General features: G+C 72.5%; 200 protein-coding genes, 2 tRNA genes, 15 pseudogenes and 1 riboswitch (2 of these 218 running past the window's edge). Of the genes and pseudogenes, 78 read left to right on the top strand and 139 right to left on the bottom strand.

Translation table 11 applies throughout. From position 1 onward, the window contains the following. From FIV43_RS01865 to FIV43_RS01790, 17 genes and pseudogenes are all read right to left on the bottom strand, one after another. A protein-coding gene (locus FIV43_RS01865) for a winged helix-turn-helix domain-containing protein (RefSeq protein ID WP_181407646.1) crosses the window boundary here: on the bottom strand, window positions 1–1,015 show its 5' portion. Its footprint begins 215 nt before the window's first position; only the first 1,015 of its 1,230 coding nucleotides appear in the window; the start codon lies at window positions 1,013–1,015; its stop codon lies off the left edge, out of view. Between the two features lie 50 nt (window positions 1,016–1,065). After that, window positions 1,066–1,770 (bottom strand): response regulator, encoded by a 705-nt coding sequence (locus FIV43_RS01860; RefSeq protein ID WP_231123622.1) that lies wholly within the window; start codon window positions 1,768–1,770, stop codon window positions 1,066–1,068. Window positions 1,771–1,975: 205 nt separating this feature from the next. Next, entirely contained in the window at window positions 1,976–2,614 is a 639-nt protein-coding gene (gene hpf / locus FIV43_RS01855) for a ribosome hibernation-promoting factor, HPF/YfiA family (protein WP_141012753.1), read from the bottom strand. 495 nt (window positions 2,615–3,109) lie between these two features. Continuing rightward, window positions 3,110–3,874 (bottom strand): ComF family protein, encoded by a 765-nt coding sequence (locus FIV43_RS01850; RefSeq protein WP_141012752.1) that lies wholly within the window; start codon window positions 3,872–3,874, stop codon window positions 3,110–3,112. Between the two features lie 129 nt (window positions 3,875–4,003). After that, window positions 4,004–5,818 carry an LpqB family beta-propeller domain-containing protein gene (locus FIV43_RS01845; RefSeq protein WP_141012751.1) on the bottom strand — a complete coding sequence of 605 codons (1,815 nt, stop codon included), beginning with the start codon at window positions 5,816–5,818 and terminating at the stop codon, window positions 4,004–4,006. Beyond that, window positions 5,799–7,514, bottom strand: a complete 1,716-nt coding sequence (gene mtrB, locus FIV43_RS01840; RefSeq protein ID WP_141012750.1) for an MtrAB system histidine kinase MtrB — start codon at window positions 7,512–7,514, stop codon at window positions 5,799–5,801. Before mtrB ends, FIV43_RS01845 begins: the two co-directional genes overlap by 20 nt. Window positions 7,515–7,581: 67 nt before the next feature. Further along, window positions 7,582–8,298, bottom strand: coding sequence for an MtrAB system response regulator MtrA (gene mtrA, locus FIV43_RS01835; RefSeq protein ID WP_456237752.1), 717 nt, complete (start codon window positions 8,296–8,298; stop codon window positions 7,582–7,584). A 563-nt stretch (window positions 8,299–8,861) separates the two neighbouring features. Then, window positions 8,862–10,303 (bottom strand): annotated as a pseudogene (gene ahcY / locus FIV43_RS01830) (adenosylhomocysteinase). 141 nt (window positions 10,304–10,444) lie between these two features. Then, a complete protein-coding gene (gene tagD, locus FIV43_RS01825; RefSeq protein WP_141012748.1) occupies window positions 10,445–10,936 on the bottom strand; it encodes a glycerol-3-phosphate cytidylyltransferase in 492 nt (163 codons plus the stop codon). A gap of 91 nt (window positions 10,937–11,027) precedes the next feature. Continuing rightward, window positions 11,028–12,026, bottom strand: a complete 999-nt coding sequence (locus FIV43_RS01820) for a DUF808 domain-containing protein (protein WP_141012747.1) — start codon at window positions 12,024–12,026, stop codon at window positions 11,028–11,030. Between the two features lie 80 nt (window positions 12,027–12,106). Further along, on the bottom strand, window positions 12,107–13,249 hold the full coding sequence (locus tag FIV43_RS01815; RefSeq protein ID WP_141012746.1) for an acyltransferase family protein: 1,143 nt from the start codon (window positions 13,247–13,249) through the stop codon (window positions 12,107–12,109). Between the two features lie 35 nt (window positions 13,250–13,284). Next, window positions 13,285–13,644, bottom strand: a complete 360-nt coding sequence (locus FIV43_RS23040; protein ID WP_269204056.1) for a formylglycine-generating enzyme family protein — start codon at window positions 13,642–13,644, stop codon at window positions 13,285–13,287. Continuing rightward, on the bottom strand, window positions 13,641–14,264 hold the full coding sequence (locus FIV43_RS23035; RefSeq protein ID WP_269204055.1) for an SUMF1/EgtB/PvdO family nonheme iron enzyme: 624 nt from the start codon (window positions 14,262–14,264) through the stop codon (window positions 13,641–13,643). Before FIV43_RS23035 ends, FIV43_RS23040 begins: the two co-directional genes overlap by 4 nt. Next, window positions 14,261–15,295 carry an SIS domain-containing protein gene (locus tag FIV43_RS01805; RefSeq protein WP_141012745.1) on the bottom strand — a complete coding sequence of 345 codons (1,035 nt, stop codon included), beginning with the start codon at window positions 15,293–15,295 and terminating at the stop codon, window positions 14,261–14,263. The genes FIV43_RS23035 and FIV43_RS01805 overlap by 4 nt, the downstream gene beginning before the upstream one ends. Before the next feature lie 34 nt (window positions 15,296–15,329). Beyond that, a complete protein-coding gene (locus tag FIV43_RS01800) occupies window positions 15,330–15,512 on the bottom strand; it encodes a Trm112 family protein (RefSeq protein WP_141012744.1) in 183 nt (60 codons plus the stop codon). Then, window positions 15,509–16,885 carry a phosphomannomutase/phosphoglucomutase gene (locus FIV43_RS01795; RefSeq protein WP_141012743.1) on the bottom strand — a complete coding sequence of 459 codons (1,377 nt, stop codon included), beginning with the start codon at window positions 16,883–16,885 and terminating at the stop codon, window positions 15,509–15,511. Before FIV43_RS01795 ends, FIV43_RS01800 begins: the two co-directional genes overlap by 4 nt. A gap of 49 nt (window positions 16,886–16,934) precedes the next feature. After that, the gene (locus tag FIV43_RS01790; RefSeq protein ID WP_141012742.1) at window positions 16,935–17,288 is read right to left on the bottom strand and encodes a DUF3499 domain-containing protein; all 354 of its coding nucleotides are present in this window, start codon (window positions 17,286–17,288) and stop codon (window positions 16,935–16,937) included. A 51-nt stretch (window positions 17,289–17,339) separates the two neighbouring features. Between FIV43_RS01790 and FIV43_RS01785 the strand changes: the two genes are divergently transcribed. Beyond that, entirely contained in the window at window positions 17,340–17,783 is a 444-nt protein-coding gene (locus tag FIV43_RS01785; protein ID WP_231123621.1) for a metallopeptidase family protein, read from the top strand. 26 nt (window positions 17,784–17,809) lie between these two features. Here the strand turns inward: FIV43_RS01785 and FIV43_RS01780 are convergent, their stop codons facing one another. Both FIV43_RS01780 and FIV43_RS01775 read right to left on the bottom strand, forming a co-directional pair. Beyond that, the gene (locus tag FIV43_RS01780; protein WP_141012741.1) at window positions 17,810–22,225 is read right to left on the bottom strand and encodes a DUF5719 family protein; all 4,416 of its coding nucleotides are present in this window, start codon (window positions 22,223–22,225) and stop codon (window positions 17,810–17,812) included. A gap of 83 nt (window positions 22,226–22,308) precedes the next feature. Then, entirely contained in the window at window positions 22,309–22,524 is a 216-nt protein-coding gene (locus FIV43_RS01775) for a WhiB family transcriptional regulator (protein ID WP_141015678.1), read from the bottom strand. A 228-nt stretch (window positions 22,525–22,752) separates the two neighbouring features. Between FIV43_RS01775 and cofD the strand changes: the two genes are divergently transcribed. Genes cofD through FIV43_RS01760 form a run of 3 tightly spaced genes read left to right on the top strand, consistent with a single transcriptional unit; the run spans window position 22,753 to window position 25,605 of the window. Further along, entirely contained in the window at window positions 22,753–23,769 is a 1,017-nt protein-coding gene (cofD, locus tag FIV43_RS01770; protein WP_141012740.1) for a 2-phospho-L-lactate transferase, read from the top strand. Further along, on the top strand, window positions 23,766–24,764 hold the full coding sequence (locus FIV43_RS01765; RefSeq protein WP_231123620.1) for a coenzyme F420-0:L-glutamate ligase: 999 nt from the start codon (window positions 23,766–23,768) through the stop codon (window positions 24,762–24,764). Before cofD ends, FIV43_RS01765 begins: the two co-directional genes overlap by 4 nt. 31 nt (window positions 24,765–24,795) lie before the next feature. Beyond that, window positions 24,796–25,605, top strand: coding sequence for a DUF3105 domain-containing protein (locus FIV43_RS01760; protein ID WP_231123619.1), 810 nt, complete (start codon window positions 24,796–24,798; stop codon window positions 25,603–25,605). A gap of 102 nt (window positions 25,606–25,707) precedes the next feature. Here FIV43_RS01760 and FIV43_RS01755 read toward each other — a convergent pair whose 3' ends face one another. Then, window positions 25,708–26,826, bottom strand: coding sequence for a mannose-1-phosphate guanylyltransferase (locus FIV43_RS01755; protein ID WP_141012739.1), 1,119 nt, complete (start codon window positions 26,824–26,826; stop codon window positions 25,708–25,710). Window positions 26,827–26,956: 130 nt separating this feature from the next. Here FIV43_RS01755 and FIV43_RS01750 point away from each other — a divergent pair, with 130 nt between their 5' ends. After that, window positions 26,957–27,694 carry a TIGR03089 family protein gene (locus FIV43_RS01750; protein ID WP_231123618.1) on the top strand — a complete coding sequence of 246 codons (738 nt, stop codon included), beginning with the start codon at window positions 26,957–26,959 and terminating at the stop codon, window positions 27,692–27,694. Window positions 27,695–27,731: 37 nt separating this feature from the next. On the opposite strand, the gene FIV43_RS01745 is transcribed toward FIV43_RS01750, so the two are convergent. Both FIV43_RS01745 and FIV43_RS20750 read right to left on the bottom strand, forming a co-directional pair. Further along, a complete protein-coding gene (locus FIV43_RS01745) occupies window positions 27,732–29,861 on the bottom strand; it encodes an FG-GAP-like repeat-containing protein (RefSeq protein ID WP_141012737.1) in 2,130 nt (709 codons plus the stop codon). 163 nt (window positions 29,862–30,024) lie between these two features. Further along, entirely contained in the window at window positions 30,025–31,260 is a 1,236-nt protein-coding gene (locus FIV43_RS20750) for a hypothetical protein (protein ID WP_181407645.1), read from the bottom strand. Window positions 31,261–32,013: 753 nt separating this feature from the next. On the opposite strand from FIV43_RS20750, the gene FIV43_RS01735 reads away from it, so the two are divergent. Then, the gene (locus tag FIV43_RS01735; RefSeq protein WP_141012736.1) at window positions 32,014–32,652 is read left to right on the top strand and encodes a hypothetical protein; all 639 of its coding nucleotides are present in this window, start codon (window positions 32,014–32,016) and stop codon (window positions 32,650–32,652) included. Then, window positions 32,649–33,869, top strand: a complete 1,221-nt coding sequence (locus FIV43_RS01730; protein WP_141012735.1) for a hypothetical protein — start codon at window positions 32,649–32,651, stop codon at window positions 33,867–33,869. Before FIV43_RS01735 ends, FIV43_RS01730 begins: the two co-directional genes overlap by 4 nt. A 45-nt stretch (window positions 33,870–33,914) precedes the next feature. On the opposite strand, the gene FIV43_RS01725 is transcribed toward FIV43_RS01730, so the two are convergent. From FIV43_RS01725 to glf, 4 genes are read right to left on the bottom strand one after another with little or no spacing between them, the layout of a single operon-like run. Further along, on the bottom strand, window positions 33,915–34,682 hold the full coding sequence (locus tag FIV43_RS01725; protein ID WP_141012734.1) for an ABC transporter ATP-binding protein: 768 nt from the start codon (window positions 34,680–34,682) through the stop codon (window positions 33,915–33,917). A 1-nt stretch (window position 34,683) separates the two neighbouring features. Further along, window positions 34,684–35,601, bottom strand: a complete 918-nt coding sequence (locus tag FIV43_RS01720; RefSeq protein WP_141012733.1) for an ABC transporter permease — start codon at window positions 35,599–35,601, stop codon at window positions 34,684–34,686. Then, entirely contained in the window at window positions 35,594–37,660 is a 2,067-nt protein-coding gene (locus FIV43_RS01715) for a glycosyltransferase (protein WP_141012732.1), read from the bottom strand. Before FIV43_RS01715 ends, FIV43_RS01720 begins: the two co-directional genes overlap by 8 nt. Then, window positions 37,657–38,850 carry a UDP-galactopyranose mutase gene (gene glf, locus FIV43_RS01710; RefSeq protein WP_231123617.1) on the bottom strand — a complete coding sequence of 398 codons (1,194 nt, stop codon included), beginning with the start codon at window positions 38,848–38,850 and terminating at the stop codon, window positions 37,657–37,659. The genes FIV43_RS01715 and glf overlap by 4 nt, the downstream gene beginning before the upstream one ends. Before the next feature lie 91 nt (window positions 38,851–38,941). Between glf and FIV43_RS01705 the strand changes: the two genes are divergently transcribed. Further along, window positions 38,942–40,057 (top strand): phosphatase PAP2 family protein, encoded by a 1,116-nt coding sequence (locus FIV43_RS01705; RefSeq protein WP_231123616.1) that lies wholly within the window; start codon window positions 38,942–38,944, stop codon window positions 40,055–40,057. Here the strand turns inward: FIV43_RS01705 and FIV43_RS01700 are convergent. Together FIV43_RS01700 and FIV43_RS01695 are read right to left on the bottom strand one after the other, a co-directional pair. Further along, window positions 39,975–40,922: a glycosyltransferase family 2 protein gene (locus FIV43_RS01700; protein WP_141012730.1), complete on the bottom strand. Its 948-nt coding sequence runs from the start codon at window positions 40,920–40,922 to the stop codon at window positions 39,975–39,977. The two genes, FIV43_RS01705 and FIV43_RS01700, sit on opposite strands and share 83 nt — an antisense overlap. After that, complete coding sequence (locus tag FIV43_RS01695; RefSeq protein WP_231123615.1) at window positions 40,919–41,830, bottom strand: glycosyltransferase; 912 nt, start codon at window positions 41,828–41,830, stop codon at window positions 40,919–40,921. Before FIV43_RS01695 ends, FIV43_RS01700 begins: the two co-directional genes overlap by 4 nt. A 95-nt stretch (window positions 41,831–41,925) precedes the next feature. Between FIV43_RS01695 and FIV43_RS01690 the strand changes: the two genes are divergently transcribed. Continuing rightward, window positions 41,926–42,702 (top strand): inositol monophosphatase family protein, encoded by a 777-nt coding sequence (locus tag FIV43_RS01690; protein WP_141012728.1) that lies wholly within the window; start codon window positions 41,926–41,928, stop codon window positions 42,700–42,702. Between the two features lie 156 nt (window positions 42,703–42,858). On the opposite strand, the gene FIV43_RS01685 is transcribed toward FIV43_RS01690, so the two are convergent. Next, window positions 42,859–44,214: an LCP family protein gene (locus FIV43_RS01685; protein WP_231123614.1), complete on the bottom strand. Its 1,356-nt coding sequence runs from the start codon at window positions 44,212–44,214 to the stop codon at window positions 42,859–42,861. Window positions 44,215–44,596: 382 nt separating this feature from the next. Further along, entirely contained in the window at window positions 44,597–45,592 is a 996-nt protein-coding gene (locus FIV43_RS01680) for a threonine ammonia-lyase (RefSeq protein WP_141012727.1), read from the bottom strand. Between the two features lie 89 nt (window positions 45,593–45,681). On the opposite strand from FIV43_RS01680, the gene FIV43_RS01675 reads away from it, so the two are divergent. Next, the gene (locus FIV43_RS01675) at window positions 45,682–46,578 is read left to right on the top strand and encodes a LysR family transcriptional regulator (protein WP_141012726.1); all 897 of its coding nucleotides are present in this window, start codon (window positions 45,682–45,684) and stop codon (window positions 46,576–46,578) included. Here the strand turns inward: FIV43_RS01675 and FIV43_RS01670 are convergent. Next, window positions 46,568–47,107, bottom strand: coding sequence for an acyl-CoA thioesterase (locus FIV43_RS01670; RefSeq protein WP_231123613.1), 540 nt, complete (start codon window positions 47,105–47,107; stop codon window positions 46,568–46,570). The genes FIV43_RS01675 and FIV43_RS01670 overlap by 11 nt on opposite strands. A 50-nt stretch (window positions 47,108–47,157) precedes the next feature. On the opposite strand from FIV43_RS01670, the gene FIV43_RS01665 reads away from it, so the two are divergent. From FIV43_RS01665 to FIV43_RS01655, 3 genes are read left to right on the top strand one after another with little or no spacing between them, the layout of a single operon-like run. After that, window positions 47,158–47,562, top strand: a complete 405-nt coding sequence (locus tag FIV43_RS01665; RefSeq protein ID WP_141012725.1) for a homing endonuclease associated repeat-containing protein — start codon at window positions 47,158–47,160, stop codon at window positions 47,560–47,562. A 17-nt stretch (window positions 47,563–47,579) separates the two neighbouring features. Beyond that, window positions 47,580–48,818, top strand: coding sequence for an LCP family protein (locus FIV43_RS01660; RefSeq protein WP_141012724.1), 1,239 nt, complete (start codon window positions 47,580–47,582; stop codon window positions 48,816–48,818). A gap of 4 nt (window positions 48,819–48,822) precedes the next feature. Next, window positions 48,823–49,698 carry a crotonase/enoyl-CoA hydratase family protein gene (locus FIV43_RS01655; protein ID WP_141012723.1) on the top strand — a complete coding sequence of 292 codons (876 nt, stop codon included), beginning with the start codon at window positions 48,823–48,825 and terminating at the stop codon, window positions 49,696–49,698. Between the two features lie 24 nt (window positions 49,699–49,722). Here FIV43_RS01655 and FIV43_RS01650 read toward each other — a convergent pair whose 3' ends face one another. The 3 genes from FIV43_RS01650 to FIV43_RS01640 all read right to left on the bottom strand — a co-directional run bounded on the left by FIV43_RS01650 (window position 49,723) and on the right by FIV43_RS01640 (window position 51,712). Further along, window positions 49,723–49,866: a DUF1059 domain-containing protein gene (locus FIV43_RS01650; RefSeq protein ID WP_141012722.1), complete on the bottom strand. Its 144-nt coding sequence runs from the start codon at window positions 49,864–49,866 to the stop codon at window positions 49,723–49,725. Window positions 49,867–50,021: 155 nt separating this feature from the next. Further along, on the bottom strand, window positions 50,022–50,444 hold the full coding sequence (locus tag FIV43_RS01645; protein WP_141012721.1) for a hypothetical protein: 423 nt from the start codon (window positions 50,442–50,444) through the stop codon (window positions 50,022–50,024). A gap of 95 nt (window positions 50,445–50,539) precedes the next feature. Next, window positions 50,540–51,712: an acyl-CoA dehydrogenase family protein gene (locus FIV43_RS01640; protein ID WP_141012720.1), complete on the bottom strand. Its 1,173-nt coding sequence runs from the start codon at window positions 51,710–51,712 to the stop codon at window positions 50,540–50,542. 86 nt (window positions 51,713–51,798) lie between these two features. Between FIV43_RS01640 and FIV43_RS01635 the strand changes: the two genes are divergently transcribed. Together FIV43_RS01635 and FIV43_RS01630 are read left to right on the top strand one after the other, a co-directional pair. Then, a complete protein-coding gene (locus FIV43_RS01635; protein ID WP_141012719.1) occupies window positions 51,799–52,473 on the top strand; it encodes a TetR family transcriptional regulator in 675 nt (224 codons plus the stop codon). Window positions 52,474–52,544: 71 nt separating this feature from the next. Next, entirely contained in the window at window positions 52,545–52,973 is a 429-nt protein-coding gene (locus tag FIV43_RS01630; RefSeq protein ID WP_141012718.1) for a CoA-binding protein, read from the top strand. A gap of 137 nt (window positions 52,974–53,110) precedes the next feature. On the opposite strand, the gene FIV43_RS01625 is transcribed toward FIV43_RS01630, so the two are convergent. The 6 genes from FIV43_RS01625 to FIV43_RS01595 are packed head-to-tail and all read right to left on the bottom strand — an operon-like array spanning window position 53,111 to window position 58,286. Further along, on the bottom strand, window positions 53,111–53,665 hold the full coding sequence (locus tag FIV43_RS01625; RefSeq protein ID WP_141012717.1) for a Dps family protein: 555 nt from the start codon (window positions 53,663–53,665) through the stop codon (window positions 53,111–53,113). A gap of 59 nt (window positions 53,666–53,724) precedes the next feature. Then, window positions 53,725–54,237, bottom strand: a complete 513-nt coding sequence (gene purE, locus FIV43_RS01620) for a 5-(carboxyamino)imidazole ribonucleotide mutase (protein ID WP_141012716.1) — start codon at window positions 54,235–54,237, stop codon at window positions 53,725–53,727. A 42-nt stretch (window positions 54,238–54,279) separates the two neighbouring features. Then, window positions 54,280–55,452 (bottom strand): 5-(carboxyamino)imidazole ribonucleotide synthase, encoded by a 1,173-nt coding sequence (locus FIV43_RS01615; protein WP_141012715.1) that lies wholly within the window; start codon window positions 55,450–55,452, stop codon window positions 54,280–54,282. A 10-nt stretch (window positions 55,453–55,462) separates the two neighbouring features. After that, window positions 55,463–56,866 (bottom strand): winged helix-turn-helix domain-containing protein, encoded by a 1,404-nt coding sequence (locus FIV43_RS21830; protein ID WP_231123612.1) that lies wholly within the window; start codon window positions 56,864–56,866, stop codon window positions 55,463–55,465. Between the two features lie 48 nt (window positions 56,867–56,914). Continuing rightward, entirely contained in the window at window positions 56,915–57,418 is a 504-nt protein-coding gene (locus tag FIV43_RS01600) for a PH domain-containing protein (protein WP_141012713.1), read from the bottom strand. A 31-nt stretch (window positions 57,419–57,449) separates the two neighbouring features. Then, window positions 57,450–58,286 (bottom strand): biotin--[acetyl-CoA-carboxylase] ligase, encoded by an 837-nt coding sequence (locus tag FIV43_RS01595; protein WP_231123611.1) that lies wholly within the window; start codon window positions 58,284–58,286, stop codon window positions 57,450–57,452. A gap of 37 nt (window positions 58,287–58,323) precedes the next feature. Here FIV43_RS01595 and FIV43_RS01590 point away from each other — a divergent pair. Beyond that, window positions 58,324–59,936 (top strand): annotated as a pseudogene (locus tag FIV43_RS01590) (acyl-CoA carboxylase subunit beta). Further along, complete coding sequence (locus tag FIV43_RS01585; protein WP_141012711.1) at window positions 59,933–60,193, top strand: acyl-CoA carboxylase subunit epsilon; 261 nt, start codon at window positions 59,933–59,935, stop codon at window positions 60,191–60,193. The pseudogene FIV43_RS01590 and the gene FIV43_RS01585 overlap by 4 nt, the downstream one beginning before the upstream one ends. A gap of 91 nt (window positions 60,194–60,284) precedes the next feature. On the opposite strand, the gene FIV43_RS01580 is transcribed toward FIV43_RS01585, so the two are convergent. After that, window positions 60,285–60,557, bottom strand: a complete 273-nt coding sequence (locus FIV43_RS01580; RefSeq protein WP_231123610.1) for a hypothetical protein — start codon at window positions 60,555–60,557, stop codon at window positions 60,285–60,287. A 34-nt stretch (window positions 60,558–60,591) separates the two neighbouring features. Between FIV43_RS01580 and FIV43_RS01575 the strand changes: the two genes are divergently transcribed. Both FIV43_RS01575 and FIV43_RS01570 read left to right on the top strand, forming a co-directional pair. Further along, entirely contained in the window at window positions 60,592–62,262 is a 1,671-nt protein-coding gene (locus FIV43_RS01575) for a DUF885 domain-containing protein (protein WP_141012710.1), read from the top strand. 171 nt (window positions 62,263–62,433) lie between these two features. Further along, window positions 62,434–63,357, top strand: coding sequence for a DNA glycosylase AlkZ-like family protein (locus tag FIV43_RS01570; protein WP_331251066.1), 924 nt, complete (start codon window positions 62,434–62,436; stop codon window positions 63,355–63,357). A 7-nt stretch (window positions 63,358–63,364) separates the two neighbouring features. Here FIV43_RS01570 and FIV43_RS01565 read toward each other — a convergent pair whose 3' ends face one another. Then, window positions 63,365–64,051 (bottom strand): DUF4333 domain-containing protein, encoded by a 687-nt coding sequence (locus tag FIV43_RS01565; RefSeq protein WP_181407644.1) that lies wholly within the window; start codon window positions 64,049–64,051, stop codon window positions 63,365–63,367. A 113-nt stretch (window positions 64,052–64,164) separates the two neighbouring features. On the opposite strand from FIV43_RS01565, the gene FIV43_RS01560 reads away from it, so the two are divergent. Further along, complete coding sequence (locus FIV43_RS01560; RefSeq protein ID WP_141012708.1) at window positions 64,165–64,767, top strand: Maf family protein; 603 nt, start codon at window positions 64,165–64,167, stop codon at window positions 64,765–64,767. Between the two features lie 36 nt (window positions 64,768–64,803). On the opposite strand, the gene FIV43_RS01555 is transcribed toward FIV43_RS01560, so the two are convergent. Beyond that, a complete protein-coding gene (locus FIV43_RS01555; RefSeq protein ID WP_141012707.1) occupies window positions 64,804–66,000 on the bottom strand; it encodes an acyl-CoA dehydrogenase family protein in 1,197 nt (398 codons plus the stop codon). A gap of 178 nt (window positions 66,001–66,178) precedes the next feature. Between FIV43_RS01555 and FIV43_RS01550 the strand changes: the two genes are divergently transcribed. Beyond that, window positions 66,179–67,960 (top strand): acetyl/propionyl/methylcrotonyl-CoA carboxylase subunit alpha, encoded by a 1,782-nt coding sequence (locus FIV43_RS01550; RefSeq protein ID WP_141012706.1) that lies wholly within the window; start codon window positions 66,179–66,181, stop codon window positions 67,958–67,960. A gap of 68 nt (window positions 67,961–68,028) precedes the next feature. Here the strand turns inward: FIV43_RS01550 and FIV43_RS01545 are convergent, their stop codons facing one another. Then, the gene (locus FIV43_RS01545) at window positions 68,029–69,057 is read right to left on the bottom strand and encodes a class I SAM-dependent methyltransferase (protein ID WP_141012705.1); all 1,029 of its coding nucleotides are present in this window, start codon (window positions 69,055–69,057) and stop codon (window positions 68,029–68,031) included. Window positions 69,058–69,145: 88 nt separating this feature from the next. Between FIV43_RS01545 and FIV43_RS01540 the strand changes: the two genes are divergently transcribed. The 3 genes from FIV43_RS01540 (at window position 69,146) to FIV43_RS01525 (ending at window position 71,247) form a co-directional block, all read left to right on the top strand. Next, complete coding sequence (locus tag FIV43_RS01540) at window positions 69,146–69,628, top strand: PH domain-containing protein (protein ID WP_231123608.1); 483 nt, start codon at window positions 69,146–69,148, stop codon at window positions 69,626–69,628. Window positions 69,629–69,788: 160 nt separating this feature from the next. Beyond that, window positions 69,789–70,490 (top strand): PH domain-containing protein, encoded by a 702-nt coding sequence (locus FIV43_RS01535; protein WP_141012704.1) that lies wholly within the window; start codon window positions 69,789–69,791, stop codon window positions 70,488–70,490. A 571-nt stretch (window positions 70,491–71,061) separates the two neighbouring features. After that, window positions 71,062–71,247 carry a PH domain-containing protein gene (locus FIV43_RS01525; protein WP_141012702.1) on the top strand — a complete coding sequence of 62 codons (186 nt, stop codon included), beginning with the start codon at window positions 71,062–71,064 and terminating at the stop codon, window positions 71,245–71,247. Between the two features lie 45 nt (window positions 71,248–71,292). Here the strand turns inward: FIV43_RS01525 and FIV43_RS01520 are convergent, their stop codons facing one another. Further along, entirely contained in the window at window positions 71,293–71,991 is a 699-nt protein-coding gene (locus FIV43_RS01520; protein WP_141012701.1) for a TetR/AcrR family transcriptional regulator, read from the bottom strand. 125 nt (window positions 71,992–72,116) lie between these two features. Here FIV43_RS01520 and FIV43_RS23655 point away from each other — a divergent pair. Together FIV43_RS23655 and FIV43_RS01510 are read left to right on the top strand one after the other, a co-directional pair. Continuing rightward, window positions 72,117–72,680: pseudogene (locus tag FIV43_RS23655) on the top strand (NAD-dependent epimerase/dehydratase family protein); the annotation flags it as partial. 385 nt (window positions 72,681–73,065) lie between these two features. Next, window positions 73,066–73,461 carry a type II toxin-antitoxin system PemK/MazF family toxin gene (locus FIV43_RS01510; protein ID WP_196780942.1) on the top strand — a complete coding sequence of 132 codons (396 nt, stop codon included), beginning with the start codon at window positions 73,066–73,068 and terminating at the stop codon, window positions 73,459–73,461. Here the strand turns inward: FIV43_RS01510 and FIV43_RS01505 are convergent. Beyond that, window positions 73,452–74,036 (bottom strand): XRE family transcriptional regulator, encoded by a 585-nt coding sequence (locus tag FIV43_RS01505; protein ID WP_141012700.1) that lies wholly within the window; start codon window positions 74,034–74,036, stop codon window positions 73,452–73,454. The two genes, FIV43_RS01510 and FIV43_RS01505, sit on opposite strands and share 10 nt — an antisense overlap. 73 nt (window positions 74,037–74,109) lie before the next feature. On the opposite strand from FIV43_RS01505, the gene FIV43_RS01500 reads away from it, so the two are divergent. Beyond that, on the top strand, window positions 74,110–75,300 hold the full coding sequence (locus FIV43_RS01500) for a benzoate/H(+) symporter BenE family transporter (protein ID WP_141012699.1): 1,191 nt from the start codon (window positions 74,110–74,112) through the stop codon (window positions 75,298–75,300). On the opposite strand, the gene FIV43_RS01495 is transcribed toward FIV43_RS01500, so the two are convergent. Beyond that, the gene (locus FIV43_RS01495; RefSeq protein ID WP_181407643.1) at window positions 75,287–76,525 is read right to left on the bottom strand and encodes a SpoIID/LytB domain-containing protein; all 1,239 of its coding nucleotides are present in this window, start codon (window positions 76,523–76,525) and stop codon (window positions 75,287–75,289) included. The two genes, FIV43_RS01500 and FIV43_RS01495, sit on opposite strands and share 14 nt — an antisense overlap. 61 nt (window positions 76,526–76,586) lie before the next feature. On the opposite strand from FIV43_RS01495, the gene valS reads away from it, so the two are divergent. Next, the gene (gene valS / locus FIV43_RS01490; protein ID WP_141012697.1) at window positions 76,587–79,223 is read left to right on the top strand and encodes a valine--tRNA ligase; all 2,637 of its coding nucleotides are present in this window, start codon (window positions 76,587–76,589) and stop codon (window positions 79,221–79,223) included. A gap of 170 nt (window positions 79,224–79,393) precedes the next feature. Here valS and clpX read toward each other — a convergent pair whose 3' ends face one another. From clpX to lpdA, 13 genes and pseudogenes are all read right to left on the bottom strand, one after another. Then, entirely contained in the window at window positions 79,394–80,671 is a 1,278-nt protein-coding gene (clpX, locus tag FIV43_RS01485; RefSeq protein ID WP_141012696.1) for an ATP-dependent Clp protease ATP-binding subunit ClpX, read from the bottom strand. A 109-nt stretch (window positions 80,672–80,780) separates the two neighbouring features. Continuing rightward, complete coding sequence (locus FIV43_RS01480) at window positions 80,781–81,386, bottom strand: ATP-dependent Clp protease proteolytic subunit (protein WP_141012695.1); 606 nt, start codon at window positions 81,384–81,386, stop codon at window positions 80,781–80,783. A 7-nt stretch (window positions 81,387–81,393) separates the two neighbouring features. Further along, complete coding sequence (locus FIV43_RS01475; protein ID WP_141015671.1) at window positions 81,394–82,014, bottom strand: ATP-dependent Clp protease proteolytic subunit; 621 nt, start codon at window positions 82,012–82,014, stop codon at window positions 81,394–81,396. Between the two features lie 131 nt (window positions 82,015–82,145). Continuing rightward, on the bottom strand, window positions 82,146–82,589 hold the full coding sequence (locus tag FIV43_RS01470; RefSeq protein WP_141012694.1) for a PrgI family protein: 444 nt from the start codon (window positions 82,587–82,589) through the stop codon (window positions 82,146–82,148). 79 nt (window positions 82,590–82,668) lie between these two features. After that, a complete protein-coding gene (locus FIV43_RS01465; RefSeq protein WP_141012693.1) occupies window positions 82,669–83,859 on the bottom strand; it encodes an esterase/lipase family protein in 1,191 nt (396 codons plus the stop codon). 126 nt (window positions 83,860–83,985) lie between these two features. Next, window positions 83,986–85,404, bottom strand: coding sequence for a trigger factor (gene tig, locus FIV43_RS01460; RefSeq protein WP_141012692.1), 1,419 nt, complete (start codon window positions 85,402–85,404; stop codon window positions 83,986–83,988). A 57-nt stretch (window positions 85,405–85,461) separates the two neighbouring features. Continuing rightward, window positions 85,462–85,534 (bottom strand) — tRNA-Pro (locus FIV43_RS01455). Window positions 85,535–85,562: 28 nt separating this feature from the next. Then, window positions 85,563–85,633 (bottom strand) — tRNA-Gly (locus tag FIV43_RS01450). 140 nt (window positions 85,634–85,773) lie between these two features. Further along, the gene (locus FIV43_RS01445) at window positions 85,774–86,823 is read right to left on the bottom strand and encodes a PP2C family protein-serine/threonine phosphatase (protein WP_141012691.1); all 1,050 of its coding nucleotides are present in this window, start codon (window positions 86,821–86,823) and stop codon (window positions 85,774–85,776) included. Then, complete coding sequence (locus FIV43_RS01440) at window positions 86,820–87,677, bottom strand: Fpg/Nei family DNA glycosylase (RefSeq protein WP_141012690.1); 858 nt, start codon at window positions 87,675–87,677, stop codon at window positions 86,820–86,822. The genes FIV43_RS01445 and FIV43_RS01440 overlap by 4 nt, the downstream gene beginning before the upstream one ends. Beyond that, window positions 87,670–88,167 carry a ribose-5-phosphate isomerase gene (locus tag FIV43_RS01435; protein ID WP_141012689.1) on the bottom strand — a complete coding sequence of 166 codons (498 nt, stop codon included), beginning with the start codon at window positions 88,165–88,167 and terminating at the stop codon, window positions 87,670–87,672. Before FIV43_RS01435 ends, FIV43_RS01440 begins: the two co-directional genes overlap by 8 nt. 55 nt (window positions 88,168–88,222) lie before the next feature. Further along, window positions 88,223–89,589, bottom strand: a pseudogene (locus FIV43_RS01430) (NAD(P)H-quinone dehydrogenase). A gap of 217 nt (window positions 89,590–89,806) precedes the next feature. Next, the gene (gene lpdA, locus FIV43_RS01425; RefSeq protein ID WP_141012688.1) at window positions 89,807–91,210 is read right to left on the bottom strand and encodes a dihydrolipoyl dehydrogenase; all 1,404 of its coding nucleotides are present in this window, start codon (window positions 91,208–91,210) and stop codon (window positions 89,807–89,809) included. Between the two features lie 136 nt (window positions 91,211–91,346). Between lpdA and FIV43_RS01420 the strand changes: the two genes are divergently transcribed. The 3 genes from FIV43_RS01420 (at window position 91,347) to FIV43_RS01410 (ending at window position 93,358) form a co-directional block, all read left to right on the top strand. Continuing rightward, entirely contained in the window at window positions 91,347–91,799 is a 453-nt protein-coding gene (locus FIV43_RS01420; RefSeq protein WP_141012687.1) for a gamma-glutamylcyclotransferase family protein, read from the top strand. A 50-nt stretch (window positions 91,800–91,849) separates the two neighbouring features. Next, the gene (locus tag FIV43_RS01415) at window positions 91,850–92,653 is read left to right on the top strand and encodes a purine-nucleoside phosphorylase (protein WP_141012686.1); all 804 of its coding nucleotides are present in this window, start codon (window positions 91,850–91,852) and stop codon (window positions 92,651–92,653) included. 99 nt (window positions 92,654–92,752) lie between these two features. Then, window positions 92,753–93,358: a TetR/AcrR family transcriptional regulator gene (locus tag FIV43_RS01410; protein WP_231123607.1), complete on the top strand. Its 606-nt coding sequence runs from the start codon at window positions 92,753–92,755 to the stop codon at window positions 93,356–93,358. Between the two features lie 31 nt (window positions 93,359–93,389). On the opposite strand, the gene FIV43_RS01405 is transcribed toward FIV43_RS01410, so the two are convergent. From FIV43_RS01405 to FIV43_RS01380, 6 genes are all read right to left on the bottom strand, one after another. Next, window positions 93,390–94,775, bottom strand: coding sequence for an HtaA domain-containing protein (locus tag FIV43_RS01405; protein WP_141012685.1), 1,386 nt, complete (start codon window positions 94,773–94,775; stop codon window positions 93,390–93,392). A gap of 76 nt (window positions 94,776–94,851) precedes the next feature. Beyond that, window positions 94,852–96,276: an HtaA domain-containing protein gene (locus tag FIV43_RS01400; RefSeq protein ID WP_181407642.1), complete on the bottom strand. Its 1,425-nt coding sequence runs from the start codon at window positions 96,274–96,276 to the stop codon at window positions 94,852–94,854. Next, complete coding sequence (locus FIV43_RS01395; protein ID WP_141012684.1) at window positions 96,269–97,387, bottom strand: hypothetical protein; 1,119 nt, start codon at window positions 97,385–97,387, stop codon at window positions 96,269–96,271. The genes FIV43_RS01400 and FIV43_RS01395 overlap by 8 nt, the downstream gene beginning before the upstream one ends. Then, complete coding sequence (locus FIV43_RS01390) at window positions 97,375–98,175, bottom strand: heme ABC transporter ATP-binding protein (RefSeq protein WP_231123606.1); 801 nt, start codon at window positions 98,173–98,175, stop codon at window positions 97,375–97,377. Before FIV43_RS01390 ends, FIV43_RS01395 begins: the two co-directional genes overlap by 13 nt. Then, complete coding sequence (locus tag FIV43_RS01385) at window positions 98,172–99,212, bottom strand: FecCD family ABC transporter permease (protein ID WP_141015669.1); 1,041 nt, start codon at window positions 99,210–99,212, stop codon at window positions 98,172–98,174. Before FIV43_RS01385 ends, FIV43_RS01390 begins: the two co-directional genes overlap by 4 nt. A gap of 38 nt (window positions 99,213–99,250) precedes the next feature. Next, the gene (locus tag FIV43_RS01380; protein ID WP_196780941.1) at window positions 99,251–100,426 is read right to left on the bottom strand and encodes a heme/hemin ABC transporter substrate-binding protein; all 1,176 of its coding nucleotides are present in this window, start codon (window positions 100,424–100,426) and stop codon (window positions 99,251–99,253) included. Between the two features lie 199 nt (window positions 100,427–100,625). Here FIV43_RS01380 and FIV43_RS01375 point away from each other — a divergent pair, with 199 nt between their 5' ends. Further along, complete coding sequence (locus FIV43_RS01375; RefSeq protein ID WP_141012682.1) at window positions 100,626–101,294, top strand: biliverdin-producing heme oxygenase; 669 nt, start codon at window positions 100,626–100,628, stop codon at window positions 101,292–101,294. 45 nt (window positions 101,295–101,339) lie between these two features. Here FIV43_RS01375 and FIV43_RS23030 read toward each other — a convergent pair. From FIV43_RS23030 to FIV43_RS01365, 3 genes and pseudogenes are all read right to left on the bottom strand, one after another. Further along, a pseudogene (locus FIV43_RS23030) lies at window positions 101,340–101,636 on the bottom strand (mycothiol transferase); the annotation flags it as partial. A gap of 127 nt (window positions 101,637–101,763) precedes the next feature. Continuing rightward, window positions 101,764–101,931: pseudogene (locus tag FIV43_RS23025) on the bottom strand (mycothiol transferase); the annotation flags it as partial. Between the two features lie 68 nt (window positions 101,932–101,999). Then, window positions 102,000–103,400, bottom strand: a complete 1,401-nt coding sequence (locus tag FIV43_RS01365; RefSeq protein ID WP_141012681.1) for a GntP family permease — start codon at window positions 103,398–103,400, stop codon at window positions 102,000–102,002. Window positions 103,401–103,630: 230 nt separating this feature from the next. On the opposite strand from FIV43_RS01365, the gene FIV43_RS21825 reads away from it, so the two are divergent. Beyond that, window positions 103,631–104,143, top strand: a complete 513-nt coding sequence (locus FIV43_RS21825; RefSeq protein ID WP_231123605.1) for a hypothetical protein — start codon at window positions 103,631–103,633, stop codon at window positions 104,141–104,143. On the opposite strand, the pseudogene FIV43_RS23650 reads toward FIV43_RS21825, so the two are convergent. From FIV43_RS23650 to FIV43_RS01350, 3 genes and pseudogenes are all read right to left on the bottom strand, one after another. Continuing rightward, window positions 104,026–104,292, bottom strand: a pseudogene (locus tag FIV43_RS23650) (alpha/beta hydrolase); the annotation flags it as partial. The gene FIV43_RS21825 and the pseudogene FIV43_RS23650 overlap by 118 nt on opposite strands. A 119-nt stretch (window positions 104,293–104,411) precedes the next feature. Beyond that, window positions 104,412–105,071, bottom strand: a complete 660-nt coding sequence (locus FIV43_RS01355) for a TetR/AcrR family transcriptional regulator (RefSeq protein WP_196780940.1) — start codon at window positions 105,069–105,071, stop codon at window positions 104,412–104,414. After that, the gene (locus tag FIV43_RS01350) at window positions 105,068–106,438 is read right to left on the bottom strand and encodes a flavin-containing monooxygenase (protein ID WP_141012680.1); all 1,371 of its coding nucleotides are present in this window, start codon (window positions 106,436–106,438) and stop codon (window positions 105,068–105,070) included. The genes FIV43_RS01355 and FIV43_RS01350 overlap by 4 nt, the downstream gene beginning before the upstream one ends. A gap of 150 nt (window positions 106,439–106,588) precedes the next feature. Between FIV43_RS01350 and FIV43_RS01345 the strand changes: the two genes are divergently transcribed. Together FIV43_RS01345 and FIV43_RS01340 are read left to right on the top strand one after the other, a co-directional pair. After that, window positions 106,589–107,401, top strand: coding sequence for an SDR family NAD(P)-dependent oxidoreductase (locus FIV43_RS01345; RefSeq protein ID WP_141012679.1), 813 nt, complete (start codon window positions 106,589–106,591; stop codon window positions 107,399–107,401). Beyond that, window positions 107,398–108,276: an SDR family NAD(P)-dependent oxidoreductase gene (locus FIV43_RS01340; protein ID WP_141012678.1), complete on the top strand. Its 879-nt coding sequence runs from the start codon at window positions 107,398–107,400 to the stop codon at window positions 108,274–108,276. The genes FIV43_RS01345 and FIV43_RS01340 overlap by 4 nt, the downstream gene beginning before the upstream one ends. On the opposite strand, the gene FIV43_RS01335 is transcribed toward FIV43_RS01340, so the two are convergent. Then, a complete protein-coding gene (locus tag FIV43_RS01335) occupies window positions 108,245–108,700 on the bottom strand; it encodes an SRPBCC family protein (protein WP_141012677.1) in 456 nt (151 codons plus the stop codon). The genes FIV43_RS01340 and FIV43_RS01335 overlap by 32 nt on opposite strands. A 119-nt stretch (window positions 108,701–108,819) precedes the next feature. Here FIV43_RS01335 and FIV43_RS21320 point away from each other — a divergent pair, with 119 nt between their 5' ends. From FIV43_RS21320 to FIV43_RS01295, 10 genes are all read left to right on the top strand, one after another. Next, window positions 108,820–108,990 carry a MerR family DNA-binding transcriptional regulator gene (locus FIV43_RS21320; RefSeq protein WP_196780939.1) on the top strand — a complete coding sequence of 57 codons (171 nt, stop codon included), beginning with the start codon at window positions 108,820–108,822 and terminating at the stop codon, window positions 108,988–108,990. A gap of 23 nt (window positions 108,991–109,013) precedes the next feature. Continuing rightward, on the top strand, window positions 109,014–109,214 hold the full coding sequence (locus FIV43_RS21315) for a MerR family transcriptional regulator (protein WP_231123604.1): 201 nt from the start codon (window positions 109,014–109,016) through the stop codon (window positions 109,212–109,214). A gap of 59 nt (window positions 109,215–109,273) precedes the next feature. Next, window positions 109,274–110,293 (top strand): aldo/keto reductase, encoded by a 1,020-nt coding sequence (locus tag FIV43_RS01325; protein ID WP_141012676.1) that lies wholly within the window; start codon window positions 109,274–109,276, stop codon window positions 110,291–110,293. A 16-nt stretch (window positions 110,294–110,309) separates the two neighbouring features. Then, window positions 110,310–111,995 carry a phospho-sugar mutase gene (locus FIV43_RS01320; protein WP_141012675.1) on the top strand — a complete coding sequence of 562 codons (1,686 nt, stop codon included), beginning with the start codon at window positions 110,310–110,312 and terminating at the stop codon, window positions 111,993–111,995. A 92-nt stretch (window positions 111,996–112,087) separates the two neighbouring features. Further along, on the top strand, window positions 112,088–113,071 hold the full coding sequence (deoC, locus tag FIV43_RS01315; RefSeq protein WP_141012674.1) for a deoxyribose-phosphate aldolase: 984 nt from the start codon (window positions 112,088–112,090) through the stop codon (window positions 113,069–113,071). 14 nt (window positions 113,072–113,085) lie between these two features. Then, complete coding sequence (locus FIV43_RS01310) at window positions 113,086–114,522, top strand: aldehyde dehydrogenase family protein (RefSeq protein WP_141012673.1); 1,437 nt, start codon at window positions 113,086–113,088, stop codon at window positions 114,520–114,522. 82 nt (window positions 114,523–114,604) lie between these two features. Then, on the top strand, window positions 114,605–115,012 hold the full coding sequence (locus FIV43_RS23020) for an aldehyde dehydrogenase family protein (RefSeq protein ID WP_269204054.1): 408 nt from the start codon (window positions 114,605–114,607) through the stop codon (window positions 115,010–115,012). Continuing rightward, entirely contained in the window at window positions 114,973–115,389 is a 417-nt protein-coding gene (locus FIV43_RS23015) for an aldehyde dehydrogenase family protein (RefSeq protein WP_269204053.1), read from the top strand. The genes FIV43_RS23020 and FIV43_RS23015 overlap by 40 nt, the downstream gene beginning before the upstream one ends. A gap of 69 nt (window positions 115,390–115,458) precedes the next feature. Then, complete coding sequence (locus tag FIV43_RS01300; protein ID WP_141012672.1) at window positions 115,459–116,085, top strand: AAA family ATPase; 627 nt, start codon at window positions 115,459–115,461, stop codon at window positions 116,083–116,085. Continuing rightward, window positions 116,072–116,656, top strand: coding sequence for a hypothetical protein (locus FIV43_RS01295; RefSeq protein WP_141012671.1), 585 nt, complete (start codon window positions 116,072–116,074; stop codon window positions 116,654–116,656). The genes FIV43_RS01300 and FIV43_RS01295 overlap by 14 nt, the downstream gene beginning before the upstream one ends. A gap of 27 nt (window positions 116,657–116,683) precedes the next feature. Here the strand turns inward: FIV43_RS01295 and FIV43_RS01290 are convergent, their stop codons facing one another. Beyond that, window positions 116,684–117,763 carry an adenosine deaminase gene (locus FIV43_RS01290; protein WP_141012670.1) on the bottom strand — a complete coding sequence of 360 codons (1,080 nt, stop codon included), beginning with the start codon at window positions 117,761–117,763 and terminating at the stop codon, window positions 116,684–116,686. A gap of 46 nt (window positions 117,764–117,809) precedes the next feature. Between FIV43_RS01290 and FIV43_RS01285 the strand changes: the two genes are divergently transcribed. Further along, a complete protein-coding gene (locus tag FIV43_RS01285) occupies window positions 117,810–118,262 on the top strand; it encodes a MaoC family dehydratase (protein WP_141012669.1) in 453 nt (150 codons plus the stop codon). Window positions 118,263–118,314: 52 nt separating this feature from the next. Here FIV43_RS01285 and FIV43_RS01280 read toward each other — a convergent pair whose 3' ends face one another. The 13 genes and pseudogenes from FIV43_RS01280 to FIV43_RS21820 form a co-directional block, all read right to left on the bottom strand. Continuing rightward, window positions 118,315–119,607, bottom strand: a complete 1,293-nt coding sequence (locus FIV43_RS01280; protein WP_141012668.1) for a thymidine phosphorylase — start codon at window positions 119,605–119,607, stop codon at window positions 118,315–118,317. A 33-nt stretch (window positions 119,608–119,640) separates the two neighbouring features. After that, on the bottom strand, window positions 119,641–120,798 hold the full coding sequence (locus FIV43_RS01275; RefSeq protein ID WP_141012667.1) for a cytochrome P450: 1,158 nt from the start codon (window positions 120,796–120,798) through the stop codon (window positions 119,641–119,643). Further along, window positions 120,770–121,170 (bottom strand): annotated as a pseudogene (locus FIV43_RS01270) (cytidine deaminase). Before FIV43_RS01270 ends, FIV43_RS01275 begins: the two are co-directional and overlap by 29 nt. Before the next feature lie 11 nt (window positions 121,171–121,181). Next, window positions 121,182–122,423 (bottom strand): ABC transporter permease, encoded by a 1,242-nt coding sequence (locus tag FIV43_RS01265; protein WP_141012666.1) that lies wholly within the window; start codon window positions 122,421–122,423, stop codon window positions 121,182–121,184. Next, window positions 122,420–123,523 (bottom strand): ABC transporter permease, encoded by a 1,104-nt coding sequence (locus FIV43_RS01260; protein ID WP_231123603.1) that lies wholly within the window; start codon window positions 123,521–123,523, stop codon window positions 122,420–122,422. The genes FIV43_RS01265 and FIV43_RS01260 overlap by 4 nt, the downstream gene beginning before the upstream one ends. Next, a complete protein-coding gene (locus FIV43_RS01255) occupies window positions 123,520–124,980 on the bottom strand; it encodes an ABC transporter ATP-binding protein (protein ID WP_231123602.1) in 1,461 nt (486 codons plus the stop codon). Before FIV43_RS01255 ends, FIV43_RS01260 begins: the two co-directional genes overlap by 4 nt. 244 nt (window positions 124,981–125,224) lie before the next feature. Continuing rightward, complete coding sequence (locus FIV43_RS01250) at window positions 125,225–126,295, bottom strand: BMP family lipoprotein (protein WP_196781041.1); 1,071 nt, start codon at window positions 126,293–126,295, stop codon at window positions 125,225–125,227. A 136-nt stretch (window positions 126,296–126,431) separates the two neighbouring features. Continuing rightward, a complete protein-coding gene (locus FIV43_RS01245; protein WP_231123601.1) occupies window positions 126,432–127,649 on the bottom strand; it encodes an amidohydrolase in 1,218 nt (405 codons plus the stop codon). Window positions 127,650–127,755: 106 nt separating this feature from the next. Next, window positions 127,756–128,922: a ScyD/ScyE family protein gene (locus tag FIV43_RS01240; protein ID WP_141012663.1), complete on the bottom strand. Its 1,167-nt coding sequence runs from the start codon at window positions 128,920–128,922 to the stop codon at window positions 127,756–127,758. Window positions 128,923–129,144: 222 nt separating this feature from the next. Continuing rightward, window positions 129,145–130,197: a methylmalonyl Co-A mutase-associated GTPase MeaB gene (gene meaB / locus FIV43_RS01235; RefSeq protein WP_141012662.1), complete on the bottom strand. Its 1,053-nt coding sequence runs from the start codon at window positions 130,195–130,197 to the stop codon at window positions 129,145–129,147. Further along, window positions 130,197–132,299 (bottom strand): annotated as a pseudogene (scpA, locus tag FIV43_RS01230) (methylmalonyl-CoA mutase); the annotation flags it as partial. The pseudogene scpA and the gene meaB, both read right to left, overlap by 1 nt. A gap of 123 nt (window positions 132,300–132,422) precedes the next feature. Beyond that, window positions 132,423–133,556, bottom strand: a complete 1,134-nt coding sequence (locus FIV43_RS01225) for a methylmalonyl-CoA mutase family protein (RefSeq protein ID WP_231123600.1) — start codon at window positions 133,554–133,556, stop codon at window positions 132,423–132,425. Beyond that, window positions 133,481–134,134, bottom strand: a complete 654-nt coding sequence (locus FIV43_RS21820) for a hypothetical protein (RefSeq protein ID WP_231123599.1) — start codon at window positions 134,132–134,134, stop codon at window positions 133,481–133,483. The genes FIV43_RS01225 and FIV43_RS21820 overlap by 76 nt, the downstream gene beginning before the upstream one ends. A gap of 160 nt (window positions 134,135–134,294) precedes the next feature. On the opposite strand from FIV43_RS21820, the gene FIV43_RS01220 reads away from it, so the two are divergent. From FIV43_RS01220 to FIV43_RS23010, 4 genes are all read left to right on the top strand, one after another. Beyond that, window positions 134,295–135,365 carry a glycosyltransferase gene (locus tag FIV43_RS01220; RefSeq protein ID WP_141012660.1) on the top strand — a complete coding sequence of 357 codons (1,071 nt, stop codon included), beginning with the start codon at window positions 134,295–134,297 and terminating at the stop codon, window positions 135,363–135,365. Between the two features lie 83 nt (window positions 135,366–135,448). After that, a complete protein-coding gene (locus tag FIV43_RS01215) occupies window positions 135,449–136,408 on the top strand; it encodes a LysR family transcriptional regulator (RefSeq protein ID WP_141012659.1) in 960 nt (319 codons plus the stop codon). Between the two features lie 144 nt (window positions 136,409–136,552). After that, the gene (locus FIV43_RS01210; RefSeq protein ID WP_456237751.1) at window positions 136,553–138,025 is read left to right on the top strand and encodes an OFA family MFS transporter; all 1,473 of its coding nucleotides are present in this window, start codon (window positions 136,553–136,555) and stop codon (window positions 138,023–138,025) included. A gap of 25 nt (window positions 138,026–138,050) precedes the next feature. Beyond that, window positions 138,051–138,179, top strand: a complete 129-nt coding sequence (locus tag FIV43_RS23010; protein ID WP_269204052.1) for an MFS transporter small subunit — start codon at window positions 138,051–138,053, stop codon at window positions 138,177–138,179. A 44-nt stretch (window positions 138,180–138,223) separates the two neighbouring features. On the opposite strand, the gene fdhD is transcribed toward FIV43_RS23010, so the two are convergent. Then, entirely contained in the window at window positions 138,224–139,087 is an 864-nt protein-coding gene (gene fdhD / locus FIV43_RS01205) for a formate dehydrogenase accessory sulfurtransferase FdhD (protein WP_141012657.1), read from the bottom strand. A 10-nt stretch (window positions 139,088–139,097) separates the two neighbouring features. Further along, complete coding sequence (locus FIV43_RS01200; RefSeq protein ID WP_141012656.1) at window positions 139,098–141,416, bottom strand: FdhF/YdeP family oxidoreductase; 2,319 nt, start codon at window positions 141,414–141,416, stop codon at window positions 139,098–139,100. A 215-nt stretch (window positions 141,417–141,631) separates the two neighbouring features. Here FIV43_RS01200 and FIV43_RS01195 point away from each other — a divergent pair, with 215 nt between their 5' ends. The 3 genes from FIV43_RS01195 to FIV43_RS01185 are packed head-to-tail and all read left to right on the top strand — an operon-like array spanning window position 141,632 to window position 145,155. Beyond that, the gene (locus FIV43_RS01195) at window positions 141,632–142,354 is read left to right on the top strand and encodes a succinate dehydrogenase cytochrome b subunit (protein ID WP_141012655.1); all 723 of its coding nucleotides are present in this window, start codon (window positions 141,632–141,634) and stop codon (window positions 142,352–142,354) included. Between the two features lie 12 nt (window positions 142,355–142,366). Then, window positions 142,367–144,400 (top strand): fumarate reductase/succinate dehydrogenase flavoprotein subunit, encoded by a 2,034-nt coding sequence (locus FIV43_RS01190; protein WP_141012654.1) that lies wholly within the window; start codon window positions 142,367–142,369, stop codon window positions 144,398–144,400. 11 nt (window positions 144,401–144,411) lie between these two features. Further along, window positions 144,412–145,155 (top strand): succinate dehydrogenase/fumarate reductase iron-sulfur subunit, encoded by a 744-nt coding sequence (locus tag FIV43_RS01185; protein ID WP_141015665.1) that lies wholly within the window; start codon window positions 144,412–144,414, stop codon window positions 145,153–145,155. A gap of 240 nt (window positions 145,156–145,395) precedes the next feature. Here the strand turns inward: FIV43_RS01185 and FIV43_RS01180 are convergent, their stop codons facing one another. The 12 genes and pseudogenes from FIV43_RS01180 to FIV43_RS01130 all read right to left on the bottom strand — a co-directional run bounded on the left by FIV43_RS01180 (window position 145,396) and on the right by FIV43_RS01130 (window position 155,093). Beyond that, entirely contained in the window at window positions 145,396–146,424 is a 1,029-nt protein-coding gene (locus FIV43_RS01180; RefSeq protein ID WP_141012653.1) for a cytochrome c oxidase assembly protein, read from the bottom strand. Then, window positions 146,424–147,404, bottom strand: coding sequence for a copper resistance D family protein (locus FIV43_RS01175; protein WP_141012652.1), 981 nt, complete (start codon window positions 147,402–147,404; stop codon window positions 146,424–146,426). Before FIV43_RS01175 ends, FIV43_RS01180 begins: the two co-directional genes overlap by 1 nt. A 313-nt stretch (window positions 147,405–147,717) precedes the next feature. Continuing rightward, a pseudogene (locus FIV43_RS23645) lies at window positions 147,718–148,086 on the bottom strand (copper resistance CopC family protein); the annotation flags it as partial. Then, the gene (locus FIV43_RS23640; protein ID WP_407938878.1) at window positions 148,083–148,283 is read right to left on the bottom strand and encodes a hypothetical protein; all 201 of its coding nucleotides are present in this window, start codon (window positions 148,281–148,283) and stop codon (window positions 148,083–148,085) included. The pseudogene FIV43_RS23645 and the gene FIV43_RS23640, both read right to left, overlap by 4 nt. Window positions 148,284–148,378: 95 nt before the next feature. Further along, window positions 148,379–149,341: pseudogene (locus FIV43_RS23635) on the bottom strand (Dyp-type peroxidase); the annotation flags it as partial. Next, window positions 149,341–149,928: a copper chaperone PCu(A)C gene (locus FIV43_RS01160; protein ID WP_141012650.1), complete on the bottom strand. Its 588-nt coding sequence runs from the start codon at window positions 149,926–149,928 to the stop codon at window positions 149,341–149,343. The gene FIV43_RS01160 and the pseudogene FIV43_RS23635, both read right to left, overlap by 1 nt. A 74-nt stretch (window positions 149,929–150,002) precedes the next feature. Then, a complete protein-coding gene (locus FIV43_RS01155; RefSeq protein ID WP_141012649.1) occupies window positions 150,003–150,632 on the bottom strand; it encodes a hypothetical protein in 630 nt (209 codons plus the stop codon). Between the two features lie 195 nt (window positions 150,633–150,827). Beyond that, window positions 150,828–151,055 (bottom strand): SCO4848 family membrane protein, encoded by a 228-nt coding sequence (locus FIV43_RS01150; protein ID WP_141012648.1) that lies wholly within the window; start codon window positions 151,053–151,055, stop codon window positions 150,828–150,830. Between the two features lie 61 nt (window positions 151,056–151,116). After that, window positions 151,117–152,184 (bottom strand): YihY/virulence factor BrkB family protein, encoded by a 1,068-nt coding sequence (locus tag FIV43_RS01145; RefSeq protein WP_141012647.1) that lies wholly within the window; start codon window positions 152,182–152,184, stop codon window positions 151,117–151,119. Next, entirely contained in the window at window positions 152,181–152,699 is a 519-nt protein-coding gene (locus FIV43_RS01140) for a 2'-5' RNA ligase family protein (RefSeq protein WP_141012646.1), read from the bottom strand. The genes FIV43_RS01145 and FIV43_RS01140 overlap by 4 nt, the downstream gene beginning before the upstream one ends. Then, window positions 152,699–153,787: a tryptophan--tRNA ligase gene (trpS, locus tag FIV43_RS01135; RefSeq protein WP_141012645.1), complete on the bottom strand. Its 1,089-nt coding sequence runs from the start codon at window positions 153,785–153,787 to the stop codon at window positions 152,699–152,701. Before trpS ends, FIV43_RS01140 begins: the two co-directional genes overlap by 1 nt. Before the next feature lie 67 nt (window positions 153,788–153,854). Beyond that, window positions 153,855–155,093: an MFS transporter gene (locus FIV43_RS01130; RefSeq protein WP_141012644.1), complete on the bottom strand. Its 1,239-nt coding sequence runs from the start codon at window positions 155,091–155,093 to the stop codon at window positions 153,855–153,857. A gap of 220 nt (window positions 155,094–155,313) precedes the next feature. Here FIV43_RS01130 and FIV43_RS21310 point away from each other — a divergent pair, with 220 nt between their 5' ends. The 3 genes from FIV43_RS21310 (at window position 155,314) to FIV43_RS01120 (ending at window position 158,985) form a co-directional block, all read left to right on the top strand. Continuing rightward, window positions 155,314–155,613 carry a hypothetical protein gene (locus FIV43_RS21310; protein ID WP_196780935.1) on the top strand — a complete coding sequence of 100 codons (300 nt, stop codon included), beginning with the start codon at window positions 155,314–155,316 and terminating at the stop codon, window positions 155,611–155,613. 14 nt (window positions 155,614–155,627) lie between these two features. Then, window positions 155,628–157,868: an amidase family protein gene (locus tag FIV43_RS21305; RefSeq protein ID WP_196780934.1), complete on the top strand. Its 2,241-nt coding sequence runs from the start codon at window positions 155,628–155,630 to the stop codon at window positions 157,866–157,868. A gap of 184 nt (window positions 157,869–158,052) precedes the next feature. Continuing rightward, window positions 158,053–158,985: an acyl-CoA thioesterase gene (locus tag FIV43_RS01120; protein ID WP_141012643.1), complete on the top strand. Its 933-nt coding sequence runs from the start codon at window positions 158,053–158,055 to the stop codon at window positions 158,983–158,985. A gap of 44 nt (window positions 158,986–159,029) precedes the next feature. On the opposite strand, the gene FIV43_RS21815 is transcribed toward FIV43_RS01120, so the two are convergent. From FIV43_RS21815 to FIV43_RS01105, 4 genes are read right to left on the bottom strand one after another with little or no spacing between them, the layout of a single operon-like run. Next, window positions 159,030–159,386: a class I adenylate-forming enzyme family protein gene (locus tag FIV43_RS21815; RefSeq protein ID WP_331251040.1), complete on the bottom strand. Its 357-nt coding sequence runs from the start codon at window positions 159,384–159,386 to the stop codon at window positions 159,030–159,032. Further along, window positions 159,338–160,549 (bottom strand): class I adenylate-forming enzyme family protein, encoded by a 1,212-nt coding sequence (locus FIV43_RS01115; RefSeq protein ID WP_331251039.1) that lies wholly within the window; start codon window positions 160,547–160,549, stop codon window positions 159,338–159,340. The genes FIV43_RS21815 and FIV43_RS01115 overlap by 49 nt, the downstream gene beginning before the upstream one ends. Then, window positions 160,546–161,544 (bottom strand): acyl-CoA dehydrogenase, encoded by a 999-nt coding sequence (locus FIV43_RS01110; protein WP_141012642.1) that lies wholly within the window; start codon window positions 161,542–161,544, stop codon window positions 160,546–160,548. The genes FIV43_RS01115 and FIV43_RS01110 overlap by 4 nt, the downstream gene beginning before the upstream one ends. 13 nt (window positions 161,545–161,557) lie before the next feature. Beyond that, window positions 161,558–162,775, bottom strand: a complete 1,218-nt coding sequence (locus tag FIV43_RS01105; RefSeq protein ID WP_141012641.1) for an acyl-CoA dehydrogenase family protein — start codon at window positions 162,773–162,775, stop codon at window positions 161,558–161,560. A gap of 167 nt (window positions 162,776–162,942) precedes the next feature. Here FIV43_RS01105 and FIV43_RS01100 point away from each other — a divergent pair, with 167 nt between their 5' ends. Next, a complete protein-coding gene (locus FIV43_RS01100) occupies window positions 162,943–163,620 on the top strand; it encodes a TetR/AcrR family transcriptional regulator (RefSeq protein WP_141012640.1) in 678 nt (225 codons plus the stop codon). 32 nt (window positions 163,621–163,652) lie between these two features. On the opposite strand, the gene FIV43_RS01095 is transcribed toward FIV43_RS01100, so the two are convergent. The 12 genes and pseudogenes from FIV43_RS01095 to FIV43_RS01045 all read right to left on the bottom strand — a co-directional run bounded on the left by FIV43_RS01095 (window position 163,653) and on the right by FIV43_RS01045 (window position 180,636). Then, window positions 163,653–165,029, bottom strand: a complete 1,377-nt coding sequence (locus tag FIV43_RS01095; RefSeq protein ID WP_141012639.1) for a cytochrome P450 — start codon at window positions 165,027–165,029, stop codon at window positions 163,653–163,655. Between the two features lie 205 nt (window positions 165,030–165,234). Beyond that, window positions 165,235–166,986 carry an ATP-binding cassette domain-containing protein gene (locus FIV43_RS21810; RefSeq protein WP_231123597.1) on the bottom strand — a complete coding sequence of 584 codons (1,752 nt, stop codon included), beginning with the start codon at window positions 166,984–166,986 and terminating at the stop codon, window positions 165,235–165,237. Beyond that, complete coding sequence (locus FIV43_RS21805) at window positions 166,902–168,809, bottom strand: ABC transporter ATP-binding protein (RefSeq protein ID WP_231123596.1); 1,908 nt, start codon at window positions 168,807–168,809, stop codon at window positions 166,902–166,904. Before FIV43_RS21805 ends, FIV43_RS21810 begins: the two co-directional genes overlap by 85 nt. A 135-nt stretch (window positions 168,810–168,944) precedes the next feature. Beyond that, on the bottom strand, window positions 168,945–170,138 hold the full coding sequence (locus tag FIV43_RS01085; RefSeq protein ID WP_181407641.1) for a DUF7927 domain-containing protein: 1,194 nt from the start codon (window positions 170,136–170,138) through the stop codon (window positions 168,945–168,947). A gap of 55 nt (window positions 170,139–170,193) precedes the next feature. Continuing rightward, window positions 170,194–170,880: pseudogene (locus FIV43_RS23630) on the bottom strand (DUF7927 domain-containing protein); the annotation flags it as partial. 62 nt (window positions 170,881–170,942) lie between these two features. Continuing rightward, on the bottom strand, window positions 170,943–171,401 hold the full coding sequence (locus tag FIV43_RS01075) for a DUF7927 domain-containing protein (protein ID WP_181407640.1): 459 nt from the start codon (window positions 171,399–171,401) through the stop codon (window positions 170,943–170,945). Beyond that, on the bottom strand, window positions 171,398–171,700 hold the full coding sequence (locus FIV43_RS01070; RefSeq protein ID WP_141012636.1) for a DUF7927 domain-containing protein: 303 nt from the start codon (window positions 171,698–171,700) through the stop codon (window positions 171,398–171,400). The genes FIV43_RS01075 and FIV43_RS01070 overlap by 4 nt, the downstream gene beginning before the upstream one ends. After that, window positions 171,688–172,473: a DUF7927 domain-containing protein gene (locus FIV43_RS01065; RefSeq protein WP_141012635.1), complete on the bottom strand. Its 786-nt coding sequence runs from the start codon at window positions 172,471–172,473 to the stop codon at window positions 171,688–171,690. The genes FIV43_RS01070 and FIV43_RS01065 overlap by 13 nt, the downstream gene beginning before the upstream one ends. Next, the gene (locus tag FIV43_RS01060) at window positions 172,422–172,883 is read right to left on the bottom strand and encodes a DUF7927 domain-containing protein (RefSeq protein WP_181407639.1); all 462 of its coding nucleotides are present in this window, start codon (window positions 172,881–172,883) and stop codon (window positions 172,422–172,424) included. The genes FIV43_RS01065 and FIV43_RS01060 overlap by 52 nt, the downstream gene beginning before the upstream one ends. Continuing rightward, entirely contained in the window at window positions 172,880–176,554 is a 3,675-nt protein-coding gene (locus FIV43_RS01055; RefSeq protein ID WP_141012633.1) for a DUF7927 domain-containing protein, read from the bottom strand. The genes FIV43_RS01060 and FIV43_RS01055 overlap by 4 nt, the downstream gene beginning before the upstream one ends. Then, the gene (locus FIV43_RS01050; protein WP_181407638.1) at window positions 176,506–177,288 is read right to left on the bottom strand and encodes a DUF7933 domain-containing protein; all 783 of its coding nucleotides are present in this window, start codon (window positions 177,286–177,288) and stop codon (window positions 176,506–176,508) included. Before FIV43_RS01050 ends, FIV43_RS01055 begins: the two co-directional genes overlap by 49 nt. 1,146 nt (window positions 177,289–178,434) lie before the next feature. After that, on the bottom strand, window positions 178,435–180,636 hold the full coding sequence (locus FIV43_RS01045) for an NADP-dependent isocitrate dehydrogenase (RefSeq protein WP_141012631.1): 2,202 nt from the start codon (window positions 180,634–180,636) through the stop codon (window positions 178,435–178,437). 157 nt (window positions 180,637–180,793) lie between these two features. Here FIV43_RS01045 and FIV43_RS21300 point away from each other — a divergent pair, with 157 nt between their 5' ends. Continuing rightward, window positions 180,794–181,882 (top strand): MIP/aquaporin family protein, encoded by a 1,089-nt coding sequence (locus FIV43_RS21300; RefSeq protein WP_196780933.1) that lies wholly within the window; start codon window positions 180,794–180,796, stop codon window positions 181,880–181,882. 39 nt (window positions 181,883–181,921) lie between these two features. Here the strand turns inward: FIV43_RS21300 and FIV43_RS01035 are convergent, their stop codons facing one another. Continuing rightward, complete coding sequence (locus tag FIV43_RS01035; protein ID WP_141012630.1) at window positions 181,922–182,341, bottom strand: hypothetical protein; 420 nt, start codon at window positions 182,339–182,341, stop codon at window positions 181,922–181,924. A 358-nt stretch (window positions 182,342–182,699) separates the two neighbouring features. On the opposite strand from FIV43_RS01035, the gene FIV43_RS01030 reads away from it, so the two are divergent. Then, window positions 182,700–183,686, top strand: a complete 987-nt coding sequence (locus FIV43_RS01030; RefSeq protein WP_141012629.1) for a malate dehydrogenase — start codon at window positions 182,700–182,702, stop codon at window positions 183,684–183,686. 167 nt (window positions 183,687–183,853) lie between these two features. Here the strand turns inward: FIV43_RS01030 and FIV43_RS01025 are convergent, their stop codons facing one another. The 5 genes from FIV43_RS01025 to FIV43_RS01005 all read right to left on the bottom strand — a co-directional run bounded on the left by FIV43_RS01025 (window position 183,854) and on the right by FIV43_RS01005 (window position 188,775). Then, on the bottom strand, window positions 183,854–184,096 hold the full coding sequence (locus FIV43_RS01025) for a DUF3017 domain-containing protein (protein ID WP_181407637.1): 243 nt from the start codon (window positions 184,094–184,096) through the stop codon (window positions 183,854–183,856). 101 nt (window positions 184,097–184,197) lie between these two features. Then, the gene (locus FIV43_RS01020) at window positions 184,198–185,058 is read right to left on the bottom strand and encodes a bifunctional methylenetetrahydrofolate dehydrogenase/methenyltetrahydrofolate cyclohydrolase (protein ID WP_141012627.1); all 861 of its coding nucleotides are present in this window, start codon (window positions 185,056–185,058) and stop codon (window positions 184,198–184,200) included. Between the two features lie 17 nt (window positions 185,059–185,075). Further along, window positions 185,076–186,668 carry a bifunctional phosphoribosylaminoimidazolecarboxamide formyltransferase/IMP cyclohydrolase gene (purH, locus tag FIV43_RS01015; RefSeq protein ID WP_141012626.1) on the bottom strand — a complete coding sequence of 531 codons (1,593 nt, stop codon included), beginning with the start codon at window positions 186,666–186,668 and terminating at the stop codon, window positions 185,076–185,078. A 47-nt stretch (window positions 186,669–186,715) separates the two neighbouring features. Further along, a riboswitch (ZMP/ZTP riboswitch) is annotated at window positions 186,716–186,791 on the bottom strand. A gap of 2 nt (window positions 186,792–186,793) precedes the next feature. After that, complete coding sequence (gene purN, locus FIV43_RS01010) at window positions 186,794–187,429, bottom strand: phosphoribosylglycinamide formyltransferase (protein ID WP_141012625.1); 636 nt, start codon at window positions 187,427–187,429, stop codon at window positions 186,794–186,796. A gap of 35 nt (window positions 187,430–187,464) precedes the next feature. Continuing rightward, on the bottom strand, window positions 187,465–188,775 hold the full coding sequence (locus FIV43_RS01005) for a cell division protein PerM (protein WP_141012624.1): 1,311 nt from the start codon (window positions 188,773–188,775) through the stop codon (window positions 187,465–187,467). A gap of 79 nt (window positions 188,776–188,854) precedes the next feature. Here FIV43_RS01005 and FIV43_RS01000 point away from each other — a divergent pair, with 79 nt between their 5' ends. From FIV43_RS01000 to FIV43_RS00985, 4 genes are all read left to right on the top strand, one after another. Further along, window positions 188,855–189,919 (top strand): SigE family RNA polymerase sigma factor, encoded by a 1,065-nt coding sequence (locus FIV43_RS01000; protein ID WP_141012623.1) that lies wholly within the window; start codon window positions 188,855–188,857, stop codon window positions 189,917–189,919. 23 nt (window positions 189,920–189,942) lie between these two features. Further along, window positions 189,943–190,770, top strand: a complete 828-nt coding sequence (locus tag FIV43_RS00995) for a hypothetical protein (protein WP_141012622.1) — start codon at window positions 189,943–189,945, stop codon at window positions 190,768–190,770. Window positions 190,771–190,892: 122 nt separating this feature from the next. After that, window positions 190,893–191,405, top strand: coding sequence for an RNA polymerase sigma factor (locus tag FIV43_RS00990; protein WP_141012621.1), 513 nt, complete (start codon window positions 190,893–190,895; stop codon window positions 191,403–191,405). Beyond that, window positions 191,398–192,927: a hypothetical protein gene (locus FIV43_RS00985; protein WP_141012620.1), complete on the top strand. Its 1,530-nt coding sequence runs from the start codon at window positions 191,398–191,400 to the stop codon at window positions 192,925–192,927. The genes FIV43_RS00990 and FIV43_RS00985 overlap by 8 nt, the downstream gene beginning before the upstream one ends. 95 nt (window positions 192,928–193,022) lie before the next feature. Here the strand turns inward: FIV43_RS00985 and sucD are convergent. Both sucD and sucC read right to left on the bottom strand, forming a co-directional pair. Then, window positions 193,023–193,918: pseudogene (gene sucD / locus FIV43_RS00980) on the bottom strand (succinate--CoA ligase subunit alpha). Window positions 193,919–193,936: 18 nt separating this feature from the next. Continuing rightward, window positions 193,937–195,103 (bottom strand): ADP-forming succinate--CoA ligase subunit beta, encoded by a 1,167-nt coding sequence (sucC, locus tag FIV43_RS00975; RefSeq protein WP_141012619.1) that lies wholly within the window; start codon window positions 195,101–195,103, stop codon window positions 193,937–193,939. A 432-nt stretch (window positions 195,104–195,535) separates the two neighbouring features. On the opposite strand from sucC, the gene FIV43_RS21295 reads away from it, so the two are divergent. Further along, window positions 195,536–196,615: a M23 family metallopeptidase gene (locus FIV43_RS21295; RefSeq protein WP_196780932.1), complete on the top strand. Its 1,080-nt coding sequence runs from the start codon at window positions 195,536–195,538 to the stop codon at window positions 196,613–196,615. A 450-nt stretch (window positions 196,616–197,065) separates the two neighbouring features. Here the strand turns inward: FIV43_RS21295 and pcrA are convergent, their stop codons facing one another. The 5 genes and pseudogenes from pcrA to FIV43_RS00945 form a co-directional block, all read right to left on the bottom strand. Further along, window positions 197,066–199,609: a DNA helicase PcrA gene (gene pcrA / locus FIV43_RS00965; protein ID WP_141012618.1), complete on the bottom strand. Its 2,544-nt coding sequence runs from the start codon at window positions 199,607–199,609 to the stop codon at window positions 197,066–197,068. A gap of 65 nt (window positions 199,610–199,674) precedes the next feature. Beyond that, window positions 199,675–200,037 (bottom strand): hypothetical protein, encoded by a 363-nt coding sequence (locus FIV43_RS00960; protein WP_141012617.1) that lies wholly within the window; start codon window positions 200,035–200,037, stop codon window positions 199,675–199,677. A 73-nt stretch (window positions 200,038–200,110) separates the two neighbouring features. After that, window positions 200,111–201,325, bottom strand: coding sequence for an L-2-hydroxyglutarate oxidase (gene lhgO / locus FIV43_RS00955; protein WP_141012616.1), 1,215 nt, complete (start codon window positions 201,323–201,325; stop codon window positions 200,111–200,113). Then, window positions 201,322–202,004, bottom strand: a pseudogene (locus tag FIV43_RS00950) (LuxR C-terminal-related transcriptional regulator). The gene lhgO and the pseudogene FIV43_RS00950 overlap by 4 nt, the downstream one beginning before the upstream one ends. After that, complete coding sequence (locus FIV43_RS00945; RefSeq protein ID WP_231123595.1) at window positions 201,997–203,295, bottom strand: ATP-binding protein; 1,299 nt, start codon at window positions 203,293–203,295, stop codon at window positions 201,997–201,999. Before FIV43_RS00945 ends, FIV43_RS00950 begins: the two are co-directional and overlap by 8 nt. A gap of 277 nt (window positions 203,296–203,572) precedes the next feature. On the opposite strand from FIV43_RS00945, the gene FIV43_RS00940 reads away from it, so the two are divergent. From FIV43_RS00940 to FIV43_RS00925, 4 genes are read left to right on the top strand one after another with little or no spacing between them, the layout of a single operon-like run. After that, window positions 203,573–203,998 carry a PspC domain-containing protein gene (locus FIV43_RS00940; protein WP_141012614.1) on the top strand — a complete coding sequence of 142 codons (426 nt, stop codon included), beginning with the start codon at window positions 203,573–203,575 and terminating at the stop codon, window positions 203,996–203,998. Continuing rightward, window positions 203,899–204,825, top strand: a complete 927-nt coding sequence (locus tag FIV43_RS00935) for a hypothetical protein (RefSeq protein WP_141012613.1) — start codon at window positions 203,899–203,901, stop codon at window positions 204,823–204,825. Before FIV43_RS00940 ends, FIV43_RS00935 begins: the two co-directional genes overlap by 100 nt. Continuing rightward, complete coding sequence (locus FIV43_RS00930; protein WP_141012612.1) at window positions 204,822–205,088, top strand: hypothetical protein; 267 nt, start codon at window positions 204,822–204,824, stop codon at window positions 205,086–205,088. Before FIV43_RS00935 ends, FIV43_RS00930 begins: the two co-directional genes overlap by 4 nt. 14 nt (window positions 205,089–205,102) lie before the next feature. Continuing rightward, window positions 205,103–205,651 (top strand): YbaK/EbsC family protein, encoded by a 549-nt coding sequence (locus tag FIV43_RS00925; protein ID WP_141012611.1) that lies wholly within the window; start codon window positions 205,103–205,105, stop codon window positions 205,649–205,651. A gap of 125 nt (window positions 205,652–205,776) precedes the next feature. On the opposite strand, the gene npdG is transcribed toward FIV43_RS00925, so the two are convergent. Continuing rightward, a complete protein-coding gene (npdG, locus tag FIV43_RS00920) occupies window positions 205,777–206,463 on the bottom strand; it encodes an NADPH-dependent F420 reductase (RefSeq protein ID WP_231123594.1) in 687 nt (228 codons plus the stop codon). 194 nt (window positions 206,464–206,657) lie between these two features. Between npdG and FIV43_RS21800 the strand changes: the two are divergent. From FIV43_RS21800 to FIV43_RS00880, 9 genes and pseudogenes are all read left to right on the top strand, one after another. Then, window positions 206,658–206,921 (top strand): annotated as a pseudogene (locus tag FIV43_RS21800) (LLM class flavin-dependent oxidoreductase); the annotation flags it as partial. Between the two features lie 97 nt (window positions 206,922–207,018). Next, window positions 207,019–207,765 (top strand): LLM class flavin-dependent oxidoreductase, encoded by a 747-nt coding sequence (locus FIV43_RS00915; RefSeq protein ID WP_231123593.1) that lies wholly within the window; start codon window positions 207,019–207,021, stop codon window positions 207,763–207,765. Beyond that, window positions 207,765–208,916, top strand: a complete 1,152-nt coding sequence (locus FIV43_RS00910) for an acyl-CoA dehydrogenase family protein (RefSeq protein ID WP_141012610.1) — start codon at window positions 207,765–207,767, stop codon at window positions 208,914–208,916. The genes FIV43_RS00915 and FIV43_RS00910 overlap by 1 nt, the downstream gene beginning before the upstream one ends. 429 nt (window positions 208,917–209,345) lie before the next feature. Next, a complete protein-coding gene (locus tag FIV43_RS00905) occupies window positions 209,346–210,356 on the top strand; it encodes a hypothetical protein (protein ID WP_141012609.1) in 1,011 nt (336 codons plus the stop codon). A 97-nt stretch (window positions 210,357–210,453) separates the two neighbouring features. Then, a complete protein-coding gene (locus FIV43_RS00900) occupies window positions 210,454–213,045 on the top strand; it encodes a bifunctional FO biosynthesis protein CofGH (protein WP_141012608.1) in 2,592 nt (863 codons plus the stop codon). Window positions 213,046–213,304: 259 nt separating this feature from the next. Further along, window positions 213,305–214,390, top strand: a complete 1,086-nt coding sequence (locus FIV43_RS00895) for a sugar ABC transporter substrate-binding protein (protein WP_196780931.1) — start codon at window positions 213,305–213,307, stop codon at window positions 214,388–214,390. A gap of 130 nt (window positions 214,391–214,520) precedes the next feature. Continuing rightward, window positions 214,521–215,294, top strand: a complete 774-nt coding sequence (locus tag FIV43_RS00890) for an ATP-binding cassette domain-containing protein (RefSeq protein WP_141012607.1) — start codon at window positions 214,521–214,523, stop codon at window positions 215,292–215,294. A 35-nt stretch (window positions 215,295–215,329) separates the two neighbouring features. Next, entirely contained in the window at window positions 215,330–216,583 is a 1,254-nt protein-coding gene (locus tag FIV43_RS00885; protein WP_196780930.1) for a sugar ABC transporter permease, read from the top strand. A 10-nt stretch (window positions 216,584–216,593) separates the two neighbouring features. Further along, window positions 216,594–217,814, top strand: a complete 1,221-nt coding sequence (locus FIV43_RS00880; RefSeq protein ID WP_141012605.1) for an ROK family transcriptional regulator — start codon at window positions 216,594–216,596, stop codon at window positions 217,812–217,814. 16 nt (window positions 217,815–217,830) lie between these two features. Here the strand turns inward: FIV43_RS00880 and xylA are convergent, their stop codons facing one another. Both xylA and xylB read right to left on the bottom strand, forming a co-directional pair. Continuing rightward, a complete protein-coding gene (xylA, locus tag FIV43_RS23410; protein ID WP_331251064.1) occupies window positions 217,831–220,182 on the bottom strand; it encodes a xylose isomerase in 2,352 nt (783 codons plus the stop codon). A gap of 102 nt (window positions 220,183–220,284) precedes the next feature. Next, the gene (gene xylB, locus FIV43_RS00865; protein ID WP_141012603.1) at window positions 220,285–221,670 is read right to left on the bottom strand and encodes a xylulokinase; all 1,386 of its coding nucleotides are present in this window, start codon (window positions 221,668–221,670) and stop codon (window positions 220,285–220,287) included. A gap of 162 nt (window positions 221,671–221,832) precedes the next feature. On the opposite strand from xylB, the gene FIV43_RS20740 reads away from it, so the two are divergent. Then, on the top strand, window positions 221,833–221,976 hold the full coding sequence (locus tag FIV43_RS20740; RefSeq protein ID WP_181407636.1) for a GPGG-motif small membrane protein: 144 nt from the start codon (window positions 221,833–221,835) through the stop codon (window positions 221,974–221,976). 200 nt (window positions 221,977–222,176) lie between these two features. Here the strand turns inward: FIV43_RS20740 and FIV43_RS00860 are convergent, their stop codons facing one another. The 6 genes from FIV43_RS00860 to guaA all read right to left on the bottom strand — a co-directional run. Then, window positions 222,177–223,355 (bottom strand): FAD-dependent oxidoreductase, encoded by a 1,179-nt coding sequence (locus tag FIV43_RS00860; RefSeq protein WP_231123592.1) that lies wholly within the window; start codon window positions 223,353–223,355, stop codon window positions 222,177–222,179. Further along, window positions 223,352–224,278, bottom strand: a complete 927-nt coding sequence (locus tag FIV43_RS00855) for a DUF1295 domain-containing protein (RefSeq protein WP_231123591.1) — start codon at window positions 224,276–224,278, stop codon at window positions 223,352–223,354. The genes FIV43_RS00860 and FIV43_RS00855 overlap by 4 nt, the downstream gene beginning before the upstream one ends. Before the next feature lie 64 nt (window positions 224,279–224,342). Next, complete coding sequence (locus tag FIV43_RS00850) at window positions 224,343–226,538, bottom strand: molybdopterin-dependent oxidoreductase (protein ID WP_141012602.1); 2,196 nt, start codon at window positions 226,536–226,538, stop codon at window positions 224,343–224,345. A gap of 115 nt (window positions 226,539–226,653) precedes the next feature. Further along, the gene (locus tag FIV43_RS00845; protein WP_231123916.1) at window positions 226,654–227,583 is read right to left on the bottom strand and encodes a GGDEF domain-containing protein; all 930 of its coding nucleotides are present in this window, start codon (window positions 227,581–227,583) and stop codon (window positions 226,654–226,656) included. Beyond that, the gene (locus tag FIV43_RS00840; protein WP_141012600.1) at window positions 227,553–229,253 is read right to left on the bottom strand and encodes an EAL domain-containing protein; all 1,701 of its coding nucleotides are present in this window, start codon (window positions 229,251–229,253) and stop codon (window positions 227,553–227,555) included. Before FIV43_RS00840 ends, FIV43_RS00845 begins: the two co-directional genes overlap by 31 nt. Before the next feature lie 119 nt (window positions 229,254–229,372). Beyond that, window positions 229,373–230,188 carry the 3' portion of a glutamine-hydrolyzing GMP synthase gene (gene guaA / locus FIV43_RS00835; RefSeq protein ID WP_141012599.1) on the bottom strand. Its footprint extends 771 nt past the window's final position, so 816 of the gene's 1,587 nt are visible here — the last part of the coding sequence; its start codon lies off the right edge, out of view; it ends in the stop codon at window positions 229,373–229,375.

Below are 230,188 nucleotides of genomic sequence, written 5' to 3'. Positions count from 1 at the left end.
CCCGGTCGGCCTTCAGGTCCACCCGACCGACGATGCGGTCCCCGAGCAGGAAGGGGAGCACGTAGTAGCCGTGCACCCGCTGCGGGGCGGGCACGTAGATCTCGATCCGGTAGTGGAAGTCGAAGAGGGCCTCGGTCCGGGACCGCTCCCAGACCACCGGGTCGAACGGGCTGAGCAGCGTCCGCGCGCCGATCCGGCGGGGCAGTCGCGCGTCGGCGTGCAGGTACGCCGGCCGCCTCCAGCCCTGCACCTCGACCGGCTGCAGCTCACCGGAGTCGACCAGCGTCCGGACCGCCACCGCGGACTCGTCGACGCGCATCCGGTAGTAGTCGGCCAGCTCCTTGACCCCGGCGACGCCGTGGCTGCGCGCGGCCCGGCGGATCAGCTCGACGTGCGCCTGCTCGGCGGTCAGCGGCGCCGCCGCGAGGTGCTCGGCCGGGATCACCCGCTCGGGGAGGTCGTAGATCACCTCGAACTGGGAGGTCCGGCCGGCGATGGCGAGGTCGCCGGTGCGGTAGAGGATGTCCAGCGCCTTGCGGGCGGCCGACCAGTTCCAGCCCCAGTGGTCGCGGCTGCGCGGCGCGCCGTCGTCGAGGGCGCTGGCGGGCAGCCCGCCCCGGTCCGCGATGACCGCGAAGAGCTCTTCCTTGAGGCGGTGGTCGACGTCGCGCCACCAGCCGTAGTTCTGCTCCCGGTAGCGCTCCATCCGGAACCGCATCACCGGCCACAGCTCGACCGGCATCAGTGCCTGGACGTGGGCCCAGTACTCCACCAGCCGGCGGGGACGCCGCTGCGCCGCGCGTCGCAGCAGGTCCGGGGCGTAGGGACCCATCCGGGCGTAGAGCGGCATGTAGTGGGCGCGCTGCAGCACGTTGACACTGTCGACCTGCAGCACCCCGGTGCGGGTCAGCGCGCGGTCCAGCGTCCGCATCGTCGGCGCCGCGTGCGGCGCGTCGGCGAAACCCTGCGCGGCGAGGGCGATGCGGCGGGCCTGGGCGAGCGAGAGCGACTGCACGGCTCCCAGCCTAGGAAGCCGCACCGACGGTGGGCGGCGGTGGAGCCCGGTCAGTCGATCTCGACCAGCTTGGCGCGGACGGCGTACATGACGGCCTCCATCCGCGAGTGCAGCTGCAGCTTCTCCAGCATGTTGCGCACGTGGTTCTTCACCGTGTTCTCGCTGATCGCGAGGTGGTGGGCGACCTCCCGGTTGCTCATCCCCTTCGCCACCAGCCGGAGCACCTCCAGCTCGCGCTCGGTCAGCTTGAGCGCGGGTGCATGGACCTGCTCCGGCTCGGACATGGTCTTGAACTCGGTGATCAGCTTGGCCGCCATCGACGGGCTGATCAGGGACTGGCCGTCGGCGACCACCCGGATCCCCTGCGCGACCTCCTCGATCGAGGAGTCCTTGAGCAGGTAGCCGGAGGCGCCGCTCTTGACCGCCTCGTAGAGGTCGCTCTCCTCGTCGGAGACGGTCAGCATCACGATCTTGGTGGTCGGCACGGCCTCCTTGATCTTCAGGCAGGACTCGATGCCGGACTGCTTGGGCATCCGCACGTCGAGCAGCACCACGTCGGGGACGGTGCTGACGGCGAGCTCCACACCGCGAACGCCGTCGTCTGCCTCGCCGACCACCTGGATGCCGGGCTCGATGCCCAGCAGCATCGTCAGTCCTCGGCGGAAGAGCTCCTGGTCGTCCACGACCAGGACTCGGACCGGCTCACCCGGTGAGGTGACCGGACCGCCGCCTGCCGGAGGGGTGCCGTTCGTCACCCCGGCATCATGGCACGTCCCTCCGGCGGCGGAGCATCCAGGCTCAGCTTGGATTCACCGATGGTCGGCGTAGCGAGCGTCACCAGACGGGTGCGCTGGCAAGGAATCCGGCGCGAAGGCGGGCTGGATGCCCGTCGAGCGTCGGTGACGCGGCCAGGGCGCCCGGATGGGGGCGCGCAGCAGCCGAGAATCGGTGAATCCAAGCTCAGCCCTCCCCGGTGCCGAGGTCGAGCGAGATCACTCCGTAGTCGTAGCCGCGGCGACGGTAGACCACCGCCGGGCGCTCACTCTCCTTGTCCACGAACAGGTAGAAGTCGTGGCCGACGAGCTCCATCTCGTAGAGGGCCTGGTCGAGCGTCATCGCGCTGGCGGTGTGGGTCTTCTCCCGGACCACGAGCGGGCCGTCCCCGGTGACCGTGATCGGGCCGACCTGGCGCTCCTCCACCGCGACGGTCTCCTGCGCGCCGGAGGAGTTGACCAGCTCTTCGACCCGGTCCGGGGAGAGCGTCTGCCCCATCGAGACGGGCCCCTTGCGACCGCGGTGGATCCGACGGCGATCGGCGGCCCGACGCATCTGCGCGGCCATCTTGTCCAGGGCGAGGTCGAGCGCGGCCATCTTGTCGTCGGCGGCGGCCTCGGCCCGGATCACCGGGCCCTTGGAGTAGGCGGTCAGCTCCATCCGTACCGCGCGATCGTGTTGTCGCGGGTTCGACTCGCACTCGACCTCGACGTGCACGCGCATGATCCGGTGATCGTGCTTCTCGAGCTTTGCCAGCTTCTCAGCGGCATGTTCGCGGAAGCGCTCCGAGATCTCGCAGTGCCGTCCGGTGACCACAACGTCCATCAGTGACCTCCATGTGTTGGGTTGATGGGCTTACTTCGACGCGCACGTCTCGGTGCGCGACATCGGGGAGCTCGATGGTCGCGGCGCGACCGGGAGAGCGGAGCGGTCGTCGGCCGAGGCCGACGGCGGCGACGCGCCGCAGGGCGGCGCAGGGGGTGGAGTCCGTTCGGCCGACCTGGTCTTCTCCCCCACACCCGCCTGCTGAGGGGTTCGCAGCTTGTTGCCACTACTGCCCTTCTCCCGGAGGCGGCCGTATCTGACGGCCGTTCCGAGGCAGGGCTTACGACTAAGCCGCACCGTGATCACCGCGACCGAACCGGGGTTCGGCAGCGGCTTACGTGGACCGTTTCGCCTGCGACTGGCATCGGCTAACCGCTCCGACCGCGGCTCTCCGCGCACCGGAGTGGCGCAACCACGGACCCGAACGGACTCCATGCACAGACGTTAGTCCGTGGCACGCCGCGACGAAAGGCTCTGGCCACATCCAGGTCACCTTCATGGCGGGCTCTCAGGCAACTGCCCGGTGCGACCGCTGTCGCCCGGCCCGCGGGGACGGCGGCGCCGGGTGGCGGCGACGACGGCGACGGCGTGCACGGCGACCCCGCTGGCCTCGAGTGCCCGCTGCGCCTCGCGGGCCGTCGCACCGGTGGTGAGCACGTCGTCGCAGATCACCGCGCGTCCGGCGCGGACCGGGAGGCGGCGCAGGCGAGCGGTGCAGGCCATCGACCCGGCGAGGTTCGCGCTGCGCTCCCGTGCCCCCAGCCCGGCCTGGTCGGCCACCCCCGGACGGGAGCGGAGCAGGGGTGCCAGGTGAGCCGGCCGGCCCTGCGCGCGGAGCCGGCCGACCACCCCACGCACCATCCGGGTGATCGGGTCGTAGCCGCGCGCCCGGATCACCGCGGGACGCGACGGCACCGGGACCAGGAGCACCGGGTCCGCGTCTCCGACGTCGGCGGTGGAGGCCAGCACCGACACGGTCAGCAGCAGGCTCAGCGGGCGGCACAGGGCGACCACCTGCTCCTCCTTGTGGGCCAGCAGCATCGACCGCAGCAGGTCCCCGTAGGCACCGGCCGCCCAGGGCGTGACCAGACCGGCCGGGGTCGGGCTGGGCCACGCCGGCTCGGCCGCCTCGGGCAGGGTGCACCGACAGGCCCGGCACAGGGTGCGGCCCGGTGCGGCGCAGCCGACGCAGGCGGAGCCGAGCAGCAGGTCGCTCCAGGCGTCGACGAGAGCGGGTCGGGGCGGCGGCGCGAGCGGCATGGGACCAGTGCACCCCGGTGCCCCGGGGCACCGCCGGCCGCCGATGGCGCTCTGGGGAGCACCGCGCTCCTCCCCAGCCTCCGGGAGGGTTCCGGGCGCGCCTGCCGCAGCGTCCTCGCCGGCTCCAGGTCAGCCGGCGTACCCGAGCTGGGTCACCGGGATGTTGAGCGCGTCGGTGCCGCGGGTGCGGACGTCGACGAGGCTGTCGGCGAGCACGGCGAAGGTGGGCTGGTTCTCGTCGACCGGACCGGCCAGCCCGAGCACCCGGCCGCTGACGATCGTGGAGAGGGTGTCCACGCCGACCTCGGCGCCGTCGGACGGGACGATGTCGACCTCGAAGAGGCTGCCGGGGCGGGCGGGGACGAGTCCGGCGATCCGGTTCCGGGTGCTCCAGGCGATGGAGACGATGCGACGACCGGCGATCCCGGGGTCGATCGTCGTGGACTGCAACGCGCGCTGGGCCGCACCACCGGCACCGAGCACGATCCGGACGCTCAGGATCGCGTCACCTCCGCTCGGTCGACGTACGACGGCGATGAGCCGGGTGCCGTCCCGCGACGCCAGGATCTGGCTGACGTCGCGCCCGGTCATCCCCGGGATCCGTACCTGCTCCGTGCGGCCGTTCCACACCCGCCAGAGCACCGCGCCGCCGGGGCGGCGGTCCAGCAGCCACACGCCGCCGGCCACGTCCCAGGTCGGTCGGGCGAGATCGACCCCGGTCAGCACCTCGTCGACGTCGGCAGGCTCGCCGGTGTCGGAGGCGACGATGCTGCTGCGCAGCGCCGTCGTACCGTCGCCGGTGATGCCGATGGCCTGGCTGCCGTCCGGCGCGACCCCGACCGAGCGCATCTGGTAGCGCCCCGTCCCGAACGGGCCGTCGACGGGGCCGAGGTCCGCGGGGGCACCGGTGACCACGCGGCCGCGGTGCAGGCCGTAGAGCGCCGTGGAGATACCCGCGCCCTTCGGGTCGAAGCGGGCCCCGGCCTGCACCGAGTGCAGGGTGGCTCCGCCCGGCACCCGGATGTCCTCACCGTCCATCCGGATCCGGAACGCAGTGATGTCCGGGGCCTGGCGCAGCGTCCAGGCCATCTGCGCGACCATCAGCTCGGCCTCCGCGGTGGAGGGCCGGGGGGCCTCGCCGATCATGTTGATCTCGGCCACCCCGGACTCCGAGACGGGGACCGAGAGACCGATCGAGACGTCTTCCGGCATGAAGCTGCGCACCACGTCGCGCAGCCCCGCGGGCGGTCCGCTCAGCAGAGCGCTGACCAGGCTGGTCGCCAACTGGTCCCCCTGCGGCAGGAAGACCGGCTCGGGGACCAGGGTCTGGGCGTTGGGCGTGAAGTAATAGAGGGACACCTGCTGGAACCGCTGCTGGAACCAGCCGGCCGGGACCACGAGGGCGTCGGGCGGCGCGGCGATCCGGAACTCGCCGTCCTCGATCGCCATCGGGAAGCGCAGGGTCTGGTCCCGCCGGGGAAGGGCGCCACGCCACGAGCCGACCTCGTCGATCAGGTCGGCCCCGGTCAGCTCGACGGTCACCTCGACGCCGGCCTGCTGCGGTGGCTGGGCGTCGGAGTAGACCACCGTCGAGGTCTCCGGGCTCCACACGTCGGCGGCGTCCGCGGTCAGGTACTCCTTGGCGACGGAGGTCTGGATCGGCCACGCGGTCATCGCGTCGAGGAACCCGGTCACCACCTGGAGCCGTGAGGCACCCTCGACCGGCGGGCGGGCGTCGATGTCCAGTGCCTGCTGGGTGTCCTGCTCGACGTCGGCGTCCTCGGTCACGATCGGCCCGTCCTCGGGCAGCCCTACGCAGCCGGCGAGACCGAGGGCGAGGACCAGGCCGCCGAGCGCCAGCAGTCGCCGGAGGCGTCCTCGTCCCCGGGCCCCCTGCGGGCCGGTACGCCGATCGGGTCGCCGGTCAGGTCGCGTCATCGTCATCGCGCGGCCTCCTCTCCCAGGTCGGCGGGGCGAGCAGGAGTGCCTCGTCCGCGGTCAGCGACGAGGCCTCGGTCGGCTCCCCCTCCGGCAGCGGCGGTGCGTCGTCGGGGGTGAGCCCGAGCGGGGAGTAGGTGAGCAGGCCGCCGGCGGTCCGGGGGACGGTGAGGCGGAACTGTGCCCCGGCTCCCGGTCGGCCCCAGGCCTGCAGCCAGCCGCCGTGCAGGTGGGCGTCCTCCAAGGAGATGGCCAGTCCGAGGCCGGTGCCGCCGCTGGTCCGGGCGCGGGCGGGGTCGGAGCGCCAGAACCGGTTGAACACCATCGCCGCGTCCCCCGGTGCGAAGCCGACGCCGTAGTCACGCACGGTCACCGCCGCGGCATGCTCGTCACCGACCAGGGCGACCCGGACCGGGTGGTCGGCGTCGTCGGGCTCGGCGTGGTCGATCGCGTTGGTCACCAGGTTGCGCAGGATCCGCTCCACCCGTCGTACGTCGACCTCGGCCCGGACCGCGCCGTCCGGCGCCTCCACCTCGACCCGCAGGCCGCGGCTCTCGGCCAGCGGCCGGCACGCGTCGGCCACGCGGTGGGCGAGGTCGACGAGGTTGGCGTCCTCGGTCTCCAGCATGGCGGCGCCGGCGTCGAACCTGCTGATCTCGAGCAGGTCCACCAGCAGGCTCTCGAACCGGTCGAGCTCGTCCTGGAGCAGCTCGGCCGCACGGGCGGTGGTCACGTCGAAGCCGTCGCGGGCGTCGTGCAGCACGTCGCCGGCCATCCGGACCGTGGTCAGGGGCGTGCGCAGCTCGTGGGAGACGTCGGAGACGAACCGTCGCTGCACCCAGCTGAGCTCCTCGAGCTGGCGGATCTGCCGCTGCAGGTTGGTGGCCATCTGGTTGAACGAGTAGGCCAGGCGGGCAAGGTCGTCCTCGCCGGTGACCCGCAGCCGCTCCTGGAGTCGGCCGGCGGCCAGCCGCTCGGCGACCTTGCGCGCCATCCGGACCGGCGTCACGACCTGCCGGGTGACCAGCCAGGTGATGCCGCCGACGAGCAGGATCATCACTCCGGCCGCGGTCAGCAGGGCCCGGGTGACCAGGCCGAGGGTGTCCTCCTCCTCCTCCTCGAGCGGGAAGAGGTAGTACAGCGTGTAGGTCTGGCCGTCGGAGGGCAGCTGCACCTGGGAGCCCACGGCGATGCCGGGCTCCACGTGCCGCTCGCCCTCGCTGTCGAGGCGCTCGATCGTGGTGTAGGTCCAGGCGGTGTCCTGGTTGACGGCGTCGAAGTGGGCCTCGAGGTCGGAGGGGATGCTGTCCAGGTCGAGCCCGCTGCTGTAGAGCGTGCCGCCCTCGGCGAGGTCGAGTCCGTCACCGACCGGTCCCCCGAGGGCCACGTAGTAGCCCCGGCTGGCTCCACGCTCCACGATCGGGTCGACCAGGTCGCGCTGCTGGCGGGAGACGTTGACCTCGGTCCCGGACGCCGCGTTGAGCCGGTCCTCGGCATCGGCGGTCTCCGCGTCGACCTCGCCGAGGACGACGTCGACGCGGTGCTCGAGCAGCCCGTCGCGCACCTGCTGCAGCAGGAACCAGCCGACCGCGCCGACCGCCAGCGTGGAGAGCAGCATGGTGGTCACGACGACCCGGGCCTGGACCGAGCGTCGCCAGAACGTCAGGCCGCGGCGCAGCGTGGCGACCGCGCGCGATCCCATCCGGGGGCGCGTCGTACCGCACGTGGGGCGTTGCTGCCCGGATCGTCGCCGGCCCGGCTGAGCACCGCTAGCCCGAGCCGGCCTTGTAGCCGACACCGCGGACGGTCAGCACGATCTCCGGGTGCTCCGGATCGTGCTCGACCTTCGACCGCAGTCGCTGGACGTGCACGTTGACCAGCCGGGTGTCGGCGGCGTGCTGGTAGCCCCACACCTCCTCGAGGAGGACCTGGCGGGTGAACACCTGCCAGGGCCGGCGGGCCAGGCAGAGCAGCAGGTCGAACTCCAGGGGCGTCAGCGCGATCTCGGAGCCGTTGCGGGTCACCGAGTGCCCGGCGACGTCGATGACCAGGTCCTTGAGGGTGAGGCTCTCCGCCGCGACCGCGTCGGTACGACGCACGCGGGCCCGGATCCGCGCGATCAGCTCCTTCGGCTTGAACGGCTTGACCACGTAGTCGTCCGCGCCGGACTCCAGCCCGACCACCACGTCGACGGTGTCGCTCTTCGCCGTCAGCATCACGATCGGTACGCCGGACTCGGCCCGGATCTCCTTGCACACGTCGATCCCGTCCCGCCCGGGCAGCATCAGGTCCAGCAGCACCAGGTCGGGCCGGTAGTCGCGGAACTCCGCGAGGGCCAGATCACCGCGTGCGCAGACCCGCGAGTCGAACCCCTCCTGGCGCAGCACGATGCCGAGCATCTCGGCCAGCGGCGCGTCGTCGTCGACCACCAGCACCCGACCCTTGGTCGGGAAGGTGGCAGCGGCGGGTTGGCTCATGCCCACCATCTTGCCAAAGGACGCACGTCACACCGGTCATCGGCGGGGTGTTCCTTGCGTCGCGACCCTCCGGTGTGAGAGTGCAGTGCCCCCTTCCCCCGGCCCACACTCCCCGGCCGCAGGGATCACCCCGGCCCGCAGACCTCAACCGCGAGCGAACTGAGCGACATCGCTCGCGCCCCCAACCCCCACCCGTCTGCCACCGCGAGGAACGCGCCGAGGCGAACGCAGGAAGCGAGGAACGAGCGACCGGAGCGAGCCGAGAAGCTTCCTCGCGCGCAGACGCCGCAGGCCGCCAGGAAACCCGACGGCCTGCCAACGTCGACCGAGCGGCCGGCAGCGTGTCAAGCGAAGCGCCGACACGCTCGGCCCATCCAACCCCACCCCGTCTGCCACCGCGAGGAACGCGCCGAGGCGAACGCAGGAAGCGAGGAACGAGCGACCGGAGCGAGCCGAGAAGCTTCCTCGCGCGCAGACGCCGCAGGCCGCCAGGAAACCCGACGGCCTGCCAACGTCAACTGCGCGGCCGGCAGCGTGTCAAGCGAAGCGCCGACACGCTCGGCCCATCCAACTCAGTATCGGTAGTGGTCGGACTTGAACGGACCCTCGACCGGGACGCCGAGGTAGTCGGCCTGCTCCTGGGACAGCGTGGTCAGCTCGACGCCGAGCGCGTCGAGGTGGAGGCGGGCGACCTCCTCGTCGAGGTGCTTGGGCAGCACGTAGACGCCGACCGGGTACTCCTCGGGCTTGGTGAAGAGCTCGATCTGGGCCAGCACCTGGTTGGTGAAGGAGTTCGACATCACGAACGAGGGATGGCCGGTGGCGTTGCCGAGGTTCAGCAGGCGCCCCTCGGAGAGCACGATGACCTTCTTCCCATCGGCAAAGATCCACTGGTGGACCTGGGGCTTGATCTCGTCCTTGACGATGCCGGGGATCTTGGCCAGCCCGGCCATGTTGATCTCGTTGTCGAAGTGGCCGATGTTGCCGACGATGGCCTGGTTCTTCATCTTCTCGAAGTGCTCGACCCGGATGATGTCGAAGTTGCCGGTGGTGGTGATGAAGATGTCCGCGGTCTCCACGACCGACTCCAGGCGGCGGACCTCGAAGCCGTCCATCGCGGCCTGCAGCGCGCAGATCGGGTCGATCTCGGTGACGATGACCCGGGCGCCCTGGCCCGCAGCGACTCCGCGCAGCCCTTGCCGACGTCGCCGTAGCCGCAGACGACGGCGACCTTGCCGCCGATCATCACGTCGGTGGCGCGGTTGATGCCGTCGATCAGGCTGTGCCGGCAGCCGTACTTGTTGTCGAACTTGGACTTGGTGACCGAGTCGTTGACGTTGATCGCCGGGAAGAGCAGCGAGCCCTCCTTGAAGCGGTCGTAGAGGCGCAGCACACCGGTGGTGGTCTCCTCCGAGACGCCCTTGATGCCGCTGGCGATGTTGGTCCAGCGCGTCGGGTCGTCGTCCAGCGAGCGGGCCAGGACGCGCAGCACCTCCTTGTACTCCTCGTTGTCGGTGGAGTCCCGGCCGGGCACCGCGCCGGCCTTCTCGAACTCGACACCCTTGTGCACGAGCAGGGTGATGTCGCCGCCGTCGTCGAGCAGCATGTTGGGGCCGACCGGGTTGCCGGCCTCGTCGGTGAAGTCGAAGACCTTCTCCGCCAGGTCCCAGTACTCGGCCAGGGTCTCGCCCTTCCAGGCGAAGACCGGCGTGCCGGCGGGGGCGTCGACGGTGCCGTCGCGGCCGACCACGATCGCGGCGGCCGCGTGGTCCTGGGTGGAGAAGATGTTGCAGGAGGCCCAGCGCACGTCGGCGCCGAGGGCGACCAGCGTCTCGATCAGCACACCGGTCTGGATGGTCATGTGCAGCGAGCCGGCGATCCGGGCGCCGGTCAGCGGCTTGGTGTCGCCGTACCGCTCGCGCAGCGCCATCAGGCCGGGCATCTCGTGCTCGGCGAGGGTGAGCTCCTTGCGGCCGTACTCGGCCAGGCTCAGGTCAGCAATGGAGTGGTCCATGAATGTGTCGTCCTCGAGACTCGTGAACGGTGTCCTGCGGCGCATCTGCGCTCCTTCGGGATCTCCCGCGCATGACCCGGCCCACACTACAAGCGCGGCGGGGGCGTCGCTCAATCCCGGTGGCGGGCGAGCGGCGGTGGATCAGCTCAGGTCGCGATAGTGCGTGAGCAGCTTGGTGAGCACGGTGACGGCGCTCTGCAGCTCGTCGAGGTGCACCGGGTCCAGCGCGGTCAGCATCTGCTTGATCTCGGTGCTGGAGACTCCGACCGTCCGAGGCAGGTACATCACCTCGCAGTGCTCCTCGAGGTGGTCGAACTTGCCGCGCCAGTCGTCGCCCATCACGAACAGGTCGACGCCGTACTCGCGGATGTCGTCGGCCTTCTGTTCCCAGGACTCCTCGGGCACCACCAGGTCGACACCCCGGATCGCGCCGACGATCGCGGCCCGGTCCTCGTAGGAGACCACCGAGCGCTTGCCCTTGCCGGCGTTGAACTCGTCGGTGGAGACCCCGACGATGAGCCGGTCGCCGAGCCTGGCGAGGCGCTCGATCAGCCGCAGGTGACCGATGTGGAAAAGGTCGAAGGTGCCGTAGGTCAGGACCGTGCGGGACGCGCCCCGCTCCCCCGTGCTCACCTGCTGCTCCTCCGGTTCCACCTGGTGCCTCTGGTCTGTCCGCTCACGCCGGCGCCGCTGCGCCGGTCGGCCACTGTAGCCGGGGCGTCGCTCAGGAGCCCTGCGGCGCGCCCGGGGCGTCGGCCGCCGCGTCCTGCTGGTCACCGGAGCCGTGCCCGCCGCGCTTGGGCACGAAGTGCACCACGGTGGCCACCACGGCGCCGACCAGCAGGCCGACCAGGGCCGAGGCGGCCGTCTCCACCGTCCAGGCGAGGGCCGGCCCCAGCACCGCCACGTGGACCGCGTCGTGGACCTGCTCGGAGAGGTGGTGCACCGCCTCGTACGGCGCCGTCCACCAGCCGACCTCGTCGAGGTTGACCAGCAGGATGTGACCGCCCACCCAGAGCATCGCCACGGTGCCGATCACGGTGATCGCGGCGAGCAGCTTCGGCATGCCGGCGACCATGCCGCGGCCGACCCGCTGGGAGAGCGGGGAGTCGCGCTGCGCCAGCGCCAGCCCGGCGTCGTCCATCTTCACGATCAGGGCGACCACGCCATAGACCACGGCGGTGATCACCAGCGCGACCACGACCATGATCGCCAGCTGGGCCCAGAAGGACTCGTCGGCGACGGTGTTCAGCGCGATCACCATGATCTCGGCGGAGAGGATCAGGTCGGTGCGAACGGCACCGGAGATCATCGACTTCTCCGCCTCGGGCCCCCGTTCCACGGCGGGCTCGTCGCCGTGGCCGTGCCCGGAGACCTTCGCCCAGATCTTCTCCGCGCCCTCGAAGGCGAGGTAGGTGCCGCCGGCCATCAGGATGATCGGGAGCGCGTCGGGCAGCAGTGCGTTGAGCAGCAGCGCGACCGGGAGGATGATCAGCAGCTTGTTGCGGACCGACCCGATGGCGATCTGCTTGATGATCGGCAGCTCCCGCTCGGCGGCGACGCCCTGGACGTACTGCGGGGTCACCGCGGTGTCGTCGATGACGACGCCCGCCGCCTTCGCCGACGCCCGGCCGGCCGCCGCGCCGACGTCGTCGACGGAGGCCGCGGCCAGCTTGGCGATCGCGGCGACGTCGTCCAGCAGCCCGAAGAGACCAGCGCTCATCGGGCGCCCCCGACGCGTGGCGCGCGGAAGGACCGCAGCGGGGCGAGCGCAGAACGCGGTGGGGTGGCCATGCGCGAAGGTTACCGGGCGGAGACCGCCTCGGCCCGAGCCTCCCCGTCCCGCTCCGGCTCCGCCGCCGGCGCGACGTCGGCGAGCTCCCCGCGCGCGGTGGTGCGGTGCAGACGCACCGCGTGGCGTACCCGCTCCTCGGCGGTGCCCAGCGGGTCCACCAGGTGCTGCAGGCGGCGCGCGAGCGGCGTCCACGCCAGCAGCAGGGCGAGGCCGGCCGCCCCGAGCGTGGTCAGCGCCAGGGCCAGGTTCTCGTGCTCGGCCGCCCAGGTCGGGAAGCCCGCGTAGAGCAGGCCCTTCACCACGAAGCCGTGGAAAAGGTAGACGATCAGGGTCCAGCGACCCATCTGCGTGAACCACCCGGTACGACGCGGCACCAGCGCCAGGAACGCGAACCCGCCGAGCATGCCGAGCCCCAGCAGGGTCGCGCGGGTCAGCAGCGCCTCGGACGTGGTGACGTCGAGCTCGCCGTACTGGGCGCGGTAGTAGAGCCACTCGGTCGCCGCCCACCGGTCCAGGTTCGCGGTGAAGAACCAGAAGCCCACGAACACCGCGACCGCGGCCATCGCCGGGACCCGGCCGCGCAGCCACTCCAACCGTGCCGGCGTCGCCTTCAGGCCGAGGACGAAGAACGGCAGCATGCCCAGCACCCGCGCCATGTCGAGGGTGTCCCCCGCCCACAGCCCCGCGGCGAGGCTGATCGCGACCGCGACGACCAGGCCGCCGGTCATCGGGCGGAACACCGGGGTGAGCAGCCGCCAGAAGAAGAGGGCCGCGAGGTACCACAACGGCCAGTGCGGGTCGGCGAAGAGATCCTCGAGCTGCTCGCCGCCGACGTAGACCCGGAACAGCGCCATCAGGCACTCGAAGATCACGTACGGGACCGCGACGGTGCGGACCAGCTGCCACATCCGCTCTCCGCTGTAGCCGAACCCGCGGGAGAGATAGCCGGTGACGAAGACGAAGGCCGGCATGTGCCAGAGGTAGAGGAAGTCGTAGAGGTGGCCCTCGACCTCGGGTCGCACGGGCAGCAGGGTCCACGCGTGCCCGATCACCACCAGGGTGACCAGGGCCATCTTCGCGTTGTCCCACCAGGGGTCGCGCGGCGTGGTCGGCGTCGACGCCGGCCGCCTCTCGGTTCGCTCTCCGGGCATCACTCCGGTCTACCGGTCGTTCCTGAGAGCGCCTTTCAGGAAGCCGTGGTGGGCGCGGCGTCGCGGGCGACCCGGAAGCCGAGGTTGCCGGTGGTGCTGTCGGGGGTGTTGGAGCTGCGGGCGTCCACCCGGTAGCGCCAGCAGTAGCTGTCGTGGCAGAGGTAGGACCCGCCCCGCATCACCCGGGCCTGGCCTGTGCCCGGCCCGCCGGGCGCGCTGACCGGCGAGGCCCGGTAGTAGCCGGGGTGGAACCAGTCCGCGCACCACTCCCACACGTTGCCGGTCATCTCGTGGAGGCCGTAGCCGTTCGGCCGGTAGCTGCCCACCGGGCAGGTGCCGACGAACCCGTCGTCACCGGTGTCCCGGCCCGGGAACGTGCCCTGGAAGACGTTCATCCGGTGCTCGCCCCCGGCTCCCGCTCGGCACCCCACGGGTAGTGCTGCTCGGCCAGGCCCCCGCGGGCGGCGCACTCCCACTCCGCCTCCGTCGGCAGCCGAGTGCCGCTCCAGGCGCAGTAGGCCTGGGCGTCCAGCCAGCTGACCTGGACCACCGGATGGTCCGGGCGTGCCTCGACGTCGCTCCAGGGCCCCTCCGGCGCACGCCACGAGGCCCCCTCGACGAGCCGCCACCACGGCGCCGCGGCGACCGCCTGGGTGGGCGGCGCGTCGTCGGGCAGCAGCCCGGCGAAGACGAACGAGTTGCCGAACTGCTCGGCCGTGGTCACGTGGCCGGTGGCCGCGACGAACGCCGCGAACTGTGCGTTCGTGACCGTGTGCACCGCCAGCTCGAAGCCGTCCAGCTCGACCGGGTGGGCCGGCCCCTCGCCGTCGGCCTGGTAACCGCGCGGGTCGTCGGTGCCCATGGTGAAGCGCTGCGGGGGGATCGGCACCAGCTCGGGGGTCGGGTGCGGCCCGGCGGATCGAACCGGCACCCCCGGGACCGGCAGCACCGCCGGGTCGTCGGGAGTCCCGGGGCCCTCCGCGGCGTCGCGGCCGGGGCCGCAGCAGGCGCTCACCCCGCCACCAGCCCCAGACGCAGGTACTCCGCCGCGTAGGTGCCCTGCAGCAGCAGCGACGCATAGCGGGCGACGTCGCCGTCGGCCTCGGCGGTCACCGTCTCCACCCGCACCTGCCGCTCCGCCGCGGCCGACTCCAGCCGCGTGCGCTGGGCCTGGGCCATCGGGTCCTCGGCACCGTCGTCGAGCACGAGGAGCGCCGGACGCCGCTTGCCGTCGGAGTCGCCCACGTCGGCGAACGGGTCGTCGAAGAGGTCGTGTGCCCGGGCCGCCTCGATCACCGGCAGCAGGTGCTCCGCATCCCCGGCCAGCGCCGCCCGCCCCGAGGAGCGGCGGATGGACTCGGCCACCCGGCGCGCCGCCCGGGCCGCCAGCACCGAGCCGCCCCACACCAGCGGGTCGGCGTCGGCCAGCGCGATCGCCAACATCTTGCCGGGATTGATCGAGATGTCGCGGCGCGGCGCGCAGGACATCGCCACCTCGTCCAGCGCCTCCGCCACCGCGTCCGGGCTGGCCACCGGGCCGAGGGCGACCTGGTGCAGGAAGGAGAGCATCGCCACCGCCGTGGCCAGCTGGTCGCCGGTCTGGGTCGGCAGGATGGTGGTCCACCGGGACCCGGCGTGCTCGGCGACCCGGGAGGACGCCGGCGTGGCCACCACCAGCTGGCACCCGCGCCGGGCCGCCTCGGCGACCGCCGAGGAGGCGCCCTCGTCCCCGCCCTCCGGAGCCAGTACGACGACCAGGTCGAGGCTGCCGGCCCAGCCGGGCAGCCCCGGGTTGGGCCACGCCACGAACGGCACCGGGCACACCGGCTCCAGCACGGCACGGAGCAGCCGCGAGTCCGGGCCGGCCGCGATCACCGCCCGCGGCCGGGAGTCGCTGGCACGGGCCACCGCCTCCGCGATCGCCTCGGTGGCGGCGCCGACCTCGCGTCGTACCCGGGAGCCGGACTCGGCCAGGGTGCGCAGCCGCAGGTCCGCGGCGCCGAGGGCCGACTCGTCGTCGAGCCGGGACTCGTCGAACCAGGTCATCGCAACCGTTCCTTCCGTGCCGCGGGGAGGGTCCTCAGGCGGGCTTGCGGGCCTCGTCGACCAGCAGCACCGGGATCCCGTCGCGGACCGGGTAGGCGAGCCCGCAGCCGGTGCAGACCAGCTCGGTCTCCTCGCCGGCGGCGGTCACGGCCAGGTCGGCACGGCAGGCCGGGCAGACGATGATCGCGAGCAGCTCGGGGTCGATGGCGGCGCTCATCGGTCGCTCCGGATCACGGAGAGGACCTCGTCGCGGATCTCGGCCATGGTGGTCTCGTCCTTCCCCTCGACGTTGAGGCGGAGTAGGGGTTCGGTGTTGGAGGCCCGGACGTTGAACGCCCAGTCGGCGTGGCTCACGCTGAGCCCGTCCAGGTGGTCGAGGCTGACGCCCTCGGTGTCGCCGTACTGCTCCTCGAGGGCGGCGAGCACGGCGGCCTGGTCGGCGACGGTGGAGTTGATCTCGCCGCTGAGCGGGTAGCGCTCGTAGCCGGCCAGCAGGGCCGAGAGCGGCTGGTCGCTGCCGGCCAGGGCGGCCAGGGCGTGCAGCGCGGCGAGCATGCCGGAGTCGGCACGCCAGAAGTCGCGGAAGTAGAAGTGGCCGCTGTGCTCACCGCCGAAGACCGCATCGGTCTCGGCCATCGTGGCCTTGATGTAGGAGTGGCCCACGCGGGTGCGGACCGGCGTGCCGCCCCGCTCGGCCACGATCTCGGGCACCGCCCGGGAGGTGATCAGGTTGTGGATCACCGTCGCGCCCGGCTCCTTGGCCAGCTCGCGGTCGGCGATCAGCGCGGTCAGGGTGGACGGCGACACGGCGTGACCGCGCTCGTCGACCAGGAAGCAGCGGTCGGCGTCGCCGTCGAAGGCCAGACCGATGTCGGCGCCCTCGGCGACGACCCGCTGCTGCAGGTCGCGCAGGTTCTCGGCCTCGATCGGGTTCGCCTCGTGGTTCGGGAAGGTGCCGTCGAGCTCGAAGTACATCGGCACCAGCTCGATCTGGTCCGCGAGCCGGTCGAAGACGGCCGGCGCGGTGTGGCCGGCCATCCCGTTGCCGGCGTCGACGACGACCTTGAGCGGCCGGCCGGCGACCGGGGCCAGGCTGAGCAGGTGCGCGGCGTAGGCCTGCAGCACGTCGTGCTGGCTGACCGACCCGGTGCGCGAGCCGGACGCGGGCGCACCGGTGGCGATCCGGTCCCGGATCTCGGCGAGTCCCGACTCCTGGCCGACCGGCTGGGCGAGGGCACGACACATCTTGATGCCGTTGTACTGCGCCGGGTTGTGGCTGGCGGTGAACATCGCACCGGGCAGCTCGAGGTGGCCCGAGGCGAAGTAGAGCTGGTCGGTGGAGGCCAGGCCGATCATCGTGACGTCGGCGCCGGCCGCGGTGGCGCCCTCGGCGAACGCGCCGGCCAGGCCGGGCGAGCTGGGGCGCATGTCGTAGCCCACCACCACCGCGCTCGCCCCGAGCACCTCCACGTAGGCGGTGCCGGCGGCGCGGGCCAGCTCCTCGTCCAGCTGGTCGGGGACGGTGCCGCGGACGTCGTACGCCTTGAACACGGCGGCGAGGTTGTCGACGGACGTGGTCGCGGAGGCCATGGACCGGACCCTAGTGCACGGGCGGCGGGCACCCGACCGATGGTCGGACTCAGTCGGTGGTGAGCATCCGCAGGTGCCCGCGGCGGGCCACCTCGCGGCCCGTCTCCCGGGGCGGCTCGACCAGCGGCGCCGGCCGTCCGGCCTCCCGGACGGCGTCGGCCAGGGCCAGCAGGTCGTCCTCGCTGGGGCCGCTCTGCTGGCTGCCCAGGGCGAGCCGGACGACCTCCCAGCCGCGCGGCGCGGAGAGCCGCTCGGAGTGGAACGCGCAGAGGTCGTAGGCGTGGGGCTCCGCGTACGTCGAGAGCGGCCCGAGCACCGCGGTCTGGTCGGCGTAGACGTAGGTCAGCGTGGCCACCGCGGAGCGCGCGCAGGCAGTGCGGGAACAGCGCCGGGCGAGACTCACGAGGGTGACCGTACCGCTCGCACGCGCGTGCGGCCGCTAGGCTCGCGGATCATGGAGAACTCGACCTCCGGCGGTCGCCGTGGTCGGGACCGGCGCGGCCGCGGCATGCGCGGCCCGGCGGTGCTGCCGGGCCCGCTCTCGGCCCACCCGCCGCTGCTCCGCTCGCCGCGGGACCTCTTCGACCGGATCGTGCTCGAGGTGGTCACCGAGATCGACGAACGGTGGTCGGCACGGCTCGGACTGGTCGAGTACGCCGTGGAGGAGTCGCCGTACCTCCCCGACGACTGGGAGGAGGGGCGGGTGCCGCTCTCGTCCCTGATCCGCGGCCGGGGCGGGGAGCCGACCCGGCTCGTCGTCTTCCGCCGCCCCATCGAGCACCGTGCCCTGGACCGGGCCGAGCTCGAGGCGATGGTGCTCACCGTGGTCGTCGAGCAGGTCGCCGAGCTGCTCGGCATCCCCGCCGCCGAGGTCGACCCCCGCTACCACGACGACTGACGGGGCTCGGCCCGGCTGCACCGGCCTCAGCGCGGCAGGACCACCGGGACCTCGGACTCGAGCACGGTCGGCTGGACCGGGACGTAGGTGGCACCCGGGGTGCTGCCCGCGGTGTCCACCCGCACCGTGGCGGCGACCTCGGCGTTGCGGGTGGCGAGGGTGAGGGCCGCGGTGCCGTCCGGCAGGTCGAGGACGGCGGCACGGTCGGCGGCGATCTCCACCCGCTCGTCGTCCAGCAGCTCCTCCCCGTCGCTGTCGAAGGCGGTCACCCGGACCACCCCGGTGCCGGTGGCGCCGCCGAGGTAGAGCCGCGCCTCCCCCTCCGGTACGACGACCGCGCTCGGGTCGGTGAGCAGCTCGGCGGCCCCCACGGCGACCAGGTCGTCGTCGACCAGACCGTGGGCGGAGCTGACCACCGGCGAGCTCGACTCCACCACGAGACCGAGCATCCCGTCGGCGGCCTCGGCGTCGACCAGCGAGCGCAGCGGGACCCGGAGGCTGCTCAGCGGCGGGACCACGACGTCCTCGGCGGAGCTGGGCGCGAACACCGCCTCCTCGGTGAGCACCCGCACGCTCACCCGGGCCTCGTCGTCGCCGGGGTTGGCCAGGTGGAGCCAGCCCTGTTCGGCGTCCGGGTCGACCCCGAGCAGGAGGCCCTCGGTGGCCGGCGCGGCCTGCGCCGGGAGCGACTCGACGGTGACCCGTCCGGCGCCGAGCGGGTCCCACTGGTGCGCGACCGAGGCCGAGACCCGCCCGCGGGTCACCGCGACGTGCGCCGCGACCTCGGAGCGGCGGGGCGCGATCTCGGCGAGGTCCAGCCGGACCGTGCCGCCGGCCCGCACCGGCACGTCACGCAGGGCGTCCTCCTCCACCGGTCCGTTCGGTCCGGTGAGGGTGATGTCCACGACCGCGGGGGTGTCGTCGGGGTTGACCAGCGTGATCACCGAGGCGTTGCGCGCCGAGGCGCCGAGGCCCAGGTACCACTCGTCGTAGGAGAGCGCCCGGCAGGTCGGTGCCGCGAGCGCCTCGCGACGGCCGGCGACCAGGCCGGGGGCGCTCTCTCCGGTGGCGTCGAGGACCACCGAGCCCGCACTGTCGGGGATGGTGACCGGGGTGTCGCCGACCGACCGGGTGCCGGCGTCGGTCAGCCGTCGGTCCCCGGTCCGGACCGCGACGTCGCCGCCCGCCGAGCCCGGTGCCCGCAGGGCCACCACGTCCGTCGCGCGCCCGCCGTTGTCGATCGCCGGGGGCACACCACGGTGGACTGGGTCAGCGGCAGCGTCTCGGGCGGGTGGATCCCGAGCGCCGGATCCTCCTGGGCGCCGATCACGGCGACCGCTCCGAGCACCACCGCGGGCAGCACCAGGGCGAGGACGGCGAGCACGTCCCACCGGCGGCGGCCGGCCTGGGCGCGGCGGGCGGTCTGGGCACGGCGACCGGCGGCGGGGAGCTCGCCGGTCTCGGTGACGGCCGGCTGCTGGCCGGTGTTGCGGCGGCGGCCGGGACGCTGGTCGGAGGTGTTCATGCGCGGCTCCTTCGCACCTGCGGCAGGGCCCACACGAGGAGCACCGCGATCGCGGTGAACTGGACCACCAGCAGCAGGATCCGCAGCCACGAGCGCGGACCCTCCACGCTGTCGGCCGGCGGGTCCTGTGCCATCTCCCAGGCCTGGGTGTCACGGTCCGACGTGCTGGCCCGGTCGAGCCCCCTGACGCGTCCAGACGGGACGCGATCTCGCCGTCGGCGGGCGAGGGCAGCACGACGTAGACGATGCCGCGCCGGTTCAGCGCGTCGACGGTCTCCGCCGACGGGTCGGTGATCAGCTCGGTGATCTCCGCGGTCACCGCGGGATCCTCCGGGGTCAGACCGGTGATCTCGTCCTCACCGACGGTGGGGCCGTCGCCGCGCACCACCTCGTAGTTGACGCCCTCGTCCACGCTGCCGCGCAGCACCAGGACGCCGTCCTGGTCGGCCGCCTCGGCGCGCTGCTGCATGTAGACCGGCACGCCGGTCGCCGGGCGCTCGGTGAGCTCCTCGCCGCCGTCGACGACGAACCACGCCACCCCGCCCACCGGTACGACGACCGCCACCGCCGCGACCAGCGCGACCGCGCCCCGGCCCCAGGGGGCGAGCTCGACGCCGCGGAGCCCGACCGCGCCGAGCACCACCGCGGTGACCCAGCTGCCGTGCAGGAGCAGCAGGACGGCACCCAGGCCGGGCTGCTGGGAGGCGAGTCCGGGCAGGTCGACCGAGGACGTCGCGAGCGGGATCGCGACGAGGGCGGTGACCGCGGCGACCAGCCAGCAGACCAGCACCCCGATCCGGCTGGCGCGCGGGATCAGCGCGAGGAGGGCGAGCACGGGCAGGATCAGGCCGATCCACAGCGGGGCTCCGGACTCGCCGAAGCGGCCGGCGAGCAGGCTCCAGCCACCGGTGGCCGGCGTGGGCCACCGGCCGATGTCGAGGAAGAGCGCGGCGCCGGCGCCGTGCCAGATCGCCGGCAGCCACCACGGCGCGAGCACCACCGGCGGCACCGCGAGGGCGGCCAGCGGGGGCCCCCAGACCGAGCGCTGCCCGATCGTGGCCCGCACCAGCACGGCCGCGGCGACCAGCACCACCACTGCCAGCGCGAGGAAGAGCCACCACAGCACCGGGGCGAGGGCGGTCAGCACCGCGAGCACCAGGCCGGACCGCCACGCCGCGCGCCACCGGCGCGCCGGCTCGGGGTCGGCGAAGCCGAGGGCGGCGTGGGCCATCCATGGCAGCAGGGCCGCCGCGACGATCACGCCCCATCGCCCGCTGCCCCAGGCGCCGGCGGCCAACGGCACCGCGGCGTAGGCGACCGCGCCGCCGGCGACCACCCAGCGCGGCGCGCCGGCCGGGGTGAGCAGGCGGCCGACCAGGCGCAGGAAGCGCCAGGCGCCCCAGACCGCGAGCGGCCCGGCGGTGATCAGCAGGAAGGACATCGTCCAGCCGGGGCCGAAGACGCTGCCGAGGACGGCGAGCATCAGCACGTAGCCGGGCGCCGGCACCGCGGTGCCGAAGCCGAGGGCGTGCCACGACTCCAGGTGCAACGACCACCAGGTGCCGCGTCCGCTCGGCGCCGGTGACAGCGCGCCGCCGGAGATGTCGCCGAACGCGTCGCGGGCGCCCACCACCAGGGCGAGCACCACGACGGCGAGGGTCACCGCGACGGGGTTGGTGAAGAAGCGGACCACGAAGCCGGAGTCCTCGTACTCCTCGTACTCCTCGTCTTCGTCGTCGGCCGGCCGGCGGACCGGCTGCTGCGGGTTCTGCTCGGCGGCCGCGGCCCGGCGGCGCTCGGCCACGTCGGCGGCCTGGTTGGTGGCGGCGGCGATCAGGTCGCCCACGAAGTCCAACCCGTGACGGTAGGGCAGCCACCAGGGCGCCAGGAGGCGTCGTACCCGGTCCTTGTCGGGGCCGGCGTCCCCGCGGTTCGCGGCCACCACACGGGCCCGCTCGCGGCGGGCGGCGTGGACCACCCCGGGTCGGGTGACCACCGCGACCAGCGCGGCCAGCTCGTCCAGCGCCTCGCCCACCGAGCGCACGACCAGGAACCCGAGCATCCGCAGCAGCGAGCCGAGGACGATCCGGAGCAGCTGGAACGGGAGCGCGAACGGGCGCACGTTGGCGAGCAGCGTGTAGAGCGCGGCGCGGCGCTCCTGGAAGTGGGTGTGCCGGCCGGTCAGGGCCGTGCGGCGGACGCCGCGGTGCGCGGCCTCGGCGTGGAAGACCACCGCGTCCGGGACGATCAGGGTGGTGTGTCCAGCGGCCGCGGCGCGCCAGCCGAGGTCGAGGTCGTTGCCGAACATCGGCAGGTGGGGGTCGAAGCCGCCGACGGCGGTGAGGGTCTCCCGGCGGGCGAGCATGCCGGCGGAGTTGACGGCCAGGACCTCACGGACGTCCGGGTGCTGGCCCTGGTCGTACTCGCCGCGCTCCAGGCCGGTCTCGCGTCGGCCGGTGCCGCTGATGGTGACTCCCAGCTCGAGCAGGCGGCGCAGGGAGGGCCACTCGCGCAGCTTGGGTCCCAGGAAGTCGGCCTCCGGGCGCTGGGCGGCGACCGTGGTGAGGGCCTGCAGGGCGCTGGGATCAGGGCGGGAGTCGTCGTGCAGCAGCCAGACCCAGGTCGGCGGCCGCGGCGCCTCACCGAGGCGGGCCAGGCCCATCTCGACGGCCTCGGGGTAGGTCGTGCCGATCGGCGCACGCACCACGGTGGCCGCGAGACCGGCCTCGGCGCAGGCGTTCTCGATGAGCTCGGCGGAGCCGTCACGGCTCCCGGTGTCGATCGCCACCAGCGACGCGATCGGGGCGGACTGGGTCCGGATCCCCTCCAGGACGCTCGGCAGCCACGCCGCTCCGTCGTGGCTCACCAGGAGCACTGCGACGGCGGCCTGGTCACCTTGTTCGATCGGCGCTGACACGACCGGCCACCCTACGTGCGGACCGGGTGGCCGGTCGAACCAGCACCGCCGTGGCGTTGGCTACGGCAGTGTCGCAGCGCGGCTCAGACCGCGCGCTTCTTCAGTTTGCGGCGCTCGCGCTCGGAGAGGCCGCCCCAGATGCCGAACCGCTCATCGTTGAGCAGCGCCGCGTCCAGGCACTCGACCCGCACCTCGCACGTCAGACAGACCTTCTTTGCCTCCCGCGTCGATCCACCCTTCTCAGGGAAGAACGCCTCGGGATCGGTCTGCGCGCACAGGGCTCGCTCCTGCCAGCCCATCTCGTCCGACTCTGCCTCGACCAGGAAGAGTTCCCTCACTTGTTTCGCCCCTTTCGACCCCCATATGTCGCGTTCCGTGCCCTCGGCCGGTTGCCTGCCGGTCGGTTCGTGGATCACGAGTGACGATGGTGAAATTACATGCATGTCATACCCGATTGGTCAAGCCCGAATCTGCTATGGGGCTCCCGCTGAGCGGCCCCGGAGCGCCACCGTGCAGAGTGGTGCCCCATGGAGAACCTGACCGTCCTGTCCGGCGGCATGGGTGGTGCCAAGTTCCTGCAGGGCCTGCTGCACGGCATCACCACCGGAGCGCTGCCGGGCGTCCCGTCCACCGCGCGGGTGACCGTGATCGCCAACACCGCCGACGACTGGTGGCTGCACGGGCTGAAGGTCTGCCCGGACCTGGACACCGTGATGTACACCCTAGGTGACGGGATCGACCCCGAACGGGGCTGGGGGCGCCGGTCGGAGACCTGGAGCGCCAAGGAGGAGCTGGCCGCCTACGGCGTCGAGCCGACCTGGTTCGGCCTGGGCGACCGGGACATCGCCACCCACCTGGTCCGCACCCAGATGGTGGAGGCGGGCTACCCGCTCTCCGCGGTCACCGAGGCGCTGTGCCGGCGCTGGATCACGCCCACCCACGGCGACCGGGTCCGGCTGCTCCCGATGACCGACGACCGGGTCGAGACCCACGTCGCGATCGCCGACCCGGACTCCCCCAGCGGTCGCCGGGTGGTGCACTTCCAGGAGTACTGGGTCCGGTTGCGGGCCGAGGTCCCGGCGGAGACGGTCGCCGTCGTCGGGCTCACCGACGCCGTCCCGGCCCCGGGCGTCCTGGAGGCGATCGCGGAGGCCGACCTGGTGCTGGTGCCCCCGTCGAACCCGGTGGTCTCGGTGGGCACGATCCTCGGCGTGCCCGGACTCCGTGAGGCGATCCGGCAGACCGCGGCCCCGGTGGTCGGCGTCTCCCCGATCGTCGGCGACCACCACGTGCGCGGGATGGCCGAGCAGATGCTGACCTCGATCGGCGTCGAGGTCAGCGCGGCCGGGGTCGGCCTGCACTACGGCGCGCGCAGTGCCGGCGGGGTGCTGGACGGGTGGTTGGTCGACGAGCGCGACGCCCACCACGTGGAGCGGGTCCGCGCGGGTGGCGTCGCCTGCGCCGCCGTACCGCTGATGATGAGCGACCACGACGCGACCGCCGCGATGGCGGCCGCCGCGATCGAGCTGGCGGGTGCGCGGTGAGCACCTCCCCGCCCGTCGCCGGCGGCGGCACGATCACCGTGCTCGCTCCCGACGGGTTGCCCGAGGTGGCCGCCGGCGACGACCTGGCCGGCCTGCTCCTCGACCTGATGGCCGACCTGGTCGACGGCGACGTGCTGGTGGTGACCAGCAAGGTGGTGAGCAAGGCCGAGGGCCGGGTGGTCCGTGGCGAGCGGGACGACTGGATCGACGCCGAGACGGTGCGCGACGTGGCGCGCCGCGGCCCCACCCGGATCGTGCGCAACCGGCTCGGCCTGACCATGGCCGCTGCCGGGATCGACGCCTCCAACGTGGCCGGCGGCTCGGTGGTGCTGCTGCCCCTCGACCCCGACGCCTCGGCCCGGGCGCTGCGGGCCGCCGTCGCCGAGCGGCGCGGCGTCAACGTGGGCGTCGTCGTCACCGACACCGCCGGCCGAGCCTGGCGCGAGGGTCAGACCGACATCGCGATCGGCGCCGCCGGCCTCCGGGTGCTGGAGTCGTTCGAGGGCCGCGTGGACGCCCACGGCAACCCGCTGGTGGTGACCGCACCGGCGGTCGCCGACGAGATCGCCGGCGCCGCGGAGCTGGCCCAGGGCAAGCTCGCCGCGCGGCCGTGCGCACTGGTCCGGGGCCGCGCCGACCTGGTCCTCCCGCCTGGCGAGGACGGCACCGGCGCCGCTGCCCTGGTCCGCGCCGAGGGCGGCGACATGTTCGGGCTCGGCGCCCGCGAGGCGGTGGTCACCGCGGTGGTCGGCGACCCTGCCACGCAGGGGCCGTTCGGCGCTGCGGCGCCGCTCGGCGACCTGGTCACCGCTCTCGCCCGTGCCGGTGTCCCCGGCACCGCGCTGGCCGAGGACCAGGTGCGCTGCCCGGCCACCCGGCGGGTCGCGGTGGAGATCCTCGCCTTCGCCCACGGCTGGCGCGCGGAGGACCCCGCTGCGGGCCGCGACGGCACGCCTGGCGATACCGAGATCCGCCTCCGTCCGGGCACTCCGTAGACTCACCGCGTCCCGCAGCCGATCGCTGACCGTGATCGATCAGTCGACCGAACATCCGAGGTACCCCGCCCGTGGCCAAGACCCCAAGTCCGCCAAGTCGGACCGTCAGAAGGTCATCGACGACATCCGGCGTTCCCAGCGCAAGTCCGAGAAGCGCCAGGGACGGGTGATCGTGATCGCCTGCGTCGTCGTCGCTCTGCTGATCATCGGCGCCGCCGCCTACAACCCGGTGAGCTCCTGGGTCCAGCGCCAGCAGTACAAGGACAAGGAGCTGAGCGAGATCGGCGCCTCGGCCTCGGTCTGCCAGGACGTCATCACCCGGGACGCCGAGGGCAACCAGGACCACGTCGACGAGGGCGTGCAGGTCGAGTACGAGTACGCACCCCCCGCCTTCGGCGCGCACTGGAACGTCGGCGGCGGCGTCGCCCCGGTCTCCATCGACCAGCGCTACTACACCGCCGACAACCGGCCCGAGCTCGAGGCGCTGGTGCACAACCTCGAGCACGGCTTCACCATCCTCTGGTACGACGAGACCGTCGCGGACGACAGCGACATGCTCGCCCAGGTGAAGGGCATCGCCGCGACCCTGGACGTCAACGACACCAACAACCGCTACTCGTTCATCGCGGCCCCCTGGACCTCCGACGACGGTGAGGCGTTCCCCGACGGCCAGCACATCGCGATGACGCACTGGACCGCCAAGGGCGGCGAGAACGAGGACGAGCAGCTCGGTGTCTGGCAGTACTGCTCCGAGCCGAGCGGCGAGGCGCTCGAGCAGTTCATGCTCGACTACCCGTTCACCGACGCGCCGGAGCCCATCGGCGGCGCCAACATGGGCTGACGCCGGCCACTCACGCACGACGAGGCCGGTCCCGGGGCGCCCGGGGCCGGCCTCGCGTCGTACCTGGGCCGGTGGCCGGGCCTCGCGTGGACCCGGTGCGGATCAGGTGAGGTCGTCGCGTCCCTCGGCCTCGAGGGCCGCGACGATCGCCTTGACCTCCTGCGCCCGCTCCCGGGTGGTGACCAGCAGCGCGTCCTCGGTGTCGACCACCACGACGTCGTCGATCCCGACGACCGCGACCAGACGGTCGCTGCCGGTCACCACGAGTCCGGTGGCGTCGCTGGACCGGACCCGGGACTCCTCCCCCAGGACGGTGAGCGCGGCGCGCTCGCCGAGCAGCCCGGCCAGCGAGTCGAAGTCACCGACGTCGTCCCACCCGAAGCCGCCCGGCACCGTGGCCACCCGACCGTCGGCCGCGGCCGGCTCGGCCACCGCGTGGTCGATCGCGATCTTCGGCAGCGACGGCCACCGCTCGGCGAGGCTGTCCGGCTCGGCGGCCAGCTCGCGCAGCGCGAGCGCGAAGCGCGGGTCCTGCTCGGCGAGCAGGTCGAGCAGGACACCGGGCCGCACCACGAACATCCCGGCGTTCCAGCGGTAGTCGCCGGAGGCCAGGTAGGTGCTGGCGACCTGGACGGAGGGCTTCTCGACGAAGCCGATCACGCTGCGGACACCGTCGAGCCCGGGCAGCGGGTCGCCGTGGCGGACGTAGCCGAACGCGGCGGAGGCGAAGGTCGGCTCGATGCCGATGGTGGCCAGCCACCCGCCGCGGGCGGCCTGGACCGCCGAGCGGACCGCCGCCGAGAAGGCCGAGTCGTCCGAGATCACGTGGTCGGCCGCGAAGGACCCCATCACCTCGGCCCCCTGCCGCTCCAGCACCGCGGCGGCCCAGCCGATCGCGGCCATCGAGTCCCGCGGCGACGGCTCGGCCAGCACGTTGTCGACGGCGATCTCGGGCAGCTGCTCTCGTACGGCGTCCTGGTGGGCCTGTCCGGTCACCACCATCACCCGGTCGCCGGCCAACGGCGCCAGCCGATCCCGCGTCTGCTGCAGCAGGGTGCGGCCGGAGCCGGTCAGGTCGTGCAGGAACTTCGGAGCACCCGAGCGGGAGAGCGGCCAGAGCCGGGTGCCGGCACCGCCGGCGGGCACCACCGCCCAGAATCCCTCGATCCCTGCCGAGTGCGCCGATCCGGTCTGCTCGCTGGTCGCCTCGGGGCTCGTCATGCGCCGCACCCTATCCGGCGGGTCACGGTCGAGCGCGCCCCATTCGGATCGGCGCGGATCCGGGCCGGATCCGCGCCAGTCCGAATGGGGCGCGCCGACCCGCCGCCACCACCGCACCTATCCTCGCCGCGTGAGCAACCCCGATACGACGACCTTCGCCGAGGTCCTCGGCGCCCGGCTGCGGCACGAGCCCGGGCGCCCCCTGGTGACCTTCTACGACGACGCGACCGGGGAGCGGGTCGAGCTGTCGGTGACGACGTATGCGAACTGGGTCGCGAAGGCGTCCTCCCTGTTGGTCGACGAGCTCGGCCTGGAGAAGGGCGAGGGCCTGCACGTCGACCTGCCGCCGCACTGGCTGACGACCGTCTTCCTCGGTGCCGCCTGGAACGCCGGGCTGGTGGTGACCGACGCCGCCGACGCCGCCGCCGTGGTCTGCGGTCCGGCCACCCTCCCCGAGCACGCCGGTGGTGCCGGCGAGCGCTTCGTGCTGGCGTGCTCGCTGCTGCCGTTGGGGGTCCGCTTCGCCGAGGGGGTGCCCGACGGCGTGCACGACGTCGGCATCGAGATCTGGTCGCAGCCGGACGCGTTCACCCCGTGGGACCCGCCGGCGGGCGCGGACCCGGCCACCGCGCTGGCCGGGGCGAGCGCGACCCAGGGCGAGATGTGGCGAGCGGCCGCCGCCGGGGACCTGGTCCCCGACGGCGGCCGCCTCCTCACGGTCGCGAACCCGGCTTCCCCACCAGGACTCGCGACCTTCTGCGAACCGCTCGCACGCGGCGGCTCGCTGGTCCTGGTCGCTCGGACCGAACCGTCACGGCTCGAGGAGATCGCTGTCTCCGAGCACGTGACCGCCCGCTTCCCCGTCTGAGCGGGCCCAGGACTGGGTCCATCACCGGATCGGTCCCTCACCCGGCCAGGTCGTAGGCGGCCAGGTTGCCGATCCGCACCCGGTCCCGGAAACCGCGCGCGGTGCCCGGCAGCAGCCAGACGTCACCGCTGCCCCGAGTGCGTGCCAGCAGGTCGCTGTGGGTGTCGGCGTCGGCCGAGGCGATCCCGATCAGCCAGTTGTAGGAGCTCACGTTCAGCCCCATCGACTGGCTGCCGGTCCAGCCGCCCGGACCGTTGCCGCGCCACAACGTGAGCCGGGACTTCTTGCGCACCAGCGCGTCCGGAGCACCGTCCCCGTCCCAGCGCCCGATGGCGATGTTGTGCGACCCGGCGACGGCGGAGTGGGCCACGAAGCCGCGACCCAGTCCCGCCGTCCCACGACCGGGGTAGATCATCATGTCGCCGCCGTTCGGCTGCGCCAGCACGTCGGGATAGCCGTCGCCGGTCACGTCGCCGGCGATGGAGACCATCCGCATCCCGGCGAAGCCCTGGGTGAGCACGGTCGGCGCCGCGTACTTGCCCCGGCCCAGGCCCCGGTAGAGGTAGAGCCGCTGCATGTCGGCGCGCTTGCGGACGACGATGTCGCCGACCCCGTCCCGGTCCCAGTCCCCGGCGGTGAACGCCTTGACCGCGCCGGTCAGGTCGATCGCCGCGGGCCGGGCCCGGCTCAACCGCACGGTGCCGGACTTGGTGCGCTGCACCGTCATCGTGAACGCCTTGCCGTCGGACTTGCGGCGCAGGATCAGGTCGGGCGCCGGTCCGCGGACCAGGTCCGAGTCGAGGTCCCGGCTCTCCCAGCCGGTCTGGGTCTCCGCGGCGATCGCCCGGATCCGGCCGATCTTGGCGTAGAGGTAGCGGCCCGGGCAGGCGGTGGAGCCGGCGTCGCGGTGCCCGTTGATCGCGGCGAAGGTGCGTCCGGCCACCCCCTGCCGGCTGGAGCCGGCCGAGACGCCGTGCAGGGAGAGCTTCCAGGCGAAGAGCCGGCCGTAGGCCTGCACCATCGCCGAGGACGGGCGGGCGGTCTCGAAGTTGCCGATCGCCGACATCGCGAACGCGTCGTCGTTGTAGCCGAGCGTGTGCGCGCCGACCACGGGGCGGTCGACGCCGCCGTAGCGGCCCTCCCACACCCGACCGAACTTGTCGACCAGGAAGTTGTAGCCGATGTCGCTCCACCCCCGCGAGCGGGTGTGGTAGGCGTAGATCCCGCGGATGATGCCGGGCACCTGGGCCCGGGTGTAGTCGTTGGCGTTGACCGTGTGGTGGACGAAGCCCGCGTGCACCTCGTAGTAGCGCAGCGAGGAGCGGTCCCGCAGGCGCTCGTCGGCGCCCCACTGCTGGCGGGAGAAGATCTTCGGCTTCGGGGTGGGGTCGCCGGCCGCCAGGCTCAGCGTCTCCGGCTCCCCGTCCACCTCCACCCGGTACGACGCCTCGCGGGTCTCGCCGCCGGCCGGGCCGTCGAGCTCGGCGGTGTCGATGGCCGCCGCCTGGCGGGCCATCGACGTGGTGCCGGGGTCGATCACCGCGAGCTTCATGTCGGACGGCGCGGCGACGTCGCTGTCGACCCGCACCTGCACGTCGTCCACGGTGCCGATCAGAAGAGCGTCGGTGCCCGGCCTGGCGTGCTGTCCCTCGGCGCTGTCCGGGTCGGGACCGTGCTCGTCGTGGTACTCGACCTCGGTCCATGTCGACCAGGTGTCACCGGTGCGGGTGCGGGCCCGGACCGAGATGGCGTCGTCCTCGACGTCGGTGCCCGCCGCCCAGGTGACGCCGACGGTGCCGTAGCCGTCGACCGGCAGCGCGTCGGTGACGATCCGCTCGCCACCACCGGCCACGGTGCGCGCCTGTGCCTTCATCGCGCCGGGCGCGAGCCGCGCCCCCGCCGGAGCGGTCAGCGGGTACTCCTCGACCTCGGGGTCGACGGTGGAGGTCGGCACCACCGCGTTGGTGCGGGCCGCGCGCAGGGCGACGCCGGCGCCGTCAGCGGCGCTCGCGCGGCCCGGGTCGCCGGCCGGGACGGGTCGCACGTCCATGGTCACCGTCCGGGCGGCGGGCGTCAGCAGAGCGAGGATGACGGCCAGGGCGAGGAAGTGCTGGCACACGGTGACGAACCGGCTGCGCCGAGCCTCGTCCAGGGAGAAATGTGACATGCGAGATCTGCTCCATCGTGTGAGGGGAAGGATTCACACGAGAAGCAACTTTCACATCAGCCACAGCCGCTGGGAAGAGAAACTGAGTAACTACAAAGATGTAATTTCAATCCGACACGCCGACGATTCCCAGAAATCGGCCTCCGGCGATCGGGCTCGGACCTCAGCGCGCGCGGCGGGCGCGCTGACGCTCACGCTTGCGGCGCAGCCGGACCAGGGCCTCGGTGAGGACCACCAGGTCGGCGACGGCCGCATCCACCGGGTCGGCCTCCTGCCGCCAAGCCTGAGGACCGGTCAGCCGGACGCGCAGCCGCCGCATGAACCGCCGGCGGCGCTTGCGGCCGCGGAACGTGCGCCGGCTGCGCTGCCGGACGATCCGGCGCAGACCGCGCGACCCGCGCCGGGCCGCGGCGAGCAGCTCGTCGGCGGTGGGCGGCTCGTGGGCGTCCTCGACCGGCACGCCCGACTCCGCGGAGGTGACCGGGAGGTCCTCGAGATCGCCGTGCACCACGACCCCGCTCTCCTCGATCGAGCGCCGGATCACCCCGTTCCAGGCCAGCGCCGCCCGGAACGTCGCGCGGTCCAGCAGCGCACGCCGCTCACGCCGTCGCCGCGGCCCCAGCGTGCGCAGGCCGAGCTCGTTCTTCACCACATTCTGGTCGCGGATGTTGGCCGAGCCGCGCGCCGCGTTCACCCGGCGCACCAGCTCGGCGGAGGGGAAGCCGAGGGACTCGTTGGCGTCCCGCGGCTCCGCGGTCAACCGGTCGCCGTCCACACCGAAGGAGTCGCACCAGTCGTTCCACAGCCGGCTGCGCGGGGCGCCCGGCCGCGGCACCACCACCACGTGCACGTTCTCCGGCGCGAGCACGCCGGTCCAGATCCGCAGCATCCGCGGGATGTCGATCGCCTCGCGGAAGCGGGTCGGCGTACCGATCCGCAGCTCGGCGAGGAGCCGCCCGACCCGGCCACGGCCCCGGCCGCTGACCCGGATCATCCGACGGAACACCGGCCACGTCGTCGTACCGCCGCTGGTGACCGAGGTCTGCCACAGCGCCGGGATCACGGCGGCGGTGTCGCGCACGGTGATCACCACCCGGACGTCGCGGTCGGTGAAGGGCGCCACCGCCCGGGCCGCCTCACGGCGGTCGGCGAAGGCGAGGAACTCCATCGACAGGAGGGTGACGTCGGCCCCACCGCGTCCCGCCGCGCGGGCCATCCGCTCCCAGGCGCCCCGGTTGCGCTCGCGCAACACCGGGTCCCGACGGCCCATGCCGACGATCTCCTGCACCGCGGCGACCTGGTCCACCCAGGCGTCGCCGGCCAGCTCGACGCCCAGGCCGCTCAGTGCGTCCTGGTTGGCGTAGGCCTTCCCCTGGAGGTAGGTGGTGCCTGTCTTCATCGCTCCGATGTGGAGCACGACCGTGGGCGTCTCGCTCCACGGCTGATCGCTGCTCTCGGGCACCTGACCTCGGCTGTTCATGCCCCGTCGGGACGTCGTGCGGACTGGAAGGTCCCGCCGTCGGGGCCGCCGCGGAACAGGCGCCCCTACCTGCGGAACCTCCTCGACACCATAGCCTGTCGGGGTGTCCCCGACTCCCCCCGCAACCGGTGAGCCAGCCCACTGCGCCGCCCCCGTCACCGCGTCGGCCCGGCCAGTCGCGCTGGTGGCCGGGTGGGTCGAGGAGCTGAGCGCCGGGTCCACCGCGACCTGGACCGAGTGGCGGGCCGCGCACGACTCCGCGACCGGGTCCGGCACCGGGCCGCGCTCCGCCGGCTGGGCGGGCGGCTCCGGGTCCGCCCGCCCCCACTACCTGCCCGGCGCGCAGCAGCTCGAGCTGCTCCGCCGCCTCAACGTCGTCGCCGCCGCGTCGGGCCGCGCCGTCGGCCCGGACCTGGCCGGACGGGTGCTCCGCGCCGGCATCCCCGACCGTGGCCGGCCCGACCTACCGCTGTCGGGAGCGGCAGCGTCGGCCTTCGGGCCGGCGCCCGTCGTACCGGAGAGGCTGCCCGAGCGCGACCTGCTGGCGGTCGCCACGGGACTGCTCGCGGAGTCCCTCGCCCCGCTGGCCCCCTCCCCCCGGTACGACGCCCGCTGCACCGGCGCATCGCCGGGCGACTGCGCCCCGGCCCGGTCTGGGACGGTGACGGCTGGGTGCTCCTGCACCGGGCGCCGGCACGGGTCGATCCGTCCCGGGTCGACATCGCGTTGGCCGACCTGCCCACCCTGGCCGTCCACGCCTGGGCGACCCGCGCGGTCCGGGGCGGGGTACTCGGGCTGGAGGAGTGGCTACGGGCGCGGGTCACCGCCGAGAGGCTGCCGCGCTCGCTGGACGTGGTGGCGATGGCCGCCCGCAGCGCCGAGCGGGTGGGCAGCGAGCGCGTGACGCTCTCCTTCGGTGCCGGGCACCTCCCCGACCTGATCGGCGGCGGCGGGCTGCCGCCGGTGCACGTGCCCTCGATCGACCTCGCGCGTCAGGTCGGCCGGCCGCTCGGCGTGCTGGTCACCGACGCCGAGCGGACCGCCCTGCTCGCCCACCGGCTGCTGCCCCGGCTCCGCCAGGTGGCCGGCGCCGCGGGACCGGCCGTGGTGCCCGCACCGTGGGCCGAGCAGCTGCGCGACCACGCCGAACGCAGCGTCACGGCGCTGCAGCGGGCGGGCTACCCTGTGCGCGGCCGTCTGGAGCTGCTCGTCCCGCCCACCGCCCCGCCGGCTCGGTCGGCGAGCAGTGAGGTCTCGACGCTCCGGCTGGCGATGGACCTGCTGCTCGAGACCAAGGACGGTGCCTGGTGACCCGCCGGATCCTCCTCCACGTGGGGACCCCCAAGACCGGGACGTCGTATCTGCAGGACGTGCTGTTCCGCAACCAGGAGCGGTTGGCCGAGTCCGGCATCGCCTATCCGGCGGACCGCTTCGACGCGCACTTCCTGGCCGCGCTCGACCTGATGCGACTGCCCTGGGGAGGCCTCGAGCACGAGGCCATCGGCGCGTGGGACCGGCTCGCCGCGGCCGCCACCGACCCCGAGGCGCCGCAGACCGTGGTGATCAGCCACGAGATCCTCGCCCGGGCCGGACGGGCGCACGTGGAGCGGGCGCTCTGCTCGCTGGGACGCGACGAGGGTGCCGAGATCCACGTGCTGGTCTCGGCGCGCGACCTGACCCGGCAGATCCCCGCCGAGTGGCAGGAGAACGTGAAGCACCGGGCCACGCTGAGCTATCGCGCCTTCCTCGACCAGATCACCGACCCGGACCGGGACGGGCGGATCGGCTCGTGGTTCTGGGGCGTCCAGGAGCTCCCCGACATCCTGGAGCGGTGGGCCGGGGACCTGCCCGCCGAGAACGTGCATGTGATCACCGTGCCGCCGCCGGGATCGGAGCCCGGTCTGCTGTGGGACCGCTTCATCGACGCCTTCGGGCTCACCGACATCGACCTCGACCTGGGCAACGACCGGTCCAACCCCTCGCTCGGGGTGCCCGAGACGGCACTGATCCGGCGGATCAACCAGGCGATGAACGCCACCCTCGCGCCGCCGGACTACCGACCCCTGGTCCGCGAGCTGCTGGCCCACCAGACCCTCTCCCAGCGCCGCGACACCGCGCGCCTCTCACTGCCCCCCGACCTGCACCCGTGGGTGCGGGAGCGGGAGGCCTCCTGGGTGAGCGCCATCGCCGAGCGCGGCTACCGCGTGGTCGGTGACCTCGACGACCTGCGCGGCGTCGAGCGCTCCCCGCACGTCTACCCGGCCACGTGGGCCGACCCGGACCATCCCGCCGAGGACGAGGTGGCCGAGGCCGCGCTCGACGCGATCGGCCGGCTGCTCCTGGAGTGCACCGGCAACCGGCACGAGATCGACCGGCTGCACCACGAGCTGAACGAGACCCGCCAGGCGCTCGAACGGGCCTACCTGCGCCCGACGTACAAGGCCCGGGAGAAGGCCGTGCGCGGGATGGAGCGCAGCGCGCCGGGACGGACCGCGCTGCGCGGCTACCGCTGGCTGCGCCGCCGCTGACCGCCGCCGCTGACCGCGGCCGTCCCGCTGGGGGTCGGGGCGACCTCAGATGTCGGCCGCCATCTCCTCGTCCTCGTCGGTGGGGAGGTCGTCGTCGTACTTGAGGTACTTGATGCCGTCCTTGACGTCGCCGTCGAAGCCGACCCGGCCCTCCTCCAGCACCACCACGCGGTCGCACATCTTGCGCACCGAGCCGGTGGAGTGGCTGACGTAGAAGAGGGTGCGGCCGCCGTCGCGGACCTCCTGCATCTTCTCCAGGCACTTGCGGCGGAACGGACGGTCACCGACCGCCAGCGCCTCGTCGGCGAGGAAGATGTCGGAGTCGACGTGGATCGCGATCGCGAAGCCGAGGCGGGCGTTCTGGCCCGAGGAGTAGTGGCCGACCTGGGTGTCGAGCTTCTTCTCCAGCCCCGAGAACTCCACGATCTCGTCGAACTTGCGACGCGTCTCCCGCTCCGACATGCCGAGGATCGCGGCGTTGAGGATCAGGTTCTCCCGGCCGGTCAGCTGCGGGTGGAACCCGGCGCCGGTGGCGATCAGTCCGGCGATCCGGCCGCGGGTGAGCACCTCGCCCGAGTCCGGCCGCATCACCCCGGAGATCATCTTCAGCAGCGTCGACTTGCCCGAGCCGTTGAGACCCATCAGCCCGATCGACTCGCCCTGCTCCACGGTGAAGGAGACGTCGTCGACGGCACGGAAGGTGTCGCTGGTCTTGTGACCGCGCGCCATCGCGACCGTGATCTCCTTGAACGTGCGGTGGTAGCGCAGCGTGAAGTTCTTGGTGACGTTGGTCAGCTGGATCGAGGTCGTCATCTCAGAGCCGCTCCGGGATCTTGTTCTCCAGCTTGGAGAAGATGAGCTGGGCGAGCACCAGCATCACCACGCCGACCGCGGCGCAGGCGCAGCCGATCAGCAGGATGTTGTCCGGGATGTGGTGCGCCGCGGTGGCCTCCGGGTCCTCCGTGGTGCCGACCCAGAAGGCCCGCTGGAAGAGGAGCACCGCGTCCGCGAGCGGGTTGAGCAGGTAGAACCGGGCCAGCTCGCCGAACCGGTCCTCGACCATCGTGTAGGGGTAGATCATCGGCACGCCGAACCGCACGAAGAGCAGCAGCACCTGGACCACGTTGCCGAAGTCGCGGAAGAACACGTTCGCCACGCTGAACACCAGCGCGACCGAGGTCCCGATCGTCATGATCATCACCACGGCGATCAGGACCGCCGCCATCCCGACGGGGTCGGGGGTCCAGCCGTAGAGCATGCAGGCGATCACCAGCACGATGATCTGCGGGATGGTGTGCCAGAGGGAGACCAACATCGTCGCCACCGGGAACATCTCGCGTGGCAGGGGCATCTTCACCACCACCGACTTGTTCCGCACGATCGAGCGGGTGCCCGCGGAGAACGTCTCGGTGAAGAAGTGCACGATCACCAGGCCGGCGAACATGTGCACCGCGAAGTTCTCGACGTCGTCGTGGAGGTTGAGGATCCCACCGATCACCGCCCAGTACACGAAGAACTGGGCGAGCGGGTTGATGTAGGACCACAGGACCCCGAGGAACGAGCCCTGGTAGCGGGCGTTGATCTCCCGGCGTACCAGCAGGCGGAGCAGGTAGCGGCGCTGGAAGACCGCGAGCAGACCGTTGTTCGCCGACGGTGGGGCCAGCGGCACCTCGCTCAGGTCGCGATGTGCCGGCGCCCCGCCGCCCTCGGCGACGGTCGTGGTCTCAGCCATCCACCGTCTCCGACGTGGGCCCCTCGCTCTCCACCCAGGGGCCGAACGTCTTCTCCCAGGTCTCGGGCGAGGTGATGTCCCCGAGCGCGGCGCGATACTGCTCGGCCAGCTCGTCCCAGCGGGTGGCGAGCTCCTTGTGGATCGCCACCGTCTCCTTCATCTTCGCGAAGAAGGTGGCGCGGTCGCGGCGGTAGAACGCGGTCGCGGTGCCGTCGGGCAGAGAGACCAGCGCAGAGTCGTAGCGGGCGATCTTGTGCCACCGGGCGTCCTGGGCCATGATCTCGGCCTCCGGGTTGGTCCGCGACTGATCCCGCGGCCGGCGGACCTGGCGCAGCGGCTGCAGCAGCGCCTGCACGCTGGCGGCGCGGCCCGAGATCACCGGGGAGGGCTCGCGGCCCTTGCGGGGCAGCTTGTGCCGCTTCACCTCGGGCAGGGCATCGGGGTCGGAGATCAGGTCGGCGTCGGCGTAGCCCTTCACCAGCTGCTTGAGCTCGGGCAGGGTGCTGCCCAGCTGCTCGTGCAGCACACCGGGACCGGCGAGCACGTCGACCAGCGCCTTGTGGCGCAGCGCGACGGTGGAGTACTGCATCGACACCAGGTGCTTGATCTGGTGGTTGAAGCTCTCCTGGACCATCCGGCCGCCACGCGGGTACTTGGAGTGCAGCAGCGCGGCGATGAACCGGTTGCGGACGTGGAAGTAGGACTGCCAGTCCAGCGCGTCGTTCTTGTCCGTCCACGGCACGTGCCACACCGCGGCACCGGGGAGGCTGACGGTCGGGAAGCCGGCGTCCTTGGCCCGCAGTCCGTACTCGGAGTCGTCCCACTTGATGAAGAGCGGCAGCGAGAGACCGATCTCCCGCAGCACCTCGGACGGGATCAGGCACATGAACCACGGGTTGTAGTCCACGTCGATCCGGGCGTGCAGCCAGCGGGTGGAGCGGATGTTGCGCTCGCCCAGGTTCCAGCCGGGGAAGACGCCGGGCGCCGAGCCCCACCAGAAGGTGTACGGCGAGACGCGCTCGCCGAAGCTGTGCAGCTGCGCCTTGTCGTAGATGCTGAACATGTGACCGCCGACGATGGTGGTCTTGCGGCACAGGTCGCCGAAGGTGGCGGCCCGGACGATGCCCTCGGTCTCGCACTCGACGTCGTCGTCCAGCATCATCACGTACGTCGACCGGTCGGCCTTGAGGCCCTCGTACTGTGCCCGGGCGAAGCCGCCCGACCCACCGATGTTGCCCTGCTCGATGACCCGCAGCCGGTCGCCCAGCGCCTCGGCCGCCTCGTCGAAGAACTCCGAGTCCTTGACCAGCTTGGTGCCCTGCTCCATCACCAGCACCTGATCGAGGATCTCGGCGAGCCGGGCGGAGTTGCCGAGCTGGCCGAGCAGCTTCGCGCAGAAGTCCTGGCGGTTCATCGTGGTGATGCCGATGGTCACCGTGCCGCGCCGGGCCCGGTCCGCGGGCACCTCGGCGGTCCACTCGGCCGAGGTGACGGTGGCGTCCTCGTCGGCGGCGACCACGTCGTACCAGTACCAGCCGCCGTCGGTGAACGGCTTCAGCGGGAGGTCGAAGGAGAACTCGCCGGCGCTGCCGTCCACGGTGCCGGAGTCGACGCGCTGGGAGCGCCCGTTGGCCATCGACCGGTAGACGATCACGCTGGCTCCCTCGCCCTCGAGGCGCACGGTGAGCCGCACCTCGTCGACGATGGTGTGCCGGCGCCAGTAGGAGGCCGGGAAGGCGTTGAAGTAGCTGCCGAACGACATCGTGTCGCCGTGCTCGACCCGGAAGGCGGTGCGCGAGACGATCTGGTCCGGGTGCACGGTGCGGGCGCCCTTGGTCGCGTTCTGCAGGCGCGAGGCCATCGCGGCCGCCTCGTGGGAGGCCTTCGAGGTGCCGATGTCGAACTTGTCGGCGTCCAGCGCGGCCGGGTCGGGGTCGACGTACAGGCGGATCACGTCGGTGTCGCGGTCCGCCGGCATGATCTGCCGCATCAGCAGCAGCCGCTCGTGGCCCGGCGAGGTGGCCGCGGCGTCCGCGGTCTGGGTGTGGGTGATGGTCATGCGTCCTCTCCCCCGCTCTCCAGCGGCTTGCCGTCGCGGAAGTGCGGTACCAGCTTGTTGTCGAACATCGACAGGGCCGACCCGATGGCCATGTGCATGTCGAGGTACTTGTAGGTGCCGAGGCGGCCGCCGAAGAGCACCATGGGCTCCTTCTTCGCGCGCTCGCGGTACTTCAGCAGCTTGGCGCGGTCCTCGGCGGTGTTGATCGGGTAGTACGGCTCGTCGTCGTCCTCGGCGAAGCGGCTGTACTCATGGACGATGATGCTCTTGCCGGGCAAGTGCGTCTTGGTCCGCTCGGGGTGGAAGTGCTTGAACTCCAGCACCCGGGTGTAGGGCAGGTCGGCGTCGTTGGCGTTGACCACGGAGGTGCCCTGGTAGTCGTCGACGTCCACGACGCTCTCCTCGAGGTCGACGGTACGCCACGACAGGCGCCCCTCGGCGTTGCCGAAGTACTCGTCGACCGGGCCGGTGTAGACGATCGGGACCTTCCCCTTGAACTCCTCGGCGACGTCGAAGAAGTCGACGTCGGTACGCACCTCGATGTTGGGGTGGTCGGCCATCCGGGTCAGCCAGGCCGTGTAGCCCTCGACCGGGAGGCCCTCGTAGGTGTCGTTGAAGTAGCGGTTGTCGTAGGTGTAGCGGACCGGGAGCCGGGTGATGATGTCCGCGCTCAGCTCCGTGGGGTCGGTCTGCCACTGCTTGGCGGTGTAGCCCTTGACGAACGCCTCGTAGAGCGGCCGGCCGATCAGGCTGACCGCCTTCTCCTCGAGGTTGGTGGCGTCCTCGGTGGCGATCTCGCTGGACTGCTCGGCGATCAGCGCGCGGGCCTCGTCGGGGGTGTGCGCCTTGCCGAAGAACTGGTTGATCAGCCCCAGGTTCATCGGGAACGAGTAGACCTGGCCCTGGTACTTGGCGAAGACCCGGTGCTGGTAGTTCGTGAACGAGGTGAACCGGTTGACGTACTCCCAGACCCGCTCGTTGGAGGTGTGGAAGAGGTGGGCGCCGTACTTGTGCACCTCCACCCCGGTCTCCTCGTTGACCTCGGAGTAGGCGTTGCCGCCCAGGTGCGAGCGGCGCTCCAGCACCAGCACCTTGAGGTCCAGCTCGGTGGCGCACCGTTCGGCGATCGTGAGGCCGAAGAGGCCGGAACCGACGACCAGCAGGTCAGGGAGATTCTCAGGGGTCGACACGAGCGGCGAGTCTAGATGATCCGGGCCCAGGATCCCTTTCCGCAGCGAGGCTGCGCCCACGATGTCGGATTTGCCTATTACCCTGCTGCGGGTGAACACCTGGTTGGCTTTCCGCCGATCAGCCCGCATGTTCGCGCTCGCCTGGGGTTGCGGCCTGGTGCTCGCGGCGGTGATGGTCGTGATGGCCGTCACGCTGGATCTCCCGATCCTCGATCCCGACGGCGTGGCCATGCCGGCCTATCTGCGCATGCCCCTGATCGTCCTCGCCGCGCTCGCGGTCGACGTGGTGCCCCGGATCGTGCATCGGGCACGGGTACGACGCAGCGGGCCGACCGGGCTCGGCCCGATCACCCGTGAGGTGATGCGGGAGCGGTGGCCGGCGGCCCAGTGGTGGTTCGCGATCAACGGCGTCCTGGCCTGGTACCTGACCTACGCGGCGTTCCGCAACGTCAAGAGCATGGCGCCGTTCGCCAACACCCGCGAGTGGGACGAGTCGCTCTCCACCGTCGACCAGTTCCTCTTCGCCGGACACGACCCGGCGGGCACCCTGCACGCCTGGTTCGGCACCGGACTGGCCGCCCACCTCTTCTCCCTGGTCTACATCGCCTGGATCGTGCTGGTCCCGGTCTCGATCGCGGTGGCGCTGGTCTGGACCCGGCACACCAGCGCGGGCGCCTGGTACGTCACCGCGATCGCGGTCGACTGGTTCCTCGGCGCCGTCGTCTACCTGCTGGTGCCGACCGTCGGGCCGATCTACTCCGACCCCGGCCAGTTCGCCGACCTGCCGCACACCTACGTGACCACCCTGCAGGACGACATGTGGGCGGACCGGCTCGCGGTGATGGCCGACCCGTGGGGAGCCGGCACCCTGCAGACGATCGCGGCGTTCGCCTCGCTGCACGTCGGCATCATGGTCAGCATCTGCCTGCTGGTGCGACTGCTCGGCCTGCCGGCGTGGGTGGACCGGGCCGGCTGGGTCTTCCTCGCGCTGACCATCCTGGCCACCGTCTACCTCGGCTGGCACTTCGCCGTCGACGTGCTCGGCGGGGCCGCGCTCGGCGCGTTCGCGGTCTGGGTGTCGGGGCTGGCCACCGGCAACCGGGTGGGATGGCGGGTGCGGCTGGTCAGGCCGCGGGAGACGCCGGCAGCGGCCGGGTCGACGGATCCGGCCGGCGCATCCGGCGGGCATCACGCACCGCCCGGATGACGTTGCCCGCCTCCGCGCGTCCGCCGCGCACCGGGCTGAGCAGGACCACCACCAGCGCGATCAGCCAGGGCTTGAGCCGCACCAGCGGGTTCTCGCCGTACCGGAAGTGCACCGCGAAGAGGTTGCGGTACATGTAGTAGCCCTTCCAGCCGGCCAGGTCGTGCTGCTGGTCGAAGTCGAGCTGGCGGACCAGCACCGCGTCGCGGACCGCGCGCACGGCGAAGCCCGCGCGGCGGGCGCGCACCACGTAGTCCACGTCGTCGTAGAAGATGAAGAACGTCGGGTCGGGGAAGCCGATCCGCTCCACCACCTCCCGGCGGACCAGGAAGCCCTCGAAGGCGGCGTTCTCCACCTCCACCGTGGCCGGCATCGCCGCCCGGGTCCGGTAGTCGGACTCGACCGTCCCGGTCTTGGGCCGGATCGCCCACGGGGTGCGCAGGTCGAAACGGGTGGCCGCCTTCTCCACCAGGGCGCCGGCGCGGTCCTCGCGCACCGCGATCAGGCAGGAGCCGTCGACCTCGAGCAGCCGGGAGAGGCAGTCCGGAGCGGGGACCACGTCGTCGTCCATCAGCCACATCACGTCGTAGCCGCGCTCGTAGGCGGTGCGCAGCCCCAGGTGGAACCCACCGGCGCCGCCGACGTTCTCCGCGGAGCGGATGGTCACCAGACCGGGCAGGGTGGACGCCTCGAGCACCGCGGCGGTGTGGTCGGTGCTGGCGTTGTCGACCACGAAGACCGCGTCGGCCGGGCGGTCCAGCCCGGCCAGCCCGTCCAGCATCCCGGCGAGCAGGTCGGCGCGGTTGAAGGTGACGACCACGACCGCGACCCTCTCGGCCGCGCCGGGTCGCGACGGTGCAGCACTCAACGCAGGTACCTCCGGTGTCCGGTGAAGTCGCCCCGCAGCCCGGCCAGGCCGGCCCGGGCGCTCAGCACGATGCGGGCCGGGCGCGGCCGGGTGACGAGGTAGAACCAGACCGTCTTGACCCAGAACATCAGCACGAACGGCCACCCGCGGTAGTCGCGCAGGTTGAGCACGTTGTTGCGGGCCATGCAGTAGTGCTTGAGGTCGGAGTCGGTGTGGTTGTAGGTGGTGCGCCCGAACATCATCGGCGTGCCGAGGTCGTCGGTCGCGGGGTGGGCGAACCGGGCAGCGGCCACGGTCGCGATCCGGGCACCGGCGCGCTGGGCGCGCCAGAGGTACTCCACGTCGTCGCCCCAGATGAAGAACTCCTCGCGCGGCAGGCCGATCCGCCGCACCAGATCACGGGTGACCAGCACCCCGTTGAACGGGATCACCACGTCATCGATCAGGCCGTCGCGCGCGGCCGCGGTGACCGCGCCGATCTCGTGCACCACCCGGGTGCCGCCGGGCAGGCGGATCGGGAAGCAGAGCCGGTCCGGGTCCTGCTCGGCGACCACGGCCGGTCCGCAGAAGTCCAGGCCGTCCCGCTCGACGCGGGCCAGCAGCAGGTCCAGGCAGTCCGGCTCCGGCAGCCCGTCGTCGTCCATCAGCCAGGCCAGGTCGGCGCCGTCCTCCATCACCCAGGCCAGCCCGGTGTGGAAGCCGCCGGCGCCACCGGTGTTCTCTGTCAGGGTGCGGTGCCGGACGCCGAGACCGGCGGCGTGCTCCTCGAGCCAGGCGCCGGTGCCGTCGGTGGAGGCGTTGTCCACGACCAGCACGGCGTCGAGCCGCTCCAGCGCGGCCAGCCGGGTCAGCAGCCGCCGCAGCAACGGCAGCCTGTTGAAGGTCACCACCACCGCCTGCACCCGCACGGCGGACACCCTACTCACCGCTCTCCCGCCCGCCGGCCCGCGGGCGCATCCGCCCCTGGGCGTCGCGGCTCCGGGCGGGTGAGTAGCGTTGCCGTGTGGACACCGACGCCGTGCTCGAGCTCCTGCAGGACGTGGCCGCCGAGGTGATCACCCCGCGCTTCCGGTCCCTCGACGACGACCAGGTCAGCGAGAAGAACCCCGGCGACCTGGTCACCGTCGCCGACCACGAGTCCGAGGCCCGGATCACGGCCGCGCTGAGCCGTGCCTATCCCGAGGCGCTGATCCTCGGCGAGGAGGCGATGGCCGCGGACCCGACCCTGCTCGAGGCCTTCGCCACCGCTGACCACGCATTCACCGTGGACCCCGTCGACGGCACGAAGAACTTCGTGAACGGGTCGCCGGACCACGCCGTGATGGTCGCCGAGGTGCGCGCCGGCGAGGTCACCCGCGGCTGGATCTGGCAGCCGCAGCACGAGGCGTCGTACGTCGCCGAGCGCGGCGCCGGTGCACGGCGGAACGGGGAGCCCCTGGTGGTCGACGGGTCCGGCACCGCGCCATACCGGACCGCGCGGTGGGGGTGGCGCGGCCAGGAGCTCGACGGGCTCGGCACCCTGGAGATCTCCTGGGCCTGCTGCGGGGTCGACTACCCGCACCTGATCGCCGGGGACGCCGCAGCCCTGCTCTACAACCGCAGCATGCCGTGGGACCACCTGCCCGGGGGCCTGATCCTGACCGAGGCCGGCGGCCGGATCGGTCGTCTCGACGGCGCGCCGTGGCAGCCGCGCCGGCTGTCCGGCGGCCTGCTCGCCACCGGCTCGCCCGAGCGGTACGACGACGTGGTGGCCTCGCTCGGGCGGCGGCCGCTGCGCTGAGCGGGGTGCGGGTTTCACCGGTCAGCCGGTGAAACCCGCACGACACGCCGGGGCGCATCGGCGTGTCGTGCGGGTTTCGGCCGACAGGTCCACGTCGTGTCTCCCAAGTCGGCGCCGTAGCGAGCGGTGTCTCCGGCCGACAGGTCTAGCCTCGGGCTAGCAGGCGGAGCTCAGGTCGTCGGACTCGTTCGCCGCATAGCCGCCGTCGCGGCTGCCGATCGACCCGCCGGTGACGGTGCTGTTCCGCTTCTTCCTCGCGGTCGTGCCCGCGTCGTCGCCGCCGCTGCCCTCCGAGCTCGCCACCGCGTCGGCGACCATCTGCCGGATCTCGTCGATGTCGGGCTCGGCGGTGTTCACCTTCGGTGGCACCAGCGAGACCGTGGCGACCTTCTGGCTCCGCGTCTTCAGGCCCAGCTCCACGAAGCGCCCGACCTCGGAGGCGGGCAGGTTGGTGGAGAACATCCCGGTCGTCGCTTCGGCGAGCTCCTCGAAGTTGGTCAGCGCGGTCTGCGGGCTGACCTGCTGCAGGAAGCCGTTGAGCACGCACTTCTGGCGCGCCATCCGTGAGTAGTCGTCCGAGCCCTCCCGAGCACGGGCGTACCAGAGCGTCTCGAAGCCGTCGAGGGTGCGCTTGCCGGGGTCGATGTAGCCGGTGACGTCGTCGCCGAGGCCGCCGACCGGGATCGGCTGGCGCACGTTGAGGGTGATCCCGCCGACCGCGTCGACGAGGTCCTTGAAGCCCTGCAGGTTGACCATCGCCCAGTAGTTGATCCGCAGTCCGGTGACCCCCTCGACCGCCGAGACCGTGGCGTCGACGCCAGGGGTCTCGGACTCACCGAACAGGTCGGTGTGGTCCTCGGCCCAGGTGCTGACCCCGTTGATGTAGCAGCCGTCGCAGTCGAAGCCGTCGGGGAACTGCTCGTCCATCACGCTGCCGTCGCGGAACGGGAAGTTCTCCAGGTTGCGAGGCAGCCCGACCAGCACCGCCTTGCCGGTCTCCGCGTCGATCGAGGCGACCGTCAGCGAGTCCGGGCGCAGCCCCCAGCGGCCCGCGCCGGAGTCACCGCCCAGCAGCAGTACGTTGAAACGGCCGTCGTGGGCTCCGCTGACCGCGGTGTTGCCGAAGAGTGCGATGGAGAGATCCCGCTGTACGCCGACCAGGTGGGCGCCGAAGAGCAGCGTGCCGGCGACCGAGAGGCAGAGCAGTCCGTTGACCCCCACCACGGCGCGCCGCTGCGGCAGCCCCAACGTCAGCGGCTGACCGAGGCGCCAGGCATCCATGAACAGGGCCGCCCAGCCGATGGCGGCGGCGAAGAGGCCGAGCCGCAGCAGGAGCAGCAGATCGCTGTTGAAGGCCAGGGTGATCGCCCAGGAGTGGTCCAGCGCGCTGACCACCAGGCCGAGGGCGCCGAGGCAGAGCAGTCCGATCCAGATCCGCAGGGCGACCAGGCCGACCTTGCGGTTGCCGGCGATCAGCTGGGCCGAGCCCGGGGCGAGGAGCGTGAACGCCATCAGGGTCATCGCACGCCGGAATCGCACGCGGGCCGCGCGTTCGGCCACTCCCGGCGTCGGTGAGCCGGGGGGCGCCGCGGGGAAGCAGCCATGAGGTGGAACTCCTGCTGGGGAAGGGAGCAGTTCCGCCAGTATCACCAGTCACACCCGTCACAGCAGGTACGACGCGCCGGACGCTCGCCGCGGCCTGGGTCACGGCCTGGGTCACGGCCTGGGTCACGGCCTGGGTCACGGCCTGGGTCACGGCCTGGGTCACGGCCTGGGTCACGGCCCGGGTCACGGCCCGGGTCGGCCAGCCCACGGTCCTGGCACGAGCAAGGCGACGCGGGTCACCCCGGCGCCACCCGGCCCCGCCAGGTCGACCGCGACGGCGCCGCAGGTGTCAGGCGGCCGCCGCGAGCCGGGCGATCTCGTCGGCCGAGGCGTTGCCTCCGGTGCACATCACCGCGACCGGCAGCTCACCGTCCGCGACCGGCAGGTCACCGTCCGCAGCCGGTTCGGCCGCAGCGACGACGCCGGCGAGCGCGGCCGCGCCGGCTCCCTCCGCGAGCGTGCCGGCACGGGTGGCCAGCAGGCGGGCCGCGCCGTCGATCTCGTCGTCGGTGACCAGCAGGAAGTCGGCCAGTCCGGCCCACAGGGTGGCGAGTGTGGCGGCGTAGCCGCTGGTGGTGGCCAGGCCGGAGGCCCGGGTGGCGGCCGGGGCCGTCTCGATCCGGCCGCTGAGCCAGGAGCGCCAGCCGGCCGGGGCCGAGGAGGACTGCACGCCGATCACCGCACACGAGGGTGCGAGGGCGTCGCGGACCACGCACGCGCCGACCGCTCCGGTGCCGCTGCCGATCGGCACGTAGACCGCGCCGAGCCCGGAGGCCTGGGTGAACAGCTCCAGGTAGGCGGTCGCGTGGCCCAGGATGATCCGCGGGTCGGTCGGATCGATGTAGCCACCCTCGGTCGCGAGGGAGCGCGCGTGCGCGGCGGCCTCGCCCAGCCCGTCCCCGTGGACGATCACCCGCGCACCCAGGGCCTCGACCGCGTCCCGCTTCACCGCGGGCGCGCACTGCGGCATCACCACGGTCGCCGGCACCCCGGCGGCGCGAGCGGCGAACGCCACCGACTGCGCGTGGTTGCCGGTGGAGGTGGTGACCAGGCCGACCCGGCGCTCGACGTCGGTGAGCGTGGCGGCCAGGTGGACGCCGCCGCGCACCTTGAAGGAGCCTGTCGGGAGCACGTGCTCGTGCTTGACCAGGAGCCGGCGCCCCACCGACCGGTCGAGCACCGGGTGGGACACCAGCGGCGTCGTCGCGAGGGTGGCGGCGACGACCTCGCCGGCCCGCTGCACCGCAGCGAACGTCAACGACGAGGTACCGACCGAGGAGTCCATGCCTCCTATGGTCGCCGCCGGCAGTCCTATCGGTCCAATAGTTCTTTTCGTGCATTCACATCGACACTGTCGATTGATACCGTTCCGGGGTGATCGACCTTCGGCGGCTCGAGGCCCTCGTCGCGGTGTATCGGACCGGGAGCGTCTCCGCCGCCGCTGCCGCGCTCCACTACGGCCAGCCCACCGTCTCCCATCACCTGCGCCGGCTCGAGGCCGAGACCGGCAGCGTGCTCCTGCAGCGCGTCGGCCGCGGCGTCCGGCTGACCGCCGACGGCGTCCAGCTCGCCCGGCGCGGCGAGGAGATCCTCGGCCTCCTCGAACGGGCCGAGACCGAGCTCGCCGCCGCCAACCACCTGCGCACCGGCAACGTCAGGCTCGCCGCGTTCCCGTCCGGGGCCGCCACGCTGGTCCCGGCGGCGATCGCCCGGCTCGCGACCCGGCACCCCGGCCTCACCCTCGACCTGATCGAGGCGGAGCCACCGGAGGCCACCGAGATGCTGCGCGCCGGCGAGGTCGACCTGGCGCTGACCTTCGCCTACCCGGACCAGCCGGACCAGGAGCAGATCCGGGCCGAGACCCTCTTCGGCGACCCGTTGCACCTGGTGGCCGCCGACGTCGACCGACTCGGCGCCGGTGCGGCCGACGCCACCACCACGCTCGACCACCTCGGCGACCACCGGTGGATCACCGGCTGCGAGCGCTGCCGCATCGAGCTGCTGCATCTGTGTGACGCCGCCGGGTTCACCCCGGACATCGCCTTCGCCAGCGACGACTACGTGGCCGTGCAGGCCCTGGTCGCCACCGGTGTCGGCGTCACCGTGCTGCCCGGCCTGGCCCTGGAGGCCCACCGCAACCCGGGCGTCGTCACCCGCGCGGTGGCCGGCGCCGCCCGTCACGTCCAGCTGGCGTCGTACGGCGCACCGCCGCGGCCGGCGGCGGTCGAGGCGGTCGCGGCGACCCTCCGGGCGGTGGCGGTCAGCCGTTAGGCGCGGTCCGGGAGCCGGTGCGGCCCGCCTCGATCTCCTGGCGGCGGGCCATCCGGTGCGCCCGCCGGATCCCGGCCTCCCGGGCCCGCCGCTCGTCCTCGGCGTCCTCGGGTGTCAGCGCCGGTACGCGGCGCGGGCGCCCGGCCGCGTCGATCGCCACGAAGACGAAGTACGCCGACCCGACGTGCAGCGACTCCGAGCTGGCGTCGTCCCAGGGCTGGGTCTCGATCCGCACGCCGACCTCCATCGACGAGGAACCGCACCAGTTCACCTGCGCCCTGGTGCGGATGATGTCGCCCACCCGGACCGGCTCGTGGAAGGCCATCTCGTCCAGGGCCGCGGTCACCGCGGGCCCGCCGCTGTGCCGCTGCGCGACCACCCCGGCGGCGGAGTCGGCGAGCTTGACGATCTCGCCGCCGTGGATGTTGCCCAGCAGGTTCGCCTGCGCACGAGCGGTCAGCGAGGCCAGCTCCATCCGCGAGTACGACGGCGGGCGGGAGGGCGGCAACTCCGGGGGCAGGACGCTCACCCGCGCGACGATAGCGCCCGTCGCGCGCCGCGTCGGGGATGATCGGGGCCATGGCCACCGCCTTCACCGACGACGACCTGCTCGCCGCGCTGCGTGACGCGGCCGGCGGCAGCGCCCTGAGCACGGCCGCCTACGAGCGCCACCGCGAGACCGCGGGCGGGCCGTCCGTCGCCTGGATCATCCGCCGCTTCGGCTCCTGGCGCGCCGCCTGTACGGCGGCCGGCCTGCCCACCCATGCCCGGTCCGCGCGCGCCGCCACCTGGACCGACGAGCAGCTGGTCGCGCACGTCGCGGCCTACCTGGCCGATCTCGAGCCGGGCGTCCGCGGCAGCTTCGCCGGCTACAGCGCCTGGGCGACGGCGCAGCAGGGCGCGCCGAGTGGCGCGACGGTGCGTGCCCGGATGCCCTGGGCCGATGCCCGGCGACGCGCCGCGGGCGAGCCGTCGGGGTCCTGACCGGTACGGTCACCGCCATGGCAGGAAGCGGCAAGCGCGGGGACGGCTCCGGCGACGAGGGGGACTACGACTGGATCTACGGCACCGGCGGCGACCCGACCCCCGAGCGTCCGGCCACCCGTCCCGGACCGGCCGACCGACCGGAGCCGACGATGATGCTGCCGCAGCAGCCGCGCCCCGGCACGGAGCGGCCCGCCGGGCAGCGCCCGGCCGAGGCTCCTCCCGCCCCGCCGAGCGCGCCACCCGCACGGCCGCACCGCTCGCACAGCGGGTGGCGCCGTCCGAAGCGATGGATCAAGGTGATCCTGGCGCTGCTGGTGCTGTGGCTGGTCTATCTGGTCGTCGTGCCGATCCTCGCCTGGAGCAAGGTCGACAAGGTCGCCTTCGAGCCCGACGGGGATCGCCCCGAGGACCAGCCGGGGACGACGTACCTGATCGTGGGCAGCGACTCGCGCGGCGACCTCAGCAAGGAGGAGCGCGAGCAGCTGGGCACCGGCGGCGACGCCGGCAACGCCCGGACCGACACGATCATGCTGCTGCAGACCGGCTCCGGTCCGGACACCCTGATCTCCATCCCCCGCGACACCCTGGTCGACATCCCGGGCCACGGCTCGGGCGAGAAGATCAACTCCTCCTTCGCGATCGGCGGCCCGGAGCTGCTCACCCAGACCGTCGAGTCCACCACCGGGATCCGGATCGACCACTACGTCGAGATCGGCTTCGCCGGGTTCGTCGACGTGGTCGACGCCGTCGGCGGTGTCGAGATCTGTCCGAAGCAGGCGATCGCCGACAAGCAGGCGAACCTGGACATCGAGAAGGGTTGCCAGGAGGTCGACGGGGTCACCGCACTCGGCTACGCCCGGTCCCGTCACGCCGCTTACGGCGACAGCAACGACGACTTCGCGCGGGTACGCCGCCAGCGCGAGGTGATCGCCGCGATCGGCGACAAGGCGGTCTCGCCGTGGACCGTGATCAACCCGATCCGCTACTGGCGGCTGAACATGGCTGCTCCCGGTGCGATCGCGGTCGGAGAGGGCATGGGGCCCTTCGACGCCGCCCGCTTCGCGATGGCGATGTCGGCCTCGACCTCCGGCAAGGGGAAGTCCTGCACCCTGCCGGTCGACTACCAGGCGGCGGGCACCGGCTACAGCGACGTGGTGATCGACACCGAGCGTGCCGACCAGCTCTTCGACATCATCATCGAGGACCGCACCGACGACCTGACCAACAAGATCTGCAACCAGAAGGGGCTCTGACCGGATGGGAACCTACGAGACGCTGCGCGTCGAACTGGACGGCGACGGCGTCGCCACCGTGACCCTGCACCGCCCGGACGCGCTCAACGCGTTCGACCTCACGATGGCGGTGGAGCTGGAGCGGTTCTTCCTCACCGACGCCCGCCGCGACGAGGTGCGGGCCGTGGTCGTCACCGGCGCCGGCCGGGCGTTCTGCGCCGGCATGGACCTCAACGCCGCCGGCAACGTGTTCGGCCTGGACGAGAGCCACTCCCCCACGCCGGAGGACTTCTCCGCGAACTACCTGGAGGAGCCCTACGCGTCGGGCATCCGCGACACCGGCGGCAAGGTGACCCTGGCGATCCACGCCCTGCCCAAGCCGGTGATCGCCGCGATCAACGGGCCCGCGGTGGGGATCGGTGCCACCATGACCCTGGCGATGGACCTGCGGCTCGCCTCGACCAAGGCCCGGATCGGCTTCGTCTTCGGACGACTCGGCATCGTCCCGGAGGCCTGCTCATCCTGGTTCCTGCCCCGGATCGTCGGCATCCAGCAGGCGCTGGAGTGGGTCTACTCGGCCGACGTCCTCGACGCGGAGGCCGCGCTCGCCGGCGGCCTGCTGCGCAGCGTCCACGAGCCCGACGAGCTGGTCGGCACGGCCCAGGAGCTGGCCCGGTCGTTCGTGATCGGCCGGTCGGCGACGGCGCTCGGCCTCGCCAAGCAGCTGCTCTACCGCAACGGCGCCGCGGCCGACCCGCTGCACGCGCACCTCTCGGACTCGCTGGCGATGTACTGGACGTCGATCGCCGACGGGAAGGAGGGCGTCGCCGCCTTCCTGGAGAAGCGGGCACCGCGGTTCACCGGCAGCGCCGCGGACCTGCCCCGGATCTTCCCCGGCTGAGCGGCCACCGCCGCCGTCGGCGGGTCACATCGCCATGAAGAGGATCTCCTCACGGGAGTACTCCCGGCCGGGGTGCTCGGCGGCGAGGTGCTCCTGGACCTTCTCGACGAGGTCGTCGTCGTTGTCGGCACGCAGGGTGGTGTCGCAGGGGCAGCGCAGTGAGGGCATCGTCGTACCTCCGGAGTAGAACGTGTTCCTTGCAGGGTACGCCGCCCCGACGCGGGCAGCGTCCGTCGGGCGCGTGCGCCGGGCCCGGCCCCGGGCGCCACGAACGCCGCGGCGCCCGGAACCGATCAGGTTCCGGGCGCCGCGGGGGCCAGTCCTCACACGCAGTCGGTCATCGCATCCTGCAGCTCGGGGTCGGTCATCATCCCGGTGATCGCGTCCGCGTCGTTCAGGTCGGTGGTGTCCACGTGGTCCATGAAGGCACCGGCCATGCACTTGGCCTGCGACGCGGACATGCCGGCGTCGACGTACATCTCCTCGATGTAGGCCTGGAAGCCGTCCGGGTCGTCGACCGGGTTCGGGATGTCGCCGGCCTGCGGCACCTCCCCGGCCGGGTCGGACTCCTCGGCCTCGGGGGACTCCTCGGTCTCGGTGGCCTCGGAGTCGGCGCTCTCGTCGGCCTGCGACGAGGTGTCGTCGGCACCGGACTCGGTCTCGTCACCGCCGCAGGCGGTGAGGGCGAGCATGAGGGTGGCGGGCACGGCGACGGCAGCGGTCAGGCGGCGGATCGTGGTAGTCATGCCTCCCGTCCTTGCCGCCCGCGGGTCGACTCAACCCTCTCGACCGCGACTTCTCACGATCCGGACCGCAGCCACCCGGTCACCGGGTCATCGGGTCACTTGGACCGCTGTACGCCGGCCAGCAGCTGCCGAGCGGCCACGATCCGCTGCACCTGGTTGGTGCCCTCGTAGATCTGGGTGATCTTGGCGTCGCGCATCATCCGCTCCACCGGGTAGTCGCGGGTGTAGCCGTAGCCGCCGAGCGCCTGGACCGCGTCGGTGGTGACCTGCATCGCCACGTCGGAGGCGAAGCACTTGGCCGAGGCGCCGAAGAAGGTCAGGTCGGCGTCGCCGCGCTCGGACTTCGCCGCCGCCGCATACGTCAACTGCCGCGCTGCCTCGACCTTCATGCCCATGTCCGCCAGCAGGAACTGCAGGCCCTGGAAGTCGGCGATCGGGCGGCCGAACTGCTGGCGCTCCTGGACGTAGCCCAGCGCGTAGTCCAGTGCGCCCTGGGCGACGCCGACCGCCTGGGCGGCGATGGTCACCCGGGTGTGGTCCAGCGTGCGCATCGCGATCTCGAAGCCCTCTCCCTCGGCGCCGATCATCCGGCTGGCCGGGATCCGCACGTTGTCGAGGTAGACCTCGCGGGTCGGCGAGCCCTTGATGCCGAGCTTCTTCTCCGGCGCGCCGAAGGTGACGCCCTCGTCGGACTTCTCCACCACGAAGGCGGTGATCCCGCGCGAGCGCGCGTCGGGGTCGGTGGAGGCGAGCACGGTGTAGAACTCCGAGACGCCGGCGTTGGTGATCCAGCGCTTCACACCGTTGAGGACGTAGTCGTCGCCGTCGCGTACCGCACGGGTCTTCTGTGCGGCCGAGTCGGAGCCGGCATCGGGCTCGGAGAGGCAGTAGGAGAAGCCGCCCTCGCCGGCGGCGAGCCGCGGCAGGTAGGCCTGCTTGAGCTCCTCGCTGCCGGCCAGCTGCAGCGGGAGCGAGCCGAGCTTGTTGACGGCCGGGATGAGCGAGGACGAGACGCACGCACGGGCGACCTCCTCGATCACGATGCAGGTGGCGAGCGCGTCCGCGCCGGCGCCGCCGTACTGCTCCGGGACGTGCGGGGCGTGGAAGTCGGCGGCCACCAGCGCGTCGTGCGCCTCCTGCGGGTAGCGAGCCTCCTCGTCGACGTCGGCAGCGTACGGCGCCACCTTGTCGTCGCAGAGCGCGCGGACCGCCTCGCGGATCGCGTCGTGCTCCTCGGAGAGTCCGTAGTACGTGAAGTCGTTGCCCACCGTCGCCACCTGTCCTCGTTCCTGATACTGAGTTCTTCCTATACGGTACTTCGTACCAGTTAACGATCCAAAGAACGGAGCGCCCGATGCCTGCGACGAGCACCCGGGAGCGGATGGTGGCCGCGGCCTTCCGCCTCTTCACCGACCGCGGCTTCGAAGCCACCACCGTCGACGACATCGCCGCCGAGGCCGGCGTCGGACGCACCACGTTCTTCCGCTCGTTCCCGACGAAGGAGGCGGTGGTCTTCCCCGACCATGCGCCGATCCTGGCCGCCGTCGACGCGCGCCTGTCCAGCGCCACCCGCGACACCGGTGACCTGGCGCTGCTGGAGGCGTCCCGGATCGTGTTGGACAACTACCTCGCGGACGGCGAGGTGGCCCGGGCCCGTTACGCGCTGACCAGCAGCGTCCCCGCCCTCCGCGCCACCGAGTCGGCCAACCAACGTGCCTACCAGCAGCTCTTCCGCGACCACGTGCGCCGCTGGCTCACCCCGCCGGACGGCGAGCTGAGGGACGACCTGATCGCCGAGGTCCTCGCCAACGCGGTGGTCACCGCCCACAACCACGTGCTGCGACGCTGGCTGCGGGGCACCAGCACCGACGCCCGCTCCGAGCTGGCCGACGCCGTCGCCGCAGTGACCCGCCGCCTGGGCCTCGAGGCCAGCGAGGCGACCGAGACCCAGGTGGTCGTGGTCCGCTCGCGGCGGCCGTTCGACGAGGTCCTCCCCCAGGTACGTCGCCTGCTGGCCGACGACGCCTGACCCCGACCGTCCCGCGGCCCGGGAAGAACCGGCCCGGGAAGAACCGGCCCAGTGCGCCGGTTACGCCGGACATGACCACGAGCACCTGGCAGGACCCCGCCGTCGTCGAGGAGATGCTGGCCGCCGACACCTGGGCGGTGGTCGGACTCTCCGGCGACCCCCGCCGCACGGCGTACCGGATCGCGGCGCTGCTGCAGGAGCGCGGCAAGCGGATCGTCCCGGTGCACCCCGCGGCCGCCGAGGAGGAGCTGGTGGTGCTCGGCGAGAAGGCCTACCCGACGCTGGCAGCGATCCCCTTCCCGATCGACGTGGTCGACGTCTTCCGCCGCTCCGAGCACGCCGGCGAGGTGGCCGACGAGGCGGTGGCGATCGGCGCAAAGGGCGTGTGGTTCCAGCTCGGCGTGGTCGACGAGGCGGCGTTCGCGCGGACCACCGCTGCCGGCACCCCGATGGTGATGGACACCTGTCCCGCGATCGAGTGGGGCAGCCGGGGCGCCTGAGCCCGGCCGCCCACCGACAGGCCCCCGGCAGGCCCCAGCGAACACACGGCCCGGCCCGAGCGAACGAGGCCGCCGCCCCGGCGTACCCGGGACGGCGGCCTCGTCATCGCAGCGTCAGCGCTGCCGGACGGAGTGGGTCACTCCGCGGCGCGCGCAGCACCCTTCTCGGTGGTGGCGTCGCCGGTCGACAGCGAGCCGGACTTGTCCTCCAGGTGGGCCCGGATGAACCAGTGGAAGAGCTCGAACTGCTCGGTCTGGGAGATGAACATGTCCTGGGTGACCGGGTCGAGCTCCTCGAGGACCTTGATCCCCGACCGGTAGGACTCGATCACGCCCTGGTAGACGACGTCGAGCGCGGCGAGGTGCTCCTGGGTGGTCGCCCGCCCGATGCTGTACTCGTTCCAGGTGCGCTGATCGACGATCGCGCCCGGGGTGCCCGAGGGCGAGCCGCCCAAAGTGGCGATCCGCTCGGCGAGGTCGTCGGCGAACCCGCGCACGGTCTCGACCTGCGGATCGATCATCTCGTGGACGGCGATGAAGTGCGGTCCGACCACGTTCCAGTGCACGTGCTTGAGCGTGAGGTGCAGGTCGTTGGTGGCGTTCAGCCGGTCCTGCAGGAGGTCGACGACGCGCTGCGCCACCTCCGTGGTGAGGCCGGGAGTCGTGTAGTGCAACTTCGCATGTGAGGCCATACCCTCATGTTTACCGACTTGAATCAGTCAAGACAAGGGTCCGAAGGGGTGAATCGGGCCTACTCCACCACGGGAGCACGGGTGGCCCGCTCGCGCACGACCGTGCCCTTCGCGTGCGCGGCCGCCTTCAGATCGGCCTGGAAGTCCAGCATCCGCCGCTGCAGCGACGGGTCCGTCGCGGCGAGGATCCGCACCGCCAGCAGTCCGGCGTTACGGGCCCCGCCCACCGCGACGGTGGCCACCGGCACCCCGGCGGGCATCTGCACGATGGAGAGCAGCGAGTCCATGCCGTCGAGGTACTTCAGCGGCACCGGCACCCCGATCACCGGCAGCGGGGTGACCGAGGCGAGCATGCCCGGGAGGTGGGCCGCCCCGCCGGCGCCGGCGATGATCACCGACAGCCCGCGGTCCGCGGCGCGCTTGCCGTAGTCGAGCATCTCCTCCGGCATCCGGTGGGCGGAGACGACATCGGCCTCGAACGTCACGTCGAACTCGCCCAGCGCGTCGGCCGCGGCCTCCATCACCGGCCAGTCGGAGTCCGAACCCATCACGATGCCGACACGCGCAGTCATGGGCCGAACCCTAGAGGACCGCGGGCGCGGCCCCGGCGGGGGCTACTCGCTCTCGTCGCCGAGATCGCCGCGGAACCACGCGGCCGCGTGGCGCGCGCGCTCCAAGCAGTCCGCGAGGTCGTCGCCGTAGACGTTGACGTGGCCCACCTTGCGGCCCGGGCGCAGGTCCTTGCCGTAGAGGTGCACCCGGAGCCGCGGGTCACGGGCCATCGCGTGCGGGTAACCGTCGTAGAGCCGCCCCACCGTGGAGTCGTTCCCACCGAGGATGTTGACCATCACCGACCAGCAGGCGCGTGGCTCCGGCGATCCCAGCGGGAGGTCGAGGACCGCCCGCAGGTGGTTCTCGAACTGGGAGGTGACCGCACCGTCCTGGGTCCAGTGGCCGGTGTTGTGCGGCCGCATCGCCAGCTCGTTGACCAGCACGACCACCTTCCCCTCGGCGTCGCGCGCCTCGAACAGCTCGACCGCCAGCACGCCGGTCACGCCGAGCTCCCCGGCGATCCGCAGCGCCAGCTGCTGCGCGGCCGCGGCCAGCTCGGGGTCCAGGTCGGGCGCCGGCGCGATGACCTCGTTGCAGACACCGTCGACCTGCAGCGTGGCGACCACCGGATAGGCGGCGGCCTGGCCGCTCGGTGCGCGGGCGATCAGCGCGGAGAGCTCCCGGGAGAAGTCGACCAGCTCCTCGGCCAGCAGTCGGACGCCGGTGCGGGCGGCGGCCTCCAGCGGCTCGGCGATCTCGGCCTCGGAGCGCACCACCCACACACCCTTGCCGTCGTAGCCGCCGCGGCTCACCTTGAGCACGCAGGGCAGCCCGAACTCGACCACGTCCGACGCGGTGGCCACCTCGGCCCACCGGGGCTGCGGGGCGCCGAGGCGGGTCATCGCCTCCCGCATCACGATCTTGTCCTGGGCGTGCACCAACGCGTCGGGCCCCGGACGGACCGCCAGGCCCGCGTCCTCCAGCGCGTGCAGGTGCTCGGTCGGCACGTGCTCGTGGTCGAAGGTGACCACCGAGCACCCCTCGGTGATCGAGCGCAGCGTGTCGAGGTCGCGGTAGTCGCCGACCGCGTGGTCGCCGATCACCTGGGCCGCGCTGACCCCCTCGCCCTCGGCGAGCAGCCGTAGCGGGACCCCCAGCGCGACCGCGGGTTGAGCCATCATCCGTGCGAGTTGACCGCCGCCGATGACGGCGATCCGAGGGGCGAGCTCTGGCACGGCCGGAACGCTACCGGACGCGCTCCCCCTCGGCGGTGGCGGGCGTGGCGCCGCAGCCCGTCTCGAACCGCAGGCCCTGCCCGCGGACGGTGGTGATCAGGACCGGTCGCCGCGGGTCGTCGCCGAGCTTGCGCCGTACCCAGCCGAGGTGGACGTCGATGGTCTTCGACGAGGTCCAGAACGTGGTCTCCCAGACCTCGCGCATCAGATCGTCCCGGGAGACCACCGACCCCGCCCGCGCCATCAGCGCCTGCACCAGGTCGAACTCCATCCGGGAGAACCGGATCTCCCGTTCCCCGCGCCAGGAGCGCCGCGCGACGGGATCCAGCCGTACGTCCTGCACCTCGATCACAATGAACGAACCTAGAGAGTCCGGCAACCCGGCACCGGGCTTTTGCCCGGATTCCACGTTCCGGAGGGTGTTCGCCTCACGGACGCCGTACGGCGACCGGCTCGACCACCCCGAAGCCCCGGACCGGACGCGGGGCAGCGGCCGCGACTCCACGACGTCGCTCGGCAACCGGTCGGCCGTCGCGTGGTCGACGATGATCCGGTTGCGACGGGCCACCGCGGTCAGCCGTGAGGCCATGTTCACCGGCGGGCCGAAGACGTCGCCGAGCCGCAGCACCACCGAGCCGGAGGCCAGTCCGACCCGGACGTCGGGCATCCGCTGGTCGCGGCCGATCACGTTGATGATCCCCTCGGCGGTGACGAAGGCGGGCATCGGAGCGTCGTTGACGAAGAGGACCGCGTCGCCCATCGACTTGATCAGCCGGCCGCCGTTGGCGTTGATCACGTCGCCGCACCGGGACTCGAAGAGCTCCACGATGTCGCCGATCTTCTCGCGGCTCACCTCGTTGGAGAGCGCGGTGAACCCGACGATGTCGGCGAAGCCGACGGTGAGCTCGGTGGTGCCGGGGTCGGAGTCGACTCCGCGTGCCGACTCGATCCGCGCCACCGCCGCCGCGAGGTGGCGCCGCCAGGCGTAGAGCATCATCCGCTCGAACTGCCCGCCGTAGTCGGCGAACATCCGGGCCATCACCGACTCGGTCTCGTCGCGCGGATCGGTCTCGGCATAGAGCTCCTCGGCACGCTGCGAGATGGCCCCGACCTCCCAGTCGGCCAGCCGCGCCATGGAGAGGCCCACGCCTCGTGCCACGTTGAGCGCCGAGTCCATGTCGAGGAGGCCGGCATCGATCAGGCCGGACATCGTGGTCAACGCCTGGACGTCGGCCTCGGTGTAGGCCGCGTCGCCGCCCCGCTCGGGGAAGCCCAGGCTGCGCCACAGCCGGCGGGCCTGGTCGACGTCCATGCCCGCGCGCTCGGCCACCTCCTCGGCGGTCAGACCGGGGGCCGAGCCGAGGAACGAGGCGTCGATGTCGTACTGCGAGGGGCCCGTGTGGTCGGCCGTCACGGCGTGATCCCCCGGGCGGGCCGACGGGACCGCGGAACGGTGCGGAGCTCAGACACCCTCGTTGCCACCTCGGCCGATGTGCAGGTCGTGCAGGAGCTCGTTGAGCGTGCGCTGGGTGTCCTCGACGTGCGGGATGTCGTTGAGCCGGACCAGACCGTGGGTCGAGGCGTCGGCGATCAGCAGGCTGCCGCAGCCGAAGAGCCGGTCCAGCAGATGGATCTCGATCGAGACGTCGCTGACCCGCGCCAGGGGGATGTCGTGACCGCGGCGGGTGATGATGCCGCTGCGGGTGATCAGCCGCCGGTCGGTGAACGCGTGCACCGTGGTCAGCCAGCCCAGGAAGGGTCGGACCGTGAACCAGGCGATGCCGATCGCGCAGACCACCCAGACGACCTGGTGCAGCAGCGTCGAGTCCGCCGCGACCTGGACGAACACGCCGAGCGCCAGCAGGAGCACCAGCGCCAGCAGCGGCCCGAACAGCGCCTTCGGGTGCTGTCGGGTGCTGATCAGCAGACGTTCGTCCGGGTTGAGCAGCTTCTTCGAGATGGCCACGTCGCGATCATCCCACCGATCGGCAAGCAGGTCAGGCAGTGGCGCGCACGTGGATCACGTCGCCGGCGCCGACCCGCTCGACGCCGTCGGCGGTCTCGACGACCAACCGGCCCTCGGGATCGACGTCGACCGCCCGGCCGACCAGGGTGCCACCACCGGGAAGGTGCACCCGGACGTCGACGTCCACCGTCGCGCACCGGGCCAGGTACGACGCACGCAGCCGCTGAGCCGCCTCCGGCCCGCCGGCCTGCCACACGTCGAACGCCTCGCGGACCGTGGTCACCACGGCGAGCAGCACCGTCGTCCGGTCGACCGGGTCGGCATCCGGACCGGCCGCCAGCGCGATGCTGGTCGCGGTGTCGACGGGCAGCTCGTCGGCGGTGGTGGAGACGTTGATCCCGACGCCGACCACCACGGCCGGGCCGGTGGGCGTCTCGACCCGCTCGACCAGGATCCCGGCGACCTTCCGGGCGGTGCCGGAGTCGTCGGTGAGCAGGACGTCGTTGGGCCACTTGACCTGCGCCCGGCTGCCCAGCGAGGTCAGCGCCTTGGCCACGTTGTGGCCGACCAGCAGCGGGATCCAGGGCCACGCGGAGGCCGGGACGGTGGGGTGCAGCAGCAGCGAGAACGTCACCGCCGCCCCCGGCGGGGTCTCCCAGGTGCGATCCAGCCGGCCCCGGCCCGCGGCCTGGTGGTCCGCGACCACCAGGAGGCCCTCCGCGGCCCCCGCACGGGCCCGCTCACCGGCCAGGGCGTTGGTGGACGGCGCCACCGCGTGCAGCTCCACCCGAAGATCGGGTTGGCCCGCGAACGCCTCGGTGAGCGCGGTGGACTCGAAGGGTGGGCGCTGGATCGGCTGGTCCGTCACGGGCACTACCCTGACGCACGAAGACTTAGGAGGCCAAGTGACTGCGCAGCCCGATTCCGGGACCCCGAGCGACATCGACATCCACACCACGGCCGGCAAGCTCGCCGACCTGGACCGCCGCCTCGACGAGGCCGTGCACGCCGGCTCCGCCAACGCCGTGGAGAAGCAGCACGCCAAGGGGCGGAAGACCGCCCGGGAGCGGATCGAGATCCTCTTCGACGAGGGGAGCTTCGTCGAGATCGACGAGCTCGCCCGCCACCGCTCCACCGCGTTCGGCCTGGAGAAGAACCGGCCCTACGGCGACGGCGTGGTGACCGGCTACGGCACCATCAACGGCCGCCAGGTCTGCGTCTTCTCCCAGGACTTCACCGTCTTCGGTGGGTCGCTGGGCGAGGTGTACGGCGAGAAGATCACCAAGGTGATGGATCTGGCGATCAAGACCGGCTCGCCGATCGTCGGCATCAACGAGGGCGCCGGCGCCCGGATCCAGGAGGGGGTCGTCTCCCTCGGCCTCTACGGCGAGATCTTCAAGCGCAACGTGCACGCCTCCGGCGTGATCCCGCAGATCAGCCTGATCATGGGCAACTGCGCCGGTGGCCACGTCTACTCCCCGCGGTCACCGACTTCACGATCATGGTCGACCAGACCTCGGCGATGTTCATCACCGGCCCCGACGTGATCAAGACCGTCACCGGCGAGGACGTCACGATGGAGGAGCTGGGCGGTGCGCGGGCGCACAACACCAAGTCCGGCAACGCCCACTACATGGCCTCCGACGAGGACGACGCGCTGGAGTACGTCAAGGCGCTGCTGAGCTTCCTGCCGCAGAACAACCTCGACGAGGCACCGTCCTTCGACGACGTCGCCGACACCGAGATCAACGACGCCGACCGGGCCCTGGACACGATCATCCCGGACTCGCCGAACCAGCCCTACGACATGCACGACGTGATCACCGCGGTCGTCGACGACGAGGACTTCCTGGAGGTCCAGGAGCTGTTCGCGCCCAACCTGATCGTCGGTTTCGGCCGGGTCGAGGGCCAGACCGTGGGCGTGGTCGCCAACCAGCCGATGCAGTTCGCCGGCACCCTGGACATCGACGCCTCGGAGAAGGCCGCGCGGTTCGTCCGGTTCTGCGATGCGTTCAACGTCCCGGTGCTCACCTTCGTCGACGTGCCGGGCTTCCTCCCCGGCGTCGACCAGGAGCACACCGGCATCATCCGGCGCGGCGCCAAGCTGATCTACGCCTACGCCGAGGCCACCGTGCCGCTGGTCACCGTGATCACCCGCAAGGCCTACGGCGGCGCGTACGACGTGATGGGCTCCAAGCACCTCGGCGCCGACATCAACGTCGCGTGGCCGACCGCCCAGATCGCCGTGATGGGCGCTCAGGGCGCCGCCAACATCGTGCACCGCAAGACGCTCGCGGCGGTCGAGGCCGAGGGCGGGGACGTCGAGGCCAAGCGGGCCGAGCTGATCGACGAGTACGAGACCACGCTCGCCAACCCCTACATCGCGGCCGAGCGCGGCTACGTCGACGCGGTCATCCAGCCCCACGAGACCCGCGTCGAGGTGGTCCGGGCGCTGCGTCTGCTGCGCACCAAGCGCGAGTCGCTGCCGCCGAAGAAGCACGGGAACATCCCGCTGTGACCGGCGACGACGCGGCCGAGCAGGAGGGCCTCGCGGCGGAGCCGGCCAAGCCGGTGCTGCGCGTGGTCAACCCCGACGCCACCCCGGAGGAGATCGCCGCCCTGGTCGCGGTCTTCTCCGCGCTCGGCGGTGGCGAGGCGGCTCCGGAGCCGCCGAGGTCGCTGTGGGCCGCACCGACGCGTCGGCACCGGCACGTCCCGGGCCGCGGGCTGCCGCACGGTCGCGGCGCCTGGCGGGCCAGCGGCCTGCCCCGCTGACCGCCGGCGGCTCCACCCGAGCACGCACGAGCACCCGCACGACGGCCCGAGGCGATCGCCTCGGGCCGTCGTCGTACCGGGGACGGGTGGGTCAGGAGAAGAAGACCCGCAGATCGGCGACGACGTCCGCGGGCACCTCCATCGCCGCGAAGTGACCGCCGCGGCCGAACTCGCTCCAGTGCACGATGCCCTTGTTGTCCCGCTCGGCCAGCGAGCGGATCGTCCGGAAGTCGTCCTTGAAGACCGCGACCCCGATCCGCCCCCGCTCACCACCGGCTCGTGCCCGGCGCGCTGCTCGTCGTCGTAGTAGCGGGCGGCAGACGCGTCGCCCGCGAACTGGTGGACCACCTGCGCGTGCTGGCACAGCGCTACTCCCGCGCCGTCCTAGGCTGACCGGCATGACGCGACCGGTCGATGCCCGCACGGATGCCTACGTCGAGGACCTGGTGGCCCTCGATCCGCTCGAGGCCACCTACGCCGGGGTCCCCGGCTACGACCACCTGCTGCCCGACCTGAGCCCGGAGGGTTGCGACGCGCTCGACGAGCTGCACCGCCGCGCGGTCGCCGACGTGGCCGCCATGAGCCCGACCGACGAGCGCGAGCAGGTCGCCAAGGACGCCTTCCTGGAGCGGGTCGGGCTGGCCGTCGAACGCGCGGACCAGCGGGTCGAGCGCAGCGAGTTCTCGGTGATCAGCTCGGCGCTGCACGCGGTGCGCGAGGTCTTCGACCTGATGCCGACCGACACCGACGAGCAGTGGCAGGTGATCGGCGAGCGGCTGGCCGCGATCCCCCGCGCCCTGGACGGCTACCGCACCACCCTCACCACCGAGGCCGACGCCGGCCGGGTCGCCGCCCGCCGGCAGTACGTCGAGGTGGCCGACCAGGTGCGCGGCTGGACCGGCCAGCAGGGCACCGGTGGCGACTTCTTCGCCAACCTGGTCGCCGCCGCGCCCGACCGCCTGCAGAGGTCGCTCACCGCCGCCGCCGGCAGGGCGTCGGCGGCGGTCGCCGAGTTCGGCCGGTACGCCGAGACCGACCTCGCCCCGCGCGGCCGGGAGCGCGACGGGGTCGGGCGGGACCACTACGCCCTGGCCTCGCGCTACTTCCTGGGGGCGGAGGTGGACCTCGAGGAGACCTACCGCTGGGGCTGGGAGGAGCTGAAGCGGATCGAGGACGACATGCTGGCCACGGCGGGCCGGATCGTGCCCGGCGGGTCGGTCGACGACGCGGTCGCCGCGCTCGACGCCGACCCGGCCCGCGACTGCGGCAGCCGCGAGGCCTACCAGCGCTGGATGCAGGCCAAGGCGGACGAGGTGCTCGCCTCCTTCGACGGCGTCCACTTCGACATCGCCGAGCCGATCCGGACGCTGGCCTGCAAGGTGGCGCCGGTCAACGACGGAGGCGCCTGGTACATCCCTCCCTCGGAGGACTTCTCCCGGCCCGGCACGATGTGGTTCTCCTTCACCGACGACCACGAGATCTACTCGACGTGGCGTGAGGCCACCACGGTCTTCCACGAGGGCGTGCCGGGCCACCACCTGCAGTGCGCCCAGGCGACGTACCGGGCCGACCTGCTCAACCGCTGGCAGCGCCTGCTGTGCTGGGTCAGCGGGCACGGCGAGGGCTGGGCCCTGTACGCAGAGCGGCTGATGGACGAGCTCGGCTACTTCGCCGATCCCGGCGACCGGCTGGGCTTCCTCGACGCCCAGGGCCTGCGGGCCGCCCGGGTGGTGGTCGACATCGGCGTGCACCTCGGCCTGAGCATCCCTGCCGACAACCCGTTCGGCTGGCGCGGTGGCGAGGTCTGGGACGCGGACCGGGTGCTGGAGTTCATGCGGGCCCACACCCGGGTGGACGACGGCACGCTGCGGTTCGAGGTGAACCGCTACCTGGGCTGGCCGGGGCAGGCGCCGTCGTACAAGGTCGGCGAGCGGATCTGGCTCGACGCGCGCGAGCAGGTCCGGGCGCGCAAGGGCGCCGCCTTCGATCTCAAGCAGTTCCACACCGACGCGCTGAACCTGGGCGCGCTCGGGCTCGACCCGCTCCGCGCCGCGCTGGCCCGGCTCTGAGACCGGCTCCGCGGTGGACGAGCTCAGCAGCAGCGAGGCGCGCCGGATCGCCGTGCGGGCCCAGCTCCTGGACGCGGTCCGCCCGGATGCGCTGGTGCCGATGGTCGACCACCTGACGCTGCTGCAGATCGATCCGACCACGGCCATCGTCCGCAGCCCCGACCTGGTCGCCTGGTCGCGCCTGGGCAGCGCCTACGACCCTCCGACCTGGTCTTCGCGCTGGAGACCGAGCGGTCGCTGGTCGAGCACGTCAGCTTCATCCGGACCATGGAGGACATCGGCATCCACCTCGGCGTCGCCGACGAGTGGATCAACCCGAGCGTCGCCGCCTGGGTGGAGGCCAACGACGGGTACCGCCGGCGGGTGCTCGCCGAGCTGGCGGCGTCGGGGCCGGTCGCTGCCGGCGCGCTGCCCCACGACCCCGACGTCCCCTACGCCTCCAGCGGGTGGGACGACGACAAGAGCGCGCGTCGGTTGCTGGAGGTGCTGTGCCTGCGCGGCGATGTCGGCGTGGTCGGCCGCGACGGCCGGACCCGGCTGTGGGACGTCGCCGAACGCGCCTACCCTGCGGACCTGTTCCGCCCGGGGCCGAGCGAGGCCCGGCGCCTGCGTGACAACAAGCGCCTGACCTCGCTCGGCATCGCCCGCGCCAAGCCGCAACGCTCCCCCGGCGAGGCCTCACCGATCGGGGCGCTCGGCACCGAGGTCCGGGTGGAGGGACTCGACGGCACCTGGCGGGTCGACCCGGACGCGCTCGACGCGCTGAGCGAGCCGTTCGAGGGACGCACCGCGTTCCTCTCCCCGTTCGACCGGCTGGTCTACGACCGCGACCGCGCCACCGACCTCTTCGGCTTCGAGTACGTGCTGGAGATGTACAAGCCGGCCGCCCAGCGACGGTGGGGCTACTTCGCCCTCCCGATCCTGGTCGGCGATCTCCTGGTCGGAAAGCTCGACGCGAAGGCCGACCGGAAGAAGGGGCTGCTGCGGGTCTTCGCGGTCCACGAGGACGAGCCGTGGTCTCCGGAGACCGGCGACGCGGTGGCGGCCGAGATCGACGCGCTGGCCGCGTGGCTGGGCGTCGAGGTGGTCCGGTGAGCCAGGGTCAGGGCAACGGCTGATCGTCGACCTGGATGTCGAGGTGGTAGTTCCCCGTCGCCTCGTCGAACTCGGTGACTTCGACGGTGACGCCGTAGTCGGTGCCGTCGGCGCTCAACGTGCACCGGGTCGTGCTGCCGGTCCGGGCGGTCAGCGGCGAGGGGCACTCCACCGCGTCCGGCTCCTCGCCGACCGATTCGGTGAGAGATCGGGTCACCTCGGCGGCCACGTGGTCGCCGGGGATCGTCGTGCCGCCCTGCGCGTCGGTGTCCCCGGTGTCGGTGTCCCCGGTGTCGGTGTCCCCGGTGTCGGTGTCCCCGGTGTCGGTGTCCCCGGTGTCGGTGTCCCCGGTGTCGGTGTCCCCGGTGTCGGTGTCGTCGGGCCCGCTGGTCGGCTCATCGTCGACCTGGATCGAGAAGTTCACCTCGCCGCCGTCCACACTCTCGGCCGTGACGCTCACCCCGACCTCGTAGCCGAGCATCTCGTAGCTGCAGCGGACCGTCTCTCCCTCCTCGGCAGGGAGCTCGTCGGGGCAGTCGACGGTGTCGGGGGTGTTGCCGGTCTGCTCCTCCAGCAGGCTCGCGACCTGCTTCTCCAGGTCGTCGGTGCTGACGGAGCCCGCTCCACAGGCGGAGAGGCTCGCGGCGAGCACGGAGGCGAGGAACGAGGCGGCGAGCAGCCGGCGACGGGGCACGGGAGACTCCAGACGTGGTCGGGGTGGATTCCGCGCCACGGCGACGCGGAGGCTCCCGCACCATTCCACGGAGGAGAACGTTTCAATCAGGGTCCTGCGAATAGGGTCTGCCCGTGCCCACCTTCGTGCTCGCCTCCGCCTCCCCCGCTCGCCTGGCGACCCTGCGCTCGGCGGGGATCGACCCGAGCGTGATCGTGTCGGGGGTCGACGAGAGCCAGGTGGTCGACGTACCTCCGTCCGTGCTGGCGCAGCGCCTGGCCGAGCTGAAGGCACGCGCCGTGGCCGGACGCGACGACCTGCCGGCCGACGCCCTGGTGCTCGGCTGCGACTCGGTCCTCGAGCTCGACGGAGAGGCGCTCGGCAAGCCCGTCGATGTCGAGGAGGCCACCGCACGGTGGCGCTCGATGCGTGGGCGGGCCGGCACGCTGCACTCCGGGCACTGCCTGATCGACGTGGCCGCCGGCGCCGAGCGCACCGGCACCGGATCGACCACGGTCCACTTCGCCGACGTCGACGACGCCGAGATCGAGGCCTACGTCGCCACCGAGGAACCGCTGCACGTGGCGGGCGCGTTCACCATCGACGGGTTCGCCGGCGCGTTCGTCGAGCGGATCGAGGGCGACCACCATAACGTGGTCGGAGTCAGCCTCCCGCTGCTCCGGAGGATGGTGCGCGACCTCGGACACTCCTGGCCCGCACTCTGGTCCCGCCCCTGACGGCTCGCGCACCCGCGCACCCGCCATCGTCCGGGATCACTCCACCGGCAGCCCGAGCCCCCGCGCGATCAGCATCCGCTGCACCTCCGAGGTGCCCTCGCCGATCTCCAGGATCTTGGCGTCGCGGTAGAAGCGGGCGACCGGGTACTCCTCCATGAAGCCGTACCCGCCGAAGACCTGCGTGGCGATCCGGGTGGCCGTCACCGCGGACTCGGAGGTGTAGAGCTTCGCGACCGACGCGGCACGCTTGAACTCGCCCACCGACGGCCCCGATCCGCGGAGCATCGCGTCCTTCATCGCCGCCGCCTTGTAGGTCAGCAGCCGGGAGGCCTGCAGCATCACCTCGAGGTCGGCGATCTGGAACGCCACGCCCTGCTTGCGCCCGATCGGGCCGCCGAAGGTCTGCCGCTCGCCGGCGTAGGTCACGCACTGCTCCAGGCAGGCCTGGATCAGCCCGGTGGCCAGGGCGGCGATCGCGACCCGCCCGTCGTCGAGGGTGGCCAGGAACTGGGCATAGCCCCGACCGCGCTCGCCGAGCAGGCTGTCCGCAGGCACCCGGGCGTCGGTGAAGGTCAGCGGGTGGGTGTCGGAGATGTTCCACCCGAGCTTGTCGTAGGCGGGCTCGGCGACGAAGCCGGGGGTCCCGGCCGGGACGATGATCGCGGAGATCTCCGCCGACCCGTCACCGCGGGTGCCGGTCCGTGCGGTCACGGTGACCACCGAGGTGATCTCCGATCCGGAGTTGGTGATGAACTGCTTGCCGCCGTTGACCACCCACTCCCCCGAGGCCGGATCGATCTCGGCCCTGGTCCTGGTCGCGCCGGCGTCCGATCCGGCGCCGGGCTCGGTGAGCCCGAAGCCGGCGAGGCGCCGACCGGCCACCAGATCGGGCAGCCACGCCTGCCGCTGCGCCTCGGTGCCGTAGGTGAGGATCGGGTTGATCCCGAGTCCGACCGCCGCCTCGAGGGTGATCCCGAGCGACTGGTCGACCCGGCCGATCTCCTCGATCGCCACGCACAGCGAGGTGAAGTCGCCGTCCTCCCCGGCGCCGCCGTACTCCTCCGGTGCGGAGAGGCCCATCAGCCCGAGCGCGCCCATCTTCTGCACCACCTCGACCGGGAAGTGGTGGTCGCGGTCCCAGCCGGCGACGTGCGGGGCGATCTCCGCCTCGGCGAACTCGCGCACGCTGCGCCGGAACTCCTCGTGCTCGCGGGACAACTCGAAGCCAGTCATGAAGGGCATCGTAGCCCCACGGTTAGCGTTTGTTAACCACGGGCGAGGCGGCCGTCACACGACCGCTGTGCGGTCCCCGGCGCCGCCGAAAGGATGGACGTCCTAGAATCCGCTCGGTGCCCCGCGCCTCCGGCCGGTCAGCGCTGTCCACACACCCCCGTACGTTCGAGGAGTCTTCGTGCCCCAGCCGCTGCAGAAGGTGCTGATCGCCAACCGCGGTGAGATCGCGGTCCGCGTGATCCGTGCCTGCAAGGACGCCGGTATCGGAAGTGTCGCCGTCTACGCCGAGCCCGACCGCGACGCCCTCTTCGTGCGCCTGGCCGACGAGGCCCACTCGCTCGACGGCGCCACGCCGGCCGACTCCTACCTGGACATCGCCAAGATCATCGCCGTCGCGCAGAAGTCCGGCGCCGACTCGGTGCACCCCGGCTACGGCTTCCTCGCCGAGAACGCCGACTTCGCCCAGGCCGTGCTCGACGCCGGCCTGATCTGGATCGGCCCCTCGCCGCAGGCGATCGACGCCCTCGGCGACAAGGCGAAGGCCAAGCACATCGCGCAGAAGGCCGACGCCCCCCTCGCCCCGGGCACCAAGGACCCCGTCAAGGACGCCGACGAGGTCGTCGCGTTCGCCCAGGAGTACGGCCTCCCCGTCGCCATCAAGGCCGTCTTCGGCGGCGGCGGCCGCGGCCTCAAGGTGGCCCGCACGCTGGAGGAGATCCCCGAACTGTACGAGTCGGCGGTCCGCGAGGCGGTCGGCGCGTTCGGCCGCGGCGAGTGCCTGGTGGAGAAGTTCCTCGACCAGCCGCGCCACGTCGAGACCCAGTGCCTGGCCGACCAGCACGGCAACGTGGTGGTGGTCTCCACCCGCGACTGCTCGCTGCAGCGCCGTCACCAGAAGCTCGTCGAGGAGGCCCCGGCGCCGTTCCTCAGCGACGACCAGATCCAGCGCCTCTACGACTCCTCCAAGGCGATCCTCAAGGAGGCCGGGTACGTCGGCGCGGGCACGTGCGAGTTCCTCGTCGCCAAGGACGGCACCATCTCCTTCCTGGAGGTGAACACCCGCCTCCAGGTGGAGCACTGCGTCTCCGAGGAGGTCACCGGCATCGACCTGGTCCGCGAGATGTTCCGGATCGCCGCCGGCGAGGAGCTCGGCTTCGGCGACCCGGAGATCATCGGCCACTCGATCGAGTACCGGATCAACGCCGAGGACGGCGGGCGCAACTTCATGCCGGCCCCCGGCACGCTGACCGAGTGGGCCCCGCCGCAGGGCCCCGGCGTCCGCGTGGACGGCGGCTACGAGAAGGGCGAGACGGTGCCCGGCTCGTTCGACTCGCTGATCGCCAAGCTGATCGTCACCGGACGCGACCGCACCCAGGCACTCGAGCGCTCGCGCCGGGCGCTCGACGAGTTCGTCGTCGACGGGATGCCGACCGTGATCCCGTTCCACCAGGCCGTGATCGAGGACCCGGCGTACGTCGCCGCGTCGAACCCGTCCGGCGAGGGCGAGTTCACCGTCTACACCACCTGGATCGAGACCGACTTCGACAACCAGATCGAGCCCTACTCCGGCGACCTCGGCGAGGCCGAGGAGGCCGGTGAGCGGCAGAAGGTCACCGTCGAGGTCGGCGGTCGCCGGCTCGAGGTCGTGCTGCCCGGTGGTCTGGGCAGCATCGGCGCCGGTGCGGGCGGTGGCGCGAAGAAGCCCAAGCGCGCCTCCGGCAAGAAGGCCGGCGCGGCCGCCTCCGGCGACGCGGTGACCAGCCCGATGCAGGGCACCATCGTCAAGGTGGCCGTCGAGGAGGGTGCCGAGGTCGCCGAGGGCGACGTCATCGTGGTGATGGAGGCGATGAAGATGGAGCAGCCGCTGAAGGCGCACAAGGCCGGCACCGTCACCGGCCTCACCGTCGAGGTCGGCGGTGGCGTCACCAACGGTGAGGTCATCTGCGAGCTGAAGGACTGATCACCTGCCGGTCACCGACCGGCAGGTGACGACGAGCCGTGGGCAGCCGCCCGCGGCTCGTCGGGTTTTCACTGCCCCGGGCCCGCGGACTTCCGGATCGCGCAGACCGCCTCGGTGTGCGGCGCCGCGCGGCGCGGCACGTGGAAGGTGATCTCGGCGATGTGAGCGGCGCAGTAGTCCGGGTCGACGATCGCGTGCGGCTCGGCGAAGGCGCCGTGCAGCCGGAACCGGTCGAGGACACGGCGGGTGTTGAGCACGTCTGCCGAGTAGGAGCGGCGGCCACGTCCGCCGTCACCGCGCCCGTTGCTCAGCAGGTCCTCGATCAGGTAGAGCCCACCGGCGCGCACTCGTGGCAGGAGACAGCCGAGGGTGATCTGCTGGTGGTCGGGTCGGTGGCTCCCGTCGTCGACGACGAGGTCGAACTCCACCTCACCGATCGACGCCAGGAAGGCGGCGATGGCGGCGGGATCGCCCTGGTCCACCACGTGGGTGGAGATCCGGTCGTTGTCCAGGTGGGTGGCCGGGTTGATGTCCACGCCGTAGATCCGCGCGTGCGGGAAGTAGCCGTACCAGGCCCGCAGCGACCCGCCGCCCTGCTCGTTGCGGCCGTGCGCGATCTGCGCCTCCCAGGCGTCCCCGGGCACGCCGAGGCCGATCTCGAGGATGGTGATGGACCGGTCGCGCCACGGGGCGAGGTAGGCGCCGTAGACGTCGGTGTAGTTGTGCGCGGGCCACTCCTCGCTCGGCCCGATCGTGCCCTTGTCGGTGCCTTCGAGGTTGGCGATGTCGGTGAGACTCAGGCGCTCGGACGGGATCGGCCGGAGCTCGGCCAGCGCACGCTCGGCCTGATCGGCCGGCATCGAGATCCCGCGGTGGGACAGCCGCGCCGTCTGCTCCGCCGCCTCGACCCGCTCCCGCAGTCGCTGGTTGGCCTGGCGCAGCGCCCGGGCTCGCCGCCGCACCGCTCGCAGCCGCGCCGCCTGCGCCTTCCGCTCGCGCGCGGTGTCGGCCGTCGCGCCGGGGGTCGCGTCCACCGGCCTGCGCAGCTCGTAGCCGGTCGTCGACCGGAGCACGCTGTTGACCGAGTCCTTCCACATGCCCATCGACAGTAGTGCCGCGGGGCCGAAATGTCTGGACGGTCGGCCGGGCGGGGTGCCGCGCGGGCGCGTCCGTAGCATCGGTCACGTGAACGAGCTCCGCGATCCACGCCACCGAGTGAGTCCCCGGGCACGGGTGATGTGGTTCGTCAGCTCGGCGGTCACCAGCGTCGTCCTGGTCGCCGCAGTGACGCTGGCGACGACACTGTGGCTGACCGGCTGGTGGACCTGGCCGGCGATCGCGCTCAGCCTGGTCTGGGCGGTCGTCGACGTGCTGATGGTGCCGCAGTGGCGCTACCTGGTCCACCGCTGGGAGGCGACGGACACCGCCGTGTACACGCAGCGGGGCTGGTGGAGCCGCGAGCGACGGATCGCCCCGATGTCGCGGGTGCAGACGGTCGACTTCACCCAGGGGCCGCTGGCCCGACTGCTCGGCCTGGCCACGGTGACGGTGACCACCGCCTCGGCGGCCGGACCGCTGCAGATCGACGGCCTGGAGGCGGACGTGGCGCTGCACCTGGTCGACGACCTGACCCGCAAGGCGGACCTGGTCGAGGGCGACGCGACATGACGACGGCCGGCCCGCCCCGCCACCCGACCCGACTCCCCCGCAGGCACCGATCACCCCGGCCGGCCCGACCGGCTCGCCGGACCCGACCGCTCCGCCGGCCGCGCCTCCTCCGCCACCCCCGGCGGTCGCGCCGACGCCCTGGCTGCGCCTGGACCCTCGGATGCTGCTGCTCCAGCCGCTCACCGAGCTCGCCCGGTTCCTCCCCGCCCTGATCCCCCTGCTGCTGTTCGGCACGGCGTCCGGCTTCGGCCCGTGGGCGGTGATCGGCGTGGTCGCCCCGTTGGCCTTCGGCGTGGCCCGTTACCTGACCACCGAGTACCGGATCAGCGACGGCCGCATCGAGCTGCGCCGCGGCGTCCTGCAGCGGCGCACCACCTCGGCCCGGCTGGAGCGGGTGCGCACGGTGGACATGACCGCCACCCTGGGTCAGCGGGTGCTGGGCGTCGCCAAGCTGGTCGTCGGCACCGGGGGCGCCGGAGACGAGGACGACCGGCTCGAGCTGGACGGCCTCGCCCGCGATCGCGCCACCGCGATGCGCAGCGGACTGCTGGGGCGCCGGACCGGCGTCGGCCGCCCCGGCCCGATCGACTCTAGGACCGTCGGGACCGGCCCGGGCGACGCCGTCCCGCCCGTGGCCGCCGCGCCGCCCGGGTGGTGGCCCGGTTCTCCCCGCGCTGGCTGCTGTATGCGCCGTTCACCTCCGCCGGGTTCATCGCCGCGGCGGCCCTGGTCGGTGTCGTCAGCCAGGCGATCCCCTCCTCCGCGTTCGAGGTCAGCGTCGACGACGGCGACCTGCCGCGGATCGACGCGCTCCTGGTCGCGGTGGTGGTCGGCGTGGTGCTGGTCGGCTCGGCGGCACTGACGCTGGCCGGCTACCTGTTCACCAACTGGGGCTTCACGCTGAGCCGCGACCATGCCTCGTGGCACATCCGCCGCGGCCTGACCACCACCCGGGAGACCAGCCTGGACGTGGACCGTCTGGCCGGGGTCAGCATCACCGAGGGAGCGGCGCTACGGGCCGCCCGCGGCGCCCGCCTGGCCGCGATCGTGACCGGGCTCGGCTCCGGCGGCTCGGAGAGCGCGGTGCTGGTGCCGCCGGCGCCCGGTCCGGTGGTGCGCGGCGCCGCGGCCGCCGTGCTCGGCTCGGCGGAGCCGGTGACCGGAGACCTGCGCCCGCACGGCGCGGCCGCGGTACGACGCCGTTGGACCCGCGCCGCGGCCGGCACCCTCCCGGTCCACCTGCTCGTGCTCGCGGCCGTGCTGCTGCTCGACGCGCCGACGGCCCTGCTCGCACTGATCCCGGTCGTGCTCGTCCTCGCCGCCGCGCTGGCGGCCGACCGGAGCCGGGGCCTGGGCCACGCCTGGCTGGCCGGCCACGTGGTGATGCGGTCGGGGTCGCTGGCCCGGCGTCGTACGGCTCTCGGGGGCGGCACGTGATCGGCTGGACGCTGCGGGAGAGCTGGTTCCAGCGGCGCGCGGGGCTGGTCACGCTGACCGCGACCACCGCCGGCGGATCGGGCCGCACCGAGGTGGACGACGTCCCGACCGGTGCCGCCTACCGGCTGGCGGAGGAGGCGACCCCCGGGCTGCTGGCCCAGTTCCACGCCGAGCGGGTCTGACCGCGGCGGCCCGGGGCGGTCCGCGACGGGCAGCGCCGACCGGCGTCAGGCGTCGCGCAGCCCGACCCGGTCCGCGAGCCCGGCCAGGTGGTGCTCGAAGAGCTCGCCCGGGTCGCCCATCCGATCCGGGCCGTACTGGCCGAACACCTCGAAGCTGACCGCGCCGAACAGCGAGACCCAGGCCAGCACGCCGCGGACCAGGACCTCGTCGGGCAGCGGCGCGTCGAACTCGGTGCGGACCGCCGCGAGGCCGGCGGCGAGACCCGCACCGACCGGCGCCGGGTCGACGGGGTCCAGGCACCCGGCGGCGTCGGCGGCGGCGGTGATGCCGAGCAGGGTGGCGGGGACCCGGGTGCCGGGCCCGGTGGTCTGCTCCGCGGGCGCGGCGTAGCCGGGGACCGGCGCTCCGTAGAGGAGCGCATAGGTGGACGGCTCCCGCAGCGCCCACTCGCGCACCGCCCGGCCGACGACCAGGAACCGCTCGCGGAAGGCGTCGGCGGCGACGCCGGCCAGCGCGCGGTCGACACTGGCCCCGAGCTCGTCGTATCCGTCGACGAGCAACAGGGTGAGCAGCTCGTCGCGGCTGCCGACGTAGCGGTAGACCGCCGAGGAGACGACGCCGAGGTCGCGAGCGACGGCGCGCAGCGAGAGGGCGGCCGCACCGTGCTCGGCCAGGTGGCGTCGGCCGATCCGGATGATCTCCTGCATCGTCGCGGCACGGGCACGCTGGCGCGGGGTGGTCATGCCGCCATCGTCCCGATCCGAGAGAGCGACGTCAACAAATGTGAGCGGTGCTCTTGCTTTTCCCGGCCCTCCCGCACAGACTGCAAGTGAGAGCACTGCTCTCTCCATCGTCGAGAGGACCCACCATGCACCGCCTGCACGTCGTCATCGGCGCCGGCCCCGTCGGGAGCACCGTCGCCACCCAGCTCGCCGGGGCGGGCACCCCGGTCCGCCTGCTCACCCGCTCCGGGAGCGGACCCGACCACCCGTTGATCGAACGGGTGCGCGCGGACGCCTCGCGGCCGGGGGCGATCGCACCGGCCCTGGACGGCGCGGCCGCGGTGCACCACTGCGTGCACGCTTCGCGCTACCGGGCCGCCACCTGGCGCGCCGAGCTGCCCGCCACCGAGCGGGTCGTCCTGGCCGCGGCGGGGAAGGTGGGGGCGCCGGTGATCTTCCCCGAGAGCCTCTACTCCTACGGGCGGGCGCGCGGCACGATCGACGAGGAGACCCCGCGGACGGCGACCCACGGCAAGCAGGGCGTGCGCACCGCCCTGCTCGCCGCCCGCCGCGCCAGCGACACCGCCACGGTGAGCGTGGTGGCCGCCGACTTCTTCGGCCCCCGGGTGCGCACCTCCCACGCCGGCGAGCGGATGGTCCCGGCCGTGCTCGCCGGCCGCCGGATCCGCGTGGTCGGCTCCCTGGACCAGCCCCACTCCTGGACCTACGTGCCCGACCTCGCGGCAGCGATGATCCGCGCCGCCGGCCGCGAGGACCTCTGGGGGCGGGTGCTGCACGCACCGACCGCCGCGCCACGGACCCAGCGCGAGCTGGTCACCGCGTTCGCCGACGCCGCCGATCTCCCGGTCCCCCCGCTCGGCACGATCCCGGCCTGGGCGATGACCGCGCTCGGCCTGGTCCACACCGACACCCGCGAACTGGCCGAGCTGTCCTTCCAGTTCACCGCCCCGTTCGTGATGAGCTCCGCGGCCAGCGAGACCGCCCTCGACCTCGCCCCGACCCCCACCCCGAGGCGGCTCGCCGCACGGTGGACTGGTGGCGTGGACAGGACTCCGCGGGAGGCAGGATGGCCTCGTGACCGAGCCCGCGTCGTACCGTCCCGAGGCCGACGGCCGCCCCGACCCCGGCGAGGTCTGCTGGGCGTGGGTGCCCTACGAGGACGACCCGAGCCAGGGCAAGGACCGCCCCGTCCTGGTGATCGGTACGACGAGCGCCGGCGACGGCACCACCCTGGTCGAGTGCCTGGTGCTGACCAGCAAGGACCACGATCGCGACGCGGCCCAGGAGGCCGCGGCCGGACGATTCTGGATGGACGTCGGGTCGGGCGGCTGGGACCGCGAGCGGCGGCCCAGCGAGGTGCGCCTGAACCGACTGGTGGTGCTCCGGGAGGCCGATGTCCGGCGCGAGGGCGCGGCGCTGGCGCCGGAGATCTACGCGGCCGTGCTGGCCGCGCGCGCCCGCTACGCCTGAGCGCCCGAGGTCGGCGTGACGATCACGTTGACCATCTCGGCCGGCTCCTCGCCCGCCCGGTAGGAGTGCGGCCGGTCGGCGGGGAAGGCGAGGTGCTCACCGGCGACGACCCGGGCGCGCTGGTCGCCGTACTCGATCACGGCGGTGCCGGCGAGCACCACGACCTGCTCGACGACGCCGTCCACGTGGGCCGGTGACGAGCGGACCGCCCCCGGGGCGAGGCGCAGCAGGTAGACCTCGGTGACCGTCGCGGGGCCACGGAGCACTCGCACCCGGGTGGCCACCATGCCGCCCCGCTCCCCCTCGGCCGAGGTGATCGTCGCGCCGTCGTGGTCGTCGAGCAACGCCGCCAAGGGCACGCCGAGCGGCCGGGCGACGGCGTAGAGGGTGTCCAGGGTCGGGTTGCGACGACCGGTCTCCAGCTCGGAGAGGGAGCCCTTGCCGATCCCGGCCTGCTCGGCGAGCGCGCTCAACGAGAGCCGGCGCGAGGAGCGCAACGCGCGGATCCGCGCGCCCACCCGTGTCGCCGGCAGGTCGTCGGCGGCCGTTCCACTCCCCGACTCCTGGTTCGCCACCCGACTCCCCTCCGACTAGGGTTCCGTGAACGGAACCGTTCTGTATACAGAACCCTAGCCACCGGGAGACGCGTTGACCACCGAGACCGACCACGGGCCCGTCGTCGCCGGCGTGATCACCGCCGTCGTCGGCACCAGCAGCTCCTTCGTCGTCGTGCTCGCCGGGCTGGCCGCGATGGGCGCCACCCCCACCCAGGCCGCATCCGGCCTGCTCACCCTCTGCGTCACCCAGGCGCTCGGGATGCTCTGGCTCAGCCTCCGGCACCGGCTGCCGATCTCGCTGGCATGGTCCACCCCGGGGGCGGCCCTGCTCGCCTCCTCGGCCGGGGTCGCCGGCGGGTGGCCCGTCGCCGTCGGCGCCTTCGCGGTCACCGGCGTCCTGATCGTGCTGACCGCCGCGCTCCCCCGGCTGGGCGACCTGGTCGCGGCGATCCCGCCGAGCCTGGCCAAGGCGATGCTCGCCGGCGTCCTGCTCCCGCTCTGCGTCGCGCCGGTCACCGCCCTGGTGGACGACCCCGCGGTGGTCGGCCCGGTGGTCGGGACCTGGGTCGTGCTGCTCGCCGTCGCTCGGCGCTGGGCGGTGCCGGGCGCCCTGCTCGTCGCGCTGGTGGCCGTCGCCCTGACCGCCGACGTCAGCGCCGACTCCTGGTGGCCCCACCTGGAATGGACCACCCCGCAGTGGTCGTGGGCCGCGCTGATCGGTATCGCCCTGCCGCTCTACGTGGTCACCATGGCCTCGCAGAACGTGCCGGGCGTCGCGGTGATGGCGGGCTTCGGCTACCGGGTGCCCTGGCGCGAGACGCTGACCGTCACCGGCCTCGGCACCCTGGCCGGAGCCGGCACCGGCGGGCACGCGATCAACCTGGCCGCGATCACCGCCGCCCTCACCGCCGGCCCGAGCGCAGGACGTGATCCGTCGCGCCGGTGGATCGCCAGCGTCACCGCGGCGGCGACGTACCTGGTGATCGCGGTCGGCAGCACCGGCCTGGTCGCGCTGGTGGTCGCCGCCCCGGGAGGCGTGATGCAGGCCGCGGCCGGCCTCGCCCTGCTCGGCACCCTGGCCGCGTCTCTCTCCGACGCGCTGGCCGACCCCGCCGACCGCGAGGCCGCCGCCGCCACGGTGGTCGTCGCCGCCTCGGGCGTCACCCTCGGTGGCGTCGGGGCCGCGTTCTGGGCACTGGTCGTCGGCCTGGCCCTGCGCTGGGTGCTGCGGTGGCGGGCGAGCCAGGCGTCACCGCCGCCGCGCCGGGTCAGGCGACCCTGAACCAGGTCGACCGCAGCCCGAACGCGATCCGGAAGGCGTCGCCACTGACCGTGGTGGAGCCGGCCGACCCGATCACCCGGATCGAGACCACCCGGCCGCCCCAGGCCCCGTTGCCGTCCCGCTTGACGATCCGCACCCGCCGGTAGTCGCCGATCCCGGGATAGACGTTCTCGATGGCGCCTGCGGCCAGACCGTGCTTCCAGCTCCGGTAGGGATTCCCGGACCACCGGTCCCACGGGTCCTGCCGGGCCCGCAGGTAGCCGAACGAGCCCTTCGTCGTCCAGCCGCCGTTGCTCGCGGAGAACTGGGTGAAGGCCAGGGCGCCGCCCTTGGTGCGCAGCACCTGCCGGCGGGTGGCCCTGATCGCGCGGTCGGAGGCCGGGTGCGACTGCCCGACGCCGCCGTAGACCTGGCAGGAGGAGGTGTCGCAGAGGTGGTAGGCGTCCTTGGCGTTGGACGCTCGCTCGAAGGCGGCGTACGTGCGCGCCGCGACGGCCTGGGACCGCACCGCCTGGGGGTGCCACAGCGCCGGCACCTCCAGCGGTACGACGCCGCGCAGGTAGGCCTCCATGCTGAGCACGTTGACCGTGGCCCGGCCGCCGGCGACGATGCTCGATCGCAGCGCGCCGGCGTAGGCACGCGTCCCCGACGGCGTGACCAAGCGCAGTGGCTTGCCGCTGCTGGCGAACTCGGCCTCGCCGCGCACCGTGCGGACGGTGTGCCAGCCACCGTCCAGCACGGAGAGCCGGCTGCGCCCGCCGACCGCGGTGATCCGCCAGCGCTCGGCGCCGGCGCGGCCGAGCTTCCAGGTCCGGCCGCCGGCGACCTGGCGGAACCGGAGGCCTGCCGCGTGGCGCACCACCACGTCGTCGGTGGTGTCCGCGGTGATCAGCACCCGGATGCTGCCGCCGGCCCGACCGAGCCGCAGCCCCGGGTAGTAGAAGGAGAGGATCTGGCGATAGCTCCTGCCGTGCTGGCTGGCGGCGCCCTGGGCGCCGTACTGGGACAGCCCGTGGCCGTGGCCGTAGCCGCGTCCCTGCAGCGTCAGGGCGCTCGCCCGGCCCACCGGACGGCGCGCGGGCGGGTCGTCGACGGCCATCGCGACACCCGCCCCAGCGGCCGCCGGTCCGGCGGGATCGGCCGTCGCGGCCTGCACCGGGGCGCCCGGGAGGGCGGTCAGGACGAGGGCGAACAGGGTGGCGATCGGGAGCAGGAGTGAACGCACCGGGCGATGGTAACGCGGTCCGATTCGGGCTCCGACCTGCAGCGCTCTAGGATTTGTGTCCATGGAAACGACCCAGGACAGCCAGGCAGCGGAGACGACACCGGCCACGACGGCCCCCGTCGTCGCCGTACCCGAGAAGCCTGCGCTCGAGGGCCTGGAGCAGAAGTGGGCCGAGCGGTGGAAGGACGAGGCGACCTACGCCTTCGACCGGACGCAGCCGCGGGACAACGTCTACGCCATCGACACCCCGCCGCCGACCGTCTCCGGCAGCCTCCACGTGGGCCACGTCTTCTCCTACACCCACACCGACCTGATCGCCCGCTACCAGCGGATGCAGGGCAAGTCCGTCTTCTACCCGATGGGCTGGGACGACAACGGTCTGCCCACCGAGCGTCGGGTGCAGAACTACTTCGGCGTCCGCTGCGACCCGAGCCTGCCGTTCGACCCCGACTTCACCCCGCCGGAGAAGCCGGACCCGAAGCGACAGGTCCCGATCAGCCGTCCGAACTTCATCGCGCTCTGCGAGCAGCTGGTGGAGAAGGACGAGCAGGTCTTCGAGTCGCTGTGGCGCACCCTCGGCCTCAGCGTCGACTGGGACACCACCTACACCACGATCGGCCCGAAGGCGCAGACCGTCAGCCAGCGGGCGTTCCTGCGCAACCTCGCGCGTGGGGAGGCCTACCTGCAGAAGGCGCCGACCCTGTGGGACGTCACCTTCCAGACCGCGGTCGCCCAGGCCGAGCTCGAGGCGCGGGAGTACGCCGGCGCCTACCACCGGGTCGCCTACCACCGCCCCGACGGATCGCCCCTCTACATCGAGACCACCCGCCCGGAGCTGATCGCCAGCGTCGTCGCGCTGATCGCGCACCCCGACGACGAGCGGTACGCCGACCTGTTCGGCACCACCGTCACCTCGCCGGTCTTCGGGGTGGAGGTGCCCGTCCTGGCGCACCCGGCCGCCGAGCCGGACAAGGGCGCCGGCATCGCGATGTGCTGCACCTTCGGCGACCTCACCGACGTGCAGTGGTGGCGCGAGCTGCAGCTGCCGGTGCGCACCGTCATCGGCCGCGACGGCCGCTTCACCCGGGACACCCCGGAGTGGCTCGCGGGCGAGGCCGCCGCCGCGGCGTACGAGGACCTGAAGGGCAAGACCGTCCACTCCGCCCGCGAGGCGATGGTCGCCAAGCTCCGCGAGACCGGTGACCTGGACGGCGACCCGAAGAGCACCCAGCGGATGGCGAACTTCTACGAGAAGGGCGACAAGCCGCTCGAGATCGTCTCCACCCGCCAGTGGTACGTGAAGAACGGCGGCCGCGACGCCGACATCCGCAACGCGATGCTGGCCCGCGGCGCCGAGATCGAGTGGCTGCCCACCCACATGAAGCACCGCTTCGACAACTGGGTCGGCGGCCTCAACGGCGACTGGCTGATCTCCCGCCAGCGGTTCTTCGGCATCCCCTTCCCGGTCTGGTACCGGCTCGACGCCGAGGGCGAACCGGACTACGACAACCCGCTGCTGCCCACCGAGGAGCAGCTGCCGATCGACCCGTCGACGCAGGCGCCCGAGGGCTACACCGAGGAGCAGCGCGGCGTGCCGGGCGGCTTCATCGGCGACCCGGACGTGATGGACACCTGGGCGACCTCGTCGTTGACCCCGCACATCGCCGGCGGCTGGGAGAGCGACGACGACCTGTGGCAGCGGATCTTCCCGATGGACCTGTGCACCCACGCGCACGACATCATCCGCACCTGGCTCTTCTCCCGCGTGGTGCGCGCGCACTTCGAGAACGACGCCGCTCCGTGGTCGCACGCGATGATCTCCGGATTCATCGTGGACCCGGACCGCAAGAAGATGTCGAAGTCCAAGGGCAACGTCGTGGTGCCCAACGAGATCCTGGACAAGTACGGCGCCGACGCCGTGCGGTGGCGTGCGGCGATCGCCCGGCCCGGGCTGGACTCCCCCTTCGACGAGAAGCAGATGAAGGTCGGCCGCCGGCTGGCGATGAAGGTGCTCAACGCGTCGAAGTTCGTGCTCGGCGGGGTGAAGGCCACCGAGCTCTCGACCGTCGCGATCACCGAGAAGGTCGACTGCGCGCTGATCGGCCGGCTGGCGCAGATCGTGGTGCGGGCGACGGAGGCCTTCGACGCCTACGACTACACGACCGCGCTCGAGGTCACCGAGAAGTTCTTCTGGGAGTTCTGCGACGACTACCTGGAGCTGGTCAAGGAGCGCGCCTACGGCGAGGAGGGCGAGAAGGCCACCGAGTCGGCCAAGGCGACGCTCGCCGTCGCGCTGGAGGTCCAGCTGCGCCTGCTCGCGCCCTTCCTGCCCTACGTCACCGAGGAGGTCTGGTCCTGGTGGCGGCCCGGCTCGGTGCACCGCGCCCCGTGGCCGGTGGTCGGCGCGCTCGGCTCCGCGGCGGCGGAGGACGCCCGGATCATCGACGCGGTGGCGGCCGCGCTCACCGGCATCCGTGGCGTGAAGTCGCAGGCCAAGGTCGCGATGAAGACGCCGCTGGCCTCGGTCACCGTGACCGGCCCGGAGAAGGCGGTCCGCGACGCCGAGTTCGCCGCGGCCGACCTGCGAGCCGCCGGCAAGGTCGTCGGCGAGCTGACCTTCACCGTCGACGCTGGCGCCGACGAGCTCGCCGTCGCCGCCGAGCTGGCCGAACAGCCCGACACCGACCAGAAGGCCTGACCGGCCCCTGCCGATCTCTGCCGACCACGAGGAACGGCGGCCGCCCGGAGGGGGCGGCCGCCGTTTCTGCGTCCTCGGCCTTCACGCCGACCGGGATCAGCCCGGCGTCGCTGGGCCGGACTCGCTCGGACCGTGTTGCTTCAGGCGGTGCCGGCTGAGACCGTGCTGGCTCAGGCGGACTTCTTCTTCTTGGTCTCGCGCAGCACCAGCGTCGGAGCGGCGTCGTCGTCGACCACCTCGCGGGTGAGCACGACCTTCTCCACGTCACCGCGGGAGGGCACCTCGTACATCACGTGGAGGAGCACCTCCTCGATGATCGCGCGCAGGCCCCGCGCTCCGGTGCCCCGCTCCATCGCCTTGTCCGCGATCGCCTCGACGGCGTCCTCGGTGAACTCGAGCTCGACGCCGTCGAGCTCGAAGAGCTTGCGGTATTGCTTGACCAGGGCGTTGCGCGGCTCGGTCAGGATCTGCACCAGGGCCTCGCGGTCGAGCTTGTTGACGCAGGCGATCAGCGGCAGCCGACCGATGAACTCGGGGATCAGTCCGAACTTGGTGAGGTCCTCGGGACGCACCTGCTGGAGGAGGTCGTCGGCGTCGCGCTCGGCCTTGCCCCTCACCTCGGCGGTGAAGCCGAGCGACTTCTTGCCGACCCGCTGCTCGATGATGTGCTCGAGCCCCGCGAAGGCACCGCCGACCACGAACAGGATGTTCGTGGTGTCGATCTGGATGAACTCCTGGTGCGGGTGCTTGCGCCCGCCCTGGGGCGGCACCGAGGCCGTGGTGCCCTCGATGATCTTCAGCAGCGCCTGCTGCACGCCCTCGCCCGAGACGTCGCGGGTGATCGACGGGTTCTCCGCCTTGCGGGCGACCTTGTCGATCTCATCGATGTAGATGATCCCGGTCTCGGCCTTCTTCACGTCGTAGTCGGCCGCCTGGATCAGCTTCAGCAGGATGTTCTCGACGTCCTCACCGACATAGCCGGCCTCGGTGAGCGCCGTGGCGTCCGCGATCGCGAACGGCACGTTGAGCATCCGGGCCAGGGTCTGCGCCAGGTAGGTCTTGCCGCAACCGGTCGGGCCGATCACCAGGATGTTGGACTTGGCGACCTCGACGATCTCGTCCTTGTTGTGCTTGCCGCCGGCCGGCTGCACGCCCGCCTGGACCCGCTTGTAGTGGTTGTAGACGGCGACGGCGAGGGACTTCTTCGCCTGCTCCTGGCCGATCACGTAGGAGTTCAGGAACTCGAAGATCTCGCGCGGCTTGGGCAGCTCGGCGAGCTCGACGTCCGATCCCTCGGCGAGCTCCTCCTCGATGATCTCGTTGCAGAGGTCGATGCACTCGTCGCAGATGTAGACGCCGGGGCCGGCGATGAGCTTCTTCACCTGCTTCTGGCTCTTTCCGCAGAAAGAGCACTTCAACAGGTCGCCTCCGTCACCGATACGTGCCACGGACGGTCCTCCTCAGGTGTGAACTCCCCGACGGTACCCCTGGTCGCCCCGACCACGGGGGCGACACGAGGGGGACCTCGGAGCGGTCGTCATCAGTTGTGGTGACCGGTCAGGCCAGGGCCGGCGTCTTGAGCGAGCTGAGCACCGAGTCGATCAGACCGTACTCCATCGCCTGTGCCGCGGTGAGGATCTTGTCGCGCTCGATGTCGTTGCTGACCTCGTCGATCGACTTGCCGCTGTGGTCGCTGATCATCTTCTCCAGCAGCTCCCGCATCCGCAGGATCTCGTTGGCCTGGATCTCGATGTCCGAGGTCTGGCCGAACGTGCCCTCGGTGTAGGGCTGGTGGATCAGGATGCGACTGTTGGGCAGCGCCAGGCGCTTGCCCTTCGTGCCGGCGGCGAGCAGGATCGCGGCCGCGGACGCGGCCTGCCCGATGCAGGTCGTCTGCACGTCGGGCTTGATGAACTGGATCGTGTCGTAGATCGCGGTCAGCGCCGTGAACGAACCGCCCGGCGAGTTGATGTAGATGCTGATGTCCTGGTCCGGGTTCATCGACTGCAGGCACAGCAGCTGCGCGATGACCGCGTTGGCGACCTCGTCGGAGATCGGGGTGCCGAGGTAGATGATCCGGTCCTCGAACAGCTTGGCGTAGGGGTCGATCCGACGGACGCCGTAGGAGGTCCGCTCTTCCCACTGCGGGATGTAGTAGTTCATCGTTGCCTCAGTCCTTCTTGTGGGCGGGGCGGCCCTGGTCGGACGCCTCGCGGGCGCTGGTGATGACCTGGTCGACGAGGCCGTACTCACGCGCCTCCTTGGCCGTGAACCAACGGTCGCGGTCGGCGTCCTCGGTGACCTGCTCGACCGTCTGACCGGTGTGCTCGGCGATCAGGTCGAGCAGCACCTTCTTGATGTGCAGGGACTGCTGGGCCTGGATCTTGATGTCGGAGGCGGAGCCGCCCATGCCCGAGGAGGGCTGGTGCATCATGATCCGCGCGTGCGGCAGCGCGTAGCGCTTGCCCTTCGCGCCGGCGCAGAGCAGGAACTGACCCATCGAGGCGGCGAGGCCCATGCCCACCGTCGCGACGTCGTTGGGGATGTAGTTCATGGTGTCGTAGATCGCCATGCCGGCGTCGACGGACCCACCCGGGGAGTTGATGTGGAGGAAGATGTCCGCCTCGGGGTCCTCCGCGGAGAGCAGCAGCAGCTGCGCGCAGATCGCGTTCGCGTTCTGGTCGCGGACCTCGGAGCCGAGGAACACGATCCGCTCGCGCAGCAGGCGACTGTAGATGTTGTCGTCGAGCAGGTTGAGGCCCCCTCCGCCGTTCATCTGCGGCGCGGCCATCTCGGGATTCGGAGTCACGCTGCGACCCTAGCCGTGAGGGCCGTCGGAACCACGCGATCCGGGGCCCTGTTCGCCGACAGCGGATTCTCGCCGCGCGCCGGTCGACGCGGGCTCCGCGACCGCGTCCGCGGTCACATCCCCAGGGTCGGCACCGCCAGGAAGAGGAAGAACGCCACCGGCAACCCGACCGCCACGAGCGCCAGCACGGCGAGCGTGAGCCCGCCGGGGCGCCGGGCCAGCAGCAGGGCCGGCACCCCGCAGAGCAGGCCCAGCACCCCCGGCGCCCCGACGATCATGGCGAGCACGTAACCCAGGCCGACCAGCGGGTCGTCGGTGGTGTCGTTGTCGGTGGCGATCCACAACGCGGCAGCGGCGACGACCTGGGCGACGGCGACGACCAGCGCGATCACCGCGCAGACGACGGTCGCGGTACGACGCGGCGCCGGCCGCGACGCCCCGTCGACCGGTCCGCTCCCCCACCCGGGCGCGTCGTCGCGCCCCGCGTCCCGGCCCGCGCCCGGATCGTGGCCGGTGGAGGGGCGGGACTCGGTGTGCGGTTCGGAGTGCTCGCTCATGGCACCAGCCTCACCGACCGGGGCACCGGACCGCGTGAGCGCGCGTGCTCATTCCCGGGCCGGCGCTCCCTCCTCCGACTCACCCGGCCGGCTCGTCCAGCCAGCGCTCGAGCGCGCGCAGCACCTCGGGATGGTTGAGCAGGCCGAAGTGGTCGGTGCCGCCGACGTGCAGCAGGTCGGCGTCCGGGAAGAGGGTGCGGCCGCCCGGCGCCCGTCCGACGGCGGACCCGGGACGCACCAGGAGATCGCCGAGGACGTGTCCGACCGGGCTCCGCGGCGAGCGGGAGAGCGTCGCCGACACCAGCCGGTGGCGGGCCCGCGGCAGCGGCGCCACGTCGTCCCCCAGTCCGTCCACCAGATCCCGGACCCCGACCGAGCGCCGGTCCAGGATCCGGCCGAACGCGGCCGTCTCGGGCAGCACGTCGAGCCCGCGGACACCGTGCCCGATCCCGCGGGCGATCGGGGCGCCCAGGTGCGGGGTGCCGAGGGTGACCAGGTCGCTGACCAGCTCCGTCCAACGCTCGGCGCCCGCGGCCGGCTCGACGCCGACCGCTACGGCCGCCCGGGCGACCAGCCCGCCCATCGAGTGCCCGACCAGCGCGATCCGGGTCACCGGCACCGGCCACGCCTCCACGACCTGTTGCAGCAGCCCGGCCAGTCCCGCTCCACTCTCCCGCAGCCCGAGGCCGGTGTTGAGGCGCACCAGCAGCGGGGTCCAGCCGTGCGCGGCGAGCGCCTCGGGGTAGGTGGTGCCGGTGCGCTCGGCGTGCAGCCGCCAGTAGGACTCGTTCTCGCACAGGCCGTGGACGAAGACCACCAGCCTCCCGGTCGCCTCCGGGTGTGCCGCGGCCAGCGCTGCGGAGGTCGGCGCTACGTCGCGCCCGTCGTCTCGCAGCGCCACCGGGATGGCCAGCCGCGGCCGTTCGGCCACCAGCCGGTCGCCGATCAGCCCGTTGACCGCGCTGGCGACGAAGCGTGCCCGCGGTCCCTGCTCCCAGACCGGGCCGAGACCGGCGGAGGCGGCCCGGTCCAGCCCGGCCGAGGTGGCACGCAGGCCCGCACCGATCCCGCCGTACACCGCCGTGGCGATCGCCCCGTGCACCGCCTCCGGTACGACGCCGGCCCGGCCGGTCACCCGCCGTACGGCCCCGTGCGACCGCCGTGCCCACGCGGCGTGGGTGTCCCTGGCCGTGGCGACCACCAGCTCGTCGGTCATCTCGGCGAGCAGGGAGAGGGCGTCCGCGAGCCGCGGACCGGTGGCGGTGGCCATGACGCCGACGGTAGCCGATCCAGTGGACAGTTGTGCACCGGAAGCGCGTCGATCAAGGGCGCAGATGCGCGATGGGCGCCGATCCCCCGGGATCGGCGCCCATCGCGAGCGTTGCAGGGCCGAGGATCAGTCCTCGGTCTTCTCCTCGGCGGCCTCAGGAGCCTCGGCGACCTCAGGAGCCTCGGCGGCCTCGACCTCCTCGACGGCCTCGGGGTCACCGATCGAGCCGTCGGGCAGCAGGTTCTTCAGCTCGACCGGGTTGCCGGAGGCGTCCTTGACCTCGGCGGTCTCGACCAGCACCGCGAGCGCCTTGCCGCGGCGGATCTCCGAGACCAGCTCGGGCACGTGGTTGTGCTCGAGCATGTGGTTGACGAACTCCTGCGGGTCCTGACCGGACTGCTGGGCGCGGCGGACCATGTGCTGGGTGAGCTCGTTCTGGTCGACGCCGATCTCCTCCTTCTCGGCGATCTCGTCGAGCAGGAACTGGGCGGCGACGGCGTCGCGGACCCGGCGCTCCAGGTCGGCCTCGAACTCCTCCTGGGTCTGGCCCTCGTCCTCGAGGTACTTCTCCAGGGTCATGCCGGCGAAGCCGAGCTGCTGCTCGACGCTCTGGCGGCGCGCGTTGAGCTCCTCGGTGACCATGGTCTCCGGCAGCGGGATCTCGACCTTCTCGAGCAGGGCCTCGAGGACCGCGTCGCGGGCCTCGGCGGCCTGCTCCAGGCGCTTGCCGCGGGTGAGCCGCTCGCGGACGTCGTCGGTCAGCTCGGCCAGGGTGTCGAACTCCGAGGCCTCCTGCGCGAAGTCGTCGTCCAGCTCGGGGAGCTCCTGCTCCTGGACCTGCTTGACGGTGACCGCGATCTCGACGTCCTGGCCGACCAGGTCGCCGCTGACCAGCTGCGAGGTGAAGGTGGCGCTCTCGCCGGCGGAGAGGCCGGTGAGGGCCTCGTCCAGACCGTCGATCATGCCGCCCTTGCCGACCTGGTAGGAGAAGTCGGAGACCTCGCCACCCTCGACGGCCTCGCCGTCCTGGGAGGCGGCCAGGTCGATCACCACGAAGTCGCCGTCGGCGGCGGCGCGCTCGACGTCGCTCAGCGTGCCGAACCGGCCGCGGAGCGCCTCGACCTGCTCGTCGATGTCCTCGTCGGAGACCGCGAGGTCGTCCACCGAGGCCTCGAGGCCGTCGTAGGCGGGGATGGTGATCTCCGGCTTGATGTCCACCTCGGCGGTGAACTCGAGGGAGTCGTTGTCCTCCAGCTTGGTGACCTCGATCTCCGGCTGGGCCAGCGGGGTGAGGTTGTTCTCCTGGAGGGCCTCGGTGTACGCCTTCGGCAGCACATCGTTGATGGCCTCGTTCAGGACCGCGCCGCGGCCGACCTGACGGTCGATGACCTGCGGCGGCACCTTGCCGCGGCGGAAGCCGGGAACGTTGATCTGCTTCGCGATCTGCTGGTACGCCGCGTCGAGGCTCGGCTTGAGCTCCTCGAAGGGCACCTCGACGGTCAGCTTGGCCCGGGTCGGGCTCAAGGTCTCGACGGCGCTCTTCACAGGTGGTTCTCCTACGTGATCAGGGGGTGGTGCGGGGCAGTCCGGTACGTCGTCCGGTCGGGGCGACAGGACTCGAACCTGCGGTCTCCTGCTCCCAAAGCAGGCGCGCTAGCCACTACGCTACGCCCCGCCAAAGAGGCCGATGCGGCCCCTCTGAGAGGGGATGACGGGAATCGAACCCGCGTAATCAGTTTGGAAGACTGAGGCTCTACCATTGAGCTACATCCCCGCGTCGGGACCGGCGACGATGCTGCAGGTCACGATGCGCATGTCATGGTGCCACATGGCGCTGCACCGGCCCCAACCGGCGCCGGTCTGCGAGCACCGCCTCCCGCCGGCCTACCGGGCGGGGTCGCCGTCACCGGTCGGTCAGCGGGCGCGCCGGTGCACCAGCAGCGCGGCGCGATCGTCCTCGGGGGACCCGACCGCGGCGACCAGGTCGGTGACCACGCCGTCCCACGAGTCCACCGCGAGGGCCTCGGCGGCGCCGAGCATGGCGTCGATGCCCAACTCGATGTCGCGCCCGGGCTCCTCGACCATGCCGTCGGTGTAGAGCAGCAGGGCGTCACCGGGCAGAAGCTGCCCCGTCACCGGCTCCGGGGCGCTGCCCTCGAACAGGCCGAGCACCGTCCCCTCCGCCTCCACCACGCTCCAGCGGCCGGTGCCGGCGTGACGGTGCGCAGCCGGCGGATGGCCGGCGGTGCGGACGGCGTACTCGCCGGTGGTGACGTCGACGGAGAGGTGCACCGCGGTCGCGAAGCCCTCCTCCCACGCCCGCTTGATCAGGAACTCGTTGGCCGCGGGCAGGAAGCGGTCCGAGGGCAGCGCGCCGAGCAGGCCGCTCATCGCGCCGGAGAGCTGCAGCGCCCGGGTCCCGGCCGCCTCGCCCTTGCCGGAGACGTCGACGACGGCGACCTCGAGGACCGTGCCGCACTCGCGGGTGGTGGCCACCACGAAGTCGCCGGCGAAGGGCGCCCCGCCGGCCGAGGTCATCGCCGACTCGACCAGCCAGCCCTCGGGCATCGAGGGCAGCTCCCCCTGGGCCCGGATCCGGTCGCGGAGGTCGACCAGCATCGACTCCCCCCGCAGCCGGCCGATGCCCAGGCCGTCGCGCAGCCCGATCATCACCACGGTGAGGCAGAGGCCGTACTGGACGGCGAACGCGGCGATCGTCCGGGCCGAGTGGGACTCCTGGAAGATCGCCGCGAGGGTGAGGCACAGCGCGGTGTAGACCGCGAAGGAGACCATCCGCTGCCGGCTCAGCAGCAGCGTGCTCAGGAAGAGCGGGACGGTCAGCGGGGTGAACGGGAAGTCGGAGGGGAAGAACGCGACCAGCACCACCACGACCGCCGACGCGGCGCCGAGCACCAGGGTGGTGATCGTGTCGGGGCCCAGGAACTGGGAACGGGGTCGACTCATCGTGCGACCGCCCGCGACCGGAACACCGGTTGGCAGTGAGCGCACCAGAACAGGTTGCGGCCCCCGAGGACCTCGGTGCGGACCGGTCGCCCGCACACGTGGCAGGGCATCCCGGTCCGGCGGTAGACGTAGACCTCGCCGCCGTGGTCGTCCACCCGCGGCGGACGGCCCATCGCCTCGGGGGTGTGCTCGGGCCGGACGGTGTCGATGCGTCCGGTCGCCACCCCCTCGGTCATCAGCACCACCAGATCGTCCCAGATCGCCCGCCACTGCGAGACCCGAACGGTGCGCCCCGGTCGCAACGGATGGATCCGGTGCCGGAAGAGCACCTCGGCCCGGTAGACGTTGCCGACGCCGGCGAGGACGCTCTGATCCATCAGCAGCGTCCCGATCGGGGCGGCGCTGCGCCGGATCCGCTGCCAGGCCCGATCCGGGTCCGCGTCGGCGCGCAGCGGGTCCGGCCCGGAGCGGGCGACCACGGCGTCCCGCTCGGCGGTGGAGACCAGGGCGCAGGTGGTGGCGCCGCGGAGGTCGCCGTACCCGGCCGGCCTGGTGGCGGAGGCGGGACGGACCAGCCGGAGCCGCACCTGGCCGACGGGCGGTGGCACCTCGTCCACCTCGTCGTGCACCAGGAACGTCCCGTAGAGCCCGAGGTGGACGTGGACGAACCGCTCACCGGAGAACCCGATGAACAGCTGCTTGCCCCAGGCCTCGGCGCCGAGCAGGTCGGCACCGTCGAGCTGGCGCGCCGCGTCCTCGAACCGTCCCTGGGGGCTGCCGACCCGGACCGTGTGCCCACCGAAGGTGTGGCCGAGGTCGCGCGCCAGGCGGTGGAGGGTGTGCCCCTCAGGCATCGAGCGCCGAGGCGGGGAGCGGCGGCAGCTCGCGGGTCTTCTCGTAGGCGGCCATCTGACCGATCCGCCGCACGTGCCGCTCGTCGCCGGAGAACTCGGTGGTGAGGAAGACCTCCACCAGTCGGGTCATCTCCTCGAGCGGGTGCATCCGCCCGCCGACCGCCACCACCCAGGCGTCGTTGTGCTCGCGCGCCAGAGCGGCGGTCTGCTCCGACCAGGCCAGCGCGGCGCGGACGCCCTCGACCTTGTTCGCCGCGATCTGCTCGCCGTTGCCGGAGCCGCCGATCACCACGCCGAGGCTGTCCAGGCCCGCGGCCCGGTCCGCGGCGACGCCCTCGGCGGCGCGCAGGCAGAAGACCGGGTAGTCGTCGAGGGCGTCGTAGAGGAACGGGCCGTGGTCGACCGGCTGGTAGCCGTTGTCGGTCAGCCAGGCGGTGAGGTGGGACTTCAGTTCGAGACCGGCGTGGTCGCAGCCGAGGTGGACGCGCATGGGCGCATCCTCTCACCGGCCGCGGCCGGGCACGAAACGTGCCCGGCGGGCCGGTTCAGGCGTGGTGCAGCCGTCGTGCGGCCTCGGCGATCGAGCCGCTCATCGACGGATAGACCGTGAACGCATGGGCGAGCTGGTCGGCGGTCAGCGACTCCGCGACGGCCAGCGCCACCGGGTGGATCAGCTCGCTGGCCCGCGGACCGACCACCACTCCCCCGACCACGATGCCGATGCCCGGCCGGCAGAAGAGCTTGACGAAGCCGTCGGCCACGCCCTGCATCTTCGCCCGCGGGTTGCCGCGCAGGGGCAGGTTCACCGTCTCCGCCTGGATCTCGCCGGCGTCGACGGCGCGCTGGGAGCACCCCACGGTGGCGATCTCGGGGGCGGTGAAGACGTTCGAGGCGACCTTGGAGAGGTCCAGCGGCTGCACCGCGTCACCGAGGAAGTGCCACATCGCGATGCGTCCCTGCATCGCCGCCACCGAGGCCAGCATCAGCACGCCGGTGCAGTCGCCAGCGGCGTAGACCCCCCGGGCGGAGGTGCGCGAGACCCGGTCGACGTTGACGAAACCGCCGTCCTTGAGGATCACCCCGGCCTCCTCCAGACCGAGCCCGGCGGTGTTCGGCACCGAGCCCAGCGCCAGGATGCAGTGCGACCCGGTGACCGTGCGCCCGTCGGTGAGACTCACCGTCACGGTGTCGCCGTCCCGGGTCACCGACTCCATCCGGGAGCGTCCGAGGACGGTCATCCCGCGGCGCTGCGCGACGTCCTCGAGCAGCTCCGCAGCGTCGGCGTCCTCACCGGGCAGCACCCGGTCCCGGGAGGAGACCAGGGTGACCGGGATGCCGAGGGCCTGGTAGGCGCTGGCGAACTCGGCTCCGGTGACCCCGAGCCGACCACGATCAGGTGCTCGGGCGCCTCGTCCAGGTCGTAGACCTGCTCCCAGGTCAGGATCCGCTCGCCGTCGGGCCGCGCCGACGGCAGGGTGCGCGGAGCGGCGCCGGTCGCGATCAGCACCGCGTCGGCGTCGTACGGCGTCTCGGTGCCGTCGTCGGCGACCGCGATCACCCGTCCGGGACCGTCCAGCCGCCCACGGCCGCGGACCACGGTGACCCCGTCCCTGGCCAGCCGTCGCCCGATGTCGGCGGACTGGGCCAGGGCCAGCGCCTTCACCCGCCGGTTCACGTCGGCGAGGTCGACGCGCGGCGGGTCGGAGTGGATACCGAGCTCGCCGGCGGCGGCCAGGTCGGTCATCACCTCGGCCGTGGCGATCAGCGTCTTGCTGGGCACGCAGTCGGTCAGCACCGCGGAGCCTCCGATGCCGTCGGAGTCCACGACCACGACCTCGGCGCCCAGCTGCGCGGCGACCAGCGCCGACTCGTACCCACCAGGTCCGCCACCGACGATCACCACGCGTGCCATGGCGGCCATTGTTGCAGTGCCGGTCCCGCCGGGCCGGTCCAGGCCGACGGCCCGGTCCGAGTTCGACGGCGGAGACGTGCCGGACCCACCGCGCTGCGGAGCCGCACCCGCGCGCCGGGACGAGTGGTGGACGGCCCGAGGACGCACGGGACCCCGCCTCCGTGCTGGAGACGGGGCCCCGGACGGACCGGCCGCGCCTCGCGGGCGCGGCGGCGGGTCAGAGGTTGATCATGTGACCGGCGATCCCGTGGATCGCCTCCTTGACCGACTCGGTCAGGGTCGGGTGCGCGAAGACGTTGCGACCGACCTCGTCCGCGGTGAGGTCCCACTTCTGCGCCAGGGTGAGCACCGGCAGCAGCTCGGTCACGTCGGGGCCGATCATGTGCGCACCGAGGATCTCGTTGTACTCCGCGTCGGCGACGATCTTGACGAAGCCGACCGCGTCACCGAGGCCCTGCGCCTTGCCGTTGGCCGAGAACGGGAACGACGAGGTCTTGACGTCGTAGCCGAGCTCCTTGGCCTGCTGCTCGCTGTAGCCGAAGGAGCCGATCTGCGGCTGGCAGTACGTCGCCCGCGGGACGAAGTCGTACTCGATCGGCATGGTCTCCGCGCCGGCGATCGTCTCCGCCGCGACGATGCCCATGCCCTCGGCGACGTGGGCGAGCATCAACTTGCCGGTGACGTCGCCGATCGCGTAGACGCCCTCGACGTTGGTGCGGCCGTAGTCGTCGATCGCGATCGCGCCGCGCTCGGTCAGCTCGACACCCGCCTTGTCCAGGCCGTAGCCCTCCACCCGCGGGGCGAAGCCGAAGGCGGCCAGGAACTTGTCCGCCTCGAGCACCTGCTCCTCGCCGGACCCGTCGGCCGGGGCGACCCGGACCTTGACGCCGCTGCCGGTGTCCTCGACGCCCTTCACCGCGGTCGAGGTCAGCACCTTCACGCCGAGCTTCTTGTAGTGCTTGGCCAGCTCCTTGGACACGTCGGCGTCCTCGGTCGGCACCATCCGGTCCAGGAACTCCACGATGGTGACGTCGACGCCGAAGTTCTTCATCACGTAGGCGAACTCGACGCCGATCGCGCCGGAGCCACCGATGATCATCGACCCGGGCAGGTTCTCGTCGAGGATCTGCTCCTCGTAGCTGACGATGTTCTTGCCGTTGACCTCCACGCCGGGCACGGTGCGCACGGTGGCGCCGGCGGCGATGATGAGGTTGTCGCAGGTGTAGGAGGTGACGTCGCCGTTGTCGGCGGCCACGTCGATCGCCTTCGGGCCGGTCAGGGTGCCCCAGCCGTCGATCTCGGTGATCTTGTTCTTCTTCATCAGGTAGTGGACGCCCTTGACGATGCCGGCGCTGACCTGGCGCGACCGCTTGTGGGTCGGCGAGTAGGACATCGTGGCGTCGCCCTCGATGCCGAACTTGGCCTTCTCGTGGGTCAGCGTGTGGGCGAGCTCGGCGTTCTTCAGCAGCGCCTTGGAGGGGATGCAGCCGACGTTGAGGCAGACACCGCCCCAGTACTGCTTCTCCACCACGGCGACGGACTTGCCGAGCTGGGCGGCGCGGATCGCGGCGACGTACCCACCGGGGCCGGCACCGAGGACGAGGACATCGAAGTGGGTCACGGACCCAGCCTAGTTGCCCCGGGCCGGACGGCGCCTGTCGGGGAGATCCATCTCACCGGCTCCGGCGCGGCGGCGTGACCAACCCCTCGCCGAGGGCCTCCACCGCGCCCGGACCATGACCACTACCCTGGCGTGCGTGACCGCCTACGCCGCCTACGGGACCAACCTGGATCCCGCCCGGATGGGCGAGCGGTGCCCGCACTCCCCGCTGCAGACCACCGGCTGGCTGACCGGGTGGCGGCTCACCTTCGGCGGCGAGGAGCACGGCTGGGACGGCGCGCTGGCCACGATCGTCCCCGACCCGATCGAGCAGGTCTTCGTCGCCGTGTACGACGTCACCCCCGCCGACGCCGTCGCGCTGGACCAGTGGGAGTCCGCCGACTCCGGCCTCTACCGCCGGACGAAGGTGCGCCTCTCCACCCTCACCGGCGAGGTGGTGGCGTGGACCTACGTCCTCGACGCCTACGAGGGCGGCCTGCCGTCGGCCTCCTACCTCGGGGTGCTGGCCAACGCGGCCGAGGCCGCCGACGCCCCGGCCGACTACGTCGCCGCCCTCCGCCGGCGGGACTGCCGCTCCACCGGTCTGTGACCCCGCCCGGGGGCGACGCGGCGCCCGTCCGGGTGTCCTAGGCTCGCTCCGTGACCGAGCAGCCCACGCCGTACGCCCTGGCCGACCAGGCCGCCGCCCGCCTCGCCGAGCTGACCGGCGTCGCCCGCCACGACGTCGCGCTGGTGCTCGGCTCGGGGTGGCTCCCGGCGGTCGACGCCCTGGGCACGCCGACCGCGGAGATCGACACCACCGAGCTGCCGGGCTTCAGCGCGGCCGCGGTGGCCGGGCACAGCGGGAAGATCCGGTCGGTCGCCGCCGGGGACCGCCAGCTCCTGGTCTTCCTCAGCCGGACCCACTACTACGAGGGCAAGGGCGTCGAGGCGGTGGTGCACGGCGTGCGCACCGCGGCCGCCGCCGGATGCCGCGCGATCGTGCTGACCAACGGCTGCGGGGGCCTGAAGGAGACCTGGAGCCCCGGCCAGCCGGTGCTGATCAGCGACCACATCAACCTCACCGGCCGCTCCCCCATCGTCGGCGCCGACTTCGTCGACCTCACCGACCTCTACTCCGCTCGGCTGCGCGACCTGTGCCGCGAGGTCGATCCGACCCTCGACGAGGGCGTCTACGTGCAGTTCCCCGGGCCGCACTACGAGACGCCCGCGGAGATCGGCATGGTCCGCGCCATCGGCGGCCAGCTGGTGGGCATGAGCACCACCCTGGAGGCGATCGCGGCCCGCGAGGCCGGGATGGAGATCCTCGGGATCAGCCTGGTCACCAACCTGGCCGCCGGGATCACCGGGGAGCCGCTCAACCACGCCGAGGTGCTGGAGGCCGGCCGCGCAGCGGCCACCCGGATGGGCGGGCTGCTCAGCCAGGTGGTGCCGCGGATATGACCCGCGCGCCGTCGGCCCTGACTGCGGCGGGGTCGGGGTGCCGGCGGGTCGGCGACCGATCGGTGCGCGCGATGATCGAGCGCTGACTATCCTGGTCGGATGCCGAAGATCCTCGGGAGCTCGTTGGCCGACCACCGGTCACTGGTGCGGGCCAGCGTCTTCGACGCGTTCGCCGAGCTGATGGGTGAGAAGAGCTTCGACGCGATCAGCATGTCCGCGATCGCAGAGCGGGCAGGCATCGGTCGGACCGCGATCTACCACCACTTCGCGGACACCGAGTCGGTGCTGGTGGCGTTCGCCACCCACGAGACGGCCAGCTACGTCGACGAGCTGCGCGCCGCACTGGAGCCGACCGAGGACCCCGAGGCGATGTTGCGCACCTACGTCCGACACCACCTGGCCGCCGGGGAGAAGTTCCACATGGGACTCGGGCCGGCGATGGCCGGGAGTCTCTCGGAGACCGCCCGGCTGGAGATCCGCGACCACATCACCGCGGTCGAGGACGTGCTGCGGGCCATCGTGACCACCGGTCGCGACAGCGGGGTCTTCCGGGTCGACGACATCGATGCGACGCTCTCCCTGATCCATGCGTGCCTGAGCCCCGGCACCTCCCGCCCGCCACGATCGAGGAGTTCGTGCTGCGGGCGGTCGGCGCCGAGGGCCCCGTCACGACCTGACTCCAGGCTGAGCCCGGAGGCAAGCTGAGCCGGGTGGGTGCGACCCCACCCGGCGGGGGTCAGCGCTTGATCCGGATGGTCCGCTTCACCACCGCGCGCTTGAAGGCGTCGTCACCCCAGTAGGTGACGACCAGGCGGGCCTTGCCCTTCTTCGAGCGCGGCAGCATCACGGCGGTCTGGCCCTTGCGCAGGCTCCGGGTCCGGGTCCAGGCCTTCTTGCCCTTCGACTTGTAGGCGACCTTCACCTTCCCGGTCGGGACCAGACGGCCACCGTTGACGGTGAGCGAGACCTTGCCGGCCTTCTTCGTGGTCGGCGCCTTCACCTTGGCCACGGCACGGGCCTTCTGCGGGAACCCGAGGGCACGCCAGTCGATCTCGACCGCGGTCTCGGTGTCCTGGGTGGTGTTGGAGTGGGCGTGCGCCTGCCAGGTGTAGACCGCGTAGTCCTTGCGCGGGTCCAGCTTGCCGCGGGCGACGGTCAGACTGCTGGTGAAGCTGCCCTCCGGCATCCGCGCCGGCATGATCCAGTCGGCCGCCGCGAACGCGTCCTGGTCCTCGAAGCTGCCGGTGTCGGGCATCCCGCCGGCCTCGGCGAGGCCGACATAGACACCGGCGTCGCCCGGGTTGGTCACGGCGGTGAAGCCGGAGCCGGAGATGTCGACGATGAGCTGGTTGCCGGAGACCGAGGTGCCGGCCTCGATCGTCGGCTCGGCGGCGACCGCGGCCGTCATCACGAACGGCGACGGAGCCTTCTTCGGCTGGTCCTCGGCGCTCGCGTAGAAGTGCGCCCGCACGCCCGAGGTGATCTGGCCCAGGAAGGACGGCGCGAACGAGCGTCCGCCGACCGGCTTGCCGCTGGTGATGCCGAGCGCCGTGGACTCCGCGCCCTCGGGCAGTACCCCGTCCCAGTGCGGGACGGCCGTCAGGGAGCCGATGCCGTCGGCGACGGCCCAGTCGGCCGCCTCGGCGTCGAAGGTGGTCACCAGCACCCGGGCGGGCTCGGTGCTGGCCGCAGGGTTGCCCCCCGACGCCGCGTTGGAGGCCGAGACGACGGCCGAGATCTGGCCGTTGCCGTCGCCGTCCACGGTCACCACGGGCTCCGCGATGGTGACCTGGTAGAGCGTGGTGCCGCCGAACCCGAACGCCCCTTGGACCGATCCCTGGTAGGCGACCTCCGTCGCTCCGGACTCGGTGTCGAAGCTGCCCTCGCCACCACCGAAGGTGACCACCCCGTCCTCGGCCTCGGTCGCTCCGCCGGCCAGCGTGTGGGTGCTCAGGTGGTCGTCGAACTGCTGGGAGATCTCCCAGGCGAAGGTCAGCTCACCGTCGGCGGCCTGCGCGGGCGCACTCGGCAGCAGCGCGAAGCCGGCCGCCGCGACGCCGGCCGCAGTGGTCGTGGCCAGCGCGCGCTGGAGCGTGCGCCGGCCGATCGTCGTGGTGGTCATGGGGGTGTTTCCCTTCTGTGGTGGGTCCCGAGAGATGGGTGTGGGGCGGTGCCCCGGCGGGGTGGAACAGGTCGGGTCAGCGGCGTGAGCCGGCTGGTGGCAGCAGGAGCAGTCCGGCGGCGGCGAGGAGGAGCAGACCTCCGCCCCACCACATCCAGGCGTTCTCGCCGACAGGTCCTGCCGGCGTCGTACCGGCGGCGGTGAGGGCGACCGGTGTCACCGGGCGAGCGCCGGCGAGCAGGAGGTCGCTGCTCTCCCCCGGTACGCCGGCGACCGGTGGCGCGGGCTGCCCGGGAGCGAGCGGGTCGGCGGCCGGCCCCGGCGCGTTATTCGCGGAGGGGATCGGTGGTGTCGGGGCGGTGTTCTCCACGGTCGGGGTGTCGGTGGGCTCGACGGTGGGGGTGGGCTGCACGGCGGTCGCGGCGTCGAAGGAGACGGTCACCGGGCGTGCCGCCTTGCGCGAGTCGGCAGCGCCTCCGGAGGAGTACCAGAAGGCACCGGTGCCGAGACGCTCCATGTAGCTCACGAACGCCTGCGGGAAGGCGCCCCATCCGGCGACGTCGGTGACCTGCGTCCCCTGGGTGAGGCTGACCCGGACCCCTGCGTAGGCGGGCTCGACGGAGAACCCGTCGCCGGTCACCTCCACCGCGGGGAGGGTCGCGATGCGGACCCGCTGCGCCGGGACCGCCTCCCACTTCGTCTGGTCCTCGAGCGAGGACGCGAAGCCGCTCAGCTCCGCAGTGATCGTGCCGCGACCGCCGGCCACCTCCAGGACGGGAGCGGAGAGGTAGAAGAACGAGTAGCCCGAGTAGTAGAGGACGGTGACGTCGCCCTCCCAGGCGATCCTCGCGGTTCCGGCGGACGTGTCGACCTCGCCGACACCGCCGGAGAAGACGAACGTGTGTCCGCTGTCCTCCCCGACGCTCAGGCTCCCCCCGGAGAGGTCCTGGCGCAGGCCGGACCAGGTCGCAGCGCGCCAGCCGCTGGTCCGCGTCGACCACTTCTCGACCCGGACGTCCCCGGAGCTCTGCCGCCACTGCCGGCGCGGCAGCTGCTGCCCGCCCTTGCCGGGGTCGGCGATCCGACCCGCCGAGAAGAAGTTGTAGGTGCCCGGTGCGTACGCCGCTGTGTTGGACTCCAGGTTGATGCCCCAGCGGAGCTCGGCGTCGTCGACGGCGACCGTGGTCCCGGGGTCGGTGGTCGGGTCGGTGGGCAGCGCGGTGGGTCCCGTCGTCCCGTCCGTCGGGACGGTGCCGGGGTCGGTCGGTCCCTCCGTCGGGTCGTGGGTGGGGACGTCCGTCGGGTCGGCGCTGGGGACGGTCGACTCGGCGGGCGACCCGCTGGTCGCCCCGCTGGTCGGCGCCGACGTGTCGGCCGCCGCGCTCGGCTCCTCGGCACCGGCCGGCGCGACCACCGCGGAGCCGAGTCCGACGAGGGTCAGCACCAGTCCGAGGACGGCGAGGAGCACGGCGACCGCCCGCCGCGCGGTCGGCTCAGACACCGGCCCCTCCTGTCCTCGGGCGCGACCGTCGCGCCACCAGTAGCCGCACCAGCGCGAGCAGCAACACCACCGCGGCGACTCCGAAGAACCAGGGGGCGAGCTCGGCGGCGGTCATCTGCTCGTCGTCGGTGCTCTGCGCCGCCACCGGTTCGATCGGCTCGGCCTCCGCGTCCGCCGCCGCGAGGGCGAACCGGACGGTCGGGGTCCTGCTCCCCTCGCCCTGACCGTAGAGGCGCAGCTCGTGGGTGCCGGCGCCCGCCGACGCCGGCACCGCCACCACGCCGGCGAGCCGACCGTCGTCGCCGACCACGAAGGGACCGTTCGCGGCCACTCCGTCGTCGAGGATCGCGGTGACCTGGGCCCGCGGGGTCAGTCCGGACGCGGTGAAGGAGAGCACGTTGCCGGCCCTCGCCGAGGTGCGGTCGACCTCGAGCCTCACCGGACCGAGCTTGACCTTCTCCGGCTCGGTCCCGACGGCACCGTCGGCGGGGGTCGTGCCGACCTCGCCGGGATCGGCCGGTGTCGTCGCGTCCTCGCCCGGCCCGGCCTCGTCGTCATCGACCAGGTCGGTGACCCGGACCGGCGTGAACGTCTCGTTGTTTGCGTTGACCACGCCGTGGGCACCGACGGTGATGATCCCGCAGGTGGTGGTGCGGCAGTCGATGGTGCGGGTGGCGCCGTTGCGGTCGACCGCCTTGAAGACGGCACCAGGGACGGTGACCGTCGTGGAGAAGGTGCCGGCGGCCGACATGGTGCCTCCGTTCGCGGAGCCGGCGGTGTCCGAGCCCGGGAACGCGACGTAGCGCTGGTAGCCGTTGTTGTTCCGGGCCTCGCTGTCGGGGACGTAGAAGTAGTCCCTCCCGGTGGCCCCGCCCTGGCTGGGGCGCCAGCCACCGCTGACGGTGCCGAAGAAGACGTAGACGCCTCCGTGACCGCCCTCGACCGCCTGGAACCCGGAGCCGGAGACGCGGAGCTCGGTGGCGTAGGTCGGGTCGATCGCCGCGGTGCCGGCCGAGTTCGCCAGGGAGATCCGGGCGGCCGCATCGGCTCGGGGCACCGGGCCGAGGACGGTCAGCGTCGCGGCGAGGAGGAGCAGGGTCAGGGCGCGCACGGCAGTCCTTCCCGGACAGGCAGCACCACCGGGATGCCGTCATGGTCGATCACCCGGACCGGGTGCTGGTAGACCTCGCTGAGCAGCTCGTCGTCGAGGACGTCGCGCGGCGTGCCGTCCGCGCGCAACCGGCCCCCGGCCAACAGGCAGATCCGGTCGGCGTAGGCCGCGGCCAGCGAGAGATCGTGCAGTACGACGACCACCAGCGCGCCCTGGCGGGCCTCCTGACGCGCCACCCTGAGCAGGGCCTCCTGGTGCCGGATGTCCAGCGCCGCGGTGGGTTCGTCGAGCATCACGATCGGGGTGTCCTGCGCGAGCACCCGGGCGAACGACGACCTGGACTGCTCACCCCCGGACAGGGTCGGGAAGAGCCGTTCGGCGAAGGGGACCACCTCGGCGCGGCGCATCGCCTCGCCGACCATCTCCTCGTCCCGATCGGCCGCGGCGGTCCGGTGCCACGGAGCGCGGCCCATCGCGACGACGTCCTTGACCTGGAAGCCGAAGGCGAGGCCCTGGTGCTGCAGCAGCACCGCTCGACGCCGGGCCAGGTCACGAGCGCCGTAGGCGTCGAGGCGGCGGCCGGACAGCAGCGCGGTTCCCTCGTCGGGGTCGAGATCTCCGGCGAGCACACCGAGCAGCGTCGACTTCCCGGCGCCGTTCGGGCCCACCAGCACGACCAGCTCGCCGGCCGAGAACCCGACGGTCACGCCGTCGAGGATCCGGGAGCCGCCGCGCACCACCGTGGCGTCGCGGGCCTCCAGGAGGGGTACGTCCGTCACCGTGCTCATGCCCATCCCCCCGCACTGCGCCGGGACCGGCGGATCAGCCAGAAGAAGAACGGGCCGCCGACCAGCGAGGTGAGCAGGCCGATCGGCAGGTCGGCGTTCTCGATCGCGGTGCGGGCCCAGAGGTCGGCGCTGACCAGCAGCAGCGCACCGCCGAGTGCGCTGGCCGGGATCAGCATCCGGTGGCCGGGGCCGGCGAGCATCCGGATCAGGTGCGGGACCACCAACCCGACGAACGCGATCGTCCCGCAGAAGCTGACCGCGGCGGCGGTCAGCAGCGCGACCACGACGATCGCGGCCAGGCGCAGGCGCTCGACGTCCACGCCGACGTGGCGCGCGGCCCGATCGCCGAGTGAGAGGAGGTCCAGCGGGCGGGCCAGCATCAGCGCGGCGACCATCCCGACCAGCGCGATCGGCGCGACCACGGCGACGGCGGCCCAGCGCGTGCCGTTGAGGCTGCCGAGCGTCCAGAAGACGATCTCCTCCCGCGCCTGCTGGTCACCGAGGAAGAGCAGGAAGGCCAGGCCGGCGCTGGTCATCGCGTTGAGCGCGATGCCGGTCAGCACGAGGGTGACGACCTCCGTGCGCCCGCCGTCGCGGGAGAGCAGATAGACCAGGAGGGTGGTGACCAGACCACCGAGGAACGCGGCCGCGGCGATGGTCCAGGTGCCGAGCAGCGCGATGTCGAAGACGATCACGGCGCCCGCCGCCACGGCCGCTCCCGACGAGACCCCGACCACGCCGGGCTCGGCGAGGGGATTGCCGAAGACGCCCTGCATCACGGCGCCGGCGGTGGCCAGCGACGCGCCGACGAGAGCGGCCAGCACCACCCGGGGGAACCGCACCTCCCAGAGGGTGGCGTCGCCGCGCGGGTGGGTGGGCATCGGCCCGATGTCGAGGCCGATCCGGTGCAGCACCGAGCCGAGCACCTCGGCCGGTGGGATCGAGAGCTGACCGACGCCGGCGCTGACCAGCAGTGCGATGATCAGCGCGACGGTGAGTCCGCCGATCAGCCCGACCCGCGCGGCGATCCCGCGCATCCAGCCGCCGGCGAGGGCCGGCGTGGTCACCGCCGCGGTCACGACACTGCGTCCGGGGCGTAGATCGCGACCGCGAGTGCGTTGAGGACGTCGGCCGTGTCGGGCCCGTAGCCCAGGATCTCCGCGTCCGACATGTCGACGAACCGCTCGTTGTCCCCGGCAGGCGTGTTCGCCAGCGCCGGCAGTCGCTCCAGGAGACCGTCGACGCCGCCCGCGGAGTCCAGACCCTTCGACATCATCAGGACGAGCTCGGGTTGCGCCGCCACGATCGCCTCGTCCGTGACCGGCTTCATCCCGGACCAGTCGATCTCGTCGGCGACGTCGTAGAGGCCGAGCGCCTCGATCAGCGCGTCGGCGCCCGACTCCTCACCGAACAGGTAGTAGACGCCTGCCTGGCCCCGCACGTAGAGGAAGACCGTGCGCAGCTGCTCGGTCTGGTCGGTCGGTGCGACCTCGGCGATCTGCCGGGCCACCTGGTCGACCTCGTTCTCGATCCGTTCGGCCAGCTCAGCGCCCTGGTCGGGCACGCCGAGCGCAACGGCGACCTGCTCGGTGAGCTCGGTGACGTTGTCGAGTGCGCGCCGACTGTCGACCACCACGACCGGGATGCCGGCGTCCCGCATCTGCAGCACGACGTCCCACGGGCCGAGCGAGGTGTCGGTCAGGATCACCGACGGGTCCAGGTCGAGGATCGCCTCCGCGTTGAGGTCATGGCCGTTCTGGGTCACCAGCGGCAGCTCGTCGGCGGGCGCGAACTGGGTGGAGACGTCCCGTCCGACCAGGTTGTCGCCCAGCCCGAGCTCGTAGACCGTGCGGGACAGCGTGCCGTAGACGTCGAGCGCCAGGATCCGGCTGACGTCGTCGACCGTGACCTCGGTGCCCTGACTGTCGGTGACGGTGACCGGGAGGTCCGGAGCCGGAGCCTCGGCGACCGGGTCCACCCCTGCGGGATCGGTGACCGCCGTCGCGGCCCCGGTCCAGTCGCGGACGTCGCTCAGCGGGTCCACGTCGGCCAAGGGCGGTGCCACCGTCCCGGCGTTCTCCGCACCTCCGGTCCCGTCGGCGGCGGGCGCCTCCAGGCCGCAGCCGGACAGGGCCAGCGCGAGCGATCCGGCGACGACGGCTGCGGCGGTGCGCAGTCGGCGGGACCGGCCGGGGGCGGAGCGGCGGCTCGTCGTCGACGAGCGACCGACGAGGGTCGAGGGGGAAGACACGCGGTTCGGTTCCGATCTTGGGTCAGGTGCGCTGGGCTCCGAGAGCGCTGCATTAGGTTAGCATTGGCTTACTTAGGTCAGGCTCCCCTGTCTCATGTTCCTGACGAAGTGTCCACATCTTGCCGACAATGTGTCAAGATCTTCCCGACAACATGTCAGGAAGACCGCACCCAGCGGCCCAGCTACCGGAGGCCCCCCGATGACCGCACTTGCAGCGAGCGACGTCGTCCCCCACCTGTCCGCGGCGATGCGCGACGGCTCCCGCGCCGAGCACGAGGCCGCCGAGCACTCGCCGTACATGAGCGAGCTGCTCGAGGGTCGGCTCACCGCGGCCGGCTACGCGGCACTGCTGCTGCGACTGCGCCCGATCTACGCCGCGCTCGAGGAGACCGCGCGGGAGCACGCCGTCGACCCGCTGGTCGCCCCGCTCCACGACCCCGCGCTCGAGCGCCTGGCCGCGATCGACACCGACCTGCGGCACTGGGCGCCCGGCGTCGCGGCGCACGAGGTCGCCTCCCCCGCCGCGGCTGCCTACGCGGACCGGATCCGCGCCGCCGGCGCCTGGGGTGGCCTGCTGGTCGCCCACCACTACACGCGCTACCTCGGCGACCTCTCCGGCGGTCAGGTGATCGGCCGGCTGCTGCAGCGCACCTACGACCTTCCCGAGGGTCGCGGCGTCGCGTTCTACGAGTTCGACGCCATCCCCAAGCCGAAGCCCTACAAGGACTCCTACCGCGCCGCCCTGGACTCGCTCCCGCTCGACGCCGCCGACGTGCAGCGCGTGGTGGAGGAGGTCAAGGTCGCCTTCCGGATGAACCAGGCGCTCTTCGGCGAGCTGGCCGCCGAGCTCGACACCTACCGCGCCTGACCGCGACCGGGCCGCGCGCCAGATTCAACGGCCAACGGTCAGGGGTCAGGCCGAGGCGATCGCGATCCGCGTCAACATCGCCCGGTACGCCGTCCAGTCGGTCTCCGGCACCACGTTGGTGGCGTGCGGCAGCATCCCGACCGTGCCGTCGATCTTCTCCCGTACGACGTCGGCGTGGCCGGCGTGGCGGCTGAGGTCGACCAGCACGTGCACCAGCACCTGCTGCAGGGTCACCTCGGCGCGCTCCGCGGGCCACCACGGCACCCGACCGGGTGCGTCCAGCGGCAGCGAGGCGATGGTCTCGTCGGCGAAGGCGGCGACCCGGCGGGCCAGGTCGACGACCCCGTCGCGGGTCTCGTCCTCGGTGGCGTACCAGTCCGCCTGGGGTCCTCGTCGTAGCGCTCCTCGGCGACGATCTCCTCGGGGTGGGCCAGGCGCGGCCGAAGGTGGCGCCGAAGTAGCCGACCTCGACGTTGAGGCAGTGCTTCACGATCCCGAGCAGGTTCAGGCCGGTCTCGGTGTGGGGCAACCGGACCTGGCGCTCGTCGAGCCCGTCCAGCTTCCAGAGGATCGCGGTGCGGGTGCGCCGCAGGTAGTCCACGAGGATCTTCTTGAGCGGATCGTCCGAGTCGTCCATCCGTCCAGTCTGCCCGGGGGCCACCGCCCGCGCACCCTCCGAAAGTAGGACGTGGCCCCGACCGATGGTCAGGCCGGCACCAGGAGGGCGAGCACCAGCACCATCGGCAGCGACACCAGCGAGCCGATCGAGGTCACCACGGTGAGGGTCTTCAGCGTCCCCTGGGTGGAGAGACCCAGCAGCGCCTTGAACATCCAGAAGAAGTTGCTGTTGACCTGGAGGGCGAACATCGCACCCGACGCGATGGCGAGACCGATCGCGATCGGCGCCACGTCGATGCTGGCCAGCACCGGGGCGATGATCCCCGACGCGGTGATCGCGGCGACCGAGACGGAGCCGATCGCCAGATGCAGCACCGCCGCGACGAACCAGGCGAGCAGCACGCTGAGGACCACCGGCGCCCCGGCGTCGGCGGAGAACAGGTCGGCGAGCACGCCGTCCAGCCCGGTCTCGGTGATCACCGCGCCCAGCGAACCGCCGACCCCGGTGATCAGCAGGATCTCGCCGGTGGTGTGGAACCCGCCCTCCATGGCGTCCTTGGTGGCCGCCTCGCCCGATGTCGATCGGGCCAGCAGGTAGGCGCCGAGCAGGCCGATGAAGAGGGCGATGTTCGCGTCGCCGACGAAGGCGATGAACGCGTTGGAGAAGTCCCAGAGGTCGGCGAACGCGGCGAACGCGATCAGCAGCAGCGGCACCAGGATCGGCAGGAAGAGCACCAGCAGCGGGAGCTGCGACGAGGCGTGCTCGGCGTCCTCGTCGGCCCGGGCGTGCTCGGCCTCCTGCTCGGCCTCCTGCTCGGCCTCCTGCTCGGCCTCCTGCTGGGCCAGCGCCTCGTCGACCTCCTCGTCGGCCGCGGGCTTCCAGTACCCGGTGCGCAGCACCAACGACATCAGCACGGTGGTGATCAGCGCGGTCAGCAGGCCGATCACCACGCCGAACGGGAGCCAGGTGCCGAGGGGCACGTCGAGCAACCCCGCGATGGAGATCGCGGCCAGTCCCGGGATCACGAAGACGTAGCCGGCGAAGATCCCCACGCCGAGCGCGGAGGCGAGCAGCGGGAGCCCGCGCGCCCCCAGGGAGGGCGCCGCCGACCGGGCCACCGGCGAGGCCAGCACCACCTGCACGTCGACGTAGATCGAGGGCATCACGACCGCCAGCAACGAGGTGAGGGCATACGGCAGTCGCCCGGCGCCCACCCCGCGCACCAGCACGGCGACCAGTCGACGGAAGGCCCCCGACGCGTGCAGCAACGCTCCGATCAGCACGCCGAAACCGATCAGCAGGCCGACCTCGGCCATGATGTCGCCGAAGCCGAGGGTGATCGCCTCGACCGTCCCGGCGAAGCCCACTCCTCCGGCCAGCCCCAGGTAGAGGGAGCCGATCACCAGGGCGATGACCGGCTCCACCCGCAGCCGGATGATGAGGCCGACCACCACGAGGATGGCGATCAGCGTGTGCAGGGCGATCATGGACCCTCCTGGTTCCCGAGAACAGCAGACGGTCCCGCGACACTAACCCAGACGGCTCACCCCACGGCGGCGCGCGACTCCGCCCCTCCGGCGAGTCCGACGGCGTCAGGTGGCGGGTCAGGAAGTGCACCGCATGCCGTACGGCGGCCTCGTGGCAGCGCTTGCCCGCGAACAGGTCGAAGTGGTCCCCCGGATAGTGCCGCACCTCGGCGCGGCCGGCGAACGCCGCCGTGGCCGCGGCGTGCGGCGGAGCGCTGCGGTCGAAGTCCGCGATCTGCACCAGCCACGGGCACGGCATCGCCGCGGCGTCCTTGGCCGGCCCCCGGCCACCGAGCTCGGTGACCACGTCGGCGGCGATCTCGTTGCGCCAGGTGGGACCGGCGATCGAGGTCAGGTCCTCCAGGGCCCCGGAGAGGGTGAGCGCACCGACCTCACCGGGCCGGGCCACCACCGGGATCATCCGGTGCTGCCCGCCGAACGCGCTGCGGACCTTCGACCCGACCCCCAGCGCGGTGGACCGCAGCAGCTGCCCGGGAGCGTGGTGCTTGGCCGCGAGCCGGGCCGCGGCGAGGCCGTCCACCATCGGGACGACCGAGATCACCGCGGCGAGGTCGGTCCTGCCGGCCGCGGCGGTGATCACGTGGCCGCCGCCCAGCGAGTCCCCCCACAGCACGATGCGGCCGGGGTCGATCCCGGGCAGGGCCGCCGCGCGCGCGACCGCGGCCCGCAGGTCGTCGATCTGACCGCCCAGCGTGACGACCTGCCGCGGCTCCCCGGCGCTCTCGCCGAAGCCGCGGTAGTCGAAGGTCAGCACGTCCAGGCCGATCGCCGCGAAGGCGTGGGCGAACGGGGCGAGGCCGCTGTCCTTGGTGCAGGAGAGCCCGTGCGCCATCACCATGACCGGACGACCGCCCGGGCCGGTGAGCGCGTCGCTCGTCGCACGGTAGTGGTCGGCGGCGCAGATCGTGCCGCCGGAGGTGAAGGTGGTGGCGGTGGGGGTCGCGGGGACGGTCATGGGGTGCTCCCGGGGTCGTTGGCGGCGTTCGGCGCGGCGGCGCCGTAGATGGTCCGCACCCACACAGCGGTGAGCGCTTCGATGTGGTCGGCCCGGGGCGGGCCGCTGCCCAGGGCGTGGCGCTCGAGCGCGTGGTTGTTGAGGTCGAGCAGCACCGCCGCGATCGCGACGGCGTCCGGGCCGGGCGCCGCCCGGGCGGCCTCCCGCTCGGCGGCGATCATCGCCGCGACGTCGCCGGCGAGGTCGAGGAGTCCGGCGTCCCAGGTGTCCCGCACGGTCGCGCTGGTGGCCCGCGCCGCCAGCAGCGCCCGGTAGGCGTGCGGGGTGGCGTCCACCGAGTCGAAGAGCCGGGTGATGACCGCGCGGATCCGGGCCTGCGGCTCCCCCTCGGCCGCGACCAGGTCCTCGGTCGCGAGCGAGGCGGCGTCGTACAGGTCGGCCATCAGGGCCATCACCGCCATCGCCTTGGACTCGAAGTAGAAGTAGAAGGCGGAGCGGGTGACGCCGGCGCGGCGGGAGATCTCGGCGACGTTGATCTCGTCGAGGACCTGCTCGCGGAGGAGCTCGTCGAGCGCCTGCAGCAGGGCGGCGCGGCGGGCGTCCCCGCGGGCGTCGCCACGGCGGTCGACCATCCGGGCCCAGGAGCGGTCGCTCACCCGGCTGCCACCGACGACGTCGCGGGCACGTATCCGGGTGCACCGGCGGCGAGCCGGTCCATCCCCGCCGGCAGCTCCTTGGCCCGTAGGTCGTGCTCGTAGACGAAGTAGTCGAGCTGCTGGGTGTGCCGCGGCCGGTCCAGGACGTGTCCGGTGTAGAGCTGCCGGTCGGCGTCGATCACCTGCTCCATCTGCTCCGCCGGCGGGAGCGCGTACCTCCCGGCGGCGTAGGCGCCGAGCAGCCGGGCCTGGGACTCGACGAACGGGAAGAGCGTCGGGGTGGCCTGGGCGAACCCGATGAACACCACGTCGTCGAGGCCGGGCTTGAACATCCGCTTGAAGAGTCGGATGTCGTTGTCCGGCGCGCTGATGAAGGCGGGGTCGAAGAACGGGAAGGTGATGTTGTAGCCGGTCGCGTAGATGATCACGTCGAAGTCGGCGCTGGTGCCGTCCTCGAAGTGGACGGTCTCGCCGTCCAGGCGGGCGATGTTCCCCTTCGGGGTCACGTCGCCGGACTTCAGCCGCAGCGGGAGCTCGCCCGACTGGGTCGGGTGGGCCTCGAAGAACTTGTGGTTGGGCTTCGGCAGCCCGTAGAGCGTGGGGTCGGACGCGGTGAACCGCTGGCCCCACTGTGCCGCCTTCCGCTGCCAGCTGAGCGGAAGGTGGGGGTTGGTGCGGTAGTTCATGTCGGCGGCCTTGCCGTACATCAGCTTCGGCACGATCCAGGCACTGCTGCGGGTGGAGAGCGTGACCTCGTTGCGCATCGCCTTCTGGGAGAGCTCGACGGTGATGTCGGCGGCGCTGTTGCCGAGGCCGACCACCAGGATCCGCTTGTCCATCAGGTGCAGCGGCGTCCACGGGTCGACGTAGGCGTGCGAGTGGATCGTCTCCCCGGTGAACTCACCGGGGAACTCGGCCGTGCGCGGGTCCCAGTGGTGCCCGTTGGCGACCACCAGCAGGTCGAACGACCGGCGCTCCCCCGCCTGGTCCTCGAGCTCCCAGCCCCCGCCGGGACGTCGCTGCGCGTGGACGACGCCGTTGCGGAACTCGATCCGGTCACGCAGGCCGAAGGTGTCGGCGTAGGAGTCGAGGTACTCCTTGATCTGGGTGTGGTGCGGGAAGTCGGGATACTCCGCGGGCATCGGGAAGTCCTTGAAGGACAGCTGGTGCTTGGAGGTGTCGATGTGCAGCGACCGGTAGGCGCTGCTGTGCCCGTTGGGGTTGCCGAACGCCCAGTTGCCACCGACCCGGTCCGAGGTCTCGAAGACGGTGTAGGGGATCGCGTAGTCCTCGAGCATCTTGGCAGCCGTGAGACCGCTGATGCCGGCGCCGATGATCGCGGTGGTGGGGGGTGCGCTGGTGGTCATGGACGACTTCCTCCGGGTCGGTCGCCGGCGTCGGCCCCCGATGGACCGACCCCTTGACAGATGACTGTGATGGGCGTCACGTTAGGCCCCGGATCTGACAGGTGTCAACGATCTCTGACAGACGTCAAACAGAGAAGCAGGAGGGGCGCGATGGTCGAGGGTGAGCAGAGCCAGGCGACGGGGGCAACCGGAGGCCCACCGACCAGCGTCGTGGTGGGCGGAGCCTCCGGGCTCGGTCTGGCGACCGCGCACTCGCTCGCCGAGGCCGGCCACCGGGTGGTCGTGGCCGACCTGGACGGCGAGGCTGCCGCCCGGGCCGCGAGCGGGTTGGTCGGCGGCGGACACGGCAGCGGTGCCGTGGACGTGACCGACGAGGACGCCGTCGCCGCGCTCTTCACCGAGGTGGTGCGGACCCACGGCCGGTGCGACGGGGTGGTCAACTGCGCCGGGGTGAGCACACTCGCCTCGGTGGTCGACCACGACGCGGCCGAGTGGCGCCGGGTGGTCGACGTGTGCCTGACCGGGTCCTTCCTGGTGCTCAAGCACGCGGGTCGTCAGGTGGCCGACGGCGGGTCGCTGGTCACCCTGAGCTCGCTCAACGCCCGCCAGCCCGGGACCGGCCTGGCCGCCTACTGCGCCGCGAAGGCGGGGGTCGTCGCCCTCACCGAGGTGACCGCGCTCGAGCTCGGGCCGCGCCGGATCCGGGTGAACGCGGTCGCACCCGGCCTGGTGGTCACGCCGCTCACCGCGCCGGCGATGGAGATCCCCGGCGTGCGCGAGGAGTACGTCGCCAACACGCCGCTCGGCCGCCCCGGCGAGCCGGCCGAGATCGGCGCACTGTGCCGGTTCCTACTCTCCCCCGAGGCCGCCTGGATCACCGGGGAGACGATCGACATCAACGGCGGTGCCCACCTGCAGCGCTACCCCGACCTGGTCGGGCTGGTCACCAGGGCGTTCGGGTGAGCGGCCCGCGCGGGACCGGCTACACCGCCCGAGACAACGCCGGCCCCGAGGCCTTCACCGGCCAATTCGCCGGACGGACCGCGCTCGTCACCGGTGGCGGCTCCGGGATCGGCGCCGCACTGACCCGGGCACTGGTCGCCGCCGGCGCGCACGTGCTCTGCGCCGATCTCGACGCCGAGGCCGCCGCCCGGACCTGTGCCGGCCCGGCCGGACCCGGGACCGCGCGGCCGGCGCGGGTGGACGTGACCGATGCCGACGCCGTGGCCGCGGCCGTCGACGACGTGGTGGCCACCCACGGTCGCCTCGACCTGATCTTCAATAACGCCGGCATCACCTTCCTCGGCAACACCGAGGACCTGACGCTGGCCCAGTGGAACGCGATCATCGACGTCAACATCCGCGGCGTCGTCCACGGCGTGCACGCGGCCTATCCGCGGATGATCGAGGCCGGCGGCGGACACATCGTGAACACCGCATCGATGGGCGGTCTGATGGCGGCCGGCCTGATGACGTCGTACGTGACCACCAAGCACGCCGTGGTGGGCATGTCGCTGGCACTGCGCACCGAGGCGGCCGCCTACGGCGTCGGCGTCACCGTCGTCTGCCCCGCCGCGGTGGACACCCCCATCCTGGACAAGGGCGAGATCGGCCGGTTCCGCGGGCGCGACTACTACCTGGAGGGTCAGGGGGTGAAGCACCCGGTCGACCCGGACGTCCTCGCGGCTCGGATCCTGGAGGGCGTCGCCGGCGACGAGCCCTTCGTGGTGGAGCCGGTGCAGGCGCGGATCGCGTGGCGGGTCGGTCGCTTCTCCCCACGGTTCGTGAACCGGATGGCGACCAAGTTCATCGCGCAGCAGCGGGCGGCGGCCCGCTGAGCCGGGCGACCAGACCGGACCGGCACCCCGCCATCATCCGGTGGTGGTTCCACCGCAGCACCGGTCGCGCCGGCCACGAGGCGGCGGCGAGGAGGCCGGCGACGGTGACCTCCTGCTCCAGCTCCATCCGGGTGCCGCCCGACCGGGTCTCGGTCAACCGCCACCGCACCCAGCCGGCCAGGTCCCCGGCGAGTGCGACCTCGAGCTCGGGCAGGTCGTCGCAGACCCGCTCCAGCACCAGGTCGAGGGTGTAGGGCAGGGTCGAGCGGCACAGCAGGCGCGCGTGGTCGTCGTCGATCCGGGCCACCGCGCGCACCTGCGGCCACCAGCTCGGGTAGCGCTCGACGTCGACCAGGATCGCCGCCGCGGCCGCCGGCGGCCCCGGGACCTCCCACGACTCGGTGAACCGATAGCTCGCGCGCACGCCTCCATGGTGCCGGTCCCGGTCGGCCGGCGTCACCGCGCCTCGCCCGGCTCCGCGCAGGCCACCGGGGACCGGCTCCCCCTTGACCTGGAGTGCACTCCAGGAGCGAGGATCCGGGGGTGCCCCCTGTCCCCACCGGCGTGACCATCGCCGAGGCCGCCGATCGTCTCGGCCTCACCGTCGACACCCTCCGCTACTACGAGCGCGACGGGCTGCTGCTGCGCGCGGTCCCGCGCTCCGCGAGCGGCCACCGTCGCTACCACCCGAGGACCTGCGGTGGATCGAGCTGATCACCCGGTTGCGGTCGACCGGGATGCCGATCCGCGAGGTGCACCGGTACGCCGACCTGGTGCGCGCCGGGAACGGCAACGAGGAGGAGCGCCTCGCGCTGCTGCGCACGCACCGCGCCGCGGTGCTGCGCCAGCTCGCCGAGGTCACCGCCCACCTCGGCGCGATCGACCACAAGATCGGCATCTACACCGACCGGATCGAACGGAGCGCGCAGAGCGCTTGACCCGGGGCACCTGACCTGGGGCTTGACCTGGAGCGCGCTCCAGGTTGTTGCCTGGAGGCATGACCACTTCCATCCGCCCCCTGCCGGCCGAGGTCCCCACCCGGACGCTCGGCACCCACGCACCCCTCACCGTCTCCACCCTCGGTCTCGGCTGCATGGGGATGTCGGAGTTCTACGGGCCCTCCGACGAGGCGAGCAGCATCGCGACGCTGCACCGCGCCGTCGACCTCGGCGTGACCTTCCTCGACACCGCCGACATGTACGGGCCGTTCACCAACGAGCGACTGGTCGGCGCCGCGATCGCCGACCGGCGCGACCGTGTCCAGCTGGCCACCAAGTTCGGCAACGAACGGCGCCCCGACGGCACCCGCGTCGGGATCAACGGCACCCCCGCCTACGTGCGGCGTGCCTGCGACGACTCCCTGCAGCGGCTCGGCGTCGAGCACATCGACCTCTACTACCAGCACCGGGTCGACCCGGACGTGCCGATCGAGGAGACGGTCGGTGCGATGAAGGAGCTCGTCGACGCCGGCAAGGTCCGCCACCTCGGCCTGTCCGAGGCCTCTGCCGAGACCGTCCGCCGGGCGCACGCGGTCCACCCGATCACCGCGCTGCAGACCGAGTACTCCCTCTTCACCCGGGACCTCGAGGACGAGATCCTGCCGGTGCTGCGCGAGCTCGGCATCGGCCTGGTCCCCTACTCCCCGCTCGGGCGCGGCCTGCTCACCGGCGCCGTGGGCCGGACGGGCTTCGCCGACGGCGACAGCCGCAGCAGCGGCTACTTCCCGCGCAGCAGCGGGGAGAACCTGGCCCGGAACCTGACCCTGGTCGACCGGATCGGCGCGGTCGCCGAGCAGCACGGGTGCAGCCCGGCCCAGCTGGCGCTGGCCTGGGTGCTGGCGGCGGGCCCCGACGTCGTACCGATCCCGGGGACGCGGCGGGTCCGCTACCTGGAGGAGAACCTCGGCGCGCTCGCCGTCGAGCTCGACGACGAGGCCCTCGCCGCGCTGGAGGAGGCCGTCCCGCGCGCGGCCGTCGCCGGGGCTCGGTACGGCGACATGAGCAGCATCGACGGCTGAGCGCTAGCGTTCGAGCATGACGACACCCGACGTCGACGTGCTGCTGACCCGTGCCCGGAGCTGGATCGGGGAGGACCCCGACCCGGCCACCCGTGACGAGCTGGAGGCCGCCGTCGCCGCGGTCGAAGCGGGCGAGCGAGACGCCGCCGCCGACCTGGCCGACCGGTTCCACGGCACGCTGGAGTTCGGCACCGCCGGGCTGCGCGGCACCCTCGGCGCCGGTCCCAACCGGATGAACCGGGTGGTGGTGATCCGCGCGGCGGCCGGCCTCGCGTCGTACCTGGTCGATGGCGGCGCGGCGCCCGGCAGCCCCGTCGTCATCGGGTACGACGCCCGCCACAACTCCGAGGTCTTCGCCCGTGACACCGCCGAGGTGATGGCCGGAGCGGGCCTGCGCCCGCTGCTCCTCCCCCGCCCGTTGCCGACACCGGTGCTGGCCTACGCCATCCGCGAGCGCGGCGCGGTGGCCGGGGTGATGGTGACGGCGAGCCACAACCCGCCGCAGGACAACGGCTACAAGGTCTACCTCGGCGACGGATCGCAGATCGTGCCGCCCGCGGACAGCGAGATCGCCGCCCGGATCCGGGCGGTCGGCCACCTGGCGACGGTGCCCCGCCGGGACCCGGCCGAGACCGGCGGCCGGGTGCTCGACGAGGAGGTGGTGGACAGCTATCTGGACACCGTTGCTGGCCTGGCCGGCGACGGCCCGCGCGACCTGCGGATCGTCTACACGCCGCTGCACGGCGTCGGCGCCGGGCCGCTGCTGCAGGTGCTGGAGACCGCCGGCTTCCCCGCCGCGCAGGTGGTGGACGCCCAGGAGGAGCCGGACCCCGACTTCCCGACGGTGGCCTTCCCCAACCCCGAGGAGCCGGGGGCGATGGACCTGGCCCTGGACCTGGCGGCCCGGACCGGTGCGGACCTGGTGCTCGCCAACGACCCCGACGCCGACCGGTGCGCGGCCGCGGTCGCCGGGCAGGACGGGTGGCGGATGCTGCGCGGCGACGAGGTCGGCGCGCTGCTCGCCGACCACCTGCTGCGCGCCGGACGCTGCGGCACCTACGCCACCTCGATCGTCTCCTCGTCGCTGCTGGCCAAGCAGGCGGCCGCCCACGGGCAGCGTGCGGCGGAGACCCTGACCGGCTTCAAGTGGATCGGCCGGCTGCCGGACCTGGTCTTCGGCTACGAGGAGGCCCTGGGCTACTGCGTGGACCCTGCCCACGTCGCGGACAAGGACGGCGTCTCCGCCGCGCTGCTGCTGGCCGAGATCGCCGCGGCGGCGAAGGCGGAGGGCCGCACCCTGCTCGACCTGCTCGACGACGTCGCGCTCGCGCACGGGCTGCACGCCACCGACCAGCTCTCGGTGCGGGTCGAGGACCTGGCCACGATCGGAGCGGCGATGGAGCGGCTGCGCGCACACCCGCCGACCCGGCTCGGCGGCTCCCCGGTCGTCCAGGCCGACGAACTGAGCGAGGGCAGCGCCGACCTTCCGCCGACCGACGGGCTGCGCTACCGCACGGACGACGGCAGTCGGGTGATCGTCCGGCCGAGCGGCACCGAGCCGAAGATCAAGTGCTACCTCGAGGCCGTCGTACCGACGCAGGACCGCACCCGCGAGGAGCTGCCGGCCGCCCGCGCCGAGGCGGCCGATCGGCTCGCCGCGCTGCGGGCCGACATCGCGCACGCGGCGGGGCTGCCGGGCTGACCCGCCGCGGCGCCGAGCACCCGCCGTACGGCCCGCCGGGCACCCTGCGCGACGCCTTCGCTCCGCGCACCGCGCGACCCTATGCTGGGACGATGCCGACCACCGCACCGAACGAGCCGGCCCCCGGACTCGCATCGTTCTCCGAGGTCACCCGGGACGAGAGCGCCCTGCGCCGGTTCCTGCACGGCCTGCCCGGCGTGGACCAGGTGGGCGCCGAGGCCCGCGCAGCCGGTCTCGGCACCCGCTCGATCAAGACCACCGCGAAGGAGTGGGCGCTCGACCTCGCCATCCGGATGGTCGACCTCACCACGCTGGAGGGGCAGGACACCCCGGGCAAGGTGCGGGCACTCGCCGCGAAGGCGCTGCGCCCCGACCCGGCGGACCCGTCCTGCCCGAGCGTCGCCGCGGTCTGCGTCTACGGCGACATGGTGTCCGAGGTGAAGAGCGTCGTCGGTGACGCGGTGAACGTCGCGGCGGTGGCCACCGCCTTCCCCAGCGGCCGGGCGGCGATGGACATCAAGCTGGCCGACACCCGGGACGCGGTGGAGGCCGGCGCCGACGAGATCGACATGGTGATCGACCGCGGCGCCTTCCTGGCCGGTCGCTACCAGCAGGTCTTCGACGAGATCGTCGCGGTCAAGGCGGCCTGCAGCCGCCCCGACGGCAGTCACGCCCACCTGAAGGTGATCTTCGAGACCGGCGAGCTGCAGACCTACGACAACGTGCGACGGGTCTCCTGGCTGGCGATGCTGGCCGGCGCCGACTTCATCAAGACCTCCACCGGCAAGGTGCAGCCCGCCGCGACGCTGCCGGTCACCCTGGTGATGCTGGAGGCGGTGCGCGACTTCCGCGAGGCGACCGGTGTCCAGATCGGGGTGAAGCCGGCCGGCGGGATCCGGACCGCCAAGGACGCGATCAAGTACCTGGTGATGGTCAACGAGATCGCCGGCGAGGACTGGCTGACGCCGGACTGGTTCCGGTTCGGCGCCTCGACGCTGCTCAACGACCTGCTGATGCAGCGCACCAAGCTGACCACCGGCCGCTACAGCGGTCCCGACTACTTCACCCTCGACTGAGGAGCGCACACGACATGGCTTTCGAGTACGCCCCGGCCCCGGAGTCGCGCAGCATCGTCGACATCAAGCCCTCCTACGGGCTCTTCGTCGACGGTGAGTTCACCGACGGCAACGGCGCCGCGTTCAAGACGATCAACCCCGCGACCGAGGAGACCCTCGCCGAGATCGCGGAGGCCGACGAGGCGGACGTCGACGCCGCCGTGAAGGCGGCCAGGCGTGCCTTCCGCTCCTGGTCCCGGATGCCCGGGCGCGAGCGCGCGAAGTACCTCTTCCGGATCGCCCGGATCCTCCAGGAGCGCTCCCGTGAGCTGGCCGTGCTGGAGTCGATCGACAACGGGAAGCCGATCAAGGAGAGCCGCGACGTCGACGTGCCGACCGTGGCCGCGCACTTCTTCTACCACGCCGGCTGGGCCGACAAGCTCGACCACGCGGGGCTCGGGCCGGACCCGCAGCCGCTGGGCGTCGCCGGCCAGGTGATCCCGTGGAACTTCCCGCTGCTGATGCTGGCCTGGAAGGTCGCGCCGGCCCTGGCGTGCGGCAACACCGTGGTGCTGAAGCCAGCCGAGACCACCCCGCTCACCGCGCTGCTGTTCGCCGAGATCTGCCAGCAGGCCGACCTGCCGCCCGGCGTGGTCAACATCGTCACCGGCGCCGGCGCCACCGGTCAGGCGCTGGTCTCCCACCCCGACGTCGACAAGGTGGCGTTCACCGGCTCCACGGATGTGGGCAAGGCGATCGCCCGCGCCGTCGCCGGGTCGGACAAGAAGGTCACCCTCGAGCTCGGCGGCAAAGCGGCCAACATCGTCTTCGAGGACGCTGCCCTGGACCAGGCGGTCGAGGGCATCGTCGGCGGCATCTTCTTCAACCAGGGCCACGTCTGCTGCGCCGGCTCGCGCCTGCTGGTGCAGGAGTCGGTCGCCGAGGAGGTGCTGCACCGCCTCAAGCGGCGGATGTCCACGCTCCGGGTCGGCGACCCCCTGGACAAGAACACCGACGTCGGCGCGATCAACTCCGCCGAGCAGCTCGCCCGGATCACCGAGCTCTCCGGGATCGGTGACGCCGAGGGCGCCGACCGCTGGTCGCCCGACTGCGAGCTGCCCGCCTCGGGGTTCTGGTTCCCGCCCACGCTCTTCACCGGCGTCACCCAGGCCCACCGGATCGCCCGCGAGGAGATCTTCGGCCCGGTGCTCTCGGTGCTGACCTTCCGCACGCCGTCCGAGGCGATCGAGAAGGCCAACAACACCCCCTACGGGCTCTCCGCCGGGGTGTGGACGGAGAAGGGGTCGCGGATCCTGCACATGGCCGACCGGCTGCGCGCCGGCGTGGTGTGGGCCAACACGTTCAACAAGTTCGACCCGACCAGTCCGTTCGGCGGCTACCAGGAGTCCGGCTACGGCCGCGAAGGTGGCCGGCAGGGCCTGGCCGCCTACCTGAAGGGAGGGCAGGCCTGATGGCTCGCCTGGACGTGCGCAAGACCTACAAGCTCTACATCGGCGGCGCCTTCCCCGCTCGGAGTCCGGCCACTCCTACGAGGTGACCGACAGCGCGGGGAGGTTCGTGGCCAACGCCTCCCTGGCGTCGCGCAAGGACGTCCGGGACGCGGTCACCGCGGCCCGCAAGGCGTTCGCCGGCTGGTCCGGTCGCACCGCCTACAACCGGGGCCAGATCCTCTACCGGATCGCCGAGGTGATGGAGGACCGGCGCCCCCAGTTCGAGGATGCGGTGCGCCAGTCCGAGGGACTCACCGCCGCAGCCGCACGCGGCCACGTCGACGCCGCCGTCGACCGGCTGGTCTGGTACGCCGGGTGGGCCGACAAGCTCGCCCAGGTGGTCGGCAACGCCAACCCGGTGGCCGGCCCGTTCTTCAACCACACCGCCCCGAGCCCACCGGCGTGGTCGGCGTGCTGGCGCCGCAGGGCTCCTCGCTGCTCGGCCTGGTGAGCACCGTCGCCCCGGTCGTGGTCAGCGGCAACACCGCGGTCGTGGTGACGTCGTACCGGCGTCCGCTGCCGGCGGTCACCTTCGGCGAGGTGCTGGCCACCTCCGACGTGCCCGGTGGCGTGGTCAACCTGCTCACCGGTGACGCCGCCGCGCTCGGACCCTGGCTGGCCGGCCACATGGACGTCAACGCGATCGACCTCGCCGGGGTCGCCGGGGACGCCGACCTGGCCACCGAGCTCGAGGTCGCCGCCGCCGACAACCTCAAGCGGGTACGACGCGCGCCGGACGCCGAGCCGGACTGGACCGCCGACCCGGGGCTGTCGCCGATGACCACCTTCCTGGAGCACAAGACGGTCTGGCACCCGGTCGGCGTCTGACGGTCGTCCGGCGGGGCTGCGCGGCCCCGCCGGGGCGACCGGGGCGGACCCCGCCACTAGAATCCCTGGGTGCCCGCCCGCGTCATCGTCCTCGCCGGTCCCTCCGGGGCCGGGAAGTCCCGGCTGGCCGAGCGGCTGGAGGAGCGGTTCGGGTGGCCGACGCTGCGCCTCGACGACTTCTACCGCGACCACGACGAGCCCGGACTCCCGGTGATCGCCGAGGGCGCGAACGCCGGGCTCGTCGACTGGGACGACCCGGGCTCGTGGAACTGCGCGGACGCACTGGCCGCGCTGCTGGACCTGTGCCGCACCGGGACCACCGACGTCCCCGACTACTCGATCGCCCAGAGCCGGCGCACCGGCGAGCGCCACCTGGACCTGCGTGGCGCCCCGGTCTTCTGCGCGGAGGGGATCTTCGCGCCGGACGTCGTCGCCGGCTGCGCCGAGGCGGGCGTGCTGGAGTCGGCGTACTGCATCACCCAGCACCCCGTGATCACCTTCGGCCGACGGCTGCAGCGCGACCTCCGCGAGCACCGCAAGCCGCCGCCGGTGCTGCTGCGGCGAGGGGTGGCTCTGGCCCGGGCGCAGCGCGCCGTGGTCGGCCGTGCGGTCGCGGCGGGGTGCCGGGTCTCCACCGGCGACGCCGCGTTCGAGGAGATCGTCGAGCGCTGGGCGGGGTCCCGTGCGCCGTCCTGAGCGGGGCCACCAGCCGGACCGGTCGCTGCGTCCGGCCTGGCCGGTGCGCTGGCCCGAGGACCTCCCGCCGGAGCGCCTGCGGCAGCCCGACCCGGTGAGCTGCGGAGCCTCCTCGGTCGTCGCCGCCCGGGTCCTGCTGCGGCCGACGTGGCGGCCCGCCGACCCGGCCACGGAGATCCGCGCGGAGCACCGGTCGCTCACCTCGACCCGGACCCCGCGGGGGCGACTGCAGATGCCCTGGCCGCGCCGGCTCGGCACGCCGCCGTGGGCGGTGGCCAGCGCCCTGGGCGTGCTGAGCGAGCAGCGGGTCGCCACCGTGCACGCCCGCCCGCGGCCGGCGCTCGCCTTCGAGGTGCTGGTCGCCCAGCTGGACACCCGGCCCACCGCCGTCTACGTCGGGAACCGGTGGGTCCCCACGCACGTGCTGCTCGCCCTCGAGGCGCCGGACGCGGGACTGTCCATCCGCCTCTTCGACCCGTGGACCGGGGACATCCACCTGGTCGAGGCCGAGCGCTGGCGCACCCACCGGCTGCGGGTCAGCGGCGGCGACTACTTCTGGTTCGTCGTCTAGGGCGCACCGGGCCACCCCGGGTGCGGGTCAGGCGTGATCGGCGTACCAGGGCTTGATCACGTCCATGATCAGCCGCAACCGCTCGTCGTAGGGCAGGAAGGCCGACTTCATCGCGTTGACGCTGAACCACTCGACCTGGTGCAGGCCGTAGCCGAACGCGTCACCGAGCAGCCGGAACTCCTCGGTCATCGAGGTGCGGCTCATCAGCCGGTTGTCGGTGTTGACGGTGACCCGGAACCGCAGGTCGGCCAGGAGCTTGATCGGGTGCTCGGCGATCGAGGCCGCGGCGCCGGTCTGCACGTTCGACGACGGGCACATCTCCAACGGGATCCGCTTGTCCCGGACGTACGACGCCAGGCGGCCCAGCCGCACCTCCCCGTCGTTGCCGACGCTGATGTCGTCGACGATGCGCACCCCGTGGCCGAGCCGGTCCGCCCCGCACCACTGCACCGCCTCCCAGATGGACGGCAGCCCGAACGCCTCACCGGCGTGGATCGTGATGTGGCCGTTGTTGCGTCGTACGAAGTCGAAGGCGTCGAGGAAGCGGCTCGGCGGGTAGCCGGCCTCGGGACCGGCGATGTCGAAGCCCGCGACCCCACGCTCGCGCCAGGCGATGGCGAGCTCGGCGATCTCCTTGGACCGGGCCGCCTGCCGCATCGCCGTGATCAGGGCACGGACCACGATCCGGCCGCCGGTGGCCTCCATCCCCTCGGCGAACCCCTGCTCCACGGCCCCGACGACCTCGTCCAGGGTCAGCCCCTGCTCCACGTGCAGCTCGGGGGCGTAGCGGATCTCGGCGTAGACGACGCCGTCGGCGGCGAGGTCCTCGACGCACTCCCGGGCCACCCGGGTCAGCGCCGGTCCGGTCTGCATCACCCCGACGGTGTGGGCGAAGGTCTCCAGGTAGCGCACCAGCGAGCCGGAGTCGGCGGCCGCGGCGAACCAGTCGGCCAGCGCGGCCGGGTCGGTCTCCGGCAGCTCGTGGCCGGCGTCCGCGGCGAGCTCGACGATGGTCGCCGGTCGCAGCCCGCCGTCGAGGTGGTCGTGGAGCAGCACCTTCGGCGCGGACTGCAGCAACGGGGTCGGCGTCGTCGGTGTAGGTTCCATGGCGGCATTGTTCCAGCACCCGTGGGTGACGCACGAAGGAGTGGCGATGAGGGTCTTCACGACGTTCGAGGAGCTCGAGCAGGCAGCCGGCGACGATCTCGGCACCAGCGAATGGGTGACCATCGACCAGCGTCGGGTCAACCAGTTCGCCGACGCCACCGGCGACCACCAGTGGATCCACGTCGACGTGGAGCGCGCCAAGGAGGGCCCGTTCGGCGGCACCATCGCGCACGGCTACCTGACGCTCTCCCTGGTCCCGTGGCTGGGCAGCCAGGTCTTCACGCTGCAGACGCCCGGCGCCAAGCTGAACTACGGCGTCAACAAGGTCCGCTTCCCCAACCCGGTGAAGGTCGGCTCGCGGCTCCGGGTACACGTGAAGATCGCCGCGGTGACCGACATCCCGGCCGGGAAGCAGCTCACCGTGCAGCACACCATCGAGATCGAGGGCGAGGAGAAGCCCGCCTGCGTCGCGGAGACCGTGGTCCTGCTGCTCCCCTGACCGGCAGACGCCGGCCCGGCCCGAACGGCCGGTGGCTGGTCCGCCCGGTGGCTCAGCCGATCCGGTCGATGACCAGCGGCCGGGCGTCGTACGACGTCCCCGGCTCCGCGATCTGATACCCGCCCTCCAGCGCGGCCAGTGCCCGGTCGAACCGTTCCGGCGTGTCGGTGAGCAGCGTGAACAGCGGGTCCCCCGCGGCGACGGTGTCGCCCGGCCGTGCGTGCCAGACCACCCCCGCCCCGGCCTGGACCGGGTCCTCCTTGCGCGCCCGCCCGGCGCCCAGTCGCCAGGCCGCGACCCCGACCGCCATCGCGTCGAGCCGGGTCAGCACGCCCGGCGCGTCCGCGGTGACCACGTGGGACTCCCGCGCGGTCGGCAGGTCGGCGTCCGGGTCACCGCCCTGCGCCCGGATCATCCGCTTCCACACGTCCATCGCGGACCCGTCGGCCAGCCGGTCGGCCGGGTCGACGTCGTTCACCCCCGCGGCGGCGAGCATCTCCCGGGCCAGGGCGAGGGTCAGCTCCACCACGTCGGACGGTCCGCCGCCGGCCAGCACCTCGACCGACTCGGCGACCTCGATCGCGTTGCCGGCGGTCCGGCCCAGCGGGGTGTCCATGTCGGTGAGCAGCGCGACGGTCCGCACCCCGGCATCGGTGCCGAGCGCCACCATCACCTCGGCCAGCTCGCGCGCCCGGTCCAGCTCCTTCATGAAGGCGCCGGCGCCGACCTTCACGTCGAGCACCAGTGCGCCGGTGCCCTCGGCGATCTTCTTGCTCATGATCGAGGATGCGATCAGCGGCACCGCCTCCACGGTGCCGGTCACGTCGCGCAGGGCGTAGAGCTTCTTGTCCGCGGGCGCCAGGCCGTCACCCGCCGCGCAGATGACGGCGCCGACCTGCTCGAGCTGGTCGAGCATCGCCGCGTTGGACATCGCCGCCCGCCAGCCGGGGACCGACTCGAGCTTGTCCAGCGTGCCGCCGGTGTGGCCCAGGCCGCGCCCCGACAGCTGCGGCACCGCCACCCCGCACGAGGCGACCAGCGGAGCCAACGGGAGCGTGATCTTGTCGCCCACGCCGCCCGTGGAGTGCTTGTCGGCGGTCGGCCGGGACAGCGACGAGAAGTCCATCCGCTCGCCCGAGGCGATCATCGCCGCGGTCCAGTCGGAGATCTCGCGCCGCTCCATGCCGTTGAGCAGGATCGCCATCGCCAGCGCCGACATCTGCTCGTCGGCGACCGCACCCCGGGTGTAGGCGTCCACCACCCAGTCGATCTGCCCGGCGCTGAGCGATGCGCCGTCGCGCTTGGTGGTGATCACCTCGACGGCGTCGTGCGCGTGCTCGGACAAGGCGTGCTCCTCAGGTCGGATCGGGCGGGTTGCTCACGCGGCCGTCACCGGGACCCGGTGATAGCCGCGCAGGGTGAAGGTGCCCCGCGACTCGGGTGCGCCGTCCAGGCGCAGCCGGTCGAAGCGACCGACGAGCGCCGACAACGACTCGGCCAGCTCCATCCGCGCCAGCGGCGCGCCGAGGCAGAAGTGCACCCCGACGCCGAACGCCAGGTGCGGGTTGTCGGTGCGCGCCGGGTCGAACGAGTCCGGCTCCTCGAACACCGCGGGGTCGCGGTTCGCCGAGCCCAGCAGGACGGCGATCTTCTGGCCCGTGTCCACGGTGACACCGCCGACCTCGACCGGCTCCGTCGCGGTCCGCTCGAACAGCTGCAGCGCGGAGTCGAAGCGCAGCATCTCCTCCACCGTCGCCGGCACGTCCTCGGCCGGGCGCAGACCCCGCTCGAGCATCGCCACCAGACCGTTGCCGAACACGTTGACCGACGCCTCGTGCCCGGCGTTGAGCAGCAGCACGACGGCGGCGATCACCTCGTCCTGGCTGAGCTCGGTGGCGACCAGGTCGGTGATCAGGTCGTCGGCCGGGCGGGCACGACGGGCGTCGGCGAGCTCGCGGACCAGGTCGGCGAAGTCGGTGGACGCCGCGACCGCCGCTGCCACCACCTCGTCGCTGGGCCGGGGCTCGTACATCCGCACGATCGCCTGCGACCAGCGCCGCAGGTCGTCGGTGTGGCTGAACGGGACCCCGAGCAGCTCGGCGATCACCAGCACCGGGAGCGGCTCAGCGTAGGAGCCGATGATGTCGAACCCGTCCGGGTCGACCTCGTCCAACAGCTGCTCGGCCAGCTGGCGCACCCGCGGGCGGAGCCGCTCCACGTGCCCGCGGGCGAACGCCCGCGCCACCGGACGCCGCAACCGGGTGTGCACCGGGGGCTCGTTCTCCATCATCTGGTTGCGGTGCAGCAGGTTGAAGGGCTCCAGGTAGTCGGTCGGCTCCTTGTCCCTCCAGATCCGTCCGAGCCGGCGGTCGCGCTGGACCGCGCTCACCGAGGCGTGGTCGAACGCCAGCCACATCCCGAGCCCGTCGTGCCAGGCGACCCGGTGCCGGGCCCGCTCCTCGGCGAACCGGGGATAGGGGTCGGCCACCAGTGCGGGATCGCCCAGGTCAAGCGAGGTCGTCGGCACTGAAGGCATCGGGCAGCACCTCCTTCATCGTGCGATGTCCCGACCGGGTCCACAGCACCAGGTCGGGCCCGCCGTTCTCCCAGAGCAGCTGGCGGCAACGGCCGCACGGCATCAGCAGCTCGCCGCGCCCGTCCACGCAGACGAAGTGGGTGAGCCGTCCGCCCCGCTCCGGTGCAGCTCGCTGACCAGGCCGCACTCGGCGCAGAGAGCGACACCGTAGGCGGCGTTCTCCACGTTGCACCCGGACACCACCCGGCCGTCGTCGACCCGCGCGGCCGCGCCGACCGGGTAGGACGAGTACGGCGCGTAGGCGTGGCGGGACGCCTCGACGGCGACCGCACGGAGGGCGTCCCAGTCCCCGTCCGGGACGGCCGGTTCCATCGGAGCGGTCACTAGCCCGCACTCCCCTTCCGATAGACCTGCCCGTCCGCTGCGGGCATGCGTAGTCGTTGGGATGCGAAGGCGAGGACGAACAGTGTCGCGACGTACGGCGTCATGCTGGTGAAGTCACGCGGCACCGAGTCGGTCAGCGCCCACCAGGCGAAGAAGCCGACCGAGCCGACGGCGAGCGCCACGATCGTGGCGCGGTCGGTGCGTGCCGCGTTCGCGGTCCGGGTGGCGACGACGATCCGCCACACCGCGAAGACCATCAACCAGAAGGCGACCAGCAGCAGCAGGGCGTGGATGGTGCCGGGGTCGCGCAGCCGGAGGCTGTCGGTGTAGCCGAACATGCCGGAGCCGACCAGGATGCCGCCGGGGCGCCAGTTGCCGAAGATCATCGCCGCCAGGCCGATGTACCCGCGGCCGTTGGTCTGGTTGGTGTGGAACCCGGGCGAGGAGACCAACGCCAGGTAGCCGCCGCCGAGGCCGGCCAGGCCGCCGGAGATCAGCACCGCGATGTACTTGTGCCGCATCACCGCGACGCCCACGCTCTCGGCCGCCTGCGGGTTCTCACCGCAGGAACGGAGCCGGAGACCGAACCGGGTGCGCCAGAGCACCAGCGCGGTCACCACCAGCAGGATGAAGACCAGGATCGTCACCACCGAGATCCGGGTGGTCAGCACGGCGACCACGCTGGCGACGTCGGAGATCACGAACCAGTGCTTGTCCGCGATGTCGTTGGCCGCGTCGGAGATGCCGGGGATCGTGATCGACGCCGGTTTGGCGAGACCGGTGAGCTGCTGGGCGCCGCCCTTGCCGGCCTCGGAGTCGAGGTCGGCGAAGAACGCCTCGGCCAGGAAGGTGGTCGCCCCGAGCGCGATCAGGTTCAACGCGACACCGGAGACGATGTGGTCGACCCCGAAGGTCACCGTGGCCACCGCGTGGATCAGGCCGCCGAAGACGCCGCACAGGATGGCGCCGAGCAGGCCGATGTAGGGGTCGTAGTAGTAGGTGAAGAAGGCCGCACCCCAGGTGCCGAAGAGCATCTGGCCCTCCAGCCCGATGTTGACCACACCGGCGCGCTCGCTCCACAGACCACCGAGGGCGGCCAGCAGGATCGGGCAGGTCGCCACCAGCGCGGCCCGCAGGCTGCCGGGCGAGTCGATCTCGTGGGCACCGGTGAGCACGCGCACCGCGGCGATCGAGACCAGGACGGAGACTCCGAGGAGGAGCAGACGGGATCCCTTGCTCATGCCTGGCCTCCCGCCGTCGCGCCGTCCAGCGTCGAGCGCAGCGCCCGCTGCTCCGCGGCAGCGCCCCACCGGCGGACCACCTCGTAGACCACGACCACGACGAGGACCACCACTCCCTGGGTGATCTGGACGACGGACGGAGAGATGTCCGCCTTGAGACCCAGCGGGTTGGCCTGCACGCTCAGCCACGCGAACAGCAGGGCGCCGAAGGCGACGCCGAGCGGACGGTTGCGTCCGAGCAGGGCGACCGCGAGACCGGTGAATCCGAGGCCGGACTGGAAGGGCGTGCCGTAGTAGTCCGCGCCGCCGAAGAGGTCGGGCATCCAGATCAGCCCGGCGACACCGCCGGACATCAGCATCGCGATCACGATCATCCTCTTCACCTGGACGCCGGACGCCACGGCCGCGGCCTCGTTGCCGCCGGTGGCCCGCAGGTCGAAGCCGAACCGGCTGCGGTTGATCACCAGCGCGAAGACGATGCCGACGATCAGCGCGAGGCTGCTGAGTGCGAAGACCCCGCCCGTCGTGGTGTCGAAGACACCGAGGCTGAGACCGAGCAGCTGGCTGGACTCCGGGATCGGGGTGGTACGACGTCCCTGGCCGTACTGGTCGCCGTAGGTGTTGAGCAGCCAGCCGACCAGGGTGATCGCGATCGAGTTGAGCATGATCGTCGAGATCACCTCGCTCACGCCGCGGGTCACCTTCAAGATGCCGGCGATCGCGGCCCAGGCGGCGCCGACCGCCATCGCGACGACGAGGGCGGCGAGGATGTTGAGGGTCCCCGGGAAGAGCGCCATCCCGGCGACCAGCGCCCCGGAGTACGACGCCAGGGTGTACTGGCCCTCGATACCGATGTTGAACAGGTTCATCCGGAACGCGATCGCCGCGGCCATGCCGGCCAGGAACAGCATCGCCGTCTGGTTGACGATGTTGACCCAGATCCGCTGGCTGGGCGGCGTCAGCATCACCTCGAAGAAGACGCTGACCGAGTTGCCGGCCAGCACGACGACCAGGCTGGTCACCGCGAGCGCGATCGCCAGTGCGATCAGCGGCGCGACGACGACCTGCGCGATCTTGCGCAGCAGGGCGGTGGTCCTCACTTCTCTCCTCCCTTGCCACCGGTCATCGCGGCGCCGAGCTGCTGCGGGGTGACCTGGTCGGGGTCGAACTCACCGACGATCTCCCCGCGCAAGATCACCTGGATCCGGTCGGAGAGGCCGATCAGCTCGTCGAGGTCGGCCGAGATCAACAGCACCGCGAGACCGTCGCGGCGCGCGTTCTTGATGTGGGTCCAGATCGCGCCCTGGGCGCCGACGTCGACACCGCGGGTGGGGTGGGCGGCGACCAGCAGCACCGGCTCGCCGCTCATCTCACGGCCGACGATCAGCTTCTGCTGGTTGCCGCCCGAGAGGGCCCGCGCGTGGGTGTTGATGCTGGGCGTGCGGACGTCGTACTCCTCGACGATCCGACGGGTGTCGTTCTTGGCGGCTCGGCGGCGGATGATACCGCGCCGGTTGAGCTGCCGGCTGGTCTGGTGGCCGAGCACCCGGTTCTCCCACAGCGGGGAGTCGAGCAGCAGTCCGTGGCGGTGGCGGTCCTCGGGGATGAACCCGATGCCGGCCTTGCGGCGCCGCCGGGTCGTCCAGCGGGTGACGTTGTCGCCGGCGACGTCGATCATCCCGGTGCTGGCGCGGCGCATCCCCATGATCGTCTCGACCAGCTCGGCCTGCCCGTTGCCCTCCACGCCGGCGATGCCGAGCACCTCGCCGCGGTGGATGGTCAGGTCGATGCCGGACAGCAGCGCGCGTCCGGCCGCGTCGACCAGCCCGACGTCGCGCATGGTCAGCATCGGGGTGGTGGTGACCGTGGACTCCTCGGTCTGCGGCACCGGGAGCTCCGAGCCGACCATCAGCTCGGCGAGCTCGTGCTTGGTGGCCGTGGTCGGGTCGGCCTCTCCGACGGTCTTGCCGCGGCGCATCACGGTGATGTCGTCGGCGATGGCGAGGACCTCGTCGAGCTTGTGCGAGATGAACAGGATCGTGTGCCCGCTGGCGCGCAGCTCGCGCAGGTTGGCGAAGAGCGCGTCGACCTCCTGCGGCACGAGCACCGCGGTGGGCTCGTCGAGCACGATGGTGCGGGCTCCGCGGTAGAGGACCTTGAGGATCTCCACGCGCTGCCGCTCCCCGACACCCAGCTCCTCGACCAGGACGTCGGGGTCGAGGTCGAAGCCGTAGTCGTCCGAGATCGCCTGGATCCGGGCCCGGGCGTTGCCGCCGATCCCGTGGAGGCTCTCGGCACCGAGGACCACGTTCTCCAGGACGGTCAGGTTGTCGGCCAGCATGAAGTGCTGGAAGACCATGCCGATGCCGGCGCGGATCGCGTCGGTGGGTGAGGAGAAGTGCGCCGGTCGGCCGTCGACGGAGATGGTGCCCTCGTCGGGCCGCTGCACGCCGTAGAGGATCTTCATCAGCGTCGACTTGCCAGCGCCGTTCTCCCCGATCAGCGCGTGCACGGTGCCGGGACGGATGGTCAGATTGACGTCCGAGTTCGCCACCACGCCGGGGAACCGCTTGGTGATCCCGCGGACCTCGATGCCGCCGGACGGGGCCGTGGCGGACCCCCGGGGCCGGACTCGACCGATGTGGTCATGCGCTGTCTCCTCCTCGACGCGGTGCCGGGAAACTCGCGGACAAGGGGCCCGACCAGGATCTCTCCTGGACGGGCCCCTGTCCGTCGTCAGGTGATCCGATCAGACCAGATCGGATCGCTGCTGAACAGTGCCGTCGATCGACGGCCCCGCCTCACTCGGCAGGTGCGGTCGGAACCTCGACCTCACCACCGGTGATCGCGGCCTTGGCCTCGTCGAGCTGCGGCACGTACTTCTTCACGTACCCACCCGAGGTGGAGTAGCCCACGCCGTCGGCCGAGAGGTCGTAGACCTGGTATCCCGCCACCGGCGACCCGTCGATGACCGACTTGATCATGTCGTAGGTCGCGACGTCGACGCGCTTGAGCATCGAGGTCAGGATGTGTGCCTTCTGCGCCTTCGGCGCGGTCAGGTACTGGTCGGAGTCGACACCGATCGCCCAGGCCTTCGCCTCGGTCGCGGCCTCGAACACACCGGAGCCCGAGGCACCCGAGGCGTGGTAGACCACGTCGGCGCCCTGGTCGAACTCGGCGGCCGCGGCCTCCTTGCCACCGGCGGGGTCACCGAAGCCGGCGACGTCGCTCTCCTCGATGTACTGGACGATGACCTCGATCTCCGGGTCGACCGACTCGACACCGGCGGTGTAGCCGGCCTCGAACTTCTTGATCAGGTCGTTGTGCACGCCGCCCACGAAGCCGACCTTGCCGGACTTGGACTGCAGCGCGGCGGCGACGCCGACCAGGTAGGAGCCCTGCTCCTCGGCGAAGCCGAGGTAGGCGACGTTGCCGTTGCCGGTCTCGTCGGGGTCGAAGCCGTCGATGACCGCGAAGCAGGTGTCCGGGTATTCGTCGGAGACCACGTTGACGGACTCGCTGTAGGCGAAGCCGACGCCGATGATCGGGTTCATGCCGGAGTCGGCCATGGTGCGCAGCCGCTCCTCGCGAGCCGACTCGGCCTCGCCGTCCGCGGCCTCGCCCTCGGTCGCGGTGATCCCGAACTCCTGGACAGCCTTGTCGAGGCCCGCGTACGCCGAGTCGTTGAACGACTGGTCGCCGCGCCCACCCACGTCGTAGGCCAGGCCGACCTGGACATCGCCGTCGGGTGCGGTGCAGGCCCCGGTGCCCTCGGCGGCCGTCTCGTCCCCGTCGCCGCTGTTGCTGTCCTCGGTGGCGCAACCGGCCAGGGCCAGCGACGCCACGGCGGCGAGTGCCGCAATCTTGCCCACAGTGCGCAAGATGTCCTCCTTGTCTCAGGCGCCCAGACCGGCGCAGATGTGCGGGTCACAGTACGGCGAGATCAACCGGCTGTGCGGAGGCTTGCGAAGTTGTTACCAAGTCGAGTCTGAAACGCGCGGACGGTCGTCACGCACCGGTAACGAGGAGGTCACCCGCGGGCCGTCGGCGACGCGGGGAGCGCCCGCAGGGCCGCCGCCGCCAGGACCCGGGCTCCGACTCCGATCGCCGCCTCGTCGACCCGCAGGTCGCCCTGGTGGAGGTCGAAGGTGGGGCCCCGGGGGTGCGGGTGCCGAGCCGGAACATCGCTCCGGGCACCTGGGTCAGGTACCAGCCGAAGTCCTCACCGCCGAGGCTCTGCGGGACCTCGACGACCTTGCGCACGCCCCAGAAGGCGGTGACCGTCTCGCGCAGGATCTGCACGCTGACCGCGTCGTTGACCACCGGCGGGACCCCCTGCAGGTAGTCGACGTTGGCGGTGACGCCGTAGGGCCGGACGATGTCGAGCACCGCCGAGCGCACCACCGCCTCGCAGCCGGCCCACGCCTCGGCGTCCAGGATCCGCACGGTGCCGGTCACCAGCCCGCGATCGGGGATCACGTTGGCCGCCGCGCCGGCGCGCACCAGCCCCCACACCACGCTGACGCCGGCGCGGGGGTCCATCCGTCGGCTGAGCACGGCGGGGAGCTCGCTGATCACCTTGGCGAGCGCGAAGGTCAGGTCGCCGGTGAGGTGCGGGCGCGAGGTGTGTCCCCCGTCGCCGTCGAGGCGCACCTCGATCAGGTCCGCCGCGCTGGTCAGGGGCCCGCGGCGGAGGCCGACCGTGCCGACGTCGACCGCCGGCTCGCAGTGCAGCGCGAAGATCCGGCCGATCCCGTCGAGGGCGTCCTCGGAGAGCAGGTACTTGGCACCTCCGGGCATCACCTCCTCGGCCGGCTGGAACAGCAGGCGCACCCGTCCGGGCAGCGCTCCCCGGCCGTGCAGGTCCGCCAGCGCGTGCGCGGCGCCGACCACCGCGGTGGTGTGTACGTCGTGCCCGCAGGCGTGGGCGACCCCGGGGACCGCGCTGGACCACGGGTCCTCGGTCAGGTCCTGGACCGGCAGGGCGTCCAGGTCCGCACGCAGCGCAACGCCGGCCTCCCCCTCGCCGAGGTCGGCCACCAGGCCGCTGCGCGGGAGCGCCCGCACCGTCCACCCGGCGCGTTGCAGGGCCTCGCCGACGCGGTCCATCGTCCGCTGCTCCTGCCAGGAGAGCTCCGGGTGCCGGTGCAGGTCACGGCGCAGGTCGACCAGGTCGTCACGGTGCTTCTCGACGACCGATGCGATCCCGGCCAGTGCTGCGTCCACCGGGCAAGCCTAGTCCGGGCCGCCATCGGCACGGCCCGGTGCACCCGTGGACGCCGGCGGCCAGGGCCGCCGGCGTCCACCGCGCTGTCACTCAGCGCATCATGGTTCAGCGGAAGCGGACCAGCTTGCCGGCCGGCCTCGGGGTGAGCACGTTGAACGTGGCGTAGAGGTCGCCACCGGCGAGCTCGACCTCCGCCGGCATCGGCTTCGTCGCGAACGTGGTCGCCCGGTTCGCGCCCTTGCGGGCCCGGACCACGCGGCCGGAGTAGAGCTCCGCGGCGTAGATGGTGCCGCCTCCGGTGACCGCGACGCCGACGGGCGTGAACAGTCCGCCGAGCAGACGGGTGGCCTTCCCGGTCTTCGGGTCGATCCGGTAGACCGCGCCGACCGGGAGGATCTCCCCGATCCCGCCGCCCAGGGTGGAGACGTAGAGCTTGCCGCCGGGCCCGACCTCGATGTCGGTCGGCACCGGCTCGCCGGTGTAGGTCTTGCCGAGCACGCAGGGAGGCAGCGGGGAGCCAGCCGCGGTGGCCGCGTCGATGACCTCCTGGGTCGCCACCACCTTGACCGCGGGGAGGACCGCGAGGGTCCGGACCTTGCCGGTCTTGGAGATCGACAGCACGTCGTTGGCCCCGGCGTCGGCCAGGTAGGTCGTGGACTTCATGGTCGCCGTGGCGTAGGGGTGCGAGTACGTCTCCCCCGGATACGGCAGCAGGAAGGGCGGCAGCATGGCGGCGCACTCGGGATCGAGGTCGCTGAAGCCGTAGGTGACGCCGCCGTCGGGGTTGTTCTTGGCCTCGTGGGCGCCGACGTCGGCCAGGGTGCGCACGATGGTGCGGGTCTTGCCGCGCTTCTTGATCTGCCGCAGGGTGAGCACCTTCGCCGACGGCTCGGCCGCCGACCTGGGCCGCGCGGTCAGGAACCCGCGGCCGAGCGCACGCTCCGGCGGCATGTCCTCGGCCGGGGTGGTCGCGAAGGTGACGGTGCCACCGCGCACCGAGACCGCGCCCACCTCGGCGCCGGCCTGCGGCGCACGGTAGATCCGCTTCGGCTTCCCGCCGGGCTTGATCCGGAGCATCTGTCCGGCGAAGTTCTGGGTCACGTACGCCGTGCCGTCGGGCGCGATCGCGGCCCGCAACGGGGTGATCAGGCCGGTGGCGAGCGTCTTGGTCTTGGGTGCGGGCGCCGCCTGGGTGGCCGGAGCCAGCACGGCCGAGGTGGCTGCGAGTGCGGCGACGACCGCCGTCGCCGCAGCGGTTCGGGTTCTGCGCATGGGGTTCCCTCCGAGAGAGTGGATGGTGTATCTCGGAGCGTGAGCCGGTCACCCGCACCCGCTCATGCCCGGTTTCGGGGAAACCGGGTGCGTCCCGGTCTCCCCGTCCACCGGCGTGTGGGACCGCGCTCGCGACCCCGACGGGCAGTGCCCGCGGGGGTCAGCCGGAAGGCACCCGCCCGCCGGTCCGGTCTCCGGTGCCAGCGACTGGCTCGGAACTCATCAATTGACGGGATCGTCGTCCGGACCGGCGGCAGCCCGATCCGAGGCCGACGTGCGGTCCCGGTCGTAGGCGGCCAGCAGCCGGTCGGCCGCGAGCGGCGCGGTGAGCTCACCACCGAGCAGGGCGGAGCGGACCTCGGCCTGGACCTCCCGCACCCCCTGGCTGTGTCGCAGGCGCTGGTCGAGCTCGTCGCGCACCAGCGCCCAGGTGAACTCCAGCTGCTGCTCGGCGCGCTTGCGCAGCAGTCCGTCGACCCCGAGGTCCTCCCGGTGGCGCAGCACCTGCGCCCAGACCTCGTCGACCTTGGCGCCGGTGAGTCCGGAGCAGGTGACCACCGGCGGCGCCCACTCGTCGTGGCCACGGACCAGTCGCAGCGCACCGGCGAGCTCGCGGGCGGCACCGCGGGCCTCCCGCTCCCGCGCGGGGTCGCTCGGGTCGGCCTTGTTGACCGCGATCACGTCGGCGATCTCCAAGATGCCCTTCTTGATGCCCTGGAGCTGGTCGCCGGTGCGGGCCAGGGTGAGGAAGAGGAACGTGTCGACCATGCCCGCCACGGTGATCTCGGACTGACCGACCCCGACGGTCTCGACCAGGATCACGTCGAAGCCGGCGGCCTCGAGCACCGACATCGCCTGGGTGGTCGCGCGCGCGACCCCGCCCAGCGTCCCGGCCGACGGCGAGGGCCGGATGAAGGCGGCCGGATTGACCGCGAGGGCCGCCATCCGGGTCTTGTCGCCGAGCACCGAGCCACCGGTCCGCACGCTGGAGGGGTCGACCGCCAGCACCCCCACCCGGTGACCGGCGGCGGTGAGCTGCGCGCCGAGCGCCTCGATGAAGGTGGACTTGCCGACCCCGGGGACGCCGGAGACCCCGACCCGGACGGCCGCGGGCTCCCGGTCGGCGGCATCGGCCGCCAGCCGGGTGAGCAGGTCCCGCGCCGTGGCGCGGTGCCGGGGTGCGGTCGACTCGACCAGGGTGATCGCCCGGGACACCGCGGCCCGGTGTCCCTGGGCGATGCCGTCCAGCAGGTCCTGCAGGCCGGGCCCGGCCATCAGTGCTCGAGCAGGTCGCGGAGCTTGGCCAGCAGGTCGAGCGCAGACTCCGCGATCACCGTGCCGGGGAGGAACACCGAGGCGGCACCCATCTCCTGCAAGGTCGGCACGTCGTCCGGCGGGATGACGCCGCCGATGACGACCATGATGTCGTCACGTCCCTGCTCGGCCAGCGCGTTCTTCAGCGCCGGGAGCAGGGCGAGGTGGCCGGCGGCCAGGGACGAGACGCCGACGATGTGCACGTCGGCGTCGATCGCCTGCTGCGCGACCTCCTCCGGGGTGGAGAAGAGCGGCCCCACGTCCACGTCGAAGCCCATGTCGGCGAAGGCCGAGACGACGACCTTCTGCCCGCGGTCGTGCCCGTCCTGGCCCATCTTGGCCACCAGGATCCGGGGGCGACGTCCCTCCGCCTCGGCGAACTCGTCGGTCGCCTCACGGACCTGGGCGACCAGGGAGTCCCCGGCGCCGTCGTTGGCCTGGCCGGCCTCGTCGCGGTACACGCCGGAGATGGTACGGATCACCGCCTGGTGGCGGCCGTACACCTTCTCCATCGCGTCGGAGATCTCACCGACCGTGGCCTTGGCGCGCGCGGCGCCGACCGCGAGGTCGAGCAGGTTGCCCTCGCCGGACTCCGCGCTGCGGGTGATCGCCTGCAGGGCGCCGTCGACCTCGTTCTGGTCGCGCTCGGCACGCAGCCGCTCGAGCTTGGCGACCTGCTGGCGGTAGACGTCGTCGTTGTCGACCTTGAGCACCTCCAGCGGGTCCTCGGACTCCAGCCGGAAGGTGTTCACCCCGATCAGCTTCTGCGCCCCGGAGTCCAGGCGGGCCTGGGTGCGTGCGGCCGCCTCCTCGATGCGCATCTTCGGGATGCCCTGCTCGATGGCGGCGGCCATGCCGCCGGCGGCCTCGGCCTCGGTGATGTGCGCCCAGGCGCGCTCGGCGAGGTCGTGGGTGAGCTTCTCCACGTAGTAGGAGCCCGCCCACGGGTCGATCGTCTGCGTCGTACCGGACTCCTGCTGGAGCAGGAGCTGGGTGTTGCGGGCGATCCGGGCCGAGAAGTCGGTCGGCAGCGCGATCGCCTCGTCGAGGGCGTTGGTGTGCAGCGACTGGGTGTGCCCCTGCGTGGCGGCCATCGCCTCGATGCAGGTGCGGCCCACGTTGTTGTACACGTCCTGCGCGGTCAACGACCAGCCCGAGGTCTGGCTGTGCGTGCGCAGGCTCAGGCTCTTCGGGTTCTGCGGGTCGAACTGGCGGACCAGCCGGCTCCACAGCGCGCGGGCCGCGCGCATCTTGGCGACCTCCATGTAGAAGTTCATCCCGATCGCCCAGAAGAAGGACAGCCGCGGCGCGAACTGGTCGATGGTCAGGCCCGAGTCGAGGCCGGCGCGGATGTACTCGACGCCGTCGGCCAGGGTGTAGGCGAGCTCGAGGTCGGCGGTCGCCCCGGCCTCCTGCATGTGGTAGCCGGAGATCGAGATCGAGTTGAACCGCGGCATCCGCTGGCTGGTGAAGGCGAAGATGTCGGAGATGATCCGCATCGACGGCGCCGGCGGGTAGATGTAGGTGTTGCGGACCATGAACTCCTTGAGGATGTCGTTCTGGATGGTCCCCGCGAGCTGCTCCGGCTTCACCCCCTGCTCCTCGGCGGCGGCGATGTAGAGGGCGAGCACCGGCAGGACGGCGCCGTTCATCGTCATCGAGACCGACATCTGGTCCAGCGGGATGCCGTCGAAGAGGGTGCGGGTGTCGTAGATCGAGTCGATCGCCACCCCCGCCATCCCGACGTCGCCGCGCACCCGCGGGTGGTCGGAGTCGTAGCCGCGGTGGGTGGCCAGGTCGAAGGCGACGCTGAGGCCCTTCTGCCCGGCGGCCAGGTTGCGGCGGTAGAAGGCGTTGGACTCCTCGGCGGTGGAGAAGCCGGCGTACTGGCGGATCGTCCACGGCTGGGTGGTGTACATCGTCGGGTACGGACCGCGCAGGAAGGGGCTCAGGCCGGGCCAGGTGTCCAGCGCGTCGAGGCCCTCGAGGTCGGCGGCTCCGTAGGAGGGCTTGATCTCGATGCCCTCGGGGCTGTGCCAGGGCTGCCGGTCGCCGTGCAGCGCGCCGGTGTCCGGGCTGGTGCCGCCATTGAGGGCAGGCCGGAGAAAGAAGAAGGAATGCTCATGCGGGGTCCCCACTGAGTTGTTCGGAGGAGCGAAGCGGAGGAGAAGAACTCTGCGGGGTGTTCATGCCAGGGCCTCCCGGGTCCGGTTGAGGAAGGCGAGGGCGTCCACGCCCATCGCGCACGCGTCGTCGGTGTAGTCGGTGGCCCGGCCGGCGATGATCACCCGGCTCGCACCGGCCTCACGCAGGGCCGCGGCCGCCTGCTCGCCCCACTCGGCGTAGGTCGGGTCGGCGCCGGCCAGACAGACCACCGGGCTCTGCACGCCGGTCCGGTACGCCGCCACCAGCGCGTCGACGCCATCGGTGGCACCGGCCACCTCGACCGCGACACCGCCGGCGGCGAGCAGGTTGCTGGCGAAGGTGGCGCGAGCGGTGTGCTGGGCGATGGTGCCCAGCGTGGCCAGGAAGACCGGGCGCGCGGCCGGGGCGTCGCGCAGGGCCTCGAAGGAAGCGCCGTAGCGGCGTACCTCGTGACCGGCCGGGTCGCCGGCGACCGGGGCCCGCTCGGGCAGTGTCTCGGCGAGGTTCGGGAACTCGCTGAGCCCGGTGATCGGGCGCTTGCGCTGGGCGATCTGGGCCTCGCGACGCTCGACCACGTCCGCGATCAGCGGCTCCAGGTCCTCGCCGTCCTCGAGGCGCCCGAACAGCTCCCACGCGGCGACCGCGAGGTCGTCGGTGAGCTTCTCAACGGCGTAGGCGCCACCGGCGGGGTCGGCCACCTCCGCCACGTGGGACTCGTCGATCAACAGGTGCGAGAGGTTGCGGGCGATCCGTCGGCCGAAGCCGTCCGGCTGGCCCAACGGCGCGTCGAAGGGCAGCACGGTGACCGCGTCCGCCCCGCCCACGCCGGCCGCGAAGGCGGCCACGGTGGTGCGCAGCATGTTCACGTAGGGGTCGTAGCGGGTGAGCATCGGGCGGCTGGTCACCACGTGCTGGCGCTGCGCGGTCGCGTCGGGGCCCTCGGCGCCGGAGAGCTCGAGGACCCGGGCCCACAGCCGGCGCGCGGCACGGAGCTTGGCGATGCTCGGGAACTGCTCGTCGGTCACCGCGTAACGGAACTCGATCAGCGCGGCGGCGTCCGCGGCGGAGAACCCCGCGTCGACCAGGGTGCGCAGCGCGGTCACGCCGGTGCGCAGGGACGCGGCGAGCTCCTGGACGTCGGAGGCGCCGCGGTCGTGGACCGCGGTGGCGTCCACGACGACCCGAGGATCCGGTGCTCGGCGGCGAGGCGGGCGACGGCCACCAGGTCCTCGGCCGAGGCGGTCGCGGCGTCCGCGCCCAGGTTGGTCCCCGGGTGCGGGTCCACGCCGGCCCGGTCGACGTGGTCGAGCAGCGCCCGCGCCGCGGCGAGCGGCTGCTCGGAGGTCAGCACGACCGGTGCGAGGTCGAGCAGCACCTTGTCCAGCACCGCGGGCAGCTCGCTGCCGTCGGCGGTCGCGACCCACAGCGAGGTGACCCCGCCGTCGAGGTCGACCAGCGCGTGCTCGTTGAGCAGCGCGGCGTCCGCGCCGCCGAGGTGGCTGCGGATGTCCCAGGCACCGGCGCGGGTGGGTCGACCGGCGGTCTGCAGCGACTCCAGGTCCTCCGGGCTGCCGATCGGGGTGACCGCGATCCCGTCGAGCGTGGGGCGGGTGAGCCGCTCCCAGACCAGCGAGTCCGGGTCGTCCTCGGCGAGCTTGCGGGTCTTGCGGAGCACGGCGGCGGTGGCCGCCTCCCAGTCGGAGCGCGAATGCGCGTCCTCGGGCTGCGCCAGCTGCAAGGTGGTGTCAGTCACGAGCGACAAGCCTATCCGTGACAGCAGTGGTGTCACCGAAGTGTGACCATTCTCCGGCTACCGAGCGGTAGCCCGACCGACCCCGGCGACCCCCGAATCGTTCACCGGGCGTCCACCGCCCGCTGGCGGTGCGGCAACGCCACCGGCGGACCGTGGTGACATGCGGATCTCCCTGGTCACCGAGACCTTCTATCCCGCCGTCGACAGCACCACCACGACCCTGAAGGCCACCGCCGACCACCTCCTGGACCAGGGACACCAGGTGCAGATCATCGCGCCCGGTCCCGGCCTGGCCAGCTATCGCGGCTGTCCGGTCGCGCGGGTGCGTCCGCTGGAGCCCACCGGGGCCCAGGTGCGGGAGGCGATCACCGACTTCGCACCCGAGCTGGTGCAGACCCACTCCCCCCGCACGGTCGGCCGCAAGGCCCTCAAGCACGCCCGACGCTGCGGGGTAGCCACCCTGGTCGTCGAGCAGTCGCCCGTGCTGGACCTGGCCGCCGACTACTGGCGCGCCAAGGTCGCCCAGCGCGCCGACCGGCTGCTGGTCACCTCCAGCTGGATGGTCAGCCGGGCCGCGGAGCTCGGCGTCGAGGCGGGCCTGTGGCAGCCCGGGGTCGACCCCGCCGCCTTCACCCCCGCGCTGCGCGACCAGTGGCTGCACGGCGCCTGGTCGCGCGCCAAGGGTGCCGGCACGAACGCCACCCGCCGCGACGGGCTGACCGTCGTCGGGTTCGTCGGCGCCCTGCACAAGCGGCACGGGGTACGACGCCTGGCCGACCTCGCCGACCTGCCCGGCATCCGCCTCGTGGTGATCGGCGCCGGACCGGAGCGCGACTGGCTCGCCCGGCGCCTGCCGACCGCGAAGTTCACCGGCCCGCTGCAGACCGGCGACCTGACCGTCGCGCTCCCCACCCTGGACGTGCTGGTCCACCCCGGCACCCAGGAGACCGACAGCCATGTGCTGCGCGAGGCGGCGGCATCCGGCGTACCGGTGGTGGCGCCCCGGGCCGGCGGCGCGATGGACGTGGTGCGCCACCTGGAGACCGGCGTGCTCTACGACGCGCACCGTGGCCCGGACCTGCGCCGCGCCGTGGCGGCCGTCGTCGCCGACCGGCGCCGCGGCCTGCTCGGTGAGCAGGCGCGGGCGCGGGCCGAGCGTCGTACCTGGCGCGACGCCGTCGCGGAGCTCGTCGCCGAGCACCACCCGGCCCCGGCCGCGCTGCCGGTCTGATCGGGCCTCGGATCGGGCGCGTCCAGAGGTCGACGCGAGCGCGGCGGTGGGCGCCGCCACGACGGATGCGGTAGGCATGCAACATGCTGCTCCGGCAACTCGAGTACCTCGCCGCCCTCTCCCGCGAGCAACACTTCGCACGCGCGGCCGCGGTGTGCCACGTCACGCAGCCCGCCCTGTCCGCCGGCATCCGGCGCCTCGAGCAGGAGCTGCACGTCCAGATCGTCCGACGCGGCCAACGGTTCGAGGGCTTCACCCCGGAGGGCGAGGAGGTGCTGCGCTGGGGGCGGCGCATGCTCGCGGAACGTGAGGCGCTCGACCAGACGCTGTCCAGCATGCGCGAGGGGCTGGTGGGCACGCTGAGGATCGGCGCCATCCCGACCGTGCTGCCCATCTCGTCGCTGCTGACCACTCCGCTGCGGCGCCAGCATCCGGGCGTCCAGTTCGTGCTCGAGTCGATGACGTCGCGCGAGATCACGATGCGTCTCAACGACTTCGACATCGACGTCGGGATGACCTACGTCGACGGTGAGCCGCTCGGCCGGGTGCGGGTGGTGCCGCTCTACGAGGAGCGCTACCTCTTCCTGACACCGTCCGACGGTCCGTTCGGCGACCGCACCTCGCTGACCTGGGCCGAAGCGGCGGGCACCCCGCTGGTCCAGCTGACCAGCGACATGCAGAACCGTCGCATCGTGGACGAGCTACTCGCCGAGACGGGGGTCGATTCCGATGTCGCCGTGGCGACCGACACCGTCGCGGCGATCTACGCCCACGTCACGGTCATGGGTCTGTCCAGCGTGGTGCCGCACACCTGGTTGCCGAACTTCGGCGTGCCGGACCGCACCCGGGTGGTCCGGCTGCCCCGACCGCGCCGGGCCTACCGCATCGGCCTGGTGCTCGCCGGCCACGGCCCGGAGTCGATGCTCGCGCGAGCGCTCGTCGACACCGCACGGTCGGTCGACATCGATGACGAGGTGGACCAGCTGATGGCCGGGTTGTGGCGAGCCGCCGCCCCGTCGTCGATGGAGCCCGACAGTCGATAGAGCCCGGTTATTGAACGATTCACAGGGGGACTTTGACGAGCCTCGTCGCGCGTCCGTAACTTCTCGCGCGGGCAGTGGCGCCGGTCACAGCGACGACGCGCTGCCGCGCCAGATGGGCCCGTCAGGGCCCGCCACCAACCGGAGGTGCACACCTTGCCAGCGCTGTCATTCCTGGATCGCGCCCACACGATCGCCCGTCCCGGGTACAGCCGCTGGCTGATCCCGCCGGCTGCGCTCGCCATCCACTTCTCCATCGGACAGGCCTACGCGACCAGCGTCTACAAGGGTCAGCTCCAGGAGCACTTCGACGCCGGTCACACCTCGATCGGCATGATCTTCTCGATCGCGATCGTCGTGCTCGGCCTCTCCGCCGCCCTCTTCGGCACCTGGGTGGACCGCGTCGGTCCGCGTCGGACGATGTTCACCGCCGCGTGCTGTTGGGCCTCGGGCTTCGTGGTCGCTGCCGGCGGCGTCGCCCTCGGCGGCACCCTCGGCCTCTGGGTGGTCTACCTCGGCTACGGCGTGATCGGGGGCATCGGCCTCGGGCTCGGCTACATCTCGCCGGTGTCGACGCTGATCAAGTGGTTCCCCGACCGTCCCGGCCTGGCCACCGGCATGGCCATCATGGGCTTCGGCGGCGGCGCGATGATCGCCTCACCCTTGTCGAAGAGGCTGATGTCGGCGTACGGCGGAGATGCCGGACACCAGGTGAGCATGCTCTTCCTCACCCTGGCGGTCATCTACTTCTGCTTCATGATGTTCGGCGTCTTCCTGGTCCGGGTGCCCGCACCCGGTTGGCACCCGGCGCACTGGGACCCGGCCGAGCACAAGCCGAAGAAGCTCCAGACCACCGCGCACGTCTCGGCCGGCAACGCGATCCGGACGCCCCAGTTCTGGCTGCTCTGGGTCGTCCTCATGTGCAACACGACCGCGGGCATCGGGATCCTGGAGAACGCCGGACCGATGATCCAGGACTTCTTCCGCGAGGAAGGTGCCGACGGCATCTGGCGCTCCACCCTGGACGCCGACCCGGCGACCGTGGCGGTGATGGCCGGCGGCTTCGTCGCACTGCTGTCGGTCGGCAACATGGCCGGACGCTTCCTGTGGTCGACGTGCTCGGACTTCGTGGGGCGCAAGAACATCTACATGCTCTACCTCGGCGGCGGCGCCCTGATGTTCCTGATCCTGGCCTCGGCCGGCTCCACCTCGGTCGCTCTCTTCGTCCTGCTCTGCATGGTGATCGTGTCGTTCTACGGCGCCGGTTTCGCGACCGTGCCGTCCTACCTGCGTGACCTGTTCGGGACCTTCCAGGTGGGTGCCATCCACGGGCGGCTGCTGACGGCATGGTCGACCGCGGGCATCCTCGGGCCGCTGATCATCAACGGCGTGCTGGACGCCCAGACCCCGGTCCAGGGTCCCGATCCGGAGAACCCCGGCGGCACGGTCGACGTACTGACGGCCTCGGACTATGCGCTCGGCCTCTACATCATGGTCGGCGTCCTGGCGATCGGCTTCGTGTGCAACCTGCTGATCAAGCCGGTCGCCGCGCGGTTCCACGAGACCGGCAGCGTGACCGACGCGGCCGACGGCACCCGCGCCGTCGACGCGCACTCCTGACCCACCCACTCGCAGAGGAGACATCGTGAACGATCAGCACGCGGGCAGCGACCAGAAGCTGCAGATCGCCCTCGCCTGGACGGTGGTGGGCATCCCGTTCGCCTATGGCATCTACAACTCGGTGAAGGCGGCGCTGGACCTCTTCACCGGTTAGCCGGCCACCACCGCTGGGTCGCTGACCCGACGTGTCGCGTCGGGTCAGCGACCCTGCCCGGATCCACCGGCTCCGGGCCGAGCGCCGTGCATCACCCGTTCGGCGCCCGCGTAGACGTTCATCGAGTCGCCGCGCAGGAAGCCGACGAGGCTGAGCCCGTTCTCCTCCGCGAGGTCGGCGGCGAGCGAGGACGGCGCCGACACGGCGGCGAGCATCGGGATCCCCGCCATCACCGCCTTCTGGACCAGCTCGAACGACGCGCGTCCGCTGACCATCAGGATCGTCCCGCGCAGCGGCAGCATGCCGGTGCGCGCCGCGTGACCGACCACCTTGTCGACCGCGTTGTGCCGGCCGACGTCCTCCCGCACGTGCATCAGCTCACCGTCGGCGGTGAACAGCGCCGCCGCATGCAGCCCGCCGGTGCGGTCGAAGACGCGCTGCGCCGCACGCAGCCGGTGTGGCAGGTCGGCGAGGACCGCCGTGCTCACCCTCAGCGGGTCGCGCGCCACCGACCAGGTGATCGCCGTACGCACGGAGTCGAGACTGGCCTTGCCGCACAGCCCGCACGAGGAGCTGGTGTAGAAGTTCCGCTCCACGGAGGTGGCGATCGGCGGCACGGACGGGTCGAGCACGACGTCGACGACGTTGTAGGTGTTGCTGCCGTCCTCCGTGGCACCGGCGCAGTAGCGCGCCGAGACCACGTCCTCGGTGGAGCGCACGACGCCCTCGCTGACGAGGAAGCCGACAGCGAGATCGAAGTCGTCACCGGGTGTGCGCATGGTGACGGCCAGCGCGCGGCCGGCCACCCGGATCTCCATCGGCTCCTCGACCGCGAGGGTGTCGGCCCGGTCGACCACGGCACCCTGGCGGATCCGCACGATCCGGCGGCGGGCGGTCAGCCGCCCCATCGCGGCCCCCTCATCCGCCGGCCGTGTCGGCGGCGGGCTCCAGGCGGACCACGATGCCCTTCGACGTCGGGGTGTTGCTGATGTCGGCGACGCTGTCGAGCGGGACCAGGACGTTGGTCTCGGGATAGTAGGCAGCGGCCGACCCGCGCGCGGCCGGGTAGGCCACGACACGGAAGCCGGGGGCGCGGCGCTCGACGCCGTCGGCCCAGACACTGACCAGGTCGACGAGCGACCGGTCCGCGACCCCCAGCTCGTCGAGGTCGGCAGGATTGACCATCACCACCCGTCGCGCGTCGTGGATGCCGCGGTAGCGGTCGTTCGGCGTGTACGGGATGGTGTTCCACTGGTCGTGGGACCGCAGGCTCTGCAACACCAGGTGTCCCGGCGGCGCCGCCAGCATCTCGAAGTCGTTGCAGGTGAAGACCGCGCGTCCGCTCGGCGTCCGGAACACGCCCGAGTTGACCGGGTTCGGCAGGCGGAAGCCGCCCGGTGCCGCGACGCGGGCGTTGAAGTCTTCGAACCCCGGAACGACGCGGGAGATCCGGTCCCGGATCAGTCCGTAGTCGGACTCGAAGTCGGCCCAGGGGATGTCCGGGTCCGGCCCGAGGGTTCGCTCGGCGAGGCGCGCGATGATGGCGACCTCGCTGAGCAGGTACGGCGACGCCGGGGCCAGCCGCCCTCGCGAGGCGTGCACCTCGCTCATCGAGTCCTCGACGGTCACGAACTGCTCTCCGGACGCCTGGATGTCGCGATCGCTGCGGCCCAGGGTGGGCAGGATCAGCGCGACGTCGCCACACACGGTGTGCGATCGGTTCAGCTTGGTCGAGACCTGGACCGTCAGCCGGCAGTTGCGCAGCGCCTGCTCGGTGACCGCGCTGTCCGACATCGCCCGGACGAAGTTGCCGGCCATGCCGACGAAGACGCTCGCCCGTCCGTCGCGCATCGCGCGGACCCCGGCCACCGAGTCGTAACCGTGTCCGCGGGGAGGCTCGAACCCGAACTCGGCGCCGAGAGCGTCGAGGAACCAGTCCGGCATCCGCTCCCAGATGCCCATCGTCCGGTCTCCCTGGACGTTGCTGTGGCCGCGGACCGGGCACACTCCCGCACCGGGCCGGCCGAGGTTGCCGCGGAGCAGCAGGAAATTCACGACCTCCCGGATCGTGGGCACCCCGTGCTTGTGCTGGGTGAGGCCCATCGCCCAGCAGACGATGATCGACCTGCTGGACAACACGTGCTCCAGGACCGCCTCGATCTCGGCGCGCTCGAGCCCCGTGGCGTCGAGGACGTGCTCCCAGGTGACCGAACGCACGTGGGCGGCGAACGCGTCGTACCCGGTGCAGTGCGCGTCGACGAACGCGCGGTCGACCACGGTGCCGGGTGCCTGCTCCTCCGCCTCGAGCAGGAGCCGATTGAGCATCTGGAACAGGGCGAGATCGCCGCCGGGACGGATCTTGAGGAAGACATCGGCGATGTCGGTGCCTCGGCCGAGCACCCCGCGCGCCTTCTGCGGGTTCTTGAAGCGCAGCAGCCCCGCCTCGGGCAGCGGGTTGACCGCGATCACCGTCCCGCCGTTGCGCTTGGTCTCCTCGAGTGCGGAGAGCATCCGCGGGTGATTGGTGCCCGGGTTCTGGCCGACGACGAACACCAGGTCCGAGGTGTGGATGTCGTCGAGCGACACGCTTCCCTTGCCGATGCCGAGGGTCTCGCTGAGGCCCGAGCCGCTGGACTCGTGGCACATGTTCGAGCAGTCGGGCAGGTTGTTGGTGCCGTAGGCGCGGGCGAAGAGCTGCAGCAGGAACGCGGCTTCGTTGCCCACCCGCCCCGAGGTGTAGAACATCGCCTCGTCCGGCGACGCGAGGTCGTTGAGCGCGTCGCCGACGATGTCGAAGGCCTCGGCCCAGCCGATCGGCTCATAGTGCGTCCCCCCGGAGCGCTTCACCATCGGCTCGGTCAGGCGACCCTGCTCGTTGAGCCACGTGTCGGAGCGCCTGCCGAGGTCGGACACCGCGTGCTCGACGAAGAACTCGCGGGTGACTCGGCGCTTCGTCGCCTCGTCGGCGACGTGCTTGGCGCCGTTCTCGCAGTACTCGTTCCGGTGACGGTGCTGCGGATCGGGCCAGGCGCAGCCGGGGCAGTCGATGCCGTCGGCCTGGTTGAGGTTCAGCAGGGTGAGCGCGGTGCGCCGCGGCCCGGCCTGGGCCACCGAGTACTCGAGGGCATGGACCACACCGGGAACGCCCGCGGCGTACTCCTTCGGCGCCGTCACCTCGAGTCGCTCGGCGCCGTCCCCACCCGATCGCTCGGCCCGCCTCGACGACTTCGACACCATCGCCCCTGCCTCCTCACACCCGTCCGTCGGAGCAAGGCTGGTCGTCTGCGGTTGTACGCGTCAAAGACGAAATGTGGATGCCCTGATAGACAGATCTGATCAACTCGTGACGGGCCGGTCGAGGCTCTCCACCGACCGGTAAGGGTCGCCTTACGTGCATATCTCACATGACGCGGCTCACCCATTCGCCGTCAGCGGGAGTAGCCTGACCCCTCGTGGCAACGACGACGCGACCCTCATTGGTGAAGGGCTCACGAGCAGCCCGATCGACCATCGCCCTGAAAATCCTCATGGCCGTCAGCGGCCTGCTGTTCATCGCCTTCGTCCTGGCGCACATGTACGGCAACCTCAAGGCCTTCAGCGGCGAGGACTCGTTCAACGAGTACGCCGAGCACCTGCGCGAGATCGGCGAGCCGATGCTTCCGCACGAGGGTGCGCTGTGGATCATCCGGGTCGGCCTGATCGTGGCGCTGGTCGTCCACGTCACCTGCGCGGTGATCCTGGCCAAGCGCGCTGCGCGGGCCCGCCCCGTCAAGTACGTCGTCAAGACCAACAACGGCTCGTCGGTCTCCTCGCGCACGATGCGCTGGGGCGGCGTCACCATCCTGGCGTTCCTGGTCTGGCACCTGCTCAACTTCACGATCGTCAAGATCAACCCGAGCAACGGTGAGACCGGCGACCCGGAGCACAACCCCTACAAGCTGATGGTGGAGTCGTTCGACGTCTGGTGGATCACCGTGATCTACCTGCTCGCGATGCTCGCCCTCGGCATGCACCTGCACCACGGCACGTTCAGCTCGCTGCAGACGCTGGGCTTCACCAACTCCGCCACCTCCCGCGCCCGGGCCCGGGCTGCCGGCTGGGTCGTCGCGATCGTGATCGCCGGCGGCTTCGCGCTGGTTCCGCTGTCCGTCCTCGTCGGCATCATCGAGAAGTAAGGAGCCGCACCCATGGCTGGCAGCACCCTCCACGACGGCACCACCCCGCTCAACACGGCCCCGTCGCAGACCTCCGACGACGCGCACGGCTACTACACAGCCGGCGAACCGATCGTCGACCCCGTGGCTCCCACCGGACCGATCAAGGACCGCTGGACCAACCGCAAGTTCGAGAACCGCCTGGTCAACCCGGCCAACCGGCGCAAGCTCGACATCATCATCGTCGGCACCGGCCTGGCCGGCGGCGCCGCCGCCGCCACGCTCGGCGAGGCCGGCTACAACGTGAAGTCCTTCTGCTACCAGGACTCGCCGCGCCGGGCCCACTCGATCGCCGCCCAGGGCGGCATCAACGCGGCCAAGAACTACAAGGAGGACGGCGACTCCACCTTCCGCCTCTTCTACGACACCGTGAAGGGCGGCGACTACCGCAGCCGCGAGTCGAACGTCTACCGCCTGGCCGAGGTCAGCGCGAACATCATCGACCAGTGCGTCGCCCAGGGCGTCCCGTTCGCCCGCGAGTACGGCGGTCTGCTGGACAACCGCTCCTTCGGCGGCGTGCAGGTCTCCCGCACCTTCTACGCCCGCGGCCAGACCGGTCAGCAGCTGCTGATCGGCGCCTACCAGGCGATGGAGCGCCAGGTCGCCGCCGGCACCGTCGAGCAGTTCACCCGGCACGAGATGCTCGAGCTGATCCTCGTCGACGGCAAGGCCCGCGGCATCATCGCCCGCGACATGGTCACCGGCGAGATCGAGACCCACCTCGCCGACGTCGTGGTGCTGGCCACCGGCGGCTACGGCAACGTCTTCTTCCTCTCCACCAACGCGATGGGCTCCAACGTCACCGCCGCGTGGCGCGCGCACCGCAAGGGCGCCTACATGGCCAACCCCTGCTACACGCAGATCCACCCGACCTGCATCCCGGTCTCCGGCGACCACCAGTCGAAGCTGACCCTGATGTCGGAGTCGCTGCGCAACGACGGCCGGATCTGGGTGCCGAAGAAGAAGGAGGACTGCACCAAGGACCCGCGGGAGATCCCGGAGGAGGACCGCGACTACTACCTGGAGCGGATCTACCCCTCCTTCGGCAACCTGGTCCCCCGCGACATCGCCTCCCGCGCCGCGAAGTACATGTGCGACGAGGGCCGCGGCGTCGGTCCGATGGTCGGCGACTTCCGCCGTGGCGTCTACCTGGACTTCTCCGACGCGATCAACCGTCTCGGCGAGGACGCGGTCCGCGAGAAGTACGACAACCTCTTCGACATGTACGAGCGGATCACGGGCGAGAACCCGTACCAGGTCCCGATGCGGATCTACCCCGCCGTGCACTACGTGATGGGCGGCCTCTGGGTCGACTACCACCTGCAGTCGAACATCCCCGGCCTGTTCGTGTCGGGCGAGGCCAACTTCTCCGACCACGGTGCGAACCGACTCGGCGCCTCGGCGCTGATGCAGGGTCTGGCGGACGGCTACTTCGTGCTGCCGAACACGATCCGCGACTACCTCGCCGACGGCCCGTTCGAGAAGATCGACGAGTCCCACGAGGCCGTCGTGGAGGCTCGCAAGAACGTCGAGGAGCGGATCGAGAAGTTCCTCTCCATCAACGGCACCCGCAGCGCCGACAGCTACCACAAGGAGCTCGGCCACATCATGTGGGAGTACTGCGGGATGGAGCGGACCGAGGAGGGCCTGCGCAAGGCGATCGACATGATCCGCGAGCTCAAGGCCGACTTCTGGACCAACCTGAAGGTGCTCGGCTCGGCGGACACGCTCAACCAGAGCCTGGAGAAGGCCGGCCGCGTCGCCGACTTCATCGAGCTCGGCGAGCTGATGTGCATCGACGCGCTGAACCGGCGCGAGTCCTGCGGCGGCCACTTCCGCGGCGAGTCGCAGACCGATGACGGCGAGGCGCTGCGTCACGACGACGAGTTCGCCTACGTCGCGGCCTGGGAGTGGGGCGGTGACTCGCTCGAGGGCGGTCAGCCGGTCCTGCACAAGGAAGACCTGATCTACACGGCCATCGAGATGAAGCAGAGGTCCTACAAGTGAGCGCGGGCGAGATGAACCTGACCCTCAAGATCTGGCGCCAGTCGGGCCCGAACGACGCCGGCGGCATCCACACCTACCAGGTGGCCGGCATCTCTCCGGACATGAGCTTCCTGGAGATGCTCGACGTCCTCAACGAGCAGCTGAACGAGAAGGGCGAGGAGCCCGTCGCGTTCGACTCCGACTGTCGCGAGGGCATCTGCGGCACGTGCTCGCTGATGATCAACGGCCAGGCGCACGGCCCCGAGGTCACCACCACCTGCCAGCTGCACATGCGCTCGTTCAAGGACGGCGACACGATCACCGTCGAGCCGTGGCGCGCCGAGCCGTTCAGCGTCATCAAGGACCTGATCGTCGACCGCTCCGCGTTCGACCGGATCATCCAGTCCGGCGGCTTCATCTCCGCCAACACCGGCTCCGCACCGGAGGCCAACTCGGTCCCGGCCCCGCGGGACAAGGCGATGCGCGCGTTCAACGTGGCCACCTGCATCGGCTGCGGCGCCTGCGTGGCGGCGTGCCCGAACGGCTCCGCCTCGCTCTTCCTCGGCGCCAAGATCACCCACCTCGGCGAGCTCCCCCAGGGCCAGCCCGAGCGCTACAGCCGGGTGGTCGACATGGTCGGCCAGCACGACCACGAGGGCTTCGGCGGCTGCACCAACATCGGTGAGTGCGCCTCGGCCTGCCCGAAGGAGATCCCGCTGGACGTGATCAGCCAGCTGAACAAGGACCTGCGTACGGCCATGAAGAACGGCCACTGACCGACCCGTCGATCGTCCGTTCGGGACCGCTCGACCGTTCGTTCGGGACCGCTCGGCGCGGTGAGGACCTCGCACTGCCACCCGGTGATCCGGGTGGCAGTGCTGCTTTTCCCGTACGGCGGACGCCCGCGCGGCGTCGTACCGGGGTGCCGAGTCGACCGGGCCGGAACCCCCGACTCAACGGGGCCAACCCCCAACTCAACGGGGCCAACCCCCGACTCAACGGGGCCAACCCCCAACTCAACCGCGGTCGTGCTCGGAGATCCCCTGCAGCATCCGGTTGTAGGCCTCCAGCTCGGCGTCGCCGTCCCGGTCCGCGGCCCGGTCCCGGCGCCGCGCGGTGCGGGTGTCGTCGCGCCACCACTGGATCACCAGGACGACGATGACCATCACCATCGGCACCTCGCCGAGTGCCCAGTTCATCGATCCGGCCAGGTTCTGGTCGGCGAGCAGGTCGGGCACGTACGGCACCGAGAGCAGCGTGTAGTAGTCCTCGCCGATGATCCGGTCCGACCCCATCACGGTGACCGAGAAGAAGGCGTGGAACGGCATCGTGACGAGCAGCAGGAGCAGACGGCTCAGGTAGGGCACCGGGTGGCCGGGGCGCTCCCCCAGCAGCAGCTCGAAGAAGATCAGGCCGGCCGCCAGGAAGTGCACCTCCATCGCGGCGTGGCCGAGGTGGCTGCGCATCAGCCAGTCGAACATGCCGGTGAGGTAGACCGCGTACAGGCTGCCCACCAGCAGCAGCCCGGCCGTCACCGGGTGGAACAGCCACCGTGCCGGGCGGGAGGCGAGTGCGCCGGCGAGCATCTGCCGCGGACCGGCGCCCCCGGGGACGTCGGAGCCGGGCAGCGCGCGCAGGGCGAGCGCGATCGGGCCGCCGACGACGATCAGGATCGGCGCCACCATCGACAGCAGCATGTGCGCGGCCATGTGCGCGCTGAACATCACGTGGGCATAGGTGCCCAGTCCGCCGAAGGTCGCGTAGGCGATCACCAGCAGCCCGGCGAAGAAAGCGATCGTCCGGCCGATCGACCAGTGGTCGCCGCGGCGGCGCAGCCGCAGCACGCCGGCCAGGTAGGCGGCCCCACCGATCGCGACCACGGCCAGACCGACCCCGTTGGGCGTGTAGGACCACAGCAGCCGGCCCAGCGTGGGCTCCGGCGGGACCGGCCCACCCAGCACGCTCTCGGCCACCGACGTGTAGGGCTCGCCGACCGGGGTCGGGGTGCGGGAGAGTCCGACGCCGAGGCCGATCGCGGTGGCCATCAGCACCCCTCGCCGGCGGTGATGGCGGCCAGCGAGCGCCAGCTGCCCGGTCCGCGGGAGATCACGGCGCGCCGCACCCGCAGGGCGAGCAGGCCGATCACGCCGAGCACGGTGACCTTGACCAGCGCGCCCACCGCGTAGGCGGAGTCGAGCTCGTCGAAGGAGCCGATCCGCACCCAGGCGCTGACCACGCCGGACGCCGCGGTCAGCGCGAAGCACCAGGTGGCGACGGCGGCGAACCGGCGCACCGCACGCTCCTGCAGCGAGCGGTCGAGGGCCAGGTGCCACCACAGGGCGACCAGGCCGCCGACCCAGACCACCGCCGCCAGGACGTGCACCAGGATCGCGACGATCGCGGTGTCGTGGCTGCCCGAGGAGGCCGCGTGGCCGGTCAGCAGCGGCGGCGTCACGGCGGCCAGTGCCAGGACCAGCAGGACCAAGGCACCACGCGAGGTCAGCACCCAGCGGACCGCGACCGCGACGACCGCGGCCATCAGTGCCTGCACCAGGAGCGCCTGCCCCTGGTCCACGGTGCGCAGGAACCCGCTGACCTCCCGGAACGTCATCCGGCTGACCGGCACCGCGAACTGGTCGGAGTAGGTCAGCACCGCCTGCACCAGCGCGGTCGCCGCCCAACCCGCCGCCAGCCAGCGCACCGCCCCCGTCGCGCGCAGCGCACGCCCGGTCAGGTCGTCACCGGGCCGCCGCATCGTGAGCGGTACGACGAGCAGGCCGGCCAGCACGCCCACCGCGAGCAGGTCCGCGGCCAGCCGGCTCAGCGGCAGGCCCCACCCGGTCACCCGGCCGGGGTCGGGCAGACCCGGGATCGGCTCCTGCGGTGCTCCCCCGCCGGCCAGCAGGAGGACGATCAGCGCACCCACGGCCGCCAGCACGGCGGCGAGCACCACCGGTCCGCGCTGCGGACCGCCCCGGGGGTCGTCGACCTCGGAGGCGGGGGCGGTGGGCTCGTGGGTGGTCACTCGGACTTCCTCCGGCGGGAGAGCAGGTACAGCACGCCGGCCGCGGCGAAGAGGCCGATCCCGACGGCCCACTGCACGGTCCGCAGCGACGAGTCGTCGGAGTCGGACGCCTCCGACTCGGCACCGGACCCGGCATCGGACCCGGAGTCGGAGTCGGCGGGGCCGACTCCGCGGCGGAGTCGGAGCCGTCGGTCCCGTCGGTGCCACCCTCACCCGAGGACGTCGCCCCCGCGCCGGCGGCGGGTCCGTCGCCGACCACGAACGCGTACTGTCCGGTGACCGGGTGACCGTCGGCGGAGACCACCCGGAACGCGACGGTGTAGCTGCCCTCGGCCGCACCGTCCGCGACGGCGACGGACACCTCGGAGCCGTCGACGGCGACCTCGCCCTTGCCGGCCTCCTCGCCGTCGGGTCCGGTCACCACGATGTAGGCCGGCTCACTCATCGACTCGCTGAAGGTGAGGGAGATCCGCGCGGGCACCGCGTCCAGCCGGTCGCCGTCGCCGGGGTCGGAGGAGACCAGGCTGGCGTGCGCCGAGGCCGGGGCGGACCAGCCGGCGCCGAGCAGCAACGCCACCGCCGCGAGCGCGGCGATCAGACCGCCCGTTCCCGCCCGTCGGCGGCCGGAGCGGGCGCCGGGGCGCCGCCGGCGTCGTGGTGCCGGTGCGGGTTGGGCGGTCATGCCGTGTCCTCCTGGTCGGTGCCGGACTCCAGCAGCTGCTGGCCGACGTACCCATCTTCGGGCGCGGCGGGCGGAATCGCGTAGACGGCGGAGCCGATCGCGGTCGCCCACTCGTTGAGCCGGTCGGTCTCGGCGAGCCGGCGCTGGACCGGGACGAAGGACCCGGCGACGTCCGCGGTGAACGCGAGGAAGACCAGGCCGGAGTCGTCGCCCCGGGCTTCGAGGGGTCCGCCACGTTGTAGTTGTAGGCCCGGCGAAGGAACTGCTCCTCGGGCGTGCGGTGCCGGGCCCGGGCGATGTGGCTGGCCGGGTCGATCACCGGGAAGCCGAACCGGTCGGTCGCCTCGAAGTCCGGCTCGTCGAACTCGTTCGCCCCGGTCAGCGGGGCGCCGTTGTCGAGGCGGCGACCGATGGTGGCCTCCCGCCCGGTGCGGTCGACACGGTCCCAGCCGGCCATGTCCATCCGGAACCGGCGCACCACCAGGAAGGTGCCGCCGTCGAACCGCGGATCGCCAGCGGCCCACACCCGCTTGTCGAAGACCGGCTCGGCGGGATCGAGGTTGACGGTGCCGTCCACCTGGCCCATCAGGTTCCGCATCGTGGTGCCCGCGGGCGCGGTGCCGCGGGCGGTGCGGAAGCCCTCCTGGATCCACGCCGGCACGGCGAAGGCGGCGGCGTCCTTGAGCAGCATCCGGCGGGCGTGTGCCAGCGTGGTCGGGTCGTCACAGCACACCTGGGCGACCACGTCGGTCTGCGCCCAGGCGTCCTCGAGCCGGTCCCCGGCGAACTCCGGCAGCGCCTCCAACCCGAGGCGCTCGGGGCGCCGCACCAGTCGCTCGACGACGCGCGGGCCGAACCCGAAGGTCACGGTGAGCCGGGACGGGTAGGCGGCCAGCTCGGGCTCGGTGTCGGCCAGGGCTCCCTCTCCCCCCGCCAGACGCCGTGCGTCGTCGGTGAGCAACCGCATCATCCGGCTCAGACCGGACCGGGTGGGACCACCGGTGAGGTTCCATCCGACCAGCGCCAGGTGGGCCTGCGGCGGGGTGTCGACACCGGCCTGGTGGCGCCCGGCGTCCACGGCCGTCTCGGTGCCCGCGGTCGGGGCGATGCTGAGGGTCTGCGTCGCGTCCGGTGCCGCCGCGGCGGCCCGGTCGGCGACCACCGCCGACACGCTCCACCCCGCGCCGGCGCCGCCGACCGCGGCGGCACCGGTGCGGAGCAGCCGGCGGCGGTCCCAGCGAGGACCGCCGCCCATCAGTGGTCGCCGCCCTCGGAGCTCTCGCCGCCCATGTCGCCCATGTCGCCGTGCTCGCCGTCCTGGTAGTTCTCGTCGGCGCCGGTGAAGGGCTTCGCGGTGGCCTCGACGGCCAGCGTGGTGCCGTCGTCGAGGGCGAAGGTGACGGTGACCGTGGTGCCGGCCTCGACGGGCTCGGTCAGGCCCATCAGCATCACGTGGTCGCCACCCGGCTCGAGCACGTGCTCACCGCCGGCCGGAATGGTGAAGCCGCCCTCCTTGGCCTGCATCGCCATCGAGCCGTCGTCGTTCTGCACGGTCTCGTGCAGCTCCGTCGTGTCGCTGGCCGAGGTGGTGGCGCCGACCACCGTGATGTCCTCGTCGCTCTCGTTCACCAGGGTGCCGAAGGCGGCGCTCATCTCGTCCTTCGTCGCCTTCACCCACGGGTCGGTGACGGTGAGCGACGCCGCCTCGTCGGACGTCGCGCTGGACGGGGTCTCGGCGGCGGCCTCCTCGCCGGAGTCGCTGCCACAGGCGGCCAGCGCCGGTGCCAGCACCAGGGCGAGCAGCCCGGCCGGGACGGCGAGCTTGGTTCGGGTCTTCGTCATGTCAGGGTTTCCGTTCGTCGGGGGCGCGGGTGCGCGCCGGGGAGCGCCGTGCTCCGGGCCGGACGACGGCCGGGTCAGCAGGACGCGTGGGACACCCGGGGACCGCGGAGCGGCGCCGGGCGGAGGTGGAACGGACGGGCCGGTGGACCTCGGGCGCTGCGGGTCGCGGTGACGCCGCGGGTACGTCGTACCCGGGGCCGGGCGAGGGCGAGCGTCCGCGTCGTCCCCGGTGGCCTCACCGCACCCGGGATCCGCGGCAGCAGGCGGACCAGCAGGCCGGCCAGCAGGTCGAGGACCGCGCGGTCCAGGCCCGCGGTGAGCCCGACCACGACCAGCGCGACGGCGGCGTGCCCGGCGAGCATCGGGACCGACGGCAGTGCTGCGGCACCCAGGCCGGCCGCGGCACCGCCGTGATGGCTGTGGCCGCCGCCGGAGGGCGACATCAGCAGGCACAGGTGGCCGACCAGCTGGGCGGCACCGGCGACCGCGAGCAGTCGCCCCGGAGCGACTGCGTCGGCGCGGGTGAGGACGATGCCGAGCGGCACCGCGACTGCGACGACGGCGAGGCCGGGCGCCACCTCGACGGTGCCTCCGGCGGCGACGTGGGCGACCAGCGCCCCGAAGGCGGCGACCAGGCCGGCGATCAGGCCCCGCGCCCTGCGCACGCCGAGCGGTGTCGACGCCGCGGTGGCGGACACGCTCATGGTCAGGACTCCCACGCAAGTGCGACGTGCCGGCGTCCGGCGCCGACCGGCCCGGGGCCGGGCCACTGGGATCGATTCTAGGCGGCGGGCCACGCCGGGCCGATTCTGCGGTGCCGGTGCCGACGCGACGGTCGTCACACCGGCTCGGGGGCGCCGGACCCGGTGCCGGCCAGCGCGGCCGGTGCCGGCCGGGGGTCAGGCCTTGCGGGTGCTGCGCAGCGCCTTCCAGCCCAGCGACCCGAGCAGCGCGGCGATGGCGACGTTGACCACGATCAGCACCGTGTGGGCCACCCAGTAGCCGGTGGCCCGGTCCTCACCCGACTCGTAGGCGGAGTAGAGGTTCTTGGCGAAGTTGCCGAACGTGATCACGTTCCAGGCAGCGACGAGCAGGAGCAGGACGGCGTGCTTGCGTTCGAACTTCATCAGGCTCTTCCTTGTGCGGGTCCCGGCGGCGTGCGCGCACCGGGGGTCGGTGGTGCGGCCCTCAGCGCCGTCGGCGGACGACGGCGACCAGCGCGAGCATGGCGGCGCCTCCGGCGGCGAACGGGGTGACCCACGAGCGCTCACCGGCGGACTTCTCGGGCCGGCGGAACCGTGGGGACGGCGGGCCGTAGAGCACCGCGGGTGCGGCCGGTCGGGCCGCGATCGCGATCGGCGAGGTGTAGGCCCAGGAGGCGGCGTACAGCACCACTCGGGCGAAGTAGTTGATCCAGACCACCAGGATCAACGCGATCCCGAACGCCTGGAACGCCGGGGAGTCGGCCGTCGCTGCCAGCAGCCACTGCGAGATCTGCTTGAGGATCTCGAAGGCGACGCCACCGACCAGGGCGCCGGACCACAGCGCCTTCGCCGGGATCTCCGGCTGCGCCAGCACCCGGAACAGCGCGAAGAACAGCAGCATGTTCGCCACCAGCCCGAGCAACACGGCCAGCACGGCGAGCAGCCAGCTCAGCTGGTCGCCGAGGTCGACCAGCTCGAGGATCTGCTCGGAGAGGCCGCGCACCACCCCCGAGAAGCTGACGCTGAGCAGCAGGATCACGCCCAGGGTGACCAGCGCGACCAGGTCCCGCAGCTTTCCGAAGACGAAGTTGGGCTGCTCCCGCTCCGGCATCTCGAACATCACCAGCAGCGCGGTCCGGGTGCTGGAGAGCCAGCCGAGTCCGGAGTAGAGGACCAGCAGCAGACCGACGGAGAGGATGCCCGGGGCGGAGTCCCGGATGGTGTCCAGCGAGATCTGGCCCTCGTCGTTGCCGACCAGGCGCGGGAAGACCGCGTTGATCGCACTGATCAGGTCGGCCTCGGCGTCGGGGTAGATCTTCGCCAGGAAGCCGACCAGCGCGAAGGCCAGGGCCAGGATCGGGAAGAACGAGATGAACCCGAAGTAGGTGATGCCGCCGGCCTGGATGCTGCCCTTGGCAGCGCTGAAGTGCTCGACGGTGTCCAGGACGTGGTCGAGCAGGGGTCGCTCGCGCCGCGCCCGCAGCAGCCGGAGCTGGAGCTTCGACTGCTTCTTGGCCGAGGCGTTGTCGGGTGTGCTGTCCGTGGTCGTCATCCCGTGCCGGCTCCGAGCGCGAACGTGCTCCGGGCCTGCCACCCCGCTTCCCCTTCGTGGACGTACAGGTGGAACTCGGCGACCTCGAAGCTGCACTCGAAGTCCCGGAGATCGTCGAAGGCCCGGTCCAGCTCGGCGTCGCCGAGGTGGTGCGCCACGGTCACGTGGGGGTGGTAGGGGAAGGCGAGCTCGACCGCGAGCGGCCCGCGACGCAGCGCGTGGGCCAGCTGCTCGCACTGGGAGATGCCCTCGGCGAGACTGACGAAGACGACCGGCGAGATCGGCCGGAAGGTGCCGGTCCCGCGCAGGTGCACGCCGAACGGAGCGGCGTCGGCACAGGCCGCGGCCAGGTGCTCCTGGATCGCGGTGAGGTCCTCGTCGCACTCGGTCGGCGGGATCAGGGTGATGTGGCTCGGCACCCCGGCCGCCGTCGGGTCGCCGATCTCACGCCGGTAGTCCTCCAGCTGGGCCGCCCAGGGCTCCGGTACGGCGATCGCGACGCCGATCGTCGGCATCAGGCGCCCGCGGCCGACCGGCGCAGCGGTGCGACGAAGCCGACCTGCTGGTAGACGTCGCGCAGGGTCGCCTCGGCGACGGCGCCCGCGGTGTCGGCGCCGTCGGCGAGCACCTCCATCAGGTACGCCTGGTCGTCGAGGTACTCCAGCGTCCGGTCCCGGAACGGGGTGACGAAGTCCACCACGATCTCGGCGACCTCCTTCTTGAGGTCGCCGTACATCCGACCGGCGTAGGCCTCCTCGAAGTGGGCGACCGACTGCCCGGTCAGTGCCGAGGCGATGGTGAGCAGGTTGCTCACCCCCGGCTTCTCCTCGAGGTCGAACCGGATCTCGGCGCCGGAGTCGGTCACCGCGGAGCGGATCTTCTTCGCGGTCCGCTTCGGGTCCTCCAGCATCTCGATGATGCCGCCGGGCGACGAGCTGGACTTCGACATCTTCCGGGTCGGGTCCTGCAGGTCGTAGAGCTTCGCCGTCTCCTTGAGGATGTAGGGCTCGGGCAGGCGGAAGGTCTTCTTGAAGCGACTGTTGAACCGCTGCGCGAGGTCCCGGGTGAGCTCGAGGTGCTGGCGCTGGTCCTCGCCGACCGGGACGAAGTGCGGCCGGTAGAGCAGGATGTCGGCGGCCATCAGGACCGGGTAGGCGAACAGCCCGACGCTCGCCGCGCCCTCACCGCCCTTCGCGGACTTGTCCTTGAACTGGGTCATCCGCCGCGCCTCGCCGAAGCCGGTCAGACCGTTGAGCACCCAGGCCAGCTGCGCGTGGGCGGGCACGTGACTCTGCACGAAGATCGCCGAGCGCTTCGGGTCGACGCCGGCGGCGAGCAGCTGCGCGGCACCGCGCAGGGTGCGCTCGCGCAGCACCTTGGGGTCCCACTCGACGGTGATCGCGTGCTGGTCGGCGATGAAGAAGAACGGCTGGTACTCCCGCTGGAGGTCCACCCACTGCCGCACCGCGCCGACGTAGTTGCCCAGGTGGAACGACTCGGAGGTCGGCTGGATCCCGGAGAGGACGCGCGGACGCGCACCCGACCCGGGAGCGGCCGGCTGCGCCGTCTGCGGCGCAGGCTGCTGCTCGGTGGTGGCGGACATGCCACCGATTGTCGCAGGAGGCGGGTGGTCCTCCGCAACGGGCTTGACCGCGCGACGGGCGACCCGCTCAGTCGGTGGCGCCGACCGGCCGGCCGGCCGCGACCGCCGTACGACGGTGCACGGCCGCCGACCACAGCAGGATCAGCACGCCCAGCACCGCCAGCCCGGCGCCGACCAGCGCCGGCGCCCGGTAGCCGTAGCCGGCCGCGATCACCACGCCGCCGGCCCAGGCGCCCAGCGCGTTGGCGACGTTGAGTGCGGCGTGGTTCATCGCGGCGCCGAGGGTGACCGCGCCGCCGGCGACGTCCATCAGCCGCAGCTGCAGGTTGACCACCAGCACCGAGCCGGTGGCGGTGACCAGGAACGCGATGGGCAGCAGCCACCAGCCGGCCGGGGAGACGAAGAAGTAGGCGACCAGCACCAGCCCGCAGCTGATCCCGCCGCCGAGCAGGCTCCGGAACACGGAGAACGAGGCGAGCTCGCCGGCCAGCCAGGTGCCGGCGACCATGCCCAGCCCCAGCGCCAGGACGAAGAACGGCACCGCGGAGCTGTCCAGGCCACCGACCTCGGTGACCGTGGGGGCGATGTAGGAGTAGACCGCGAAGAGCCCACCGAACCCGACCGCGCCGGCGGCCATGGTGAGCCACACCTGCAGGCTCCCGAAGAACTCGCGGGCCTCGGCGCGCCCGCTGCTGGTGGGGTCCCCGGGCATCGAGGGCACCGCCGCGAGGATGGCGAGCACGGTGACCGCGGCCAGCGCCGCAGCGGTCAGGTACGTCGAGCGCCAGCCCAGGTGCTGACCGAGCCAGGTGGCGGCCGGGACGCCGGCGACGTTGGCCACGGAGAGGCCGAGCATCACCGAGGCGACCGCCCGCCCGCGTCGCTCCGGCGTGACCAGGCTGGCCGCGACCAGGCTGGCCACCCCGAAGTAGGCGCCGTGCGGCAGGCCGTCCAGGAAGCGGGCCAGGGTGAGCACGTGGTAGCTCTGGGCGACGGCGCTGAGCAGGTTGAAGACGCCGTAGGCGACCATCAGCGCGACCAGCAGACCCCGCCGCGGCAGGCCCGCGCCGAAGAACGCCAGGATCGGCACGCCGACGACCACGCCCAGGGCGTAGGCGGAGATGACGTGCCCGGCGGTGGGGACCGAGACGTCCACCCCGGCGGCGATCTCCGGCAGCACGCCCATCGTCATGAACTCGGCGGTGCCGATGGTGAACCCGCCGATCGCGAGCGCCACGATCGCCAGCGCGGGGTTGCGCGCGGCGACCGCCGGCCTCGACACGGAGGTCTCGGCGGTGGCGGTCATCGGGTGCGGTCCGCTCGGGTCACGACTGTGCTCAACGCCGTCCCCCGGACCGGCATTCCGTCGCGGCGGCGCGATGACGGCTCCGGACGGTGAGCCGTGTCACCCGTGCTCGTAGCCGAAACACAGGGTTGAAACGATTTACACGCCGTTCACTCCGCGGGGACGACCCGAAACGCGGCGGCCCTAGCGTCCGGGGCTCACCCCTTCGGAAAGGACGCACGTGAGCAGACCCCGCACGTCATCCCTCGCCCTGCTGGCCGTCTTCGGCCTCGGGCTCTCCAGCGCCGGCCTCGGCGCGCTCCCCGCGGCCCAGGCCGCACCGGCGACCGCCGACGCGGCAGCCACGGGCAGCGCCGGGCTGCTGACGCCGTACTACACCGAGGGCGACCTCACCGGTGACGACCAGATCACCGAGGACGACCTCGACCTCCTCGTCGCCGCACTCGGGTCGGCAGTGAGGACGCGGGCTGGGACGCCGTCTCCGCCGCGGACTACGACGAGGACGGCAGCATCTCCCTGACCGATGTCACCGCGATGGCCCAGCGCGTCGTCTACGACGACGGCTCCTTCGACCTGGTCGAGGCCTCCGCCCTGGACATGCAGGCGGCGATGAACGCCGGCGTGGTCACCTCGGTGGAGCTGGTCCAGGCCTACCTGGACCGGATCGCGGCCTACGACGCCACCGTGGTGGACACCGCCCCCGGCGGCCGCGCGCTGAACTCGATCATCGCCACCAGCGACGTCGCCCTGGACGCCGCCGCCGCCAGCGACGCCTACCGGGCCGAGCACGGCGCGCCGCGGAGCATGCTCGACGGCATCCCGATCCTGCTCAAGGACAACTACGACACCGCCGACCTGCCCACCACCGCCGGCTGCGGGTGCTGGGAGGACAACCAGACCGAGGACGACGCCACCATGGTCGCCGGCCTCCGCGAGGGCGGCGCGGTCGTCCTCGGCAAGGCCAGCCTCGACGAGTTCGCCTACGGGTTCGCCTCCGAGTTCAGCGCCGGCTCCCCCGTGGGCGGGTCGAAGCTGGTCGCGAGCCCGTACGTGACCTCACGCACCGCCGGCGGCTCCAGCGGCGGCACCGGTGCCGCGATCGCCGCCAACCTCGGCGCGATCGGCTTCGGCACCGACACCGGCGGCTCGATCCGGGTGCCGTCCAGCTACAACCAGCTGGTCGGGGTCCGGCCGACCGTGGGTCTGGCCAGCCGCGACGGGATCGTGCCGCTCGCGCTGAGCCAGGACACCGGCGGCCCGATGGCGCGCACCGTGGCCGACGCCGCGATCGCGCTGGACGCCGTGGTCGGCACCGACGGGGCCGATGCGGCCACCGCCGAGGCCGACAGCCACGTCCCCGACTCCTACACCTCCTACCTGGCCCCCGACGCACTCGAGGGCAAGCACTTCGCCTACCTGGAGTCGATGGTCAGCTCCAACGCGACGGTGCGGCGCCTGTGGGAGCAGGCCGTCGCCGACCTGCGGGCCGCCGGCGCCACGGTCGAGCCGATCAGCATCGACGGCATCGCGCCGGTCCTCGGCGAGAGCTCGGGCAGCACCAACGAGTTCAAGCACGACCTCGACGAGTACATCGCCAACCACCTCGACGCGGACGCCGCGAACCGGTCGCTCGACGACATCCTCGCCTCCGGGCACTTCGTGACCTCGCGCCGCAACACCTACGTCTCGCGCAACAACGTCACCCCGGAGACCTACGAGAGCTGGATGGAGAGCCACACCGCGGTGCTGGACGGCGGCGGCGAGCTGGTCACCTCCACCCTCGACGACCTCGACCTCGACGCGCTGCTCTATCCCTCGGGCACGCCGTACGGCACGCACAGCACGAACCTGCGGCTGAGCCCCAACACCGGCCTCCCCTCGGTGACCGTGCCGATGGGACAGGCCACCGCCGAGGACGGCACCATCACCGGTGCCGGCGTCAACCTGGAGATGCTCGGCCGCGACTGGTCCGAGGGCGAGCTGCTCGGCATGGCCTACGCCTACGAGCAGGCCACCGCCCACCGCACCACGCCGGAGCTCTACGGCCCGCTGGCCGGCGACACCTTCCCGGGCACCGGTGCCGACGAGGACGCCGAGGCCGGCGACGGCACGGTCGTGATCGACGCCCCCCGGAAGGTCACCGCGGGTGAACGGTTCACCGTCACCGTCGAGCAGGCCGCCGTCGACAACGCCGGCTACGCCCTCACCCTCGGGTACGACGCGGACGCCGTCCGGCTGGTCGACACCGGCACCGAGGACTCGGGCTACACCACGGTGGACCGCGGCGAGGGCCGGGTCACGCTGACCCACTCCGAGCTCGGCACCTCGCCGACCACGGCCGGCGCCACCACCCTGGCCAGCTACACCTTCCTGGCGCGCAGCACCGGGCGCACCGGCTTCGAGGTCAGCGACCTCCAGGTGGTCGACTCCGCAGGGGTCGCGACCTCCGCGGAGGCGGTCCCCGTCGCCACCCAGGTGGCCAAGGCCCGCTCGACCACGAAGGTCAGCGTCACCCCGGACAGCGTGAAGGTCGGGGCGAAGGTCCGGATCCGGGTCGCGGTCTCCACCGCGGCCGGGCTCAGCCCGCGGGGCACGGTGCGGGTCGCGGTCGCCGGTCGCACGGTGCGCGCCGCGGCGCCGCTGCGCGGCGGTGCGCTGGTGGTCCGGGCCCGGGTGACGCGTCCGGGGGTGACCACCGTGAAGGCGGTCTACTCCCCCAGCAACGCGGTCACCTCCAGCCGCGACACCGCCAAGGTCCGCGCCAAGCGACGCTGACGCGGGACCGCTCGCCGTCCGCCCCGGCACGCCGCTGTTGCGGTGTGCCGGGGCGGAACGCTGCCCGGTCGAGGTCCGGGCCGCGGCATGCGGGGCTGGGTGCGGGCGGGTGCGGGCCTGCGCGAGCAGGGCCCGGCCGGGACCCGGTTTTGACGATCACCGCGGGCACCGCGAGGGTGACCGGGTGCCGCACACCTCCTCCGAGCTCCCCGCCGCCGGCGACCTCCCCGACCAGACCATCGGGGCGATGGACCACGACCGGCCGTGGACCACGCCGATGGCCGAGCTGGTCGACCTGCTGCGCCTCGACGAGCTCGGGTCCGACGCGTTCGGGGCCCGGCACTCGGAGGCCTCCCGCAACACCGGCCACGTGTTCGGCGGCCTGGTGGCCGCCCAGGCGCTGGTGGCCGCCGCCCGCACCGTCGACATCGGCCGCGCGCCACACTCGCTGCACGCCTACTTCCTGCGGCCCGGCGACCCGGCGGCCCCGCTGCGGATCGAGGTCGCGCGCAACCGGGACGGCCGCTCGTTCTCACACCGGACCGTCACCGTGCTGCAGCACGGGCGGACGATCATGGAGATGGCCTGCTCGTTCGCCGCGCCGCGGGACGGGCTGCAGCACCAGCTCGCGGCTCCCGCCGCACCCGCTCCCGAGACCGCCCGCCCCGATCACGAGTGGCTGGGCGAGGCGGGCGAGGAGATGTCGCCGTACGGGACGACGTTGGACGCCTTCGAGCTGCGCACCGTGGGTCTGGGCCGCGACTGGTTCACCGAGCGGGTCGCCCCCGGCACCGCGACGCAGGTCTGGATGCGTGCCGGCGCCGAGGTGCCCGACGACCCGATCCTGCACGCCGCTGCCCTCACCTTCGCCAGCGACATGCGGATCCTGCACCCCGCGGTGCGGCCGCACGGGCTCGGACTGTACGGCGAGGTCGGCGCGGCCACGATCGACCACGCCCTGTGGTTCCACGGCCCGTTCGACGCCGAGGCGTGGTCGCTGTGGCAGATGACCTCCCCCTGGGCCGACCACGGACGCACGCTGTGCCGCGCCGAGGTCTACTCCCTCGACGGACGGCTGCTGGCCAGCGTCGCCCAGGAGGGCCTGGTCCGGGCCTGATCCGGCCCGATCCGGGCCTGATCCGGCCCGATCCCGGCCGCTCGTCAGCCGCGGACCAGGGCGCGCACCGCCTTCCGGTCGGTCTTGCCGACGCTGGTCAGCGGGATCGCCTCGACGATCCGCACCTCGCGCGGGTACTTGTAGCGGGCCAGACGGTCCTGGGCGAAGGCCACCAGGTCCTCGCCCCCGGCGCTCGCGCCCGGGTGCAGGGCGACCACCGCGACCACCTCCTCGCCGCTCTTCTCATCCGGTACGCCGACCACGGCGGCGGCCGCGACCGCATCGTGCTCCAGCAGCGCGTCCTCCACGTCGCGCGGGAAGACGTTGAAGCCGCCCCGGATGATCAGGTCCTTCATCCGGTCCACCACGTAGAGGTAGCCGTCCTCGTCGAACCGGCCCACGTCGCCGGTGTGCAGCCACCCGTCGACCACGGTCCGCGCGGTCTGCTCCGGGTCGTTCCAGTAGCCGAGCATGATCCCGTCGCCACGGACGCAGATCTCCCCTCCTCACCGGGCGGGAGCCGCTGGCCCAGCGGGTCGAGGATGGCCACGTCGTGCTGCGGCAGCGGCTTGCCGACGCTGCCGGGACGGTTCTCCGACACCGAGGGCGCCGAGATCACCGCGCTGGCCTCGGTGCAGCCGTAGCCCTCCAGGATGGTGACGCCGAACTCGCGCTCCACCTTCTCCCGCACCGCCGGCAGCAGCGGCGCCGCGCCGGAGCCGAAGGTCTCCAGCGAGGAGAGGTCGTAGTCGCGGTAGGGCTGCTCCAGCAGCATCTGCAGCATCGAGGGCACCACCGGGCTGGACTCCAGGCGGTGCTCGGCGACCAGCTCGAGCCATCCGGCCGGGTCGAACCAGCGCTGCAGCACCGAGATCATCCGGCGGTCCGCGTGCAGGCCGCCGATGGTCACGATCAGCCCGTAGGCATGGGACAGCGGCAGCGGAAGCAGGCTCCGGGTCGCGGTCATCTCACGGGCCAGGTCGGCCATCCCCGAGCCGGACGCCCACAGGCCGAGGTGGCTGAGCATCACGCCCTTGGCCCGCCCGGTCGTCCCACCGGTGTAGAGCAGCGCCGCCATGTCGCCGTCGGCCCGCGGCTCGATCGGCACCGGCTCGCCGTCCTCCAGGGCGTCGTAGGAGATCGCGTCGATGCCGTCGGGCACGTCGCCCACCACGATCAGGGTCAGGTCCAGCCCGGCGGCCGCGGCGGTGACCAACCCGAGCAGCTCCGGGGAGACGATCGCGGCGCGGGCGCCGGAGTCCTCCAGGATGTGCCGCAGCTCGGGCTCGGTCTGCAGGAAGATCACCGGGGTCACCACGGCGCCGGCGCGCCAGATGGCCCGATAGCTGACGAACACCTCGGGGGTGTTCATCGTGATCACCACCACCCGGTCACCCGGCTCGATGCCGAGCCGCCGCAGCCCCCCGGCGGCCCGGGTGGAGCGGTCGTGGATCTCGGTCGAGGTGTACCAGCGGCCCTCGAAGAAGAGCTGCTCGAAGTCTCCGTGCCGGTGGTAGGACTCCTCGGCCAGCACCGCCAGGTTGTGGGCGCCCGGGGCGGTCATCGGCCCGCTCCCGCGACGGTGTCGAGGGCGATCCGGCTGACCTCGTCCAGCGCGGCCACCTCGTCACCGAGGAGCAGCCGGTCGACCTTGGCCCGGCGCCAGTAGAGATGGGCGTCGTGCTCCCAGGTGAAGCCGATCCCGCCGTGGACCTGGATCAGGGTCTCCGCCGCACGCTCCAGCGCGGAGGCCGCGGCGGCCTTCACCGCGGCCGACGCGAGCGGCAGTGCGGCCGGGTCCTCGTCGGCGGTCCACGCCGCCCACCAGACCAGCGAGCGCAGCTGCTCGACCTCGACGTAGGCGTCGACCAGCGCGTGCTTGACCGCCTGGTAGGACCCGATCGGCCGCCCGAAGGCATGCCGCTCCTTGGTGTAGGCGACGCCGATCTCCACCGCACGTGCGGCGGCCCCGAGCCCCTCGGCGGCGAGCACCACGCGCCCGATCCGCTCGGCACGCGCCCAACGGTCCGCCGCACCGGTCGCCACCACCTCGGCGTCCCCGAGGGCCACCTCGGCCAGCCCGCGGGTGGCGTCGATCGGCTCCCGTGGCGTCACCGTGCCCGCGGCCAGCACCACGTCGTCGCCACGACGGGCCAGGAACCGGTCGGCGCCCAGGCCGTCCAGCACCGGGCCCCCGTCGTGCACCGCGACGGCCAGGCTGCCGTCGACGAGCCCGCCCAGGCGCTCGTGGTCGCCGACGAGCAGCTCGGCCGCCCGGGCGTAGGTGACCAGGGAGGGGCCGGCGAGCACCCGCCCGGCCTGCTCGGCCACGACCGCGAGGTCCAGCAGCGTGCCGCCACCCCCGCCGTCCGCCTCCGGCACGGTGATCGCGGCGAAGCCGCTCTGCACCAGGCCCTTGCGTCCCGGCGGCACCGGGACCGTCGGCGCGCCGGCCTCGTCCAGGGCAGCGCGCGCAGCCGCCAGGTCGGCCGCGTCCGCGAGGAAGTCCGCCGCGGCGGCCGCCAGATCGCGCTGCTCGGCGCTCAGGTCGAAGTCCATGCGTCGTCTCCTCTCAGGCGCCCGCGGCGGCGAGCTCGCGGAACGTCCGGTCCTTATCGGCACGCGGCTCGGGGGGCAGCCCGAGCACCCGCTCGCCGATGATGTTGCGCAGCACCTCGTTGGTGCCGCCGGCGATCGCCATGCCCGGCAGGCCGGCCTGCAGCGACTGCCAGGTGCCGGCGCCGTCCGGCTCGGCGCCGTACACCGCGTCGTCGCCGAGGAGCCGTACGGCGAGGTCGGCGAGGTCGAGGGCCGCGCGGGTCCCGGCGAGCTTGCCCGCCGACGCCTCGGGCCCCGGCAGGCTGCCCTTGCTCAGCGCGGTCAGCAGTCGATAGCCGGTGTAGCGCATCCCGAGGGTCGCCACGTAGGCCCGGCCGAAGTCCTGGCGGACCAGCGCCTGGCGCTCGGGCGGGAGCTCGCCGATCCGGGCGGCGACGTGCTCGGCCACCCGCTCCACGTTCATCCCGATGTCGCCGCCCCCGCCACCGAGGGTGAGCCGCTCGCTCATCAGGGTGGTCAGCGCGACCCGCCAGCCGTCGCCCACCTCGCCGAGACGCTCCCGGTCCGGGATCACCACGTCGTCGAAGAAGACCTCGTTGAACTCCGCGCCGCCGGTCATCTGGCGCAGCGGACGGACGGTCACGCCCGGCGCCTTCATGTCCACCACGAACATGGTCAGACCGCGGTGCTTGGCGACGTCCGGGTCGGTCCGGGTGAGCAGGATGCCGTAGTCGGAGAGGTGGGCGAGGGTCGTCCACACCTTCTGCCCGCTGATGTGCCAGTCGCCCTGCTCGTCCTGGACCGCCTTGGTCCGCAGCGCCGCCAGGTCGCTGCCGGACGCCGGCTCGCTGAACAGCTGGCACCACACGTCGTCGGCACGCAGCAGTCGCTGGAGGTAGCGCTCCTTCTGGTCGTCGCTGCCGTGCCCGATGACGGTCGGGCCGCACATGCCGATGCCGATCAGGTTGATCAGGCCGGGGATGCCGGCACGGGCCATCTCCTGGTCGATGATCGCCTGCTGCATCGGGGTGCCTCCGCGGCCACCGGCCTCCACCGGCCAGGTGACCCCCACGTAGCCGGCGTCGTAGAGCAGCGCCTGGCGGCGCCGGGAGGTCTCCTGGTCCAGCTCGCGGCGACCGTTGCGGTCCCCGAGCTCGTCCTTGTGCTCGGCCAGGAAGGCGCGCACCTCGGCGCGCCAGGCCGCCTCGTCGGGAGTGTCGTCGAAGTCCATGTGCCCCTCACTGGATGTACGCCGGCCGGTCCGCCCCGTGCGCTCCGAGAGGTCGCGCACCGGCGAGGTCGTTGTGACCGTCGCCACAGGCAGGGCCAGCGTGGCACGGAACTTATCGGCACTCAAGCATGGAAGTTGTCGCAGCGTTGGCGTAGGTTGCGCGCACGATGAGCGCCACCGGTGACCGCGCACCCTCCGACGGCACCCGCACCGCGGGCCGGGACGATGGCGCGCGTCCGCGGCGTCGTACCCAGGCCGAGCGGCGCGCGGCCACCCGGGGCGGCCTGCTCGACGCCACCATCGAGGTCCTGGTCGACCACGGCTACGCCGGGCTGACCACGTCGCTGGTCTGCGAGCGGGCCGGGGTGACCCGCGGCGCGCAGGCGCACTACTTCGCCACCAAGGCCGAGCTCGTGGTGGCGGGGCTGAGCCATCTGACCGAGCAGCTCGCCGAGCAGCTGGTGGCCGAGCCGCTGGATGCCGCCGAGGCGCCGGTCGAGCAGTATCGGGTGCTCCTGCAGCGGCTCTGGGAGATCTTCTCCGGCCCGGTCTCCCTCGCCCAGCTGGAGCTGTGGACGGCGGCCCGCACCGACCCCGAGCTCCGTCGCCACCTGGTGCGCTTCGACAAGGCGGTGATGAGCACGCTCTCCGAGGCGGCCCACGGCGTCGCCCCCGGGCTGGCCGACCGCGCCGAGTTCGGGTCGGTGATGGCGACCGCCCTGGCCACCATCCGCGGGCTGCAGATGGTGCGGGCGGTGGCCAGCGACCGCGCCGTACGACGCCTCTGGCCGCCGGCCCGGGAGCAGCTGCTGGTCGGGCTGGACGGGATCGCCCCGGCGGGGTGAGGGCGCGGTGTCGGCGCCCTACCCCTGCGCGCTCACGCGTGCGCGGGCGACCGGCGGCGCAGCGCGATCGGCGCTCCGTCGGTGGGGAACGGCAGCGAGTGGTTGTCCATCGGCGGCACGTAGTCGCGCGGCACGCTCCACTCGTACCCGCGCAGCAGCCGGTGGCAGATCGCCTTGACCTCCATGCCGCCGAAGTAGAGGCCGATGCACTTGTGCACGCCGCCGCCGAAGGGCTCCCACGCGTAGCGGTGCGACTTGTCCTCGCGCCGCTCGGGCGAGAACCGCTCGGGGTCGAAGGTGAGCGGGTCGGTCCAGTACTCCTCCATCAGGTGCGACCACTGGACGCCCACCATCACGTCTGTCCCGGCGGCGATCCGGTGGCCCTGGACCACGGTGTCCTTCACGGTCTTGCGGACCAGCAGCGGGACCGGGGCCCGCAGTCGCAGCGACTCCCGCATCACCAGGTCGAGGTCGGTCATCGACTCCAGCTCCGCCAACCCCGGCTCCGGGCCCATCGCCAGCGCCTCGGCGCGGCAGCGCTCCTGCCACTCCGGGTGCTGTCCGAGGTACTGCAGCATCGTGGTCGTGGTGATGGTGGCCGTGTCGTGGGCGGCCATCATCAGGAAGATCATGTGGTCGATCACGTCCTGGTCGGTGAAGCGCTGCCCGTCCTCGTCCTCGATGTGGCAGAGCACCGAGAACAGGTCGTCGGTGCGGGTGGCCCGCTTCGCCGGCAGGTAGGAGCGCAGGAACTCCTCGAGCAGCCGGCGCCCGCGGTAGGCCCGACCCCACCGGGTGAACGGCACGTCGGCGCGGACCACGCCGGCCGCCGCCTGCACGCAGGCGATGAACGCCCGGTTCACCCGATCCATCTCCGCGGCGCTGGTCTGCCCCACGCCGCCCATGAAGATCTCGGCGGCGATGTCCAGGGTCAGCTGCTTCAGCCGCCGGTACGACGGGAAGTCGGCCTGGTCGCTCCACCCGGCCATCCCCCGGTCCAGCGCCGGGTGCAGCCGGGCGGCGTACCCCTCCAGCCGGTCGCGGGTGAACGCCTGCTGCAGGATCCGGCGGTGGTCGTGGTGCTCGGTGAGGTCGAGCAGCATCAGTCCGCGGTGGAAGAACGGTCCGACGATCCGGCCCCAGGCCGGACCGCTGGCGAACGCCTTGTCCCCGTTGCGCAGCGCCTCCTCGCAGGCGTCGGGTCCGAGCAGCATCACCGCCTCCGACTTCAGCGCGTTCATCGGCGACACCGGGCCGTAGTGGGTCCACTGGTGCCGCATCAGCGCCACCGGGTCGCGGGCGTAGTCGAAGAGCCGACCGAAGACCGGGAGACCCCGGTCCTCGGGCCGCAGTGCGGGGATCGGGCGGGCCGCCTGCGGCTCGTCCGCGTTCGGGTTGCGGTCGGTCATCACCACTCCTCGTCGCCGGACCCACCGCGTGAGCGGTGGCGTCCGGTCAGCATCGGGCCGGGCGGGGCGGGTGTCAACAGACCTCTCGGCGGGGCGGGGGCGACCCCTCGGCGGGCCCCGGGTGACCCCTCGGCGGGCCCGGGTGACCCCTCGGCGGGCCCCGGGTGACCCCTCGGCGGGGCGGGGGTGACCCCTCGGCGGGGGATCAGCCTGCGAGGTGGCCCCAGCTGGGGGACAGCTCCCGCCACGGCCCGACCGCGGCGATCCGACCCTCCACCAGCACGACCACCCGGTCGGCCTGGTTGAGTGCGGCCCGCTTGGCGGTGGCGCCGATGACGGTGGCCCGGCGCTCGCGCAGGGCCGACCAGAGCTCGACCTCCGTGGCCGCGTCCAGGGCGCTGGAGACGTCGTCGGCGAGCAGCAGCTCGGCGTCGGTGGCCAGCGCTCGGGCCAGCGCCAGCCGCTGCACCTGTCCGCCGGAGAGCCGGACCCCACGGTGGCCGACGACGGCGTCCGGACCGCCCGCCTCGCGCACGTCGTCGGCCAGACGCGCATCGGCGACCGGGCCCTCGAACGCCCGGTCGTACCCGAGCTGGACGTTGTCCGCGAAGGTGCCCGACAGCACCCGCGGCACCTGGGCGATGTGGCCGACCTGGAGGGGCTTGAGGAAGACCTCCGGGTCGGTCACCTCGGCACCGTTCCAGGCCAGCCGGCCCCGGTGCGCGATCAGGCCGGCCAACGCCGAGAGCATGCTGGACTTGCCCGATCCGACCTGGCCGACCAGCAGCACCAGCTCGCCCCGCTCGACGCTGAGGTCGACGTCCTCGACGCCGATCGTGCCGTCGTCGTGCACCGCGGAGAACCCGCGCAGCTCCAGACGCTCCAGCGGGGTCCGGTCGGGGGTGGCCGGAGGCGGAGCCTCGCCGGTGACCAGGTCGATGCCCTCGGGCAGCTGCATCAGGTCGCGGCCGCCGGCCAGCCGGCAGGTCGCCCGCTGCCAGGCGCGGGTGCCCGGGGCCTCGGTGACCACGGCGCCGGCGACCCGGCCGAACCAGTCGAAGCCGCTCACCGCGGTCGCCACGAGCAGCGCGGTGGCCAGGCCCCACACCCCGTTCAGGTACAGCGCCCAGGCGGCGACGGCACCGACCTGGACCATCACCGTCGGCACTCCGTCCAGGCACGCCTGGACCCGGTGCTCGAAGACGGCGGCCTCCACCCGGCCGTCGTCGACCTCGCGCAGGTGGGCGCGGACCTCCGGGGTGCGTCCGGCCAGCTTGACGGTGCGGGCGGACTCGACCGCCGAGACCACCGCGCGGCCGAAGCCGGCCCGGGCCGCCGAGGAGCGGGCCGCCGAGCGTCCGGCGATCGGGCGCCCCACCGAGGATGCCAGCGCGCTGGCCAGCATCACCACCAGCAGGATGCCGCCGGCGAGCCAGGTGCCGCCGACGATCATGGTCAGCACCGCGATCAGCAGCCCGTTGAACACGTCGACCCACCGGTCGGCGTACCGCGCGTAGCGGTCGGCGTCCATCGATCGGGCGACGGCCTCGCCGGGAGGGGTGCGCGGAAGCCGGCGGGTCCGGATCTGGCCGAGCAGGACCGACATCCGCACCCGCAGCATCACCTCGATCCACCAGCGCGGATAGCGCCGGAAGGCGTCGGCCATCAGGAACGGCGCGAGCAGCAGCGACACCACCAGCACCACCGTCAGCACGGTGGTCGGCTCGCCGGCCGCGAGGTCCTCGACGAGCCGGCCCCAGAGGTAGCCGGTCATCGCGCCGAGCGGGGCGAAGACGCTGCCGCCGAGGAAGAGCACCACGGACCAGGCGCCCCACCACGGGCGGATCCAGAGCGCGTGCCAGATCCCCCGGGTCAGGGTGGGCCCGTCACCGACCTCGCGCAGCGGCGGCGGCGGACCGACGCGGCGCCGGGCGCCGACGCCCTCGGCCAGCGCCATCTCGGCGGCCGGTGCCTGCGGCGGTGCGACCGGCGGGGCGTCGCCGCCGTCCGGGCCCCAGGTCTCCTCCACCGGCTGCGCGTGTGCGCGGTCGGAGGCCTCGGCCGCGACGAGCAGGCGGCGGAACGGGCCGTCGACCCGCGCCAGCTCGGCCCGGGACCCTGCTGGACCACGCGCCCGTGGTCGAGCAGCGCGACCAGCTCGGCGCGTTCGATGGTGCTCAGCCGGTGCGCCACCAGGACGCCGGTGCGGCCGCGGATCAACCGGTCGGCGGCGCGCACCACGCGGACCTCGGTGACCGGGTCCATCCGAGCGGTGGCCTCGTCGAGCACCACCACCTGGACGTGGCGGACCAGCAGCCGGGCGAAGGCGACGAGCTGCTCCTCACCCGCCGAGAGCGTGGTCCCGCCGGGGCCGAGCAGGGTGTTGAGCCCCTCGGGGAGACCCTCGACCCAGCCGGTCAGGCCGAGCTCGGCGACAGCGGACTCGATCTCGGTGCGCGGCACGTCGGCGAAGAGCGCGATGTTCTCGGCCAGCGTGCCGGCGAGGATCTCAGTGCGTTGGGTGACCACCCCGACCCGGCTGCGCAGTTCGTGCAGGTCGAGGGTGGTGATGTCGGTGCCGCCGAGGAAGATCGTGCCCGGCGGCGGCTCCACGGCGCGCGAGAGCAGCGACGCCAGGGTCGACTTGCCCGACCCGGTGCGTCCCACCAGCGCGATCGTGTGACCGGCCTCGACGGTGATGTCGACCTGCTGGAGCCCGAAGCCGCCCTCGACGTAGGAGAAGTCCAGGCCCCGGATCTCGAGGTCGAGCTCCCCGGTCGGGACCGCGTCGCCGCCGGTCGGCTCGTTCTCCACCGCGAGCAGCGAGCGCAGCCGCAGCACGGCGCCGAGACCGGCCTGGATGTCGGGGAGCTGGTGGGCCAGGTTGTTGATCTGACCGACGAACATCGTGGTGACCAGGAAGAGGGTGACCAGCGCCGCCACGTCCAGCGCGTCGCCGCTGACCAGCGCCACACCGACCACCGCGACCGCCGCCAGCAGCCCGTGCAGCAGCAACCCGACCCGGACCGCCAGCTCGGCCTCCACGTGGAGCACCCGGAGGAACTTGGCGTGCACGTCTGCGGAGAGGCGCGCCAGGCGTCGTACGGCGAAGGCCTGGCCGCGGCTGGTACGCAGGTCGTCGCGCCCGGCGATGCCCTCCTCCAGCGCCGCGGCGTGGTCGGTCCAGGCGGCCTCCTCGACCACCTTGCGGCGGGCGATCTCGCCGAGCCGGCGGCGCATCACCAGCACCGTGACCGCTCCGACGAACGGGAACAGCACGAACGCCGGCCACCAGGTCACGCCGGCGACGACCCACATCGGCAGCGCGGCGAACGCGGTGCGCATCGCCATCCAGATCTGCATCCGCAGCAGCGTCCCGACCTCGTGGGTGTCGTCGTCGACGCGGTCGAGGACCTCACCGACGGCCTGCTCGGTCAGGTGGGCCAGCGGCTGGTGCAGCGCGGCGGTGAGCAGGTCGCCGCGCAGGCGGCCCTCGGCCCGGTCGATGACGCCGGCCCACACCACCCGGCCGACGGTGTCGACCAGACCGGCGCCGACCACACAGGCGGCGAAGAGCGCGACCAGGGTGCTGGTCGGTCCCTCGGCGAGACGTCCGGCGACCACCGTGCCCAGCGCCTGCCCGAGCGCCGACAGCGCGACCGCCGCGACCGCGAAGCCGGCCGCGGGTCGGCGCAGGCGACGCCAGTCGACACGTCGCGCCGGGTCCTGTGCGCGGGGCGGGGTGCCGGTGGTGACCGGAGGGGGCAGGGTGGTGCTCATCGGCTCTGAATCTAGATCGTGGGACCGACGGTCCGCCTCTGAATATCGTCCGGCCGATTCTCCCTCCCGACGGCGGACTTCAGCGAACCGTCGACCCTCACCGGACCGATGTCGCGCCGTGCGCTGTCGCGGGTCTCACACCGTCGGTCCGCGGCGGCCGCGTGCCGCCGCGTAGGCGCCGGCGGCCAGCAGGAGCAGCGCGAGCACCAGCAGGCCGCGCACGCCCCGGGGTGCTCCGGTCTCCGGCAGCTCCGGTCCGCCCGGCTCCGGCCCCGGTACCACCACCAGGTCCACGCCGTCGCAGGGCAGCCCGGCGCGGGGGTCGACGCCGTCCACGCAGCGTCGGGGTGGGCGCGGGACGCAGTCGTCGCTGTCCTCGCACGGATCGGTCGGCGAGAAGACGATGTTGCGTGCCGTCCGGTCGCCGCCACCGGTGATGGTCACCGAGTAGCGGACCGTCACCGCCGCACCGACGCCGATCGGTCCCGACCACACCAGTCGCGGCGCGGAGAAGGTGAGGCGTCCGCCGCCCTCGACGATCTCGTGGTCGTCGTTGTAGGTCGCGTCGTCGAGCACGCCGGAGAGGTCGTCGACGAACGACGCCGGGCGGGCGTCGGTGTAGGCACCCGCACCGGTGTTGGTCGCGGTGATCTCGTAGGTGACGGTGTCCCCGTCCCGCACCGCGCGCGTCGCCGACGCGGCCTTGTCGAGCTCGAGCCGGGGAATGCCGCCGTCGACCTCGGCGCACGTGCCGTAGCTGACGGCCGGCTCGAACTGGCGCAGGGCGGTGTGCAGCGGGGAGACGTCCGTGCGGGCGCTGCGCAGGTCCGCCATGTCCACCGGGCACTCCGGCTCCGGTGGTGCGGGACAGTCGGCGGCGTCGACGCACCTGCCGTCCGGCACGAACGCGAGGTTGCGCATCCGCAGGTCGCCGCCGCCGGTGACGGTCACCGTGTAGCCGAGCCGCACCGTCTCCCCCGCGGGCAGCGGGCCGGTCCAGACCAGGCGCGGTGCGGCGTAGGAGACGCTGCCGACGGCGGGCCGGGCGTCGGCGTCGTCGTTGTAGGTCGCGTCGTCGAGCACCGCGGTGAGGTCGTCCACGAGGACCGCCGGCGAGGAGGCCGTGTAGTCGCCCCGCCCGTCGTTGGTGACCGACACGGTGTAGGAGACGACGTCGCCGACCTCGGCCCGCGTCAGGTCCGGGCTGGTCTTGTCGACCGTCAGCGACGGGAGCCCGACGGTGACCCCGTCGCAGGGCCGGCCGCTGGCGGGGTCGTAGCCCTGCACGCACCGCTGCGGCGGCTCGGGGGATCGACCGGCGGCTGGCACGGCACACCGGGATCGCAGGGTCGGTGGGCGGGCTGAAGGCGAGGTTGGTCAGCGAGAGATCGCCCTCGCCGTGGACGGTCACCGTGTAGGTGATGGTCACCGACTCCCCCGCCGCCAGCGGTCCCGCCCAGGCGAGGTGGTCGGCCCGCTGCACGAGCTGACCGGCGGGTCCGGCCGTGACGGCCGCGTCCTGGTTGAAGGTGGCGTCGTCGAGCACGCCGGAGAGGTCGTCCGCGACGACGGCAGGGCTGTCGGCGGCGAAGGCGCCGGGGCCGTCGTTGGTCGCGGTGATCGCGTAGGTGACGGTGTCGCCGACCCGCACCGCGCCGGCCCCGGGGGCGACCTTCTCGATCCGCAGCCGCGGCAGCGTCGTGCTGACCGCGTCGCACGGCAGTCCGGTCTCGGGCACCACCCCGTTCGTGCAGCCGGACGGCGGGTCGACGGGGCCGCACCCCCCGGGATCGGCGCAGGGCGGGTTGGGCCGTTGCCAGACGATGTTGTCGACGGTGCCGTCACCGTCGGCGGTGAGGGTCACCGTGTAGGTGATCGTGACCGAGGAGCCCGCCGCCAGCGGCCCGACCCAGATCAGCTGCGGGTCGACGAACCCGATCTCGCCCGAGGCGGGCTCGACGCTCGCGTCACCGCCGAAGGTCGCGTCGTCGAGCACCGCGGAGAGGTCGTCGACCACCACCGCCGGCCGAGCATCGGTGTAGTCGCCGTTGCCCTCGTTGGCGACGGTGATCCGGTATTCGACGGTGTCACCGACCTGGGCGGTCCCGATCCCCGGAGCCGCCTTGTCGATGGTCAGCGCCGGCAGGCCACCGCTGACCGTGTCGCAGGGCAGGCCGTCCGCGTCGACACCGTCGACGCACTCCGGTGGTTCCGGGCACGCGGCGGGGGCGCAGACGCCACCCGGGGCTGGTAGGCCGTGTTCGTGAGCTGGTCGTCGCCGGCGCCGGTGACCGTCACCGAGTAGGACACCGTCACCGACGCCCCGGCCGCCAGCGGACCGGACCAGACCAGCGTGCCGTCGGCGTACTGCAGGGAGCCAACGGCGGGGTCGGCGGCGGCGTCGCCACCGTAGGTCGCGTCGTCGAGCACGTCGGAGAGGTCGTCGACCATCACCGCCGGGTTGTCCGCGGAGTAGTCGCCCGCGCCCACGTTGGTCACCGTGATCGCGTAGTCGACGGAGTCGCCCACCTGGACGCCGTCGAGGTCCGGCGCGACCTTGTCGATGCTCAGCTCGGGGACGGCGCCGCTCACCCGGTCGCACGCCAGCCCGGTGGCGGGGTCGAGACCGTCGACGCACTCCGCGGGCGGTTCGGGCAGTCGGCGGGCTGGCAGGCGCCCCCGGGCGGGGCGAACGCGACGTTCTCCAGCCGATGGTCGCCGTCGCCGGTGATCGTCACCGTGTACTCGATCGTCACCGACGCGCCGGCGGCGAGCGCGCCGGACCAGACCAGCGTCGGCTCGACGTAGCCGACGGTCCCCGCGGGGCCGCTCACCACGGCGGCGTCACCGCCGTACGTCGCGTCGTCGAGGACGTCGGTCAGGTCGTCCACCACGGTGGCGGGGGCGTCGGCGGTGAAGTCCCCGGGCCCACGTTGGTCGCCACGATGCGGTAGGTCACCGTGTCGCCGATCCGGGCGTCCGCGAGACCCGGCGCGGACTTGTCGATCGTCAGCCCCGGCGCGGCCCCGGTCACGGTGTCGCAGGCCAGGCCGGTGCTGGGGTCCACGCCGTCCACGCACTCCTCCGGGGGCGACGGGCACTCCTCCGGGGCGCACGGGCCGGGCGACTGGTAGGCGGTGTTGGTCAGCGTCCGGTCGCCCGCGGCGGTGACGGTGACCGAATAGCTGATCGTCACCGACTCGCCCGCGCCGAGCGCGCCGGACCAGACCAGGCGCGGCTCGTCGTAGTCGAGCGTGCCGCCGGCGGGGTCGACCGCGGCGTCGTCGTTGTAGGAGGCGTCGTCGACGACCTCGCCGAGGTCGTCGACCACCGTCGCCGGGGCTGCGACGGTGAAGTCCCGGGTGCCGGCGTTGGTCACCGTGATCGTGTAGTCGACCACGTCACCGACCTGGGCGTTCGCGACGTTCGGGGAGGACTTGTCGATGGTGAGGGCGGGGAGGCCGCCGGTGACCGTGTCGCAGGGGATCCCGGTCTCGGGGTCGACGCCGTCCACGCACTCCTCCGGCGGGGGCGCGCACTCCGCCGGGGCGCACGGCTGCTCGGGACCGAAGGCCGTGTTGGTCATGGTGAGGTCGCCGGCGCCGGTGACCGTCACCGTGTAGGTGATCGTGACCGACTCCCCGAGGCGAGCGGGCCGGTCCACACCAGCCTCGGCTCGGCGTAGGCGAACGACCCGTCCGTGCGTCCCTCGGCGATCGCGGCGTCGCCGCCGTAGGCGGCATCGTCGAGCACGTCGGTCAGGTCGTCGACGACGGTCGCCGGGTCGGCGACGGTGTAGTCGCTGGCACCGGTGTTGGCCACCTCGATCCGGTAGGTGACGGTGTCGCCGATCCGGGCGCCGGCGAGGTCCGGCGACGACTTGTCGATCGACAGCGCCGGCACTCCTGCGGTCAGTCGGTCGCACGGCAGGCCGGTGGCAGGATCCACTCCGTCCACGCACTCCGGTGGCTCCGGGCACTCCCCGGCCGCGCACGGCTCGGCAGGCTCGAACACCACGTTGGACAGTGAGCTGTCGCCGCCCGCCACGATCTCCAGGGTGTAGCTGATGGTCACCGACTCCCCGCGTCCAGCGGGCCGCTCCACACCAGCGTGGGCTCGACGTACTCGAGCGTGCCGTCGGTGCGACCGGCGGTGATCACGGCGTCTCCGGCGTAGGTCGCGTCGTCGAGCACACCGGACATGTCGTCGACCATCACCGCCGGCGCGTCGGCCGTGTAGTCGCCCTCGCCGGTGTTGGTGACGGTGAAGCGGTAGGTGACGGTGTCGCCGATCTGGGCTCCGGCGATGTCGGGGCTGACCTTGTCCACGTCGAGGAACGGGACGCCGCCGGTCACGGTGTCACAGGGCAGCCCGGTGGCGGGGTCGACGCCGTCGGGGCAGGCCGGGGTCGGGGCGCAGTCCGGTCCGGAGCACGGCTCGGGCGGCTGGAACGCGGTGTTGGCGAGCGCCAGGTCCCCGCCCGCGGTCACGGTCACCGAGTAGGTCAGCGTGAGCGACTCCCCGGCGTCCATCGCGCCGGACCAGACCAGCCGTGGGGCGGCATAGGTGAGGGTCCCGTCGTCGCGACCCTCGGCGATCTCCGCGTCGTCGTTGAAGACGGCGTCGTCGAGGACGCCGCTGAGGTCGTCGACCACCGTCGCCGGGTCGACGTCGGTGAAGTCACCGGCACCGGTGTTGGAGACCACCACCTCGTAGCGGACGGTGTCGCCGACCTGGGCGTCGGCGACGTCCGCGGAGCTCTTCTCGACGGCGAGCCGCGGTACTCCGCCGGTGACGGTGGCACAGGGGCGGTCCGTCTCGGGGTCGACGCCGTCCACGCAGGTCTCCGGCGGTGCGGAGCACTCCCCCGGCTCGCAGGGCTGGGCGGGCGCGAAAGCGGTGTTGCTCAGCTCGGTGTCCCCGGCGCCGTCGATGGTGACGGTGTAGGTGATCACCGCGCTCTCGCCGGCGGCGAGCGGTCCGGTCCACACCAGGGTCGGCTCGGCGTAGGCGAGGCTGCCCGGCCCGGACTCGACGACGGCGTCGCCGTTGTAGGTCGCGTCGTCGAGCACCTGGCTGAGGTCGTCGACGAAGGTGGCCGGAGCCGCGGCGGTGTAGTCGCCGTCGCCGGTGTTGGTCACCTCGATCCGGTAGGTGACGGTGTCGCCGATCCGCGCGCCGTCGAGACCGGATGCGCTCTTCTCGATCTCCAGGGCGGGCAGCGAGCCGGTGACGGTGTCGCAGGGCAGGCCGGTGGCGGGGTCCACGCCGTCGGTGCAGTTGTCGGGTGGTTCGCAGGCGCCGGGGTCGCAGGCGCCGTCCGGCTGGAACGCCACATTGGTCAGCACGCGATCGCCCTGGGCGGTGATGGTCACCGTGTAGCTCACGGTCACCGACTGGCCCGCCTCGAGCGGACCCGACCAGGTCAGCTGCGGCTCGGTGTAGTCGAGCGTGCCGTCGGCGCGGCCCGCGGTGATCGCCGCGCCCCCGTCATAGGTGGCGTCGTCCACCACGTCGGTGAGGTCGTCGACCACCACCGCCGGGTCGGCGACGGTGTAGTCGCCGGCGCCGATGTTGGTCACCTGGAACGAGTAGGTGACCTCGTCGCCGGCCCGCGCCCCGGCGAGGTCCGGTCCGGTCTTGACCACCTCCAGCGCCCGGACGGGCGTGACCGTGGCGCAGGTCGGGTCGAAGTCCGCGGCGTCGGGATCGGTCACCGGCGGCGTCGGACAGTCGCCGCCGACCACCCCGTTCGTCAACGTGGCGTCGCCACCGGGCGGCCCCTGGACGGTCACGGTGTAGGTGATCGTCACGGTCTCGCCGACGGCCAGCGGGCCCTGCCAGCTCAGCGTGGGCTCGGCATAGCTCGCGCCGGGCGGCGTACCGCCGGCGTCGGAGGTGACCGAGACGTCGCCGTCCCAGGTCGCGTCGTCGAGCACCTCGGCGAGGTCGTCGGAGACCGTCGCGGGATCCTCGGTGGTGAAGTCGACGTCTCCGGTGTTCTCGATCTCGATCCGGTAGCTGACGGTCTCCCCCACCGCGCGCGGCCCCTCGCCGTCGACGGACTTGGTGACCGCGTACGCCGGCTCGTCGACCTGCACCCGGTAGTCCTCGACCTCACCGCCCACCCACAGTCCGGTCGGTTGCGGGTCGGCGACGGTGCCGGCGAACAGCCGGGCCCGGAGGTACGACGTGTCCGTGGTCAGGCCGGCCGCGCCGGCGCCGGCGAAGGAGATCTCGTAGGTGTCCGTGCCGCTCTCGGCCGGGACCTCCAGCGTGCGCCGCTCCGACGTCCCGAAGGTGCCGCTCTGGTCCAGGTCGAGCCACACCGCCAGCGTGGCGGCCTGGTCGGTCTCGTTGGTCGCGACCACCGCGAAGGTGGCGTCGCGACCGGGCACCACGACCACCGGCTCGGCGATGGCCGACTCGTCGTCCACCCCGGCCTCGTCGTCGCCGGTGGCGCTCGCGCCGGGGGCCGCGTCGGCCTCGACGTCGACGGTGTTCGCCCCACCGAGCATCAGCGGCGCGGTCTCCTCCACCGGGTCGTGGTCGACCACGGCGTGCCGGGCGCCGTCGGAAGCCAGCAGGGTGCCGTAGCTGTCGGGCGCGTCGCCGAGGTCCAGTGCGGTGGACTCCACCGGCCAGTCCTCGACCTCACCGCCGGTGACCGGCCCGGTGGGCTGCGGAGCACCGACCTGCCCGGGATAGATGCGCAGCCGCGCGTACTCGGCGTTCGCCGCCGCGACGGCGGCGAAGGTCAGCTCGACCGTGGTGGTCCCCGACCCGGCCGGCACCGCGGCGGTGGTCCGCTCACCCGGCTCGAAGTCCCCGTCCCCGTCGATGTCGATCCACCCGGCCAGCGTCGCCGGGCCGTCGGAGTCGTTGGTGACCGTCACCGGGACCACCGTCGGCTCGCCGTCGATGACCGCCACCGGCCCGCTGAGCGCGTCCTCGTCGTCGACGGGGGCTCCGAGGTCGTCGCCGTCCGCCGCGTCGCTCGGCTGTCCGTCCTCCTCCGGGTCCACGGTCGCGCCGAGCATCACCTCCGCGGTGTTGCCGTCCGGGTCGTAGTCGGCGCCGAGCCCGTGGCGGGGGCCGTCGTTGGCGAGCAGGGTGCCGTACCCCGTCCCCGACTCCTCGTCGGGCGCGTCACCGAAGTCGACCTCGACAGGCGTCGCGCAGCTGGCCCCGTCGTTGCCGTAGTCGTTGCCCATCGAGGCGCCGTAGGAGAAGAAGGCCAGCGTGCTGGGGTCGTCCATCTCCAGGCGCCAGATGTCTCCGGAGAGCGCCGCCTTGGCGTACAGGTACCCCTCGGCGTCGGTCCAGGTCGCCGAGAAGTAGCGACCGGGGCCGTTGCCCTGCTGGGCCGCAGAGCCGTCCGGCGACCGCAGGAAGCCGGGACTGTGCACCGGGGCGACCGCCCCGGTGGCGGGGTCGAACCGGAAGACCAGGGTGGCGTCGGCCGGGGTCGAGGCGCCGTTGGTGCCGATGCTCAGCAGCGTTCCGGACGAGGGGTCGTAGGACCAGTCCGGGCCGAGCGAGCGCTGCGCACCGCCGGTGCCGAAGGTCCCGCCGTCGACCACGTCCATGAAGCTGTCCCGGGTGGGGTTGACGTCGATCGCGAACCACGCGTTCTGGCCGGCGCCGCCGGTGGCCAGGTAGAGCACGCCGTCCGGGCTGACGTCGCCGGTGTTCATCATCCCCCAGTTGCCCATGTCGACGCCGGAGTCGGCAGCGTCGGGCACGCCGAGCGGCGTGATCGCCTGCGTCGCCGGATCGATCGCGACGACCTGGGGGCCCCGCTCGCGGGGACCTGGAGACCGTAGAAGTTGCCGTCGACCTCGTTGTAACCGACCGCGTCGATGCCCTGGGCGAGGTCGGCGATCGGGGTCAGGCCGCTGGTGGTCAGGTCGATCTCGGAGAGCTGGGTCGACCCGGCGGTGTTGCCGGGGCGGTCCCACAGCGTGTGCGGCGTCGGGCACTCCGGCGGCTCCGGAGCGCCGACGAAGGTGATCGCGGTCTCCCCCGCCGGGTCGAGCCCGGAGACGGTCATGTCACCGGGGCCGTTGGTGTAGGTGCCCGGGGTGTCCGCGGTGACGTCCACGGTGAACGTGCACGACTCGACCGTGGCGCCGGCGAGGTCGCCGGAGGCCGACAGCGACCCGTCGGCCTCCAGGCTCATCTCGCCGTCGGCGCAGGTGGTGGTGTAGTCCAGCGGCGTGGCCACCTCGAGCGCGGGGTCGTTGAGGGTGTCGGTGAACGACCAGTCCTGCTTGGGACCCGAGGGGGTGTCCGGATCGCCCGGCACGTGGGTGTTGGTGACGGTGAAGGTGAGCTGGCCCGTGCCGCCGACCGGGTAGTCGCCGCCCGGCAACGGCCCGGGCTGGAACTCCTTGTCGATCTTCGGGGTGGTGTCCAGCACCACGATGTTGTCGAAGGCGGTGTCGTTGCCGGTGCCGGAGCCGCGCAGGTTGTCCACCCGCACCCCGAGGGAGTCGCTCGTCGAGCGGATCGCCGTGGTGCCGACCCAGGTCCCGACCCGCGTCGTGCGCTGCCGCCCGAGGTTGGTCGAGTTGCTGCCGGGGCCGTACTGCTGGAACGCCGCCGCATCGGTGTCCGAGCAGGTGTTGAACGTCCCCCGAAGGTCGGGATCGGAGGGTCTTGCCCCTGGGTGATGTAGATCTCCGGGATCGCGCCGACGTTGTTGGTGACGATGCAGCTCTGCGAGGCGATGTCGATGGAGAACTGGTAGTAGCGGCCCGGGTCGACGGCGATCTCGTCGTCGAACTCCAGCATCGTGCCCGGGCCGGGATTGCCCAGGGTGAGGGAGGAGACCGTGTGGTTCTGCGTGCTGTTGGCGGGCACGCCGAGGTCGAGGCCGGCGTACGGGTAGCCGCCGGTGTTCTGGTAGGCCCCCATCGCGTTGGAGAGGACCCGCAGGGCGTTGAACCAGTTCGACTCCGCGCACCCCTGGGCTGGACCGGCGGTGGGCAGCGGGACGTCGTTGCTGGTGTTCGCGAACGCGACCGGCCCGTGCGCGGCCGAGACGATGCCGTTGCAGAGGGTGCCCGCCGCCCACTGCGACCCCGCCGAGTACGTCGTCACCCCGTTCTCGTTGAGATACCCGGGCTGGCCGGGCGGGTCGGACCCGAACGGATACTCGGTCAGCGTCTGGACGTGGTCGCCCGCGTCCCAGCCGGGCGCACCGGCGGCGCTGGGCTCGGGCCAGGTGACGTTCTCGAAGTTCTCCACGAAGAAGAACTCCGCCGGCTCCATGACGCCGGGGTTGCCCGGTTCGGCGGCTGCCGGGGGCGGGCTGGCGACGTCGAGGGCCACCGGCACCGTGCTCAGCGTGGTGCCCAGCAGGCCGGCAGCGAGCAGCGCGCGCACGCCGCGCCGTGGCGGTACCCGTTCACCCATCCGGCCGCCCCCGAGGTCAGGACCACGTGCCCCGACGACACGCCCTAGGAAAGTACCGAAACCTCGGCGATCCGGCCAGGGATTCCGCCGCGGCGGCGCGCCGGTCCGCGACCTTCACCCGGACGGGCGAGGACCGGACGACGCACGAGGGCCCGGGGAGCGACTGCTCCCCGGGCCCTCACGTCGCGCCTGCGCCGCTGGTCGCTCAGAACGTGTCGAGCGCCTCGTTCAGGGTGGCGCTGGGACGCATCACCGCGGAGGCCAACTCGCCGTCCGGGTAGTAGTACCCACCGATGTCGGCGGGCGAGCCCTGGACCGCCTTCAGCTCCTCGACGATCGTCGACTCGGCGGCCGACAGCTTCTCGGCGAGCGGCGCGAAGACCGCAGCCAGGTCGGCGTCCGCGGTCTGCTTCGCCAGTTCCTGGGCCCAGTAGAGGCCGAGGTAGAAGTGCGAGCCACGGTTGTCGATCGTGCCGAGCTTGCGGCCCGGCGAGCGGTCCTCGTTGAGGAAGGTCTCGGTGGCGGCGTCGAGCGCGTCGGCCAAGACCTGCGCCGCGGGGGCGCCGGCCTGCTCGGCGTACTTCTCCAGCGAGGGGACCAGGGCGAAGAACTCGCCGAGGCTGTCCCAGCGCAGGTAGTTCTCCTCGACCAACTGCTGCACGTGCTTGGGCGCGGAGCCACCGGCACCGGTCTCGAAGAGACCGCCCCCGGCGATCAGCGGGACCACCGAGAGCATCTTGGCGGAGGTGCCGAGCTCCAGGATCGGGAACAGGTCGGTGTTGTAGTCGCGCAGCACGTTGCCGGTCACCGAGATGGTGTCCTCGCCCTTGCGCATCCGCTGCAGCGAGTAGGCCGCGGCCAGCGACGGCGCCAGGATCTGGATCTCCAGTCCCTCGGTGTCGTGCTCGGGCAGGTAGGCCTCGATCTTCTTGATCAGCTCGGCGTCGTGGGCACGCGACTCGTTGAGCCAGAAGACCGCCGGCGAGCCGGTGGCACGGGCCCGGGAGACGGCCAGCTTGACCCAGTCCCGGATCGGGACGTCCTTGGTCTGGCAGGCGCGCCAGATGTCACCTGCCTCGACGTCGTGCTCGATCAGCACGTCACCGTTGGAGGCCAGCACCCGGACGGTGCCGGGCTCGGAGATCTCGAAGGTCTTGTCGTGCGAGCCGTACTCCTCGGCCGCCTTCGCCATCAGACCGACATTGGGCACGGTGCCGATGGTGGCCGGGTCGAGCGGGCCGTTGGCCTTGACGTCGTCGATGACGGCCTGGAAGACACCGGCGTAGGAGGAGTCCGGGATCACCGCGAGGGTGTCGTCCTCACCGCCGTCCACGCCCCACATCCGACCGCCGTTGCGGATCATCGCCGGCATCGAGGCATCGATGATCACGTCGCTGGGGACGTGCAGGTTGGTGATGCCCTTGTCGGAGTTGACGTAGGAGAGGCGCGGGCCGCCGGCCAGGGCGTCGTCGAAGGCCTTCTTGATCTGCTCGCCGCCCTCGATCTGGTCGAGACCGGCCAGGATCGCGCCGAGCCCGTCGTTGGCGGAGAGGCCGGCGCCGGCCAGCTGCTCGCCGTACTGGCCGAAGACCTCGGCGAAGAAGGCCTTCACGACGTGCCCGAAGATGATCGGGTCCGAGACCTTCATCATGGTCGCCTTGAGGTGCACCGAGAAGAGCACGTCGGCGTCCTTGGCGCGGGCGATCGCGTTCTTCAGGAACGCCTGCAGGTGGACGGCCTCCATCTTGGTGGCGTCCACGATCTCGCCGGCCAGCACGTTCAGGCCGTCCTTGAGGACCTTGGTCTCGCCGGCCGCGGTCTCCAGCACGATGGAGAGGGTGTCGTCGGCGGCCAGGGTCACCGACTTCTCGTTCGCCGCGAAGTCGTGCTCGCCCATGGTGGCGACCTCGGTCTTCGAGCCCTCGGTGAAGGGCTTGTTGGTGTGCGGGTGCGCCTTGGCGTAGTTCTTCACCGAGGCGGGGGCGCGGCGGTCGGAGTTGCCCTCGCGCAGCACCGGGTTGACGGCGGAGCCCTTGACCTTGTCGTACTTGGCGCGGATCTCCTCCTCCTCGGGCGTGGCCGGGGACTCCGGGTAGTCCGGGACGTCGAAGCCCTGCGCCTGCAGCTCCTTGACCGCGGCCTTGAGCTGCGGGATGGAGGCGGAGATGTTGGGCAGCTTGACGATGTTCGCGGCCGGGGTCTTGGCGAGCTCGCCGAGCTCGGTGAGCGCATCGTCGGCGAGGCCGAACTGCGCCAGGATGCGGGCGGCCACCGAGATGTCGCGGGTCTCGACGTTCACGCCGGCCTTGGCCGCGTAGGCCGAGATGATCGGCAGGAAGGAGTACGTCGCCAGCAGCGGCGCCTCGTCGGTGTAGGTGTAGATGATGCTGGGCGTTTCGTTGGCCATGTTGCGGCGTCGCTCCTGGATCTCACGAGATTGCTTGACATCAAGATATCTGATGGGGCCGAAGGCGTCCCATCGTCGCCCACCCTAGTAACGGGCGCGCCGAACGGCGATGTGGTGCGTGACCAGGGGACATCGGAGGTTCTAGAGTGACGGATGAGTGCGGCCGCTCCGGGAGCCGCTGGAGAGCGAGAGGGACATGACCGAGGAAGTTACAGAAGAGACTGCCCCGCCCACGATGGCCCAGAAGATCGCCGCCGAGGCGGTCGGCACCTTCGTCCTGGTGTTCTTCGGCTGCGGCTCCGTCGCCGCCTGGAACGCCGCTGCCGGCGGGTTCGACCCGCTGGCCACCGCCTTCGCCTTCGGCCTCACCGTGTTGGTCTCGGCCTACGCGTTCGGCCGGATCTCGGGTGGCCACTTCAACCCCGCCGTCTCCCTGGGCGCCGCCCTCGGCGGCCGCCTGTCGTGGAAGGACTTCGGCATCTACGCCGCGGTCCAGATCGTCGCCGCGCTGGTCGCGGCCGGCGTGCTCCGTGTGCTGCTGATGGGCTTCGACGGCTACGACGTCGACAGCGCCGGCCTCGGCGCCAACGGCTTCGGCGAGCAGTCCGGCTTCACCGAGTACGCGTGGTGGGCCGCCTTCCTGCTCGAGCTCGTGATGACCTTCGTCTTCGTGATGGTGATCCTGGCCGTCACCGACGAGCGCAACCGTGCGGTCGCCGCGCTGGCACCGCTGGCCATCGGCCTCACCCTGACCCTGGTGCACCTCGTCGGAATCTCCGCGACGGGCACCTCGGTGAACCCGGCCCGGTCGATCGGCCCGGCGATCATGAGCTTCAACGGCGACGCGATCCTGCAGCTGTGGTTGTTCATCCTGGCTCCCGCGCTCGGTGGCGCGCTCGCCGGCCTGCTGGCGCCGGTGCTCTTCGGCCGGGACAAGGACCCGATCCCCGGCTCCGGACTCAGCGCCGGCAGCGGCGGCTCCTCCAACCCCGGCTTCACCCAGCAGTGGGCGCAGACCGGCCAGCCCGGCCAGGCCGGTCAGCCTGGCCAGCACGCGCAGCACGCGCAGCACGGGCAGGTGGGCCAGCAGCCGGACCAGCCGATCATCCAGGACGGATGGCAGTGGGACCCGGTCGCCCAGCAGTGGATCCCGGCCCAGCAGCAGGCTCCCCAGGCGCCGCAGCAGGGTGGCTGGGCGCCGCCCGGCGGCGACGACGGGCACACCCAGGTGCGCCCTCCGCAGTGACGCCGGGGCGGACGCCGGCCTGAGCCGGTCCGACCCGAATCAGCGGGGCTCGTCGAACGCGACGAGCCCCGCTGTCGCGTTCCGGACCAGTCCGATGCCGGGCGCGTAGAGCCGGGTCGCCGAGCCCTCCGCCTCGGTCACCGCGAGCACCACCACGTCATCGAGCTCACCGAGCGGCGTCTCCAGCTCCGCATCGGTCTGCTCCACCTCGGCCCGCACGTCGAGCCCGTCGGCCAGCGCCATCCGGAAGCCGTCCCCCCGGCGCGGCGCGGCCGGCATCGCCAGACCGGGCTCCTCGAACCAGGTCTCGTCGCGGCCGAACCACCACACGTTGCCGGCCGTGTCCTGGGCGTAGCGGTCGGTGACGCTGCCGCGCTCGCGTCCCCGGCGGTCCAGCACGGTGCGGACCAGCGCCGTGGTGGTGACGCCGGCGTGGACGCCTCCCGCCTCGGCGGCCACCCGGACCTCTCCCCCTCGGGCTCGCCCGGCGCGGGCTGGTAGGTCCAGGTCGCACCGACCGGCATCGGCAGCCAGCGGTTGTCGACCTCGGCGACGAAGTCGTCGGGGTCGGGCTCCGGGGTCGGGATGGTCAATCCGTCCACGCCCGTGGGCGGGCTGGGCTCCGCCGCGGAGCCGCACCCGGTGAGCACCGTGGCCACGGTCAGCAGTCCGGCGGCGACGACGCCGCGGGGCGTCGTACGGCGTGGTGGGGTCACCGGGCCATCGTCTCGCAGCCGCCGCCCGGCTCCCGCCCGGGGCCCGGGCGCTGCTAGCGTCGCGGGAGGTCGAACCCGCCTTTCTCCTGAGGAGTGTCCACGTGAGCACCACCCCGCTCAAGGTCGCCGTCACCGGCGCCGCCGGCCAGATCGGCTACAGCCTGCTCTTCCGCATCGCCAGCGGCGCGATCGCCGGAGACCGCCCCGTCGAGCTGCGGCTGCTCGAGATCGAGCCCGCCCTGAAGGCGCTCGAAGGCGTCGTCATGGAGCTCGACGACTGCGCCTTCCCCAACCTCGCCGGTGTCCAGATCGGCTCCGACCCGGAGAAGATCTTCGACGGGGTGAACCTCGCGCTGCTGGTCGGTGCCCGCCCCCGAGGCCCCGGCATGGAGCGCGGCGACCTCCTCGAGGCCAACGGCGCGATCTTCACCGCGCAGGGCAAGGCGCTGAACAAGGTGGCCGCCTCCGACGTCCGCGTCGGCGTCACCGGCAACCCGGCCAACACCAACGCGCTGATCGCGATGACCAACGCCCCCGACATCCCGGACGAGCGCTTCTCGGCGCTGACCCGCCTCGACCACAACCGGGCGATCTCCCAGCTGGCCGCGAAGACCGGCGCCGAGGTCACCGACATCACCAAGATGACCATCTGGGGCAACCACTCCGCCACCCAGTACCCCGACCTCTTCCACGCCGAGGTCGCCGGCCGGAACGCCGCCGAGACCGTGGGCGACCAGGACTGGCTGGAGAACACCTTCATCCCGACCGTCGCCAAGCGCGGCGCCGCCATCATCGACGCCCGCGGCGCCTCCTCGGCCGCCTCGGCCGCCTCGGCGACCTGCGACGCGGCCCGCGACTGGCTCAACGGCACCCCCGAGGGCGACTGGGTCTCCATGGCGGTGCGCTCCGACGGCTCCTACGGCGTGCCGGAGGGTCTGATCTCCTCGTTCCCGGTGACCACCGCCGGCGGCGACTGGAGCATCGTCCAGGGCCTGGAGATCGACGACTTCTCCCGCGGCAAGATCGACGCCACCGTCAACGAGCTGGCCGACGAGAAGGCCGCGGTCACCGAGCTCGGCCTGATCTGACCGTCGAGTTGGGGGTTCGGCCCCCTTGAGTCGGGGGTTCGGGCCCCTCGACCGAGGGGTTCGGGCCACCGGACACCGGTACGACGAGCGCGTGTCACCTCCGGGTGGCACGCGCTCGCCGTCGTTTTCCCGGCGATCACGCCGGTCCACGCACACCGGCGAGCGGGTCAGTCGCCGGGCTGGTCCGGGATCGTGACGGTGAGGAAGGCGATCGCGGCACCGACGACGAGCAGCAGCGAGGTGTCGAGGAAGCGGTTGCGCACCGCCAGCATCCCGGCGTCCTTCTCCGGGAAGGTCAGGCGCAGGACACCGGCGACACCCATCGCGCCGGCCAGGTAGCGCAGACCCACCCGCCAGTCCCCGGTGAGGGCGACGTACCCGATGGAGCCGATCGCGACCACCAGGATCACGATGTAGCAGGCTCCCCCGATCGTCGACGGATAACGGCGCGGCTCGGGCTTCTCGGCGGGCTCGGGCGGCTCGGGCGCGGCGTCGTTCAGCGTGGGGCTCCTCAGCGGGTGGTCGCGGCTGCCTGCTCAGCCATCGACACGACGTTGGCCAGCAGCATCGCACGTGTCATCGGACCGACCCCACCCGGATTGGGCGAGACCCATCCGGCGGTGTCCCAGACATCCGCGGCGACGTCGCCGGCGATCTTGCCGTCGACCCGCGAGACCCCCACGTCGAGCACGGCAGCGCCCGGCTTGACCATGTCGCCGGTGATGATGCCGGGCACCCCGGCCGCGGCCACCACGATGTCCGCGTTGCGCACGTGCGCGGCCAGGTCGACGGTCCCGGTGTGACACAGGGTCACGGTGGCGTTCTCGCTGCGCCGGGTCAGCAGCAGCCCCAGCGGCCGGCCGACGGTGACGCCGCGACCGACCACGACGACCTCGGCACCGGCGATCGCGACGTCGTGGCGCCGCAGCAGCTCCACGATCCCGTACGGCGTGCACGGCAGCGGCGCCGGATTGCCGAGCACCAGCCAGCCGAGGTTGGTCGGGTGCAGGCCGTCGGCGTCCTTGGCGGGGTCGATCAGACCGAGCACCCGGTTCTCGTCGCGGCCCCGCGGCAACGGCAGCTGCACGATGTAGCCGGTGCACGCCGGATCGGCGTTGAGGGTGGCGACGGCGTCCTCGATCTGCTGCTGGGTCGCCTCCTCGGGGAGGTCGACGCGGATCGAGGCGATGCCGACCTCGGCGCAGTCCTTGTGCTTGCCGTTGACGTACCAGCGGGAGCCGGGGTCGTCGCCGACCAGCACCGTGCCGAGGCCCGGCGTGATGCCCTTCTCGCGCAGTGCGGCGACCCGCACCCGCAGCTCGTCCTTGATCGCGGCGGCGGTGGCCGACCCGTCCAGCTTCTGTGCGCTCATCGTGGTGTCCTTCCGACTCAGTGCGCGAAGTGGCGGGTGCCGGTGAAGTACATGGTCACGCCGGCGGCCCGGCAGGCCTCGATCGTCTGCTCGTCGCGGACCGAGCCGCCCGGTTGCACGATGGCCCGCACGCCCGCGTCGATCAGGATCTGCGGGCCGTCGGCGAACGGGAAGAAGGCGTCGGAGGCGGCGACCGCACCCCGGGCCCGGCGCGTGCCCTCGACCAGGGTGTCGGCGCGCTCGACGGCGAGGCGGCAGGAGTCCACCCTGTTGACCTGGCCCATGCCGATGCCGACGGCGGCGCCGTCCGCGGCGAGCAGGATCGCGTTGGACTTGGCAGCCCGCACCGACCGCCAGGCGAACGCCAGGTCGGCCAGGGTCTGCTCGTCGGCGGCCTCTCCGGTGGCCAGCGTCCAGTGGGCCGGGTCGTCGCCCTCGGCCTGGAACCGGTCGGCGTGCTGCACCAGCAGGCCGCCGCTGATCGGACGGGTCTCGACGCCGCCCTGGGCCACCGGCTCGGCGACCAGGATCCGGATGTTCTTCTTGCCCTGCAGCACCTCGACCGCACCGTCCTCGTAGCCGGGCGCGACGATCACCTCGGTGAAGATCTCGGCGACCTGCTCGGCCATCGCCACGGAGACCGGGACGTTGGTGGCGATCACGCCCCCGAACGCGGAGACCGGGTCGCACTCGTGTGCCCGGCGGTGCGCCTCGGCGACGTCGGCCCCGACCGCGATGCCGCACGGGTTGGCGTGCTTGATGATCGCGACCGTCGGCTGGTCGCCGTGGTCGTGTGCGGCCCGCCGGGCGGCGTCGGTGTCGACGTAGTTGTTGTAGGACATCTCCTTGCCGTGCAGCTGCTCGGCGGCGGCCAGCCCGCCGGGGCCGTGTCCGGCGCGGTAGAGGGCGGCCGGCTGGTGCGGGTTCTCCCCGTACCGCAGCGAGGCGGCCTTGTCCCAGGTGGCGCCGATCCAGGCCGGGAAGCCGGTCGGCTCGCCGTCGACCACCGAGGTGTCGGTGAGCACGCTGCCCATCCACGAGGCGACCTGGACGTCGTACGTCGCGGTGTGGACGAACGCCTTGGCGGCGAGCTGCTGGCGCTCGGCGAGCGTGAACCCCTCGCCCTGCGCGGCCTGCAGGGCCGCGGTGTAGTCGGCACCGTCGGTGACGATCGCGACCGAGGCGTGGTTCTTCGCCGCGGCCCGCACCATGGACGGGCCGCCGATGTCGATCTTCTCGATGCAGTCCTGCACGCCGGCGCCGGAGGCGACGGTGGCGGCGAACGGGTAGAGGTTGACCACGACCAGGTCGAACGGCGCCACCTCGAGCTCCTCGAGCTGGGCGACGTGCTCGGGCAGCCGGCGGTCGGCGAGGATCCCCGCGTGGACCCGGGGGTGCAGCGTCTTCACCCGACCGTCGAGGCACTCGGGGAAGCCGGTCAGCTCCTCGACCCTGGTGACCGGGAGGCCCAGGCCGTCGATCAGTGCGGCGGACCCGCCGGTGGAGACGAGCTCGACGCCCGCCTCGTGCAGGCCGCGGACGAGGTCGTCGAGGCCGGTCTTGTCGAAGACGGAGATCAGTGCTCGCTTGATCTGGATCCGGTCAGTCACAGGGGTAGATCTCCCTCATCGGTGGAAACGGTTCTCACGGTTCTCGATGAGGGCACCCAGGCGGTCGATGCCGACTCGTCACTCCCCGGTGGTCCCCCACCCGCGCCAGTCGTGTGCCCCGAAGTCTAGTGAGACTCGTCCGCGCTGGCGAACCGGCCGAACCGGACCCGGCGGCCCTCCACCCGGAAACCCTCGCGCGCCATCCGCCCGACCGTGTCGACCAGCATCGCGCGCTCGGCGACCTTGATCCGCTCGTGCAGGGTCTCGGTCGTGTCGTCGTCGGCGACCGGCACCACGGTCTGCGCGACGATCGCGCCGGTGTCCACCCCAGCGTCGACCACGAAGAGCGTCGCGCCGGTGACCTTCACGCCGTACTCGAGGGCGTCGCGGGGCCCGTGCATCCCGGGGAACGCGGGCGAGAGCGCCGGATGAGTGTTGACCGTGCGTCCGCCGAAGGCGGCGAGGAAGTCGTCGCCGACGAGCTTCATGAAACCGGCCAGCACCACCAGGTCGGGCCGGTACGACGCCACCCGCTCGGCGAGCGCGGCGTCCCACTCCGCGCGGGAGCCGTGGTCACCGACGCGCTGCGCGAAGGTCGCGATCCCGGACCGCTCGGCCCGCGCCAGTCCCTCGATGCCGTCGCGGTCGGCACCGACCGCCACGACCTCGGCGCCGTAGGCGGGATCGGCGGTGGCGTCGATCAGTGCCTGCAGGTTGCTGCCGGCACCGGAGACGAGGACGACCAGTCGGGCGCGAGTCACGCCGCGGAGTCTAGGGGCGGCGGGTCGCGGAGGCGTCAGCCGCGTCGCGGCAGTCGGGCGCGCAGGCCGCTCAGGCGGTCCCGGAGTCGTCCGCCGCGGGACTGCCAGCCGGTCACCGCCAACGCGCCGAGCAGGCCGCCGATGCCGAGAGCGGTGGTCGCGTGCAGCAGCACGTCGGTGGCGACGGGGCCCACGTCCTGCATCCGGCCCGGTCCGACCGCACCGCCGGCGAACGCGGTGAGCGCGCCGAGCAGCACGCCGGCGACGATCCCGCCGCCGCAGCCGCGCACGGCCGCCCGGTCCCAGGAGCCGGCCGGGTGACGGTGCACCGCGCGCCCGGCGACGACGGCGGCGAGCAGCACCGGAGTGACCATCAGCCACGGCGTCCAGGACGGCGTGGGCGAGCTGTCCGGCAGCGCCGCGAGCATCGGCACCATCGGCAGCGGGCCGAGCACGACGAGGGTGGGTGAGACCAGGGTGCCGGTGCCGATCACGAAGCCCGGCCCCATCAGATAGCTGCTGGTGAACAGCGCCGCGTTGGGCAGCAGGGCCAGCGACAGTGCCAGCAGCGCCACGGTGTCCGCGGTGCCGCCGTCGAGCTGGGAGGTGATGTTGGCCGCGGTGGAGAAGTCGAGGACCAGGGCGACGAGGAAGGCGAGGGTGGACAGGCCCAGCCACCACACCAGGATGCCGCGGGCGACGCCGTAGGCCGCACGCAGCGAGGACGGCAGGTGCTGGGTCCAGATCGCCGCGCGTCCGGCCCCGCGGGCGATCGCCGGGCCGCCGACGATCGCGGCGATCCCGATCGACGAGCCGACCACCCGGGTCAGGCTGGGCGCGGTGCTCATCGTCGAGGCCAGGACCGCCGTGCCCACCCCGACCACGACGTAGCCGGCGGCGAAGAGGGCCACCGCGACCGGGACGGTCCAGTCCCGCTCGCCGTCGGCGATCCGGTCGTTGTCGGGACCGTGCCCGGAGACCGCCTCACCGACCCGGTGCCCGAGCCGCCAGGTGGCCCAGGCGCAGCCGAGGGTGATGCCGAGGGGGATCGCGGTGATCCGGACCCCGTCGACCACCACGCCGGAGCCGTGGGCGAGTAGCCAACCGAAGGCACCGACCCGCAGCGCGTCGGAGGGTTGGCCGTGACCGCCGGCATCGGTGAGGAACCAGCCCACGACGCCCAGCGCGAGACAGACCATCAGCGGCCCGAGCGCGGCCAGCGCTCCCCCGACGGTCGCGGTGAGGACCAGCGGGCGGCGCGTCGCGAGGTCCCGCCGGACCTCGGCGGCGCTGCGCGAGCGACCCTCCGCGGACCCGCGGGTGAGGGACGAGGGAAGCGACGTCATGGTGCCTCCATGATGAGCCGGGAGCCCGGCCCGGTGGCGCTGCCACGCCGCAACCACGATGGCGTAGGTTGGAGCGGCCATGAACGACCTCGACCCGCGCACCGATCCCCCGACGCGTGAGGCCCTCGCCGACGGTTTCGATGCGTTCTACAAGCAGACCCGGGACCGACTGCTGCTGCAGACCTTCGCCCTCACCGGCGACCTGAACGCCTCGCGCAGCGCGGTGCGCGACGCCTTCGTCGTCGCCTGGCACCACTGGCGCAAGCTGTCCCGCAACGAACTCGCCGAGGCCGAGGTGCGGCCGCGGGCGTGGCGCAACGCCACCCGCCGTACCACTGCCAAGCCGTGGGGGAGGACCAAGGACCTCGACCCCACCACGAAGGCCACGCTGTCCGCGCTCTCGGCGCTGACCCACCGCCAGCGTTCGGCACTGATCCTCACCCAGCTGGCCGCGGTGAGCCTGCAGGACATGGCGCGCGAGATCGGGCTGCCGGTCGAGGAGGCCGAGCGCGAGCTCCAGGCCGGCGCGGCCCGCTTCGTCACCCAGCCCGACGTGCCCGACGACGTCCCGATCCACACCGCGCTGGCAGGTCTGGCCCGGGTCACCGAGTCGGCGACCTGGCCTCGGCCCACCATCATCCGCCGGGCCGGGGCCGCCCGGCGCCGCGCCCACACCGTGGTCGGCGTGACCGCCGCGGTGGCCGTCTTCCTCGGCGCCGGCATCGCGGTCGGCGACGCCGCCGGGGTCCGGCCGACCCTGGACCGCGAGCCGCTCCCGGAGGCGGCGAGCTCGCAGGCACCGACGGCCCAGGTCCGGCTGCCCGACACCGCGCTGCTCACCCAGGAGGACGTGCAGGGCACCCTGGCCGGCCGTCCGTGGGTCCAGGGCCGCACCACCGACAACTCGACCGGGAACGGCCTGGTCCACCACTGCCAGAGCAGCCGGTACGCCGACCCGCGCGGTGTCGCCGCCTGGGCCAGGATCTTCCGGCTGAGCGATACGGAGCGACGCTTCGCCCAGACCGCCGAGGCCTCCACGAACCGCCGGGCCGCCCACCGGGCCTACGAACGGGCCCTGGGCTGGTTCAGCGCCTGCCTCCCCCGGACGGGGCCGACGTCACCGAGCTCGCGCACACCCAGCTGATCAGCACCGCCGAGGCGCCCCAGGTGGGCGACGAGGCGGCGGTCTTCCTGCTCCAGGCCACCGAGCCCACCGCCGCGCACGTGGTCGGCGTCGCCCGGACCGGCCGTTTCGTCACGGTCACCTCGATGGACACCGACGTGCCCGCGGGCCGGGCCGACCGGCAGGGCGTCGCGAACCTGCTCGGCGCCGCGGTGAACCGCCTCTGCGACCTCGCCGACGGCGGCGACTGCGCGCCGTCGCAGCCGCAGCTCGAGGACGTCCCGCCGTACTCGGTGCCCCGGTCCTCGGCCCTCCTCTCCACGATCGACATGCCGCCGGTCGGCGCCGAGTACGGCTTCCTGGTCGGCACCGCGGCGCGGCAGGTGACCACCACGCGCGGCCAGGCCCGGGTGCTGGGCTGCGACACGGTGACGCTGCAGCGCAGCTATGACGGCGCGCGGGTGAAGCACAACGTGTTCCGCAACTTCGTCTTCGTCGAGGGCGACCTGCCGACCACCGTCGGGCTTACCCAGGTGGCGGGCTCCCTGCCCACCCCGCGGGCGCAGGGCTTCGTGGCGCAGCTGCGCCGGCAGGTCGCCGCCTGCCCCGACTCCGACTCCTCGGCCGGCACCGAGGTGACCGAGCTGGTCCGTGAGGACGACGAGCGGACCAGCATCACCGCGTGGCGGATGGAGACCGCGCTGCCCGACGACGCGTCGGTCGACTACGACGTCGCCGTGGTCCGGGTCGGCACCGCCGTCAGTGAGCTGATCTACATCGGCGCGGACGACGCGCAGATCACCGACGACGACTTCGTCGCGCTGGCCCGCCGAGCAGCCGAGCGGCTCGGCGACATGCCACGCTACCGCTGAGCCTCGGGTCCGCACCGCGGCTCGGCGCCTCGGTCGAGAAATTCCTCTCGGCGACGCAACCCGTCGCCGGCCCGGCACGTATCTCCCACGACAACCGGCACAGAGGCGGAGAGGGGGACGGCATGGAAGCGGACGAGTTCGACGACTTCTACACCACGTCGTTCCGCCGGGTGACCAGTCAGGTCTACGCGATGATCGGCGACCTGGACGAAGCGACCGAGTGCGTCCAGGAGGCGTTCGCCAGGGCCTGGGCCCACCGCCGCAAGCTGGATCGCTCAGGGCACCCCGAGGCGTGGGTCCGCACCACCGCCTACCGCCTGGCCGTGAGCCGCTGGCGCCGCAAGAAGGTCGCCGCACGACCGGCGGACCGGGCGGTCGGGGCGCCGGTCCAGGTCCCGGCCCTCGACGAGTCCCACGTCGCACTCGTCGCCGCCCTCCGACAGCTCCCCGAAGCCCAACGGCAGGCGCTCGTGCTCCACCACATCGCCGACCTGCCCGTGCACCAGGTCGCGGCCGAGGTGGGCGTGCCCGAAGGAACCATCAAAGCCCGGCTGAGCCGTGGCCGCACCGCCCTCGCCTCCCTGCTCAGTGACGAGCCCGGCGGCCTCGCGGGAGGAGGTACCAGCCATGTCTGACCACGACCCGCTCCAGGAGCTGAGCCGGTTCGGCACCGAGTTCGAGGGAGGCGCCATGCCTGTCCCCGCTGCCGAGATCCGCCGTCGCGGTGATCGGATCCGCCGTCGCCGCCGCGCCCTCGCCGCCGGCGGTGCCGCGCTCGCCGTGGCGGTCGTCGCCGTCCCGGTGCTCGCCCTCACCGGCGACAGCGACAAGAAGGTGGCGCCGGCCGACCCCACCGACCCCACGCCGGTGACGCCCGCCGACCTGCTCAGCGACGCCGAGACCGTCTACTCCGACGGCGCCGACTGGTTCACCACCGGCACCTACCCCGGCGACGGCCAGTCCGCCTTCATCCCCTGCGCTCAGGAGTCGATGGGTGCACTGGGCGCCACCTCGATCCAGCAGCGCGACTTCGAGCTGCGACCGACCGACATCCGGCCCGGCGACGTGAACACCGATCCGGAGCCCACCAACCAGCTGCACCAGGCGGTCGCCGAGTTCGAGAGCCCGCAGCAGGCAGCGGCCGCCTACACCACCATCGCGTCCTGGGTCTCCGAGTGCCGGGGACAGGCCCCCGACACCGAGGACTACCGGATCTTCGACCCGTTGGAGGTGGACCAGCCCGCCGAGGGTGAGGCGACGATCCTGCAGGCGAACTACGGGCTGGGCGCGCTGCCCGAGCTCGACCCGTACGGCGACTCCGCCTACATCACCGAGACCGGCCTGGCCGTCAGCGGCACCCGGCTGACGGTGGCCCGGGTCCAGATCTACGGCCAGGACTACAACTTCCTCCCCGCTCAGGGCGGTACGCCGATGCAGCGGATGCTGCCGGTCGCCTCCGAGCTGATGCTGCCGGGCGGCGAGGAGCGGTCGACCGACACCACCACCAGCGCCACCGAGAGTGGCATCGGCGAGGCCGGCGACACCGCCCGACCGGACGCCGTGCCCGGCGACGCAGCGGCCGCCACGGTGACCTCCTTCCCTGAGGACTTCGCGCTCGACCAGGGCTGGGGCTCCTACGATGCCGCGTCCTACGACCTCACCGCCCCCGGCGACGACGGGCCCTCGCTCCTCGACGGCGCGTTCGACTCCGGCTGCGGTGGCGCGCCGGGCCCGGAGGCACCGACCGGCCGGCTCACCACCGAGCTCTCCGGGCCCACCCAGGGCTACGCACGCGAGGCGCAGCTCTTCCCCACCGACGAGGACGCCCAGGACGCGCTCGAGGACATCGTCGCCGGCTTCTCCGACTGTGTGCTCGACGCCACCGAGTCGATGACCCGCTACGACGTCGTCGGCGACGTGCTCGGCGACGACTCACGCCGCATCATCCGGTTGACCGAGACCGGCGACGGCGTGCCGGTGACCGAGTCCACCCAGGTGTGGTGGGTCGGCCGCACCGGCAACGCGCTCCTCCTGATGACCGGCACCGAGGAGGGTGGCGGCACGCTCGAGGCCGGCAACGCGCTCCTCGACGGCATGCTCGCCGACGCCGACCCCGCGTTCTCCGCACTGCAGGACCTCGTCGAGGGCAGCGGCTGACGCCGCCCCCGGTACGCCGACGGCCCCGCCCTCCGCAGTGGAGGACGGGGCCGTCGTACGTCATCGCGGCTCGGCCGCCGCGACGAAGAGCCGGATCAGAGGCTCTCCAGGATCTCCCGGGCCAGCGCGGCGGTGGCGGACGGCGTCTTGCCGACCTTCACGCCGACGGCCTCGAGGGCCTCCTGCTTGGCGGCCGCGGTGCCGGCGGAGCCGGACACGATCGCGCCCGCGTGGCCCATCGTCTTGCCCTCGGGGCGGTGAAGCCCGCGACGTAGCCGACGACCGGCTTGGTGATGTTCTCCTTGATGTACGCCGCGGCACGCTCCTCGGCGTCACCACCGATCTCGCCGATCATCACGATCACCTTGGTCTCCGGGTCCTCCTCGAAGGCCTGGAGGGCGTCGATGTGAGTGGTGCCCACGATCGGGTCGCCGCCGATGCCGATGGCGGTCGAGAAGCCGAAGTCCTTCAGCTCGAACATCATCTGGTAGGTCAGCGTGCCCGACTTGGAGACGAGACCGACCGGGCCGGAGCCGGTGATGGTGTGCGGGGTGATGCCGGCCAGCGACTCACCCGGGGTGATGATGCCCGGGCAGTTCGGACCGATCATCCGGGTGGACTTGCCCTGCAGGTAGGACCAGACCTCCGCGGTGTCCTGCACCGGAACGCCCTCGGTGATCACCACGATCAGCGGCATCTCGGCGTCGATGGCCTCGATGCAGGCGTCCTTGGTGAAGGCCGGCGGCACGAAGAGGACCGACACGTCGGCGCCGGTCTCCTTCATCGCCTCGGCGACGGTGCCGAAGACCGGCAGGTCGACGTCGTTGCCGTCAGCGTCCTTGTGCGACACCGTGGTGCCGGCCTTGCGGGCGTTCACGCCGCCCACGATGGTGGCACCGGAGTCGAGCATCAGGGCGGTGTGCTTGGCACCCATGCCGCCGGTGATGCCCTGGACGATGATCTTGCTGTCCTTGTTGAGGTAGATGCTCATGTTCTCTTCTCCCCGGCCTCAGGCGTTCGCCAGCTCGGCGGCCTTGTCGGCCGCACCGTCCATGGTGTCGACCTGGGTCACCAGCGGGTGGTCGAGGTCGTTGAGGATCGCGCGACCCTCGTCCACGTTGTTGCCGTCGAGACGGACGACGAGCGGCTTGGTCGCCTTGTCGCCGAGGAGCTCCAGGGCGCCCTTGATGCCGTTGGCGACCTCGTCGCAGGCGGTGATGCCGCCGAAGACGTTCACGAAGACGCTCTTGACCTGCGGGTCGTTGAGGATCACGTCGAGACCGTTGGCCATCACCTGGGCGTTCGCGCCGCCACCGATGTCGAGGAAGTTCGCCGGCTTCACGCCGCCGTGGTTCTCCCCGGCGTAGGCGACCACGTCGAGGGTGCTCATCACGAGACCCGCACCGTTGCCGATGATGCCGACCTGACCGTCGAGCTTGACGTAGTTGAGCCCGAGGTCCTTGGCCTTCGACTCCAGCGGGTCGGCCTCCTCGCGGATCTCGAACGCCGCGTGCTCGGGGTGCCGGAACTCCGAGGCGTTCTCGTCCAGCGAGACCTTGCCGTCCAGCGCCTCCAGCTTGTCACCGGCGAGCCGGGCCAGCGGGTTCACCTCGACGAGGGTCGCGTCCTCCTCGGTGAAGACCTTGTAGAGGTCCTGGATCATCGCCACGGCCTGCTCGAACACGGCCTCGGGGAACTTGGCCTCGGTCGCGATCGCACGGGCCTTCGCCTCGTCGACACCCGTGCCGGGGTCGATCGCGATCTGCTTCACGGCGTCGGGGTTGGTCTTGGCGACCTCCTCGATCTCCACACCACCCTCGACCGACGCGATGCACAGGTACTGGCGGTTCGAGCGGTCCAGCAGGAACGAGAAGTAGTACTCCTCCTCCGGCGGGGTCGCGGGGGTGACCAGCACCCGGTTGACCGGCAGGTCCTTGATGGTCAGGTTGAGGATGTTGGTCGCGTGCTCGAACGCCTCGTCCGGCGTCTTCGCGATCTTGACGCCGCCCGCCTTGCCGCGGCCACCCGCCTTGACCTGCGCCTTGATGACGGTCACGCCGCCCATCTCCTCGGCGGCGGCCTTGGCAGCCTCGGCCGTCTCGACGACCACGCCCTCGGTCACGGCGACGCCGTGCTTGGCGAAGAGGGTCTTCGCCTGGTACTCCATCAGATCCACAGATCAGTCCTCATCTTCGAGTGCGGGCGCACCGGCGAAGGGTGATCGCGGTGGGCTGCGCCCGTCCGGTTAGGAAGGTGCACCGCCGTGCGAGCGGAGGCACATCCTCGCCGCACCCTAGTCCCGACTCGCCAGTACGACGAGCCCGGGAGCGGCTCCGTGACCCACCTAACACCCAATTCGAGACGCCCCTGGAACTCCACAATGGCCAGCCCGTACGATTTCGGAGCAGTTGCAACCTCAGTTATGGTCGCAACTGGAAAATTCACCTGGCGGCCACCCGTTGGTCGTCAGGCACCCGGGCCCGAACTCGGCGGGATCGGGTAACGCGGTCGGTCCCCGATCGCACCGACGGGGACGACCAAGGGAGCAGTCAGGTAGATGGGTAGCCACCGAGGGCAGCGACGCGCTGCGCCGCGACGCTCCTTGCCTGTGGCTCGGACCGCCAAGCGTGAGAAGTACGTCGGTCGCCGCGTCGCCGGACGCATCGACGACACCACCGAGACCCTGCTCGCCGCCGACCTCGCCGCCGAGGAGGTCACCCCGGCACTGTCCGCGGAGATCGCGCCCGAGCTCGTCACCGAGCCCGCGATCGCCACCCTCGACGACGCCGCCCCCGCCGAGCCGACGCTGGCCCACCAGCCGCTCTTCGCCGCTCCCACCGTGGAGCTGCCCACCCTCGCCGAACTCGCCGGGCACCCCGCCCTGGTCGAGCAGCCCAAGCCCGAGGGCTCGGGGCGCCGTCGCGCCGCCAAGGCCGCCGGCTCCCGTGGCCGGGGCCTGCGCGGGCTCCCGAGCATCCCCGTCGCAGCCGGCCTGGCCACCCTCGCCGTCGCGGTCAGCGGTGCCGTCGTCTCCGCCGACCCGGTGCTCGTCAACGACACCACCCAGATCTCGGCCGCCAACGCCTCGAGCGGCTCCTTCGGCGTCGGCACCTACGACGCGCTGCGCGTCGGCAACGTCAGCCGCGACTCCGACCGCAGCACCCTGGGCCAGGCCACCGACGGCGAGCTCGTCGACGAGGCGGAGAAGATCGCCGTCAAGCGTGACGAGGCCCTCGGCGAGCTGGCCAAGGACGCCGAGAAGGAAGCGGCGGAGATCGCCCTCAACCGCTGGATCCTCCCGATGGACGCCGGCGTCTACCGGATCACCTCCACCTTCGGCGACTCGGGCGCCTACTGGTCCAGCGTGCACACCGGCCTCGACTTCGCCGCCCCCAGCGGCACCCAGCTCTACGCGATGGCCAACGGCACGATCACCTTCACCGGCGACGACGGCGCCTACGGCAACAAGACCGTGATCACGCTCGAGGACGGCACCGAGCTGTGGTACTGCCACCAGACCAGCATCAGCGTCTCGGTCGGCGACACCGTCAACGCCGGTGACGCGGTCGGCACCGTCGGCTCCACCGGCAACACCACCGGCCCCCACCTCCACCTCGAGGTCCGCCCCGGTGGCGGTGACCCGGTCGACCCCTACGCAGCACTCGTGGCGCAGGGCATCACGCCCTGATCTGCGCGAGGTCGTCTCCGCTCCGCTCCGCCGCCCTGCCGCGCTCGCGGTCGAGGCCACCGTCGGTGACCGCCGCGAGGCGTCTCACCCGGGCGGCACGCGCGGAAGCTCCCGACCTCGCTCCGATCGCTCGTCCCTCGCTCACTCCACTCACCCGCTCGCGTTCCCCGCGATAGCGCCGCCCCCATCACCGCACCGCTCCGCCGCCCTGCCGCGCTCGCGGTCGAGGCCACCGTCGGTGACCGCCGCCTGGCGTCTCACCCGGGCGGCACGCGCGGAAGCTCCCGACCTCGCTCCGATCGCTCGTCCCTCGCTCACTCCACTCACCCGCTCGCGTTCCCCGCGATAGCGCCGCCCCCGTCTCCGCTCCGCCGCCCTGCCGCGCTCGCGGTCGAGGCCACCGTCGGTGACCGCCGCCGGGCGTCTCACCCGGGCGGCACGCGCGACCGGCTAGAGCTTCTCGACCGGGGCGTAGCGGAGCAGCAGGCGCTTGACGCCCTCGGACCCGAAGTCGATCGAGGCGACCGACTTCTCGGCCAACCCCTCCACCGAGACCACGGTGCCGAGACCGAAGCTGTCGTGGGTCACCCGGTCACCGGGCTCCAGCGACGGGATCGGGCGGGAGGTCTTCGCCTTGGAGGCGGCGTCGGCCCGCGCGGCGGCGGAGGAGAAGTTGCGCCGCCCCGCGGCCGTGGGCGCACCCAGCCGCCCGGTGGAGCCGCCGGGATCCTGGTTGTCGTAGCCGCGCGAGGCGAACGTCGGGCGTGCCCAGTGGGCCTGGTCGGCCTCGGTGCGGCGCCAGTCGACCAGGTCGACCGGCAGCTCGGCGAGGAACCGCGACGCGGGGTTGTGCGCGGGGGCGCCCCAGGCCGAGCGGACCACGGCACGGGAGACGTAGAGCCGCTCGCGGGCGCGGGTGATGCCCACGTAGGCCAGCCGCCGCTCCTCCTCCAGCTCGGGCCGGTCCCCCAGCGCGCGTGAGTGCGGGAAGACGCCGTCCTCCATGCCGGTGAGGAAGACCACCGGGAACTCCAGGCCCTTGGCGGTGTGCAGGGTCATCAGGGTGACCACCCCGGTGTCCTCGGGCGCGTCCGGGTCGTCCTCGGGCGCATCCGGGATCTGGTCGGTGTCGGCCACCAGCGCGACCCGCTCCAGGAAGTCGGCCAGCCCGGGCTCGACGGTGCCGGCGTCCACGTCGGCCGGGTCCGCGGAGGGGCCGGCCACCGGGTCCTCGGCGAACTCACGTGCCACCGCGACCAGCTCCCCCAGGTTCTCCACCCGGGTCTCGTCCTGCGGGTCGTCGGACTCCTCCAGCGACACCAGGTAGCCGGAGCCGTCCAGCACGGTCTCCAGCACCACGTCGGGACGCTCCCCGGCAGCGACCATCGACTGCCACTCGGTCACCTTCGCCACGAACCCGGCGATGCTCCGCTGCGAGCGCGACGCCAGCCCGGGCGCCTCGTCGGCACGCTGCAACGCCTCCCAGAAGGTGATCCGCTCGCGGTCGGCGAGCTCGTTGACCGCCTCCACCGCGCGGTCCCCGATGCCGCGGCGTGGGGTGTTCAGGATCCGGCGCAGGCTGACCTGGTCGTCCGGGTTGACCAGGACCCGCAGGTACGCGAGCGCGTCACGCACCTCGCGCCGCTCGTAGAACCGGACCCCGCCGACCACCTTGTACGGCATCCCGGTGCGGATGAAGATCTCCTCGAACACCCGCGACTGCGCGTTGGTGCGGTAGAAGACCGCCACGTCCCCGGCGCGCACCAGGGCCTTCTGACCCTCCGCCTTGCCGTCCACCAGCTTGTCGATCTCGTCGGAGACGAACCGGGCCTCGTCGTGCTCGCTGTCGGCGACGTAGCCGACGATCGGCGCACCGTCGCCGGCGTCGGACCACAACCTCTTCGGCTTGCGTCCCTGGTTGCGCTCGATCACCGCGTTGGCGGCGGTCAGGATGGTCTGGGTGGACCGGTAGTTCTGCTCCAGCAGGATCGTCCGCGCGTCCGGGAAGTCCTTCTCGAAGTCCAGGATGTTGCGGATGTCCGCCCCGCGGAACGCGTAGATCGACTGGTCCGCGTCGCCGACCACCATCAGCTCGGCCGGCGCCACCCGGTCCTCCGGACGGACCTCGGACGGGTCGAGGGCCTCGTTCTCGTCGTAGGCCGCCTCCGACAGCGGGTCCTCGAAGTCCTGACCGCACAGCTGCTGGATCAGCGCGTACTGGGCGTGGTTGGTGTCCTGGTACTCGTCGACCAGCAGGTGCCGGAAACGGCGCCGGTAGGTCTCGCGGATCGCGGGCTTGGTCTGCAGGAGCCGGACCGTCTCCATGATCAGGTCGTCGAAGTCCAGGGCGTTCGCCTCGCGCAGACGTCGCTGGTACAGCCGGTACGCCGCGGCGTAGTCGCGGTCGATGCTGTTGCGGGCGTCCGCGGCGACCTCGTCCGGCTCGCGCAGCTCGTTCTTGTGGTTGCTGATCCACCCGAGCACCGGGCCCGGCTGGTAGCGGCGCGGGTCGAGGTCCAGGTCGGAGCAGACCAGGGAGATCAGCCGCTTCTGGTCCTGGGCGTCGTAGATCGAGAAGTTCGACTTCATCCCAATGTGCTCGGACTCCTTGCGCAGGATCCGGACGCAGGCGGAGTGGAAGGTGCTGACCCACATGATCCGGGCACGCCGGCCGACCAGCTCGGCGACGCGCTCCTTCATCTCGGCGGCCGCCTTGTTGGTGAAGGTGATCGCCAGGATGGAGCCCGGGTGGGCGCCCCGCTCGGAGATCAGCCAGGCGATCCGCCGGGTCAGCACCCGGGTCTTGCCCGAGCCGGCGCCGGCGACCACGAGCAGCGGCGGACCGGCGTGACGCACCGCCTCGGCCTGGGGCTCGTTGAGGCCCTCGAGCAGCTCCTCGCGGGTCGGTCCGCGTCGCGTCGTACGCGGCTCCGCAGCGCCCTCGCCCGGGCCGGTGAGGTGCTCGAATCCTGGCAGCTGGGGCGTCGTACTCATGTTGCCGACAGCCTACGGCGAAGCCCCGACGACTCCCCAGCGCCCGCCTCGGGCCTGGGGAGGGATCAGCCGAAGGTGTGCACCGGCGACCAGAGGACGGCCACCAGCACCTCGATCACGGAGAGCGCCAGCAGGCCGGCCCACAGGCCGTTGGGGATCCGCTCCTTGCGGGTGTTGGCCATCACCAGCACCAGCAGCACCAGGCCGATGGTGAACTTGACCGCGACCTTGGCGTGGTTGACGTCGCCGCCGTCGGCCTCGAGCACGCCGACCAGGGCGAGACCGGCGAGGAACGCGGTGCCGACGCCGTCGCGCATGGCGCTGTTGACCTTCTTCTCCGGCGTCCCTGCCTGGACCAGCAGGCCGCCGATCAGGGCGGCGTAGCCGAGGATGTGAACGACCAGCAGGATCAGGCGCAGAGTCTCCATGGCGGCATCCTAGGAGTACCGCCGGGCCGGTTCGCCACGACCGGCCGCCGCGCGGTCCTGGGCGTCGCCCAGGTCACCATCCCAGCCGGTCGACCACGTGCTCGGCGATGGCGAGGCTGGAGGTCGCGGCCGGCGACGGCGCGTTCCGTACGGCGGTCACCCGGTCGCCGTGGGAGATCCGGAAGTCGTCCACCAGCGAGCCGTCCCGGTCGACCGCCTGCGCCCGGACCCCGGCCCCGCCGCGGACCACGTCCGCAGCGCCGATCGAGGGGACGTACCGGGAGGCGCCGCGCATGTAGGTCGAGCTCGACAGGGAGCCGCGGATCTCGGTGACACCGGTGCGCCAGTGCCGCCGCGCCATCGACCAGAACCCCGGCCAGCCGGCGATGTCGCGCAGGTCCCGCCACGCGACGTCGCGGCGCCGGTAGCCCTCCCGGCGGGTGGCCAGGACCGCGTTCGGACCGACCTCCAGCGAGCCGTCGACGCGGCGGGTGAAGTGCACCCCGAGGAAGGGGTAGCGGGGGTCCGGCACCGGGTAGATCAGTCCACGGACCCGGTCCTCCTTCTCCGCCCGCACCAGCATGTACTCGCCCCGGAACGGGATGATCCGGGGCACCTCCTCGGCGCCGACGCCGGGCGCCAGCCGGTCGGCGTGCAGTCCGGCGCAGAGCACCGCGTGATCGGCGCCGAGCCGCTCGCCGCCGGCGAGGAGCAGCTCCACGGCGCCCGCCCGCTCCCGCACCTCGGTGACCTGCACGCCGGTGCGCACCTCTCCCCCGGCCGCCCTCACCTCGGCGGCGAAGGACCGGGCGACGGCGACATAGTCGGTGATCGCGGTCGCCGGAGAGTGCAGGGCGGCCAGGCCGACGCCGTACGGCTCGATCTCGGTGATCCCGGCCGAGTCCACGCGGCGCAGGCCGGGCACCCCGTTCTGACCCGCGGTGCGCTCCAGCGCGTCGAGCCGGGCGAGCTCGTCGCGCTCCACCGCGACCACCAGCTTGCCGCACTCCTCGTAGGCGAGGCCGTGCTCGGCGCAGTAGTCGCGCAGGAGGAGTCGGCCGCGGGTGCACAGCTCTGCCTTCAGGCTCCCGGGCCGGTAGTAGATGCCGGCATGCACGACGCCGGAGTTGTGGCCGGTCTGGTGCCGGGCCAGTCCGTCCTCCTTCTCCACGACGGTGACCCGGGTGCCCGGGCGTCGCCGGACCACCTCGCGGGCGACGGCCAACCCGAGGATCCCGCCGCCGACCACGGCGACGGTCCGCGGCGCGCGACCCGGGGCGCTGCTCACAGCAGCTTCCGGTCCGAGGCCCAGCGGGCCAGCTCGTGACGCGAGGAGAGCTGGAGCTTGCGCAGCACCGAGGACATGTGGGTCTCCACGGTCTTGATCGAGATGAACAGCTCCTTGGCGACCTCCTTGTAGGAGTAGCCGCGCGCGATCAGGCGCATCACCTCCCGCTCCCGCTCGGTCAACCGGTCGAGGTCCTCGTCCACGCTGGCCAGGTCGGCGGAGATGCCGGCCGAGGCGAAGGCGTCGAGCACGAACCCGGCCAGCCGCGGCGAGAAGACCGCGTCGCCGTCGGCCACCCGGACGATCGCGTCGACCAGCTCCTCGCCGCTGATCGTCTTGGTGACGTAGCCGCGCGCGCCGCCGCGGATGGTGCCGATCACGTCCTCGGCGGCGTCGCTCACCGACAGGGCGAGGAATCGCGTGTCGTGCACCCCGTCGCGGCCGGCGCGGCGGATCACCTCGACCCCTCCGCCCCGGGCAGGTGCACGTCGAGCAGCACCACGTCGGGGCGTTCGGCGACCACCGCGGCCACCGCCTGGTCCACGTCGGCGGCCTCGGCGACGATCGTCACCCGGCCCGCACCGGTGGCGTCGAGCTCGGCACTGACCCCGCGGCGGAACATGGCGTGGTCGTCCACGACCACCACCCGCACCGCCCCCGACCGGGTCGTCTCATCCATCCGGGTTCTCCTCCTGGGACGGCCGCGCCGACGGCGCGGACTGCTGTGGGTGGTCGGCGGGCCGCGCGTCCACCGTGAGATGCAGTCGCACCTCGGTGCCCTCACCGGGCGCCGAGCGGATCTCCGCACGGCCGCCGTGACGCTCCATGCGGTCGATGATGCTGTGCCGCACGCCGTAGCGGTCCTCGGGGGTGACGTCGGGGTCGAAGCCCCGTCCCCGGTCGCGGACGAAGACGTCCGCACGGTCGGAGGCGATCTCGGCGTAGACGTCGATCTGCGGGGAGCCGGCGTGCTTGGCGGCGTTGGTCATCGCCTCACGGGCGGCCTGGACGATCGGCCGGACCTCCTCGCACAGCTCGGCGTCGCCCACGGCCACCACGTCCACGGTGACCCCGTAGGCGTCCTCGATCTCGGCGGCGGCCGCACGCAGCGCGCTGGCCACGGCGCTGTCGTCCATCGACTCCCCGGCGAACAGCCAGGCACGCAGGTCGCGCTCCTGCGCGCGGGCCAGCCGAGCGGCGTCGGCCGGGTGCTTCTGGATCAGCGCCAGCGTCTGCAGCACCGAGTCGTGCAGATGCGCCGCGACGTCCGCGCGCTCCTGGGTGCGCACGCGCTCGGCCCGTTCGTCGGAGAGCTCCCGGGTCAGCCGGTAGACCCACGGCCCGACCACGATGCCGAGCCCGATCGCGGCGAGCAGCACCGCGATCGTGACGTCGCGGGCCACCGAGAGCGACGTGGTCTGCACCGACACCAGCACCACGGCGCAGACGATCAGCCCCAGCCCCACCGCGATCCGCGCGTACGAAGCCCAGCCGCCGTCCCCGAGCACGATCCGCGTCGGGTCGATCCGCCCTCCGGTGTCCACCCAGCGCTCGCGCTGCGCCTCGTCCGCCTGGCGCCACAGCAGCGCGACGCCGACGATGCCGAGCAGCACCGGCCACAGCAGCGCGCCGGCGCCGAACAGCGCCTGCAGCACGAAGACCAGTCCCAGTCCGAACGCGGCGAGGGCCACCACGGGCCCCACGTCTCCGAGGCGGTGACGGGTCCGGGTGGGTCGGCGACCGCCCCGCGAGGCGCTCTCCAGGCCGGGCTGGGCGTGATCGAAGCCGGTGGTGCCGGCCGGCAGCAGCAGCCAGAGCGCGGCGTAGAGGGCGATCCCGGCACCGCCGAACGCCGCGGTCACCACGAAGCCGATCCGCAGCCACAGCGCCGGGACCCCGAGGTGCGCGGCGAGGCCGGAGGCGACGCCGCCGAGGACGTGGTCGTCGAGGTCGCGGTGCGCGCGCCGCACGGGCTCCACGGCCGTTGCCGCCGAGGCGGCCGCGGAGGCGGCCGAGGGGGCGGGCCGGGCGACGGCGCCGCGGGAGGCGGGGGCTTCTCCGCCGATCCCGGGGGGCCGGCGGCGGACGGGGCGGAGCTCATGATGTGTTCCATCGTCACACAGCGGGACCGCCCGGAGCAGGGGGTTCGACCCTGGCCCACCCCTGAGTCGACCACCCCCGGACCGGCCCAGGGATCAGGGTCGTCCCCGATGTTGCCGGGGCGCCCGGCACGGCAGGCTGGTGGCCATGAACGCAGCACCACCGCCCCCGGACGCCCCGGGCCGTCCCGACGACCCGGGCAGCGGACCCGCCGACGCCGGTCCCCGCGTCAGCCACGACGAGATGCGCGACCTCGGCCGGATGCGTCGCAGCACCCGGGAGAAGAAGATCGCCGGCATCGCGGCCGGCGTCGCCCGGCACTTCGACGTGGACCCGCTGGTGGTGCGCGTGGTGCTGGTCGTGCTGGCGTTCTTCGGGGCGGGGGCATCCTCCTCTACGCCGCCGGCTGGCTGCTGCTGCCCGGCGACGACGGCTCCGAGCCCACGATCCGGCTCGACGACCGCAGCCGCACGGTGGCGCTGGCCATCGCCGGCGGACTCGCCGCGCTGGCGATCGCCGGCGACGCCTTCGGCGGTTGGGACTTCCCGTGGCCGCTGGCCATCGTCGGCGTGATCGCCCTGGTGGTGTTGCGCAAGCGCCGGCAGCACCCCGGCATCCGGGACGGAGCGCCCCCGGGCGCCGGCGGCGGGCCCGGATCCGGGTTCGGGCAGGCGCCCGGTGCCGGAATCGGCCAGACGCCCGGTGCCGGATTCGGCCAGACGCCCGGTGCCGGCCCCCACGAGGCCCCCCGGTACGCCGCCTACCAGCCCGAGCCGCCGCCGGTCCGGGATCCGCGACGCCGCGGACCCGTCCTGTTCGGCTTCGCGTTCGGGCTGGCCGTCCTGGTGCTCGGCTCTCTGGGCACCGCCCAGCTCGCCGGTGCGGACATCCCCGTCTCGGCCTACCCGGCCTCGGTGGTCGCGGTGTGCGGCCTGATGCTCCTGGTCGGCGCCTTCTACGGCCGCGGCGGCGGACTGATCCCGGTCGGCCTGGTGGCCGCGGTGGCCGCGGTGGCGACGCTGATGACCGGGTCGCTCGACGCCGGCCAGGTGAAGGACACCCCGCTGACCGCCGCCGACGTGGAGGACCGCTACCACGTCTCGATGGGCGAGGTGCAGCTCGACCTCAGCCAGGTCGAGGACCTCGACGAGCTCGACGGACGCACGGTCGAGGTCGACGTCCGGATGGGGCACGTGCTGATCACCGTCCCCGAGGAGGGTCTGGACGTGACCGCGGTCGCCGAGATCGACGGCGGCGGCGAGTCCCGTCTCTTCGGCGACAGCCGCGACGAGTCGGACACCCGCACCCACGACGGCGGTGATGACGTACCGGAGCTGACCGTGGAGGTCGACATGCTGTTCGGCCAGATCGAGTTCGAGACGGCAGGAGCCGAGCGATGAGCCACCCGCACGAGCACCTCGGGCCGGAGACCGCGCGCGAGGACGAGGCGACCGCCCGGTCGGGATTCCACCCGGTGAACATCGGCCACCTGGTGATGGGCGTCGCCTTCCTCGGCCTGACCGTGGTCTGGGCGCTGCTCGTCTGCGACACGGTCGAGGCGGTCGACGCGCACTGGCTGCTCCCGATCCCGTGGCTGGCCGCCGGTGCCGTCGGCCTGGTCGCGACCGTGTTCCGCGGGGGACGACGGCGTCACCGACCCTGAGGCACGATCGGGACATGACTGCTCCCCTGCCGCGACTGCCCGGTCTGACCTCGCTGCCCGTGATCGAGCGTCCCGACCTGGTCGCGGAGCCGGTGGGTCACGCGCTGTCCGCGTGGCCGGACGCCCAGCGGGTCGCGGTGTTCGAGATCGACCCGGACCTGGCCGACACGGCGACGATGAGCGAGGCGTTCGGGATCCCGCTCGCCGCCGGCGCCAACTGCGTGGTGGTCGCCGGGAAGAGGGAGGGTGAGGAACGCATCGCGGCGTGCGTGGTCCGGGCCGACACCCGGGCGGATGTGAACCGGACCGTGAAGCGGCTGCTGGACGTGCGCAAGCCGTCGTTCCTGCCGCTGGACCGTGCGGTCGCCGAGTCCGGCATGGAGTACGGCGGGATCACCCCCGTCGGCCTGCCCAGCGGGTGGCGACTGCTGGTCGACGCCAGGGTGCCGTCGATGGAGGTCGCCGTCCTCGGCTCGGGTCTGCGCCGCTCGAAGCTGCTGGTGCCCGGCTCCGCGATCGCCTCGCTCCCCGGGGCCGAGATCGTCGACGACCTCGCCGACTGACCACGGCGGGCCACAGGCCGACCGCGGGCCGACCACCGGCCGCCCGCCGTCGCGGCGCGCCGGACGCCCCCGGCAGAAAGGGGCCACCCGCGCGGATGCGCCGGTGGCCCCTTCCGAGCGCTGGGTCAGTGGGCGTCGAGCCCGGTCACCCGGATGCCGGCGTGCACCTTGTACTTGCGGTTGATCGAGATGAGCACGGCGGTGAACGGCTCGAGCTGGCGCGCCAGGCGCAGCTTGCCGCCGTCGATGCCGACCCGGCCGGTGACCGAGGCGGCCAGGTCCATCGCCACCTGCTTGGCCTCGACCACGTCGCCGACCACGATCACGTCCTCGTCGAGGTACTCCTCGGCGCCCCACAGGCCGACCGCGGAGACGTTGTGGAAGGCGCCGACGACGGTCGCCTCGGGGGCGATCTCCTGCGCCGACTCGGCCGCGGAGCCCTCACCGGCGTTGATCACCCGGCCGTGCGCACCGCGCTTGTCGAAGGCCAACGGGTTGACGCAGCTGATCACGGTCTTGCCCGCCAGCGGCAGGGACGCGACCAGCTCGTCGTGACCGTCGTAGGGCACGGCGAGCAGCACCACGTCGCACGCGGCGACGGCGTCGGCATTCGCCGCACCGGTCACCGATCCCGCCGCCTCGCCCAGTCGCTCGCGGACCTCGGCGGCGACGGTCTCGGCCTTCTCCGCCGCCCGGGAGCCCAGTACGACGTCGTGGCCGCCGCGCGCGAAGCGGTAGCCCAGCCCCTTGCCCTGCGGTCCGGTGCCGCCGATCACGGCGATGCGGTAGTTCGTCATCTCGTCCTCACTCATCGGTTCGCGTTCACGGGGAGTCGCCACCGCAACGGCGTGGACGCTCCCCGGGCAAGGTAGCCGGACGGCCCGCGCGGCGCCGTACCGCCGTCCCGATCCTCGGGCACCACCGCGGTGCAACGACCCGCCGACCGCGATGGACCCGGCCCGCGGTGCGGGTGGACCTGCCAGCTACCGTTGCAATCGTGACAGTGATGCTGTCACAGTTGTGGCGCCGCCCCGTCCGAGCCCCGGGCGCGGGCACGAGACGAACCGAAGGGACCTCGATGAAGCTGTCCATGCCGCTGGTCTACGCCGGCAACCCCCGCGAATCTGCCGACCAGGTGGTCGCGTTGGAGAAGGCGGGCCTCGACATGATCTGGGTGGCCGAGCCGTACGGCTTCGACGCGCCGACCCTGATGGGCTACCTGGCCGCGAAGACCGAGACCCTCGAGATCGCCGCCGGCATCCTCAACATCTACTCGCGCACGCCCGGCGCCCTGCTGCAGACCGCCGCGGGCCTGGACAACGTCTCCGGGGCCGGGCCGTGCTCGGCCTCGGCGCCTCCGGCCCCAGGTGATCGAGGGCTTCCACGGACTCCCCTACGACCGGCCGCTGACCCGCACCCGGGAGCTGATCCAGGTGCTGCGGATGGGGCTGCGCCGCGAGCCGCTGGAGTTCTCCGGCAAGACCATCCAGGTGCCGCTGGCCGAAGGAGAGGGGCTCGGCCTCGGCAAGCCGCTGAAGCTGCTCAACAAGCCCGAGCGCGCCGACGTGCCGATCTGGGTCGCGGCACTGGGGGACAAGAACGTGGCGATGACCGCCGAGGTCGCCGACGGGTGGTTGCCGTTCCTCTTCTACCCGGAGAAGGCCGGCGAGGTGTGGGGCGACCCGCTCGCCCGCGGCGCGGCGAAGCGCTCCGCCGACCTGGCCCCGCTGGAGATCTGTGCCGGCGGGATGGTCGCCATCGGCGAGGGCCCCGAGACCAAGGCGCTGCTGGACTTCATGCGCCCGATGTACGCCCTCTACGTCGGCGGCATGGGTGCCCGGGACAAGAACTTCTACAACCAGCTCGCCTGCGAGTACGGGTTCGAGGCGGAGGCGAAGCAGATCCAGGACCTCTACCTCTCGGGCAAGAAGAAGGAGGCGGAGGCGCTCGTCCCGCTCGAGTGGCTCGAGGCCGGCAACCTGGTCGGCTCCGCCACCTACGTCCAGGAGCGGATCGCCGCCTTCCGCGAGGCCGGCGTCACCAACCTGTCCGTCACCCCCGTCGGCGACGATCCTGCCGGCACCGTCACCCAGATCAAGGAGTGGGTCTCCTGATGCTCTCCCCCGACAACTCGATCTACGAGACCGAGCACGAGGACTTCCGCCAGACTGTCCGCACCTTCCTCGAGCGCGAGGCCGTGCCGCACACCGAGCAGTGGGAGAAGGACGGTGTGGTCGACCGGGCCGTGTGGGCCAAGGCCGGCGAGGCCGGGCTGCTGGGGTTCGAGGTGCCCGAGGAGTACGACGGTCTCGGCGTCAAGGACTTCCGCTACAACCTGATCGTCACCGAGGAGTGCGCCCGCCTCGGCGTCACCGGCCCCGGCTTCGCCCTGCACAACGACGTGGTGGCGCCCTACCTGGTGAACCTGACCAACGACGAGCAGAAGCGTCGCTGGCTGCCCGGCATGGTCTCCGGCGAGATCATCACGGCGATCGCGATGACCGAGCCGGGCGCCGGCTCCGACCTCCAGGGCATCCGGACCACCGCGGTGGACAAGGGCGACCACTACGTCCTCAACGGGTCGAAGACCTTCATCACCAACGGCATCCTCTCCGACCTGGTGGTGGTGGTCGCCAAGACCGACCCCGACGCCGGCCACAAGGGGATCAGCCTGCTCGTCGTCGAGCGTGGCATGGAGGGCTTCAGCCGCGGTCGCAACCTCGACAAGCTCGGGCTGAAGGCGCAGGACACCGCCGAGCTCACCTTCGAGGACGTGATGGTCCCCAAGGAGAACCTGCTCGGCGAGGAGGGCGAGGGCTTCATCTACCTGATGCAGAACCTGCCCCAGGAGCGGATCAGCATCGCGGGCATGGCGGTGGCGGGCATCGAGGCGGTCCTCGACACCACGCTGGAGTACGTGAAGACCCGCGAGGCGTTCGGCAAGCCGATCGGCAAGTTCCAGAACACCCGGTTCGTGCTGGCGGAGATGGCGACCGAGGCCTACATCGCCCGCACCCTGGTCAACCACTGCGTCGAGCGACTCAACGACGGCACCGCCGACCCGGTGCTCGCCTCGATGGCGAAGTGGTGGACCACCGAGCTGCAGCAGAAGCTGACCAGCGCCGGCCTGCAGATGCACGGCGGCTACGGCTTCATGGCGGAGTACCCGATTTCCAAGGCGTACGCCGACGCGCGGATCCAGACGATCTACGGCGGGACCACCGAGATCATGAAGGAGATCATCGGCAGGTCGCTCGGCCTCTGACGCGCCGGGCCCCGGACGACAGCCGTCCGGGGCCCGTCCGCATCCCGGCCCGCTCGCGGAGGTTTGGGACGGTCCCGATTCGCCTACGATGCGGACATGTCCGGCCCGTACCCGCCACCGCCCGGTTCCCGGCCCTCCTGGCCCGACCCGGGTACGCCGGGCCCGTCGCCGGCGTCGGCTCCCACCGTGCGCCCGCCCTCCGACCAGCCCCCGGCGTGGTCGCCCGGCACCCCGTCCGGACCGCCGCAAGGTCCGCCGCAAGGCCCACCCCAAGGTCCACCTCAGGGCCCACCGCCCGGAGGCGGGTGGCCGCCGCAGGGCCCGCCGTACGGCCCCGGCGGCGGTGGTAGCCAGTGGGGGCCTCCACCGAAGCGACGCCGTACCGGTCTGCTGGTCACCCTCGGGGCGCTCGGACTCGCCCTGGTCCTGGTGCTCGGTGTCGGCGGGTGGGCGTTCGCCACCGGCAGGCTGGGGTTCGGCCCGCTCAGCGCGGCCGACCAGGAGGCGGCGGACGTGATCGCCGCGGAGGTGCCGGGGCCGGCGTGGGCCTCGGAGAGCCAGCTGCAGTGCGCCGCCGACGAGCTGATCGGCGAGCGCCGCTCGGGCGACTTGGCCGAGACCGGCCTGATCGAGGAGGACGGTGACAGCTGGACCTACACCGGCGAGTGGGAGGCCGCGGACGCCTCCGCCTTCACCGAGAGCATCCTGGACTGCTCCGAGGACTGGGAGGAGCAGCTCGGCGAGCAGTGGGCACTCTCCGACACCGAGTGCCTCGGTGAGGTCGGCGCCCCGACCGTCGCCGACTACCTGGCGGTGGACGCCCTCGAGGTGAGCGGTGACGCCGCCACCCAGGCCGCCGACGCGGCGGTCGCCGACCTCGACGAGTGCTACGTGACCGACCCGACCCTCGGCAAGGTCACCACGACGCCGGTCTACCGCGGCGTGAGGTTCACCTTCGCCGAGAGCACCGCCGACAACGCGCAGGCCAAGGTGACCATCGAGCAGGACGGCTCGGAGCGGACCCTGCGTGGAAGCACCTACCGCGCGGCCGCCGAGGAGGGCGGGGCCGAGGTCTGCGTCACCGCACGGGTGACCGCGAAGTACGCGTGGGGCACCACGGCGGAGGCCAGCGGTGAGGAGTGCGGCAAGGCCGAGCCGAAGCGGATCTACTGGCGCGAGCTGCCCCGGTGCGACGCCGACGGGATCGACGACTGCCGCTCGTGGGAGCTGCGTTACGAGGGCTTCGCCTCCTTCACCGACGTCTCCGCGACGCTGCGCCAGAACGGCGGCGACTGCGACTCGCAGAGCGGGCAGTGCACGTTCACCACCAGCAGCTCCCACACCGGTCGTGGCGGGATCGTCACCTGGTCGGCGCTCCCGGACTGGTCGGAGGAGTTCGTCGCCGTGGTCGACGGGATGACGGCCAAGCTGCCGAACTGACCCCGGCCCGGGCCCGGATACCCGGTGGTCGGTCCGCGGTCGCACGCACAGCGGACCGCCGCTCGGGGAGCGCGGGACGGGCGCTAGCCTGAGGAGGATGAACGACGCGCCCACGCCCCAGCAGATCCGGCGCGCGCTCGCGCGCGCCGAGCGCGGAGCGGCGCTCGACGTCGCCGAGGCCACCGTGCTGCTGGCCGCGACCGGCGAGGACCTGGACCGGCTCGCCGCCGCGGCCGGCAAGGTCCGCGACGCCGGACTGGCGGCTGCCGGGCGGCCCGCCACGGTGACGTACTCGCCGAAGGTCTTCATCCCGGTCACCAAGCTGTGCCGCGACCGCTGTCACTACTGCACGTTCGTGGAGACGCCCGGCCAGCTCGGCCGCAAGGGCGAGAGCCTGTTCCTCTCCCCCGACGAGATCGTCGAGATCGCCCGCCAGGGCGCCGAGCTCGGTTGCCTGGAGGCGCTGTTCACGCTCGGCGACCGGCCCGAGGACCGCTGGCCCGAGGCGAGTGCGTGGCTCGATGAGCGGGGCTACGACTCCACGCTCGCCTACATCCGGGCGATGGCGGTCCGGGTGCTGGAGGAGACCGGTCTGCTGCCGCACCTCAACCCCGGCGTGATGAGCTGGGAGGAGCTGAACCGGCTCAAGCCGGTCTCCCCCTCCATGGGGATGATGCTGGAGACCACCTCCCGCCGGCTCTACGAGACCAAGGGCGAGGCCCACTACGGCTCGCCGGACAAGGACCCTGCGGTCCGGCTCCGGGTGCTCGAGGACGCCGGACGCCACGGCATCCCCTTCACCACCGGCCTGCTGGTCGGGATCGGCGAGACGCTGGCCGAGCGGGCCGAGACCATCTTCGCGCTGCGTGCCACCTCCCGCGCCTACGGCGCGGTCCAGGAGGTGATCGTGCAGAACTTCCGCGCCAAGCCGGACACCGCGATGCGGCACACCGATGACCTGGGCCTGGAGGAGTACCGCGCGGCGATCGCCGTCACCCGCCTCGTGCTGGGGCCCAAGGCCCGGATCCAGGCACCGCCGAACCTGGTCGACTCCGACGAGGGATCGATCGAGTGCCGCCTGCTGCTCGAGGCCGGCGTCGACGACTGGGGCGGCGTCTCGCCGCTGACCCCGGACCACGTGAACCCCGAACGGCCGTGGCCCTCGCTGGACCGGCTCCGCGCGATCACCGCCGAGAGCGGCTTCGAACTGCGCGCCCGGCTCACCGTGCATCCCGAGTACGTCCGCGGCACGCTGGAGCGCGGCGAGGCCTGGATCGACCCCCGCGTGATCGGCCACGTCTCCGCGCTCGCCGGCCCTGACGGCCTCGCCCTCCCCGGTGTCCGCCCGGTCGGACTGCCCTGGCAGGAGCCCGACGGCGGTGTCGAGTCCGCCGGCCGCACCGACCTGCACGAGGCGGTCGACAGCGAGGGTCGCTCGGAGGACCGGCGCAGCGACTTCGGCTCGGTCTACGGCGACTGGGCCAGTGTCGAGGAGGCCGCGCGGCGTACCGGGACGATGGACCCCGCGGACCGGCCGTCGACCAAGGCTCCGGCGCTCCTGCACGCCGAGGGGCGCCAGGCGCTGGCCGCCGCCGAGGCGGCCGCGGCATCCGGCCGGGTCGACCTCTCCGACGAGCACGCCCTGACCCTGATGACCGCCGAGGGCGACCTGCTCCGCGCGGTCACCGGGCTCGCCGACGACCTGCGTCGCGCGACGGTCGGCGACGACGTCACCTATGTGGTCAACCGGAACATCAACTTCACCAACGTCTGCTACGTCGGCTGCCGGTTCTGCGCCTTCGCCCAGCGCCGCAGCGACGCCGACGCCTACTCGCTCTCCTACGACGAGGTCGCCGACCGCGCTCAGGAGGCGTGGGACCTGGGCGCCACCGAGGTCTGCATGCAGGGTGGCATCGACCCGCAGCTGCCGGCCAGCGCCTACTTCGACCTGGTCGCCGCAGTCAAGCAGCGGGTCCCGGACATGCACGTGCACGCCTTCTCCCCGATGGAGGTCGTCAACGGCACCGCCCGCACCGGTCTGTCCATCGAGGACTTCCTGATCAAGGCCCGCGAGGCCGGCCTCGGCTCGCTGCCCGGCACCGCGGCGGAGATCCTGGACGACGAGGTCCGCTGGGTGCTGACCAAGGGCAAGCTGCCCGCCTCGACCTGGATCGAGATCGTCTCCACCGCCCATCGCGTCGGGGTGCCGACCACCTCGACGATGATGTACGGCCACGTCGACAACCCCCGGCACTGGGTCGGCCACCTCAACGTGCTCAAGCGGGTCCACGACACCGCGCTGGAGAACGGCGCGCAGGGCTTCACCGAGTTCGTGCCGCTCCCCTTCGTGCACACCTCCGCGCCGATCTACCTCGCCGGCGTCGCCCGCCCCGGCCCGACCCTGCGGGACAACCTGGCCGTGCACGCGATGGCCCGCATTCTGCTCCACGGCCGGGTCCCCAACATCCAGACCTCCTGGGTCAAGCTCGGCGTCGACGGCACCCGGGCGATGCTCCGCTCCGGCGCCAACGACCTCGGCGGCACCCTGATGGAGGAGACCATCTCCCGGATGGCCGGCTCCGAGCACGGCTCGGCCAAGACGGTCGAGGAGCTGGTGGAGATCGGTGCCGGGATCGACCGGCCGGTGGTCGAACGCACCACCCTGTACGGCGTCCCGCCGGCCCGCTGAGCCTGGCCTGAGCCTGGCTGGGCCCGGACCGCACCGCCCGGCCGAACCCGAGGCCGACGCCGGCGGCCGGTCCCGATCGCGGGTCGGGGCGGGCCGCGACGTACCCGATTTCGGGGGATCCGGCCGATTGGCACGATCAATTCGGACCCGGGGTAGACGTGACGGCTGTCACCCAATATGTTGCTTCAAACAACATATGGCCCGTTGAGTAAGGTGCGCGACCCACGCGTGACCCGGGCCGATCGCAAGGAGGCGGTTGATGTTGAAGCGCAGAAATGCTGCTGTCGTGGCGGCGGGGCTCGGACTCGCTCTCTCCTTGACCGCGTGCGGCAGTGACGACAGTGACAGCGGGAGCAGCGGCTCCAGCGACTCCGAAGGCAAGATCGGCGTGATCCTCCCTGACACCGAGTCCTCGGTGCGCTGGGAGTCGGCCGACCGCCCGGCACTCGAGGCGGCCTTCGAGGAGGCCGGCGTCGACTACTCCATCGACAACGCCGAGGGCGACGCCGAGCGGATGACCCAGATCGCCGACTCGATGATCGGTGACGGCGTCACCGTGCTCGCGATCGTCAACCTCGACTCCGAGTCGGGCGCGGCGATCCAGGAGAAGGCGGCCGCAGCGGGTGTGGCCACCATCGACTACGACCGCCTGACCCTGGGCGGTTCCGCGGAGTACTACGTGTCGTTCGACAACACCGTCGTCGGCGAGCTGCAGGGCCAGGGCCTGGCCGACTGCCTGGGGGACAAGGCGGCCAACATCGTCTACCTGAACGGCTCCCCCACCGACAACAACGCGACCCTCTTCTCGGCCGGTGCGCACAGCGTCCTGGACGAGATGAGCAACTACAAGGTCGTCGGCGAGCAGGCCGTCCCGGACTGGGACAACGACGAGGCGGCGACCATCTTCCAGCAGCTGTACACCGCGGCTGACGGCAAGGTGGACGGCGTGCTGGCCGCGAACGACGGCCTCGGCGGCGCCGCGATCGGCATCCTCGAGGGCAACGGCCTGGCCGGCAAGGTCCCGGTCACCGGCCAGGACGCCACCGTCGAGGGTCTGCAGAACATCCTCGCCGGCACCCAGTGCATGACGGTCTACAAGTCCGCCACCCAGGAGGCCGGCGCGCTGGCCGAGGCCGCGATCGCGCTGGTCAACGGCGAGGACGCGGAGACCACCGGCACCGTGGAGGACAGCGAGGGTGGCCGCGACGTGCCGTCCATCCTGCTCGAGCCCCAATCGATCACCAAGGACAACGTCCAGGACGTGATCGACGACGGCGGTCAGACCATGGAGGACGTCTGCGCGGGCGAGTTCAAGAAGCTCTGCGCCGACGCCGGCATCTCCTGATCCACCGAACACCGCAGGAGGTCGCGCCACCCCGCGACCTCCTCGGGTGCCCGGGCCCGACCGGCCCGGGCACCCGACCCGCTCCACCCGACCCACTCGGGCGCGCTGCGCCCTGCCCCGGAGGCGAAAGATGACCGAACCGCTGCTCGAACTGCGCGGCGTGAACAAGAGCTTCGGTGTCGTGCACGTGCTGCACGATGTCGACTTCGCCGTCTACCCCGGCCAGGTGACCGCCCTGGTCGGTGACAACGGCGCCGGGAAGTCCACCCTGGTCAAGGTGATCGCCGGCATCTACGGCCGCGACAACGGCGACTTCCTCTTCGACGGCGCGCCGGTGAACGTGCACGGCCCCCGCGACGTCGCCGGCCTCGGCGTCGAGGTCGTCTACCAGGACCTCGCGCTCTGCGACAACCTCGACATCGTCCAGAACATGTTCCTCGGCCGCGAGCTGCGCCACGGACCGGTGCTCGACGAGATCACCATGGAGACCCAGGCCCGGGAGACGCTGACCTCGCTGTCCGTGCGGACCGTGAAGTCCGTGCGCCAGCCCGTCGCCAGCCTCTCCGGCGGCCAGCGCCAGACGGTGGCCATCGCCAAGGCCGTGCTGTGGAACTCCAAGGTCGTGCTGCTCGACGAGCCGACCGCCGCGCTCGGCGTCGCCCAGACCCGCCAGGTCCTCGACCTGGTACGCCGCCTCGCCGACCGCGGCCTCGGCGTCGTCCTCATCTCGCACAACATGAACGACGTGTTCGAGGTGGCCGACCGGATCACCGCGCTCTACCTCGGCCGGGTCGCCGCGGACGTCCACGTCGAGGACGTCAGCCACAACCAGGTGGTCGAGCTGATCACCGCCGGACGCTCCGGCGACCTCGGCCTCCAGAACACCGCGTCGGCGACCATCTGAACGGGACACGATCCATGACTGTTGAATCAGACTCCATGCCCACCCTGGCCGACGGCGAGTTCCACGGCGACAGCCAGCAGAGCGCCACCCTCGGCGACGCGGTCTCGGCGTACCTGAACCGCCTGCGCGGCGGCGACATGGGCTCGCTGCCCGCCATCCTCGGCCTGATCTTCCTCTTCGTCGTCTTCTCCTCGCTGCACGACAACTTCCTGACCACCTACAACATGGCCAACCTGGTCATCCAGGCCGGCTCGATCTGCGTCCTGGCGATGGGCCTGATCTTCGTGCTGCTGCTGGGCGAGATCGACCTCTCCGCCGGTGTCGCCGGCGGCGCCTCCGCCACGATCATCGCGCTGATGCTGATCGACTACGACTGGACCTGGTGGCTGGCGACCCTCGCCGGCATCGCCACCGGCGCCGTGATCGGGTTGGTGATCGGCCTGCTGGTCTCCTTCCTGGGCATCCCGTCCTTCGTGGTCACCCTCGCGTTCTTCCTCGCCCTGCAGGCGGTGCCGCTGAAGCTGATCGGCTCCGGCGGATCGCTGCGGTTCAACGACGAGGTGCTGCGCGGGCTGTCGATCAAGAACGTCCCGGTGACAGCGGGCTGGATCGCGGCGATCGCGATCGTGCTCGGGTTCGCCGTGCTCAGCCTGTGGCGCCACCGCAGCCAGGTCAGCAAGGGCCTGGTGCACCAGCCGCTGTCGCTGCTGGTGATCAAGATCGCCGCGATGGCCGTGGTGATCCTCGGCCTCACCGCGCTGCTCAGCCAGAACCGCGCCCCCAACCCCGAGATCTTCACGATCGAGGGCATCCCGTGGGTGGCACCCGTGGTGATCGTGCTGCTGCTGTGGTGGACGTTCGTGCTCAACCGGACCCGCTTCGGTCGCCACCTCTACGCCGTCGGCGGCAACGCCGAGGCCGCCCGACGGGCCGGCATCAACGTCACCGGGATGAAGGTCACCGCGTTCGTGATCTGCTCCAGCATGGCGGCGATCAGCGGACTGCTGGCGGCCTCCTACACCGGCAAGGTCTCCCCCGGCTCCGGTGGCGGCAACGAGCTGCTCTACGCGGTCGGCGCCGCCGTCATCGGCGGCACCAGCCTCTTCGGCGGTCGCGGCCGGGCCATCAACGGCGTGATCGGCGGACTGGTCATCGCGACCATCCCGAACGGGCTCGGACTGCTCAACCAGGCCAGCTACATCAACTTCCTGGTCACCGGTGGCGTGCTCCTGCTCGCCGCCAGCGTGGACGCGATCTCCCGACGCCGGCGCTCCAGCTCCGGCGTGTGACGCCACGCCCATGACGAGCCCACGGCGCGGCGCCGGCACCAACCAGGAGGGGGTGCGCCGCCACAATCTCGGGACGCTGCTGCGGCACGTCCACCGGACCGGGGAGATCTCGCGGGCCGAGCTGACCACGCTGATGGGGCTCAACCGCAGCACCATCGGAGCGCTGGCCAGCGAGCTGGAGAGCCTGGGGTTGATCGAGCAGGGCGCCGCGACCGGCGAGCGTCGTACGGCAGGGAGGCCGTCGGCCGCGGTGCACGCGTCCGACGGCCCCTACGTGATCGCCGTCGACCTGGGCGTGGACCGGGCGGTGGTGGCCCGGGTGGGCCTGGGCGACCAGGTCTTCGAGCGGGCCGAGGCCACCATCGAGCCGCAGGCGGAGGCGTGGCAGGTGGGCGCGGCCGTCGCCCGCCTGGTCCGCCACGTCGCGGGCCTGGCGCCGGACAACGCCTCGCTGCTCGGCATCGGCGTCGCCGTCCCCGGTCTGGTACGACGCAGCGACGGCCTGATCCGCCAGGCACCCAACCTCGGCTGGACCGACGTCTCGTTCGCCTCGATCCTGCTCGCGGCCCTCGGCCTCGACGTCCCCGTGACGCTGGGCAACGACGCCGACCTCGGCGCGCTGGCCGAGCACCGCCGGGGGGTCGGCGAGGGCGTCGACGACATCATCTACATCTCCGGCAACGTCGGCGTCGGTGCCGGGGTGATCACCGGCGGTGCCCGGATCCTCGGCGCCGGTGGCTACGCCGGCGAGATCGGCCACCTCAGCTTCGACCCCAACGGTGCCGCCTGCCACTGCGGCAGCCGCGGGTGCTGGGAGACGGTGGTCGGAGCGCCGGCGATCGCCAAGGCGATCGGCCTCGCCACGGACCAGGCGGTCCGGCTGGGCGAGGAGCTCGACGGCTACACGACCCCGCCCCGCGCGCTGCGACCGATCGCCACCAACCTGGGCCGCGGCCTGTCCGCGGTGGTCAACGCGTTCAACCCCACGGTGGTGATCCTGGGCGGCTACTTCCAGCCGCTGCACCGCCTGCTGCGCGCCGAGATCGCGGCCGGCCTGAGCGAGCGGGCGATGGCACCCGCGCTGGAGTCGCTGCGGCTGGCCGAGCCCGGCCTGGGCACCGACTCGGTGCTGCTGGGCGCGGCGGAGGTGGCCCTCGACCCGTTGCTCACCGACCCGGTGGCGAGCCTGGCCACGGCGATCAAGGACGCCCCGACGCGGATGGTCGGCTGAGCCCCCGCCCGACCGGTCAGGCGGGGGACGCCGGCTCCGCCAGGTCGATCTCGGTGCTGCCGTCGAGCACGTCGGCCACCGCCCTCTCGGCCGCACCGAGCGCGGCCGCCTCCGGCCCGAGCTCCCCCACGCGGAGCTCGGGAACGGGTTGGGCGGGCGAGGCGACCGTCGCGGCGAGGGCCGCCCGTGCCGGGTCGAGCACCAGCACCCCCAGCGGCTGGAAGTAGCCGCCCAACACCACCAGACCCGGGTCGAGCACCCCGCAGACCACACCGAGGCCGTGCCCCAGCCAGCGGCCGAGGTCGGCGATCCCGGCCCGCGCGGCGGCGTCGGTGCGCGCCCGGTCGGCGACGGCGGCGGCGGTGCCGGCGGCGGTGCCGGTGCGGGGCAGGCCGACCCGCTCGAGCAGGGCGTGCAGGCCCACCGACGCCTCCCAGCAGCCGTGCCGACCGCAGCCGCAGCGGGCCTCGGAGGCGCCCAGCGGCAGGTGTCCCACCTCACCGGCGAACCCGGAGGCGCCGCGCATCAGCCGGGCGTCGGCCACCACGCCGGCACCGATGCCGACGTCGCCGGTCAGGTAGAGCAGGTGCCGGCTGCCTCGTCCGGCGCCGTGGTGCAGCTCGGCCAGGGCCCCGCAGTCCGCGTCGTTGCTGATCCGCACCCGCCGCCGCCAGCCGAACACCGCGTCGACCTGCTCGGCGAGGCTCGCCTCGGCCAGCGGCAGGTTCGGGGTCCAGGCGACGGTCCGCTCGTCGGCCTCGATCAGTCCGGGCACGGCGACGGTGGCGCCGACGGCGCGCAGGCCGTGCTCGGCGAGCAGCCCGGCCACCTCCTCGGCCACCTGCACCAGCAGCCGGGAAGCCTCCTCCGGGCGGGGCACCGCGCGGGTGCGCCGCAACCGGACGCCGCCGCCGAGGTCGACCGCGACCGCGGCGACGTGCTCCACGTTGATCTCGAGGCCGATCCCGACCGGCCGGGAGCCGGCCAGGGTGACCCGGGAGGCGGGTCGGCCCCGGTCGCCGCTGCGCACCTGCTCGTGCAGGCGCACCACCTCGCCCTCCTCCAGCGCGCCGACGATGGTGCCGACCGTCGCCTTGGCCAGCCCGGTGCGGGCAGCGAGCTCGACCCGGCTCGCCGGGCCGGCCTCGCGCAACGAGCGGAGCACGGTGGCGGTGTTGCGCCGTCGTACCTGCTCGGCGCCGGCGGGCCCGGCGAAGGGGTCGGTCACTGCTCTGTCCCGGTCAGGACGCGGGTCAGCGCACGCCGTAGAGGTGCTCCAGCGCGAGCTGGTCGAGCGCCTCGAACGCGCCGCCGCGCTCGGCCAGCGCCTCGGGGTCCTCCGGGGCCGCGTCGAGCAGCTGTCGCCACCCCTCCCCCTCGGCCAGGGTGGGCACGGCGAGCTCGGGACCTTGGCGGCCTCGAGCGCGGCCTGGACCTCGGGGTCGGCACGGAAGGCCTTCGCCTTCTCCCGCAGGATCAGGTAGTTGTCGATGCAGGCCTTGGCCGAGGCCCACACGCCGTCCTCGCCCTCGGTCCGGGCGGGCTTGAAGTCGAAGTGCACCGGTCCGTCGTAGCCGCCGGCCAGCAGGGTGTCGACCACCCAGAACGCGCCCCGCACGTTGCCGGCGCCGAACCGCAGGTCCTGGTCGTACCGAGGGCCGTTCTGGCCGTTGAGGTCGATGTGGAAGAGCTTGCCCTGCCACAGCGCCTGGGCGTAGCCGGCGGCGGCGTTCACCCCCGCCATCTCCTCGTGGCCGATCTCCGGGTTGACGCCGACCAGCTCCGGACGGTCGAGGGTCTCGATGAACGCCAGCGCGTGCCCGATGGTCGGCAGCAGGATGTCGCCGCGGGGCTCGTTCGGCTTGGGCTCGATCGCGAAGCGCATGTCGTAGCCGGCCTCGGTGACGTACTCACCGAGCAGGTTGAAGGCCTCCTGGTAGCGGTCCAGGGCCTCGGCGGTGCCCTGGGAGGCGCCGTACTCCGCGCCCTCGCGGCCGCCCCAGCAGACGTAGACCTTCGCGCCGAGCTCGGCGGCGAGGTCGATGTTGCGGATCACCTTGCGCAGCGCGAAGCGGCGGATCTCACGGTCGTTGTTGGTGAGCGCGCCGGACTTGAAGACCGGGTGGGTGAAGAGGTTGGTGGTCGCCGTGGTGACCACCAGGCCGGTCTCGGCCAGCCCCTTCTTGAACCGCTCGACGATCCCGTCGCGGGTCGCGTCGTCGCTGCCGAACGGGATCAGGTCGTCGTCGTGGAAGTTGACGCCGTAGGAGCCGATCTCGGCGAGCTTGGTGAGCGCGTGGACCGGGTCCATCGCGGGCCGGGTGGCCTCGCCGAACGGGTCGCGCCCCTGCCAGCCGACGGTCCACAGACCGAAGGAGAACTTGTCGGCGGGGTGGGGGTGGGGATCTGGAGCGTCATCGGTGGCCTCCGTGGGGTGTGGGTCGGGAACTCGGGTGGTGGGTGGACGTGGTCAGGGCAGCGCAGGGGCGGCGTCGCGCAGCGCCGCATACGCCTCGCGTACGTCGGGCGTGGGATCGGCCTCCAGCACGGTGCAGTCGGCAGCGGGCCACTCCGGCGCGGCCGGTCCCCCGGTCAGGGTCCAGGCCGCCTGGCGGGCGGCGCCGAGGGCGACGTACTGCCCCTCGGGCGGGAGCAGGACCGGGCGGCCGAGGACGGCCGGTGCCAGCGCCCGGACCGCCGGGCTGCGGGTCGCTCCGCCGACCATCAGGATCCGGCGTGGCTCCTCGCCGGAGTGGGCGACCACCGCGTCGACGGCGTCGGCCAGGGAGCAGAGCAGCGCCTCGACGGCGGCGCGGGCGAGGTCGGCCCGGGTGGTGGCGGCGGTGAGTCCGGTCCACACGCCGTGCGCGTCGGGGCGGTTCGGGGTCCGCTCGCCGCCGTAGTAGGGCGAGAGCACGAGGCCACCCGCGCCGGTGGGCGCCGCCAGGGCGAGGCGGCTCAGCTCGGCGTGGTCCACGCCGAGCAGCCGGGCCTGGAGGTCGAGGATGCCGGCGGCGTTGATGGTGGTCGCCATCGGCAGGTAGCGCCCGGTGGCGTCGGCGAACCCGGTCACGGTGCCGGTGCCGTCGGCGACCGGCGTGCTGCTGACCGTCGAGGCGACCCCCGAGGTCCCGATCGAGATCAGCACGTCGCCGGGTGCGAGCGCCATGCCGAGCGCGGCGGCCATGTTGTCGCCGGTCCCGGCGCCGACCGGTGCGCCGGCGGCGGTGACCGCGGCGGTCGCGCCGGGGGCGACGACGCGGGGCAGCCGCGGCTCGTGGCCCAGCGCCGCCGCGGCCAGGTCGTGGCGCCAGGCGCCGGTCCGGGCGTCGAAGTATCCGGTGCCCGAGGCGTCGCCGCGATCGGTGAAGGCCTCGGCGCCGGCCTCGGCGGCGTGCAGCGAGACGTAGTCGTGGGGCAGCAGGACGCTGGCCACCCGGGCCGCGTTCTCCGGCTCGTGGTCGCGCAGCCAGCGCAGCTTGGTGGCGGTGAAGGAGGCGACCAGGACGCTGCCGACCGCTTCGGCGCAGGCCTGCGGCCCGCCCATCTCGGCGATCAGCTGCTCGGCGGCGGCGGCGCTGCGCACGTCGTTCCACAGCAGCGCGTCCCGGACCGGCTGGCCGGCGTCGTCCAGGGCGACCATCCCGTGCTGCTGACCGCCGACGGCGAGGGCGTCGGCACGTGCGAGGAGCCCGCCGGCGGCCTCGTCGAAGGCGCCGAGCCAGGCCCGGGGGTCGACCGAGGTGCCGGCGGGGTGCGCGGCCGTGCGCTGGTCCACGACGGTGCCGTCCTCGGCGTCGACGAGGACCGCCTTCGTGGACTGCGTCGAGGAGTCCACACCCAGCACCAAGGTCATGGACCCTATTTAATACGACTCTTGAACTAAGTCAAGGGAGGACCGAGGACCACCGACACGCCCCGTAAAACTCATACCGGTGCAGCGATCGGGCACGGAGGCGCAGTAACGTCGAAAGGTCCGGAGCACCCGTCTCCGGTCATCACTTGAGGGAGGACCCCCATGAGCTTCATCCTGTGGCTGATCGCCGTCGTACTCGTCGTACTCGGCATCGTCCGTCTTGTCCGAGGCGACATCCTGTGGGGCGTCGTGCTGATCGTCGTCGGCCTGCTCGTCGGTCCGGGTGGCGTCAGCCTGTTCACCTGAGGCTCACGATGAACGGGGGTGCCGGCCGATGGCCGGCACCCCCGTTCGTGCGTTCGCCCTCCTCCGGCGGCCGGGCGCCACACACCGAGCGCGGTGCGCGACGGCACAACTCGACGGGGCCGGAGGCACAAAGTCGACGGGGCCGGAGGCACAAAGTCGACGGGGCCGGAGGCACAAGTCGACGGGGCTGGAGGCACAAGTCAACGGGTGAGCGGAGCCTTGGCACGCCGCGGACGGATCCCGCCGTAGATCCCGCGACGCACCACGACGGGCTTGAGCAGGCGATCCACCGACCACCGCGGCACCCGGAAGGAGCGCCCGTCGGGCGCGTAGATCCGCAGCCCGTCGTCCTGGAAGCCCAGCACGGAGCCCCAGCGCCGGCGCGGCGCGGTGAAGGAGTCCAGGTCGCCCGGGCCGCCGCCGGCCCCCGCTCCCCCCGCGCCGGTCCCGGCGTCGAGCACCGCGCGCACGTTGCGGGCCAACAGCCGGTCCGCCCGGTTGCGTGCCGAGGAGCGCAACGGGTCGGTCGCCGCGACGTCGCCCACCGCGAACACCCGGCCGTCCAGCGCCGTCTGCAGGGTGGGGCGGACCCGGACGAATCCGTGCTCGTCGAGGAGCTCGGCGGGGAGCCAGTCGGTGTGCGGACGGACCCGACCGACCGTCCACAGCACGGCGTCGGCCTCGGTCGGCGCCTGGCCGGTGGACCACGCCACCGGGCCGGCACCGATCCCGGTGGCGGCCTCGTCGGGCACCACCGCGCGATGCCCCGGGTGCAGGCCCACGCCGACCGCACGGAGTCTGCCCGCCAGGTCGCGCCACACCCGACGATGGTGCTGCGGCAGCGCAGCCTCCCCCGGGAAGTACAGGTCGACCGTCGCGTCGGGCCACCGCACGGCCGCGTTGTAGGCGCTGCTGACGCCCGCGGCACCCGCGCCGACCACCACGATCGACGCGGCGCGGGCCAAGGTCACGTGAGCGTCGCGGAGCCGCTCCGCGACCCCCGAGGCGTCCTCGATGCCGGCGTCGCGCCAGAAGCCGTTGCTCACGCCGGTGCTGATCACCAGGGCGTCGTACCGCTCGTCGGTCCGGGTGCCGTCCGCCGCCTCCACCGTGACCGACCGGGCCTCCCGGTCCAGGTGCACCGCGCGACCGGTCCGCACCTCGACCCGGTCCAGCCCGCGGAGGCGGTCGAAGCCGATCCAGTAGTCCTCGGACCACTGCTCCGGGCGGGCGAGCCGCAACCCCAGCTCCTGCCCGCTGACCAGCCCGGGCTTGGTCGCGATGCCCACCACGTCCGCGTGCCGGGCCAGGTGCATCGCGGTGAGCACCCCGGTGTCCCCGAGGCCGGCGACGACCACCCGCAGTCGCGCCACGCTCACCGGCGCTCCGCCGCGCGCCGGCGGGGCGGGCGCGGCAGCAGCATCGGCACCCGAGCGACCACGTCGGCGTACGACGGGCGCCGCGCCACGCTGCGCTGCTCCATCATCGGGATGCTGGCCCCCAGGAACAGCGCCACCATCGCGGCGGCGCCGACCAGCAGCCACCACCAGTCACCGGGCGACGCGGCGATCCCGAAGAGGGCGAGCGCCAGCCAGAAGCCGATCTCGCCGAGGTAGTTCGGGTGCCGGGACCAGCCCCACAGCCCGCGGTCCATCACCTCGCCCGGCGCCGCCGACCGGGTGAAGCGGCGCATCTGCTCGTCGGCGGTGTACTCCAGCGCGACCGCCGCGACCCCGACCGCCACCGCGACGACGTCGAGCCACCCGAACGGACGGCCGGGAAGAGCGACCGCGACGTAGACCGGGACCAGGCCCAGGAAGACCTGCAGCGTGGGGACGACGTGGATCGCCATCAGGTCCACCACGAGCTCGGCCCGGCCGGCCCGCTCACGCAACATCGGGTAGCGCCAGTCCTCGTGCTGCATCCCCGGCCAGGACCGGGCCCAGTTCCAGGTCAGCCGCAGCGCCCAGAGCCCGACCACCGCGAGCACGGCGGCCACACGCGACGGCTCGGCCTCGCCCGCCGCCGCGATCGCCCAGTAGGCCGCGAGGTAGGGCGGGAGCACGCTCCAGTAGGCGTCATAGCAGCTGGAGTTGCGATGCAGCCGGCTGGCCGCGAAGACCACCACAGTGGCGATCAGGTCGGCGATCAGCCCGTCGAGCCAGAGCCAGGCGGTGTCCGGTCCGAGCACCAGCCACACCGTGGCGGCGCCGAACGCCAGCAGGTACACCGCACCGATCCGCGCGAAGGACTCGGCCCGGCCGATCGATCGGCCCCGCACTGCGCCGTCCCCTGTCCGCACGGGCGCCTCCTCATCGTCGAGTGAGCGGGACGCTACCGGCGAACGAGGAAAAGTGGAACAGGTTCTAGAGATGTCGGGTCGACGTGCTCTCGGCAGCACCGACCAGCGCGGCCTCGCGTGCCCCGCGCACCGTGACCGGGATGCCGTTGATCACCGCCGTGCCGGTGGGCCCGTCGGTCTCGCCCACGTCGCCGAGCAGGTTCGAGTTCACCCCCGGGCGGGCGCGGGCGACGTCGCCGCCCACCTCGGTGTGCCCCCACCCGTGCGGCAGGGTGACCACCCCGGGCCGCACCGCGTCGTCGATCTCGACCTCGACCACCAAGGAGCCCGACGCACTGGAGACCTCCGCCTCCGCCCCGGACTCCAGCCCGAGCCGCTCGGCGTCGCCCGGGTGCACCTGCAGCGTGCAGCGGTTGCTGCCCGAGTTGAGAGCCGGCAGGTTGTGCATCCAGGAGTTGTTGGAGCGCAGGTGGCGCCGTCCGATCAGCACCAGCCCGTCCGCCACCGGCGCCGCGGCGGCCGCCTCCAGCGGTGGCAGGTCCGCGAGGATCGCCGCCGGGGCCAGGTCGATCAGACCGCTCTCGGTCGCCAGCACGTCCGGCAGCCGCGGCTGCAGCGGACCCAGGTCCACGCCGTGCGGGGCGGCCGCGACGTCGGCGAAGGTCAGGTCGTAGGGACCGGCGCGGAAGAGGATGTCCAGCAGCCGCTCCGGCCCGGTCAGTCCCGGCGCCGGCTCCGCCCCGTTGAGCTGCTCGACGGTCGCCGCCAGGGCGTCGTCCAGGCGCTCCACCGGTACGTCGGCCCCCAGCCCGCCCGCGATCCCGGCCAGCCTGGTCAGGGTCTCCCACTCCTGCGGCAGCGACGCGGGCAGCACCGGCTCCGACCAGCGGGCGATGTTGCGCACCGAGTACTGCAGGAGCAGCAGGTCGTAGTGCGGCCGCTCCAGCGGCGACGGTCCGGGCAGGATCACGTCGGCGTGCCGGGTGGTCTCGTTGAGGTAGACGTCGACGCTGACCATCAGGTCCAGCCCTGCCAGCGCCTCGTCGAGGTGGCGGGAGCCCGGGACGCTCGCCACCGGGTTGCCGCAGAGCGTGACCAGCGCACGGACCTGGCCCTCGCCCGGCGTGCTGATCTCCTCGGCGAGCACGACGGCGGGCAGCTCCCCCATCACCTCGGGACGGCCGGAGACCCGGCTGTGCCAGCGACCGTGGCGGAACGGACGTCGCGGTCCGGATCGGGTGTTGGGCTGGCCGGCAGCGGCCTTCGGGAACATCACGCCGCCGGGACGGTCCAGGTTGCCGGCCAGCACGTTGAGCACGTCGATCAGCCAGCTGCACACGCTGCCGAACCGCTGCGTGGTGGTGCCCAGTCGGCCGTACACGGCCGACCGCTCGGTGGTGGCCACCTCGCGGGCCAGACGCCGGATGGTGGCGGCGTCCACGCCGGTCCGCTCCGCGACCCGTTCGGCCGGGTGGCCGGCCGCGATGCGTCGTACCTCCTCGAGGCCGTCGACCAGGCCGGTCGCGGCGCCGAGGTCGACCAGGTCCTCGGTGAAGAGCGTGTCGATCATCGCCAGCAGCAGGAACGCGTCGGTCCCCGGCCGGATCGCAACGTGCTCGTCGGCCTCCGCCGCGGTCCGGGTCCGGACCGGGTCGACCACGGTCACCCGACCGCGTCGGGCGATCGCCCGGATCCGGCCGCGCATGTCGGGCGCGGTCATCATCGAGCCGTTGGAGACCAACGGGTTGCCGCCGAGGACCAGCAGGTGGTCGGTGCGCTCGAGGTCCGGCACCGGGATCGTGGCCGGGTCGCCGAAGAGGTAGCCGGCCGAGAACATCCGCGGGATCTGGTCCACGGTGCCGGCACTGAACACGTTCTGGGTGCCGAACGCCTTGATCAACGGACGCAGGTAGAGCGCCCCGGCCAGGCTGTGGGCGGTCGGATTGCCGAAGTAGAGCGCCACCGCGTTGCGCCCGTAGCGCTCCTGCAGCGGCCCCAGCCGCTCGTCGATGAAGGCGAACGCCTCGTCCCAGGTCGCCTCGACCAGCGCGCCGTCGCGGCGTACCAGCGGGGTGCGAATCCGGTCCGGGTCCTCGTGCAGCTCCCCGATCGCGGCGCCCTTGGGACACAGGTAGCCCTTGCTGAACACGTCCTCGGCGTCGCCCCGGACGCGGATCCGGTCGGCGTCGACGGTGACGGACAACCCGCAGGTCGCCTCGCACAGCGGGCAGGTGACGGGATGCGGGCCGCGGTCAGCCATGGTCACGTCCTCGGTGGTCGGAACCCGCCGTCCGCGGGCACCTCTGCGTTCTAGCACACAACGGCCCCATGCCGGGACGCTCACGCCGCACAGGAAGGATCGGGCGTCCAGCAGGTCAGCGGCGGCGCTTCGCCTGGTACATCCGGCGGTCGGCGATCTGGAGCAGGGCGTCCGGGTCGTCCCCGTCCACGCCCACCACGGCCATTCCGACGCTCGCTCCCACCTCGATCTGCTGCGCCCACTCAGCCGCGCGGACGACGCTCTGCACCCGGTCGCGGAGGTGGTCGGCCAGCTCTCCGCCCTGCCGCGCGTCGTCGAGGCGCAGCACCACCACGAACTCGTCGCCGCCGATCCGGGTGACCAGGTCGTTGGGGCCGACCGCGGCCGTCAGCACCTCGGCGACCGCCACCAGGAGCCGGTCGCCGACCGCGTGACCGCGCTCGTCGTTGATCCGCTTGAAGCCGTCCAGGTCGAGCATCACCACCGCGTACGCCGCCGTCTCCGACCGCACCACCGAGCCCAGCGTCTCGCGCAGCGCCACCCGGTTGCCGACCCCGGTCAACGGGTCGAGCCGTCCCTGCGCGCGGAGGCGCTCGTGCTCGCGGCGGTGCGGCGTGACGTCGGTGAGGGTGTGCAGTCGCAGCACCTGGTGGCCGTCGTCGAGCAGCTGGGTGCTGACCTCCACGGTCCGTACGTCACCGATGGTGGTGACCATCGCCGAGGTCGCCCCCGACCCGCGTTCGACCACCTCCTCGAGCGCGGGGATCCAGCTGGCGAGCTCGCGGCCGGGCAGCAGGTCCGGATCCACGTCGACCAGGGCGGCGAACGCCGGGTTGGCCAGGATGATCCGGTCGTCGCGGTCACACATCACGATCGGAGCCGTGGTCGTCGACACCACCCCGATCAACCGCTGGTAGGCCTCCTGCACCCGGGCGTCGAGGCGCCGCCGGCGACGGTCGGCGTGCAGCCACAGGATCAGCGAGGCGAGGCCGGCCACGACCAGCAGACCCGCCATCAGGGCGCCCGCCCGCACCGTCTCCCGCACCTCGGCCAACGCCGCCGACCGGGACTGCTCGGCCAGCAGCCAGCCGTCCAGCGACGGTACGTCGCGGACCGCCCAGAGCGGGTCGTCCTCGCTGGAGCCCTCGGCGTTCTCCCCGGCCTCCAGTCGCGGGTCGTCGGCCTGGGCGCCGATCCCCCTCGGCTGGAGGCCAGCACGTTGTCGCGGCCGTCGACCAGCGCGAGGTCCACGCCGTGTTGCGCGTGCAGCGCGACCAGCAGGCTCTGCAGCCCGTCCAGGCGCACCGTCGCGACGATCACCCCCTCGGTCGCGCCCCTGGCGTCGCGCACCGCGGCCGAGACCGCGATCGCCCACGGCCGGTCGGGCATCGCCAGCCGGAACGCCTCGGAGACGTAGGCCCCCGGGGAGGACAGCGCGCCCTGGAAGTAGTCGCGGTGGTCGAAGCTCTCCCCGACCACGTCCGGGATCCGCGGCTGGACCCCGAGCATCGTGCCGTCGGCATCGAGCAGGGCGGTGGTGGACATCGCGAGGCTGAAGTCGGCCAGGGTCGCCAGCACGTCCTCGACCCGCGCCGGGTCCTGGGAGGCCAGCGCCGCCGACGCGGGTCGGCTGCGCGCGCTCGCCGCCACCACGCCGCGGATCGCCGCCAACTCGCTCTCGATCCGCGCAGCGGCCAAGGAGTCGATCGACTCCAGCCGGTCCTGCGCGGCGCTCGCTGCCCGGTCCTCGGCCTGCAGCGAGCTGGCCACCGTGTAGACCAGCAGCCCGACCAGGATCAGCACCAGCAGCACGGCCAGGGCCCCGGTCACCCACCGGTCGCCGCGGCCGCCCGGGGTCGTGGTCGCGGCCGGTGCCGCGGCGAGGGGCGCGGGTCGGTCCTTCTCCAGCCCGAGGACGGCCGGCGGGCGGTCGTCTCGCAGCCGCTGCCCGATCTCGTCCTCGGCCAGCGGCGGGTCCAGCAGGAAGCCCTGCACGAAGGGGCATCCCAGCCGGCGCAGGGCCTCCAGCTGGCGGGGCTCCTCGACGCCCTCGCAGACCACCAGTACGCCGAGCGAGAGGCAGAACCTGATCAGGGACTCGGCCAGCTGCTCGTCGGCCGAGCCGGAGCCGAGGTGGCGCACGAAGGAGCGGTCGACCTTGATCCCGTGGACCGTGAAGCGCTGCAGGTACTCGAAGCTCGCGTTGCCGGTGCCGAAGTCGTCCAGAGTGACGTTGAAGCCGACCGCGGCGAGCTCGGCGGCGACCGCCTCGTGGCCCCGCCCGGCGCGGGACAGCACGGTCTCGGTGAGCTCCACGATCAGCGCGTCCACGGGCAGACCGGCCTCCCACACGATGCCCAGGAACCGCTCCGGCAGGGTGGGGTCGTCCAGGCCGAGCACCGAGAGGTTCACCGCGAGGCAGAGCTCCGCTCCGCCGGGCAGCCGCCGCCAGGCGGCGACCCGCGCCGCAGCCGTGGCCAGCACCGCCTCGTCCAACCGGGCGATCAGCCCGGCCTGCTCGGCGACCGGGAGGAAGCGGCCGGGGGTGACCAGCTCGCCGGTCTCCGGGTCGGCCACCCGGGCCAGTGCCTCCACGGCCACCATCGCCCCGGTCCGGATGTCGTAGCAGGGCTGGTAGATGACCCGGAGCAGGCCGTCGTCGAGTGCCGACTCGACCTCTGCCGGGGTCAGGGTCCGCCCGGACTCGACAGTCATGGCTCCCTTCCGAGACGGACGCGGAGCATCCGACTTCCCTCGGCCGAGAGTAGCGGCCCCTCGGGGTCCCGGGCCTCAGAACAGCCCGAGAAACCAGGATCGGGTCGGCGGCGACCCCGTCACTCCCACTCGATGGTGCCCGGCGGCTTGGAGGTGATGTCGACGGTGACCCGGTTGACCTCCGGCACCTCGTTGGTGATCCGGGTCGAGATCCGCTCGAGCACGTCGTAGGGAACTCGCGCCCAGTCCGCGGTCATCGCGTCCTCCGAGGTCACCGGGCGGAGCACGATCGGGTGTCCGTAGGTGCGGCCGTCGCCCTGGACGCCGACCGAGCGGACGTCGGCCAGCAGCACCACCGGGAACTGCCAGATGTCCCGGTCGAGACCGGCCGCGGTGAGCTCGGCGCGGGCGATCGCGTCGGCCTCGCGCAGGATGTCGAGCCGCTCGCGGTTGACCTCGCCGATGATCCGGATGCCCAGCCCGGGACCCGGGAACGGGTGCCGCCAGACGATCTCCGGCGGCAGCCCGAGCTGCTCGCCGACCAGCCGCACCTCGTCCTTGAACAGGGTGCGCAGCGGCTCGACCAGCTCGAACTCGATGTCGTCGGGGAGGCCGCCGACGTTGTGGTGGGACTTGATGTTGGAGGTGCCCGCCCCGCCGCCGGACTCGACGACGTCCGGGTAGAGCGTGCCCTGGACCAGGAAGCCGACCGAGGTGCCCTCGGGGGCGTCCTTGATGATCTCCAGCTCGGCGGCCTCGAAGGTGCGGATGAACTCGCGGCCGATGATCTTGCGCTTGGTCTCCGGGTCGGAGACGCCCGCCAGTGCGTCCAGGAACTGCTTCTCCGCGTCGACGACGACCAGGTTGGCGCCGGTGGAGGCGACGAAGTCGCGCTCGATCTGCTCGGTCTCGCCCTTGCGCATCAGGCCGTGGTC

The organism is Nocardioides sambongensis, assembly GCF_006494815.1.
Classification (GTDB): Bacteria; Actinomycetota; Actinomycetes; order Propionibacteriales; family Nocardioidaceae; genus Nocardioides; species Nocardioides sambongensis.
Note: the sequence above shows the minus strand (reverse complement) of the source record. Positions and strands in the feature narration are given on the sequence as shown.

Bases quoted from the DNA above. Each gene is read 5' to 3' on its own strand.
- hpf (WP_141012753.1), bottom strand. From the start codon at position 2,614: ATGGACGTTGTGGTCACCGGACGGCACTGCGAGATCTCGGAGCGCTTC.
- FIV43_RS01850 (WP_141012752.1), bottom strand. From the start codon at position 3,874: ATGCCGCTCGCGCCGCCGCCCCGACCCGCTCTCGTCGACGCCTGGAGC.
- FIV43_RS01845 (WP_141012751.1), bottom strand. From the start codon at position 5,818: ATGACGATGACGCGACCTGACCGGCGACCCGATCGGCGTACCGGCCCG.
- mtrB (WP_141012750.1), bottom strand. From the start codon at position 7,514: ATGGGATCGCGCGCGGTCGCCACGCTGCGCCGCGGCCTGACGTTCTGG.
- mtrA (WP_456237752.1), bottom strand. From the start codon at position 8,298: ATGGTGGGCATGAGCCAACCCGCCGCTGCCACCTTCCCGACCAAGGGT.
- FIV43_RS01820 (WP_141012747.1), bottom strand. From the start codon at position 12,026: ATGAGCGCTGGTCTCTTCGGGCTGCTGGACGACGTCGCCGCGATCGCC.
- FIV43_RS01815 (WP_141012746.1), bottom strand. From the start codon at position 13,249: ATGCCCGGAGAGCGAACCGAGAGGCGGCCGGCGTCGACGCCGACCACG.
- FIV43_RS23040 (WP_269204056.1), bottom strand. From the start codon at position 13,644: ATGAACGTCTTCCAGGGCACGTTCCCGGGCCGGGACACCGGTGACGAC.
- FIV43_RS01805 (WP_141012745.1), bottom strand. From the start codon at position 15,295: ATGACCTGGTTCGACGAGTCCCGGCTCGACGACGAGTCGGCCCTCGGC.
- FIV43_RS01800 (WP_141012744.1), bottom strand. From the start codon at position 15,512: ATGAGCGCCGCCATCGACCCCGAGCTGCTCGCGATCATCGTCTGCCCG.
- FIV43_RS01795 (WP_141012743.1), bottom strand. From the start codon at position 16,885: ATGGCCTCCGCGACCACGTCCGTCGACAACCTCGCCGCCGTGTTCAAG.
- FIV43_RS01785 (WP_231123621.1), top strand. From the start codon at position 17,340: ATGGAGAACTCGACCTCCGGCGGTCGCCGTGGTCGGGACCGGCGCGGC.
- FIV43_RS01775 (WP_141015678.1), bottom strand. From the start codon at position 22,524: ATGGGCTGGCAGGAGCGAGCCCTGTGCGCGCAGACCGATCCCGAGGCG.
- cofD (WP_141012740.1), top strand. From the start codon at position 22,753: ATGGAGAACCTGACCGTCCTGTCCGGCGGCATGGGTGGTGCCAAGTTC.
- FIV43_RS01755 (WP_141012739.1), bottom strand. From the start codon at position 26,826: ATGACGAGCCCCGAGGCGACCAGCGAGCAGACCGGATCGGCGCACTCG.
- FIV43_RS01745 (WP_141012737.1), bottom strand. From the start codon at position 29,861: ATGTCACATTTCTCCCTGGACGAGGCTCGGCGCAGCCGGTTCGTCACC.
- FIV43_RS20750 (WP_181407645.1), bottom strand. From the start codon at position 31,260: ATGAAGACAGGCACCACCTACCTCCAGGGGAAGGCCTACGCCAACCAG.
- FIV43_RS01725 (WP_141012734.1), bottom strand. From the start codon at position 34,682: ATGACGACCTCGATCCAGCTGACCAACGTCACCAAGAACTTCACGCTG.
- FIV43_RS01720 (WP_141012733.1), bottom strand. From the start codon at position 35,601: ATGGCTGAGACCACGACCGTCGCCGAGGGCGGCGGGGCGCCGGCACAT.
- FIV43_RS01715 (WP_141012732.1), bottom strand. From the start codon at position 37,660: ATGACCATCACCCACACCCAGACCGCGGACGCCGCGGCCACCTCGCCG.
- FIV43_RS01685 (WP_231123614.1), bottom strand. From the start codon at position 44,214: ATGGCGTTCACGCTCCTCGCCCCGGGCTCGGCCCAGCTGATCGCCGGC.
- FIV43_RS01680 (WP_141012727.1), bottom strand. From the start codon at position 45,592: ATGGACTCCTCGGTCGGTACCTCGTCGTTGACGTTCGCTGCGGTGCAG.
- FIV43_RS01665 (WP_141012725.1), top strand. From the start codon at position 47,158: ATGGCCACCGCCTTCACCGACGACGACCTGCTCGCCGCGCTGCGTGAC.
- FIV43_RS01660 (WP_141012724.1), top strand. From the start codon at position 47,580: ATGGCAGGAAGCGGCAAGCGCGGGGACGGCTCCGGCGACGAGGGGGAC.
- FIV43_RS01655 (WP_141012723.1), top strand. From the start codon at position 48,823: ATGGGAACCTACGAGACGCTGCGCGTCGAACTGGACGGCGACGGCGTC.
- FIV43_RS01650 (WP_141012722.1), bottom strand. From the start codon at position 49,866: ATGCCCTCACTGCGCTGCCCCTGCGACACCACCCTGCGTGCCGACAAC.
- FIV43_RS01645 (WP_141012721.1), bottom strand. From the start codon at position 50,444: ATGACTACCACGATCCGCCGCCTGACCGCTGCCGTCGCCGTGCCCGCC.
- FIV43_RS01635 (WP_141012719.1), top strand. From the start codon at position 51,799: ATGCCTGCGACGAGCACCCGGGAGCGGATGGTGGCCGCGGCCTTCCGC.
- FIV43_RS01630 (WP_141012718.1), top strand. From the start codon at position 52,545: ATGACCACGAGCACCTGGCAGGACCCCGCCGTCGTCGAGGAGATGCTG.
- FIV43_RS01625 (WP_141012717.1), bottom strand. From the start codon at position 53,665: ATGGCCTCACATGCGAAGTTGCACTACACGACTCCCGGCCTCACCACG.
- purE (WP_141012716.1), bottom strand. From the start codon at position 54,237: ATGACTGCGCGTGTCGGCATCGTGATGGGTTCGGACTCCGACTGGCCG.
- FIV43_RS01575 (WP_141012710.1), top strand. From the start codon at position 60,592: ATGACGCGACCGGTCGATGCCCGCACGGATGCCTACGTCGAGGACCTG.
- FIV43_RS01555 (WP_141012707.1), bottom strand. From the start codon at position 66,000: ATGACTGGCTTCGAGTTGTCCCGCGAGCACGAGGAGTTCCGGCGCAGC.
- FIV43_RS01545 (WP_141012705.1), bottom strand. From the start codon at position 69,057: ATGTGGAAGGACTCGGTCAACAGCGTGCTCCGGTCGACGACCGGCTAC.
- FIV43_RS01535 (WP_141012704.1), top strand. From the start codon at position 69,789: ATGCTGCTGCTCCAGCCGCTCACCGAGCTCGCCCGGTTCCTCCCCGCC.
- FIV43_RS01520 (WP_141012701.1), bottom strand. From the start codon at position 71,991: ATGACCACCCCGCGCCAGCGTGCCCGTGCCGCGACGATGCAGGAGATC.
- valS (WP_141012697.1), top strand. From the start codon at position 76,587: ATGGAAACGACCCAGGACAGCCAGGCAGCGGAGACGACACCGGCCACG.
- FIV43_RS01480 (WP_141012695.1), bottom strand. From the start codon at position 81,386: ATGAACTACTACATCCCGCAGTGGGAAGAGCGGACCTCCTACGGCGTC.
- FIV43_RS01475 (WP_141015671.1), bottom strand. From the start codon at position 82,014: ATGGCCGCGCCGCAGATGAACGGCGGAGGGGGCCTCAACCTGCTCGAC.
- FIV43_RS01470 (WP_141012694.1), bottom strand. From the start codon at position 82,589: ATGAGCGAGCACTCCGAACCGCACACCGAGTCCCGCCCCTCCACCGGC.
- FIV43_RS01465 (WP_141012693.1), bottom strand. From the start codon at position 83,859: ATGGCCACCGCCACCGGTCCGCGGCTCGCGGACGCCCTCTCCCTGCTC.
- FIV43_RS01445 (WP_141012691.1), bottom strand. From the start codon at position 86,823: ATGAGTCGACCCCGTTCCCAGTTCCTGGGCCCCGACACGATCACCACC.
- FIV43_RS01440 (WP_141012690.1), bottom strand. From the start codon at position 87,677: ATGCCTGAGGGGCACACCCTCCACCGCCTGGCGCGCGACCTCGGCCAC.
- FIV43_RS01435 (WP_141012689.1), bottom strand. From the start codon at position 88,167: ATGCGCGTCCACCTCGGCTGCGACCACGCCGGTCTCGAACTGAAGTCC.
- FIV43_RS01410 (WP_231123607.1), top strand. From the start codon at position 92,753: ATGCCGAAGATCCTCGGGAGCTCGTTGGCCGACCACCGGTCACTGGTG.
- FIV43_RS01405 (WP_141012685.1), bottom strand. From the start codon at position 94,775: ATGACCACCACGACGATCGGCCGGCGCACGCTCCAGCGCGCGCTGGCC.
- FIV43_RS01390 (WP_231123606.1), bottom strand. From the start codon at position 98,175: ATGAGCACGGTGACGGACGTACCCCTCCTGGAGGCCCGCGACGCCACG.
- FIV43_RS01385 (WP_141015669.1), bottom strand. From the start codon at position 99,212: ATGCGCGGGATCGCCGCGCGGGTCGGGCTGATCGGCGGACTCACCGTC.
- FIV43_RS01375 (WP_141012682.1), top strand. From the start codon at position 100,626: ATGACCGCACTTGCAGCGAGCGACGTCGTCCCCCACCTGTCCGCGGCG.
- FIV43_RS01365 (WP_141012681.1), bottom strand. From the start codon at position 103,400: ATGATCGCCCTGCACACGCTGATCGCCATCCTCGTGGTGGTCGGCCTC.
- FIV43_RS01350 (WP_141012680.1), bottom strand. From the start codon at position 106,438: ATGACCACCAGCGCACCCCCCACCACCGCGATCATCGGCGCCGGCATC.
- FIV43_RS01345 (WP_141012679.1), top strand. From the start codon at position 106,589: ATGGTCGAGGGTGAGCAGAGCCAGGCGACGGGGGCAACCGGAGGCCCA.
- FIV43_RS21315 (WP_231123604.1), top strand. From the start codon at position 109,014: ATGCCGATCCGCGAGGTGCACCGGTACGCCGACCTGGTGCGCGCCGGG.
- FIV43_RS01325 (WP_141012676.1), top strand. From the start codon at position 109,274: ATGACCACTTCCATCCGCCCCCTGCCGGCCGAGGTCCCCACCCGGACG.
- FIV43_RS01320 (WP_141012675.1), top strand. From the start codon at position 110,310: ATGACGACACCCGACGTCGACGTGCTGCTGACCCGTGCCCGGAGCTGG.
- deoC (WP_141012674.1), top strand. From the start codon at position 112,088: ATGCCGACCACCGCACCGAACGAGCCGGCCCCCGGACTCGCATCGTTC.
- FIV43_RS01310 (WP_141012673.1), top strand. From the start codon at position 113,086: ATGGCTTTCGAGTACGCCCCGGCCCCGGAGTCGCGCAGCATCGTCGAC.
- FIV43_RS01290 (WP_141012670.1), bottom strand. From the start codon at position 117,763: ATGGAACCTACACCGACGACGCCGACCCCGTTGCTGCAGTCCGCGCCG.
- FIV43_RS01285 (WP_141012669.1), top strand. From the start codon at position 117,810: ATGAGGGTCTTCACGACGTTCGAGGAGCTCGAGCAGGCAGCCGGCGAC.
- FIV43_RS01275 (WP_141012667.1), bottom strand. From the start codon at position 120,798: ATGCCTTCAGTGCCGACGACCTCGCTTGACCTGGGCGATCCCGCACTG.
- FIV43_RS01265 (WP_141012666.1), bottom strand. From the start codon at position 122,423: ATGAGCAAGGGATCCCGTCTGCTCCTCCTCGGAGTCTCCGTCCTGGTC.
- FIV43_RS01240 (WP_141012663.1), bottom strand. From the start codon at position 128,922: ATGCGCAGAACCCGAACCGCTGCGGCGACGGCGGTCGTCGCCGCACTC.
- meaB (WP_141012662.1), bottom strand. From the start codon at position 130,197: ATGGCCGGGCCCGGCCTGCAGGACCTGCTGGACGGCATCGCCCAGGGA.
- FIV43_RS01220 (WP_141012660.1), top strand. From the start codon at position 134,295: ATGCGGATCTCCCTGGTCACCGAGACCTTCTATCCCGCCGTCGACAGC.
- FIV43_RS01215 (WP_141012659.1), top strand. From the start codon at position 135,449: ATGCTGCTCCGGCAACTCGAGTACCTCGCCGCCCTCTCCCGCGAGCAA.
- fdhD (WP_141012657.1), bottom strand. From the start codon at position 139,087: ATGGGGCGGCTGACCGCCCGCCGCCGGATCGTGCGGATCCGCCAGGGT.
- FIV43_RS01200 (WP_141012656.1), bottom strand. From the start codon at position 141,416: ATGGTGTCGAAGTCGTCGAGGCGGGCCGAGCGATCGGGTGGGGACGGC.
- FIV43_RS01190 (WP_141012654.1), top strand. From the start codon at position 142,367: ATGGCTGGCAGCACCCTCCACGACGGCACCACCCCGCTCAACACGGCC.
- FIV43_RS01185 (WP_141015665.1), top strand. From the start codon at position 144,412: ATGAACCTGACCCTCAAGATCTGGCGCCAGTCGGGCCCGAACGACGCC.
- FIV43_RS01180 (WP_141012653.1), bottom strand. From the start codon at position 146,424: ATGGCCACCGCGATCGGCCTCGGCGTCGGACTCTCCCGCACCCCGACC.
- FIV43_RS01160 (WP_141012650.1), bottom strand. From the start codon at position 149,928: ATGACGAAGACCCGAACCAAGCTCGCCGTCCCGGCCGGGCTGCTCGCC.
- FIV43_RS01155 (WP_141012649.1), bottom strand. From the start codon at position 150,632: ATGAGCGTGTCCGCCACCGCGGCGTCGACACCGCTCGGCGTGCGCAGG.
- FIV43_RS01150 (WP_141012648.1), bottom strand. From the start codon at position 151,055: ATGAAGTTCGAACGCAAGCACGCCGTCCTGCTCCTGCTCGTCGCTGCC.
- FIV43_RS01145 (WP_141012647.1), bottom strand. From the start codon at position 152,184: ATGACGACCACGGACAGCACACCCGACAACGCCTCGGCCAAGAAGCAG.
- FIV43_RS01140 (WP_141012646.1), bottom strand. From the start codon at position 152,699: ATGCCGACGATCGGCGTCGCGATCGCCGTACCGGAGCCCTGGGCGGCC.
- trpS (WP_141012645.1), bottom strand. From the start codon at position 153,787: ATGTCCGCCACCACCGAGCAGCAGCCTGCGCCGCAGACGGCGCAGCCG.
- FIV43_RS01130 (WP_141012644.1), bottom strand. From the start codon at position 155,093: ATGACCGCCACCGCCGAGACCTCCGTGTCGAGGCCGGCGGTCGCCGCG.
- FIV43_RS21305 (WP_196780934.1), top strand. From the start codon at position 155,628: ATGGCCCAGCGCGTCGTCTACGACGACGGCTCCTTCGACCTGGTCGAG.
- FIV43_RS01115 (WP_331251039.1), bottom strand. From the start codon at position 160,549: ATGACCGCCCCGGGCGCCCACAACCTGGCGGTGCTGGCCGAGGAGTCC.
- FIV43_RS01110 (WP_141012642.1), bottom strand. From the start codon at position 161,544: ATGGACTTCGACCTGAGCGCCGAGCAGCGCGATCTGGCGGCCGCCGCG.
- FIV43_RS01105 (WP_141012641.1), bottom strand. From the start codon at position 162,775: ATGGACTTCGACGACACTCCCGACGAGGCGGCCTGGCGCGCCGAGGTG.
- FIV43_RS01100 (WP_141012640.1), top strand. From the start codon at position 162,943: ATGAGCGCCACCGGTGACCGCGCACCCTCCGACGGCACCCGCACCGCG.
- FIV43_RS01095 (WP_141012639.1), bottom strand. From the start codon at position 165,029: ATGACCGACCGCAACCCGAACGCGGACGAGCCGCAGGCGGCCCGCCCG.
- FIV43_RS21810 (WP_231123597.1), bottom strand. From the start codon at position 166,986: ATGGCGCTGGCCGAGGGCGTCGGCGCCCGGCGCCGCGTCGGTCCGCCG.
- FIV43_RS21805 (WP_231123596.1), bottom strand. From the start codon at position 168,809: ATGAGCACCACCCTGCCCCCTCCGGTCACCACCGGCACCCCGCCCCGC.
- FIV43_RS01045 (WP_141012631.1), bottom strand. From the start codon at position 180,636: ATGGCCAACGAAACGCCCAGCATCATCTACACCTACACCGACGAGGCG.
- FIV43_RS01020 (WP_141012627.1), bottom strand. From the start codon at position 185,058: ATGAGCGCACAGAAGCTGGACGGGTCGGCCACCGCCGCCGCGATCAAG.
- FIV43_RS01005 (WP_141012624.1), bottom strand. From the start codon at position 188,775: ATGACGTCGCTTCCCTCGTCCCTCACCCGCGGGTCCGCGGAGGGTCGC.
- FIV43_RS01000 (WP_141012623.1), top strand. From the start codon at position 188,855: ATGAACGACCTCGACCCGCGCACCGATCCCCCGACGCGTGAGGCCCTC.
- FIV43_RS00990 (WP_141012621.1), top strand. From the start codon at position 190,893: ATGGAAGCGGACGAGTTCGACGACTTCTACACCACGTCGTTCCGCCGG.
- FIV43_RS00985 (WP_141012620.1), top strand. From the start codon at position 191,398: ATGTCTGACCACGACCCGCTCCAGGAGCTGAGCCGGTTCGGCACCGAG.
- pcrA (WP_141012618.1), bottom strand. From the start codon at position 199,609: ATGAGTACGACGCCCCAGCTGCCAGGATTCGAGCACCTCACCGGCCCG.
- FIV43_RS00960 (WP_141012617.1), bottom strand. From the start codon at position 200,037: ATGGAGACTCTGCGCCTGATCCTGCTGGTCGTTCACATCCTCGGCTAC.
- FIV43_RS00940 (WP_141012614.1), top strand. From the start codon at position 203,573: ATGAACGCAGCACCACCGCCCCCGGACGCCCCGGGCCGTCCCGACGAC.
- FIV43_RS00930 (WP_141012612.1), top strand. From the start codon at position 204,822: ATGAGCCACCCGCACGAGCACCTCGGGCCGGAGACCGCGCGCGAGGAC.
- FIV43_RS00925 (WP_141012611.1), top strand. From the start codon at position 205,103: ATGACTGCTCCCCTGCCGCGACTGCCCGGTCTGACCTCGCTGCCCGTG.
- npdG (WP_231123594.1), bottom strand. From the start codon at position 206,463: ATGAGTGAGGACGAGATGACGAACTACCGCATCGCCGTGATCGGCGGC.
- FIV43_RS00910 (WP_141012610.1), top strand. From the start codon at position 207,765: ATGCTCTCCCCCGACAACTCGATCTACGAGACCGAGCACGAGGACTTC.
- FIV43_RS00900 (WP_141012608.1), top strand. From the start codon at position 210,454: ATGAACGACGCGCCCACGCCCCAGCAGATCCGGCGCGCGCTCGCGCGC.
- FIV43_RS00895 (WP_196780931.1), top strand. From the start codon at position 213,305: ATGTTGAAGCGCAGAAATGCTGCTGTCGTGGCGGCGGGGCTCGGACTC.
- FIV43_RS00890 (WP_141012607.1), top strand. From the start codon at position 214,521: ATGACCGAACCGCTGCTCGAACTGCGCGGCGTGAACAAGAGCTTCGGT.
- FIV43_RS00885 (WP_196780930.1), top strand. From the start codon at position 215,330: ATGCCCACCCTGGCCGACGGCGAGTTCCACGGCGACAGCCAGCAGAGC.
- FIV43_RS00880 (WP_141012605.1), top strand. From the start codon at position 216,594: ATGACGAGCCCACGGCGCGGCGCCGGCACCAACCAGGAGGGGGTGCGC.
- xylB (WP_141012603.1), bottom strand. From the start codon at position 221,670: ATGACCTTGGTGCTGGGTGTGGACTCCTCGACGCAGTCCACGAAGGCG.
- FIV43_RS20740 (WP_181407636.1), top strand. From the start codon at position 221,833: ATGAGCTTCATCCTGTGGCTGATCGCCGTCGTACTCGTCGTACTCGGC.
- FIV43_RS00850 (WP_141012602.1), bottom strand. From the start codon at position 226,538: ATGGCTGACCGCGGCCCGCATCCCGTCACCTGCCCGCTGTGCGAGGCG.
- FIV43_RS00840 (WP_141012600.1), bottom strand. From the start codon at position 229,253: ATGACTGTCGAGTCCGGGCGGACCCTGACCCCGGCAGAGGTCGAGTCG.